The following is a 230,686-nucleotide window of genomic DNA, read 5'->3' as shown; positions in this document are numbered from 1 at the left end:
GAAATCGTTGTTCCAGAAACAGTAGAATAAATAATTAATTAAGTAAAGCATCATAAAGATCGGTTTTTTCGGTCTTTATGATATTTTTAGTTAATAGAAGAAAGGCTTTGAAAATCCTAATGTTTATTTTAGATTGAAATCAAAATTTAAGTTAAAAGATGGATTAATCAGATTTTCTTGAAAACGCTTGCGAATATTGTATAATAATAGTGTTTTTGAAAGGGAAATCTGATTAAAAATTTAAATTCTTTCCTGTATTAATTTTGTCCGAGTATGATAGTAGGGAGTGAAATCATTGGATTATGTAATAGAAATGCTAGGCATTCGAAAAGAATTTGGATCATTTGTAGCAAATGACAACATTACCCTTCAATTAAAAAAAGGAGAAATTCATGCTCTTTTAGGGGAAAATGGGGCTGGTAAGTCTACCCTTATGAATGTTCTTTTTGGTTTGTATCAACCAGAAGCTGGTGAGATTAAAGTAAATGGTAAGTCAGTTAAAGTGACGGATCCTAACGTAGCGAATGATTTAGGAATTGGAATGGTACATCAGCATTTTATGTTAGTTGAAAATTTTACTGTGACAGAAAATATTATTTTAGGGAATGAGTTAACAAAAAGCGGAGTTATTAGTATTAAAGCAGCCTCAAAGAAAATTAAAGAGCTTTCTGACACATATGGTTTAGATGTGGATCCAACTGCTAAAATTGAAGATATTTCAGTGGGAATGCAGCAACGTGTGGAGATTTTAAAAACATTATATCGTAATGCAGATATTCTCATTTTTGATGAACCAACTGCTTCATTAACACCACAAGAAATTAAAGAACTAATCCAAATTATGAAAAGACTCATTGAAGAAGGTAAATCAATTATTTTAATCACGCATAAATTACAAGAAATCATGGATGTTTCGGATCGTGTAACTGTTATTCGTAAAGGTAAGGGAATTGGAACAGTCATTACTGCAGAGACTAATCCTAATGAACTTGCTGCTCTAATGGTAGGAAGACAAGTTGAGTTTAAAACAGTTAAAGGAGAAGCCTACCCTAAGGAAGAAGCGCTAATTATAAAAGATTTAATAGTAACTGATTACCGGGGGATTGAAAAAGTTAAAGGCTTAAATTTGACTGTTCGTAAAGGTGAAATACTAGGTATTGCTGGAATAGATGGAAATGGTCAATCAGAATTGCTTGAAGCAATAACAGGGCTGCGAAAATCGAAAAGTGGAAAAGTAACGATCAATGGAAAAGATGTAACAAATCTAAAACCGCGTAAAGTAACGGAAGCTGGAGTTGGACATATCCCGCAGGATCGTCATAAACATGGTTTAGTACTAGACTTTTCAATTGGACATAATATCGCTTTACAAACTTATTATCAAAAACCAATTTCCGTGAATGGAATTATGAATTACGATGAAGTGTCAAAATTAGCTCAAAAGATAATAACAGAATTTGATGTTCGTACACAAGGCGAAGATTCCCTTGCGCGTTCACTTTCTGGTGGAAATCAGCAAAAAGCTATTATTGGACGAGAAGTTACCCGTAATCCAGAATTACTAATAGCTGCACTTCCTACGCGTGGCCTTGATGTTGGAGCAATAGAATTTATTCATCAACGCTTGATAGAGCAAAGAGATAATGGCAAAGCAGTTCTTCTTCTCTCATTCGAATTAGATGAAGTTATGAATGTTTCAGATAGAATTGCGGTTATTTATGATGGACAAATTGTTGATACACTGCTTCCAGGAGAAACTAGTGAGCAAGAATTAGGATTATTAATGGCTGGTCAAAGAAAAAATAATAAAGCGAATAAACAAGGGGAGTCTAAGCATGTCGAATAGAGTAATAAATATACTTGTCCCTGTTATCTCTGTCATATTAGGTTTACTTGTTGGCGCAGTCATAATGTTAGTAAGTGGATACGATCCTGTTAAAGGATATATAGCACTTTGGAATGGTATTTTTGGTGATGCTTATAATATGGGGGAAACAGTCCGTCAAATTACACCATATTTACTCTCCGGACTAGCTGTTGCTTTTGCGTTCCGTACAGGGCTATTTAATATTGGGGTTGAAGGACAACTAATTGTAGGTTGGTTTGCAGCAGCATATGTAGGAGTTGCATTTGATTTTCCAATGTATATCCATTTACCATTAGCGATACTTGCAGCAGCAGTTGCTGGTGGGCTTTGGGCGTTTATACCGGGTCTATTAAAAGCAAAATTACAAGTGCATGAAGTTATTGTGACGATAATGATGAACTATATCGCACTTCATACGACAAATGCATTGATAAAAGTCATGTCAGATGGTGGAGATAATACAGGTACCATTCATGCGTCTGCGTCGTTAAAATCTGCTTTTTTTGAAAGTATGACAGATTTTTCAAGACTTCATTATGGTATTTTTATCGCTATAGCGATGGTAGTTGTTATGTGGTTTATTCTAGAAAAAACAACTACTGGTTTCGAGTTGAAATCAGTTGGATTTAACCAACATGCTTCACAGTATGCTGGGATGAATGTTCAAAAAAATATTATTCTATCAATGGTTATTTCAGGGGTTTTTGCTGGACTAGCTGGTGCAATGGAAGCTCTCGGTACATTCCAATATGCTAGTATAAAAAGTGGATTTACTGGTATTGGTTTTGACGGGATCGCCGTTGCATTATTAGGGGCAAATACGCCACTAGGAATAATATTTGGAGCGACGTTATTTGGAGCATTAAAATACGGAGCGTTAAATATGCCAAATGAAGCTGGTATTCCAGTTGAAATTGTGTCAATTGTTATTGCGATTATTATTTTCTTTGTAGCTTGTGGCTATGTTATTCGTTACTTCCTTGAAAAAACAAACAAGAAAAAGGAGGCGAAATAATATGAGCTTTTTAGAAGTTCTTTATTTCATCATTCCCTCAGCAATATTCTATGCAGCACCATTAATTTTCACTGCAATCGGGGGAGTATTCTCTGAGCGTTCCGGCGTTGTTAACATTGGACTTGAGGGTTTAATGGTAATGGGTGCATTTATTGGAATTCTTTTTAACTTAATGTTTGTAGATACTTTTGGCTCCATGACACCTTGGTATGCTCTAATTGCTGCTATGCTTGCATCTGGATTATTCGCAGTTATGCATGCAGTTGCAACGATATCATTCCGAGCGGACCAAACAATTTCAGGGGTAGCGATTAATATGTTAGGTGTTGCAATCGCATTATTCTCAGTAAAAATGATTTATGGCAAAGGTCAAACAGATTATATTCAAGAACGTTTTATTCGAGATGATATACCTTACTTAAGTGAGATTCCAATTCTTGGACCTATGTTTTTTAAAGATGTATACGGAACATCCATCTTAGCGTTAATAGTCGCTTTACTCGCTTGGTTTGTCATTTACAAGACGCCGTTTGGACTTCGTTTACGTGCAGTAGGTGAACATCCAATGGCAGCCGATACTATGGGTGTGAATGTAACTAAAATGCGTTATATCGCAGTTATATTATCCGGAGCATTAGCTGGTATTGGTGGAGCGGTGTATTCTCAATCTATTTCTGGTGAATTTAGTCACTCGACTATTAATGGCCAAGGGTTTATGGCACTGGCGGCAATGATTTTTGGTAAGTGGCATCCACTTGGTGCACTCGGAGCGGCATTATTCTTTGGTTTTGCTCAAGCACTAAGTATTGTAGGTGGAGAAATCCCTTATATAGATAAAGTACCAAGTTATTTCTTGCATATCTTGCCGTATGTATTGACGATTCTAGCAATCGCTGGATTTATCGGAAAAGCAAATGCACCAAAAGCAAGTGGAGTACCATATATTAAAGGGAAACGATAACATGAATTGCGAAAGCGCCTATGTCTGCCACGACAGGCAAGGTTGCTTACGCTAAACAGATATTAAGTGGAAATTCTTATCCTATACTTTAAGGGACCAATTAAATTTGGTCCCTTTTCAATTGTAGTGTTATGATTAGTACATGTATATTGAATAGATGAAAGAGAAAGACTAAAGAGAAAAAGGGGGAAACTTAATGTTTCAACAGTTTACGTTAGCACATGGAGTAAAACTTTTCGTGCGACCAACAGAACAATTTAAAACCATTAATATTTCATTCAAGTGGAAAGAGGAATTGACTGAACAAAGTGCAGCGATCCGTTCCGTACTTGCAAACATACTTCAATATAGCAATGAGGAATATCCAACTAATTCGGCTTTTCGTAAAAAGCTAGATGATTTATATGGTTCAGTATTATATGTAGATAGTTCAAAAAAAGGAAATAAACATATTTTATCTTTGAATGCGGAAACGGTGAACGATGCTTTTTTATCCAATGAAAAAGTAGTAGATGAAATTTTTTCTATTTTACAAACCGTCATTTTCAAACCACTCTTACAAGAGGGGCAATTTGTTGAATCTATTGTGAAACGTGAGAAAGAACAAGTGATTGAACGAATTCAATCTATGTATGATGATAAAACAAGATATGCGCAGCAGCGTTTACTTGAAAATATTCGACCTAATCATCCTGCTTCTATTTCTGCCAATGGCACAGTTCCTACTGTACAGGCAATTACAAACGATCAATTAGTTAAGATGTATAAACAGCTACTACATGAAGACGAATTATCTATTTATGTAGTAGGTGATGTAGATGTAAACGAAATGAAACAAAAATTCGAGAAACATTTCCAATTTACTGATCGACAAATAATTCCTACTTCTGAAGTGAGCGTTCCACTAGCAGCTAATGACAAAGAGTTTCTACATGAGATTCAGGATATGAAGCAGGGGAAACTACATATTGCCTATCGTACACCTGTTACATTTTTCTCGGAAGAATTCCCAGTTATGCAAATGACGAACGGTATACTTGGAGGATTCGCACATTCCAAGCTATTTATGAATGTTCGCGAAAAAGAAAGTATGGCTTATTATGCTTCCAGTAGTTTTGCATCTCTTTATGGTCTAATTTTTGTATTAGCAGGAATCGATGCTAATCTGAAAGATAAAGCAGTTAAATTAATTGATGAGCAATTAAAAGCAATGCAAGATGGGGAAATTACAGATTTAGAAATCAATCAAACAAAATCCATGTTAACAAATCAATTGAAAGAAGCAATGGATTCTGCAAGAGCACAAATAGAAATCTACGATCAATATAAAGAATTAAACGAAGACTTCACTGTGGAAGATTGGATTGGCAAATGGTCTGACATTTCGAAAGAACAAATTGGGCAAATGGCTTCTAAAATAGAGAAAGAATTCGTCTATTTCTTATCTGGTAAGGAGAGTGAAGAAAATGAATGAAACATACTTTAAACAATTAGAAGAAACACTTTACCATGAACAACTTGCAAATGGATTAAAAGTATATATTTTACCGAAAAAAGGATTCTCTAAAACATTCGTGACTTTCACGACTAAATATGGTTCGATTGATAGTAAATTTATTCCGCTTGGTAAGGACGAAGCTGTAACTGTACCAGATGGTATTGCACACTTTTTAGAACATAAGATGTTTGAAAAAGAAGATGGCGACGTTTTTCAAAAGTTTAGTGAGAAGGGTGCTTCAGCAAATGCCTTCACTTCATTTACAAGAACGGCTTATTTATTCTCTTCTACCAATCATGTTTTAGAAAACACAAAAACATTGCTTGATTTTGTTCAGCAACCTTATTTTACGGAGCAAACAGTAGAGAAAGAAAAAGGGATTATTGCCCAGGAAATTACGATGTATGATGATCAACCAGATTGGCGTTTATATTTCGGTACTATTGAGAATATGTATAAAGAACATCCTGTGAAAATAGATATCGCTGGCACTGTAGAATCGATTAATAAGATTACTGCAGAACATTTATATGAATGCTACAATACTTTCTATCATCCATCTAACATGGTGTTATTTGTTGTTGGAGCAGTTAATCCACAGGAAATGATGGCATTCATTAAAGAAGATCAAGCATCTAAAACGTTTGAAGAACCGCAAGAGATTAAGCGCTTCTTCCCAACAGAACAGCAAGCAGTTCATATTTCAGAGCGTGTTTTACAAATGGATGTACAAAAACCAAAAGTTATTTTTGGTGTGAAATCCCCTAACGCCACAATTTCAGGGAATGAAATGTTGCAATTTGAGCTTGCTATGCAAGTGGCTATTGAACTTGTTTTTGGACGCACATCTGCTTTCTATCAAGATGTATATGAAACAGGGTTAATTGATGAATCTTACTCAGCGGATTTTTCAATGGAACAAGGCTATGGATTTACAATGATTGGCTCGGATTCTTCCAATCCTGAAAAGTTAGTTGAATCCATTAAAGGGGCAATTCTAAATCACTCAAAAGAGTGGAGCTTTACAGAGGAAGATTTAAAACGGGTAACTCGTAAAAAAATAGGGTTTTTCTTGAGAGCATTAAATTCTATCGAATATATTGCAAATCAATTTACTCGTTATTCTTTTAATGAGATGAACTTATTTGACGTAGTCCCAGCGCTTGAAAAATTATCGATGGATCAAGTCAAAGAAGCATTTGAAACATTAAAGAATGAAGAAGCTCATACTTCCTTTACAATCATTCCTCCTGAGAAGAACAATGGCTAAAAATTTCGCTTTAATTGTAGGTGCTTCAGGTGAGATTGGTCAAACTATTAGCAGAAAACTTGCTGAAGCAGGTTGGTCATTATATTTACATTATGCAAGTAATGAACGATTTGTAAAATTGCTTTTAGACGATTTAACATTAGCTTATCCTGCGCAAGAGTTTATTCTTGTGCAAGCAAACTTGCTAGAAGTAGAAGCAGTAGAACACATGGCTGCTTCTATTTTTTCTCTAAAAGCAGTTGTTTTTTCTCAAGGGCATAGTCTTTTTAAGGGGTTAGAAGATACTTCTGCACAGGACATTCGTCAGTTATTCCAAGTACATATTGAACATCCAATGCTTTTATTAGCCCAACTAGCGTCTAAACTACGAGTGCATGATAGTGCTTCTATCGTTTTTATAGGTTCTATTTGGGGAGAAACAGGAGCGTCGTATGAGTCTGCATATTCTGCAGCAAAAGGAGCACAACATGCGTTTGTTAAAGCTTATGCAAAGGAAGTCGCACTTCAACATATTAATGTAAATGCTGTAGCACCAGGATTTATAGATACGAATATGAATGCACATGTCAAAGGTGATGAACGCCAAATGTTATTAGACGAAATTCCTATGGGCGTATTTGGTTTAACGGCAGATGTTGCTAATACAGTGGCCTTTTTAGTTAGTAATCAAGCAAGATATATTACTGGTCAAATTATTCGAGTAAATGGCGGATGGTATATTTGACCCTTTGAAAAGCGGAAGCGCCTGTCACTGTTTTTCTGCGACTAGTAATAGGTGCTTGCGGTTTGATTATTAGTAGATAGTTTACTGCTCATTTGTATTTTTCTTTTATTACACTAAGAAATCATATATGATAGAACTTATAGTAAACTCTTACGTCATCTAATAGGAGAGGACAGATAGATTATGGCAAGTGAATGGTTTTTTGAATATGAAATTCAAGTGAATCGGCCCGGACTTTTAGGTGACATTGCTTCTTTACTTGGTATGTTAAGAGTCAATATCGTAACGATTAACGGAGTTGATGAAGGAAGACGAGGAATGTTGATCAAAGCGGAGAAAAAAGTAAATATTGAGCGCTTTGAACATATTGCATCTACAATGGAAACGATTCATCTAACGAAATTTAGGGAGCCGAAACTAAGAGACCGTTTAGCAGTGCGTCATGGAAGGTATATACAACGTGATGCAGATGATAAAAAAACGTTTCGCTTTGTACGGGATGAACTAGGAATACTTGTTGACTTTTTGGCTGAAATCTTTAAAGAAGATGGACATAAGTTAATAGGTGTTAGAGGAATGCCTCGTGTAGGTAAGACAGAATCAGTAGTTGCTGCAAGTGTTTGTGCCAATAAGAAATGGATTTTCCTTTCTTCTACAATGATAAAACAAACAATTAGAAGTCAGCTTGCTGGAGATGAGTTTAGCGAGCGAAATATTTTTATCTTGGACGGAATTGTGACAAGAAAGTCAAATGATGAAAAACATCTGCAATTAGTAAGAGAAATGATGCAAATGCCAACAATTAAAGTAGTAGAACATCCGGATATGTTCATTCGCCATTCCGAGTATTCGATTGATGATTTTGATTACATTATTGAACTTCGTCATAATCCAGATGAGAAAATTACGTATGAAATGATGGAAAAAAACCACGGGATGTCCGACGATGGTATGGGTGGATTTGGCGGATTTGGTGGATTTAATTTTTAACGGGTAGGTGTTTTAGTTGACAGAACTTGGGGCTCGTTTAAAAGAAGCGAGAACAGAAAAAGGATATAGTATCGATGATTTGCAAGAAATCACTAAAATTCAGAAAAGATATTTAGCAGGTATAGAAGAGGGTAATTACGCATCAATGCCTGGTGCTTTCTATGTTCGTGCTTTTATAAAGCAATATGCTGAAGCGGTTGGTTTAAATGGTGATGAACTATTAGAAACGTATAAAAAGGAGATTCCTTCTCCAGCAAATGAAGATGTATCTCAAAATATACCCTCTACACCGACAAGAAGGTCTCTAGGCGGCCGTTCTTCTAACAAATTTTTGGAAATCTTCCCAATGCTAGTTGTTGCCCTTATTATCATTGCAATTATTATCATCGCTTGGACTTTATTTCAAAATTTACCTAAGAACTCAACAGATCCAGAGGTTACGACTGAGAAAGTGGTAACAGTTGAAGAGCAGCCAAACGCTGAGAAAAATAATAATATCCAAATCGATGAACCTAAAGAAGAGAAAGTAGTAAAAGAAGTAGTAGAACCTATTGTGGAGCAAAAATTAACTTTTGTTGAAACAGAAGGTCAAACATCTACCTATCATTTAACTGGAGCAGAAAACTTTATGCTGAAAATCGTAGCAACTAATAATACTTGGCTCAATATTAAAGATGAAAATAATCAAATATTAACAGATAAAGCGGTCAATGCTGGAGAGACATTTGAATTAGATACAAGTGACTCAACACGAATTCGAGTTCGTCTAGGTTCTACTCCTGGTAATCAGGTATTTATGAATGATCAATTAGTAGAATATCCTACTGATATGGTCACTCAAAATTTAGTAATACAGTTCAACAAGTAGTCATCTAAATCAGATGGCTATTTTGTTTGAAGCGATGAAAGGAGAAACACTTCATGAATATTCCAAATCAGATTTCACTTTTCCGTATTTTTTTAATTCCAATATTTATGTTTTTTATGCTAATTGATTTTAACTGGGGAGATGTAAGTTTTCTTGGAGCTACTATTCCAGTGGGACATTTAATAGGTGCAATTATATTCATCATTGCATCTATTACAGATTTCATCGATGGATATTATGCGAGAAAATATAACTTAGTGACAAATATGGGTAAATTTTTAGATCCACTAGCAGATAAGTTACTCGTTTCTGCAGCACTTATTATTTTAGTAGAAAAAGGAATGGCTCCTTCTTGGATTGTTATTTTAATTATTAGCAGAGAGTTTGCGGTCACTGGACTTCGTATGATTCTTGCAAATGAAGGGGAAGTTGTAGCTGCAAACCAATTGGGTAAAATCAAAATGTGGACCCAAATTATCGCTATTTCTTCTTTATTGTTAGGAAATGTATTTTTTGAAATGTTCTCAATTCCCTTCGATACAATTATGTTATATGTTTGTTTGTTCTTTACAATGTGGTCAGGATTTGATTATTTCTATTTAAATCGTAAAGTATTACTCGATTCCAAATAAGAAAGGATGAAATAGATGAAAGCAGAGATTATCGCGGTAGGTTCTGAGTTATTATTAGGTCAAATTTCAAATACAAACGCGAGGTTTATTTCTTCGCAGCTTGCTGAACTGGGTATAGATGTTTACTATCAGACAGTTGTAGGTGATAATGCTAATCGATTAGTAGATTCCATCAAAATCGCAGAAGATAGAGCAGACCTAATCATTTTTACTGGTGGACTAGGACCAACCAAGGATGATTTAACGAAAGAAACAATTGCACGTCATTTAGGTGAAAAGTTAGTAATGGATGCTCATGCCTTGAACTATATTGAAAAATTTTTCAAACGAATGAATCGTGTAATGACAGAAAACAACAAAAAACAAGCGTTTGTAATAGAAGGTTGCACAGTACTGGAAAATAAGCAAGGTATGGCACCGGGAATGCTATTAACTAATGAAAAACACTCCTACATACTTTTACCAGGACCTCCGAAAGAAATGGAGCCAATGTTCCAATTAGAAGCAAAACCTTTGCTAGCAAAGCTATTGCATAAAGAGACAGTCATAATATCTCAAGTAATTCGTTTTTACGGAATTGGTGAGGCTGAACTGGAAACAAAAGTACAGGATTTATTAGAAAACCAAACAAATCCAACGCTAGCTCCACTCGCTGCAGATGGTGAAGTGACACTACGGCTTACAGCAAAAACTGAAAGTGAAACGGAAGCATGGATTAAAATTGACGAGCTCCAAACAGAAATATTAAACCGTGTTGGAAAATTTGTGTACGGATTTAATAATGATTCGTTAGCTTCTAAACTACATGAAATACTAATCGATAACAATTTAACCATTTCTGCAGCTGAAAGTATGACAGCCGGACTATTCCAATCAGAGCTTGCTGCTATTCCTGGAATGAGTGAAGCGTTAGTTGGTGGAATGATTACTTATACGGAAGATATTAAAGTACAACAACTGGGAGTCAGACAGGAAGTTATTTCAGAATTTGGTGTTGTTTCGAAAGAATGTGCAGAAGAAATGGCTTTTCGTATTAAAGAAAAGTTTGGAACGAATATCGGAGTTGGAATTACTGGAGTAGCTGGACCGGATCAACATGGTGGACAGCCGACAGGTACTGTTTGGATCGGTATCGCATTTGGTCAATTAGCACCTATTTCATATAAATTAAGTCTTTCAGGAATGAGAAATACGAATCGATTAAGAGCAGTTAAGTTTACTATTCACTATTTGATTCGATTATTACGTGAACAAGGGTATGTGAAAATTTAACTTTTTTTTAAAAACTAGAACGTAATTAGACTAAGTAGAAAAAATATTTTTTTATAAAAAACGGCCCAAAATTCAATTTTGGGCCGTTTTCGGCTCTCAAAATGAAATTTTCACGAAATATAAACGAATGAACGTTCGCGTTTTTCTTGTAAATTTCTCAATAAGCTAGTATAGTAAGGATAGAAATAAAAAGTGAGAATTTCATATAAGGAGGAAATACAATTGGCTAACGATCGTAAAGCAGCTTTAGAAGTAGCTCTGAAACAAATAGAGAAACAATTTGGTAAAGGTTCAATTATGAGACTAGGTGAAAAAACAGATAGAGAAATTTCTACATCTTCTAGTGGGTCATTGGCATTAGATTCGGCTTTAGGAATAGGTGGTTATCCACGTGGCCGTGTTATTGAAATATACGGACCAGAAAGCTCGGGTAAAACAACTGTAGCACTTCATGCAATTGCTGAAATACAAAAAAATGGAGGGCAAGCAGCTTTTATAGATGCAGAGCATGCTTTAGATCCCGCTTACGCACAGAAACTTGGAGTTGATATAGATCAATTACTTCTATCTCAACCTGATACAGGAGAGCAAGCTTTAGAAATCGCAGAAGCATTAGTACGTAGTGGAGCCGTTGAAATTATAGTAATTGACTCTGTAGCAGCTTTAGTACCAAAAGCAGAAATTGAAGGAGAAATGGGAGATTCCCATATTGGTCTTCAAGCTCGTTTAATGTCACAAGCATTGCGTAAACTTTCAGGTGCTATTAATAAATCTAATACACTAGCAATCTTTATTAACCAAATTCGTGAAAAAGTTGGAGTTATGTTCGGAAACCCTGAAATCACTCCTGGTGGCCGTGCACTTAAATTCTACAGTTCAGTACGTTTAGAAGTACGTCGTTCAGAAGCTATTAAACAAGGGACCGATATTATCGGAAACAAAACGAAGATTAAAGTAGTGAAAAACAAAGTTGCCCCACCATTTAAAACGGCTGAAGTTGACATTATGTACGGACAAGGTATTTCACAAGAAGGTGAAATTGTTGACCTTGGTTCTGATTTGGAGATCATACAAAAAAGTGGTTCTTGGTACGCATATAACGAAGAGCGTATTGGTCAAGGACGTGAAAGTGCAAAACAATTCTTAAGAGAAAATCCAAGTACTAAAAATGAAATTGCAACGAGGATTCGTGAGTCATTAGGAATGGGTCCAAGTTCATATTCAACTCCAGTAAACAAGCGAGAAGAAGAAGATGATGAAGAGTTTGAACTATTAGTGGAAAAAAAGTAAGATAGATGATTTGGGTCTCTCAGTGAATGGGAGACCTTTTTGTCTTACACGGAGGATTTCAGGATGGATTTTGAAGGAAAAGAAGGATAAAATCAGAGTTTCTGCATTTCTTTTGTCAACTATTCATCTGGTTACCTTGACAGAGTATTTCTACATCTATACAATTAAAACTGTATAATTTCTTTATTAAATGGTGAAAAGGCAATGCATATATGCAGTAACATATATGTGCCGATAAAACTTTAAAAGTATAGCAATAGGGGGGTGTTCAAATGATCGAAATTATCATCTCCGCCTTGCTTGGTCTGATTTTAGGTGCCTTTGTTGGCTATAATTATCTGAAAAAAGTGAACGATTCAAAAGTGACTGGTGCAAAACAATCTTCTGCACTCATCTTGGAAGAAGCAAAGCGAGAAGCAGAATCATTGAAGAAAGAAGCACTATTAGAAGCCAAAGATGAAACTCACCAATTACGAACTACAGCAGAATCTGACATTCGTGAACGCCGTATGGACCTGCAAAAACAGGAAAATCGGTTAGTACAAAGAGAAGAGAATCTCGATCGTAAGGATGATGCTCTTAACAAAAGAGAAGTAGGATTTGAGCGAAAAGAGGATGCTCTAGCCTTAAGACAACAGCATATTGAACAGATGGAAAGTAAAGTGGACGAGTTAGTTAACAAACAACAAAGTGAGCTTGAAAGAATTTCAAACTTAACTCGAGAAGAAGCAAAAGCTATTATTCTTAAGGATGTAGAAAATGAGCTTGCAACTGATATCGCGGTAATGACGAAAGAAGCGGAAACGAGAGCGAAAGAAGAGTCAGATAAAAAATCTCGAGAAATCCTTTCACTTGCCCTTCAACGTTTTGCAGCGGATCATGTAGCGGAAACGACTGTTTCTGTTGTCAACTTACCAAATGACGAGATGAAAGGTAGAATTATTGGTCGTGAAGGCCGAAATATTCGTACGCTTGAAACTTTAACTGGTATTGACTTAATAATCGATGATACACCAGAAGCAGTAATTTTATCTGGATTTGATCCAATTAGAAGAGAGACGGCTCGTTTAGCTCTTGAAAAATTAGTATCAGATGGTCGTATTCATCCAGCACGTATCGAAGAGATGGTGGAAAAATCAAGACGAGAAGTAGATGAGCAAATTCGAGAAATCGGAGAACAAACTACTTTTGATGTGGGTGTTCATAATTTACATCCAGATCTAATGAAAATTCTTGGTCGATTACGCTATCGTACAAGTTATGGTCAAAATGTTTTAAAACACTCGACAGAAGTGGCATTCTTGGCTGGACTTCTAGCTGCTGAGCTAGGGGAAGACGTCACACTTGCAAGAAGAGCAGGACTACTACACGATATTGGGAAAGCAATTGACCATGAAGTGGAAGGTAGCCATGTAGAAATCGGAGTCGAGTTAGCGACTAAGTATAAAGAGCATCCTGTTGTTGTTAACAGTATCGCTTCCCATCATGGAGATACAGAAGCTACATCAGTTATTGCAGTATTAGTAGCTGCAGCAGATGCGTTATCCGCGGCTCGTCCAGGGGCGAGAAGTGAAACGTTAGAAAATTATATCCGTCGACTTGAGAGACTGGAAGAAATTTCAGAATCATACGAAGGTGTAGAAAAATCGTTTGCTATTCAAGCAGGTCGGGAAATTCGGATTATCGTACGTCCAGATCAAATTGATGATTTAACTGCTCATCGATTGGCTAGAGATATTCGTAAACGAATTGAAGAAGAACTTGATTATCCAGGTCATATAAAAGTAACTGTAATTAGAGAAACAAGAGCTGTAGAATATGCAAAATAAAAAAAGGCTTCGTTTCGAGGCCTTTTTTTTATGAAGGGAAGTTAGTGTAAAGTGAAAATTTTATTTATAGGTGATATTGTAGGTTCGATGGGCAGAGATGCGTTAGAAAGTTACTTACCACGATTAAAAAGAAAATATAGTCCAGATGTAGTTATTGCAAATGGAGAAAATGCAGCAGCAGGACGAGGTATTACAAAAAGTATATTTCAATCATTATTGCATATGGGTGTTGACGTTGTAACAATGGGTAACCATACATGGGACCAGAAAGAAATTATGGATTTTATTGATGACACCGATTATTTAATACGTCCTGCAAACTTCTCTGAAGATGCTCCAGGCAAAGGGATGACGTCGATTACTAAAAATGGAGTGACAGTATCTGTCATTAATCTACACGGTCGAACTTTTTTACCTCCACATGACGATCCATTTAAAAAAGCGACTGAGTTAGTAGAAGAAGCAAAAAAAGTATCTCCAATTATTTTTGTAGATTTTCATGCCGAAGCGACAAGTGAAAAAATCGCATTCGGATGGCATTTGGATGGAAAAGCGTCCGTTGTTGTTGGAACACATACGCATGTACAAACTGCAGATTCACGTATATTACCAGGGGGTACTGCATATATAACGGATGTAGGAATGACTGGTCCTTACGATGAAGTATTAGGAATGACTAAAGAAAACGTTCTTTATCGTTTTCAAACAAATATGCCAACACGTTTTGAAGTTCCGAAAAGTGGTCGCACTGTCATAAGTGGATTTTTTGTAGAAGTAGATGATTTGACAGGCAAGGCAGTACATCAAGAGCGCGTGTATATAAATGAGGACTACCCTTTTCAAGCATAAGAGTCTAAATTATTTCCCTCAAGCATAAAGTAGGTTATGAACGACAATGAAGTTCATAATCTAGCTATAAAAGGAGAAATGATAGTGGATGCATTAAAAGTATCTTCCCGCTCAAACCCTAATTCAGTTGCTGGGGCATTGGTTGCGGTAATTAGAGAACAAGGGTATGCAGAGATGCAAGCAGTAGGAGCAGGGGCATTGAATCAGGCTGTTAAAGCGATCGCGATAGCAAGGGGATTTGTTGCACCTAGTGGAACAGATCTAACTTGTTCGCCGGCTTTCACAGATATTGTCATTTCAGGTGAAGACCGAACGGCTTTGAAGTTATTGGTAGAAAAAAGAGCAAAATAATGATTAAGCCACTACGATTTCTGTAGTGGCTTAATTTTATTTAAATAGATAAGGAAGTATAAGAATTTCATCGACATGGGACACAAAAAAAGACAGCCTAGCTTTGTTGTTTTAGAATCGAACGCTCTGAGAGTTTGTGGCTAAAACAAGAAAGCGCTCCTCAAATAAACCTATCAATAAAAATCTTCAAAACCTCAAAAATGCCCAAAACTGACATACGACATAATTTAAAATAAGTGCAAAAACAGGAGGAAAGTCTCTTTTGGCACTTATTTTTGGATAAGTCGTATAGTCATTTTTCTATATTTTATAAATCATGATTAATAAAATATAGAAAATATTAAACGTGTAGAAATAAGAGGTCAATCTAATCGCGGTGCTTGGGTTGGTTTCTAGTAGCTCATCGATTTCTTTCTCGTTTAACCAGTTACCATAAGTTTCGTCCAAAGCGAGCCGTTAAAGTCCACATAGAAAAAGGGCGCTTTCGCTTTTCTTAAATTTTTGTGACAATGCTTTTCCGTCAAAGGTCTGAATTTAAGTTGAAAATCTTTGAATACATAGTGATTAAGAGTACTTCATGATAAACTAATGAAAGAAAAATGTATTTAACCAGATAGTAAGGAGATGTTAATATGTTGCAACAGCTTTCTTGGAAAGTAGGAGGACAGCAAGGGGAAGGTATCGAAAGTACGGGGGAAATTTTCTCTACGGCTATGAATCGCCTTGGATACTTCTTGTATGGATACCGTCACTTTTCTTCTCGTATAAAAGGTGGACATACAAATAATAAAATCTGTGTGCGACCTACACAGGTTCGTACAATACCTGATGATTTAGATATACTAGTAGCTTTCGATCAGGAAACAATAGAAGTAAATTATAAAGAGTTAACAAGTAAAAGTATTATTTTAGCAGACAGTAAATTTTCACCGATTGTACCAGAGGGTTGTTTAGCTCCAATGTATATCGTTCCATTTACAGAAATAGCGGCAGAACTTGGTACATCTCTTATGAAAAACATGGTAGCAATTGGAGCAACCTCTGCATTACTGAACTTGGATCAAGCAGTATTCCAAGGAGTAGTAGATGAGATTTTTGGTAAAAAAGGACGAGAAGTTGTCGAAAAAAATATGCAAGCAATTCAACAAGGCTTCAATCAAATGGCGGAGCAGTTAGGAGACCGTTTAGGTGAATGGGAACTAGTACCTGCAGATGGTAAGCATCGTTTATTTATGATTGGTAATGATGCAATTGCAATGGGTGCACTTTCAGCAGGTGTTCGTTTTATGGCTGCATACCCAATTACTCCAGCTTCTGAAATTATGGAATATATGATTAAAAAGCTACCTTTGTTTGGAGGAGCAGTTATTCAAACAGAAGACGAAATTGCAGCAGCAACTATGGCGATAGGGTCGAACTACGGTGGTGTGCGTGCATTCACAGCTTCAGCAGGTCCGGGACTATCACTAATGATGGAAGCGATCGGTTTATCTGGTATGACAGAGCAACCACTAGTAATAGTGGATACACAGCGTGGGGGACCTTCAACTGGCTTACCGACGAAACAAGAACAATCTGATTTAATGCAGATGATTTATGGTACGCATGGTGAAATTCCGAAAGTAGTAATTGCACCAAGTACAGGTGAAGAAGCATTTTTCGATACAATCCAAGCTTTTAATATTGCAGAAGAATTACAATGTCCAGTTATTATCTTATCGGATTTACAATTATCACTTGGAAAACAAACAGTTGAACCATTCGACTATTCGAAAATCGAAATTCGTCGTGGTAAATTAGTTCAAAATGAAGAAATTCCTGTAGCTGAAGATAAATCATATTTCAAACGATTTGAAGTGACAGAAGACGGTATTTCACCACGTGTATTACCAGGAACTGAACACGCAATTCATCACGTAACTGGTGTAGAACATGATGAAACAGGTAAACCATCTGAATCCGCAACAAACCGTATAGCACAAATGGATAAACGTTTAGGTAAGCTGAAACATATTAACTTTAATGAACCTGTATATGTAAATGCTCCTTATGAAGAAGCGGATATTTTATTTGTTGGATTTAACTCGACAAGAGGAGTTTTAGAAGAATTGCAACAAACACTTATTGATCAAGGTATGAAAGTGAACCATGCGCATATTCGGTTAATTCATCCATTCCCAGTAGAACAAGTTCTACCGCTTGTTGCAGGGGCAAAAAAAGTAATGGTCGTTGAAAATAATGCAACGGGCCAATTAGCGAATATATTAAAAATGAATGTTGGCGGACATGGTAAAGTAATCAATGTTACAAAATATGATGGTACACCATTCTTACCGTTACAACTTGAAAAACAAGTAAAGGAGTTGCTTAACTGATGGTAACATTTAAAGACTTCCGTAATAATGTAAAGCCTAACTGGTGCCCAGGTTGTGGTGACTTTTCTGTTCAAGCTGCTATACAACGTGCAGCAGCAAATGTTGGAATCCAACCACATGATTTAGCAGTGATTTCAGGGATTGGTTGTTCAGGTCGTATTTCAGGTTATATTCACTCATATGGATTCCATGGTATTCATGGGCGTGCTTTACCAATTGCCCAAGGATTAAAAATGGCGAACAAAGATTTAAAAGTTATTGCTTCTGGTGGAGATGGAGATGGTTTTGCGATCGGACTTGGTCATACCATTCATTCGATTCGTCGCAATATCGATATAACATATGTAGTCATGGATAATCAAATTTACGGACTTACAAAAGGTCAAACTTCTCCGCGTTCTGCAGAAGGATTTAAAACAAAATCAACTCCAGGTGGGGCAATTGAACCTTCCCTTAACCCATTAGAACTAGCACTTACTTCTGGAGCCACTTTTGTAGCTCAAGGTTTCTCATCTGATATTAAAGAGTTAACTGCGATTATTGAAGCAGGAATAAACCACAAAGGGTTCTCGTTTATCAATGTTTTCAGCCCATGTGTTACGTATAATAAAGTAAATACGTATGACTGGTTTAAAGAAAACTTAACGAAACTCTCTGCAATCGAAGGATATGATTCTTCAAGTCGTGAAGAAGCTATCAAAGTAGTAATGGAAAGAGAAGGGCTAGTTACAGGAATTATTTATCAAAATGAAAATGCTCCTTCTTACCAAGACCAAGTAATTGGATATGCAGAAAATCCGCTTGTAGATCAAAACTTAAAGATGAGCGAAGAAGAATTTAATGTATTATTACAAGACTTCATGTAAATTTAAAGACTGCCGATTAAAATTGGCAGTCTTTATTTGTCTAATTACCAACTTTTAAGTTGAAAGCCTTGTAGCTTCTCTCTTTTATTCAGTATAATATTAGAATGGGAAACTATTATTTACGAGTGAAAGAAAGGAGCATGCTGATGAACGAAGAATCACGTCTAGAAAGTACTCAAATAAAAGAGCCTATTTTTCCAGAAAAAAATTCTGAGAAAGATTATAGTACGTATTTTCAAGCTATTTACACTCCACCATCCTTAAAAAATGCAAAAAAACGGGGCAAAGAAGAAATTTCTTACCAACATGATTTTGCTATTGCAGAACAATTTAAAGAGATGGGTAAAAATCGTAAATTTTATATCCGTACGTATGGTTGCCAAATGAATGAACATGATACAGAAGTAATGGCAGGTATTTTCATGCAGTTAGGGTATGAGCCAACTGATTCAGTGGAAGATGCAAACGTTGTATTGTTAAATACATGTGCTATTCGTGAAAATGCAGAAAATAAAGTATTTGGTGAGCTAGGCCATTTTAAGCAATTAAAAAGAAATAATCCAGATGTATTAATTGGTGTTTGTGGCTGTATGTCCCAAGAAGAATCAGTTGTAAATAAAATATTAAAAACGTATGATCAAGTAGATATGATTTTTGGAACACATAATATTCATCGTCTTCCAAATATATTAAACGAAGCGTATCTTTCAAAAGAAATGGTAATAGAAGTTTGGTCAAAAGAAGGCGATGTAATCGAAAACCTTCCAAGAGTACGAAAAGGATCTATTAAAGCATGGGTAAATATTATGTATGGCTGTGATAAGTTCTGTACATATTGTATTGTCCCTTATACACGTGGGAAAGAGCGAAGTCGTCAACCAAAGGAAATCATTCAAGAAATTAGGCATCTTGCTGCGCAAGGATATCAAGAGGTCACATTACTAGGTCAAAACGTAAACGCTTACGGAAAAGACTTTGAAGATTCGGACTACCGGTTCGGTAATTTAATGGATGATCTTCGAAAAATTGATGTTGCACGTATTCGCTTTATGACTAGCCACCCAAGAGATTTCGATGATCCGTTAATCGAAGTACTTGCAAAAGGTGGAAACCTAGTGGAACATATTCATTTACCAGTCCAATCAGGTTCAACTGACATTCTGAAAATAATGGCACGTAAATATTCAAGAGAACATTATTTAGAACTTGTTCGTAAGCTTAAATTAGCTATTCCAAATGTTTCTTTAACCACAGATATTATTGTTGGATTCCCAAATGAAACAGAGGAACAATTTGAAGAAACAATGTCTCTATATAAAGAAGTTGGATATGAAATGGCTTATACGTATATTTATTCACCACGAGAAGGTACACCAGCTGCCAAGATGATAGATAACGTACCGATGGAAGTTAAAAAAGATCGTTTACAACGTTTGAACAAGTTAGTAAATCACATGTCTGCGGAAGCTATGAAAAAACATCAAGGTCAAATTGTAGAAGTGTTAGTAGAAGGAGAAAGTAAAAATAACCCGGATGTTCTAGCAGGGTATACAAGAAAAAGTAAGTTAGTGAATTTCGTAGGACCGAAAGAAATTATTGGTCAGTTAGTAAAAGTAAAAATTATAGAAGCAAAAACATGGTCACTTACTGGAGAACTGGTAAAAGTACCAAATGGACAAAAGGTGGAAATAGGATGACTACAAAATATACTAGAGACGATATTATCGAAAAAGCAAAAGAAATTGCAACAATGATTGCAAACACTGAAGAAGTAGAGTTTTTTAAGCGTGCAGAAGAACAAATAAATGAAAATCAAAAAGTACGTGAAAAAATTGCAAGTCTTAAAAGCCTACAAAAACAAGCTGTTAATTTTCAACATTTAGGTAAAGAAAAAGCATTAAAGATGATAGAGGGAAAAATTGAAGCAATTGAAGCTGAAATAGATGAACTGCCAATCGTGCAAGAGTTTAAACAATCTCAAGGAGATGTTAATAGTCTGTTACAATTAGTAGCAAACTCTATTTCTAATAATGTAACAAACCAAATTATAGAAGCAACTGAAGGCGATCTTCTTAGAGGAGAAACTGGCTCTAAGGTGAAAAATACAACTTATGATAGTTGTTCTTAATTGAATATTATTAAATGGCTACTATGTTGAGAATTCAACATAGTAGCCATTTTTCTATAATAATATATTATCTAACAATACGGAATATACTAAAGATATTGACAATTATAAGGTCTGTTATGTTAATATTATTATGTACAAGAGGGAAATAGATAAAGTGGGGGGAATTGGATTGAAGAGAAAACAATTAAAATGGGTGGCTATTTTTAGTTTATTTATACTAATCATCCTATCGGCATGTAGTTCAGAAGAGGATGCAACTACTTCAACTGTGGATGAAACAGAAGGAGAAACAAGTGAAGAAGTTGTTGATGATACTACAAAGGATATGGGAGACTATGACTTTTTAAGTATTTTAACAGGTGGGACACAAGGAACTTATTATGCACTTGGAGGAACATTTGCAGATTTAATATCAACTGGTACTGAGGTTAAAACAACAGCTGAAGTTTCTCAAGCATCAGCTGCGAACATGACAGCTTTACAAAATGGTGAAGGTGAAATTGCTTTCGTACAAACGGATATTGCATATTATGCTACGGAAGGACTTCTAATGTTTGAAGGTCAAAAAATTGACTCGATATCAGCTTTAGGAGCACTTTACCCAGAAACTGTTCAATTAGTAACTCTTGCAGATTCAGGTATTACTTCATTTGAAAATTTAAAAGGAAAAAAAGTTTCGGTTGGTGCACCAGGTTCTGGTACTTATGCGAACGCGGAACAATTACTTGAAATTCACGGTTTAACGATGGATGACATCGAAGCCCAAAACTTAGATTTCGGTGAATCGACAGAAGGAATTCAATCTGGACAAATCGATGCTGCATTCATAACAGCTGGTTATCCAACAGGTGCTGTTGAAGCGTTAAACGCAACGAATAAGGTTTCTATCATTCCAGTAAGCGATGAAAAAGCTGATGCATTAATTAAAAAATATCCATATTATTCAAAGGATCTTATTCCTGCAGGGACTTACGGTTTAGAAGCTGAAGTACCAACAGTATCGGTACTTGCGATGATAGCTGTTAAAAAGGAGCTTCCAGAAGATCTTGTTTATGAAATTACAAAATCTATTTATGATAATACAGAAAAAATTAGCCATGCAAAAGGTGCATTCATAAAAGCAGAAACTGGATTAAGTGGAATCAATATTGAAGTTCACCCAGGAGCACAAAAATATTTCGATGAAGTAAACAAATAATCAAACAGAAAAAGAGGAGCTCTGTTGCGAATAGCTTCAGGCTCCTTTTCTTATAAAGTAGGACACTACATGAAAAAAAAACTTTTGGTACTTTTCATCTTTATTTGTATTAGCTTTTATTTTACTCCGCTTTGGTCGGTTTTTACTTTTACAGAGACTCGTAGTGAAAAGCCAAGCATCCACTATATATCGATGAATGCCGAAAAAGAGTTTCAATTTATTTTTACACATACTATTCATCTGACAGATGTCATTGAAAGTTATAAAGTGCTAGATTCGGAAGAAATTCTATTAATATCGATGCAATATACAGATGTAGCCATCGGTATGCCAGGGTACGCTGAAGAAGGTCAAACTCTGGAATATGAGAATGGAGTTTATACATTACGATACGACGAGTCTATTTTACCTAATTTCACACTACATATCGGTGATGTCAACTATGGCTTGAGTTTAAAGTATGGGGAAAAGAATTTTAATTTGAAAAAGGAACTTGTAAGAGGTAAGTCATACTTATTTGAAGTGAAGAAACTTTCTTTATATCAAAAAATGAAAGGAGTCAAATTAAATGGACGTTAAGAAAACCCCGAAACTGCAAGATAATCAGTATGAGGAATTATCTGCAGAAGAACAACAGGCCATTTTAGAAAAGTACGATATTGAATCGAATACACGTACTTTAGGTGGAGCTATGAAACATATTATTTACTTTGGATTAATGGCCTTTTCTTTATTTCAACTGTACACCGCTATTTTTGGTCAATTCCCAGCGCAAATCCAACGAACTGTTCATTTAGGATTCGGATTGGTATTTGTTTTCTTACTATTTCCAGCATCGAGGAAATTTTCAAAGAAAAAAATACCGTTTTATGATTATATTTTAGTTGCTGGTGCAATATTAGTCGGAAGTTATTGGACGGTAAACTATAATCGTTTAGTACAAAGCTTAGGGCAGTTAGAGCGAATGGATTTTATTGTAGGCCTAATTGCAGTAGTACTTGTATTAGAAGCATCAAGACGTGCAGTAGGTTTACCTATTATGATTATTGCATCATTATTTTTAATATATGCATATTGGGGACGTTATTTCCCAGACTTTATGGCGCATCGTGGACAAAGTATTGATAATATCGTCAATTTAATGTTCTTTACTACAGATGGGATATTAGGAACGCCACTTGCTGTTTCGTCGACATACATTTTCGCATTCTTATTATTCGGCGCATTTTTAGTAAAAACGGGTGTTGGTGAATATTTTAATGATCTATCCGTTGCGGTTGCCGGAAAGCTAATTGGTGGTCCTGCGAAAGTAGCGATATTCTCATCTGCTTTGCAAGGGACAATTTCAGGAAGTTCTGTAGCAAATGTCGTAACATCTGGTGCATATACAATTCCAATGATGAAGTCGCTCGGCTATAAGAAGGAATTTGCAGGTGCGGTAGAAGCAGCATCATCTACTGGTGGTCAGTTAATGCCTCCAATTATGGGAGCAGCTGCATTTTTAATGGTTGAATTTATCGGACGTGGAGTAACGTATTGGGACATTGCTAAAGCAGCAGCAATTCCTGCCTTACTTTATTTTGCAGGAATTTGGATTATGACTCACTTTGAAGCAAAACGTTTAGGACTTCGCGGGTTAACTGATGAGCAAATGCCAGATCGTAAAGAAATATTTAAAAAACTATATTTAATTTTACCGATTTTCTTAATTATCGTGTTAATGTTGGTTGGGGTTCCAGTCATTCACTCTGCATTATACGGTATAGTAGCATGTATAATAGTTGGGATGATTAATAAAGATACGAGAATAGGTTTTATTGATATTTTAGATGCATTAGTAGATGGGGCACGTACAGCATTAGCCGTAGTAATTGCTACAGCATGTGCTGGGATAATAGTAGGAGTTGTTGTAAAGACTGGACTAGGATTAAGTTTAGCAACTAACTTAGTTAAACTTGCCGGTGGAAGTATATTACTCACTTTGTTCTTTGTAATGATCGCATCACTTATTTTAGGGATGGGTGCTCCTACAACGGCGAACTATGTTATTACTTCGACGATTGCAGCACCAGCTATTATTACATTACTAGCTCCTGACATAGCTCAAGCCGCTATACCTATTACAGTGTTATTATCAGCGCATTTCTTCGTGTTCTATTTCGGAATTATCGCGGATATAACCCCACCGGTAGCACTAGCCGCCTTTGCGGCATCTGGAATTTCAGGTGGAGATCCAATTAAAACAGGTGTGGAAGCTTCGAAATTAGCGATAGCAGCTTTCATTATTCCTTATATGATTGTATTCTCTCCATCATTACTAATGATAGATACGACCGTACCTGAGATAATTTGGGTTACATTTACTGCCATGATCGGTATGATTTCGATTGGAGCAGGAATAGTTGGATATTGGTATCGTAAAGTAACATGGATTGAACGATTATTTGCAATTGGAGCAGGATTATTACTGATCTATCCAGAAAGCCTGTCAGATATTGTTGGATTAGTCATCTTTGTAATTTTGTTTGTGATTCAGTTATTAACACGTGAAAAGAATGATAAAAATAAAGAAGTTATCATTACAGGATAAGCTTACGAACGGGTCATTATTGGCTCGTTCTTTTTGTGAAGTGGAAATGGATATTCCGGACATAAATCTATCACAATTATTAGCCTTATTAATCTGTTTGAGAGCTACTTGTTGCTTTATGATAAAGATAGTGAAAAAAGATGACAAGGAAGGATAGGACCGATGTTAAAAAAAGCAGAGGAATTTATTCGCACATTTTACTGGGAAACTGAAAAAAGTGAACAACAATTTCAACAGCGTATGGATCAAATAGCAATGGAAATACATACAACAGGAACGTATATACATACAACCGATGAGCTAACGTATGGAGCAAAACTAGCTTGGCGTAATAGCAATAAATGCATTGGTCGATTATTTTGGCAAACTCTACATGTAATTGACAAAAGAGATAAGCATACTGAGCAAGAAATTTATGAAGCTTTACTGGAACATATTCAGTTCGCTACAAATGAAGGAAGAATAAAGCCGACTATTACTGTTTTTGACCCTAAATCTGTTCGGATTTGGAATCATCAATTGACTCGTTATGCTGGTTATATAACAGAAAATGGGGTAATTGGGGATTCAAGTTCTATCGACTTTACAAATCAATGTATTAGCCTAGGGTGGAAAGCAAAATGGGGAAGATTTGATATGCTACCACTGGTAATCCAAGTGGATAATAATCCGCCGATGTTATTTGAAATCCCAGAAGAATATTTAGTACAAGTTTCGATTCGTCATCCGGAGTTTGAATGGTTTAAGAATTTACAATTGAAGTGGTATGCAGTTCCGATGATTTCAGATATGAAATTAGATGTAGGGGGCATTTCATATATGGCTTCCCCATTTAATGGCTGGTATATGGGAACAGAAATTGGTGCAAGAAATTTGGCTGATGTTGAACGGTACAATATGCTTCCTAAAATAGCTGAGAAGATGGAGTTAAATACAAAATCGAATGCTTCTTTATGGAAAGATCGTGCGTTAGTTGAACTAAATGTTGCGGTATTACATTCTTTTAAAGAAGATGGCGTTAGCATTGTAGATCATCATACTGCGGCGCAACAATTTAAACGATTTGAAATAAATGAAGAAGAGGCAGGTCGTGATGTAACTGGGAACTGGACTTGGCTCATTCCACCGTTATCACCTGCAACCACGCATGTTTTTCACAAACCTTATAATAATGAAAAGAAAGATCCTAATTTTTCGTATCAAAAATGCCCGTTTACATAAAAAGAGGAATCAGCTTATTAATAAGCTGATTCCTTTTTCTATTAGATAAGAAAGTATAAGAGTTTCCTCGACTTCGAAAACAGGTTGTACGATTTTTGCTAGATCGCTCTGGACAGTACGAAAGACTTACACTTTAACTTAAAAGAAAAACAGGAGCTGAAGAAAATGACTGCGTCACTTTCTTCAGCTCCTCCTCATTTTAGTAATCATGTAGCTTACGACCGTCCGCCGCTCTCCAAAAATAATCGGAATCATTGTGTGAAAGCTTTGGTTAAGAAGAGAGGAACCGCATGCTTACCTAAAGAGGACGCCAAAGATGCAATTTTGGCTGTCATGTCACGTCTTACTTGGATGAATGCTTCTTCCTTTTTTAGAGACACTTCTAAATAGAATCTTATTTTCTTTTAGTAACTTATGTAGACAAGGAACTCTTCTATAAAAATAAGGAAGTATTATTTTATAGAAAAGCGGATGGCGCCTGAAATTGCATTTTCAGGCGCACTTTACTATGTAGAAAAGTATCTCTTCTTTTATTACCCAAAGCATTTGCTCTTTTCCCTTCAATGTTTTAGGGGAGCGACGGACAAACAATTGTAATAGGGTGACCGAAAAGATCGGGGGCTACGTGACACAGTCACGTAGCCCCCGATCTTTTTCTCGTTTATTCTAATACAAAAAGTTTCGTCCAAAGCGAACCGACAACGTTCATTTAGAAAAAGGGCGCTTGCGCTTTTCTAATTTGATAATGGAAATACATATCGATCTCTACCTGCGTGCATTCCTGACAAGAATAACAGGATTGCTGTTACGATAAACAGAATGATTGGGGAAAACCAGCTTCCAGTCTCCTCATGAAGTAGTCCGAAGAAAACTGGACCTACTGCAGCTAGTAAATAACCGATTGATTGAGCTGTTCCAGAAAGTTCGGCAGCTTGCATAGAAGTGCGTGAACGGAGAGAGAAAAACATCATAACTAATCCAAATGATGCACCTCCAGCTAAACCGATAGAAATCATCCAAACGATTGAAAGAGTTGCAGGTCCAACAAGTAATCCAGTGAATCCTATTAAATATAGAACAGTATAAATGACAACAAGTAGACGTTGATCTTTCAAACGGCCTGCGATTATTGGAACGATAAATGTCATTGGCAATTGTGAAAATTGCATAATGGATAACATCCAGCCAGATTTATCTGCGTCCATTCCTTGAGATTGCAAAATAGCAGGTATCCACGCAGCTGTTGTATAAAAAATAAGTGATTGTAATCCCATACATAATGTAATTGACCAAGTTAATGGGGATAATAGAATGGATTTTTGATTTTCTAATAATGGAACTTTTTGCGTTTCCGAAATTTGTTCCCGATTCTTTAATTGAGGAATCCAAACAATTATTGCAACGATGGCTAAAATTGCCCAAAATCCAAGAGCACCTTGCCAACCAAAAGAAGTACCATTAGCTATAGGGTAACTTAATCCAGCCCCAATTCCTCCACTTAAATTCATCGAAACAGTGAAAATAGCTGTCATTAAACCAACTTGTAATGGAAATTTCAATTTTATTAAACCGGGCAATAGTACATTTCCAAAAGAGATGGCTATACCGATTAAAGCTGTTCCTACAAGTAAGAAAGAAGTGGTACCTAAGGAACGCACAATAATTCCTAAAGCTAATAATATAATCGATAAAAACAAAGTCAATTCCATTCCAAAACGTCGTGAAATTTTTGGCGCGAAAGGTGAAATAATAGCAAATGCAAGCAGTGGTATAGTAGTGATAAATCCTGCCAAAACATTAGAAATAGCTAGTCCATCTCGAATAGAAGAAATAATAGGTCCTACTGCAGTAAGTGGCGATCTAAGTGTAATTGAGATAAAGACAATTCCGGCAACCAGTAAAATAATGCTCCATTTATTTTTCGCTTGTTCCTTTGGCAATCAAATTCTCTCCTATCAAATCTAAGTTTGAATATTATAGTCCTATGCATTCCTTCATTGTAAAAGCTTTCCAGAGGAAGGTCAATCGAACAAAGTCGAATGATGAACCGATTGGGCATATAGCGCATATGATGTTATGACTTGATTACAAGGAGGAAAAAAATGAAAAACTTACGACAAATTGTGACGAAAGCTGTAATTGCAAAAGGAAAGAAAAGAACGGAATCATGTGAAACGCTTCGACCACCAAATACACCATCTAGTATTTTAGGGTGCTGGGTTATCAATCATACGCACCAAGCGAAGAAAAATGGAAAGTATGTTGAAGTCACTGGAAAGTTCGATATAAATATTTGGTATGCTCATCATGATCATTCCAAAACTTCTGTATTTACGGAAGCAGTTAGCTATAAAGATAAAATTAAGTTAAACTACCGCGATCGTGAGTCTTCAGGAGAAGAAGTCTATGTGCGTGTCATTCAACAACCAAATTGTACGGAAGCAATTATTGTAGATGGATCTCAATTCCAAGTAACAGTAGAGAGAGAGCTTCTTGCAGAAATAGTAGGGGAAACAAAAGTATTTATTCAAGTAGAGGATCAAGAAATCGAAGAAGAATGGTCATTTAAAAACGAAAGTTCTTCCAGTTCATCTAGTTCTTCTCATGAACAGCACCCGTCATCCTCACTTTAAGTAGCCGGAGAGTACTTCCGGCTTTTTTTTCTGTGAATTTTGTTATAATAAAGAAAAGCGCAAGCACCTATCGGGGCAAGGTGCTGGAGTCTAGACAATAAGAAGAGAAGTATAGAAGAGAGAAGGACAACTTATGACAACACATACACCTATGATGCAACAATATTTAAAAATAAAAAGCGAATACATAGATGCATTTCTGTTTTTCCGTTTAGGAGATTTTTACGAATTGTTTAATGAAGATGCGATCAAAGCATCCGCTATTTTAGAAATCACTCTTACAAGTAGAAAAGATAATGTTCCCATGTGTGGAGTGCCACATCATGCTGCACAAGGCTATATTGAGAATCTGGTCAGTAAAGGATATAAAGTCGCTATTTGTGAACAAGTGGAAGATCCGCGAGAAGCAAAAGGTGTCGTGAAAAGGGAAGTAGTGCGCCTGGTGACGCCTGGGACTATGATGGAAGGAAAAGGGATGCACAATAAAACGAATTACTATATTGCATCTGCAGATCTTATATCCACAAATGAAGTTGCTTTTTCCTATTTAGATGTATCAACAGGAGATGGTTTCACAACGATCCTACATGGTGATGAGAAGGAAGTCGTACAAGAGTTACTATCCATCCAAGCTAAAGAGTTAATTGTCAGTGAGCAATTATTTGTATTGATTAATGATTTATCTGCCATTCATGACTTTACTTTATCGATTGAACACGAAGAGATCAGTGATTTAGAAGGAGAAAAGTATCTATTAAATCATCCTATAGAGGTACATCGAACAGTCAAACGCTTATTGCAATACATTCAAAAAACGCAAAAACGATCGCTCCTACATATACAAGCCTTTACTTTTCAAACGAGAGATTCTTTTTTGGTAATGGATTATCACTCCAAGCGAAATCTAGAGCTAATTTCATCAATTAGAAATGCAGATCAAAAAGGGACGCTTCTTTGGTTATTAGATGAAACGATTACGGCAATGGGAGGAAGAAAACTAAAACAATGGATTCACCAACCCCTAGCCAATAAAAAAGCGATAGAAGCACGCTTGGAGATAGTAACCAGTTTCTTAGACGACTTTATGTTGCGAGAAGAAACAAAAGAGTCATTTAAACAGGTGTATGATTTAGAGCGTTTAGTAGGAAGAATAGGTTTTGGTAATGCTGGAGGTAGAGACCTTGCACAGCTAAGACAATCACTTTCAATAATCCCGCTCATTAAAGGGCTATTAATGGATTCAACTGATAGTACATTACAAAAATTAGGGGATGCATTAGAAGACTGTCAGGATATTTGGAAGATTCTTGAAAAATCTATTAGTGAACATCCACCGATTGCTATAAAAGACGGTGGAGTCATTAATAATGGATATAACGAACGTTTAGATCAACTTAGAGATGCATCCGTTAACGGGAAAAAATGGATAGCGGAATTAGAAAAAAGAGAACGTGAAATTACAGGAGCAAAAAACTTAAAAATAGGGTATAACAGAATATTCGGCTATTATATAGAACTTACTAAATCTAATATTCATTTAGCGGATGAAGAAAGATATACGCGTAAACAAACATTAGCTAATGCCGAACGTTATATTACGGACGAGTTGAAAGAAAAAGAATCACTTATTCTTTCTGCAGAAGACGAAAGCCTACTTTTAGAATATGAACTATTTACACAATTAAGAGAAGAAATTAAAGAATATATCGCAAGGGTTCAAAAGCTTGCTAAACAAATTAGTGAACTAGATGTCTATATTTCATTTGCTCAAGTGGCTGAAAAATATCGTTTAACAAAACCCACCTTCCACGAGTCAAATGAGATGAATATAAAAGAAGGAAGGCATCCAGTTGTTGAGAAAATGATGAATAATCAGCTCTATGTACCGAATGATTGTATTTTAACGGAACAAGAAAATATGTTATTAATTACTGGACCCAATATGTCAGGTAAAAGTACATTTATGAGGCAAATAGCTATTACAGTAATCATGGCACAGATTGGCTGCTACGTACCCGCAGAGTCTGCTCAATTACCAATTGTAGATAAAATTTTCACCCGAATTGGAGCAGCGGATGATTTAGCAGGTGGGCAAAGTACATTTATGATTGAAATGATCGAATCTCAACATGCTATTATGAATGCCACTGAAAAAAGTTTGCTTTTATTCGATGAAATTGGTCGTGGAACTTCCACATATGACGGGATGAGTTTGGCACAAGCAATGATGGAGCATATTCATAATCATATTGGTGCAAATACTTTATTTTCAACCCATTATCATGAATTGACAGACCTAGAACAAACACTATCAAAATTACGTAATGTGCATGTATCTGCTACTGAAAAAGACGGGAAAGTTGTCTTTTTACATAAACTTAAAAGTGGCCCGGCAGATAAGAGTTATGGAATTCATGTGGCACAACTTGCTCAATTACCAGAAGAACTCATAAAAAGAGCGCGTGAAATACTCGAAACGTTTGAGGAAAAAGACAAAAAGGTTTCAGAGGTTTCTCAAGTAAAAGAAGCACAATTGTCATTTTTTGATGAACAGATGGAACATCCGACTAAAAAAACTAGTCAAGAAAATAGTGCATCTGAAAAGATTGTGAAGAAACTCAAGAAAATAAATATTTCAGGAACAACACCTCTTGAAGCATTACAGTTATTATTTGAACTTCAAAATGAAATAGAATAAAGCATATTAATTCCTGAAGGTGGTGAAGGATAGACATGGGAAATATTATTGTTATGGATGAATTACTTTCCAATAAAATTGCAGCTGGTGAAGTAGTAGAACGGCCAGCCTCGGTAGTAAAAGAACTTGTAGAAAATGCAATCGATGCAGGCAGCACATCTATTGAAATTTCATTGGATGAAGCAGGGCTAACGAAGATTCAAGTAACTGACAATGGAAAAGGCATGGACACGGATGACGCCATGCAAGCATTTTCTAGACATGCTACCTCCAAGATTAAAACAGAGCATGATTTGTTTCGTATACGATCACTAGGTTTTCGAGGAGAAGCTCTTGCGAGTATAGCTTCTGTGTCAAAGATTAGCTTATGGACTTCAGATGGAGAAAATGTGGGGACAAAAGTCGAATTAGAAGGTGGACGAATTTTATCCAGTTCACCTGCTTCGATTAGAAGAGGTACAGACATAACAGTCAATCAACTTTTTTATAATACACCTGCACGTTTGAAGTATTTAAAAACCATTCAAACAGAACTTGGCCATTCTATTGACTTGATCAACAGATTAGCGATTAGCTTTCCTAACATTGCATTCAAATTATCGAATAACAATCAATTAATTCTTCAAACAAGTGGTCGTGGAGATTTAAGACAAGTGCTAGCATCTATTTACGGTGTATCGAACGTAAAGAAAATGGTTCCTTTTGAAAGTGAATCAGCAGATTTTCATATTTCTGGATTTGCAACATTACCAGAAATTACACGTGCCTCAAAAAACTATATAACTATTCTTGTAAATGGACGTTGGGTAAAACATTACGGCTTAAATAATGCAATCGTGGATGCCTATCATACATTGTTACCGATAGGAAGATTTCCAATTGTTGTATTAAATATTGAAACGGATCCAATGTTAACCGATGTCAATGTACATCCTGCTAAACATCAAGTCCGATTAAGTAAAGAACAAGAATTGATGGAGCTGGTAAGAAAAACCGTTCGTACGGTTATTCATCGAATACAACAGCCACCTGAAATAAAAGAAAAGCTTGAAGTGAAGAAGCAGCCATCGCAGCAATTTGATTTCTTTAAACAAACATATAAAGCACCTGAACAAGCAGAACAAGAGGTTTCGGTAGAAAAAAGACAGCCTACTTTAATATTTGAAGAAATGGAACCTTTAGAAGAAATGTTAATAGAGGAATTTATTGAAACTAAACAGCCGTTTCCAGATTTACATGTTGTAGGGCAAATTCATGGTACATATATCGTTGCCCAAAGTGATGATGGCTTTTATTTAATTGATCAACATGCTGCACAAGAGCGTGTTAAATATGAGTTTTACAAAGAAAAAGTAGGAGTAGTTGACGAAAGTGAAAGACAGGCATTACTACTTCCACTCACTTTTCATTATTCACTTGATGAAGCCTACCGAATTAAAGAATCTTTACAAGAATTAAACGCGGTTGGAATTTTCTTAGAAGAATTTGGTTCTTCCAGTTTTGTTGTTAGAGAATATCCAACTTGGTTTCCAAAGGGACAGGAAACCAAAGTTATCGAGAATTTAATCGAACAAATTTTAGCAAATAAAAAGGCAGACATAAAAAAATTAAGAGAAGAAGCGGCAATTATGATGAGCTGTAAACTTTCAATAAAAGCCAATCATTATTTAACTACAAATGATATGGAGAAGTTACTCGAAAGTTTAAAAAATTGTCAGCATCCATTAACATGTCCGCACGGTAGACCTGTTATTGTGCATTTTTCTACGTATGAAATTGAAAAGATGTTCAAAAGAGTCATGTAGGAGGGATTGTATGGGGAAATATATTTTATCAATCGACCAAGGAACTACTAGCTCGAGAGCAATACTATTTAATAAACAAGGAAATATTGTACACGCTGCTCAAAAGGAATTTAAACAGTACTTTCCTAAATCTGGGTGGGTAGAGCATGATGCTAGAGAAATATGGGGTTCCGTATTAGCTGTATTAGCTGCAGTTTTAACAGAAAGTGGCAATCAACCCGAAGATATACATGCAATAGGCATAACAAATCAACGAGAAACAACCGTCATCTGGAATAAAAAAACAGGAAAGCCTGTGTACAATGCGATCGTTTGGCAATCACGTCAAACGCAGGGCATCATAGATGAATTAAAAAACCAAAATTTAGATGCATTTTTTAAAGAGAAGACAGGTCTTATGCTAGATCCTTATTTCTCTGCAACAAAAGTAAAATGGATTTTAGATAATGTAGAGGGCGCAAGAGAACAAGCCGAAGCTGGTGAATTATTATTTGGAACTATTGACACGTGGTTGATTTGGAAATTATCAAATGGGAAAGTGCATGTGACTGATTATTCTAATGCTTCGAGAACTATGCTTTACAATATTTACGAGCAACAGTGGGATCAAGAGATTTGTGAAAAACTAAATATTCCTATGAGTCTGTTACCTAAAGTAGCATCTTCCTCGGAAGTTTATGCACAAACGGATCCATCCGTATTTTTTGGAAAACAAATAGATATCGCAGGTGCTGCGGGGGATCAGCAAGCAGCTCTCTTTGGGCAATGTTGCTTTGAAAAAGGGATGGCTAAGAATACGTATGGAACTGGCTGCTTTATGCTTTTAAATACTGGTGAAGAAGCAATTGCATCTCCATCGGGTTTATTAACCACAATAGCATGGGGGTTAAATGGAAAAGTAACCTATGCTTTGGAAGGTAGTGTATTTGTTGCGGGCTCTGCTATTCAGTGGTTACGTGATGGACTTCGAATGGTGAAAAAAGCTTCTGACTCGGAGAATTATGCTAAACGTGTAGATTCGACAGAAGGTGTATATGTTGTGCCTGCATTTGTAGGTCTAGGAACTCCTTATTGGGATTCAGACGCTAGAGGTGCAATCTTTGGATTAACTAGAGGAACAACGAAAGAGCATTTTATCCGTGCTACGCTCGAATCGCTTGCATATCAAACAAAAGATGTACTAGCTACGATGGAAAAGGATTCAGGTGTAAATGTGGAAATCCTTCGAGTAGATGGTGGTGCTGTTGGAAACGAATTCCTCATGCAGTTCCAAAGTGATATGCTCGATTTGCCAGTTGAATTAGCGAAACTAAACGAAACAACTGCACTAGGAGCTGCTTTTTTAGCAGGTCTCGCAACAGGATTTTGGAAAGATGAACATGAACTTATAAAAATGCGTGAAAGTCAAAAATTATATGAACCAAAAATGGATGACAAGAATCGCAATCATTTATATTCCGGGTGGAAAAAAGCGGTGGAAGCTACACGGGTATTTAAAGTTTCAGATGAAGGGGTGGAATAAATGCAGTCTTCAGTGGAACGAAAACAAATAGTAAATACATTAAATTTTTATGAATTTGATGTATTAGTAATTGGTGGAGGCATAACTGGAGCTGGAATAGCTCTCGATGCAGTTACAAGAGGGATGTCTGTTGCTCTTGTGGAAATGCAAGATTTTGCAGCCGGAACTTCAAGTAGATCTACTAAACTTGTACACGGTGGTCTTCGCTATTTAAAACAGTTTGAAGTAAAAACAGTTGCGGAAATTGGGAAAGAACGAGAAATTGTTTATGAAAATGCGGTACATGTAACAGAGCCTGAATGGATGTTATTACCATTCCATAAGAAAGGCACTTTTGGCCCTTTTACTACATCTGCTGGACTTAAGATGTATGACTTTTTAGCAGGAGTAAAAAAAGAAGAGCGTAGACAAATGCTGAGTGCAGAAGAAACATTACGAAAAGAACCATTAGTAAAAAGCAAGGACCTTATAGGGGCTGGGTATTATGTAGAATATCGAACAGATGACGCTCGTTTAACAATTGAAGTTATTAAAAAAGCGATTGAAAAAGGTGCAGTTTGTTTAAATTATACAAAAGTAAAATCCTTTATATACAACGATGAAAATAAAATAATCGGCGCCGAAGTTTTAGATTTGGTGACGAATAAAAGAATTGTAATTCATGCTAAAAAAATCGTTAATGCGACTGGACCTTGGGTAGACTCAGTTAGAGCACTAGATTCTATTGAAAACAATAAAAGATTAAAATTAACAAAAGGTATTCATATTGTTATTGATCAAAAGCATTTCCCGTTGAGGCAAGCCATTTACTTTGATACACCAGATAAACGAATGGTATTTGCTATTCCAAGAGATGGAAAAACGTATATTGGGACAACAGACACCTTCTTTGAAGAGGATATACAAAATCCTATCGCAAACCAAGAGGATGTGGATTACTTAATAGGTGCCATTCATTATATGTTTCCAAATGTGACGATCTCATCAGAGGATGTGGAATCGACATGGGCAGGAGTTCGGCCACTTATTTATGAGGATGGTAAAAATCCATCTGAAATTTCTCGAAAAGATGAAGTTTGGCAATCACTTGCAGGGTTATTTACGATTGCTGGCGGAAAACTGACAGGGTATCGTAAAATGGCAGAGTCCATTGTAAATGCTATCGCCAAACAATTGGGTGAAGAACAATATGGTCCTTGTGTAACGAAACATTTACTACTTTCAGGTGGTGATGTTGGGGGTTCTACTCAATTTGAGTCTTTTATTGCTAAAAAGCAAGAACTTGCAGAGTCTTATGGGCTTTCAAGAGGAGAAGGTAGAGAGCTTGCAAAGTTATATGGATCAAATGTGGATAGAGTATTTCAATATGCACACATTTTACAATCCGTTAAAACATCATCTTTGCCATTAAGTCTATTAGCACAAATTTACTATGCAATCCATTATGAAATGGCCTATTCTCCAGCAGACTTTTTAGTGCGTAGAACCAGCATGCTGTATTTTAAGGTAGATCTTTATGCAACTTATAAAGACGAAGTATTGAAAGTGATGGAAGACCTATTACATTATTCGGAACAAGAAACAAAGAATTTTCAAAAACAATTGGACAAATTGTATGAACAAGCAACTTTAAAAGAGGGTAGGGGTGCTCATTGAAATCGATTCTTGAAGTAGAAATGTCTGATCACCATCATATTCATGTTGTAAAATATGTACCCGACCAAGCTCCAATCGGACATATACATCTCTTGCATGGAATGGCAGAACATATAGAAAGATATGATGAATTCGCACAATTCTTAGTTGGAAAAGGCTTTTTAGTTAGTGGTCATGATCACCGAGGCCATGGGAAAACAGCAGAAAAAAATGGTGAATTAGGATATTTTGCTGAATCGAATGGATTTGAAAGAGTAACAGAAGATGTAAGAGAAGTATTGCTTAAAGTTCGGGAAGAATTAGCTGAAGTACCGCTAATATTAATAGGACATAGCATGGGTTCTTTTATCACACGGAGATATATGCAAAAATACAGTGACTCCTTAAGTAAAGTAATTCTTTGTGGAACTGCTTTTAGTCCTAATATTCAAAGAGAATTGGGATTAGTAGTTGGCAAAATTGCATCTTTGGTTGAAACTCCAAAAACGGATAGTGAAATATTGAACAAGCTTGTATTTGGTGACTTTAATAAGCAAATAAAAGAACCTCAAACACCTTTTGATTGGTTAAATAAAAATGCGGATGAAGTGAAAAAATACATGGATGATCCTTTATGTGGATTTATCTCATCCAATCAATTTTATATAGATCTCTTTAGTGGACTAAAAGCTATTCATAAAAAAAGCGAAATTGATAAAATAAAGAAAGATTTACCTGTTTTGATAATAGGTGGTGCACAAGATCCGGTCGGAAATAATGGAAAAGACTTATTTAAAGTAGCGAAAGGTTTGACAGACGCAGGTATGAAAAATGTAACCGTACAATTAGTGGAAGAAAGTAGACATGAAATTTTATTAGAGTTAAATAAATTAGAAACGTTTCGTGTATGTTATAAATGGTTGATCAACAATGAATAAAACACCCTTTGTAATTGCAATAGTAGGTCCGACTGCTGTCGGAAAAACTGCTCTCAGCATTGAACTCGCGAAAGCGTTTAATGGAGAGATTATTAACGGAGATTCCATGCAAATTTATCGTGGGCTCTCCATCGGGACTGCTAAAATTTTAGAAAAAGAAATGGAAGGAATTCCGCATCACTTATTGGATATAAAAGATCCTACGGAAAGCTTTTCAGTAGCTGAATACCAACGACTAGTTAGAACTCAAATTGATGAAATTGCTTCACGAGGAAAATTGCCTATAATTGTTGGTGGTACGGGATTATATATACAATCTGTTTTATATGATTTTCGCTTTACGGAAGAGAAAAAGACAGATACTAAGTTAGTGGAAAAATTAGAACGGCTATCTTCAGAAGAACTGTATAACCGGTTAATTGAACTTGATCCAGTAGCAGCACATGAAATTCATCCAAATAATATTCAACGGGTAATACGTGCTATAGAGCGAGTTGAGTTAAGTGGAAAACAAAAAAGTGATATTGACCAAAATCAAGGAAACGAGCCACTCTATCCTCACTATATTATCGGTCTGACGATTGATAGAGAAATTCTTTATGAACGGATCAATAAGCGGGTAGATATGATGATGGAAAAAGGGTTATTAAATGAAGTGCAAGGCCTTTATGAACAAAACATTCGTGATGTACAGTCGATTCAAGCAATTGGCTATAAAGAGCTATATGCTTATTTGGATGGAAAAAGTTCATTAGAAGATGCCTTAGTCGACTTAAAACAAAACTCCCGTAGATATGCAAAACGGCAATTAACCTATTTTAGGAACAAAATGGACATTCATTGGTATGATCCTTTTACTGATTCCCAAAAGATTAAAGAAGAAACTAGTGAAATTTTAAAGGAGTTTTATTAATTAAGGCGAATAGTATATTTATGTGCGTTTAAAAATTTTAGATTGAACAATTGGAGGATGTAGTATGAAGCCTATGAATATTCAAGACATCTATTTAAATCAGCTAAGAAAGAATGAAATTTTTGTAACGGTATTTTTATTAAATGGCTTCCAACTAAAAGGATTAGTAAAGTCATATGATAATTTTACTGTTCTATTTGAATCCGATGGAAAGCAACAGTTAATTTATAAGCATGCAATTTCTACATTTGCGCCCTCTAAAACAGTGAATATTAGCGCCGAATAGTTTGGATTAATTGACTTTTGGGTGGAGTCCAATTATTATTTGTAGGAATATAAATGGAAAGTGGCGATTAAAGTATGAATCTTATTACAACAGAAGAACTTCTTCAAAAATTAGATGCAGGTGAAAAACTAAGTATCATTGATGTGCGTGAAAGTGATGAAGTAGCTACTGGAATTATTCCAGGTGCAAAACATATTCCACTTGGTCAAGTAGAAACAAGCATGGATGAAATTGACTCATCAGTTCCACAGTATATTATTTGTAAAGCTGGAGGACGTAGTGCAATGGCGTGCGAAATTCTAGAAGCAAATGGATTTGAGGTTACCAATATAGTAGGTGGTATGCTAGATTGGGAAGGCGAAAAGCGATTTTAACTTAAAGTAACACACGTTTGTCTTTTAGACAGACGGAAAGGCTAATTTCATTCAACTGAGATTAGTCTTTTCTAATTGTGTAAAAAATATTAGTACTGGAGAGATTCACATGACTTTTACAACAACTTTATCAAGTGAGGTTTTAGAATTAGCCAAGCGTGCGGAAGAAAAGATTGCAGCGTTTCATAAAAATGTGGAGGAAACAGCATTTTTAAATCAACAAAAAGTAATACACGCATTTAAAACGCACCAAGTGAGTGATCACCACTTTCATCCTTCCAATGGTTATGGATACGATGATGAGGGAAGAGATACTTTAGAAAAAGTGTATGCAACAACTTTTGGTGCAGAAGCTGCGCTAGTACGTCCACAAATTATTTCAGGAACGCACGCAATTTCTATTAGTTTATTTGGTGTATTACGTCCAAATGATGAATTACTATACATAACAGGTAAACCATATGACACACTTCAGTCAATTGTAAGTGGTGGTGAAGAGGATACAGGTTCACTAGCTGACTTTGGAATTAGCTATCAGCATGTAGATTTATTGCCGTCTGGTGCAGTGAATTGGGAAGTTGTAGAGCAATCGGTTAATAGCAAGACAAAAGTAATCGCGATCCAGCGTTCAAAAGGATATGCTAATCGACCATCGTTTAGAGTAGATCAAATAAAAGAAATGGTTATAAAGATTCGAACAATCAAAGAAGATGCGATTATTTTTGTGGATAATTGTTATGGAGAATTTGTTGAAGAACTTGAACCTACCAATGTAGGAGTGGATTTAATGGCAGGTTCACTAATAAAAAATCCAGGTGGCGGACTTGCGAAAACAGGTGGATATATTGCGGGTAAAAGTGAATTTGTTACGAAGTGTGCATATCGAATGACTTCACCAGGAATTGGAGCAGAAGCAGGTGCTTCCCTGAATACTTTGTTGGATATGTACCAAGGATTTTTCTTGGCCCCACATGTAGTATCACAAGCTGTAAAAGGCGCCATTTTTACGTCGGCAGTCTTAGCGGAAGTTGGTATGAATACTGAGCCGCATTATTCACACAAAAGAACGGATTTAATTCAATCGGTTTCGTTCCAAACCGCGGCTCAAATGATTCAATTTTGCAGAGCAATTCAGTTACACTCCCCTGTAAATGCTCAATTTGCGCCCGAACCAGCATATATGCCAGGCTATGAAGACGATGTCATTATGGCGGCAGGCACATTCATCCAAGGTTCGAGTATGGAGTTAACGGCTGATGGTCCAATCAGACCTCCTTTTACTGCATATATACAAGGTGGTTTAACATATGAACATGTGAAATATGCCATTTTAGGTGCAGTTCAAACACTTAACATATAAGGATTTAGAACACACATTATAAGTAAAATTAAATTCATGTAAGTTTTTCTGACATATTGTTGACAGCAAAGCTAACAATGCTTTATAATAAGTATATCCTATAGGGGGGTAGCAGCGATGGAAAAACAATGGAGACGTTCAATGCCACTATTATCCATGAATATCGTTATGCAGCTAACTGGTTTAACAGCTAGGCAAATTAGATACTACGAAGAACAAGAACTAATTGAGCCTGCGCGTACTGAAGGAAAGCAACGAATGTTTTCTTTAGATGACATCGATGTTCTATTAGAAATTAAAGATTTATTGAAAACTGGAGTAAATATAGCTGGGATCAAACAAATATTTGAAATGAAAAACAGTTCTGCTGCAAGTAAAGCGGTAAAACGGGTAATTACAGATACGGAACTGCGAGCGATTGTGAAAGAAGAAATGCAACTCGCACACCGTCAACAACGAGCATCACTTAGACAAGGGGACCTATCTCGCTTCTATCGTTAAGTGAGGTTCACATAAAACTAAATATTAGGAGAGTGAAATAATGAGCAAGTTTACAAAAGAAGATATCAAAAAGTTAGTTCTAGAACACAAGGTGAATTATATTCGTCTTCAATTTACAGACATTTTAGGTACTATTAAAAATGTTGAAATTCCAGTGAGTCAGCTCGATAAAGCTCTTGATAATAAAATGATGTTTGACGGCTCTTCGATTGAAGGATTTGTTAGAATTGAAGAATCAGATATGTACTTATTCCCAGATTTAGATACGTGGGTTGTCTTCCCATGGATTACTGGAACAGGTAAAGTTGCTCGTTTAATTTGTGATGTATACAAAGCTGATGGAACTCCATTCGCTGGGGATCCACGTAACAATTTAAAACGCGTTTTGAAAGAGATGGAAGAATTAGGATTTACACATTTCAATCTAGGTCCTGAACCAGAATTTTTCTTGTTCAAACTAGATGAAAAAGGGGAACCTACATTAGAACTTAATGATAGCGGTGGATATTTTGACTTAGCACCGGTAGATCTTGGAGAAAATTGTCGTCGTGATATCGTGCTAGAACTAGAAGAGATGGGCTTTGAAGTTGAAGCATCTCATCATGAAGTAGCTCCTGGACAACACGAGATTGACTTTAAATATGCGGATGCAGTTACAGCATGTGATAATATTCAAACATTTAAATTGGTTGTAAAAACAATTGCTCGCAAACATGGTTTACATGCTACTTTCATGCCGAAACCACTATTTGGTGTTAGTGGTTCAGGAATGCACTGTAATGTTTCATTGTTTAACGGAAATGTAAATGCCTTTTTTGATGATACAACAGAACTTAAATTAAGTGAAACAGCAATGCAATTCATGGCGGGTGTCTTAAAACATGTTCAAGCATTCACAGCGGTTACTAATCCTACTGTTAACTCATATAAACGTTTGGTACCTGGATATGAAGCGCCTTGTTATGTTGCTTGGTCAGGGCAAAATAGAAGTCCGTTAATCCGTATCCCAGCTTCAAGAGGGTTAAGTACTCGTGTAGAAGTACGTTCAGTAGACCCTGCAGCTAATCCTTACCTTGCAATAGCAGTTATTTTACAAGCAGGTCTTGATGGTATTAAAAATAAATTAACACCACCAGCATCAGTAGATCGTAATATTTATACAATGACAGAAGAAGAGAGAATTGAAGTAGGTATTTATAACTTACCAACAAATCTTCATGCTGCTGTTGTTGAATTAAGTAAATCTGAAGTAATTCGCGGAGCTTTAGGAGAACATATTTATGCTAACTTCATAGAAGCTAAAGAAATTGAATGGGATATGTTCCGTACAGCTGTACACCCATGGGAACGTGAGCAATACCTAAAAATGTATTAATAGTAAAGCGTTGGAGCTCTAAGCTTCCAACGCTTTTTTGTTTTATAATGTGGTTCTTACTAAGATTTTTATTACTACCATATTTCTGCAACAAAATCTATAAATCTCTGTAACCAAATATAGTACTTTTAAAGCATTGGAGCCCTGAGCTTCCAATGCTTTTTGATTTCAAGGTTTATCCTCTAAATAGTAAAATTGAATGATATTACACACTAAACTGGGGATACTTCAAATATCAACAATTCAAATCAGTGGAATGGTGTATAAAAACAACTATTTATTTGAGTAAAAATGGTTGACTAATATATAGTAATCTTATAGGATTTAACTGACTGATGAATCAGTTAGGGGAGAAATTAAATAGTGGATAACAAAAACACTCGAAAAACAGAACGGCAAAAACAACTATTAGACATTGCGCTTGAATTATTCGCAACGCATGGATACGATCAAACGAAAATTTCTGATATTGTCAACAAAGCAAATGTATCTCAAGGAACTTTCTATTGGTATTTTAAAAGTAAAGAAATGATAGCTACTGAAATGTTTACACAGGGTCGTGTGGCCATATTGGAGACGATTTCAACTGGATACCGTATTGAGAAAGGTTCTATAAGTGAATCATTCGATTCTTCAAAACAATTATTTTATAAGCTTTTCCAATTTGCAAAAAAAAATCATTTTTTGATGAAAATACTTTTAAAGGGCATTCATTCTCAACCTGTTTTACAAGTTCAGGTAGATACGATAAAAAATGATATGAAGAAAGCTTTTGCAAAAAATATTCGAAGAGCATCTGAGTTTGAAATGATACCTCGATCTGTAGATCCTGAGCTACAAGCGGTTTTTGTAATGGCTTTAATTGAAGGAACTTTATCGAGCTGGTTATTCCAGTCTGAGGATGAAGATTGGCAACAAATAGAAATAGAAGAACTTGTTGAAAAAACTGTTCAGTTTGAATTTTTTGGGTTGTTTGGGGTTTGATTTTTAACTAAAGGAGGAAAATAAAATGAAAAAAAGTACATTATTAATCGTTCTACTAACAACAGTTGCTTTAATATTGGGAGCATGTGGGAAAGATTCAACCGAAGAAATTGATAAGAATTCTTTACAAGCTATCCAAGATAAAGGGGAGCTTACAGTTGGGATTATGGGGACATATGCTCCTTATAATTTTATGAATGCGGACAAAGAATACGATGGTTTTGACGTGGAAATTGCAAAGGAATTAGCTAATAGACTAGGAATAGAAGCGAAATTTGTTGCACAGGATTTTTCTGGATTAATACCCGGTTTACAAAAAGGTAAGTTCGACATGCTAGTTAGCCAAGTAACGATAACAGATGATCGAAAAAAACAAATAGATTTCACGGAACCTTATATTACGAACCATGTAAAAGTAATTGTCAATGAAGATAATACAACGATTACATCAGTAGAAGATTTCAAAGGTAAAAAAATTGGAGTCGGCTTGGGAACAAATGATGAAACCTATTTACGTAATGAGTTATTACCAAAAGTAGGAGAGTTTCAAATTAATACCTATGATGATGTAATTACAACTTTAAAAGATTTAGATGCAGGACGTATAGATGCAACAATTAATAATTCGTATGCTTTAAAACCAGTTATCGAAGCAAGTGGATTTAAAATTAAGGCTGTTGGTGAACCAATTAAGTCTGACAAAGCTGCAGTAGCAGTTAAAAAAGGTAATACAGAATTAGTTGAAGCATTAAATACAGCACTTGTAGAAATGAAAGAAGACGGTAAGTATCAAGAAATTTTTGTTAAATGGTTTGACGAAGAACCACAAGCTGATTAAAGAAAGAAGGTAGTTTACATGGATTTAGTAATTGATAATTTGCCCTTTTTATTTAAAGGCGCATATTACACTTTATTAATTACAGTGGTATCTATGTTTTTCGGCTTGATTATCGGTTTGATTACAGCGATTGCTCGTTTAAAGGGCAATCGTTTCTTTCGTACAATAGCGAGAGTGTATGTATCGATTATTCGGGGAACACCGCCACTTGTTCAACTCGTCATCGTCTATTATGGACTGGTTGACTACGGAATTGAATTAGGTGCTCTTACAGCGGCCTATATTGCTCTAAGTATTAATATTGGAGCATATGTATCTGAGGCTTTTAGGGGTGCAATTCAAGCAGTTCCGGCAGGGCAAACAGAAGCTGCACTAGCAACTGGAATGACGGAGGGTCAGGCAATTCGCCGTATTGTCATCCCACAAGCAATACGCATTTCTATTCCTCCACTTGGTAATACATTTGTAGGTATGTTAAAAGAAACGTCATTAGTATCCGTTATTGCGGTTACGGAATTACTACGGTCTGCGCAACTATTAATAGCACAGTATTACGTATATATGCCGTTCTATCTATCGATCGCTGTAATGTACTGGATTCTGAGTACGGCATTTACATTTATTTTGAATGAAATTGAGAAAAGATTATCTGTTTATTAAGGGAGAGAACGGTATGATACAAGCAAATGATTTATCTAAAAGCTATGATCAACATGAAGTATTAAAGCATATTTCATTGACTATTCCTGCCCATCAAGTTGTCGCTGTAATTGGACCGAGTGGTTCAGGTAAGAGTACGTTTTTACGCTGTTTAAATGGACTTGAAACAATAACGGGTGGTTCTGTTTCTATCAATAATCATCTGTTAAAAGCAACAGATAAGAAAAAGACTCGTCTTAAAACGATTCATGAAATTCGGCAAGATACAGGTATGGTTTTTCAACAATTTAATCTCTACCCACATAAAACAGTTATTGAAAATGTAATGGAAGCATTAATAATTGTAAAAAAACAATCGAAAAGTACAGCGAAAACAGTGGCTGCTCAATTATTGAAGCGTGTCGGTTTACAAGAAAAAGAAGATGTGTATCCTTCTAAATTATCTGGTGGTCAACAACAACGTGTTGCAATTGCACGTGCTCTTGCAATGGAACCTAAAATTATGTTGTTTGATGAACCAACTTCAGCATTGGATCCTGAGTTAGTAGGAGAAGTATTAAAAGTGATGAAAGAATTAGCAGATGAAGGTATGACAATGGTTATTGTTACACATGAAATGAGGTTTGCTGAAAGTGCTGCTGATCGTATTTTATTTATGGCAGATGGACAAATTGTAGAAGACTCGGAACCAAAAGCTTTCTTTGCTCAGCCAGCAACAGAACGAGCTCAGAAATTTTTAGCGAAAGTGAATGAATTCTAATAAAAGAAAGGTTGATAAAAATGGAAGTTAAAGCAATTTGGCAAGGAGGACGTGCTTTTGAAGCAAAAGGTCCTTCAGGTTACCCAATGTTAATGGATGCAACTCCAAATTATGGAGGAGAGGGACAAGCTCCAACACCAACTGAAATGTTACTAAGTTCTTTAGCCGGATGTATTGGAATTGATGTAACGATGATTTTAAAACCACATTTAGAAAAAATAAAATCTATTGAAATTACAGTGGATGGTGCTCGACGTGAAGAACTGCCTACAGCATTTACAGCTGCAGTACTATTGTTTGATGTAAAAGGGGATATTGATGCTAAAAAAGTAGTTCGCGCCATTAGACTCGGTGAAGAAAAATATTGTGCTGTTTCAGCTTCACTAAACGCAGAAATTTCTTATCGATTAACATTAAATGGAGAAGAAATAATTATTGAAGTTGAAGGATAATAGGTAAACTAAAATTATAATTGAACAAAAATAAAACCCCTCAACCATAAATGGTAAAGGGGTTTTTTCGATAATCCAAACGAAAATGTCCACTTTTCGTTTGGATATGATATCGGCTCTTAGTAATCATACGTTTTGATGTACTAATTGTCAAGTTAACAGAATACTATTGAATATGGCGATAAACTCCAACGACTTTTCCTAAGATAGAAACTTTGTCAACGATGATAGGTTCCATAGAAGAGTTTTCAGGTTGTAATCGGAAATATGAACTTTCTTTAAAGAAACGCTTAACAGTGGCTTCATCGTCTTCTGTCATAGCGACAACTATTTCTCCATTATTAGCTGATTGTTGTTGTTTAACAACTACGTAATCTCCATTTAGTATTCCGGCTTCAATCATACTTTCTCCCATGATCTCTAGCATGAATAAGTTATCTTCAGTAGTTCCGAATGTTGCAGGAAGAGGGAAAAACTCCTCAATGTTTTCAATTGCTGTAATTGGTATTCCTGCAGTGACTTTACCTATTAGAGGAACATGAATTACACTTTGTTTTTCAATTGTAGGATTTAAATTGTCCAAAATTTCAATCGCACGTGGTTTAGTTGGATCTCGTCGTATTAGACCTTTATTTTCAAGCCTAGCTAAGTGTCCGTGTACAGTTGAGCTTGAAGCTAAGCCTACTGCCTCACCTATCTCTCTGACTGATGGCGGATAACCTTTTTTTCGAACTTCTTCCTTAATAAAAGCTAAAATATCCTCTTGGCGTTTAGATGCTTTTTTCAATATATTCACCTCTATTAATTATTTTTTAGTTTGTATATTATTTCTTATACACAGTATATCAGTCTATGAAATAATATGCAAACATAGGTTCTAAAATCGTTGACAAAAACAAATGTTCGTATTATTGTTAGAACATACATTCGGAACAAACATTCTATTAGGGGGAGTAATGATGAAGGTATTAAAAGAAAATTATTTTATTAGTTTATTTGTAGGTTTAAGCATTTTATTTATCTTAAGTTTTATTATTACTACTATTAATTCGACAGAGGAAGATTATCAAATTAAAATAGAACATGGTGATTCTTTATGGTCGCTTGCTGATAAATTTGGACAAGTTAAACATAAAGATGCCTGGATTAACGAAGTCATGGCCATGAATAATATGAAAACAGCGCATATTAAAGTAGGAGAGGTACTAATAGTTCCAGAAGTGAAAGAAACATTTCATATAAAAAACGGCACTGAGTTAGCTGGAACTGGTAGATAAGGGTGAAATAAATGAAATCAGCAGTATACTGTAGAGTGAGTACAGATAAAGAAACACAAGAAACCTCATTAATAAGACAAGAAGAAGAACTTATTCAATTTGCAGAGATGCAGGGCTATGAAGTAGCGCAAGTTTTTACAGATCAACATAGTGGATTTGATATTGAAAGAGACGGACTATTAGACTTGCTAACATTTGTTAAAGAAAACGAGATTACAGCGATTTTTGTACAAGATGAAACACGAATAGGTCGAGGGAATGGTAGAATGGCGGTATTACATCTTCTCAAAAAAACAAACACATCTGTATTTACATTACAGGACAAGGGTGTTTTGAACTTAAATGAGATGGATTCAATGTTGTTAGAGATCTTAGCGCTTGTAGAAGAATATCAGAGGAAATTACATAATGCTAAAATTAAAAGAGGTATGAAACGCGCAGTGTCTAATGGGTATCGACCTGAGAAGAACTTAAAGTCTCGTGGCAATCCAGAAGGTAGAGAACGAATCGTAGTTCCTGTAGATGAGATCGTACGCTTACGCAATGCTGGATTGACATACGAAGAGATCGCTTCAACACTTCAAGGGTTAGGACTCCAGATAAGTAAAGCAACCATACATCGGAGGTATATTGAGTATATTGAAACGCATGGAGGGTAAATATTTGCACTCTGGGCGTTTTTTTTATACCTTTACATAAGAAACTAATAAAAGGGTGAAGAAAATGTTGAGTAAAGAAAAATTAGAGCGAATTAATGAACTTTCTAAAAAATCTAAAACAATTGGATTATCTATTGAGGAAGCAAAACAGCAAAGTGCTTTACGTAAAGAATATTTAGAAACGTTTCGTTCTACCATGAGAGATACGATTGAAAGCGTCAAAGTTATCGATCCATCTGGGAATGATGTTACACCATTAAAAGTGCAACAGGCTAAAAAAGATAAGTTTCTGAATTAATTTTCATTTCAGAAACCATTGATAATGACCGCAATGTTGTCTAAACTAAAGATATAGAAAAATTTTGTTCGAGAGGATGTCATTCATGTCATTACAAGCAGATTTACTAGCAATAAATACAATACGTACTTTATCGATTGATGCAATCGATAAAGTAAACTCAGGTCATCCAGGTCTTCCTATGGGAGCAGCACCAATGGCTTATACTTTATGGACAAAACATTTACGTCATAACCCAAATAATCCAAATTGGTTTAACCGTGATCGTTTCGTTTTATCTGCAGGTCATGGGTCAATGCTTCTTTATAGTTTGCTTCACCTTGGAGGATATGGTCTTCCAATGGAGGAAATAAAAAACTTTAGACAATGGGATTCAAAAACTCCTGGGCATCCAGAGTTTGGTCATACTGTTGGTGTGGAAGCAACAACAGGACCTCTAGGACAAGGTATTGGTATGGCTGTTGGTATGGCTATGGCAGAAGCTCACTTAGCTGCTACTTACAATAAAGAAAATCATTCGATCGTGGATCACAATACATTTGCGCTTTGTGGTGATGGTGATTTAATGGAAGGCGTTGCTGCAGAGGCTATTTCACTTGCTGGACATTTACAATTAGATAAATTAATTGTTTTATATGATAGTAATGATATTTCTTTAGATGGAGATTTAAATAGATCATTCTCTGAAAAAATTGAAAAACGATTTGAATCTTATAACTGGAATTATATTTTAGTAAAAGACGGAAACGACATTGCTGAAATTTCCAATGCTATTGAAAAAGCAAAAGCTCAAAATGATAAACCGACTATTATTGAAGTGAAGACAGTTATTGGCTTTGGGTCTCCTAATAGAGCTGGTAAATCAGATGCGCATGGAATGCCACTTGGTAAAGATGAATCACTTTTAGCAAAAGCTGCATATGAGTGGACTTTTGAAGAAGATTTCTATGTGCCAGAAGAAGTGTATGATACATTTAAACAAGCTTCTGAACGTCTTGGTGTTCAAGAAGAATCAGTTTGGAATGATAAATTCAATACGTATGAATCAGAATTCCCAGAACTTGCTTCCACTTTTAAACAAGCGATTAGTGGGGAACTACCTAAAGATTTCGCAGCTGCAGTGAAATCATATGAAGAGGGAACTTCACACGCTACTCGTTCTGCTTCAGGTGAAGCTATTAATGCTATTGCGCAAAATCTACCTTCTTTCTTCGGTGGAAGTGCTGACTTAGCAGGATCAAACAAAACAACGATGAAAAATGCCGGTGACTTCTCAGCTGAGGATTATGCAGGTAAAAATATTTGGTTTGGTGTTCGTGAGTTTGCAATGGGAGCTGCATTGAATGGTATGGCACTTCATGGTGGGTTAAATGTGTTTGGTGGTACATTCTTCGTATTTAGTGATTATGTACGTCCAGCGATTCGTTTATCAGCTCTAATGGGATTACCTGTCACATATGTGTTCACACATGACAGTATTGCTGTAGGAGAAGATGGCCCAACCCATGAGCCAGTTGAACATTTAGCTTCATTACGTGCAATGCCAGGACTTTCTATTATTCGTCCAGCTGATGCAAATGAAACAGCTGAAGCGTGGAAATTAGCCGTGTCTGCTAAAAATAATCCAACCGTTTTAGTTCTTTCAAGACAAAATCTGCCAACATTAAAAGGGTCAGTAGAACAAGCAAAAGACGGCGTAGCGAAAGGTGCATACGTAGTTTCTCCAAATGAAAATGCGGAAGCAATGTTACTTGCAACTGGATCTGAAGTAAGTCTTGCGATTGAAGCGCAACAAGCATTAGCTACAGAAGGTATTCAAGTATCTGTTGTATCTATGCCATCTTGGGATTTGTTTGAAAAACAAGACGATGCATACAAGAAATCAGTATTACCATCTCATTTAACAAAACGACTTGCTATTGAAATGGGATCCTCCCTTGGATGGCACCGTTATGTAGGATTTGAAGGTGACGTTATTGCAATTGATAAGTTCGGGGCTAGTGCACCAGGTGAAATTGTTATGAAGGAATACGGTTTCTCAGTAGAAAATGTAGTTTCTAAAATGAAAAACTTACTTCAAAAATGAGTAATACCTAAAAAAAATAGCCTTTTTACTTTATTTTTAAGTCACTTAATGCAGTTATCACATTATTACTGTGTAAACTTGACGCAAGGATTTGTCCCATTAGTCACTTTTGGGACAAATCCTTGTTATTTTATTTGAAATAATATAGAATGCTTTACAAATCTATAGTATAATTTTCTGTGGTGTCTTGTACACGTACATAAGAACGTAAAGGAGGAGAAAATATGGATACATGGATCTGGATTGTACTTATAGTCGTTGCGTTAATCGCTGGTGCAGCTATTGGTTTTTATGCAGCACGTCAATATATGATGAAATACTTGAAAGAAAACCCACCGATCAATGAACAAATGCTTCGAATGATGATGGCGCAAATGGGTAGAAAGCCTTCTGAAAAACAAGTAAAACAAATGATGAATCAAATGAATAAAATGCAAAAATAAAAGCACTCACTTTCGAGTGCTTTTATTTATTCAGTAAATTATTTTGTTGAAGGAAATCGGCTACTACTTGTTCATACTCTTCGCTGTTTTCATTGAAAGATTTAGCGTGTGCACCGATTTCAAATAATTTTAATGTTTTTGGTTCTTTTTTCTTCTCATATAGTTCCTCAGTCATTTTTGGTAATATGAAATCATCTTGCAAGCTGTGTATAAATAGAACGGGTTTTTCGATATGGTCGACAACGTCAATTGGTGAAACGAGATTAAAAGTATAGCCATCACGCATTTTTAGAAATAAATTTGCAAATCGAATAGCTAAACTAGAGCGAAGTGGAGTTGTTTGTCGCATGATATTGTATACTTGCTCTTCAAAATTAGAGAAAGAGCAATCGGAAATGTAAAAGTCCGCATCATCTTGAATGGATCCGGCATAGAGAATAGTCGTTGCAGCTCCCATAGATTCACCATGAATACCAATTATTGCATTTTCTCCTGCACGTTTTCTTACTGCTTCGACAATTGCTTGTAGGTCTATTTTTTCATAGAAACCGAAACTAGTTGTTTTCCCACCAGAATCACCATGTCTTCTGTGATCATAGACAACGCTATTAAAGCCAAGTTTTTCGAACATACGTACAAATCGTAGTGAGTTTATTTTGTTTTCTGTCACGCCATGACAAATAATGACATAATTCTTCGTCTTCAGTGGCTCCACAAATACAGCTTTTAGAGAATATCCATTTTTGGATTCAATCCATTTTTCTGTTTTATTTACTCCTCCATACCAGACTTCATCTAACCTTTTCGAAGTTATTTCTCGATTTAAGATAAAATCGTCTTCTTTTTTCTTCATATACATAAGTCTATTTGTAAGTACGAAGCCAAAAATAGTTGCAGCGGCTGTTAGAACACTCGTGAAAATACTTGTCCATATAATAATTCTTTTTTTCACTGCACCAGCCCCTATTTATTTTTGTATAGTTTATACATGCCTGTTTCTATTGGTCTAGAAGTAAATGGTGCTATTGTATCAATTGCTTCTAGCAATAGATCGAGATTAATATTTGTAGTAATATCCATTTGATGTAGCATATTCACAACATCCTCGGTTGCTACATTACCAGTTGCACCAGGTGCGAAAGGACAACCGCCAAGCCCTCCAGCAGAGCTATCAAAACGATCTACTCCTGCTTGTAAAGCGGCGAAAATATTAGCTAGAGCCATTTTCCTTGTATCATGGAAATGAGCTGTTATGAGTGTTTGTGGAAATTCTTTTTTTAGTGATTTAAATAAGTCGTAACTTTCAACTGGATTTGCCATTCCTATAGTATCAGCGACGCTTAATTCATTTACTCCCCATGATATAAACTTTTTACATAAATTAATTGTTTGAAGTGGATCTATTTTCCCTTCATAAGGACAATAGAAGGCAGTTGAAATACATGCTCTAACAAAATGTCCTTCTTCCAATAATTTTTCAATGATGGGTTTAAGTTCCTGCATACTTTCATCTGTCGTCTTATTAATATTTTTCTTATTAAAGCTATTTGAAACCCCTACAAATACTGCAAAGCTAGTAGCCCCAGATTCTTGAGCAAGTTCTACACCTTTTTTATTAGGTGTTAAAACAAATTGCCTCCCCTTTTTTTTAACATTTGCAACAATTTCTTTAGAATCTTTCATTTGTGGAACCCACTTTGGTGAAACAAAGGAAGTAATTTCCATTTCATCAATGCCAGATTTTTGTAATTTATCAATAAGATCAAGCTTTACGGCAGTTGGCACTTCATTTTTTTCATTTTGTAAACCATCTCTAGGTCCGACCTCGACAATTTTCACTATATTTGGTAAACTATACATATCATCCCTCCATACTTATATTGTAAGGAATGGATGGTAAAATAAGCAATCATTTTATTGGGGTAAATGAAAATTTAGGAGGAAATCACGTGACAATTGAAGTAGTTATCGTAAGCGCAGTAAGAACAGCAATCGGTTCATTCAGAGGGGCATTAAAAGATGTACCAGCAACAAAACTAGGGGCAATCGTTATTGAAAGTGCACTAGAAAAAGCAGGCGTATCTAAAGATTTAGTAGATGAAGTTATTATGGGGAATGTACTTCAAGCAGGTTTGGGGCAAAACCCTGCAAGACAAGCTTCTATTCAAGCTGGATTGCCAGTAAGCGTATCGGCACTTACAATTAATAAAGTTTGCGGGTCTGGTTTAAAAGCGATTCACCTGGCAACACAAGCAATTATTGCAGGTGATGCTGATATTATCGTAGCTGGCGGAATGGAAAATATGAGCCAAGCGCCTTACTTATTGCCAACTGCAAGAGAAGGCTTCCGTATGGGAGACCAAAAAGTGGTCGATAGTATGATTTCAGACGGATTATGGTGTGCATTTAATGACTATCACATGGGTATTACAGCAGAGAATCTATGTGATCAATATAATATTACTAGAGAAGAACAAGATGCGTTTTCAGCGCGTTCTCAAGCAAGAGCTGCAAATGCAATGGCAGAAGGTAAGTTTGCTGAAGAGATCGTCTCTGTAGAAATTCCACAGAGAAAAGGAGAGCCAATCGTATTTAATACGGATGAATATCCGAAAAAAGGTTCAACTCAAGAAAAACTAGCAGCACTTCGTCCAGCATTTAAAAAAGATGGATCTGTAACTGCAGGAAATGCTTCAGGTCTTAATGATGGAGCGGCGGCAGTTGTTGTGATGTCTAAAGCTAAAGCGGATGAATTAGGTCTAAAACCACTTGCTACAATCGTTGCAAATGCATCTGCGGGAGTAGACCCAAGTGTTATGGGAATTGGTCCAGTAGAAGCAGTGAAAAAAGCATTGAACAAATCAAAACTATCACTTGCTGACATTGATTTAATCGAAGCAAATGAAGCGTTTGCTGCACAATCAATTGCAGTAGATAGAGAGCTTTCATTTGATCAAGATAAATTAAACGTTAATGGTGGAGCTATTGCACTAGGTCACCCAATTGGTGCAAGTGGAGCGCGTATTTTTGTTTCTTTACTTCATGAAATGGAGAAACAGGATGCAAAAACAGGATTAGCAACACTTTGTATCGGTGGAGGACAAGGGGTAGCTACAATCGTAAAACGATAGAATAATAGAATAACGTCCAATTATCACCTTCTGCAAAGAATAGTAGACTGGACATTTGTTAATAAAGCAAGTTATACTTTCCTTATATAGTTACTTAAGAAGGTGAGCAAATTGGCAAAGAAAAAACAAAAAAAACAGGTGAAACCTACTGTTCAAAAAGAAGAAACCAATACTCTTTCGGACCAGCTTTCCTCTGATCTACTTGCTAAACTAAAAGAAACAAAGCAACAATTAGTTGCAGTTGAGCAAGAAAAAGAAGAAGAAAGACAAGCACAACTGGTATTTGAAAGAAAACAAAAAGAAAAAAACAAATCATTTGAAGAACTTCTAGACGAATATGGGTTTGGTGGTTCGAAGTTTTAACAAAAGAGCACAGAGTATATCATTATACTCTGTGCTCTTTATATATTTCTTTTTTAGTTATTTCTTCAGCTTTTAAAAGTATATCTCTAGGAACTTTTATTGAGTAAGCGTGAATAGATTCCAATAGTTGCTCTGTACTACTTGCTCCAAGAATCAAAGAACCTGTAACGCTTCTTTTTAAAACATACTGAAGTGCAACAGAAGTTATTGGTGCATCCAATTTTTGTAGTTGTTCAAGCGTCGCTAATAACTCTATCTGGGAATATGATAAATATTCGTTCGTTTTATTTACCCTGTTTCGTCCATTCTCAGTTAATAATCCTTTTGCGAGCGTACCTCGACTTAACAATGAAACATTATGTTTCTCTAAAATGGAAAACCATTCTTCTGGTCTTCTGTCTAGTAGACTATATTGCATCATGACAGAAACGGCATTACTATTTTGTAAAAAATAATCAATGACAGTTGGTCTAATTGATGAGATACCATATTCTCTAATGAGCCCATCTTTCTTTAATGACTCCATCGTGTCAATTACTTCATCTAAATCATCTTCCACTGTCCCACCATGCAATTGATAAACATCAATATAATCTGTTTGTAGACGTTTTAATGATTTATGTATTGCGGAAGTAATCCATTTTTTCGAAGGATCCCAAAACCAACCTTCCCCAGATTCATTCATTCGATTCCCAACTTTGGTAGCTAAAATAACTTCTTGTCTCTTATCTTTTAAAGCGTTGCCGATCATTTGTTCATTCTCACCATTATTATATAGATCTGCTGTATCAAAATAGGTTATACCATTATCGAGTGCTGCTTTAATAATTTTGTTTGCTTCCAAATGGTCGGTTGGGAGAGACATACAACCTAAGCCAATTTCGGAAACATATAAATCACTTATACCTAGCCGTCTTTTTTCCAAAATTATCACGTCCTTTCTTTCATGTTACAATGAGTACCAAATAGATTCAAATGAAAGGGAGTTTTCAAATGAAAAAATTCGAGGAAAAAACAATACAATCAAAAGTGTTATATAAAGGCAAAGTCATAACGCTACAAGTGGATGAAGTATTATTGCCAGACGGTAATAAAAGCAGTAGAGAAATTGTAAAACATCCAGGAGCAGTAGCGATTATGGCTATTACGGAAGACAAAAAGATTATTTTAGTAGAGCAATATAGAAAAGCGTTAGAGCGATCAATTATTGAAATACCTGCAGGGAAAATTGAACCCGGTGAACCTCAAGAAGAAACTGCACGTCGAGAATTAGAAGAAGAAACAGGGTATACAACTAGCAGCTTACAATATGTTCAATCTTTTGCCACATCTCCAGGATTCGCAGATGAAGTGATTCACTTATATTTCGCTGAAAACATTGAGAAAATGTCTATAAAAGCAACGCTAGATGAGGATGAGTTTGTGGAAGTACTATATGTAACAATAGAAGAAATGGAATCTCTCGTAACAAATAATAAAATATATGATGCAAAAACAGCATTTGCATGTCTATGGTTAAAAGATTACATGAAGAAAATGTAATTAAACTTTATATATCATTATTCATATGAAGACAAGTAAAGTCATATTTGATCTTTGTACAAGCATATGATGGGAATAGATAGGGAGGTGTTCAAATCTGAACCAGACTTATACTATTTTCATATCTCTATGCGTCCTTGTGTTTAGTTTTATTGGTGGTTTAATTTTATTTGAAAAAAGCACGGTAGAACAGCAACAATGGGTTATTCAGCTTATTGATAAACGTGTTCTATTATTAGAACAACCTACCTTGTTAGAAACAATTATGCCACACTTGATGATTGCAGTCGTATTTTTTTTGTTTTATCAGCACCCTGTTTTACGAAAGTTAATCTTAATAATTTGTGCATTTAAGATAACTTTTTACGGCTTTTGTTCAAGTTATTTATTACAGTCTCAAGAGTCAACATATCCTTACGTTTTTTGGTGGTTTCCATTTCAATTAATCTATTGTATTTTATTACTTGCGCTAGCAAATAGGATTAATCCTTTCACGTTATCCTTATATATAATTGTTCTAATTATAGAATTCTTTATAATACCATATGTTTTATTTAATAATTAATATTAAATAATAGTTATTGTTGATTGAATCTCTTGTAATGAGAATTCACTCTTTGGTATAATGAAAGAAGGTAAGGAGGCGTCATATGGAAAGCCGTATTGATCGTATAAAAAAACAATTATCTGGTGCGAGCTATAAACTGACGCCACAACGTGAAGCGACAGTGCGAGTATTACTTGAAAATGAAGAGGACCACTTAAGTGCTGAGGATGTCTTTTTATTAGTTAGGGAGATTTCCCCTGATATAGGACTGGCTACAGTTTATCGAACACTAGAGTTGTTAAATGAGTTAAATGTTGTGGACAAAATTCAGTTTGGTGACGGCGTATCGCGCTATGATTTAAGGCAAGAAGGAGCTGCACATTTTCATCACCATTTAGTTTGTATTGAATGTGGAGCTGTTGATGAAATTCAAGAAGATCTATTAGAAGATGTAGAAGCAATTGTTGAAACGAAATGGAACTTTATTATTAAAGATCATCGATTAACATTTCATGGGATTTGCTATCGTTGTCAAGAGAAATAAACAGATGGACTTAAAAAGGATAGCAAATTGCTATCCTTTTTTTAATATTTACTAGCGTAAGCCGCTTCCGCTTTTCATAGAATAGGAGGAGATTTAATTGGAAAATGGGTTACTTCAATTAAAAGATTACTTGCATTTTTTGCAAATTGAACGTCAATTATCGCAAAATACATTAGTTTCATATAGAAAGGACCTCACAGATTACTTGAATCATTTATTTGAAATTCAACAAATACATAGTTTGGATAACGTAGAACGACTGCATATTATAAATCATTTAAGACAGTTAAAATTAGAGGGGAAATCTCCAAGAACAATTTCGCGCCATATTTCTTCTATCCGTTCTTTCCATCAGTTTTTGTTACGTGAAAAATTTACAATGAAAGATCCAACAATTCACCTTGAGTTACCTCAATTAGACCAAAAATTACCGAATTATTTATCGATAGAAGAAGTAAATGCTTTACTGGATAATATTGATCTATCTAAACCACAAGGGGTACGAGATTTAGCAATTTTTGATTTAATGTATGCGACAGGTATGCGTATTAGTGAATGTATTGATTTAAATTTAGAAGATATTCACTTAACGATGGGATTTGTTCGCGTGTTTGGTAAAGGTGGCAAGGAGCGGATTATCCCTCTTGGGGGTTCGGCTATTAGGACATGTGCGAAATATATAGAAGAAGCAAGACCAAAAATGCTAAATGCTATTGGAGATACAGATGCCTTATTTATCAATCAACGTGGAAAGAGATTAACTAGACAAGGTATAGGTAAACTATTAAAAACACATGCATTAAAAGCAAGCATAAAAAAAGAAATTACACCGCATATTCTAAGACATACTTTTGCAACTCATTTAATCGAAAATGGAGCAGATTTACGTTCAGTACAAGAAATGCTTGGACATGCTGATATTTCAACAACGCAAATCTATACGCATGTTAGTAAAAAAAGATTGAAAGAAATATACAAACAATTTCATCCAAGAGCGTAAGTTTGTCTGAGGTCTGACCTGTACAAAATGAAATAATTTGGTAAACTAAAAGAAAATGAGGAGGCAAATAATGAATAAATTTAAAAGAATTCATGTGATTGTAATGGACTCAGTTGGAATTGGAGAAGCGCCAGATGCTGCTGCATTTGGAGATATAGGATCTCATACACTTGGTCATATCGCAGAACAAATGAATGGGTTGAATATGCCTAATATGAAGAAATTAGGATTAGGTAATATAGACAATATTCAAGGTATTGAACAAATAGAAAATTCAATTGCTTATTTTGGTAAAATGCAAGAAGCATCCGTGGGGAAAGATACAATGACTGGACATTGGGAGATTATGGGTTTAAATATTAGTACTCCCTTTAAAGTATATCCAAATGGTTTTTCGGAAAATCTAATCTCAGCTTTAGAAGAAAAAACTGGTCGTAAAGTAATCGGAAACAAACCAGCAAGTGGTACGGAAATTTTAGATGAACTTGGAGAAGAGCATATGAAGACTGGGGCAATTATTGTATATACTTCCGCAGATCCTGTATTACAAATTGCTGCTCATGAAGAAATTGTTCCTTTAGAAGAATTATACAAAATTTGTGAAATCGCTAGAGAACTTACTTTGTCAGATGAATTTTTAGTAGGTAGAATTATTGCTCGTCCGTTTATCGGTGAACCTGGCAAATTTGTGCGCACATCGAATAGACATGATTATGCGTTGAAACCATTCGGTCGTACTGCGATGAATGAATTACAAGATGCAGGATTTGATGTCATCGCTCTTGGTAAAATCCATGATATTTATAATGGAGAAGGAATTACTGTATCAGAACGAACGAAAGATAATATGGATGGTATGGATAAGTTCATCGCTACATTAGATAAAGACTTTACTGGCATTAGTTTTATAAATTTAGTTGACTTTGATGCTTTATTTGGACATCGCCGCGATCCAATTGGATACGGGAAAGCACTTGAAGAATTTGATGTAAGGATTTCAGAAGTTCTCCCTAAGTTAACAGAAGAAGATTTACTAATCATTACTGCAGATCACGGAAATGATCCGACAATGCCTGGCACTGATCATACACGTGAATATGTTCCGTTAATCATTTATTCACCAAAATTAAAAGAAGCGAAAGAATTACCACTATGTCATACTTTTGCCGATATAGGAGCAACAATTGCAGAAAACTTTGGAGTCGCAAAAACAGAATTCGGTGAAAGTTTCTTAGCGTTATTAAAATAATAAAAGTAAAGATATAAAAAATTTATAGAGGTGGGTAATGTCATGAACATGCTTGAATTAATAGACAAGAAAAAGAGAAATAACGCACTAACAGAAGAAGAAATACACTTTATGATAACAAAGTATACGAAGGATGAAATTCCAGACTATCAAATGAGTTCTATGTTGATGGCAATTTTAATAAATGGAATGAATGATCACGAAACATCTTGGTTAACAAAAGCAATGGTAGATTCAGGTGATGTCATTGATTTATCATCTATTGAAGGATTTAAAGTGGACAAACATTCAACGGGAGGGATTGGAGATAAAGTTTCACTGCTTGTGGCTCCAATTCTAGCTTCATTAAATATTCCTGTAGCCAAAATGAGTGGAAGAGGCCTTGGCATTACTGGAGGTACTGTAGACAAACTAGAATCGATCAATGGATTTCATGTAGAGTTAACAACGAATGAGTTTATCCAACAAGTAAACGAGCACAAAATAGCAATAGTTGGTCAATCCGGCAATTTAACACCTGCCGATAAAAAATTGTATGCTCTAAGAGATGTCACAGGTACTGTGGATTCTATTCCGCTCATTGCTTCATCCATTATGAGCAAGAAAATTGCTAGTGGGGCAAATGGTATTGTATTAGATGTTAAATGCGGTAAAGGTGCATTTATGAAAGATTTAGAGCATGCAACGGAACTAGCTACTACAATGATTAGTATTGGTGAAAATTTAGGAAGAAAAGTAGCTGTAGTTATTACTGATATGAATCAACCATTAGGACATAACATCGGCAATAAACTAGAGGTTGCAGAAGCGCAGGAATTTTTGAGCAACTATAAAGATAGCGAAAGAGGTCTTTTTGAAGTAACTGTAGCTATATCTTCCAAAATGTATCAATTAGCAACGGGAGTAAGCGATGAAGTAGCAGAACAAAAAATTATGGAAACACTTTCAACTGGTGCTGCACTTGATAAATTTAAAGAATTCATTACAGCACAGGGTGGTGATGCAACTGATATTTATCAACAAAATACGAAGCATGAGATAGTGGTAAAAGCCTTAAATGATGGCTATATCAATTCAATTGATGCTGAAATGATCGGAAAGGCTTCTTTACTTATTGGGGCTGGAAGACTAACAAAAACTGATGTCTTGGATTTTAATGCTGGAGTAAAGTTAATAAAATTAACGGGTCAATCTGTTAAAAAAGGTGAAACAATAGCTATCCTATATTCAAACAAAGACGAAGTAGAAGCATCTATTCAATTAATAGAAGATGCTTATATATATACAGTGAAAGAGCCAGTGAAAAATAATTCAATTTTAAAAGTTATATAAATAGTAGAAAATAAGTGGATATTAATAGGCATCTCGTAAAAGTTTTAAAAAACTTTTACGAGATGCCTATTTTTTGTTTAAAAAAAAAGGAATAACCCCATACTTTTAAGGAGAAAACCTTTGTCGAAAATCGACTAATAAGCAATATTTTCTTCTACTTTTGTCAAGCGCAAGGAATTGAAGGTGTTCTTGTGGAATAGCGCTATCATGAGGGGGCGATTATATGCATCACGAAGTAGAAAAAGTAGGAGACGAAATAATTATTATTAGATTAAAAGGTGAATTAGATCATCATAGTACACAAGAAATTAGAGATGAGATAGTGCCAATGATCAAAAATGGAACAATTAAAGTACTTGTATGGAATTTAAAAGACTTAAACTTTATGGACAGTTCAGGCATAGGCCTTATTTTAGGTAGAATGCGAGAACTAGCTCCAATTGACGGACAAACAATTATTGTAAATCCATCTGAAACTATGCGGAAAATTTTCCAATTTGCAGGTTTAAGTCCATATATTTGTAGTGATTCAGAAATTGATATTATGTCAAAGTTAGGGGGAATAGTTTATGGACAATGAGATAACTTTGTCTTTTATTGCCAAAAGTGAGAATGAAGCACTAGCTAGAATGGTGATGTCAAGTTTTATAGCAGCTATTGATCCAACTATTGAAGAGTTATCGGAATTTAAAACCGTTATTTCCGAAGCAGTTACGAATGCAATTGTTCATGGTTATGAAGAAGACGGTACTGGAAAAATAGAAATCCATGCTAGAAGAGAAGATAGAGAAATAGTTGTGTCAATAGTTGATTATGGAAGAGGAATCCGTGATGTAAATCAAGCGCGTGAACCATTATTTACTACAAAACCAGACGAAGAACGTTCTGGAATGGGCTTTACCATTATGGAAAGCTTTAGTGATGATGTGGAAATTTATTCAATTCCTAATAGGGGGACAACTGTAACTATAACGAAAAGATTTGTGCCAATTCAAGAAACTAGCAGGATTGTTTAATGATGAATAAAAAACCGTCTACGTTATTAACTCAGGAGAAAATGAGAGAATTAATCGCTGCGTCACAAGCTGGGGATAAACTAGCAAGGCAACAAATGATCGAAGGAAACACAAGACTTGTCTGGTCTATTGTGCAAAGGTTTTCATCGAGAGGAGCAGATTTGGAGGATTTGTTTCAAATTGGATGTATCGGTTTGATGAAATCAGTAGACAAGTTTGACCTAAGTTATGAAGTGAAATTTTCGACATATGCAGTTCCAATGATTATTGGAGAGATTCAACGTTTTTTACGAGATGACGGAATGGTGAAAATCAGTCGATCCATTCGTGAACTAAATTTTAAAATTCGTCATGCGACAGATGATTTTTTGAAAAACAATGAAAGACATCCAACTATTATGGAACTAGCAAAAATTTTAGAAGTTTCAAGAGAAGAAATAGTAATGGCTACAGATGCTTTAAGAGATCCTGCATCACTTCAGGAACAACTTTATGAGAACGAAAGCGGAGATGCTCTCACACTCATGGATCAGATGAGAGATGAACGTTCAGAAAAGTCATTCGATCATATTCCTCTAAGAGAGCTAGTAGAAAAGCTAGAAAAACGAGAACAAATGATTATTTATTTGCGTTATTACCTAGACTGTACGCAAAGTGATATTGCGGAACGTTTAGGAATTTCACAAGTTCAAGTATCCAGATTGGAGAAGAAAATACTAACGCAGTTGAAGACATGGTTAGTACCAGTTGGGCACAATAAAAAAACAAAAGATGGGTGATTGAAACGAAGGCATTATTTCCAAGTATGTCAGTTGCAGAAGATTTCCTGAAAGAAAAGTTTGGCGTAAATGAATCATTTGATGTTGGAATCATGCATACACATCTATATGAATTTCCTGTATTACTTGTGTATATAAATGGGTTAGTGGATGGAACAGTGCTTACTCAATTACTGACAAATATGCAGCAAAATAAGTGGCATGATGAATTAGATGAAAATTTGGTAATGGAACACTATTTCCCTTATCATTCGATTACTCAGTATGATTCCACAGAAAAATGGTTAGTTGCATTATTGAGTGGGCAAGTAACATTCATATTAACAAATGGCTCCGTGTATACGATTGATGTTCGTTCATATGCTGGCAGATCTCCTGAAGAACCTGATAATGAAAAGGTAGTGAGAGGATCAAGAGATGGTTTTACTGAAAATATTATTCAGAATACATCACTGATCAGAAGAAGAATTCGGGATACAGACTTGCGATTTGAGCTTCATCAAGTTACAACTCTAAGTCAAACGGATATGGCAATTACCTATATAAAAGGAATTGCAAATGAGGATAACCTAGCACAAATTCGCGAGCGATTGAAGCAAATTAAACATGATGGATTTACAATGACGGATAAAGCTCTAGAGGAATGGATATTCAAACAAGGGTTTCATCCTCTGCCCTTTGTCCGTTTTACAGAAAGACCAGACATAGCAGCAGCTCATTTACTAGAGGGTCATATTTTGATGATTGTGGACACATCACCTTCCGTTATTATTGTTCCTACGACCTTATTTCATCATTTACAGCATGCAGAAGAATATAGGGAAGCACCCATCATTGGAACCTTAGTTAGATGGATGCGTTACGGTGGGGTATTCTTAAGTTTATTATTATTACCTTTTTGGTACTTAATGTCTAAGCACCCGGAATTATTACCAAAGACGTTAGACTTTTTTGGACCTAAAGAGTTCGGTGAAATTCCACTTTTATTACAAATTATTATTGCGGATGTAGGGATAGAGTTTATGCGATTAGCTGCCATTCATACACCTACCCCTTTATCTACAGCAATGGGAATCGTTGCTGCATTAGTTATTGGTCAAATGGCGGTGGACGTTGGATTATTCATTCCTGAAGTTGTTCTGTATACTGCAATAACCGCTATCTTTACCTTCGCTATTCCATCCTATGAACTAAGCATCGCTACTAAGATTTTTAGAACGTTTATTATACTATCCACTGCGCTCTTGGGAGTAAATGGATTCTTTATAGCGTTAGTATGCCTAGTTTGGTATGTTTGTTCATTAAAACCATTGAATGTCCCATATTTATGGCCTTTAGTTCCGTTCTTTCCAAAAGCATTTCTTCGTATTTTAATTAGATATCCTATGCCAGTTGATTCGAAGAGACCATTCATTACACGAGCGCTTGTTCGCAAAAGGTCATGAATAGTATTGCATTTTGTTCTTTTTTTATGGTAAGGTTCATATAGAAAAAGAGGAAATGAGGGAACTCCATGGTTATGGTAGCAAAACAAGCAGTGAACGAAAAAGGCCACTTGCTGATTGGTGGAATTGATAGTGTAGAACTTGCAAAAACCTATGGTACACCATTATTTGTATATGATTTATCGCTAATAAGAGAGCGGGCTCGTGGGTTTATCAATACATTTAAAGAATTGAATGTACAAGCTCAAGTCGCTTATGCAAGTAAAGCATTTTCTAGCGTTGCAATGTATCAAGTGATGAAACAAGAAAATTTATCGTTAGATGTAGTATCCGCTGGAGAATTATATACTGCTATTAAAGCGGGCTATCCTGTTGATCGAATTCATTTTCATGGAAACAATAAGAGCAAAGAGGAATTATTATTAGCAATAGAGCATAATATTGGTTGTATTGTCGTTGATAATTTTTACGAAATTGAATTATTAAAGAATTTAGCGGCTGAACACGATAAACAAGTCAATATTTTATTACGTGTTACCCCAGGTGTAGAAGCACATACGCATGACTATATTACGACAGGTCAGCAAGATTCTAAATTTGGTTTTGATTTACTAAATGGACAAGCGGACCGTGCTTTTCAAGACGTTTATAAAGATAAGCGCATACATCTGCTTGGATTACATTGTCATATTGGTTCGCAAATTTTTGAGACAATTGGATTTAAAGTAGCTGCTGAAAAACTTATTAAAAAAATGATTGCCTGGCATAATGATTTTAATTTCCAATGTACTGTGTTGAATTTAGGTGGGGGCTTTGGTATTAAATATACGGAAGAAGATACTCCACTGGAACCATCTGTATATGTGAAGGAAATGGTCATTGTTGTGAAAGATCTTGTCGCAGAAACGAATTTTGCAATGCCTGAAATTTGGATTGAGCCTGGTCGTTCATTAGTAGGTGATGCTGGAACTTCTTTATATACGATTGGTTCTGAAAAAGAAGTGCCGGATGTACGGAAATACCTTGCTGTTGACGGTGGTATGTCTGATAATATTCGACCAGCCTTGTACGGTGCATTATACGATGCCGTTATTGCTAATAAAATGAATAAAGAGTCGAAAGAAGAATATACAATTGCAGGTAAATGTTGTGAATCCGGAGATAAATTAATCGAACATATAACTTTACCAAAAGCTGATCCTGGTGATATTTTAGCTATGTTCTGCACTGGTGCATATGGGTATTCAATGGCAAGTAATTATAATCGCTTAGCTAGACCTGCTGTTGTTTTTGTTGAAAAAGGTAACCAACAATTAGCAATAAGAAGAGAAACTTTGGAAGACCTCGTACATCTTGACCTTCCTTTAACATTAGAGAAGGAGTGATTACGAAATGAAAAGACCTAATATCATTCTTTATATCTTTTTACTTGTTACAGGAATTCTGTGGGGAGTAATTTATTGGTACTTTGTTGCACCGAATGCTAATTTGTAATTCTAAGAGAAATATTGTAAGATAATTAAATAAGCTATGGTATTTTGTATGGGAATTATAAAATATTTGTTGATGAAATAAAAAGAGGGTCTAAAAATATGTTACTTCGCTATAAAAAAGCATTTGAAAAAATAGCAATGGGGCTTCTTTCTTTTATGCCTCAAGAAAAAGACGTGAAAAAGTTAATTGAAACAATCCGTCAATACGAAAAAGATTCTAATTGGCAGCTTTATCTTTGGAAAAAAGAGGAAGATTTAGTTGGGATTATTGGTGTGCAGATATTTGGTGAAGAGGCTTTCATCCATCATATTTCAGTTAGTCCTTCCCATCGTGGAGAAGGAATAGGTACTGAGATGGTTCAAAAGCTATCAATGTCGCTAGGCACTATTTCCTTGAAACCAACTGCAGATATAAAACTTTTTTTCGAAAAATGTAAAATCGAAAAAGAAGAGGAATGACTAAACTAAGTCATCTCTTCTTTTTTTCTGTTTTTCTCTCTCTTCTAGTATATCTGTTCGATCTCTGAGCATATGTTTATGAGTAAGGAAATGCAAATTTTCCATTTCAGGTAGTTGTAATTCGTTCACTTGATCGAGTAGATCTGCACTAATGATATCGATGGAAAAGGACTGGAATTCTTCTAACTGCTGCATAAGTTCGAAAGAAATTCGCATATTTAGTTTTAGTTTTTCTATGTTTATCTTGTCAAAAATAATGGAATTACTTGTTTCGTTAAGTCTATTAATACTTGTCTTCATTGTTTTAATAGCTCCAACTAAATTCCTTCTTCTCCAGTGATACATAGCTGTGGATAGAAGTATTAATGCAGTAAGTGCATGTTGTTTTTGCCTTGGTGCAACTTCTTTCCAGTAGTCCTCTAGCAGTTCGTGACATTCGAAATAATCGTGAGATACATTAAATTCTTTTAAAAATTGGACAAAACTAGGATGGAATGCAGGGTGCAATACAATCACCTTTCCTCTATAATGATGTTAAAAACCGATAATAGGTGGCGTGGCGTGTTATGTCGTATGAAGTAAAAACGGAGGCTTTCGAAGGCCCACTAGATTTATTATTACATTTAATAAATCGTTTGGAAATAGATATTTATGATATTAAAATGGCAGAAATCACTTCCCAATATATGGAGCATATACATGCGATGCGAGTATTAGAATTAAATGAAGCAAGCGAATATTTGGTAATGGCAGCGACATTGCTCTCCATTAAAAGTAAAATGCTACTTCCAATTCATCAGGATGAAGAAATGGAGGATGACTTTGATGTTCAGGTAAATGACCCTCGAGACGAATTGGTGTCTAGATTAATAGAGTATAGAAAGTTTAAAGAAGCTGCTCATCACTTAAATGAGATGGAGGAGTCGAGACATTTATATTATACTCGACCACCTGCTGATTTGAGTGGTTTTCAAAGTAATCAACAACTAGCTTTATTCGAATTAGATGTGAATGTGTATGATATGTTAGGTGCATTTCAGAAAATGCTAAGAAGAAAACAGTTGAATGCACCATTACATACAAGGGTTAGTAAACAAGATATATCGATAAAAACTCAAATGAGAAATGTAATCTCAACACTAAAAAAAAGCGGCGGGAAACTATCTTTTTATGAGTTATTTCCTTCAATGGATAAAATGACAATTGTCATTACCTTTTTGTCTCTTTTAGAATTAATAAAACGGCAGTTTGTACAGGTAGAACAAAAAAGTAATTTCGATGAATTATTTGTTCTATTGCGAAAGGAAGATATAGATAGTGAATTTGACTATGAAATTGATGAGTAAAGTGGAGAGCTTACTTTTTGTAAGTGGAGATGACGGTCTGACTAATAAACAACTTGCCTTTTTAACGGATACAACCGAAGAAGAAATCGATGGAATTCTGCGTAAAATGATCCAGACGTATAAAGAGAGGGAAGATAGAGGACTGGAGATTAAACAACTTGCAGGTACTTTTCAATTTGTAACAAAAGAAGAAAACGTATTATGTATTCAAAAACTTGTAGAAAATCCAACAACTCAATCTTTATCACAGGCGTCTCTAGAGGTATTAGCAATTATTGCGTATAAACAACCGATTACACGCGTAGAAATAGAAGATATACGGGGAGTAAAATCTGAAAGACCGATATCCACTCTTTCAGCAAAAGGACTTGTTCGAGAAGTGGGACGTGCAGAGGGAACAGGGAGAGCAATTCTTTATGGGACTACAAATGAGTTTTTGCAATACTTTGGTTTACAAGATCTTAGTACACTTCCTCCACTTCCAGAAGATGTATCAACGGATGAAATGGAAGATACAGATTTATTTATGACGAAGTTCCAAGAAGCTTTTGATCCAAACGAATAAGTAAAAGAGGAGCATTTCAAATAGTAAAAAAAACTTTATTAATTATGTTGATTTCTTTATTTTGGAACACAGCAGGTGTGGAAGCATCATCTTCTTATTCGGTCATAGATGCGGAGTCTGGAAGATTACTAGAAGGTAGTAACGAGCAAACGGAGTTACCAATTGCTAGTTTAACTAAAGTTTGGACAGCGTTAACGGTTCTTGATTATATTTCACTGGATGAGGAAATCACTATATCTGAAGAAGCAGCTTCGCAGGAAGGATCCTCCCTTTATTTAAAGCCGGGTGAAAAGTGGACTGTGAATTCCCTTTTGCATGGCTTATTATTGCAATCAGGAAATGATGCAGCATATGCGCTTGCAGAACATACTGGCGGATCTATGGAAGGATTCGTTCAGCTGATGAATGAAAAAATTCAACTAGCAGGTATGGAGCATGCTCACTTTACTAATCCATCAGGACTTCATTCCGATGAGCATTACGCATCTGCTTACGATATGGCTAATATGCTTCGTTTAGCTCTTCAAGATGCCGAGTTTAAAAAAATCGCTTCAGCTAAGTCTTTTACTCCAAAAGAACGTAATGTACAGTGGAGGAATAAACATAAATTAATGCATTTTGAAGATAATGCTGTCGCTGGAAAAACTGGTTATACAAAAAGAGCAGGGCGAACATTAATAACTTATTTTGAAAAAGATAAAAAAGAAATAATTATTGTTACTTTAAATAATTCAAATGACTGGAAGTTTCATGTGGATGTAGCGAACAAAGTATTTGCAACGTATGATTCTGTAAAAGTCGTCGAAAAAGGAAAGTATCATTTATTTCATAAAGAGGTAATAGAAGTAGAAAAAGATCATTATTTACTATTGAATGCAGATGAACAAAAAGATCTGCTAAATGTCTTACATATCCCAAGGAATTCAGATGCAGATCGTTCATATTTGTGGAATGTATATATTAAAAGTGATATTGCTTTACGTTTTCCAGTAAAAAAAATAAAATGAATAAAAGGATCGACAGTTTTTATAAAAGACTGTCTTCTTTTAATTTTACTAAAAGTGTGACATAATTCAGTAATGTAAGTGGACAGAATGGACGAGGTGAACTAAGTTGGAGAGATTGCAAAAAGTACTTGCTCACGCAGGTGTAGCATCAAGAAGAAAAGCAGAAGAAATGATTTTAGAAGGTAAAGTAATGGTTAACGGTAAAGTTGTAAAAGAACTCGGAACAAAAGTTTCTGATTCAGATACAGTGGAAGTTGCTGGAGTTAAGCTAGAAAAGGAACAAAAAGTTTATTACCTACTGTATAAACCAAGAGGAGTTATCTCAGCTGTTTCAGATGATAAAGGTAGAAAAACAGTAACTGATTTATTACCAAATGTGAAAGAACGTTTATATCCCGTAGGTAGACTAGATTATGAAACATCTGGGTTATTATTACTTACAAATGATGGAGACTTTTCTTATGCTTTAACGCATCCAAAATATAAAGTTGATAAAACATATGTTGCGAGGGTCAAAGGAATTCCATTAAAAGAGCAACTACGCCCATTAGAACGAGGAGTAGTTTTGGAAGATGGTAAAACAGCACCAGCAAAAGTTAAAATGTTGTCTTCTGAACGAAAAGCAGACAAGGCAATTATTGAAATTGTCATCCATGAAGGAAAAAATAGACAAGTTCGTCGTATGTTCGATGCGATTGGATTTCCTGTACAAAAACTTAAGCGTGAGCGTTTTGGTTTCTTAAACTTGCACGGTTTAAATGCAGGAGAGTGGAGAGAGCTAACAAACCATGAAGTGAAACAAATGCGAGTTCTTGCAGAAACAGGAAAAATCGGAAAGTAGGAAATATGAAAGTTCACATTTCTTTCATACTTTTCTGCTTATTTATTTTATCTATTTTGATATAATAGATATTGGTATGTTTTGGATAGAGGAACTTAGGTGGCCCACTCTAAAAAACAATGATTTTATATTAGATCAATAATACTGGCCTTTTTAACGATTGCTATAATCAAATATCGCGATAAAAAGAAATCCCTTACATCAAATAAGAGATAAAGCACCAAAAGATGCTTTATCATTTCATCGTGCAATGGATAGAATATAAAAGATGAAATCACAGAGCGAGATACTTCGAATTTTATGGATCAAATTAAACCTTCGTAAAGGAGTTCTTTTAGATGGATAAAATAGTTTGTACATGTGGGAATATCAATCCCGCTGGTACAGAATTATGTGAGAGTTGTGGTCGTCCCTTAAACCAAAACATTTCAGATAAACAGGTAGTAGATATGCGTTATGAAGGTTCTGCAAGACGATCACAAACGTATAAAACAACGATAATTGATAAAATTTGGAATTTCTTTTCTAGCGTAAAAGTAGGTATGTGGATTATTGGAATTATTCTAATTGCAGCTGCGATTGGGACAATACTTCCACAAGTTTTTTATGTTCCGGCAACAAATGAGGCAGATATTGCTGCTTATTACGAAAGAATATACGGGAATTTTGGAATAATTTACTATGAGTTAGGGTTATCCGATTTGTATAGTTCATGGTGGTTCCAAGGATTAGTTGGAATGTTAGGGATTTCACTTGTTATTGCAAGTCTTGACCGAGTTATTCCATTGTATAAATCATTAAAAAAACAAAAAACAAAACGTCATATTAGTTTTCTTATGCGTCAGCGCGTATACGGAACTGGTGAAGTAGAAGAACCAATCGCAAACATTGATCAAGCAGAAGAAAAGCTAAAAACAATGCGATATAAAGTAAAACGAGAAGGAAATGCGATTCTAGCAGAAAAAGGGCGCTTTTCTCGTTGGGGTCCTTATGTAAATCATCTTGGACTAATTCTTTTCTTATTTGGTGTAATGCTTCGAGCGTTACCTGGTTTTTACGTAGATGAAACCTTGTGGCTACGAGAAGGTGAAAGATTATACATACCAGAAACAGATGGATATTTTTTAGAAAGCAAACAATTTATATATGAAACTTATTCGAAGGAAGAATCAGAGGAAGTATTTGGAGATGCAATTGAACGAGTTGGTTCAATCGCTAAAAACTATCAATCTGATGTAGCTTTATATAAAGGTCCGGAAGACGCTGTCGCTGGAAACACGGAAGAACTTTCTTTTGTAAAAGAAGCTTCTATTCAAGTGAATAAACCACTTAAGTTTGATAATTTTTCAGTATTTCAAATGGATTTCCGTTTAGATGAACTTGCTAAGATGACATTCCAGTTACAAGACAAAGAAACGCAGGAATCATTTGGCGAGTTTACAATTGATTTAGCGGATCCTCAAAGTGAATATCCATTAGTAAATGGATATAAAGTAGAGATTCTCGAGTATTATGCTAGTTTTACGGAGTTTGTAGATGGGATTCCTCAATCAGAATCTCCAATTCCAAATAATCCGGCATTCTTGATTAAAATGTATAGTCCAGAATATCCTAATGGAGAAACTAGTTTTGTTATGATCAAAAATACAATTGAGCCATTAGGAGAAAATCAACATAAATTAGCATTTCAAAGTGTAGAAACAAGAGATGTATCAGGTCTTACAGTACGTAAAGACTTAACACTTCCCCTTCTTGGAATTGGTGGAATAATCTTTATGATTGGGGTAGCACAAGGTTCTTATTGGAATCATCGTCGTATTTGGATTCAACTTTTAGAAGATGGGCAGGTTGTAATTGCTGCACATACGAACAAAAACTGGTTAAGTGTCAAGAAGGATATCGATGAGGTTTCAAAAGTAGCACATCTTCCACAATATGAAGACCAACAAGATAAAGAAGCGAAAAAGGAAAAAGAGGAAGGGGTATAACAACATGGATTTGGTATCTTTAAGTAGTACATTATTATTTATCGCGTTCATTGCTTATTTACTTGCTACAATATTATTTGGAGGAGCAGTTAAGTCTTCTAGTTCAACAAATGACAATTCTAAATCATACGATCGTTGGGGTAAAGCAGCGATTACTGTAACAATAATAGGTTTTATTTCTAATCTTAGTTATTTTATTACGAGATGGATTGCAGCAGGCCATGCTCCTGTCAGTAACCTATACGAGTTTACAACTGCATTCGGAATGATGGTTGTAGCAGCGTTTATTCTTATTTACTTTATCTACAAAACACCAGCACTTGGGCTTTTTGCTTTACCAATCGCTGTTTTAATCATTTCTTATGCCAGCATGTTTCCGAGAGAGATTTCACCATTAATACCTGCTTTGAAAAGTTACTGGTTAACGGTACATGTAATTACTGCAGCATTAGGTGAGTCTATTTTAGCGATTAGTGCGGTTGCAGGATTTATTTATCTCTTAAAAAATATTGATCAAACAAAAAAAACAAAAGAACGTTTTTGGATTGAAGCTGTAATGTACACGATCTTACTTGTTGTTGGATTTGTTGTGTCTACAACGACATTTACAATTGCAGATTACAAAGCAGAGTATACGTATGTAGGGAAAGAAGAGATCGAAGAAACAATGGTTTATACGATGCCAGCATTATTTGGTATGAATGAATCAGTTGCTGTTGCGGAGAATACATTTGAACCATTAGTAGAAATGCCTCCAATTGTTAATGCGAAAAAATTAACAACGGTAGTATGGTCGATTATATTTGGTACAGCTATTTATATATTACTTCGATTAATATTGAGAAAACGACTTTCTTTAGTTTTACAACCTTTAGTGAAAAAATCAAATTCACAGTTAATGGATGAAATTGGTTATCGTGCTGTTTTAATAGGTTTCCCGGTATTTACACTTGGAGCACTCATATTTGCTATGATCTGGGCACATGAAGCGTGGTCGCGGTTCTGGGGTTGGGATCCAAAGGAAGTATGGGCACTTATTACGTTTTTATTCTATGCAGTATTCTTACATCTACGTTTAACAAAAGGATGGGAAGGCAAAAAGTCAGCATGGTTTGCTTTACTTGGTTTCATCATAATTATGTTTAACCTTATTGCTGTAAACCTAATTATTGCTGGTCTACATTCGTACGCTTAAGGCACAATATAATAGATTTAGAAAAGCTCTTGCCTCTTTTTAATTAAGAGACGAGAGCTTTTCTTTCATTTTAAGTTTACAACTTGTACAATAAAGAATAGATGTTGAAAGAAGGGTATGATAATATGTCTGAAAAAATTAAGTTATTAGTTGTAGATGATGAAGACCGTATTCGTCGTTTGTTGAAAATGTATTTAGAAAGAGAAGGTTATGATGTTGATGAAGCTGAAAATGGAGAAGTTGCTTTACAGCTTGCATTAGAAAATGAATATAATTGTATTCTTTTGGATATCATGATGCCTGAGAAGGATGGTATAGAAACAATTACAGAAATAAGAGAGCATAAAGAAACGCCGATAATTTTGTTAACAGCAAAAGGGGAAGAGGTAAATCGAGTAGAAGGATTTGAGCTTGGGGCAGATGATTATATCGTAAAACCTTTTAGTCCAAGAGAAGTTGTTTTGAGAATAAAAGCAATTTTAAAACGTTCTTCTGCATTTTCTCCTACTCATGGTGCTTCTCTATCAAAAGATATTGTCGTATTTCCACATTTGACTATCGATCATGATGCTCACCGCGTTACTGCCGATGGAGTGGAAGTTAGTTTGACACCTAAGGAATATGAATTGCTATACTTTTTAGCGAAGGCTCCAGATAAAGTATTTGATCGCGAACAATTGTTAAAAGAAGTTTGGCATTATGACTTCTTCGGTGATTTAAGAACCGTAGATACACATGTTAAACGTTTAAGAGAAAAACTTAATAGAGTTTCTGAAAAATCTGCGAAAATGATTGTTACGGTTTGGGGTGTAGGCTACAAATTTGAGATTATCAATGAATAGAATTTGGAATAGTGTTGTCGGGAAGCTATGGGGAACCATATTGCTTCTCGTCTTATTTGTGTTGTTTATTGTCACGGTTTTAATGCTAGAATTCCTAGAAGATTTTCACAGTCAACAAGCAGAAGAGTCGTTAAGACAAGAAGCGAGGACGATTGGGAAAATAGTAGAACAATATTCGAATGTAGAAGATTCTTTTAAAATCATTCAAGATATCCTTGGAGATGAAACAAATGCACTTATAGTGAAAAATTCAGACTCTATTTATTTGTCCGTTCAAGATGGATTAAATGGTGATGTAATTGAGGAACAAATATTAAACGATAGCGAGCTTACAAAAGTATATCAATCAAATGATCCGATCATAAAAAAAATGCTCATGCCATCAATGAAAAATGAAAATCAAATGGAATCCTATATTATACTTGCTTCTCCTTTAGAATCAGATAAGGAAGTCCATGGGGCAGTTTATATTTATCAAAGCTTAGAGGTAATTAGTAATACAACTAATCAAACAACAAAAATTGTCTACTTATCAGGAATAATTGCATTATTACTTACAACCATGTTTACATTTTTCTTAACTTCGCGAATTACTTCTCCACTACGATCAATGAGAGAAGCTGCACTGGAAATTGCAAAAGGAAATTTTGATACTAAGGTACCATATACGCAAAGGGATGAAATCGGTGAGTTAGGTTCTGCATTTAATCGTATGGGAAGACAACTTAAACATCATGTCGAAGTAATTAACCAAGAAAAAGAACAACTGTCCAATATATTAACGTCTATGACGGATGTGGTAATCACTTTTAATAAAGATTTCACTGTATTAGTTAGTAATCCACAAGCGGATAAGTTATTTCAAAAATGGTATGCAAATAATGTCGACAAAAATTCTAAGCATTTACCGCCGGAGTTATATCAAATGCTTGAGCATGTATTCGATGAAGAAGAGGAATTAAAAGTAGAATTAGATATCCAAGGTATGTATGTTTCTGTTTCTATTACACTTTTATATAGTAAAAATTCGGTCAGAGGAGCAGTCGTTGTGCTTCGAGATATGACAGAACAACATCGTTTAGATAAAATGCGTTCAGATTTCATTGCAAATGTATCGCATGAACTGAGAACGCCAATTTCTATGCTCCAAGGTTATAGTGAAGCGATCATAGATGATGTAGTAACAACGGAAGAAGATAGAATTGAAATGATCCGCATCATTTATGATGAATCAAAACGTATGGGAAGATTAGTAACTGAACTTTTAGACTTAGCAAGACTTGAGTCAGGTTATTTAAGCATTCATAAAGGGGAAGTTGCTGTAATTCCAACATTTGAACGGATTACACTAAAGTTTGATCAAATTGCAAAAGAAAAAAATATTAACTTGCACTTCGAACATACGCTTCAAGAACCATTTAATCTTGAGCTAGATGAAGATCGAATAGAGCAAGTGCTTACTAACTTAATAGATAATGCTTTAAGGCATACTTTAGAAGAAGGAACTGTATTAGTTCGACTTACAAAAAGCATCCAAGAGTTAATTGTAGAGGTGTCTGACACAGGTCATGGAATTCCTAAAGAGGATTTACAATATGTATTCGAACGTTTTTACAAAGCAGATAAAGCAAGAACTAGAGGGAAAAGTGGAACAGGATTAGGGCTCGCGATTGCTAAAAATATTGTCGAAAGACATGATGGAAAGATTGTAGTAGATAGTGAAGTGGGAGTAGGTACCACGTTTACTATTCATTTACCAATGAATAAGTGAAACAAAAACTGTTTATGAACGACTAATCTAAAGAACGGGGGGAGCATATGAATGACTCCGTTTTCCACCGCTTGTATGATAGTTATCATCAAGATGTTTTTCAATTTCTGATCTATTTAGTTAGAAATAGGCAAACTGCGGAAGACTTGGTCCAAGAAGTGTATGTTCGTGTTATTAGAGCTTACAGCAAGTTTGAAGGGAAGAGCTCAGAAAAAACATGGTTGTTCTCGATTGCAAAAAATGTTGCAATTGATCACTTCCGTAAACAAACAGTACGAAAAAAAAGATTATTTGAATCCTTTGATTGGGAAACAATGCAATTAGCCACTTCTGATATGCTTCCTGAAGATATTATCCTGTTAAATGATGAAATGAAAGCTTTATTAGTGGAATTAGATCATTGCACCGGAGATCAAAAAGTGGTTATTATTATGCGTTATTTTCAAGAATTTTCTATTGCAGAAACTGCAGAGGTATTAAAGTGGACAGAAGGAAAAGTGAAAACAACACAACATCGTGCGATAAAAGCACTTCGGCAGCGACTATCTGCGAAAGAGAAGGAGGGTAAAGTTCATCATGAGTGAAAGAAATAACGATGACTACGAAATAGAAGAGCTTCTAACTCGTATGCCCAAATTTACAGATGATCGACCGAAAGAAGAAGTGTACAATAGTGTGAAAATGAAAATTGACTCTCGACACACATCAGATAAAAGAAAATTATTTGGTTCCCCTTTGTCGAAATGGACACCATATTTCGTGTCGATTGCATCTATACTACTGCTTATATTTCTTGTGACATCTATGGAAAGTGATAGTAATAATACAGGATCTGTTAGTGAAGAAAGTAATTTGATGAAAATGGTGGAAGAGGAAAGTAGTGAAGCACAAGAATCTACAAATTCGAATAATATGTCAGAAACTATAAGTGTAGCTGAGCCAATTATTGAATTATTACCTTTAAATAAAATTACCTCTGTTTATGAGGAAAATATCGACGGAGGTGCAGTATTTTATTTTTCTTTTTTAGAAAATGCACTTTCGGTTCCAGTTACTATTATTATACCGATTGCTCAGCTAGAAGCTGACTTTCCGAATGGAACACCGAATAGTCTAGAAATGTATGAGAAATATGCAGCACGTATTGATGAGGAAGGTTTAGGGTTTACTGAATATCATCCCTATAAGGGATACTTTACTGCAGATGAGGAGACATTAACTCATTATTTATCAATGGGGCATGGATATGATACAGCTTCAGGTACTTCAGCACCCTATTTCGGATCTATCAATGAAATTTTTATTGATTTTGATTCATTAACTATTGTAAATGAGGATGGATCAGCAATCGATTGGGATCAAGTGGGACCTTTAAATGATCAAATCGTCTTAGATAAAAATCAAGGTCAGTTTAATTACTATAATTACCTTGCTTTCAATGGGGAAACTTATCTAACACCTAATTTTCGAGAAAAGTATAATTCGCTTTCAGAAGCGTTAGTAGCTATGAAACAGGTAGAAAATGATATTTATACCTCAGTTATTCCGGAAGAAGTGACATACACTTATAAAATAGAAGAAGGTATTAATGTAGTTGAATTTGACGAACCTCTTGATTTAGAATCACTAGATCCGTTTGAAGCAACACGATTAATTGAAGCATTTTCTCTCACTGCAGCAAACTTTGGTGCAGAAATTAAATTACAAAACATTGTGCAATCTGAATGGGATATATTTGATTTTGCAAAAGTGTTACCAGTTCCGCTTGGACCAAATGGATTTATCATGACTATAAATGAATAGTTGCAATGAACGTTATCTAGGAGTGAATAAGCAACAATAGTAACAGAAACACAAAAAAAGCGAGGGGATAAGTGATGCATTCACTTATCCCCTCGCTTTTTTTGTAGCGTTTGTTTCGTCCAAGGTGAACTGATCCTGTCCAAGAGAATACTAGTGCAATTTTACTTCTCTAATTTTTAATACAGAAGTATTGCAATTCTATTTCTTTTTTGTTAGTATAATATAAATCCTAGTTAACTTACTAGGATTAACAAAATATTGATTCATCTTCGGGGCAGGGTGTAATTCCCGACCGGCGGTAGTAGAATTTATTCTTAAGCCCGCGAGCCGTAAAGGTTGATTTGGTTAAATTCCAAAGCCGACAGTAAAGTCTGGATGGGAGAAGGTGAAGGTACAGTCGTTTTTCGTATACTCATGGAACGATACGCCTATTTAGTGTACCTTTTTCTCCTTTAAGCTAATAATCGCTTAAGGGATATTTGAGTTACAAAACGTTCTGAACTTTTCTTCTTGTGGAGTGAATCGCAAAAGGAGAGAGGAATATGTTAAATCGTAAAACGCGTGTGCTTATTGCTATCGCAATGTTAAGTAGTTTGTCATTTATATTAATGTTACTAGCTTTTCCGTTACCAGTATTACCAGCTTATTTGAAAGTGGATTTTAGTGATATACCAGCACTTATTGCTGCAATCACAATGGGACCAGTTGCAGGTATTCTTGTTGCTTTCCTAAAAAATGTATTAGATTGGTTCTTCGCAGGAAGTCCAACTGGTGTTCCTGTCGGGCATATGGCAAATTTTGTTACCAGTATTTTATTCATGACTCCAGTATATATTATTTATAAAAAAGTTTCGTCATCTAAAGGGATGGCATTTGGTTTAGGAGTAGGTACAATTTCAATGGCAATTGGAATGAGTATATTAAACTATTATGTATTTTTACCAATGTACGCATACTTCTTAAATTTCCCAATGGAGACGGGAACTGCATTAGTAAATACAATTATTTATGGTATATTACCATTTAATGTAATAAAAGGAGTTTTAGTTACTGTCGTAATGATCGTTTTATTCAAACGAATGAAACCGTTCCTTGATAAAGTAACTGCTACTTTTAGAATTCCAAAATTAAACTAAATCGTTTCTATACAATATACCAAGCCGAGAAAAATGAACTTTTTTCTTGGCTTGTTTTTTTATAAAATAATTTTGTTCACAATTTAGAAAGCGCTTTCGTAAATATTAATTTACGTATTGAAATTAAATGTGTTGTACTATATATTAATAGTATGACACATTAAAGTGTATGAAAATATTACCAAATGCACGATAAGATTGGATGTGATTTTAATTATTGAGAAAAGAGAAACTGTTTATGTCGTCTCTGATTCTGTAGGAGAAACAGCTGCACTTGTAGTGAAAGCGGTTGCAACTCAATTTAATGGGGATATTTTAACGATTGAGCACCAATCTTATGTAGAAGACTTTAATGATATTGAGGAAGTGTTGCAGTTAGCAGCAAAGCATCCAACTATTATTGCGTATACGATCGTAGTGCCGTTACTAAAGGAATACCTGGACAGACGCGCAAAGGAAGAAGGAATTGTTGCGGTAGATTTACTAAATCCTCTCATGGATGCATTTATGAAAACATTTAATAAGGAACCAAATCATCAACCAAAACTGATGAGACAATTAGATAAAGAATATTTCCGAAAAATAGAAGCTGTTGAATTTGCTGTAAAGTATGATGATGGTCGTGATCCAAATGGAATCTTACGTGCTGACATTGTATTAGTTGGTATTTCAAGAACATCAAAGACTCCCCTTTCCATGTATTTAGCTCATAAAGGATTTAAGGTAGCGAATGTTCCATTAGTGCCTGAAGTCCCATTACCTGAGGAAGTATATAAAATACCAAGAAATAATTGTGTTGGTCTAATTATTTCTCCAGAAAAATTAAATAAAATACGGCAAGAACGATTAAAAAGTTTGGGGTTAACCTCTGATGCAAATTACGCAAGTTTTGAGAGAATTCTCAATGAGCTTTCTTACGCAGAGAAAATTATGAAACGAATCGGTTGTCCAATTATTAATGTTTCTGATAAAGCAATAGAAGAAACTGCGGATCAAATATTAGAAGTATTAAAAAAAGAGAGGAGTTCATTATGAAAAAATTCGTTTATTTGTTTGATGAAGGAAATAGTAGCATGAAAAATTTACTTGGAGGTAAAGGCGCAAACTTAGCTGAGATGAAAAAAATCGGGCTGCCAGTACCTTTTGGTTTTACTATTTCGACGGAAGCGTGTAATACATATTATGATGATAATAAAGTAATTTCCGATAAAATACGGGACCAAATTTCTAGTGCTTTGGTAAAGCTTGAAGAAGAGACTGGAAAGCGTCTCGGAGATGCTAGTAATCCACTTTTAGTTTCTGTGCGTTCAGGGGCTGTATTTTCAATGCCTGGAATGATGGATACTGTATTGAACTTAGGTATGAATGACGAAACTGTAGCAGGAATGGCTTCTTTAACAAATAATGCACGTTTTGCATACGATTCTTATCGTCGATTTATCCAAATGTTCTCCAATGTGGTTTTAGATGTTGATGTATTTTACTTTGAACAATTATTAGAAGAATATAGAGAGAATAAGGGGTATTTAACGGATCCCGAACTATCTGCTAGAGATTGGCAGGAAGTAATTATAGGCTACAAAGAAATCGTAAAAAAACGAACAAAAAATGATTTCCCTCAAGATCCAAAACAACAATTGTTTCTTTCTATTCAATCAGTTTTTGAGTCTTGGAATAATCAGCGTGCCATTGTTTATCGCCGAATCAATAAAATACCAGATCATCTCGGAACTGCTGTTAATATACAAAGTATGGTATTTGGTAATATGGGAGATGACTCAGGTACTGGAGTTGCATTCACGCGTAACCCATCTACTGGTGAACATTTACTTTACGGAGAATATTTAATAAATGCACAAGGAGAAGATGTGGTTGCGGGGATTAGAACTCCTCAACCAATTCAATCGCTACAAAACGAAATGCCAGATGTTTACAAAGAGTTCACGAAAATCTGTCAGCAACTGGAACAACATTATCAAGACATGCAGGATATTGAATTTACGGTTGAACGTGGCAAGCTTTATATTCTGCAAACTCGTAATGGTAAAAGAACGGCACAAGCAGCTATTCGAGTAGCTGTTGAAATGGTAAAAGAAGGAATTATCGACAAAAAAGAAGCGCTACTTCGCGTGGATCCAGATCAACTTGATCAATTACTTCACCGTAGAATTGATGAGAAATTTGCGAGAAAACAAGTGGCAAAAGGACTACCTGCATCACCTGGAGCAGCAACAGGGCAAGTCGTGTTTGATGCAGATGAAGCAGAGCTTTTAGGCAGTGAGGGGAAAAAAGTAATTCTTGTTCGAACAGAAACGACACCTGATGATATCCATGGAATGGTAGGTGCACAAGCGATAGTCACAAGCCGTGGTGGAATGACTAGTCATGCAGCTGTTGTGGCAAGAGGAATGGGTAAACCGTGTATTTGTGGATGTGAAGCGTTAAAAATTGATTTGGTTGCTATGCAATTTAGTGTAGGAGATACGATTGTCAAACATGGCGACATTATTACGGTGGATGGTGCTACTGGAGAAATAATGCTTGGTGAAATTCCGATGATAGATCCTGAACTTTCAGATGAGTTTCAATTGTTATTAAACTGGGCTGATGAGGAAAGAGCACTTGGAGTCCGTACAAATGCTGATACACCAGAAGATGCCAAAAAAGCATTTGAATTTGGTGCAGACGGAGTAGGTTTATGTCGTACAGAACATATGTTTATGGATCCTGCTAGACTTCCAATCGTTCAAGAAATGATTTTATCTGAAACATTTGATGAACGTAAAAATGCTTTAGATCGTTTATTACCAATTCAACAAAAAGATTTTGAAGGGATTTTTGAAGCTATGCAAGGAAAGCCAGTTACTATTCGGTTATTAGATCCTCCTTTGCATGAGTTTTTACCTAATAAAGAAGAGCTACTTATTGATGTAACAAAGCTTCAAATAAGCAATTCTGATTCACAAGAATTAAAAGATAAAGAAAAGATTTTAAAGAAAGTACGTCAGTTGGAAGAAATCAATCCAATGCTAGGGCTTCGTGGATGCCGTTTAGGAATTATGTTCCCAGAAATCTATGAAATGCAGGCGAAAGCTATATTTTATGCGATAGCTGACTTAGCGAAAAAGGGTATTCAAACAACTTCTGAAATTATGATTCCACTTGTCGGTCATGTGAACGAGTTAAAGGTAATGCGTCAACTTGTTATCGACGCAGGTGTTCAAGTTCAAAATGAAACGGGATTAACATTTGAATATTTAATTGGAACAATGATTGAAATTCCGCGTGCAGCCTTAACTGCTGATAAAATTGCACAAGAAGCAGATTTCTTCTCATTCGGAACAAACGATTTAACGCAGACGACTTTTGGATATAGTCGTGATGATGCAGAAGGAAAGTTTTTACAATCTTATATTGATAAAAAAGTACTTACTGAAAACCCTTTCGCCGTATTGGATCAAGAAGGTGTTGGAAAGTTAATTGAAACTGGTGTAAAACTTGGTCGCCAAACAAAACCACAGCTTAAAACAGGTATTTGTGGCGAGCATGGTGGAGAAAAGAGTTCAATCGAGTTCTGTTACAATGCTGGTCTAGACTATGTCAGCTGTTCACCTTACCGTGTACCGTTAGCACGTTTAGCCGCTGCGCAAGCAACTATTCGAAAAGAACAGGGAATAACTGAATAAATAAAAAAGAGTTACCTTCTAAGTCAAGAAATATCGACTTAGAAAGGTAACCCTTTTTTCTAACTGCTATAAAAAACTACATCTTAAAAAATGTCAGAAAAGTTATGTACAATTTAAGATGCGTAATAGTGATTCTACTCGTATTTCAGAGCGTCACCATCAAAAGATTCTTCCGCTACTTTAATAGAATCAGTAGGACAACCTTCAAAAGCATCTTCCATATCTTCTAGAATTTCTTCTGGAACTTCAGTAGTACCCGTGTTATTATCTAGAATAACAAATGCAATTCCTTCATCGTCATAATCGTAAATGTCTGGTGCCGCTGCGCCACATGCCCCACAAGCGATACATGTATCTTGATCAACAATCGTAAATTTAGCCATTATATGTTCTCTCCTTTATATCTACTTAATCAAATAAGCTCTCTTAATCATTCTAATGATGTTTTGACGACATTTCAACAAAAATACTTTTTCATTGTGAGGTCTCTCAATTGTATTTTCATCAAATATTACTATTTATTATACATAAGTTTAATGGAGAAAGGTCGCAAACCGCATCTTATTATTTGTTGAAAGGGAAAAAGTCAGGTCAAACAATACAAGATGTAACCTACTTTCAGTTACATTCTTTTTTTTCACTATTTCCTAAATTATCAAAAGAATCATACGATGAAGCGATAAAAATATTACGACAAAATGAATATGTACAAATTGAGAACGCTTATATTAGCTTGACTGAAAAAGGTTTTCAGCAAGTAAAAAACATGGAAAAACCTGGATTTAACGGTTGGTTATATAGAGGAAATGAACAAATATTTTGGAAAAGGGTTGAATTGATCGTTCAAACATTATCGCAATTTAAATTCCAACAAAAAAAATTCATTCCCAATCAAAAAGATATAGAAATTCAGCACTTTGTAAAAAAATATTTTCAAAAGCGAGATTTTCAGTCATTACAATTTTATACATCGTTTAAACTACAACTGTTTCAGTTACTTGAGAGTGCTAATTTAGAAAAATTTCAAAAAGAACTATTTGTGTATAGATTAAGTGGCTATAAAAAAAGCGGGTTGACTTGGGATCAGTTAACTAATTATTATTCAAAGACTGAATTAGATTTGAAATTTGCTTTCATAGAATGTTTACATATATTAATAGATGCAATTTCAAAAGAACAACACCCAGATCTGTTTGATGTATTGGATGGAATAGAGGTTGAGGTACCGTTAACTGAATCTGCAGTTAAAACAAATAATTTATTCTCTAAAGGGTATTCTATCGAAGAGGTTGCGGAAATGCGTTTTCTAAAAAAGAATACAATTGAGGACCATGTCATTGAAATCGTATCTGCAGATCCAGATTTTCCAGTAGAACCATTTATCTCAAACGAGCAAATAGAAAAAGTTCTTGAAATTGCAGATAAATATAAAAGTAAAAAGTTAAAATTGATTCGAGAATATGTGCCTGACCTTAGTTACTTTCAGATTCGTCTTGCATTAACGAAAGGAGAAGAAGTGAATGGATAAACTTACAGAAGTACTTCAATCTAAGTTTGGATACACATCTTTTCGTGAAGGCCAAAAAGAAATAGTAGAACAAATATTAGCTGGTAGAGATGTAGTTGCAGTATTACCAACTGGTATGGGTAAATCTTTGCTTTTTCAATTGCCCGCGTATTTATTAACGGGATCTGTGCTTATTGTATCCCCTCTCTTATCACTCATGCAGGATCAGGTAGAGCAACTTAAAATGATTGGTGAGAAACGTGTAGTAGCGGTCAATTCTTTTTTGACTTTTGCACAAAAAGAAAATGTTTTCCAAAACTTAGGGGCATATAAGTTTATTTTCACTTCACCTGAGATGCTTCAAAATAATCGTTTTAATAAAATCCTCGCAAGCATAGATATAGCTTATATTGTGGCTGATGAAGCCCATTGTATTTCGCAATGGGGATTCGATTTTAGACCAGACTATTTAAGGATTTCCAAATGGTTACAATCAAATCCGCATTCAAATGTCGTGGCTCTCACAGCTACTGCAACAAAAAAAGTAGTGGAAGATATAGAGAAAACTTTATGTATGCAAAAACCGTTCTCGTATATTCACTCAGTCGATAGACCGGTAATTGCATATGAGGTGAAAGAAGTAGAAACACAACAAGAAAAAAAGGATTGGGTTATTCAAAGAATTATTTCAACTAGTGGTCCAGGCATCTTGTATACACAATCTAGAAAGAAAAGTGAAATGTATGCGGAAGAGCTTAAAAAAAGAGGAGTGAAGGTTTCTTATTATCACGCCAAAATGGACCAAGAAGATCGAATTTTAGTGCAACAACAGTTTCAACAAGGTCACTTAGAATGGATATGTGCAACGAATGCATTTGGAATGGGTATACATAAGGATAATATAAAGCAGATTATACATGATCACATTCCTACTTCCATCGCTAGTTATATGCAAGAAGTTGGAAGAGCAGGTAGAAACGGTGAACAATCCATCGCATCCTTAATTTATTGTGCAAGAGATGTTGAGCAAGCTTTTTTTATTTCAATAAAAGATTTCCCAGAAGAAATCGATATAAAATATTATTTCCAAAATGATGAGAAGATAATTCAACTTCCTGAAACAACTACTCGAACTTTAAAGTATTGGAAAGAAGAATTATCAGAGAAAGAAACAATTGAATTATTTTCTTCAATCAAACAAGCTAAATGGCTCGAGATTCAAAAGTTATATGATCTTTTTCAGAATGATCAATGTGTCAGAAAGCAATTACTTCATTATTTTGGAGAAGAGTTGATTACTCGACCCAATAACTGTTGTACAGTATGTTCTTTAAATCCAACAGAAATTCTTTATTCACGCGAACCGACTGTATTTAAAAAGGATATATTGAATTGGAATGATAGACTAAATGAACTGCTTCCGTTGTAACTCTTTAAGAAGTTTACTTTTCCAACAAAATTCGGCATAATAGAAATAGAAATGATGGAATGATTGGAGTTTGAACAATATGAATCAAGATGAGTATCAAAAAAAGTTTGACGAACATCGACAATCAATTGGAGCAGAAGAAGATTCTTTAGGGCTAAGAAGTAGTAGAAGAGCAAAGTCAACTAAACCACAGAAGAAAAAACGTAAAAATGTGTTAGCACCGACTTTATTTTTTGTTTTTATATTGATTCCAGTATGTATTTTAATATATGTTCAATTCTTTTCTTCTCCTGGAGTAGAAGAAGCAGAGCAAGTTGATCAAGAAATTATTCAAGTGGAGACAAAGCCGATATCAAATTCGAATGATGAAGAAAAAGAAATTCCTAAAGTGGCAGAGGAAGAACCAGCTAAAAGCGAAGTAGAAGAAATAACAGAAAAAGAACCAGCAGTGGTGAAACCGGAAGAAAAAGTTGCTGAAGTACCCAAAGTAGAACCCAAAGTAGAGCCCAAAGTAGAACCCAAAGTAGTACCAAAACCAGCACCAGCACCAAAACCAGAAGTTGTTCAAAAGAAAACGCATAAAGTAAAATCTGGAGAAAATTTGTATCGAATTGCAATAAACTACTATAATGACCCAGCAGCTGTAGACAAAATAAGAGCAGCAAATGGATTATCATCGAATGAAATATCTGTTGGGCAAACACTGACGCTTCCATAATAAACAAGGTCTTTTGTTGCCAATTACAAATAAATTCGTATAACATTATAGAAGTTGAGGTACTGGACAGGTGGAATTTATTTCCCTGTCCTTTTGTCTGTTTTAACTTCATTCAGCCAGTTTTTTTTCGATGAGCTTGAGCAAATACGCCAAGCCATTTTTGATAAGGAGGCATTATTATTGAAATTAACAATAGCTAGCTTATTTATGTTCTTTTTTAGTCTTGCTTGTTATATGCTGCATTTAGCATTTCAAGTAAATATAAAAAATCATTCGCTTCAAATAAAAGAAATGCAAAATGGTGAAAAACTGCGTGTGTTTTTTATTTCTGATATTCATAGAAGAAAGATACCTGATACATTAATAAAAGCACTGATTGGAAAAGTAGACATCGTTATAATTGGTGGTGATTTAACCGAGAAAGGTGTGCCACTTAAACGAACTAAGCATAATATTTTGCTTTTAAATAAACTTGGAACAGTATTTTTTGTGTATGGCAACAATGATCGTGAAGTAGATGTACAGAAGTTCGATTCAATTCTTTTAGAAACGGGTGTTACTATACTTAAAAATGATTCTGCGAGGATTCAAACAGGAAATTCCATAATACGACTTATTGGAATAGACGATGGTTTTAGTGGTAGGGTTAAAATAGAAGAAGCATTCCAAAAAGTAAAGGATCATGATATTATTATTTTTGTTTCACATGCTCCAGCTTTTTTTAAGCATGCAAAAAAAATTGCTATTCCTCATTTATTATTAGCTGGGCATCTTCATGGTGGTCAAATAAGGCTTGGTCCATTTGGTTTATATGAAAATGGGGAATTTATTGAAAAAGTAAACAGTGCAGAATTGGTTAGTAATGGATTTGGAACGACAGGAGTTCCTCTCCGTTTAGGTGCAAAATCTGAATGTCATATAATTACTCTACATGGTTAATAAGGATACAGAAAGGAAGTCTTACAGTTGGAGAAGGTAGATGTTATTATTGTTGGCGGCGGCCCATGTGGGTTAGCTGCTGCAATAGCTATAAAAGAAATAGGATTATCTAGTTTGGTCATCGAAAAAGGTAATATTACAGAAGCAATTTATAACTACCCTACACATCAAAATTTTTTCAGTACAAGTGAAAAGTTGGGGATAGGAGACGTGCCTTTTATCGTAGAAGAAAGAAAGCCTAAAAGAAATCAAGCGCTGGTATACTACCGAGAAGTAGTTAAATTAAAAGAAATACGAGTCAATACATATGAACGAGTAACTAATATTAAAAAAGTAGAAACTGGTTTTCTAGTGAACACGTCAAAAGAAATCTATGAAGCAAGTTACGTTATTATTGCTACTGGTTATTACGACAACCCAAATTATATGGGTATTCCTGGTGAAAATTTAGTAAAAGTCCAACATTATTTTAAAGAAGGTCACCCCCTTTTCGCTCAAAATGTTGTCGTGATTGGAGGGAAAAATTCAGCAATTGATGCTGCGTTAGAGTTACATAAAGCAAGTGCGAACGTCACAGTTGTGTATAGAGGTAGCAGCTATTCCCCTAGTATCAAACCATGGGTATTACCTGAATTCGAAGGTCTAGTTCGAAATGGAAAAATTGATATGCACTTCAATACGGAAGTTCTATCGATTACTGAGGATTTTGTATATTTGAAAGGACCAGATGGAGAATTTTCAGTTGAAAATGATTTTGTTTTTGCAATGACTGGCTACCATCCAGATCGTCAATTCTTAATAAATATGGGTGTACATATGGATTCTGAGACAGGAAGACCATCGCATAATATCGAAACAATGGAAACAAATGTGGATGGTATTTTCATTGCCGGGGTAATTGCTGCTGGAAATAATGCAAATGAGATATTTATCGAAAATGGCCGTTTTCATGGCAATCAAATAGCTCAAGAAATAAAAAGAAAACAAGAATCTTGAACATGTTATGTACGATTTTTTCTGTATTACTTTGAAAGTATGTAAGCCTGAAATTTTAGCTTAAAAGAAAAAGAGTGGCGAAGAAAGTATAAGGTTTTCATCGACATGGGTCACCAAAAAATACACCCAAACCTAAAAATGCCCAAAACTCACATACGACATAATTTAAAATAAGTGCAAAAACAGGAGAAAAGCCTCGTTTGGCACTTATTTTCGGATAAGTCGTATAGCCATTTTGCTATATTTTAAAAATCATGATTAATAAAATATAGAAAATATTAAATGTGTAGAAATGAGAAGTGTCAATCTAATCACAGTACCTCGATTTCTTTCGGTTCTTTATCAAATGACGTTGGTGAAGAATTTTAGTCATCTTAAATTGATTTATTTATTTGTAACGGGACTGTCCAGAAAATCAGTACAATTGATTTTTTTAAAAGAAAGTATAAGAATTTTCTCGACTTCGAAAACAATTTGTACGATTTTTGCTAGATCGCTCTGGACAGAACTGAAGCTTACACTTTCACTTAAAAGAAAAACAGGAGCTTAAATTAGTAACGAATTCCAAACAAAGTTGATTTCCGCTCCAGGCGGACGCTTTCCGCGGGCCCGGCTTCAATCTCCTCGTCACTGCGTTCCTGCGGGGCTTTCAGCTCGTGCTGTTCCCGCTGGAGTCGCGGCCTTGCGCTCCAATCAACGAAATCCACTTTAAATAAACGGATAGTGAAATATGACAGCGTCACTTTCTAAAGCTCCTCCACTTTTAGTCATCGTGTAGAAGCTTTGGTTAAGAAGAGAGGAGCCGCATGCTTACCAAAAGAGGACGCCGAAGATGATATTTCGGCTTTCATGTCACGCCTTACTTGGATGAATGCTTCTCCATTTTTTTGAATCACTTCTAAACAGAATCTTATTTTCTTTTAGTAACTTATGTAGATAAGGAATTCTTCTATAAAAATAAGGAAGTATTATTTTATAGAAAAGCGGATGGCGCCTGAAATTGCATCTTCAGGCGCATTTTACTATGTAGAAAAGGATCTCTTCTCTTATTTCCAAAAGCATTTGCCCTTTTCTCTTAGATGTTTTAGGAGAGCGACGGACAAACAAACGTAATAGGATGACCGAAAAGGTCGGGGGCTACGTGACATAGTCACGTAGCCCCCGATCTTTTTCTCGTTTATTCTAATACAAAAAGTTTCGTCCAAAGCGAACCGACAACGTCCATGTGAAAATGGGCGCTTTAGCAGTTTTCCTAAATCTTGAATATTTCGTTCATTGCAGTAGTAGGGTTAGTAGAGTTAAGCGCTATTAGTAATGCCAGTCTTGCTTTCTGACCATTTAAACCATGAGCGAAAGTAACACCAAGTTCCTTCAAGTCTTTTCCTCCACCGACATATCCATAAACATCTTGAACTATTCCATTCAAACATCTCGACACAAGTACAATTGGAATTTCTAGTTTTAGAATTTTTTCAATTTCAGGTACAAGATTTGGTGGAACATTTCCTTGACCAAATCCTTCTAGAATGATGCCGTCATATCCAAGACTTACGGACGCTGCCAAAAGATCAGGTTCCATACCAGCATATACTTTAAATAATGCGACTCTTTTTTGGATAAGTTGAATTGGAAATACAGCTCGGTAATTAGGTGAATGATTAAAATGAACAATGGATTTAGAAATAAATCCTATAGGCCCGTGTGACGGACTCTGGAAGGTGCTAATACTACTAGTATGCGTCTTAGTAACACTTTTTGCTGTATGAATTTCATCATTAAGAACTACTAAAACTCCTTTACCTACTGCATTATCTGACACAGCTACTTTCACTGCACTTAGTAAATTATAAAGTCCATCTGATCCAATTTCGTTGGACGACCTCATCGCCCCCGTAATTACAATTGGTATAGTTATATCCATTGTTAAGTCTAGAAAATATGCCGTTTCTTCTAGTGTATCTGTTCCATGTGTAATGACAACACCATCTATTTTCTGGTGTTCCATTGTGTCAATAATTATCTCTTTCAGATTCAACATTTCTTTGGGAGTGATATGAGGAGATGGTAAATTGAATGCCTCTTTTTCAATAATCGTTGCGTATTTTTTTAATTTTTCCCCTTCATTAACTAATGGATTATTTTCATTTGGAACAACCGTACTTGATTCGGCTTGTATCTGCATGGATATCGTTCCACCGGTATGAATAAGTAATATTGTCTTCAAATAAATCCCTCCTTTTTTTACAAATAGTTGAAATAATACTGTATACTTTATATATCTAATTGGAAGGAGTACAGTGATGTTAATACTACTTTCCGTTGCAATTGCACCTGCTCTTGCTTTATTAAGTTATTTTTATTTACGGCAAGATATCTCTGAAGAGCCTTCTAGATTATTGTTACATACATTTATATATGGTGCTATATTAACTTTCCCTATTTTATTTATCCAACATGTACTTGAGGAAGAACAAGTCTTTTCGTCTATTTTTATTCATCAAGCTTTAGTTACGAGTACTTTGGAAGAGTTTTTCAAGTGGCTTGTATTAATAGTAGCCATTTATAAGCATGTTGATTTTGATGATCCTTATGATGGAATCCTATTCGGAGCTAGTGTCTCACTTGGTTTTGCGACTGTTGAAAATATTTTGTATCTATTAACTTTTGGCGTGAATGAGGCATTTTTACGTGCTTTACTTCCTGTCTCGAGTCATGCATTGTTTGGAGTCGTAATGGGGTATTATCTAGGTAGGGCCAAATTTTTGCCGATGAAAAAAGCAAGAGTTGAAATGTTTTATGCTCTATTGGCTCCTATGTTGTTGCATATAATTTATAATAGTATTTTAATTACGACTGGTTTTAAGTTGATTTTCATTGTGTTATTTATGCTTTTCTTATGGGTATTTGGGCTTTCTAAAGTGAAAAAAGCACATCTCTTATCTCGTAAAAAAAGATTAGAATATCATGAATATTATATGAAAGAAGAAATCTAGCCTAGTGCTAGATTTTTTTTGTATATTTTAGAACATCTTACTCAAGCTATAAAAAAGGAGAGATGTCATTTGAAACAGATAAAATACATCCTTATTAGCTTGGTTTTATGTATAGTCAGTTATTCATTATTAACAAAAGTAGAACCTTCGCAAGCTTTCTCAACACAAGTATTGGAGCGGGGAGGGTATGGAGATGATGTAATTGAGCTTCAAGCTAGATTACAGTATATTAGTTTTTACACAAGTGAAATTGATGGGAAATTTGGTTATTCTACGTACTGGGCTTTAAGGAATTTCCAAGAAAAGTATGGCTTGCCCATTGACGGTATGTTAGGTGAAAAAACAAAGAAAAAACTTGTTGAAGTTTCTAAATTTCACAAAGATTTCGTTCATGAGCAAATAAATAAAGGAAATAGTTTCACGCATTATGGTGGAATAGCATTAGAAAAACAAGTGAAAAACAAAAAACCAGCAACTTCTAATATGCAATTACCACCTGAATATACTGAAAAAGATTTAGATTTGATTGCAAATGCTGTTTATGGGGAAGCGAGAGGGGAGCCTTATGAGGGGCAAGTTGCAGTAGCCGCTGTTATCTTGAACCGAGTAGAACATTCTGATTTTCCTAATACTGTTGGAGAAGTAATATTTCAACCTAGAGCATTTACAGCAGTTGCTGATGGCCAAATTTGGTTAACACCAAATGAAAGAGCAAAAGAAGCAGTACTTGACGCATTAAATGGTTGGGATCCAACTGAAAATGCTATCTATTATTTTAACCCAGATACAGCAACGAGTGATTGGATTTGGTCAAGACCGCAAATCAAAAAAATCGGACAACATATTTTTTGTTCTTAAGGAGATAATATGAAAAAATTTGCATGGATAATTACTGCTGTTGCCGTCATATTTATTGTGTACCATTTTTCCGTTCAAGAAAAAAATACCCGCTTAGAAAATGCCCTAGCTGTTCAATATTCTAACCAATTAACTTCTTCATCAGAAAAATTAGTAAAGTTAAGTGAAGCTATTGACCAAACTTTAATCTTCACGGATAAAACAGCTTTAGAACAACCGTTAGATGATGTCTGGAGATTATCTTCCGATATACGAGCTTCTATTTCTGCTTTGCCATTAGAAGAAGGAACTTCAACGCAATGGATGAATTATTTAAATCGAATTGGTAATGGGGCTTCGCAAGTTAGGAATGGGAAAGTACCATTAGAAGATTGGCAAAAAAGTATGACGACCGCTCGGAGTAATTTAATAACTTTATCTAATGAGTGGGCGTTTAATACAAAAGATCAAGGGAAAAAAGACTATTTAGTGCGTACTTTTGTAAATAGAAAAGTAAACGACAAAAACGACAAAAGCTGGAAAACATTGGGAGATTCAGTGAAAGCATATACAGAAAGCGACTTTCCAATGACTGCAAGTGAGACGGATCAGCAGAAAAAGAAGGACCTAGAGCATATAAGAGATTCTGAAGTCAGTGAAAATCAAATAAAAGAAAGATTCATCAAATTCTTTCCGGCATTAAAAGATGCAACTTTGCATATTACAGAAAGCTCGAAGGATGCACCTTATCCCTTTTATCATGTGGAATTTCATAAAGGTATACGAATTGGCTATGCTGATTTCACGAAAAGAGGAGGACATCTATTATCCTATTTATTAGAAAGACCTTTTGAAGAAACGACAATAAGTGTTGAAAGAATGAAAGAAAAAGCAAAAGGCTATTTGAAAGCATTTAATTATGCAGATACTACAATTGTCGATTATAGGGAGAACAATATTGCCTGGCACATCGCAAATGCACGTGTAGATAATGAAAATGATGCATTAGTATATGCAGATGGGATACAGTTGAAAATCGCAAAAGATAATGGGGAACTATTAGGATTAAATGCGATGGAATATATTCAAGAAGAAAATATTCCCACTCAAGCAGTAGTGCCGGTAGATTATCATGAATTATTTACTAGCGATTTTGTAGTAGAAGAAGAAAAATTAGCTTACGTAGAAAATGATCAATTACAACAACGATTAGCTTTTGAGGTACTAACAAGAAATGATTCTATTGGCACATATAAAATCTATATTGATACTGAAACCCATGAGATATTACAGTCAGAAAAATTACCTTAAATAATTTCTCTTATAGAAAAGTGATGCTTTAAGTGTCATAATGTTTATATTGTGACAATTGAAGAGGTATTGAATATGACTATTAAACCTGGAACTACTTTAACGCTTGAACCAACTTTTAATGAAAAAAAAGAAAAATATCGTTGTAAAGTAGTCGATATAGACAATCATACAGTGTATATTGATTATCCATTGGATTCAAAAACGAATAAAACATTATTTTTAATCGATGGTACTCAGCTTCGTGTAACTTATGCCGAGGAGTCAAAAGCTATATTTGCATTTAATACAGAAGTACTGGGTAGAAAAAAAGGTCAAATTCCGATGATTAAGTTGTTATATCCTGGAGACTCGGAGCTTATTAAGATTCAAAGAAGAGACTTTGTTCGTGTAAACTACGCTGTGGATATATCAGTTGAGTTTGAGGATGAAAGGTTTCAATTTGTTACAGATGATATTAGTGCAGGTGGTTCAGCGATTATAATTAAAGGACCTATTAAATTTAATCAAGGGGATGAAGTTTCAGTCCTTCTTCCACTTTGCTTTAATAATGGAGACATTAAATATGTATCGACAATTGCAGAAATTGTACGGATCTGGACTCGAGGAGCTCAGACGCTAGCATCCTTAAAATTTACTGATACAGATGATTTCGATAAACAACAAATTGTCCGTTATTGTTTTGAGCGTCAATTATATTTAAGAAATAAAGGATTATAAATAATTAAAAGTCTGTTTATACAGGCTTTTTTTTTGTGGTTGTTTCTATGGTAAAATATAATTGAATAGAGTGGAGGCAATTACATGACAAAACAAATACAAATTGCAATTGACGGTCCTGCAGCAGCTGGTAAGAGTACAATTGCCAAGAAAACAGCAGAATTATTAGGCTATACTTATGTAGATACTGGAGCAATGTATCGTGCAATTACGTATAAAGCCATTCAGTTGAACATAGATTTGCAAGACGGAGAAAAATTAACAAGTCTACTTAAAGAAACTACAATTGAGTTAAAGCCTTCTCCAAAAGGACAATTAGTTTTTCTTGACAATCAAGAAGTGACAGATGAAATTCGTTCTTTAAAAGTAACTGCATCTGTATCGCAAGTTGCTGCACATGCACACTTACGTGAAGAAATGGTACTTAGACAGCTCGAGATGGGTAAAGACGGCAAAATCGTGATGGATGGCCGTGATATTGGTACCCATGTATTAACAAATGCAGAGCTTAAAATTTTTATGTCTGCTAGTGTAGAAGAAAGAGCGAAGAGAAGATATTTAGAAAACCAAAAACGAGGTATTGATTCTGTTTTAAAAGAATTAGCGGAAGAAATTGCTCTTCGTGACAAGATGGATAGTGAACGAGATGCTTCTCCATTAATCCAAGCTGAAGATGCAGTATTTATCGATACTACAGAACTAACTATTGAACAAGTATCTGAGAAAATTATGCAGCTTGCAAAAGAAAGGATGCAGATAATATGAATCTTTATTCATTTGCAAAATCAACAGTGTACTCTATATTAAAACCAATTTATCGTTTTGAAGTAATTGGAGCAGAAAAGTTTCCAAAAGAAGGCGGAATCCTATTATGTTCCAATCACATTGATGCATTAGATCCCCCGGTTGTGGGAATAAACACTCCTAGACCTGTAAACTTTATGGCAAAAGAAGAACTTTTTAAAATACCTATTTTAAAAAGTTTACTTCCAGGAGTTAATGCATTTCCAGTGAAACGAGGACTCAGTGATCGTGATGCACTTCGTAAAGCATTAAAGTTATTAAAAGACGGAGAAGTAGTTGGCCTTTTTCCAGAGGGCACAAGAAGTAAAGATGGTACATTAGGGAAAGGATTTAGTGGTGCTGGTTTCTTTGCACTAAGAGGAGAAGCGAATGTCGTTCCTTGTGCTATTATTGGTCCCTATAAACCTTTTAGAAAGTTACAAATAGTTTTTGGAGATATGATTGATATAGCGCCATATCGAGAAAGAAAAGCTTCTGCAGATGAAGTAACAGAGGTTATTATGGAACGTATTGGGCAATTACTAGAACAACATAAAAAAACGAAATAATCTATTATTTTCCACTTTAGAAGGGCTTCCTTTTGTATTTCTTAGATTGTTCGCATAAAATAGAATAGAGACGTTGTGAAGGAGGAATATCATATGTCAGAAGAAATGAACTTAAAAGACACACATGAGTTTAAAGAGGGCGATATTGTAAAAGCTACGATTGCACAAGTGGATGAAAAATCAACAATCGTAACAATTGAAGGTGCACCTTTTGATGGCATAGTTCCAATTAGTGAACTATCTAGCCTGCATATTGAAAAAGCATCCGACGCCGTTTCCATCGGTGATGAACTAGAACTTATGATTACAAAAGTAGAAGAAGCAAATTATGTACTTTCTAAACGAAGAGTAGATGCTGAAAAGGCTTGGGAAATACTTGAAGGTCAATTCAAAAGCGGTGAAATAATTGAAACAGAAGTAAAAGAAGTTGTAAAAGGCGGATTAGTTGTTGATCTTGGTGTTCGTGGTTTTATTCCTGCTTCTTTAATTGAAGATTATTTTGTGGAGTCTTTTGAGGAATATAAAGGGAAAGTATTATCTTTTAAAATTGTTGAACTTGAAAAGGAAAAGAATCGATTAATTCTTTCTCACAAAGCAGTTATTGAAGGTGAGAAGGCTGTTAGTAAACAAAAAACATTAGAAAATATTCATAGTGGAGATATTTTGACAGGAACTGTTCAGCGTATAGCTTCGTTCGGAGCATTTGTAGACATCGGCGGAGTAGATGGGCTAGTTCATATTTCTCAAATCTCTCATGATCACTTAGATAATGTAGCGGATGCAATTTCAGAAGGACAAGAAGTAAAGGTAAAAGTATTGTCTGTTGACCGGGATTCAGAAAGAATTTCACTTTCGATTAAAGATACTTTACCAGGGCCGTGGGTAGATTTAGGCGAGAGAGTTTCCAAAGGATCGGTATTAACAGGAACTGTAAAACGAATTGTTTCCTTTGGAGCTTTCGTAGAAGTTTTCCCAGGTGTTGAAGGGCTTGTTCATATTTCTCAAATAGAACATAAACATATCACCACACCACATGAAGCGCTGAAGGAAGGCGAAGAAGTGAAGGTGAAAGTACTGGATGTTAATAGTGCTGATAAACGTTTATCCTTAAGCATAAAAGATTTAATTGAAAATGAAGATGCGTACTTGGACAATTACGAATTACCAGAGGAATCAAAAGGATTTTCGATTAGTGATGTACTCGGGGACAAATTAAAAGACTTTTCCAAATAAATATAGTAATAAAGAATCACAAGCGGGTGACTTCAATAAAGTCGCCTGCTTGTGTTATTTTGTTGTATAATACAAAATAGACGAAGTTGGAAGGATGAACAATTATGACAAAACCAGTAGTAGCAATCGTTGGTCGACCGAATGTCGGTAAATCAACAATCTTTAATCGAATCGTAGGAGAACGTGTATCTATAGTAGAGGATATCCCTGGGATTACACGTGATCGTATATATAGCGCCGCAGATTGGTTAACACATGAATTTAATATCATTGACACAGGTGGTATTGAATTAAGTGATGAACCATTCTTAGAGGAGATTAAACAGCAAGCAGAAATCGCAATGGACGAAGCAGATGTCATTATTTTCTTAGTAAATGGCCGAGAAGGTATTACCGCAGCTGACGAACATGTTGCAAAAATTTTATATAGAACGAAAAAACCAGTTGTATTAGCAGTAAATAAGATTGATAACCCAGATATGAGAGGTTTACTTTATGACTTTTATTCACTTGGGATGGGCGAACCGTTTCCAATTTCCGGGTCTCATGGTTTAGGTCTCGGGGACTTACTAGATGAAGTAGCGAAAAGCTTTAAAGATATTGAAGATATTGAATATGGAGAAGAAGTAATTAAATTCTCCTTAATTGGTAGACCGAATGTTGGGAAATCTTCACTTATTAATGCATTTTTGGGTCAAGAACGTGTAATCGTTAGTGAAATTGCAGGAACTACAAGAGATGCAATAGATACGGAATATTCGTTTGATGGACAAGAATATGTCATGATCGATACAGCGGGAATGCGCAAAAAAGGAAAAGTATATGAATCAACAGAAAAATATAGTGTTCTACGCGCATTAAAGGCAATTGAACGATCAGATGTTGTTTTAGTTGTTTTAAATGCGGAAGAAGGCATTCAAGAGCAAGATAAGAAAATTGCTGGATATGCACATGAAGCAGGAAAAGGTGTCATTATTGTCGTGAACAAATGGGATGCTATTGAAAAAGATGAGAAAACAATGAATGTAATGACGAGAAAAATTCGCGAGCATTTTCTGTTCCTAGATTACGCACCAATCGTTTTCGTATCAGCTAAAACGAAACAGCGAGTACATTCCCTTTTACCAGTAGTCAATCAGGTAAGTGAGAACCATGCATTGCGTGTTCAATCATCTATATTAAACGAAATTATTGAAGATTCAATTGCACGTCACCCAGCACCAACAGACAAAGGTAAAAAACTGCGCATTTATTATACAACTCAAGTTGCTATCAAGCCACCAACATTTGTTGTTTTCGTAAATGAACCAGATATGATGCATTTCTCTTATGAACGATTCTTAGAAAATAGAATTCGTGAAGCCTTCGATTTTGAAGGAACTCCTATTCGAATTATTACTCGCGCAAGAACTTAATGACAAGCGTTTGTAAAGGAGCTTAAATAGTATGCAAAAAGTAGCTATATTAGGAGCTGGAAGCTGGGGGACGGCACTCGCTATGGTCCTTGCGGGAAACAATCATGACTGCCTCCTTTGGTCACACAGAAATGATCAATCAAACGAAATAAATGAACATCATACGAATAAAAAATATTTACCTAATACTATGTTACCTAGTAATTTAAAGGCAACGAGTGATTTTGAAGAAGCTATTAAATACGCTTCTATTATCATCATTGCGGTACCAACAAAAGCGATTCGTGAAGTTTGTCAGAATATGACTGCCCATTTAACAGAGAAAAAACTGTTTGTACACGTATCTAAAGGAATTGAACCTGACTCTTTAAAACGTATTTCAGAAATGATTTCTGATGAAGTACCAGCGGAAAAAGTTGATGCAGTTGTTGTGTTATCTGGTCCAAGTCATGCGGAAGAAGTAGTATTAAAGCATCCAACAACTATTACTGTAGCAAGTGAGAATATGATTGCTGCTGAAAAAGTGCAAGATTTGTTTATGAATAATTACTTCAGAGTATATACAAACGATGACGTAATTGGTGTAGAGATTGGGGCAGCTCTTAAAAATGTTATTGCATTAGCAGCAGGTATTGTGGATGGCTTAGGCTATGGTGACAATGCTAAAGCAGCGCTAATTACAAGAGGTCTTGCAGAAATTTCAAGACTAGGGATAAGTTTGGGTGCAAAACCTTATACTTTTTCAGGACTAACAGGTATGGGAGATTTAATCGTTACATGTACGAGTGTGCACTCAAGAAATTGGCGTGCCGGGAATATGTTGGGAAAAGGGTTAACTTTGGAAAAAGTATTGGATGAGATGGGTATGGTTGTTGAAGGTGTTCGTACAACAAAAGCAGCTTACCAATTAGCGAAAAAACAACAAGTTGATATGCCGATTACCGAAGCTTTGTACTCTGTGTTATTTGAAAATATAAAACCAAAAGAAGCGGTTGATATTTTAATGCATCGTACAAAGAAACACGAACTGGAAGATTATAAAACGTTTTAATATTTATCAATAAAAAGAGTTGTATGAAAAAACAACTCTTTTTAATGTTATTTACTTCGTAATTGGAGAAGGGTGGCGCATCTTTTGTTATTAATTTCATCAATGGATAAAATGTGGATATCGTTTGTGTCAATGGGTTGTATGTTTTTGGCCATGGTGTTTATGTTTTTTGTGAAAACTAAATTTTCAAACAAATTATGGAAGTTAATATTTGGGATCATTGCATACATATTGTTATTTGTAGGGTTTATTTCGATGTTATACATTATCTTTAATCCAACAAAGGCATAGTTAGGAGATTAAGATGAAAAAGATTAGACTAGTAGGTTTATTTACACTAATAACCTTTATTTTAGCTGGATGTGGTTATAAGAGTGGTCAACAGCCTGAAAATTTATTGCCGTATGAAGATCAGTTAATGGCGGTTCAAACGGCTGTGAACAGTTTTAGGGAGAATTCTAGTGGTTTATTGCCTATAAAGACACGTGATTTGGAAACAGACCAGTATATTAAATATCCAGTGGATTTTAAAAAAATCGTTCCAACTTATATGGGTGAAGTACCAGCAAACTCATATGAAGCGGGTGGTATCTATCAATATGTACTTATGGATGTGGAAGAAAATCCGACTGTAAAACTAGTAGATTTACGTCTGGCGGATACTATTCGCGATATTAATTATCGAAAAGGTATTAATGGATTTGGACCCGTATCCGAAACGATCGCTGAAGGTGTATATAAGCTTGATTATGAAAAGATGGGGTATAATAGTGATTTATCCGTTCAAAGCCCTTATTCTGATATTCAACTACCTCTAGTAGCTACTGGGGACGGAGAAGTGTATGTGGACTACTCAATAGAGCTAAATCGTATGCTTCAGGACCATGATGAAGTGATCGAACCAGGAGATGATATTCGTTTTCTTTTAACGGACAACTTTGCAATAGTTCCTGCATATTCCTTACCTTATACAGTTGATGAAAATAATGAACCAGTTTTTATGTTAACTAAATGATCTATTTAAACTCGAATTTGCGGTGTTAAGACCGCTTTTAAAAAGTGAAACGTTTCGTGCTATATGCATGAAACGTTTTTTGTGTGCATAGAATAAGTTGCGAAGAAAGGAGGGTTTCCATGCCCAATAAATTATATGAACAAATTGCAGAAAGAACGAATGGAGACGTATATATTGGAGTAGTAGGCCCCGTTCGAGTTGGTAAGTCAACTTTTGTAAAAAGAGTAATGGAACTTGTTGTGATCCCAAACATTAAAGATGATGCCGAAAGACTTCGTACACAAGATGAACTTCCGCAAAGTTCACCTGGAAATGTCATCATGACAGCAGAACCAAAGTTTGTACCAGCACAAGGAACAAATATTTATCTAGGTGAAGAACAATTACGTTTACAAATTCGCTTAGTAGATTGTGTAGGTTATATGATTGATGGAATAAATACTAATTCAGGTGAAGATGGCCAAAAATTAGTGCATACGCCTTGGCATAGCGAACCTATTCCGTTTGAAGAGGCGGCTAGGATAGGTACTGATAAAGTAATAAGGGATCATTCTACTATTGGTATTGTCGTAACAACGGATGGCACAGTGAATAATATTCCAAGAGAGTCAGTAGTCAAAGCAGAGGATCAAATAATTGAACAATTAAAAGAGATTGGTAAGCCTTTTGTAATTGTGTTGAATAGCAAGACCCCAACAAGCTCTAGTACACTTCAATTACGAGAATCATTAGAACAACAACATGAAGTGCCGGTAATAGCGGTAGCAATAGATCGAATGTCTGCGGAGGAAATTCAATACATACTCCAACAAGCGCTGTATGAATTTCCGATTACAGACATTGAGATAGTTAAACCGGATTGGACAGACGTTTTAGAAGCAGATCACTTTGTCAATAATGCTATTTCATCTTCCTTACAAGAATGGTTAGAAATAGTTTCCAAAATGAAAGATGTGAAGGAACTTGCTTCAAGGTTTAAAGAAGTACCTTTTATCGAATCTGCTGATGTTGTAGAAGCAAATCCTGGTAGGGGTTCAGCGTGTATTAAAATTGGACTAAAACCAGAAGTTTTCCAAGAAGTTTGCGATGAATGGTTAGATGAGCCAATCCAATCTAAAAAAGACTGGCTTTTATTTGTGAAAGAAGCCTCGACTGCAAAGAAAGCTTATCATAAATTTTCTGATGCTTTAGAAGCTGCTAAAAATACTGGATATGGTGTATCCTTACCGACGATCCAAGATTTTCAACCATCGGCCCCAGAAATAATTAAACAGAATAACTTTTATGGGGTAAGTTTGAAAGCAAAAGCCGCTTCTTTGCATATTATTCGAGTAGATATGGAGGCGGAATTTGCCCCGTTAATTGGATCAGAGTTTCATAGTCAACAATTATTAAAAGATTTAAAGCATGGTTTTTTACATGATCGGGACGCTCTTTGGCAAACACAAGTTTTTGGTACTTCGTTAGTCGAGGTATTGAAAGAAAGTTTACGTTATAAAACAGAAAGTGTATCAGGTTTATCGAAAAAAAGAATGCGTGAAACGATTGAACGGATGGTCAATGAAGGTGACCGAGGAATGGTCACTTTTATCTTATAAAAGTGCAAAAATAAAGGGAAATTGGTACTTTTATTAAAATGCGTAATATTTTAATTTATGTATATTTTTAACAAAAAGGACTTTTCACAACCATGTGAAAAGTCCTGTTATTTCATGTTATTGCGTTTTTTTTGCATAAACTTCCCAAAAGACGCTTAAATAGTGTTGCGCAGGGATTTTTGTTGTGATACTCTTTTTAAAGGATTAAAGCTATCTTCCTTTGAGAGGAGGTGAATGATGTGAATAAAACAGAATTAGTGAACTCCGTTGCAGAAGCTACAGAACTTTCTAAAAAAGATGCTTCTAAAGCTGTTGATGCTGTATTTGAAACAATTCAATCTGCCCTTGCAGAGGGTGATAAAGTTCAAATAATTGGTTTTGGTAACTTTGAGGTTCGTGAACGCGCTGCTCGTAAAGGACGTAATCCACAAACTGGAGCAGAAATCGATATCGCTGCAAGCAAAGTACCTGCTTTTAAACCAGGTAAAGCGCTTAAAGACGCGGTTAAAGGTTAAATAACTGATGTTGTAGTAGTACATAGAACGGCTGCAATGAAGCCTAGCTTCATAGTAGCCGTTCTTTTCCATTAAGAAAAACTAACAATATATGCATATCGGAAATTTATTACTAAAATGCATTGCATATGCTAAGATGCTTATGTGTTATATAAAGAAGTTTTGGTTTTGGGGGGCAATACTAGTGACGAATGTTGATTTGAAAAAAATAGAAGAAGCTGTAAAAATGATTTTAGAAGCTGTAGGTGAAGATCCTACGAGAGAAGGTCTACTAGATACGCCGAAAAGAGTATCGAAAATGTACGCGGAAATGTTCGAAGGTCTTCATCTAGATCCAAAAGAATACTTTAAAACGGTTTTTAACGAAGACCATGAAGAATTAGTACTAGTAAAAGATATTCCATTTTACTCCATGTGTGAGCATCATCTTGTTCCTTTTTATGGTAAGGCACATGTGGCCTATATTCCACGCGATGGAGTAGTGACGGGTTTAAGTAAATTAGCTCGAGCGGTGGAAACAACTGCTAGAAGACCACAACTACAAGAACGAATTACCTCAACAATTGCTGATGACATAATGGAAATGCTAAATCCGCACGGAGTATATGTCGTGATTGAAGCAGAACACATGTGCATGACAATGAGAGGAATTAAAAAGCCTGGAGCAAAAACAATTACTGCTGTAGCTAGAGGGATTCTAGAAACAGATCAAATAAAAAGAGCAGAAATTTTATCTTTTATCCAGATGAAGTAAGACTTTTGGATGAACGTAAAAGAATATGGTATGATAGAAAAAGACTTTTAAAAAAGGAGACTTTATAATGTCCAATTCAGATTTTATCGTGATAAAAGCAGAAGAAGATGGAGTTCATGTAATTGGATTAACTCGTGGTACAGATACAAAGTTTCATCATTCAGAAAAACTAGATGCAGGTGAAGTTATGATTGCGCAATTTACAGAACATACTTCTGCCATGAAAATAAGAGGTCTAGCATCTATTCACACGACAAATGGTACTGTTCAAAGTGATTCAAAAAAACAATAATATGCCCTAATATATATGATTAACGGCGATTGAGAAATGGAGTAAAGTGTATGAACGAGACATTTATCACACAACAAGTTGAACAGTATAAAAAAAATATTTCGATGCAATCGCATAATAAAACTTTGCTGAGATATACAGGACTACCTGTTGTAAAAGAAGAACGTTTGTTTTTTACACTTTTACCACTACTCAATGGTGAGGATTGGAATGAGTCTATGTATGTCTCATCAATCGCAGTATCCCTAATTTTTTCTTCGCTGGCTGCTCATGATTTAGTAAAAGAAGATAATGCGACTTCTAAAGAGCAGCAGTTACAAGTACTAGCTGGAGATTATTATAGTGGAAGATACTACCAAGTACTAGCGAATGCTGGAGAAATTGAACTTATTCAACAATTATCGACAGGAGTCGCAACTATTTCAGAACTTAAAACTAGGTTTTATGATGATGAAGAGTATACTTTCGACGAGTTAATCCAGTCTATTCAAATAATTGAAAGTAAGCCTATCGAACAATTTTTTGAGTATTATGGTTTTCATGAGTATGTTTTTCTTATGAAAGAGGCCTTATTACTTGCAGCGCTGAAAAAAGAATACAATAAATTCGAATTAAATGAACCGGCTTTTTATATAAATAAATCGATTATATTTCAAACAAATATGACTGATTTTAAAGTAGAGCTTGATAATATGGAACAAGCATTTATTCACGATGTCAGTTCTTCTAAATTATTAATCGCGCCTATAAAAATGGCAATCTTAGAACGAATGAAAATCCATTCGCTTCAAAAGTAGTTGAGAGAGGGTAAAGTCATGGCAAAATCTAAAGAACAACATGTACATGAGGTTTTTGAAAAAATTTCAGATAATTATGATTCCATGAATTCAGTAATTAGTTTTCAACAACATATAAAATGGCGCAACGATACAATGAAAGAAATGCAAGTAAAATCAGGAAGTAAAGCATTAGACGTATGCTGTGGTACTGCAGATTGGACTATTGCACTTGCTAAAGCAACTGGAGCAACAGGTAGTGTTACGGGGCTGGATTTCAGTCAAAACATGCTAAACGTTGGGATGGAAAAAGTAAAAGACTTTCCTCAAATTACACTGATCCAAGGAAATGCAATGGAACTACCGTTTGAAGATAATTCTTTTGATTATGTAACAATTGGATTTGGGCTACGGAATGTACCTGATTATAAACAAGTTTTAAAAGAAATGAATCGTGTAGCTAAACCAGGTGGAATGGTTGTCTGTCTAGAAACATCACAGCCAGATTCAAAATTATTCAATCGTGGTTTTCGTTTATATTTTCGCTATATTATGCCTTTGTTCGGGAAACTATTTGCTAAAAGTTACAAAGAATATTCATGGTTACAAGAATCAGCAAAAAATTTTCCAAATAGAGCAGAATTAACGAAACTATTTGAAGAAGTAGGTTTGCTGAATGTAGCGAACAAGCCGTATAGTGGCGGAGCAGCAGCAAGGCATATAGGATTCAAAAAAGATAAATAAGTGGGAGAAGGTTTGTATCTGTGGATAAGATGAAGTTAAAATTACTTTATTCCGATTTGAAATCGGATTTAGATATCATCGAAAAAGAACTAGCGGCAGCGGTGAATTCTTCATCTCACTTATTGAATGAAGCTTCTCTTCACTTACTACTCGCTGGAGGTAAAAGAATTCGTCCTGTTTTTGTTTTACTTTCAGCAAGGTTCGGTACTTATTCGATGGAAACGATCAAGAATGTAGCTGTTCCAGTCGAGCTTATACATATGGCTTCTCTTGTCCATGATGATGTAATAGATGATGCGGATACAAGAAGAGGCAGAAAAACAGTGAAAGCTCAAGTGAATAATCGAGTAGCCATGCACACGGGAGATTTTCTTTTTGCAAGAGCGATTGAATATATAACCGGATTAAAAAATACATACGCTCATCAAGTTTTATCTCACACAATGGTAGAACTTTGTATTGGCGAAATCATTCAAATTGAAGATAAACATGAACTAGATCAAACAGTTCGAGATTATTTAAGAAGAATTAAACGAAAGACAGCCATTTTAATATCAGCTAGCTGTGAACTTGGTGCAATTGCTTCTGGTGCGGATGCCAAAACAGTGAAACATTTAAAGCGGTTTGGCTATTATATCGGAATGTCATTTCAAATAATAGATGATATATTAGACATCGTTTCTACGGATGAGCAACTCGGTAAACCTTCTGGAAGCGATTTGTTACAAGGGAATATCACTTTGCCGGTTTTATATGTAAAAGATTATCCTACTATTGCACCGTTATTGAAAGAAATGCTTGAAGGTAATATATCAGAAGAGCATAAAAATAAATTATTAATTGAAATAAGAAACTCAGATGGTATTAAAAAAGCGAAACAAATAAGCAATTTGTATTTACAGAAAGCATTAAACGAAGTAAAACAATTACCTCCAAATTCTGCTAAGAAATCCTTACAAAATATAGCGTTATTTATGAGTAAGCGTAAGTTTTAAATGTATTAGTTATTAGCTTAAATTAAAAGTAAATAGGATATGCCAAATATAATTTGAAAATATTACTTCATAGTGCTATTATTTGTAACGGTGGAGAAATTAAGCCCATTATATATTTTGAGGAGTGTTAATCATGGAACAAACATTTTTAATGGTAAAACCTGATGGAGTACAACGTAACTTAATCGGTGAAATCGTAGGTCGTCTTGAAAACAAAGGATACCAATTAGTTGGAGCAAAATTAATGACTATTCCAACTGAATTAGCTGAACAACATTACGGAGAGCACAAAGAACGTCCTTTCTTCGGAGAATTAGTTGAATTTATTACTTCTGGACCAGTTTTCGCAATGGTTTGGGAAGGTGAAAACGTAATTTCAACTTCTCGTCTTATGATGGGTGCTACAAACCCTAAAGAATCAGCTCCAGGAACGGTTCGTGGAGATTTCGCTGTAACTGTTGGGAAAAATATTATTCACGGTTCTGATTCACTTGAAAGTGCGGAACGCGAAATCGCTTTATTCTTTAACAAAGAAGAACTAGTTGCATATGCAAAAGACGCTAACAACTGGATCAACTAATCTCTACTAGGGCAAGTAAGTAGGGAAGTCTCTTTTCCAAAAACTTTTTGGAAAAGAAGAATAAAGCAAAACTTCACTCGTTAAGAGGCTAAAAGCTAGACAATAGTTTGGCAATTATATTTTTTAAAAAAGACAGACAAATGTTTCTTATTTGTCTGTCTTTTTCTATGTCCATAATGTTCTGAATACGATATACTTAATATAGGAATTTTGAAAGGAACGATGTATATTGTCAGACTATCTAAAATTTGTAGAGTCTGTAAAAAGAAAAACAGGAATAGACCTTGCAGCATACAAAGAAGCGCAGATGAAACGTCGTCTTACTTCCTTATATGAAAAAAAGGGATATAAAAATTTTGTCGATTTTTTTGCAGCTTTAGAGAAAGATCAACAATTAATGAATGAGTTTTTAGACAGAATGACGATTAATGTGTCTGAGTTTTATCGGAATTCCAAACGTTGGGAAGTTTTAGAGAAAAAAATATTTCCAAAACTATTAGCAACTAATCGACGTTTGAAAATATGGAGTGCTGCTTGTTCGACAGGGGAAGAGCCATATACAACGACAATTGTATTATCCAATCTTATCCCAGTTTCCCAAATTTCGATTTTTGCTACAGATTTAGATGAAAATGCGATTCAAAGAGCAAAAATGGGCATTTATCCAGAACGTTCTTTAGCTGAAGTGCCAAATAACGTGAAATTGAAATATTTTAACAAGCAAGGCCAGTTATATCAAGTAGATGATTCTATTAAAAACACGGTTACATTTAAAAAGCATAATTTATTAAAGGATACATATGAAAAAAATTTTGACTTGATTATTTGTCGGAATGTTATGATTTACTTTACAGAAGAAGCAAAAGATCAAATATATAAAAACTTTAGTGATTCACTTCAATCTGGTGGGATTTTATTTGTAGGAAGTACAGAACAAATATTTGATCCTGGGAAATACGGTTTTGAAACGGAAGATACGTTCTTTTATCGGAAGAAATAAGGATAAAATTGTCCGTGGAAATTAGTATAGTTTAGTTTAATATCTATACTTTCAAGATTAAATTATGATATAGTGGAAAACAAATACTTTAGCGAGTTGAAGGAGGAAAGTGTTATGCGTTATTTAACAGCAGGTGAGTCCCATGGACCACAACTTACAGCGATTATTGAGGGGTTACCAGCACAATTAGAGGTTACGAGTGAACAGATAAATAAGGAACTTAAACGTAGACAAGGTGGACATGGCAGAGGAAGACGCATGCAAATAGAGAAAGATACTGTTGCAATTACTGCAGGGGTTCGTCATGGTAAATCACTTGGGTCACCTGTATGCCTAGTAGTAAACAATGATGATTGGAAGCATTGGACAGGAATTATGGGTATTGATCCACTTGGAGAAGATATTGATCCAGAGGATATTAAAAGACAAATTACTAGACCACGTCCAGGTCATGCCGATTTAGTAGGTGGAATGAAATATGGTCATCGTGATTTACGAAACGTATTAGAACGTTCGTCAGCACGTGAAACAACAGTACGAGTAGCGGTTGGAGCAGTAGCGAAGCAATTATTAAGTGAATTGGGTATTTCTATTGTAGCTCATGTAACAAAAATAGGTGGAATTGAAGCTGATTTATCACTTGCTACTACTAAAACAGTGGAAGAAATTCGTGAAATTGTTGAAGCGGATCCAGTTTATTGTTTAGATTCTGAAGCTTCTGCGAAAATGGTAGAAGCAATTGATCAAGCGAAAAAAGCGGGAGATACTATTGGTGGAGTTGTAGAGGTTATCGTGGAAGGTATGCCAGCAGGAGTTGGTAGTTATGTTCATTACGATCGTAAACTAGATGCGAAACTTGCAATGGCTATGATGAGTATTAATGCATTTAAAGGTGTAGAAGTTGGTATAGGGTTTGAGATGGCAAATTTATTTGGTAGTCAAGTACATGACCAAATCTCTTGGAATGAAGAAGAAGGTTATACGCGTGATACGAATAGACTTGGTGGATTAGAAGGCGGTATGTCCACTGGAATGCCAATCGTTGTAAGAGGTGTGATGAAACCAATTCCAACATTGTACAAGCCATTACAGAGCGTAGATATCGAAACAAAAGAACCATTCAAAGCAAGTATAGAACGTTCTGATAGTTGCGCTGTACCTGCCGCGTCTGTTGTAGCAGAAGCTGTTATTGCTTGGGAAGTTGCAGCAGCTGTACTAGAAACTTTTAACGCTGACAAAATGGATACACTTAAAGCAGAAATTGAGAGACACAGAGCATATACAAAGGGGTTTTAACTGATGATTATCCCTGTTAATACAAATACATCATCTTATGAAGTTCATCTTGGTGAAAATATCTTAAGAGATTTTAATGAGAGAAACGCTGAAGTATTAAAAAAGGCAGATCAACTGGTTGTAATTTCAGATCGGCACGTATGGAGTTTACATGAAAGTTATTTTCGAGAGCATTTTACATTACCTTTTAAGGTTTATCTGGTGCCTAACGGAGAGGCTTGTAAAACGTTCGAATCTTATTTTGATGTTCAGTCGTTTTTATTAAAAGAAAATTGTTCTCGTTCTTCTGCTCTGTTTGCTTTAGGTGGAGGAGCGGTAGGAGATTTAACTGGATTTGTTGCATCTACATTTATGCGAGGAATCCCATTTTATCAGATTCCAACCACGATACTAGCTCATGATAGTGCGGTTGGTGGTAAGACTGCTATCAATCATCCAAATGGGAAAAATATGATTGGAGCATTTTATCAACCAAAAGAAGTGTTATATGATTTCCACTTTTTAGAAACATTACCTGTGTTGGAAGTCCGTTCAGGTTTAGCTGAAGTGATAAAACATGCGCTGATTAGTAATGAGAATTGGATGAACGAATTTTTCTCTCTAGAAACGATAGAATCGATTGAAAAGACACATCTACTTCAATGGTTAGAAAAAGGGATTCGCGTAAAGGCACATATTGTCGAATTAGATGAAACAGAACAATCTTATCGTAAGTACTTAAACTTTGGTCATACATATGGACATGCAGTTGAAGCTTCTGTTGGTTATGGCAAGATTACACACGGAGAAGCCGTAATGATTGGAATGATTCCTGCTTTGATGCTAAGTGAATTACACGGTAAAGTAAGAGCTGGGTATGCAAGAAAAGTCTATGAGCTTGCGCAAAGGCTCGGATATGACTTTAATGCAGTATTAGGTTGTTCCTTTGATCAATTAGCTAGATTTATGTTAAAAGATAAAAAAACAACTAATGGAGAATTAAATTTCGCTTTACTTCAGTCTATTGGAGAACCATTTGTTAAAATTATATCCATGGATGAAGTTCAAAACTGTGATATACAGTTAAGGAAATGGATCGAGGAGGGGCAGTAATTGATTAGAGGCATAAGAGGTGCAATAACGGTAGTAGAAGATTCTAATGAGCAAGTACTTAAAGAAACAGCAAGACTTTTACAAGAATTGATCCATTCGAATGATATCGATCCAGATGCAGTAGCTTCTGTTATTATATCTACTACAACAGATATTACTTCTGCTTTTCCTGCCAGAGCTGTACGTGGTTTAGAAGGATGGAATTATGTACCTGTTATGTGCACACACGAGATGAATGTACCTGGTGCATTAGAAAAATGTATTCGATTGTTAGTACATGTTAATACGGACAAATCACAACAAGCTATACAACATATCTATTTAAATAACGCGGTTCAATTAAGACCAGACTTAATTCAAAAATAATTAGAATCGAGGAATTGTCAAATGAAATTCAAAAAACAAATCGCTAGTTTAAAAGCATATCAACCTGGTAAAACATCTGATGAAGTTCAAAAAATGTATAATTTGGACAAAGTGACGAAACTTGCTTCCAACGAAAACCCATATGGGGCTTCACCAAAAGTAAAAGAGTACTTAAATAATATAGATATAGATTTTGCTATTTATCCAGATGGACATGCATCGAAACTACGCACAGCAGTTGCGAAACATTTAAACGTTTCGGAAAACCAATTATTATTTGGTAATGGATCGGACGAAAACATCTTAATCGTTTCAAGAGCAATTCTTGAACCTGGTTTAAATACAGTGGTTGCCGATTTAACTTTTGGTCAATACAAACATAATGCAGTTGTGGAGGGTGCAGAAGTTCGCGTTGTACCACTTTTAGAAAATGGGGCACATGATTTAGACAAAATGGCCGAAGTAGTTGATGAAAACACTGCTATTGTTTGGGTTTGTAATCCAAACAATCCTACTGGAACTTTAATTCCGAGTGATGAAATAAAAGATTTCGTCGAAAAAGTGCCGTCTGATGTATTGATTGTACTAGACGAAGCGTATACAGAATACATAACAGATGATACATACGAAGATTCTCTTGGATTATTAAAAAAACATCCAAACGTATTGATCATGCGCACCTTTTCAAAAGCTTATGGCTTAGCTAGTTTCCGAGTAGGCTATGCAATTGGTTCAGAAGAAGTAATTGGCCAGTTAGAACCAACTCGTGAACCTTTTAACAACACTGTGTTGAGTCAAGAAGTAGCAATTATTGGCTTAGCGGATCAAGCGTTCATCGCTGAATGTAAAGTGAAAAATAATGCAGGAAAACAACAGTTTGAAACATATTGTAAGGAACGTAATTTAAATTTCTTCCCTTCTCACACTAATTTCATCTTAATGGAAGTAAAAGCGGATAGTGATGTAGTATTCCAAGGGTTAATGGAACGTGGATTTATCGTTCGCAGTGGAAATGCATTAGGTTCTCCTGGATATCTTCGTATAACAATTGGAACGGAACAACAAAATACAGAATTACTACAAAAACTTGACGAAGTTTTACGTGAGGAAGGCGTAATCTAATGAAACAAACGATCTTGATTATCGGGCTTGGATTAATAGGAGGTTCTTTGGCGCTTGGATTAAAGCGAAACAAAGATGTCTCTATCATAGGATATGACGCGGATAGTCACACACTTCGCACGGCAAAAAGAATTGCTGTAATTGACGAAATGGCTATGCAAATAAAGGATGCTACAGAATTTGCAGATATCATTATTTTTGCTACACCCGTAAATGAAACAATTCGTTTGATGAGTGAAATGTCAAATTGGCAGTTAAAAGACCAAGTGATTGTAACGGATACAGGTAGTACTAAAAATGAAATCATGAATGCAGCAATCCAGTTAAAAGAAGCGGGTATTACATTCGTTGGTGGTCATCCAATGGCTGGTTCTCATAAAAGTGGGGTCGAAGCTGCAAGAGCTCATTTATTTGAAAATGCTTATTATATGCTCACACCATTTGAGGATGAAAATGAGGAGAAAGTAAAAGTACTCTCTGATTTATTGCAAGTGACAAAAGCAAAAATTGTACAAGTAAATGCAAAAGAGCATGATCATATGACAGCAGTTGTTAGTCATTTCCCACATCTAATTGCTGCTTCACTAGTACATCAGCTGGCAGGAGAGAATAAGGCATTCCCTTTTACGAAGCAACTAGCAGCAGGTGGATTCCGTGACTTAACTAGAATTGCATCTTCCAATCCTATTATGTGGCGAGATATTACCGTGCAAAATCGTAACGAGTTAAGTAATCAATTAAATATGTGGACAAATGAAATGATTCGACTTCAAAATCTATTGTTACATGCAGATGCAGAAGATATAGAGGCTTATTTCTCTACCGCTAAACAAGTTCGAGATGAGCTTCCAATTACTACACAAGGTGCTATGTTCGCCGTTTATGATCTATATGTCGATGTTCCTGATTATTCAGGGGTAATATCTGAAGTAATTGGCTATTTAGCAAAAGATAATATTAATATTACAAATTTACGAATTGTCGAAACACGCGAAGATATTTTTGGGATTTTAGTTATTAGTTTTCAAACAATGGATGATCGTGCAAAAGCAGTTACATGCATTGCGCAAAATACGACATTTGAAACTTATATTTCTTAGGGGAGGTCATGACCATTAGTAAGGTATTAGATTATGCAAAGCCCTCCTTGAAAGGTACGCTTCGAATTCCAGGAGATAAATCTGTATCCCACCGTTCAATTATGTTCGGTGCCATTGCAAAAGGTACGACGACAGTAGAAGGTTTTTTACAAAGTGATGATTGTTTAAGTACAATTGATTGCTTTTCAAAACTTGGAGTTGCTATATCTGTTGATGGTGAAAAAGTAGAGATAAAAAGTGAAGGTTTAGCAGCGTGGAAAGAACCGAACGAACTGTTATACACTGGTAATTCTGGTACAACAACTCGTTTACTGTTAGGTCTTTTAGCAGGATCCCACATTTCTTCTGTTTTAATAGGCGATGAATCGATACAGAAGCGTCCTATGAGACGTGTTACCGATCCTCTTAAGCAAATGGGTGCCAAATACATTGGGCGTGAAAACGGTCAATATACACCGATTGCAGTGGAAGGAACAAAACTACGTGCGATAAACTACGAAATGCCAGTAGCAAGTGCTCAAGTAAAATCTGCGATCCTGTTAGCAGCATTGAATGCAGAAGGGGAAACAGTTATAAAAGAGTTAGAAACTTCTCGTGACCATACAGAAAAAATGCTACAACATTTTGGAGCAACTATTTCAGTAGATGATCAAACAATTCGTTTACAAGGCGGACAAACGCTGACTAGTACGCATGTTGTGGTACCAGGAGATATTTCATCTGCAGCATTCTTCCTAGTTGCTGGTGCAATCGTACCTAATAGTAACCTTACACTTCAAAATGTCGGTTTAAACCCTACAAGAACGGGAATTATTGACGCTCTAAATGAGATGGGCACAAGCATGACGATTGAATTAGACGAATTAAAGAGTCATGAGGAAATGGGTACTATTGTTGTAGAAACTTCATCGTTAAAAGGCGCAGTAATTGGTGGAGACTTAATCCCAAGATTAATAGATGAAATTCCTATTATTGCTCTTTTAGCTACGCAAGCACATGGTAAAACAGTGATTAAAGATGCGGAAGAGTTAAAAGTAAAAGAGACAAATCGTATTGATGCAGTTGTGAATGAACTAAAAAAACTAGGTGCAAATATTACGGCAACAGACGATGGCATGATTATTGAAGGGCCAACTCCTCTTCATGGGGCGGATTTACAAACGTATGGCGATCATCGAATTGGTATGATGGCTGCGATTGCATCTCTTATTACCTCTAGTCCTGTTACGATTGACAACGCTGAATGTATTTCTGTCTCTTATCCAAACTTTTTTGAACAGCTTACAAGTGTGTTAAATGAATAAACTCTCCTTTTTAGGAGGGTTTTTTTCTTGTTCATATCCAAATGTTCTTGTACGATAAAGAAATAAATAAAGGAATGGTGATGACATGGACAAATTTATGCCTTTTATCCAAGTAATGGAAGAAGGGAATGTAGAGAAGCTAAAATCATTAGTTGATACATATCTTTTAGAAGGGGATCCAGATGAACAATATGAACTTGCAGATGTATTGACGCAGTATGGATTTCTACAAGAAGCACTAAAAGTATTAGAGCATTTAAATTATTTATTTCCAGAAGAAAATCAGCTGAAAATCGATCAAGCTCAACTTTTGTTGGAAATGGATCGCGAAGATGATGCGCTTAATTTTCTAACGAGTGTGGAGAAGTCAAGTGATGCATATCCTCAAGCATTACTAACACTTGCAGATTATTATCAAATGATTGGGCTATATGAAGTTGCAGAGCAAAAGATTAGCGATGCACTTGCTCTAATGCCAACAGAACCTCTATTATTGTATGCAAAAGGGGAACTATTGTTTGAAACGGGAAGGTATTTAGAAGCAGCTAGAATTATTGAAGACTTACTTCCTCATAAGGATGCAATCCAAGCGGTTGATTTGACACTGAAGTTAGCGGAAATTTATAGTGCAGGAGCAGCTTACGAAGAAGCGATTCCATATTATGAAGAAGCCTTACAAAAAGAAGTAGCTCCTGATGTGCTATTTCACGCGGCCTATGCAACATTTCAAGTCCATCATTACGAAACTGCCATTAAGCATTTAGAAGATTTACTTGAAATAGATCCTGATTATTTTTCTGGCTACATGCTACTAGCAGAAGCCAATGCAATGCTCGAAAACAATGAAGAAGCATTAAAAGCAATTGTAAGTGGTATTGCAAGAGATGAATTTGAAAAAGAATATTTTTTATTTGCGGGTAAAATTTCTCTCAAATTGGGCAGAGTGAAAGAAGCGGAGACTTTTTTACATCAAGCTATTGCTCTTGACCCAGAATATATGGAAGCCATCTTTACATTAACTTCTTTATACGCAATGGAAGAGCGAGACGATGATCTGGTTGAATTGTATGAAACATTGAAGAAAGAAGACTTTGAGTGGTCTTCTATGTACCCGTTTCTAGCAGCTGCATATGAACGATTAGAAATTTTCGAAAAAGCATACGCATTTTATAAGTTAGCATATACTGAACTTAAGGATGATGCACAGTTTTTGGAGAAATATGTATATTTCCTGCTAGAAGAAGGGAAAAGAGATGAAGCTCTAGAAGTTGTAGTATTATTACAGAAACTAGAACCTGAAAACAGTACATGGTTTGAGATGGTGGAATAACAAAAGGAAGGGGAGGTTACGTGACTGCTTCTGTTTCAGTTGACGAAAAAAAGGAATTTGTCCGTTGGTTCTTAAAAAAATATCAAATGAAAAGAAGAGAATGCGTTTGGATATTAAATTATTTAATCAGTCATGAAACACTGTTAAGTAATGTACATTTCGTGGAAGAAGCACATTATTGTCCAAGAGCCATGGTAATGTCTGTGAATACTTCATCGGGAATACCTTTTAGGTTTTATAAAGGAAGTATTATGACTGCTGACGCAGAAAAATCTTTTCATGATTTGCGATTACATCCAGATGAAGAAATGTATATTCAACTAAATTTCCAAACATTACCACCTAGTCCAGAATACTTAGCTGTATTAGAAGAGAATCCATACATGCCGAAATATTTGCACATAAGTGAAAAAGATCAACAAATTGCGGAAAACATGTTGTCGGATAGTATACAGTTATTTCAAGAAGAGCAGCTAAGAAAACAAATTGACGAAGCGTTGGATCAAGGGAATAAAGAAAGATTTTATGAACTTTCCGAATTGTGGAAAGAATTACAAGGCAGAGAGAATTAGGAGCGATACACATGCACTGGAACGCGAAGGATAGCGCAATTTTTCAAGCACAAAAAGAATATATTGATACAGCAATAATACCTCTAACATTGATAGATGGTTCGTCTCAGGGCTTTTTATCTGCTGCTTCGGCAGCAGAATTTACACTTTCTTTAAGTAATATGATTGAAAATCAATTTAAAGGAAGGATCGTTTTATTTCCTTCTTTTTCTTACACGAAAAAACAGGACAAGCAAACCTTATTAAATGATTGGTCAGAAGAAATAAAAAATGCCGGATTTAAACATATTTTTTTCATTACTTCTGATAGGGAATGGAGTACAATGGAAGAAGAAAAAAGTGTTATATGGATCCCTTCAATCCCACTAGAGTCAATGGATCAAAAAATGAAAAATTCCATTTTAGAAGACCAACTTCGTCAACTTATTCCGATTTTTGCAAAAAGATGGGCAATTTAGTGACAGTTTTTAACACTAAATGTTCACAAAGTTCATAATTCGTGAAAAAGGAATATTGACCTTCCTTTTTTATTAAGCTATCATTGATATGTCCTAGTATTATTAATTAAAGCAAGTATGTCCATTGGACTGACCTTTAAGTATAAGGGGGGAAAAGGATGAGTAACAATAAAGTATCAAGACGTCAATTTCTTAGCTACACTTTAACAGGTGTTGGTGGATTTATGGCTGCAGGTATGCTTATGCCAATGGTACGTTTTGCAATCGATCCAGTATTGCAAAAATCAGAAGGTGGAGATTTTGTACTGACTGAGAAGAAAATTGCAGATATTACAGAGGTTCCCGTGCGTGTAGATTTCACATTTGAACAAGTGGATGCATGGTACAAGTCTGATGTAACAAATGCAGCATGGGTTTACAAAGAGGGAGACGAGATAATAGCTCTATCTCCAGTATGTAAGCATTTAGGATGTACGGTTAACTGGGAAGGTGACCCAGCGCACAAGAATCAATTCTTCTGTCCTTGTCACGCAGGCCGCTATGAGAAAAACGGTGCAAATGTTCCAAAAACACCACCTCTTGGTCCATTAGATCAATTTGAAGTGCGTGAAAATGAAGGTTTCTTAGAAATTGGAAAAGCTATACCTAACACACTAGTTTAAAAGTAAGGGGGTACGAGATCAGTGCTTAATAAAATCTATGATTGGGTGGATGAACGTCTAGATATTACACCTATATGGCGTGATATTGCAGACCACGAAGTTCCAGAACACGTAAACCCTGCACACCATTTCTCAGCATTTGTTTATTGTTTCGGGGGATTAACATTCTTTATTACAGTAATTCAAATTTTATCAGGTATGTTTTTAACAATGTATTATGTACCGGATATCGAAAATGCATGGGAATCTGTTTACTACCTTCAAAATGAAGTAGCATTCGGTGAAATCGTGCGTGGGATGCATCACTGGGGAGCATCACTTGTAATTGTTATGATGTTCTTACATACTTTACGTGTATTCTTTACTGGTTCTTATAAAAAACCTCGTGAACTAAACTGGATGGTCGGAGTATTAATCTTCGCTGTTATGTTAGGTTTAGGATTTACGGGTTACTTACTTCCTTGGGACATGAAAGCTTTGTTCGCAACGAAAGTAGGTATTGAAATTGCAGCATCAGTACCAGTTATTGGTGGAATGATTAAAACGCTTTTAGCTGGTGATGAAACAATCATCGGTGCACAAACATTAACAAGATTCTTTGCGATTCATGTGTTCTTCTTACCAGCTGCACTATTTGGATTACTTGCAGCTCACTTTATCATGATTCGTCGACAAGGTATTTCTGGACCACTTTAATGGGTAAGTGGAACAGATAATTCTTAAAAGGAGGGGACATTATGCATCGCGGTAAAGGTATGAAATTTGTTGGTGATTCTCGTATTACAGATCCTTCTAGCCGAACAAAGAAAAATATTCCAAAAGACTATTCTGAATATCCAGGTAAAACAGAAGCATTCTGGCCTGATTTCTTATTAAAAGAATGGTTAGTTGGAGCAGTTTTCTTAGTAGGTTATTTAGTACTGACTGTAGCACATCCATCACCACTTGAACGTCCAGCTGATCCATCTGACACAGGCTATATTCCAGTACCAGACTGGTATTTCTTATTTTTATACCAGCTTTTAAAATATGAATTTGCTTCGGGTCCTTATAATGTAATTGGAGCTATGGTAATGCCAGGTTTAGCGTTTGGTGCACTTTTATTAATTCCATTCCTAGATACGAGTAAAGAAAGACGCCCATCAAAACGTCCTTTACCAACTGGTTTTATGCTTCTAGCACTTGCTGCAATTATTTTCTTAACTTGGGAATCAGTTGCTAACCATGACTGGGAAAAAGCTAAAGCTTATGGCGAAATAAAAGAAGAAGTTGCTGTTGAAATAGACGAAACTTCTGAAGGTTATCAGTTGTATCAGGCATCGTCCTGTATCGGATGTCATGGTAATGCATTTGAAGGTGGTTTAGGTCTACCTCTAGTAGGTTTAGAGTTGACTGCTGATGAAATTGTAACTATTGCACATGAAGGTCGTGGCGGTATGCCAGGTGGTTCTTATACTGGAACTGATGAAGAGCTTCAAAAACTTGCAGAGTATATAACAACTCTACAACCAACAGAATAATCTTATAAGTGAAGAGGGTCAGGAAACTGGCTCTCTTTTTTACCTACCAAAAAAGGAGCTGTCAGATGAGAGATTTAATAATGTTAGGCAAAGTAATACTGTATAATAAATCATTTATGTGGTTATTATTCTTTGTGAATTTATTGGGTTCTATTTATGGCTACATTTGGTATGAAAGTCAATTGTCTACAACAGAGCCTAAGTTTCTCCTGTTTGTACCTGATAGTCCAACAGCAAGTTTATTCTTTACTTTAGCTCTATTTGCATGGCTTCTAAAAATGAACTGGAAGCTTATAGAAGCATTAGCTCTTATTACATTAGTCAAATATGGTCTATGGGCAGTTGTGATGAATGTTTGGACTTATTTTGAAACAGGTTCAATAGGATGGATGGGATGGATGTTAGTTGCGTCACATTTTGCGATGGCACTTCAAGCAATTTTATATATTCCATTTTATCGATTCACTTGGGTACATATTTTAATTGCGGCGATATGGACATTACATAATGATGTTATAGACTATGTATTCGATCAAATGCCGATTTATAGAAGTTTAAACGAATATGCAAATGTAATTGGCTATTTTACATTTTGGTTATCTATTGGGTGTATTAGCTTAGCTATGATTGTTTATCAAAAAAGGTCAAAGCTAATTAATTGATTGCTTCTAATATTTCCTTTAAAATAAGAATATAGTGTGAGAGGGGGAAATTAGTTGATTTCTTATATCGTGTATTTTGCGATTATTTTGTTATTACCGATTTATGCTCAAATGAAAGTGAAAAGAACATATAAAAAATATTCTAAAGTTCGCTCTACATCTGGAATGACGGGTGCTCAAGTAGCGAGAACAATATTAGATGCAAATGGTTTACAAGAGGTAAGAATAGTAGAAAGTAGTGGGTATTTGAGCGATCATTATAACCCTATGACAAAAATTATTGCATTGTCTTCTCATAATTATCATGAAGCTTCTGTTGCAGGTTCTGCAATTGCTGCCCATGAAGTAGGGCATGCCATTCAACATAAAGAATCCTATTCTTTCTTAACGTTAAGACATAAGTTAGTTCCAGTAGCTAATATTTCATCCAATGCATCATGGGTTTTTATCATGATCGGAATGTTAGCAAGCTTTTCTAATTTGTTATTAATAGGAATTGTCTTACTTGCGGCTGGAGTTGTATTCCAAATTGTTACTTTACCAGTAGAATTTAATGCATCTAACAGAGCGATGAATCAAATGGTTTCTTTAGGTGTTATTCGTAACGAAGAAGAGCGTCATGCGAAGAAAGTATTAAATGCAGCAGCATTAACGTATGTAGCAGCCGCCGCGGTAGCAGTTCTTGAATTAGTACGTTTAGTATTAATATATTCTGGAATGACAAGCAGAGACTAATAGCAAAAAATGCAAAAGGATTATCCATAGTCAGTAAAGACTTTAGATAATCCTTTTTTTATATTTCTATCGGTTTTTTTTCATCGTCTAAGGTAAAGCCTTCTCCCATTACATCATGAACTTCCATTAAAGAAACAAATGCATGCGGATCAACACTAGAAATAATCGATTTTAAAGCAGTAATTTCGTTTTTTCCAATTACGCAATAAAGAACTTCCCGTTCGTTTTTGGTAAAATGGCCATGTCCACGTAAAATCGTTACTCCACGGGACATATCTTCCGTTATACGATCGGCAATCTCATTTTGTTTTTCAGAAATGATAAATGCACCCCTAGCAGAATAGGCACCTTCTTGTACAAAATCAATCACCCTGGCACCGACAAAGACTGCAACTAGTGTATACATCATCGATCTTTCATCTAAGAAAGTTAACCAAGAAAGTAAAATAACGAACGCGTCAAATATGAACATCGTCTTACCCATACTCCAACCCTTGTATTTGAAAACAAGTCGAGCGATAATATCTACGCCACCAGTTGTGCCACCATATCTGAAAATAATACCTAAGCCAATACCAACAAATACACCGGCAAAAAGGGAAACAAGAAATAAATCATCTTTCAACCCTAATTGTATTTCAAACACTTGAAATACTTTTAAAAAGACAGAAACTGATAGTGTGCCTAGTAAAGAATAATAAAAGGCCTTCCGTCCAAGTAACTTCCAACCTATAATAAACATAGGAATGTTTAGTATTATGTTCATTATTGCAACATCCCAGTTAAATACAAAGTAAAGTACTAGCGTAATCCCTGAAAATCCACCTTCCCCTAATTGATTTTGCATATTAAAATGTACAAAACCAAAACTAAAAATGGCAGATCCAAGTATGATGAAGAAAATATTTTTAAATTTCAGACCAAGCCCCATGAAACCACCTCTTCTATTTTGATTTCCATTTAATATTATCATTCAATTATTAGTTTTTGACAACTAGTGTATGTTTTTATTAGGATGAGTATAGGAAGGTGAAAATATGAGTGAAAATAAAACATTAGCAGATCTACAAAAAGAAGTGGACGGATACATAAATCAGTTTGAAGAAGGATATTTTCCACCGATGGAACTATTAGCGAGACTAACAGAAGAGTTAGGGGAACTATCCCGAGAAGTTCAACATAAACATGGGATGAAGAAAAAGAAAGATAGCGAAATGGAAAAAAAGCTGTCCGATGAAATGGGCGATTTCTTTTTTGTACTAATATGTATGGCTAATGCAGAAGGAATTGATTTACAGCAATCTTTACAAGATGTAATACATAAATATAACACGCGTGACAAAGATCGATGGACTAAAAAGGAGGAAATATAATGGTTATTAAAGTAGCGATTGCAGGGCCAAGAGGTAGAATGGGAAGAGAAGCGGTCACAACAATTATTAATAATACGGAATTTTTACTAGTAGCAGTGTTAGATTCAAAAAAAGAAGAAGCTTTTTTAGGTGATCATATTCCAATCTTTACTTCTTTAAACGATCTAATTTATGAAACAGAACCAGATGTATTAGTCGATTTAACTGTTCCATCTGCAGTTTATGAGCATACAATGATAGCTCTTGATAATGGAGTAAGACCAGTTATTGGTACTACAGGGTTTACTGATTTACAATTAGAAGACATCAGAAATAAAGTAGCAGAAAAGAATGTAGGATGTATCATTGCACCAAACTTTTCGGTTGGCGCTGTACTGATGATGAAGTTTGCTCAAATGGCAGCAAAATATTTACCACAAATAGAAATAATAGAAATGCATCATGATCAAAAAGTAGATGCACCTTCTGGAACAGCAATTAAAACTGCACAGATGATTAATGAAGTGAGATCTCCCGCTAAACAAGGTCATCCAAGTGAAGAGGAGACAATTGCTGGTGCTCGTGGTGCGGACATTTCTGGCATGCATATTCATAGTGTTCGATTGCCTGGATTGGTAGCTCATCAGCAAGTGCTTTTAGGAGGAGAAGGACAATTACTTACACTTCGACATGATTCATTTAATAGAGGATCATTCATGTCTGGAATTGAACTATCTGTTAAGGAAATAATGAAACGTGATACACTTATTTACGGTCTAGAAGATATTATTTTATAGAGGTGACAGGATGAGAATCGCTTTAGTAGCGCATGACAAGAAGAAAGAAGATTTAATACAATTTGTTACAGCATATAAATCAATTTTAGAAGATCATGAGTTGTTTGCGACAGGTACTACAGGTTCAAGAATAATTGATGAAGTTGGTTTATCCGTTTATAGATATAAATCAGGTCCATTAGGTGGAGATCAGCAAATAGGCTCAGCCATTGCAAATAATGAGATGGATATGGTTATTTTTTTCCGTGATCCTTTAACTGCTCAGCCACATGAGCCTGATGTAACTGCACTGATACGTTTATGCGATGTATATCAGATTCCGCTTGCCACTAATATGGGAACAGCAGAAATTTTATTAAAAGGTATGGAAGAAGGATTTTTAGATTGGCGGTTACTGGAAGAAAGACGTGCTCTTTAAGGAAGTGATACGATGAAGAAACTTAAAATAGGTATAACCTGTTACCCTACTGTTGGAGGTTCAGGTGTAATTGCGACAGAACTTGGAAAAATGCTTGCGGACCGAGGACATGAAATTCACTTTATCACGTCGAGTATGCCTTTTCGTTTAAACAAAATATATCCAACTATTACGTATCATCAAGTAGAAGTGAACAGCTATTCTGTTTTTCAATATGCACCTTACGATATTGCCCTCGCCAATAAAATGGCGGAGGTTATCGTAGATGAAGGACTAGATGTACTCCATGTGCATTATGCAATTCCTCACGCTGTTTGTGCAATTCTTGCAAAAGATATGGCAAATTCAGATATCGGAATCGTTACAACACTGCACGGGACTGATATTACTGTTCTTGGATACGATTCGTCCTTATCAGGTGCAATTCGCTATGGAATTGAAAAATCGGACATCGTAACTGCCGTTTCAAACTCTTTAGCAAGTCAGACGATGGAACTGATCGCTCCCAAAAAAGAAATAGAAACGGTGTATAATTTTGTAGATGAAGCCGAGTATTATAAAAAAGATGCTGGAAATCTGAAAGAACTATTTGGAATAGCGCCACATGAAAAAGTGATAATCCATGTTTCTAATTTTAGAAAAGTTAAAAATGTTCCCGATGTTATTAATAGTTTTAAACTTATTCGGAAGGAATTCCCAGCAAAATTATTATTAGTCGGAGATGGTCCAGAAAAGTATCCGGTTATGGAAATGGTGAAAGGATCTTCCATAGAGAAGGATGTTTTGTTTTTAGGAAAACAAGAAAATGTATCTGAGTTATACTCTATTTCAGATTTAATGCTCCTTCTATCAGAAAAAGAATCATTTGGATTGGTTTTACTAGAAGCAATGGCTTGTCAAGTGCCGGGCATCGGTACTAATGTAGGCGGTATTCCAGAAGTAATCACACATGGTGAAAATGGATATTTAGTTGAAATAGGTGATGTAGAGAAGGTTGCTGAATATGCTATTTCGATATTAAAGGACCCTCAAATTCTCGAGAAATTTAGAGAATCTGCATTTGACATAGTAAACAGACAGTTCAAATCGTCTGAAATTGTAGATCAATACGAAGCAATGTATGAAAGAGTGGCGAAAAAGTAAGATGATGAAAAATAGGTGGCCTACTGCATATCAAGTAATTGAAACTCTTGAACATGCTGGGTTTGAAGCGTATGTTGTGGGTGGAGCTGTGCGTGATTTTATAAGAAGTGTAGATGCTAATGACGTAGACATTACAACTAATGCGACACCTATGGATGTTAAACGATTGTTTTCACGTACGTTTGATGTTGGAATTGAGCATGGTACGGTAATAGTTGTTCTTCAAGATACCATTGAAGTAACGACGTTTCGGTCAGAAGCCACTTATTCAGATTTCCGCAGACCAGATCAAGTTACATTTGTAAGCTCTCTAAGAGAGGATTTAGAGCGCAGAGATTTTACGATGAATGCGATGGCTCTGACAAAAGAGGATGAGTTAATCGATTATTTTGATGGGAAAAGTGATATTGCGAACTATTTAATACGAGCAGTTGGTGAGCCGAACGAACGTTTCGGTGAGGATGCACTTAGAATGCTTCGTGCAGTTCGTTTCTCCGCTCAATTAGGATATACATTACACCAAGAAACAATGGAAGCGATTCAAGCCTTGCATCATTTAATCGGACATGTATCCATCGAACGGGTGAAAGTAGAAATAGAGAAGATTTGGGCAAGTAAGCATGTAGCAAAAGGGCTAGAATTATTTGTTTCCAGTAAATTAGCGGATAACTTTTCCGGTGATTGGAGTAGGTCCATTAGTAAGTGGAAAGAATTTACGAACTTTGGGTTGACTGCAAATGGATGGGCATTTTTTGCTCTTATCCAGCAACCTCCAAATATAAATACATTATTAAACCACTATAAATGCTCTAATGCCGAGAAAAATCATGTGAAACAAATTATGTTAGCTGTCGAGAAGTTAGAGAAAGGCTATTGGTCGAATGATGATTTTTATCAATTTAGCGAGGAAGTATTAATTACAGCTTCTTGCTATTCGGCGATTATCAACGAAGTTTCTTCTTATTCAGCTGAGAAAATAATTCAACTTAAAAAGGCTATTCCCATCTCATCTTCAAGACAAATAGTCGTAAATGGTAATGATTTAATGGAATGGTCAGGTCAAAAAAGAGGACCCTGGCTAAAAGAATTAATACATAAGTTGACTTCTGCTATTGTGAATAGAGAAATTCAAAATGACCGACTACAAATAAAGGAGTGGTTTCTACGTGAATATAAACACTAAAGAGAAAATAATTGCTAAACTCCTTTCTTCACAAGGTGAACCCTTATCAGGTCAAAAATTAGCAGAGGAATTTAATATTTCGAGAACGATGATTTGGAAACACTTAAAAAGCATTGAGGAAGACGGCTACGTAATAGAAGCGATCAAGAAAAAAGGGTATATACTTCAGTCTATTCCCGAGTTAGTTTCTCCTGAACAAATAACGCCTTTTTTAGAGACAAAAAGTATCGGCAGGAATATTCTCTATTTCCCAGTTTGTGAGTCTACACAAACTATCGCCAGTGAAGAGGCTAGAAATGGTGCACCTCATGGGACAATCGTAATTGCAGAAGAACAAACTGCAGGAAGAGGTAGACTAGAGCGGGCTTGGGATTCTTCCGCAAACAAAGGGATTTGGATGAGTGTTATTATTCGCCCTAAAATTAGCCCTCAGTATGCACCACAGTTTACTTTGGTGGCTGCTGTTGCAATTACCAAAGCAATTGAAGATTTGTCCAATTGCACGCCAGAAATAAAATGGCCAAATGACTTATTAATCTCTGGCAAAAAAGTTACTGGTATATTAACCGAACTTCAGGCTGATATGGATCAAGTTCATTCAATTATTATTGGTATTGGTGTTAATGTAAACCAAAGTATAAAATCATTTGACGAAACTGTTCAATCTATTGCGACGTCATTGAAAATGGAAACAGGAAACGATTTTAACCGAGCTGAGTTAGTTGCAAAAATAGCATATTATATTGAGAAATATACGGATATGTATGTAGAAAATGGTTTTGCACCGATTAAGTTACTTTGGGAAAGTTACAGCGGCACGATAGGGAAACGCATTAAAGCTACAATGCTTACGGAAACATTGGAAGGTGTAGCGGTGAGCATTACCAATGACGGGGTATTGCAATTGAAATTAGATAATGGTGAAATAAAAGGAATTTATTCCGCAGATATAGACATTATGTGAACGAAATTTTTTGGACTTATAAATTTTTTTCTGTTATTCTGTAAGTGGGCAGTATCAATAGAACTGCACCTCTTGTAAGCGTATCATTAATTAAATAGTCTGCCTTGATCAACTAATGACAGGGACGGAGAAAACCTATTACTTAAAATTTTCTGTCCTTCCGTCCAAAATAGGGTGGAAGGGCATTTTTGCGGTTTTCTCTTCTAAAAAAAGAGGAGTGATAATGTTGAAAACGACAAGTGATTTTCTAGGAATGAAAAGAAACGGTGAAAAGATTACGATGTTAACAGCTTACGATTATCCAACAGCTAAATTTGCAGAAGAAGCAGGAATTGACATGGTTTTAGTTGGAGATTCAGTAGGTATGGTTGTCCTTGGATATGATTCTACTGTACTAGTGACGATGGATGATATGATCCATCACGGGAAGGCAGCCAGAAAAGGCTCTCCCAATACGTTTTTAGTCGTAGATATGCCATTTGGTACGTATCATGGTTCATTAGATCAATCACTAACAAATGCTGTAAAAATTATGCAACAAACAAATGCGCAGGCAGTAAAAGTAGAAGGAGCAGATGATGTTCTTCCAGTGATTCAAAAATTAACTTCTGCTGGAATTCCTGTAATTGCACACCTTGGATTAACTCCGCAATCAGCTGGAGTCCTAGGTGGCTACAAAGTACAAGGAAAGACAGTAGAAGCAGCTGAAAAGCTTATAGAAGATGCAAAAAAATGCGAGTTGGCAGGAGCTTGTTCCGTTGTTTTAGAATGTATTCCTTTTCAACTTACTGAAAAAGTGTCAGCTAGCTTAACGATTCCTACAATAGGTATTGGTGCTGGTGTGAGTGCTGATGGTCAAGTATTAGTTTTTCATGACATGGTGAAGTATGGTACGCATCATGTGCCTAAATTTGTACATGAATTTGCAAATGTTGGTGTTTCAATTGTGGAAGGGATTTCTCAATATGTGCAAGATGTAAAAAATGAAACCTTCCCTGCCGAAAAGCATTCCTTTACGATGAAGGAAGACCAACTACAACAACTGTACGGAGGCAAACATGAAAACAGTACAAACAATTAAAGAATTAATAAGTATTATGGACAATTATCAAGACAAATTAATAGGTTTTGTTCCGACAATGGGATATTTACATGAAGGACATCAGTCATTATTAATTAAAGCAAGACAAGATAACGATGTAGTGGTGGCTAGTATTTTCGTTAACCCTGCACAATTTGGACCAAATGAAGATTTAGATCGATATCCTCGTGATCTTGCACATGACACAGCACTTGCAAAAGAAGCAGGAGTGGATATTCTATTTGTTCCAACAGCAGAAGAGATGTATCCATTTGAAAGTGGTATCACATTGCATGCTGGAGAACTTTCGACGAAGTTATGTGGCGCAACCCGTCCTGGACATTTTGATGGAGTATTAAAAGTTATTACAAAACTCTTTCACTTAGTGAAACCAACGAGCGCCTATTTTGGTCAAAAAGATGCGCAACAATTAGCGATTATCGAAACATTTGTAAATGCATATAACTTCCCAGTTAAAATTGTTCGAATTCCTACCATTCGTGAAATAGATGGACTTGCGAAAAGTTCACGCAATGTATTTTTAAGTGAAAAAGAAAGAGCGGAAGCAGTTCATTTATTCAAAGCTCTTACACTCGCAACTGATATATGGAAAGATACAAAGAATATAGAAGAGGCACTAATAAAAGGAAAAGCGCATATTGAAAAAAACACTACAGGTAAAATTGATTATTTTGAAGCGTTGTCATATCCTAATTTGCAAGCTGTCTCAAATCAAGTAGATCATGTTTTATTTGCCACTGCAGTATTTTTTGAAAAAGCAAGATTAATAGATAATATTATTGTCGATGTAAAGGAAGTGTGACCCATGTTAAGAATGATGTTAAATGGAAAAATTCACCGTGCAATAGTAACGGAAGCAGATTTAAATTATGTTGGTAGTATAACGATTGATCAAAATATTTTGGATTCAGTAGGAATGCTGCCAAATGAAAAAGTGCATATCGTGAACAATAATAACGGTGCACGTTTTGAAACATATATTATTTCTGGAAAAAGAGGTAGTGGAGTCATTTGTGTGAACGGAGCAGCAGCAAGACTTGTTCAAAGAGGTGATGTTGTCATTATTCTTTCTTATGCATATGTCATGAACGAAGAAGCACAGCGACATCAACCAACTGTTGCGATTATGAACGAAGATAATACGATTAAACAAATTATCCATTATGAGCCTGAAGCAACAATCATGTAATTTTAGAAAGTTGGACTAATTATTAGTCCAACTTTTTTATATGAAGTAATAGTGTGAAAATTTTCGTTTAAATGTCAGGAATGTGGTACAATTTTTTATAAGTTAAGAAAGTAAAGGTTTCTATAAAGTACTGTCTAGCTTCAGCGCCTTACTCCTCGGGGTCAAATGGGAAATAGCTGTGGTGGCTGAGGAGCTGCCTCGGGCCAGCACGAAGCGGGTCATGTCTGCATTGCCACAGGATGTGGCGAACTTTGCAGACCAGCTTATATTACCCATTTGCCTGCCTTCCGTAGACATAGGCGCTTACGCTTTTCTAATTATGAAGACTGTGAGTTGAGGAATGATGGAAAATCATAAATATGCAGTTGTAGATATAGAGACAACAGGCCATTCATCTTCAAATGGTGACCGGATTATTCAACTTGCGATTGTATTTGTTGAAAACAAGCAAATTATGAATACTTATTCTACTTTTGTAAACCCAGAAAAACCAATCCCTTCTTTTATTCAAGATTTAACTAAAATCAAGGAGAAAGATGTAGTGGATGCTCCTTTATTTGAACAAGTGGCAGCAACGATTCATGATTTATTACAAGATCATATTTTTGTGGCACATAATATTCATTTTGATCTCTCTTTTCTGCAAGCAGAGTTAAAAAGAGTAGGTTTGCCGAAGCTTGTTTGTAAAACAGTGGATACTGTAGAGTTTGCAAAACTAATGTTTCCAAATGTGTATAGTTTTAAATTGCAAGATTTAGCGGAAGAACTTCATATTGACTTACATACGGCGCATCGAGCAGATGATGACGCACTTGCAACCGCCCATTTATTAAATAAATGTATGGAGCAATTATCAACATTACCAATAAGAACGATTGAATTATTACATAAACGCTCTTTTCAATTAAAATCAAACCTGTCCCTTATTTTCTTTCAAGTTCTAACTAAAAAACGCAAAGAATATGAGTCAAGAGAATTTCTTTTTTATCGAAATATCCCACTCATGCAAGAAAAAGAGATGAACTCTAATCAAAATAGAGCTATTAAATTTCCTAATCAAAAATCTGAAAAGTTAGCATTATTCCGGGCTAATCTATTGAACTTTGAAGAGAGACAAGGACAATTTAAATTATTGGATAAGATTTATCAATCGCTACAAGAGCAAACTGAAATTGTGTGTGAAGCAGAAACTGGGATTGGCAAAACATTAGGTTATTTATTGCCAGCAACAATTTATGCAATTGAAAAACAAAAACCAGTAATCATCAGTACTTATACGACACATTTAATCGATCAATTGGAGTTAGAAGAAATTCCTAAACTTGAAAAACTGTTAGGCTATGATATTCGTGTTGCAAAATTAAAAGGAATGCAGCATTACATTGATTTACAACGATTTTGGCAGCATTTACAGCATGAGGATGAATCGTATGATGAAACCTTTACAATTATGCAAGTTTTAGTTTGGTTAACAATAACGAATGCCGGGGATTTGACAGAACTAAATGTTTCTGGTGGAGGCCAATTGTTCTTAGAAAAAATTAGAAGAACGGATCGTAATGTTTCTGTGGACCTAGCGTCAATTGATTATTATGAAAGAGCCTTACGGAAAAGTAAAGAATGCGATGTACTGGTAACGAATCACGCCATGATTTTAGCAGATCAGGATAGAGAATTTCAATTATTAGCGGATGGATGCGCAACGATTATCGATGAAGCACATCAGTTTATTCACGCGGCAGTATCAAAAAAAGAGCGTGTCTTTTCTTATACGAATTGGAAATATGTCTTGGGTCAATTTGGCACGTTAGATACTGATCAACTACTAGGAAGACTTACAAAGATGAGTATTCCTAATCCATTAAAAATGCGTTTAGAGAAACTCTACGTAGCAATTGTTGAAACTTTTGATCTAGCAGTGGTCTATATTATTAATGCCATTCAACAAAGCTCAATTCGTTCTAAATATACAAAAAGATCAATTGGAATTGACGAATTGGATTTAAACGATACTATATTACGAAATGTGTCAAATGCAATACAAGCGTTTGTATTATCCGCAAAATCAATTGTTCATAGTAGCTATGTGTCTAATTTAGATGAATTTCAAGAATCAACTCTTTTAAACGAATGGGATTATTGGTTAAGTGAACTTGAAATTAAGGTAAATGAATGGGATGATATTTTTTTACTGGATGAAGAAATAGAAGCTAAATGGATTGAATTTGATACTAGAAGCATCCCAGGTAGTTTAACGGTGATCAAGAGACCACTTCATATACATGATGAAATAAACAAAGCAATCAACCCAATGCGCGAAGCAGGAGGGATAGTTTGGACTTCCGGAACTATAACAGTTCCAAATAATCGTTATTTTATAACATCCCAATTAGGTCTGTCTCCTTCTATTCCGATATACCAATTTAAGGCTGCGAAGGACTATTATAAGGGTGCAGAACTTCTCATAGTGGAGGACATGCCAGATATTAAACAAGTTTCTCAAAGTGAATATATTGAAGCTGTTGCCGAAGCGATTGTTCAAACAGTGTTAGTAACTGGAGGCAGATGTTTTGTCTTATTTACATCGCAAGACATGCTTCGTAAAACCGTAGAATTAATACAGGATACCAATTTACTGGAAGACTACATGTTATTTGCTCAAGGAATGACTTCTGGTAGTCGAATGAGGTTGCTAAAATCTTTCCAGCGTTTCTCAAAATCTGTTTTATTTGGTACAAATAGTTTTTGGGAGGGCGTGGATGTACCTGGGGATGCCCTATCAGTCATCATTATGGTTAGGTTACCATTTTCATCTCCTGATGATCCACTATTTAAAAAAAGGGCGGAACTGCTAACTAAAAGTGGTCAAAACCCATTTTCTGCGTATTCTTTACCTGAAGCTGTATTACGTTTCCGACAAGGCTTTGGTCGATTAATAAGAGCCTCATCTGATAAAGGAACGTTTATTGTATTAGATCGAAGAATTGAAATAAAGTCCTATGGACAAGACTTTTTACAGTCTATTCCCAATATTCCCATTAAGAAAGTATCGCTTGAAAATATGGTTTTAGAACTTGAAAATTGGTATACTAAATAGGTATAAGTTTGGAAAGCAGGTTAGAAATATGAAACATAAAATGATTGATACGCTTAATTATAGGATGTAACAAATGACACTAAAAAAATGGCTACTATTTATTATTATTTTTGCAATTAGTTTAACGAGTATTTTAAGCTTACTTATCTATTTTCAAGCCAAGGCACCTTTTAATAATGCAAATGAGACTGCAGAATCGTATGTATTAAAAAATAATTTATTATCAGAAATAGACAACTCATATATGTATAATAGTGTAAATACTTTTCATACCGTAATTGGTACTACGTCTAAAGGGGAGCAAAAAGCATTTTTTGTTCCAGAAGAAAAGTCAGAAAAAGTAATTCAGGAAATAAATTTAAAAGATGGAATTTCTAAGTCGGAAGCAATTAAAGTTGCATTAAAGGATGAGCAGGAATCTGATTTACTGCATGCAAAGTTGGGTGTCGAGGAAGTTGGTCCTGTTTGGGAAATTACATATATCAATAAAGATAATAAACTTAATTATGTATACATCCTTTTTAACAATGGAGATTGGTGGAAAAAAATATCCAATTTATAAATAGGTAACATATTTATATAAAAAAGGGGAGTACGAGTATGCAAAAGCGAGATCGACTCCATATTTGGACTGAGCAGGGAAATGTAACTATTTCCCAGCTTTTTTTTAGTCATTATAAAGCGATTAATGTTAAAGATGAAGAAGCAATTTTACTATTGCATTTAATCGCATTTGGAGAAGCAGGAAATAGGTTCCCTACTCCACAAAACTTGGTAGAACGCACGCATTTTAATGAAAACAAAGTAGTAAATATACTTCAGCGACTAGTTCAAAAAGGACTAGTTCAAATTGAGCAACATATAGATTCAAACGGTGTTCGATTTGAATATTATGCTTTTCAAAATTTATGGAATTTGCTTTTAAATTGTGTGGAAGAAGAAGAAAATAGTGTCGAAGAGGAGCATTCAAAAACAGAAGAGGGGGAAATATATAAACTCTTTGAACAAGAATTTGGCAGACTCTTATCACCAATGGAATATGAAACGATTGGTATGTGGTTCGATCAAGATAAGCATACCTCTGCACTTATTCGTTTGGCGTTAAAGGAAGCGGTATTATCGCAAAAACTTAGTTTACGATATATAGACCGAATTTTATTTGAATGGAAGAAAAAAAATATAAAAACGGTGGAAGCTGCTGAGAAACAATCTTCTAATTTTAGACAACAGATTCCAGTTCAAACACAAGCAGAACCAACAACTAGTACAAATAAAGTAGCCTTTTATAATTGGTTGGAGGAAAGAGAGTAGGAGGGGAATAACTTTGCTGACAAAAGCACAATGGCATTATTGCCTAAATGAGATGGAAAAGATGTTTCCTGACGCACATTGTGAGCTAGTACATAAAAATCCTTTTGAACTGCTAGTAGCAACTTTATTATCTGCTCAATGCACGGATGTGTTGGTAAATAAAGTAACAAAAGATTTATTTCAAAAATATACGAAACCTGAAGAATATTTAGCTGTGCCTATTGAAGAACTACAAAATGATATACGTTCAATTGGACTATTTAGAAATAAAGCGAAAAATATTCAAGCATTAAGTAAACAATTAATCGAATTATATGATGGGCAAGTACCAGCGAATCGTGATTTATTAACTACATTTCCTGGCGTTGGTCGTAAAACGGCTAACGTTGTCGTTTCCGTAGCTTTTGATATTCCTGCTATAGCAGTTGATACACATGTAGATAGGGTGTCTAAAAGATTAGGTTTATGCAGATGGAAGGACTCTGTTTTACAGGTAGAAGAAACGTTGATGAAAAAAACACCTATCGAGTTATGGTCTAAAGCACATCACCAATTAATCTTCTTCGGACGCTATCATTGTAAAGCGCAAAATCCAAATTGTCCTGAATGTCCATTATTGTCCGTTTGCCGTGAAGGAAAGAAAAGGATGAACAAACTTAATCATGCACCCAAAAAATGATTTTAGTAGTGAGTTTGCTGAGTGGGATATTCTCCAGGGACAATTGATCAAACTTTTTAAAGAGAATAATAATGGTAGAACGGACTTAATGGAAAGAGGAATTATTTTATTAGAGCAAATTGTTGTTAATGTCAATCAAGCTAAACCAATCAATTTTTCGGAAAGATTTGATTTTATCATAAAAAATAAAAATAATTATGCTGCATTCAGGCAATTAGATGAATTATTTAAAGAAACCAAAAAGAAACTTGCCAGACTTCGTGTGCAATTAAAAGACAAATAAGAAAAGATCGAGGAGCTACGTGACTGCAACACGTAGCTCCTCGATCTTTTTCTCGTTTATTCTATTACCATAAGTTTCGTCCAAAGCGAACCATAAAAGCCCATAATTAATTGTGTAACAATATTACAATTATGGTGTTAATGATTCATCTGTAGGTGGTGCTATTGGTACCTCAGGTTCGGTAGATTCTTTAGGTGGCACAATTTCATTAGGAAGTTCTTCAGGTATTAATTCTTCCTCTTTTTTACCGTTACCGTTATTATCTTTCTCTTTCTCTTTCTCTTTCTCTTTCTCTTTATCTTTGTTGCCGTTCTCGGAATTCTCATTTTCAATTGGATTTTCAGGAGGAATAATCTCCGGAACTTCTTCTACATCCTTTTCAATTGGATCTTCAGGAAGAATAATCTCTGGATCTTCAGGAAGAATAATCTCTGGTTCTTCAACACCTGCACCAAGTGTTAATGAAACGGAAGCGGAATCACTTCTGATACCTTCTGAAACAGCTCTAACAGAAAACACATACGTACTACCAGGGATTATATTTTGCATAACAAATCCAGTTTCATTTGTTGTCTGTCGATTTTGACTTGGTCCATTATTTATTGAGACAGATACCTCAAATTGAACTGAGCCATCTAATCTTTTAGGTTTTTTGAATTTCCAATCAAGTTTAGCGCTTGAAGAACCCTCATCATAATCAACAGTTAAATTAGTTGGTGCATTTAACTCAAGTTGTTCATAATAATTAGAGACTGCGGTTGGTTCAGTACCAGCTACGAATAATTCAGTCGCTCTTAAATTATTTGGTGTATACTTACTTGCTAATTTAAGTGGATTCGAACCTTTTTCAATCGTTACCTCAACGACGGAACTAGGTTTTTTGAACCTTTTCGTAGAACTTTCATTTGAAATGTTTCCCATTACCTCTTTAAATATCTCCTGTGAGAGATAACGTTCTGCATCTGTAGTCATTGGATCTTTTAATTCAGGATATCCGGACCACACAGCAATAGAATAATTTGTAGTATATCCTGTAAACCAAACGTCTGGGAATGCACTATCAGGTAAGTCCCATTTAGCTATTTCGTCAGCACCGTAGTTAGAAGTCCCGCTTTTACCGGCAATGTCTAAGCCACTAACCGCGGCTGTTTTACCAGTACCAATCGTTAATACATCACGAAGTACATCAGTTATCATAAATGCAGTGGAATCTTTCATCACTACTTTTGGTTCGTTTTTATAAACTTTTTCCGTTTTTCCATCACGATAAACAATTTTGGTAATCGTATAAGGCTTTGTATGAACGCCTTCATTACCAAATGCAGCATACGCACTGGCCATTTGAATTGGTGAAATCTGTTTATCGGTACCACCTAGAGCGCTAGCTTCATGAACATCTCCAATATCGATTCCAAAACGATTCATAAATTCTTTGGCATTGTCAGGTCCGACCTCTTGCAATGTTTTAACAGCTGGAACGTTTCTAGAACGATACAACGCTTCCCGCATTGTCATCGATCCAACATATCGTCCATCAAAGTTCCGAATTACTTGATCTGTTCCCGTATACGTAATTTTTTCATCTACAATTGTCTGCGCAGTGGACCAATCTAAAAACTCTATTGCTGGACCATAATCCAGTAATGGTTTAATCACTGATCCTGGAGACCTTGTAATCATATCTTGTGCATAGTTAAACCCTCTATCAGCACCGTAATTACGGCCACCACCAACAGCTGCAATTGCACCTGTTTTTGTATCGATTACTGCAACAGCCGATTGAATATTTTCTGTTGGAAACATGTCAGAATTCAAAGTAGCTTCTACTTGTTGCTGCGCCTTAGGTTGTAAAGTAGTATAGACAGTTATACCTTCTGAGATTGCATCTCCGTCGCCATTTTCTTCTAATTCATTCAATACGATATCAAGAAATGCATCGTATTTCGAATTTATATTTGCAACTCGTTGCTCTTCGGGTAATAGAGAGTCACCAATTGGAATAGCCTGAGCAGTTCTCATTTCAACATCTGTAATCTTTCCGTGAAGGTTCATCAAATGTAATACTGTATTTCTTCTTTTTTCAGCAAGGTCAGGATTTTTAAACGGATTATAGTTATTTGGACTTTGGGGCATTCCTGCCAGTGTAGCGATTTGGTCTAATTCTAAATCTTTTAATTCTTTTCCGTAAAAGTATTCAGATGCAGTTCCAAATCCATAAGTCCTTCCAGACATTAGTATTTTGTTAAAATACATTTCAAAAATTTCTTCTTTTTCATATTTCCGTTCCAATTGTACAGATAGATATGCTTCTTGTGCTTTACGTTTTAACGTTTTTTCATTTGTTAAAAATGAGTTTTTAATAACTTGCTGAGTAAGTGTACTAGCTCCTTGAGATCCAAATCCACTAGAGATATTGGCTAGAACAGCTTTACCTAGGCGTAAAAAATCGACTCCCATATGATCATAAAAACGTACATCTTCAGTTGCTAAAATTGCATCTTCCATTAATTGTGGGATGTCTTCATAAGCAACGTATTCTCTACTCTCAGCTCCAACAGTGGCAAATATATCACCATTTCCATCTAAAAATTCTGGGCTAATAGGATCTTTTAATGATTCTTCATCAAGTTTCGGTGCACTACTTGCATAATAAGCGAATAAAGAACCACCACCTATAAGTCCTAGTACACCTAATATTAATACGCTTATGAAAATTCTTTTTATCCATAATTTTATTGGTTGTTTAGGCTGTTTCTTTTTTTGTTGCTCTTTTCTTCGTTGTTCACGAGTTGCTTTTTGCTCGCTCATAAATTATTCCTCGCTTTCATCTAATCCTTTAAGTAATCAACTATTTTTAAATAATCGATTCTCGGAGAATATCTAGTGGCAATTTCAATTGCATGTTCTTCAAACTCTATTAATGCAATAGATTTTCTACCCCCTGTTAGCATTCTATTCCAAAAGAAATGTAATTTTTCGAAAGGTAAATAGAAATATCTATCTAATGCTGAAAAACGTACGAGTAAGAAGCAAATGCCATCTTGGTGAGATACTTTTTGCATATGTTCTACTTGATGTAAATGAACGTTTTTTAAAGGAAAGGCTGTTTTATTTTCCGTTTCTTTCGCCTCAAAGTCAATATATTTACCTTTAAAAACTCCATTAAAGTCCGTTGTAGAGGGTGTACGGTAGTATGCCTCCTTAATCACGGCACCACTTCTAGAAGGATAGTCAACCTTTACAACTTGAATTGGGATAGGTTTTTTATAAATGACTGCAATCTCATGGAGAAGATAATATTCGTTTGCATCATTTAGTTCATCCTCCAAGGTTTTACCCCTATTACTAAAAGTATAATCCTTTTTGATAGTTTTTAATGAATTTTTGTTAGGAGTGTATATTTTTCCATTTGGATATTGAATAGCCAAGTAGATCACCTCTTTATGCTACTAGTTTATCACAGTTTGTTTAGACGAAAAGGAATCATAGATAGTTTCACTTTACTTAAATCTACATCTTTGTCGACCCACTACTTGTTTTGTCTGAACAATAGATGCTTTGTCGAGGTGGAAGGGATATTAGAAATATTTACAGAAAGTACATATTAAAAGGAGGAATTACTAATGAATAAAATTGTTAAACTTATTGATCAACTGGAGTTATTAGAATACTTATTGGAAAGTAAAATGAATGATGAGGAAGAAAAGTTTCAAGAAAACTTTAGTAAGACATCTTTCCGTCTAATGGCTAAGTTAGAAAAAATCGAAAATAAATTATAATATCAGGAATGTACGTTCGTTTAAAACTAGTAATACAAAGGGAAATTTGCTAAACTGTTACTAGATTGTGGGGGATTATATTGTCATTATTAACACTTAGTAAACAATTATTAAAAGAATGTGATGAGTGCATAATTCGTTTTGAAACATATAGAGCTGAAGACCGAGATCCTGATTTTTTTCAAGATGTTAAACCACATGCTTATGCATTAGATGAAATGCTATTAGAATGGGAAAAGATAGTCCGAACATGGATTCAAGTGAAGAGACCCAAGTATGTACATCCTAGTCAAATAGAATCTCTTCTAGAATCTATGAAACAGTTTATTGTGCAGTCTTATTATAAAGCGACAAGTAAAAAGCGATTTCTAAAATCGGTCCATTCTTCGAAATATACATTAGAAACAATTATTCAAGCGATTAAGGAAGTAGGGGATGAGTTTGCTTAAACAACAAAACATCCAAGAACTATTAGATAATTGGAAACTAGACAAAAATAGAAATCCAAATATCGTTCATACTCATACTACAGTGGAAAAACCCGCGAAATACGCAAAATTCCCACTAAATATGCATCCATCGTTAAGGCAGGCGTTAATTAGTCGTGGGATAGAACGATTATATATCCATCAGCGCCTTGCCTTTGACCATGCAATGCTAGGGAAATCTTATACAACTATTACTCCTACAGCCTCTGGAAAATCATTATGTTATCATCTGCCTGTTCTCCAGTCTATTTTAGAAGACCCAACTTCAAGAGCAATTTATTTATTTCCTACCAAAGCATTAGCACAAGATCAAAAAAGTGATTTACAGGACTTAATTCTTGCTAGCGGTGAAGATATATTAAGTTATACGTATGACGGTGATACAGAGCCTGGAATACGAACGAAAATTCGTAAATCTGGTCATATTGTATTGACTAATCCAGATATGCTGCATTCGGGTATTCTTCCACATCATACAAAATGGGTATCTCTTTTTGAAAACTTAAAATACATTATTATAGATGAAATTCATACATATAAAGGTGTTTTTGGCAGTCATGTAGCACATGTTTTAAGACGTTTAAAACGAATATGTGCATTTTATGGTAGCGATCCAAAGTTCATTTGTACATCTGCGACAATCAAAAACCCGAAAGAATTAGCCGAGTCTTTAACAAATACATCACACGAGTTGATAAACGAAAATGGTGCACCAGCTGGAAAAAAGCATTTTGTATTTTATAATCCTCCTATCGTCCATCCTGTGTTTAATGTGCGAAGAAGTGCACTATTAGAAGTGCGAGATTTAGCGCAAGAACTATATGTAAACGGAATTCAAACGATTGTATTTGCTAAAAGTAGAGTACGAGTAGAAATGCTCGTAACGTATTTAAAAGCATTAGTAAGTAAGAAAATTGATGATCAATCTATTAGAGGGTACCGAGGTGGATATCTGCCTTCTGAAAGAAGAAAAATTGAAAAAGGTTTAAGAGACGGGACTATTCGAACAGTTGTCAGTACGAATGCTTTAGAACTTGGCGTGGATATTGGTCAACTTCAAGCATGTATTATGACTGGATACCCAGGCAATATTGCAAGTGCTTGGCAACAAGCTGGAAGAGCAGGAAGACGACAAGAAGAGGCTTTAATCATCTATGTTGCGCAGTCCACAGCGCTAGATCAGTATGTAGTGAATCATCCATCTTACTTTTTAGGTCAATCTCCTGAAGAAGTAAGGATTCATCCGGATAACATGATCATATTAATGGATCATTTAAAATGCGCATCTTTTGAGTTGCCTTTTTCTACATCAGAATCTTATGCAGAGTTTTCTATACAAGAACTGCTAGCTTTTTTAGAAAGTGAAGGAGTTCTCTTGAAAACGACGGAGAAATGGCATTGGATGTCTGATAGTTTTCCTGCGAGTAATATTAGTTTGCGTTCTGCTTCACAAGAAAATGTCATCATTATTGATATGTCCATACCTACGCAAACAAGAGTGATTGGAGAAATGGATCAGTATAGTGCAATGACATTACTTCATGAAGAAGCAATTTACCTCCATCAAGGCACACAATTTCAAGTAGAGAAGTTAGACTGGAACGAGAAAAAAGCTTTTGTACGAGAAGTAGATGTCGACTATTTTACGGATGCTAATATTGCAATTGAACTGAAAGTATTAAGTGAAGACAAAGAAAATAAAGCGAATATAGGCACACTGCATTTTGGAGATATTATTGTATTAGCGCAACCGACTATCTTTAAGAAAATAAAATTTGATACACATGATAATATTGGATCAGGTAAAATACATTTACCACCTATTGAATTACATACGTCATCAACTTGGTTTAGTTTTGAAAAACCAACTAACTGGACGGACAATTTATTATCGGATGCTATGACCGGAGTTGCTTATGCACTGCATGCATTTATTCCATTATGTATACATTGCGATGCGAAAGATATCCATGTAGTTCCACAAGTGAAATCAATATTTGGTGAAAAACCGACTTTCTATATTTATGATTCATATCCAGGTGGTATTGGTTTAGCAGAAAGAATGTTTGATCTGTGGAATGAGTTAGTTCCGAGAATCACGGACCAAGTAGAAGCGTGTCCTTGTTCAAATGGTTGTCCAGCTTGCATAGGAGCGCAAGATGCAGCCTTAAATTTGAAAGAAGAGGTAATAAAGTTACTTTACTTTTTGCAGGTAAAAAAAGATGTCTTATGAGAAAAAGTTATTGCAAATGAAAGCTTTAGTTAAAAAAAATGTTCCGAAAGAAGAACCAAAGAAGAAAGATTCTGAGGTCACCCTACCTTTTTATACCGAGAGTTGGGAACAAGCTGGATTAAAACTGATTAAAAATGATTTTGGATATTTATTTATGAAAGAAACTTTCTACTCCAAGGAGCATATACATGGAAATGTTGCATTAAATAAATTAGAGGATGCAATTACTTTTATGCAAAGGAGTTATCCAAATCACCCATTAACTATTGCAGAGAATCATCCTTTTTGTTTCTATGACACAGAAACAACAGGGTTAAAAGGGACAGGTGTCCTTATTTTTCTAAACGGTTTGTTAAAAGAAGTTTCTAATGGTTTGTTATTAACGCAACATGTCCTAGCAGATCCAGGTCAAGAAGCCGCATTTTTATTTGCATCTGATTTTTGGAAGACTTCACAAACATTAATTACTTACAATGGGAAAAGCTTTGACTATCCTCAACTTGAATCTAGATGGGTTATGAATCGAAATGTGATCCCAAAACTAAAATCACATGAACAAATAGATTTACTTCATTCATCTAAGAGAGTTTGGAAAGGCGAGCTCGAACGATTTAAACTGATTCAAGTGGAAGAGTATAAACTAGATTTCATACGAAAAGATGATATTCCTGGTCATTTAGCTCCAATCATTTATTTTGACTCAGTAAAACATGGTAATCCTAATAATTTGATGAAAGTGTTGAAACATAATGAATGGGACATTCTATCGTTAGTTGCATTGTATATTAAAACAGTAGATTTATTGAAAGAAAAGGAAATAACAGAATCTGCCGTGACTTATACGAATATTGGGAAATGGTTTCAAGACTTGAAAACGACTGATACTAGCTTCGAATGGTTTCAATTTATCACTGGACATTTTCCAAGTGAAAATGTTAGTATGGCCTATTATTATTTGGGCTTACATCTCAAAAGAAGAAGGTTTATGGAAGAAAGTATAGACGCATTCCAACAATCATTAGTAGAAATAAGTGGGAAATATAAAATGGACGTGTATGTAGAACTCGCAAAATTGTATGAACATCAGAAAAAAGATTATGATTTAGCGTTAGAAATGACGCAACAAAGCTTGCTATATCTAGAAGAACTGGGTGAAATATTAAAACCATCTAAAATAATTCAGCTGAGGCAAGAACTTCAAAGAAGGAATGAGCGAATAATTCGCAAGCGAAATATTTCCCGGGAAAGCGCAGAATTGAACAAAAAACGCGTTGGAAAGCCTCAAATTGCTCCAATATCCGACACCAATATGCTATAATACGAGTAGCTAATGTAGACGGAAGGAAGATTATTTATGGAATTAAAACTAAAGGGTTCAGATATTCTAGAAAAAGAATTTAAAACGGGCTTAAGAGGCTATAATCAAGAAGAAGTAGATACTTTTTTGGATGATATTATTCAAGATTATGAAGCATTTGTAAAGAAAATTGCGCAACTTGAACATGAAAATAAACAACTTAAAGATGAGTTAACAGAAGTGCCAAAGCGTGTTCAAACAGTGCCACAACCAGGTGCCACAAACTTTGATATATTAAAAAGGATTTCTAATTTAGAAAAACATGTCTTCGGAAGTAAATTGTACGAATAATTATATTTAATGATAAAGATTGTAACTCAGGATGACTTCGTATATAATAAGTAATGCCACTTATATATTCGGGCAATCGCTGCAATGCTAGACATTGTAGAGGAAAGTCCATGCTCACACAATTCTGAGATGAATGTAGTGTTCGTGCTTAGTGAAAAAATAAACTAAGGCAACTATTTATAGTTGATGGCGGGATGAAGGCCTAAGTCTTAGGATATGGCTGACAATCTCTGAAAGTGCCACAGTGACGATGCTGTATCGGAAACTTTACAGGTGGAACGAGGTAAACCCCACGAGTGAGAAACCCAAATTATGGTAGGGGCATCTTCTTGAAGGAAATGAACGGATAGAAGAACGGAAGTAATTCCGTAGATAGATGATTGCTATCCACAAGGTACGAGGTATTAAACCGTTTGAGTACTGTGGAAACAAAACATGGCTTATTGAGTGTATGAGTGGCTATAATTTAAATCTAAAAGCTCTCCTTCACGGAGAGCTTTTCTATTATTTATACATAAATCTGTAAAGGTTGGGATAGACTGTGAAAAATAAGCCTAAAGCAAATGCTCTTTATTTGTATCCCAATAACGTAATTGATGAGGTATTTCATACAACATCTGAAGGTATCATGATTACAGATGAAAATATGCAAATTATATTAGTAAATTCTGCTTTTGAAAAACTTACTGGTTATACAATGGAAGAAGTGCAAGGTAAAAATCCGAGATTCTTGCAATCTGGAAAGCAAGATGCATTATTTTACAATCAAATGTGGCAGGATTTAAATAATGCTGGATTTTGGAGAAGTGAAATTTGGAATAAACGTAAATCTGGCGAAATCTATCCAGAAATATTAACTATTAAGAGTATTAAAGAGTCGCAAGGGATGATTTTAAATTACATAGGTGTATTTTCTGATATTTCTAGAAAAAAAACAGTAGAAAAAGAATTAGAAGAACTTACTCTCTTAGATACTTTGACAAATATAACGAATAGAAATTCATTTAGCGAACAATTTAATGAAATTTTAAGTAATTCCAAACATAATGATGATATGCATGCACTTTTATTTATAGACTTAGATCGTTTTAAACAGATAAATGAGACATTTGGAAACGACATTGGTGATCAGCTATTGATAGAGGTTACTAACAGAATAAATTCCTTAGTTAAACCGACCGATTTATTTGCTAGGTATGGTGGAGACGAATTTTTATTTGCATTAACGAATATACCGCATCAGAAGGAAGCTGTCCAAAGTTCAAAAGATATTATTAAAGTATTAAATAAACCTTATATGGTAGATGGAAGTGAGATATATATCACTTCGAGTATAGGAATTAGTATTTATCCTCAAGATGGATTAGATACAGAGAATTTGATTCATAAGGCAGATAAAGCCATGTATTTCGCTAAACAAAATGGACGAAATAATTATGCATTTTATTTTGATGATTTGAAGAAAGATTCGGCCCGTTTACTATTGTTAGAATCTGAACTTAGAAAAGCTTTGCAAAATAAAGATTTCACCATGCATTACCAGCCTAAAGTATCCATTCATACGGAACAAATCATTGGTGTAGAAGCACTTGTGAGATGGACGAGTGATAGGCTAGGCATCGTATCACCCGGTGAGTTCATTCCAGTAGCAGAAGACTCAGGATTAATCATTCCACTTAGTGAAATAATTATTGAAAAAGTTTGTCAAGATATTAATAGTTGGAGAAATAAAGGGATTGATCAATTACTTGTGTCTGTAAACATTGCAGGTTTACATTTTCAACAAGAAGATTTTATTGAACGTATAAGTAATATACTTAAGAAATATAATTGTAGTCCAGAGGTGTTTGAAATGGAGTTAACTGAGCGAACGCTGATGAAGGATTCGAGTGAAATAGTCAATAAATTAGTTCGGTTAAAGAATATGGGATTTAAAATTTCTATTGATGATTTTGGAACTGGTTATTCTTCCCTAAGTTATTTAAATAGATTTCCACTTAATTATTTAAAGATTGACGGTAGTTTTATTCAACAAATGACTTCTCTACAGGAAAAACAAGCAGTAGTAGATTGTATTATTATGATGGCACACAGACTGCACATTAAAGTAGTTGCAGAAGGGGTAGAGTCAAAAGAACAAGTAGAACTTTTAAAGAGTATGGATTGTGATTTCATTCAAGGATATTATTTTAGTAAACCACTACCAAGTGAAGAGCTTGTGTATTTCCTCGAACTTTGGGAAATTCATAAGCAAGAAAGGAATGTCTAATGACAAAATTTAATTTAGTAGCGACTTCCGCAATGGGGTTAGAATCTATCGTAGCAGATGAAGTGAAAGCACTAGGGTACGAAACAACAACTGAAAATGGTAAGATTTATTTTGAGGGGGATGAAAGAGCTATTGCCCGTGCGAATCTTTGGTTGCGTGTAGGAGATAGAGTGAAGATTGTGGCAGCGCAATTCCCTGCTCGAACATTTGATGAATTATTTGAGCGAACAAAAGCAGTGCAATGGGAAAAGTTTTTACCTGTAGATGCAGCGTTTCCAGTACAAGGTAAGTCAGTCAAGTCTACATTATTTAGTGTACCTGACTGCCAAGCAATCGTAAAAAAAGCTATTGCAGAGCGTTTAAAACTTGCCTATCAACGAATCGGATTTCTGGATGAATCTGGCGCTACGTATAAACTTGAAATTAGCATTTTAAAAGATATAGCTACTATTACACTTGATACAAGTGGCGCAGGCCTTCATAAACGTGGTTATCGTCATGGCCAAGGGGAAGCACCTCTAAAAGAAACGCTTGCAGCAGCACTTGTTAAAATATCTAAATGGAATCCAGATCGTCCATTTGTAGATCCATTTTGTGGTTCTGGTACCATTCCGATCGAAGCAGCAATGATTGGTCAAAATCTGGCGCCTGGTTATAACAGAGACTTCCATAGTGAAGCTTGGTCATGGATGCCTAAAACGATATGGGATGATGTTAGAACTGAAGCAGAAGATCTTGCTAATTATGATCAAGAACTTCAAATTATTGGATCTGATATCGATCAAAAAATGATTCAAATTGCAGAACAGAATGCATTTGAAGCAGGATTTGCTGATTTGATCTCCTTTAAACAAATGCAATCGAGCGACTTTTCAACTACATTAACGGATGGGGTAATGATCGGAAATCCTCCATACGGTGAACGTATTGGTGAAATTGAAGAAATAGAAAAAGCTATTAGTGATTTAGGACATTTGATGGCAGAATATCCTTCATGGTCTGTTTATATGCTTTCTTCGATGGAAAATTTCGAAGAGGTTTATGGAAAAAGAGCAACGAAAAAACGGAAATTATTTAATGGATTTATTCGAACAGATTACTATCAATATTGGGGTAAACGTTCTTAATAACTAACGGAAGGGAGTTTCTCCTTTCCGTTCTTCTATTATTATATAAAGGAGTTTTATGATGAAACATGCTTTACCATTTCAATTATCAAAAGAGAAATCATTCTTTGAATCACTAGGAGATTGGATGGGAGACGTCCTATATGATGAGCTTCCTGAAAAGGGGTTTGAGTGTCGTGATGAACAAATTTTCATGGCATATCAAATTGAAAAAGTATTAAAAGAAAAGAATGTTTTATTTGCTGAAGCAGGAGTAGGAACAGGCAAAACAATTGCCTACTTATTGCCAGCTATTTCATACGCAAGATACACGGGAAAACCAGCGCTAATAGCTTGTGCTGATGAAACGTTAATTGAACAGTTAGTGAAAGAAGCAGGGGATATTTTTAAGCTGCAGAGTTATTTAGATATTAAAATAGATGTACGTTTAGCTAAATCTAGAAATCAATATCTTTGTTTAAAAAGATTGGAAGATGCACAAAAAAGTGAAGAAAATGATGACTTTTTAGAGGAAATTGAAGATCAAATTCCTGAATTTGTTTATGGCCATTCTTCTCTTCAAAAGATTTATCCTTATGGTGAACGTAGTCAGTATCCAGGAGTAAGTGATGAGGATTGGCAAAAGGTAAATTTCCATCCCACACAACAATGTATGGTTTGTGATGTACGTAATCGCTGTGGGCAAACAATTCATCGCCAAAACTATCGTGAATCAACTGACTTAATCATTTGTTCACATGAATTCTTAATGGAGCATATTTGGACGAAGGACTCAAGAGTTCGTGAAGGACAGCTTCCTTTACTTCCGGAAGTTTCTATGATGGTTCTAGATGAAGGTCATTTACTGGAATTCGCTGCACAAAAAGCATTAACATATGAAGTTCAAAGTGAAACACTCATTCGTTTATTAGAAAGAGTTATGTCAAATGGAGTTCGTGAAAAAACATTAAATTTAATCGAATACTTGCAAGAAACACACGATAAAATATTTGGTTTAATCAGAGTGGGAATTACTGCAAAAGATAGTGAAAGAATGGCTATCGATAAAACAGAGGAACTTATACTCTTATGTAAAAAAGCGATTAAATTGACTGATGATCTATTAGAAGAATTCGTATTTGAATCTGAATTATTTACGATTCCAGAATATGAATTACGTATGGTAGAAGAATTTTTAGAGCAATACACATTCTCTTTACGATTATTTACCGAAAAAGGAGACGGAGTAGAGTGGCTTGAAATTATTGATGGGTTTGAGACACTAATCATTATGCCTCGTCTTGTAACAGACATTTTAAATGAAAAATTGTTCTCTTCTAAATTACCGATTGTATTCTCATCAGCTACACTGTCTATCCAAAAAGATTTTACGTATATTGCTGATTCATTAGGAATTGAAAATTTCCAATCATTTTCAGTAGCATCACCATTTGACTATGATGAAGTGATGAAAATACATGGACAAAATGTAGAACAAGATGAAAAAGTAAATTTAGTTGAGCAACTATTAGAGGACAAAAAACAGACTTTAATATTATTCAAATCCAAAGCAGCAATGGAGGAATACCAAGCGATAGCAAAACCTTCTAGTGAAGTTATTTATGAAGGTGAGCGGGAACTTTCAACTATTGTAAAGGATTTTCAAAATGGCAATTTTGCTACACTTTGTTCTTATCACTTATGGGAAGGTTTGGACTTACCCGAAGAAGCATTAAAAAGAGTAATTATTTATGATTTACCTTTCCCTCCATCGGACCCATTATTTGATGCGAAACGTGCATTTTCAAATAATCCGTTTGAAGAAGTTGAATTACCATTTATGTTACTAAGACTTCAACAAGGGATCGGCAGACTTATTCGTACTTCGAAGGATAATGGAGAAATTCATCTTTTACTGAATCCCGAAGAAGCAAAATTAGAAAATAGATTTGTAAATATTTTACCTACTCATCTTCAAAAATAAGAAAGTATAAGAATTTCCTCGACTTCGAAAATAGTTTGTACGATTTTTGCTAGATCGCTCTGGACAGTGCGCAAGACTTACATTTTAACTAAAAGAAAAACAGGAGCTGAAGAAAATGACTGCGTCACTTTCTTCAGCTCCTCCTCTTTTTAGTAATCATGGAGCTTACGATCGTCCGCCGCTCTCCAAAAATAATCGTATTCATTGTGTGAAAGTCTTTGTTAAGAAGAGAGGAGCCACATGCTTACCTAAAGTGGACGCCGAAGATGATATTTCGACTTTCATGTCCTCTCTTACTTGGATGAATGCTGCTCCATTCTTTTGAGACACTCCTAGACAGAGTCTTATTTACTTCTAGTAACTTTTGTAGAAAAGGTTATCTTCTTTAAAAATAAGCAAGAATTATAGTGTAGAAAAGAGGATGGCGCCTGAAATTGTATCTTCAGGCGCATTTTACTAAATAGAAAAGTATCTTCTCTCTTATTTCCAAAAGCATTTGCCCTTTTCTCTTAGATGTTTTAGGGGAGCGACGGACAAACAAGTGTAATAGGATGACCGAAAAGATCGAGGGGCTACGTGACATAGTCACGTAGCCCCTCGATCTTTTTCTCGTTTATTCTAATACAAAAAGTTTCGTCCAAAGCGAACCCGGGCGACGTCCATATAGAAAAAGGGCGCTTGCGCTTTTCTCAGTTATTTCTTAATTACCAAAGTTTATATCCTTTTGAACCTGGAGGCGCATTTTGAATCATATCTATTACAGGAATTGTATAAGCAAATAAAATTAATAAAATACAAATTGTTAGCCAAATTTTCCAGTTTTCTAAAACCATCGGAGTTTTTTCGGCATGTTCAGATACTTCTCCGATTGGAAATTCAGTTTTACCTTTTGGTGCAAACCATAATAAATGAGCAACTATATAGAGAACTAAAATGATACCGATGAATAAAATTGTCCCACCAACAGCTTGCGCGATTTGATAAGGAATCCAATCTGCCGCTTGTTCAGAACCACCATAAGTAGAGAAGTCAGATCGACGAGGTGCTCCAAATAATCCTACTATATGCATTGCACCAGACATTATAGACATTCCAACTGTCCAAACAATCGCTTGAATAATTGCTAAGTGGTTCATTTGTTTCGTCAATATTCGTCCAGTAAGGTGAGGAATTAACCAATATGCAGCACCAAAGAATGTTAATACTACAGTTGTTGCAAGAGTTAAATGGAAATGTCCAGTAACCCAAATGGTATTATGAATTATTTGGTTCATTTGGTGAGAAGCATTAATAATTCCTCCAGCACCAGCAGGAATGAAAGCAGCCATACCGATAAATGGAACAACAAATCTTGCATCTTTCCAAGGTAATTTTTTAAACCAACCAAATACACCTTTTGCACCAAGTTCTCTGCCTCGAATTTCAAAAGAAGCAAACAATGAAAATGCAGTTAAGAGGGAAGGGATGACAACCATCATTGTTAATACAACTTGTAAGTATTTCCAAAATGAATCAATACCTGGCTCTGTTAATTGATGATGAAATCCAACTGGAATCGAGAATATTAAGAACAGCATAAATGATAATCTTGCAAGAGCATCAGAGAAAATTTTCCCTCCAATAATTTTGGGAATCACAACATACCAAACCATATAAGCTGGTAACAGCCAGAAGTACACTAGTGGATGTCCAAAGTACCAGAAAAGTGTACGAGAAAGCAGAACATCTATTTTATCAACCCAACCTAATGACCACGGTATAAGTTGGAATACAACTTCCACTGCAACACCTAAAGAACAAATAATCCACATAGCTAGGTTTACTACCACCATGAAAGTGATGAGCGGACTAGGTTGCCCAGGATTAGCTTTACGCCATTCAACGTATTTCATAATTTGAGCTATTCCGCCAATCCAAGATCCAACAACTACTAAAGCCATACCAACATAGAAAATCCAATGTGCTTGTAATGGAGCATAAAATGTATACAATACAGAAGCTTCGTTTAACAAAACCATTATAGAAGCAGCAACTGTACCCGCTGTCATTGTCCAAAAACCAATCCAACCTATTGAACGTTGTTTATCAGTAAGTGTACCAGCTGTACGACTTACTGCAGCGATTTGAAATCCAAAAATAAAATAAGTAGTTAAAATGAGACCTAATAATACCCCATGTACAGTTAAAATTTGATAATAAGTAATTCCCCAAGGGAGTGTAAATTGACCTGAGCGTACCAATACTTGAAGTAATCCGCAAAGACCACCTATAAAAAGTGCGATAAATGCTACATAAATATGTGCAAGAGCAAGCTTTGCATCTCTTTTATCTACTTGAATAAAACCTTTTGCCTTTTCTGTCACTGTCGTCATGTTACTCCACCACCTTTAACATGGATGTCATAGTAGAATGACCTACTCCACAATACTCATTGCATAAAATTAAAAATTCTCCAGCTTTGTCAACGGTTGTTACATATTCAGAAACATAACCTGGTTCAAGCATCATGTTGATATTTGTTCCTGCAACTTGGAAACCGTGTACTACATCTTTTGTTGTTGCAATAAACTTAACTGTTGATCCAAATGGAACTTCAATTTCAGGTGGATTGTAATAGAATGCGGAAGCAACAAAAACAACTTCATAGTCCCAATCCTTACCTTCTACTTTGTGAACGCCAGGGTTATTGAAAGGTGCGATTTCATCTACTCTCTCCGGATCAATATATACTTTTGCACTCGGGGGATGTGAACCATAGTGAAATGCACTAATACCAACAATGATTAAAAATACTACCAGTGAGGTAGCTCCTAAAGTAAGCCACCATTTTTCATACTTATGAATATGCATATCTTCTAACCTCCATTTTGTTAAAATCGATCAATAAACAAGTAAAACGCCATAAACCAAGTTACTAAAATAAATGTACCTATAAACAAAACTGAATATAAAGTCCCCTTTAATTCTGGCTCTTTTTCCTGTTTTTTCGACATATTTTTACACCTCCTATTATAGAAGTTTTGTATACTTTTAATAATAAGTATAAATGCTAGATTAAGATGTGATAAATATCACACTACGATGCTTATAATGTGAAATAACTCGAAATAAGTATATTAATAAAAAAAGCATAAAAAAAGAGCATCCAATACATCGGGAGCTCTAATTATTGTTTATTCATCTATCATTAATATAACAGTAAGTTCCCCTATTTCTAAAATTTCGACAGGAAGCTTAAAAGCCCTGCGAAAACCATATAATTTAGATGTACCTACTATTACCGTAGATGGAGTAATGTCAATTTCTAAATTATTTGCACCAACTAAAGTACATAAATTACCAGCAATCATATTGCCTAATTCCCCTGTAAAAGATTCAAGCATTTCCCCGGTTAGTGGCAGACCAAACATATTCGACCCGATTGAAGCAAAACAATCCGAACTAGCTTCCAGTATTATTCGGCCTTTTATATCTCCAATAATACTTATTAAAACGCTCAGTTCCTTTTGTTCAAAAGATTGAGGCAATATGGAAGGAGATAAAATATTCATTTCTATAGGAATTACTGATTTAAGTGATTGAATTGTGCTATTTAATATGGATTTAGTATGTATAGAAGTCCCCATAACCGAACCTTCTTTCTATAGTCAATTAGAAACAATTTTACCATGAATTATACAAGAATGAATAGTTAATGTAGCAATTGTTAAAATAATGTGCTATCATTTACTTGAGAATGAATTTCAACTTCAATTGAGAGGGAGATTTAAATGATTACTTTACTTATAGGCTCAACAATTTTACTATACAGTGGGGTTACTTTTTATGTATTGCGTTCTACATTGCCTCATGCTAAATAATACTACTTACTATAGATGACTCTATTTGATTCTGAATTTTAGAACAAATGGGGTCTTCTTTTTTGTCGTTTTCTGCTATGATAGAGTTACATTGCTAAACATAAAGGAGCTTATATTTTTAATGAAGAATAAAGAAAAAATACAACAGATAAAAGAACAAAATGCTTTACTTGCAACATTATTTAAAAAAAATCAAGATGAAGAACGTTTTGCTAAGGCAAAATTATTTGCAGAAAAATTAGAAAAAGAAGCATTTACGATAGCGTTTGCAGGTCATTTTTCTGCAGGGAAATCTAGTATGATCAATGCATTAGTAGATGAACCAATCCTTCCTACTAGTCCAATACCAACTTCTGCAAATATCGTTACAGTGAAAAAAACAAACGACAATTATGCACTTGTTCACTTTGTAGATCGAGCTCCGGTCAAATTTTCTGGGGAATATGATATACGATTAGTAAAAAAATATTCCAAAGATGGAAGTAAAGTTTCGCAAATTGAAATAGGTCATCAAATGTCTAAATTACCTGAAGGAATTACAGTTATGGATACACCAGGTGTAGACTCAACGGATGATGCACACCGTGTTTCCACAGAATCTGCACTACATCTAGCTGATATTGTTTTTTATGTAATGGATTATAATCATGTTCAATCAGAACTTAATTTTCAATTTACAAAGCAATTACTTCATTATAATGAAAATATCTATTTAATAGTTAACCAAGTAGATAAACATCGTGAAGAAGAGTTATCGTTTGAAACATTTAAGCAATCCGTAACAGATGCATTCAATGCTTGGTCAGTTTATCCTAAAGACATATTTTTCACTTCATTAAAAGACCCAAGTATAAAGCATAATGATTTTCCAAAAGTCCAACAACTGGTGTTGGATTCAATTGTAAACAAAGAAGAATATTTCATCACATCTTCTACTGCTACACTGGAGAAGCTTTCAGATGAACATGAACAATTTTTAATAGATGAGAAGGCAATGTGTTTAGAAACTTTTGAAGAGCAGTTGACTAGCGAAGAATTTGACAACAAAGAAGAGATAAAAGAGCAATTAGAAATTTCGACAAAACAAACAGAATTACAAGATATTTCATTATGGAAAAAATCATTTGAAGAAAATAGAAAATCTATTTTAGAAAATGCATCCATTATGCCATTTGAATTGAGAGAAGCTCTTAAATTATTTGCGGAAAGTAAGCAAAATACATTTAAAATAGGATTCATTGGAAGCAAAAAGAAAACAGAAGAAGAGCGACAAAAAAGAATGGAAGAAGTAAATCAACTTCTTCAAAAAGTTGTATCCACTAACATTATTGTTCACCTAAATAAATTGATGAAAACTATGTTAAAAGATGTGTCTTTATTATCAGAAGAAAAGGCTATTGAAATTGATTCGTTTGTTTATACGATGCCATCATCCCTATTCACAGAAACTCTTCATGAAGGTGCCAATGTGACGGGTGATGCCCTGCTCCATTATGCAAATCGAGTTCGTGACGCGGTAAATCGATTCTTCATAAAAGAGTCGGATCAATGGAAAGATGACATGATTCAATTCTTACATGAAAATCCATTAGAAGTAACAGAACAGGCGGAACAAAAAGTACAATTATTAAATCAAAAAATATTAGCAATACAGGCACTAGAAGAAATCGAAGGAAAGATTAGTGCATTCGAAAAATCTGTCAAAACACCATCACTTACAGTTCGTAAAGAAAGAGATGAGCTTACAAACAGGTGGGCAGAAGAAAGTAGCACTTTTGAAAGTTCAATTACTGAATATAATCCAGAAGAAGTAGAAAAAGAAGAAGAGGCCAAAGAGATACTATTAGAGGAAAAGGAACAACAAGAGGACACATATATTTCTCCAACTGCTGTATTACAACGTGCAAACAAACTTTCAGAACTGTTAACAGTATTACCTGAGTTTAAGGAAGCTGCGAGTATGATTAAAAGAAAGGCACTACGAGTGGAAAAACAGCAATTTACTATTGCTCTTTTTGGAGCTTTTAGTGCAGGGAAATCTAGCTTTTCAAATGCCTTAATGGGTGCAAATGTTCTACCGGTTTCACCAAATCCAACAACTGCTGCTATTAATAAAATTCATCCTGTTTCTGAGAATCATCCCCATAATACAGCGGATGTGAAATTAAAGACAAAAGAACAATTATTAGAAGACGTAACTTATGCGTATAGTCAGCTTGGTATCTCTATTAGCTCTTTAGAAGAAGCTTATGATCAAGCAAGTCATGTGTTAAAGCAAGCGGTATCAGAAGAAGTGCATAAATCGTTTATTGTCGCGTTTTATAAAGGATATCCAACTTTCCAAAATCAATTAGGAGAAGTTCTTCGTGTAAGTGGAGAAGAATTTGGTCAATATGTAGCGGAAGAATCAAGAAGTTGTTTCGTTGATTTCATTGATTTTTATTACGATTGTGAATTGACTAGATTAGGAGTCACTCTTGTTGATACACCAGGAGCAGATTCTATTAATGCTAGACATACTGGAGTCGCATTTGACTATATTCGAAACGCAGATGCTGTTCTATTTGTCACTTACTTTAATCATGCTTTTGCAAAAGCAGACCGTGAATTTTTAATCCAACTTGGTCGTGTAAAAGATGCGTTTGAATTAGATAAGATGTTTTTCGTAGTGAATGCAATTGACCTAGCTGAGAATGACGAAGAAGCTACCTTAGTAAAAGAATATGTTCAAGGAGAATTGCAACGATTCGGCATTAGATTCCCAAGAGTATATGGTGTCTCTAGTTTACAAGGGTTAAAAGAAAAAGAACAAAATGTTCCACTACACGAGGGTATGAGTGAATTTGAAGTTGACTTCCATCAATTTTTAGAAAAAGATTTAAAACAAATTGCAGTGACTTCTCTTGATGAAGAAGTAAGTCGTCAACAAAACAGTTTACACACATTAATCGTGCAAACGGAAACAAATTTAACGAGAAAAGAAGACAGACTGCAGGAACTACGTGTCCAAGAACAAAATATTCGTAAAAGATATGCACATTCAAAATCTGCGACAATTGCGCAAGAATCTAAACAAGAAGTAGACACATTAATATATTATTTACTACAAAGAGTCTACTACCGTTTCAATGAGTTTTTTAAAGAAGCATATAATCCTTCTTTGTTCGCTAATAATGCGTCTAATGTTGCTTTATCGTTTGCGTTGCAAGATGTATTAAAAATGCTGCGTTTCGATTTAGAACAAGAATTGAGAGTAACAAACTTCCGCGTGTTTCAATTTATTCAAAAACAATTGAAACAATTAGAGAAAGAAGAATTACGTGTATTGAAAGATTGGAATGATAGTTTTACATTTACTCCTCATGAAAGTGAAAATCGAGATATGTTAGAATTCGTAGGACCTTTTGAAAACGTCACACCATATGAGAATGTAAAATCATATTATAAAAATAATAAATCATTCTTTGAAAAAAATGAAAAAGAGAAATTAAGAGATGCACTTTCTGAACAAACAAAAGTGGAAGCAGATGCCTATTTACAAGCAGAAAGAGAGCGTTTATTTGTATGGACTGAACAGTATGTAGATTTAGAAGCAGAAACAGTTCGTTTAAAATGGTTAAGTGAATCAATCGCTCAAATTGATGCGGAAAGAAAATTACTTGAACAAGAAGAGACGTTAATGAAGTGGAAAGAAATTTACGCATTGATTTCTAAAGAAGGATGAGCTCAAATTTGGTTGTTGACTGGATTCGTGAGAACGAGGTAGAAACAAATTAATATCTTTTCATTTTAAAGTTGTGTATAATTAGTTGTCATGTGTAGGAAACTATAGTATAATAGGCAAATTGTATACGCAAGAAATGAGGAGTATTAATGAAAAAATCCATATATGGTCTAACTAGAGACCAATTAATAGAGTGGCTAGAAGGTCAAGGTCAAAAAAAATTCAGAGCTGAACAGGTTTGGGATTGGTTATACCAAAAAAGAGTGAAAAGTTTTGATGAAATGAAGAATGTGAACAAAGATTGTCTTACACTATTAAATGAAAACTTTGTAATTCAGACATTAGAAGAATCGGTTATGCAAGAATCTGCGGATGGGACGATTAAATTTTTGTTTAAAATGCAAGATGGCAATTTAATCGAAACTGTTTTAATGCGTTTCCATTATGGTCTATCTGTTTGTGTAACGACACAAGTGGGATGTAATATTGGCTGTAGTTTTTGTGCGAGTGGATTATTGAAGAAAAGTCGTGACCTAGATGCTGGTGAAATTGTTGGCCAAATTATGAAAGTACAAGAATATTTAGATGCAGCTAATGTAGGAGAACGTGTAAGTCATATAGTCGTGATGGGTATCGGAGAACCATTTGATAACTATAAGAACTTGATGAACTTCTTACATGTTGTAAATGATCAAAAAGGTCTTTCTATTGGTGCACGACACATTACAGTATCAACAAGTGGACTAGCTAAGAAAATTATGGATTTTGCTGATGAAAATATTCAAGTCAATTTAGCGGTTTCACTTCATGCGCCAAACGATGAAATTCGTACGAAAATTATGGTAATTAATAAAGCATTCCCGGTTGAAAAAGTGATGGCGGCAGTTGATTACTATTTAGAGAAAACAAATCGTCGTATTACATTTGAGTACATTTTGTTACGAGATGTCAACGATCATTTAGAAGAAGCAATTGAGTTAGCGAAACTACTTGAAAACAAACGTCACTTGTCTTATGTGAATTTAATACCATACAACCCAGTGGACGAACACGGTCAGTATCAACGTAGTACTCCAGAAGCAATCGATGCATTCTTCCAAATGTTGAAGAAAAAAGGTATCAACTGTGGAGTTCGTACAGAACAAGGTACTGATATTGATGCAGCGTGTGGTCAATTACGAAGCAAACAAATCAAAAAAGAAAAAACGACTGTATAAAGAAAAGCGGAAGCGCCTATCTCTGCCCCGACAGGCAAATGGGGAATCGCGAGGAGGCAGCTCCTCAGCCACCACAGCGATTTCACATTTGACCCCGAGGGGCAAGGCGCTGGAGCTAGACAGATACTAATTTTATACTTTCTTACGGTATAAAGAAAAACGCATCGCCATATGCTATGGCTGATGCGTTTTTTTCTTTTCATCCAGATCAATTTGTTGGTTAGGGATTTCGTCAATTGTATGCTTATAAGAATAGCCTCTTTTGATTGTAAAAAATACAAGGCCTAATACAAGTAGAAAAATAAATCCAGAAGCAATAAATACGCCAATCATAAAAAAATTCCCTCCAAATATCTATCCTGTATGGATATCATAGCACATTTTAGCAGAAACAAGGGGAAGCAATTGGGTAATTACTGCCTTCTAATTGTGTATAATTTCTTAGCAATATTGTTTACATGGAGCTAATTTTATTATCATGATAAAATCAGCTCCGTCAATAGGCAACGAATTCTGTTTCAGTCGCTTGCTTTCTTAATACATCTGCTAATTTCACTATGACTTTATCACCATTTTCAAAACCGTAAACATCGTTGTATGGTTTGAAATTATCTATATCGAAGTATAAAATAGTTAATTCCTCATCAGATTCAATATTTTTTTGAAGTTACTGTTCAATACTGATATTACCTGGTAGTTCGGGTAGTGGGTTTAAATGTTTTGCATCTACTTTCATATAATTTCTACTCATTATTGCGGAAATCGGCTTTTTGCTATATAGACTATACCTATAGGGGCCACTAAATTTTAAGTACATCTTAGTTTTCTTTAAATTCTGATATAATATTTGATAGAAGTTCCTAATGTTATTGACTGTTAGTTCAATGCAGTGTAATATAGCTTTAAATTCTCACTTTCTCGAGTTGATTCGCTAGTGAGTATGGTATTTTTATAGGGGGAAAAAAGATGAAGAATATTTATAAGAGTTGGTCATTATTATTTTTAGGAATTGTATTATTTTTAGCAGCATGTGGGGATAGTTCTAGTTCAACTTCTGAGACAAAAGAAAAAGAAGGAACTAGTACAGAAAAAGTTGAAAAAGTAACAATTGGAGTAACTCAAATTGTAGAGCATCCTTCGTTAAATGCAGCATTTGAAGGGTTCCAAAAAGCAATTGAGGATGCAGGTATTCAAGCAGACTATAAAATTGAAAATGCGCAAAATGATAATAGTGCTAATACAACCATCGCAAATAATTTAGTAAGTTCAGGAGTAGATTTAATATTTGCTAACTCGACTCCTAGTGCTCAAGCTGTTGCAGGTTTAACAAAAGACATTCCGATTGTATTTACATCAGTTACGGATGCAGTAAGTGCGGAATTAGTTCAATCTATGGAAAGTCCAGGGGCGAATGTAACTGGAACTGTGGATACACAACCAGATGCAATTCCTAGTACAATAGCATTTTTAAAAGATGAATTAGGTGCTAAAAATGTAGGAATGGTATTCAATGCTGGAGAGCAAAATTCTCGTGCACAAGTAGATGCTGTGAAAGAACAAATGACTGCAGTCGGATTAAATGTAGTCGAAGCTTCTGTTTCTACTTCTGCTGAAGTAAAACAAGCAACAGAATCATTAATCGGTAAAGTAGACTCTCTATACATCATTACAGATAACACGGTTGTATCGGCTCTTGAATCAGTTATTGCTGTTGCAAATGATAACAAATTACCAATGATGGTTGGTGAGTTTGATTCAGTTAAACGTGGTGGACTTGGTGCTTATGGATTTGAATATTTTGATATCGGTTATGAAGCAGGAGAAATGGCAGTTAAAATTTTAAATGGCGAAAGTACACCAGCTGAATTACCAGTTCAATACCCACAAAATTTACGTTTTGTACTTAATCAATCTACAGTAGATGCTTTAGGTATTGAAGTAAAAGAAGAGTGGAATTCGGAATTTATTGAATAGATTTGTAGAATAGATAGGAGAATGGTTTTTTATGTTTACTGCTATATTTGGTTCTGTTGAGCAAGGGATTATCTATGCAATTATGGCACTCGGAGTGTATCTTACATTCCGAGTGTTGGATTTTCCTGATTTAACTGTAGATGGTAGTTTCGTTACAGGTGCTGCAACTGCCGCTACAATGATTATTTTAGGTTACCATCCAGCAATAGCGACAATTGTTGCTATCTTGGCTGGTTTTATAGCAGGGTGTATTACAGGGATTTTACATACCAAAGGAAAGATTAATCCTTTACTTGCTGGAATATTAATGATGATTGCTTTATATTCTATAAATCTTCGTATTATGGGTCTAACAGTTGAGAATTCTATAGGTAGACCTAATATTCCTTTATTAAATGCAGAAACGCTATTTAGCCAATTTTATAGTTGGTGGGAAACTTTAGGTATAGATGAAGCAATTAATAATTTCTTGTCGGGTCTTGGAGTTACGTATCTACCAGCAACATGGGGAACAATAGTAATTATAGCTATTTTAGTTCTCATCCTAAAACTAATAGTAGATTGGTTCTTGAAAACAGAAGTAGGCCTAGCCATTCGTGCAACAGGAGATAATAAGAAAATGATCAGAAGCTTCTCAGCAAATACTGATAACTACGTCATAATGGGACTTGGAATTTCAAATGCATTAGTCGCTTTTTCAGGTGCTTTAATTGCGCAATATTCCAAGTTTGCAGATATTGGAATGGGAATTGGGATGATTGTAATCGGTCTTGCTTCAGTCATCATCGGAGAAGCGATATTTGGGACAAAAACAATTGTTCGTACTACTCTTGCAGTAATTGCAGGTGCGATTATTTATCGTATAGTGTTAGCTTTAGCACTTCGAATTGAATTGCTAGATACAGGCGATATGAAATTAATTACAGCTATCATTGTAATTATCGCTTTAGTATTACCTCAATATTTCGATAAGCGAAGAGAGAGAAATAGAAAAGCAAAGCGCATTGCTGATCGACTTGCAACTAAAGAGGAGGCGAGCGACCATGCTTAAACTACAATCAATCAATAAAATTTTTAATGAAGCAACTGCAGATGAGAAAATAGCGTTAGATCACATTAACTTGGAATTAAAAGCGGGAGACTTTGTTACCGTGATCGGCAGTAATGGAGCAGGGAAGTCAACAATGTTAAACATGATTTCCGGTGCACTTACACCTGATTCAGGGGATATTGTCGTTGATGGAAAAAAGGTGACAAAGCTTCCAGAATTTAAACGATCGGAATTAATAGGACGTGTTTTCCAGGATCCGATGTCGGGTACTGCACCCACGATGACGATTGAAGAAAACCTTGCACTAGCTTATTCTCGCAATAAGAAACGCGGGCTAAAAATTGGCGTTGATAAAAAGAGAAGAGAGTATTTCAAACAATCATTAGAGATTTTGCATTTAAATTTAGAAAATCGTCTAAATGCAAAAGTAGGAATGTTATCTGGTGGAGAGAGACAAGCGCTGTCACTTTTAATGGCAACGTTCACAAAACCATCTATTTTACTTCTAGATGAGCATACTGCCGCTTTAGATCCATCAAGAGCTGAATTAATAACTAATATAACAAAGCAGCTAGTAGAGAAAGATCAGTTAACGACTTTAATGGTTACGCATAATATGCAACAAGCATTGGACCTAGGAAATCGTTTAATCATGATGGATAAGGGACAGATAATTTTAGAAGTCAAAGAAGCAGATAAACAAGACTTGACCATTGCTAAATTAATGGATGAATTCCAACGTATTCGTGGAGAAAAACTGACAAGTGATCGTACGTTGTTATCTGTATAAGAAAAGAAGAGGAGCTATGTGACTTTGTCGCATAGCTCTTCTTCAGTTTTTGATTATTTTATAAAGTGGTGGACCAGTCATGTTTTTTCTAGATCTCTCTGGAGAGAAAATAAAAAAATCCAGCCAAGCTCTCTTATTTTAGAATCGAATGCCCCGATAGTCGGTGGCTAAAACAAGAAAGCGCTCCTTAATCGAACCTGCCAATAAAATAATCACCAAAATCATAAATGGGCAAAACTCACATACGACATATTTTAAAATAAGTGCAAAAATAGGAGGGAAGTCTCTTTTGGCACTTATTTTGGGATAAGTCGTATAGCCATTTTTGCTATTTTTTATAAAGCATGATTTATAAATTAAATCGAAATATTAAAACAGAAAAAGGACAGCAATTTGCTGTCCTTTTTACTATTAAACTATTAAGCCATAGCAGCTTCGACATTGCCCCATGGAATATTCATTGCTTCTGCAATACCTTTTCCGTAAGCAGGGTCAGCTTTGTAGCAGTTAATAATGTGACGAACTTTGATAAATTCTTCTACGCCATCCATATTACGAGCAGTATTTTCAAACAATACTTGTTGTTTTTCAGGAGTCATTAGATTGAATAGTTTACCTGGTTGTTCATAGTAGTTATCATCATCTTCACGGTAATCCCATTGAGTTGCTCCGCCATTGATAGGTAGTACAGGCTCTTTGTATTTCGGTTGTTCTTTCCATTGACCATAACTATTTGGTTCATAAGGTATTGTACCGCCTAAGTTACCATCTACACGCATTGCACCATCTCTATGGAAAGAATGTACAGGACATTTAGGTTGGTTAACTGGAATTTGCTGATGGTTAACACCTAAACGATAACGTTGAGCATCCGAGTATGAGAATAAACGAGCTTGTAACATTCTATCAGGTGAGTGGCTTATACCAGGAACAATGCTACCTGGTGAGAAAGCAACTTGTTCTACTTCTGCAAAATAGTTTTCAGGATTACGGTTTAATTCCCATTCTCCAACTTCGATAAGAGGGAAATCTTTTTTATACCAAACTTTTGTTAAGTCAAATGGATTGTAAGGCATGTTATTTGCTTGTTCTTCCGTCATTACTTGGATGAACATTTTCCATTTAGGGAAGTTACCTTGTTCGATATTTTCATAAAGATCACGTTGGCTACTTTCACGGTCTTTACCAACTAATTCTTCTGCTTCTTGATCTGTTAAATTTTCGATACCTTGTTGTGAGCGCATATGGAATTTAACCCAAACACGTTCATTGTTTGCGTTGATCATACTAAATGTATGACTACCAAACCCGTGCATATTACGGTATGAATTTGGTAATCCTCGATCACTCATTACGATCGTAACTTGGTGAAGTGCTTCCGGTAAAGAAGTCCAGAAATCCCAGTTACTATTAGCGCTACGCATACCCGTACGTGGGTCACGTTTAATAGCGTGGTTTAAGTCAGGGAATTGAAGTGGATCACGGAAGAAGAATACTGGTGTGTTGTTACCAACTAAATCCCAGTTACCTTGTTCTGTGTAAAAGCGCATAGCGAATCCACGAATATCACGTTCTGCATCAGCAGCTCCACGCTCACCAGCTACAGTTGAGAAACGAACGAACATGTCAGTTTCTTTTCCGATTTCTGAGAAAATTGCAGCTGACGTATATTGTGAAATATCATGTGTAACAGTAAATTTACCATATGCTCCAGAACCTTTAGCGTGCATACGACGTTCTGGAATTACTTCTCTGTTGAAGTTTGCTAATTTTTCAAGTAACCATACATCTTGTACCAATAGCGGGCCTCTTGGACCAGCAGATTGAGAATTTTGGTTGTCTACAACTGGGGCTCCAGCAGCAGTCGTCAATAGATTTTTTTCTTGGCTGTTTAGGTTTTCTGTCATTAACAATTCCCCCTAGATTAGAATACTTATTATTCAATAATAATTATAACAAAGCGGCGGAAAATTTGTCAATATTAATAGTTTTCTTTTTATTAAGTTTGTAATTTATTAAGTTAGTTAATAAATTACAAACTTGAAGCATTGATACTTCAGTGTTTTGAGGTTAGTATGATTAAATTAATAAATCAAATAATGTACTATCTTTATTTACTTCTTTATAAGAAAAGTTATTCTCATTCATTCGAGAAATAAGGCCATCATAGTCTTTGCTATTTTTTAGCTCAATACCGACAAGTGCAGGACCACTTTCTTTATTGTTTTTCTTTGTGTATTCAAAAGTAGTGATATCATCGTCGGGTCCAAGTACTTTATCTAAGAATTGGCGAAGGGCACCAGCTCTTTGTGGAAAATTAACAATGAAATAATAAAGTAATCCTTCATATATAGAAGACTTTTCTTTTATTTCTTGCATTCTACCAATATCATTATTTCCTCCACTAATTACACAAACTACGGATTTTCCTTTAATCTGATCTTTGTAAAAATCAAGTGCCGCGATAGAAAGTGCACCAGCGGGTTCTGCAATGATTGCGTGTTTATTATATAAATCTAAAATCGTCGTACATACTTTCCCTTCAGGTACTAATAGGATATCATCGACATATTTTTTACTCACTTCATATGGTAATTTACCTACACGTTGAACTGCTGCACCATCCACGAATTTATCAATTTTTTGTAATGTAATAGGACCATTATTTTCGAATGCAGCTTTCATACTTCCTGCACCCGCTGGTTCTACACCAATCATTTTCGTTTGTGGGGATAAGTTCTTTATGTAAGCGGATAATCCAGATATTAGACCACCTCCACCAATACTAGCGAAAACGAAGTCAATAGGTTCTTCCATATCATTCATAATCTCTACTGCTACAGTTCCTTGACCTGCAATAATTTCTGGGTCATCAAAAGGATGGATGAAAATTCGATCTTCATCGTTTGCGTAGATTATTGCACTAGCAGCCGTGTCATCAAAAGTATCTCCTTCAAGAATTATTTCGACAAATTCACGACCAAACATTCTTACCTGATCAATTTTTTGTTTTGGAGTCGTAAGGGGCATGAAAATTTTAGCAATGATTTTCAATTGCGAACAGGCATAAGCAACACCTTGTGCATGATTTCCTGCACTAGCACAAACTACTCCTTTTTCACGAGCTGCAGTTTCTATTGTTTTAATTTTATAGTAGGCACCTCGTAATTTGAACGAGCGAACATGCTGTAAATCTTCTCTTTTAATATAGATTGTAGCACCATATTTTTCAGATAAAGCTTCATTTTTTTGTAAAGGTGTATGTACAACCACATCTTTTAAAAAGTGATGGGCAATTAAAACGTTTTCTACTTGAACGGAATTCGTGTTTTTAACTTGCATAATGGTATTGACAACCTCCAATTTAATTAAACATTACTATATTTTATCACACTATTACTTTAACTTGCTATAATATAACTTGAGAATTCTAAATTATGTAACAGTTTGTGAATGAAATTAGAATTTATTATTAGGTGAGCAAAATACAGGTATACCATTTATAGCTCGTGATATACTAATAACCATATTAATCAGTTAAATATCTCAATAGAAAGAAGAGAATTGTAAATGGCTATCAAAGTTACTGCAATAATTGGAAGTAATAGAAAAGAATCATATAACTTAAAATTAGTGAATTATATGAAGAATCGTTATGCAGGGAAATTAGACATTGAAATTGCATCAATTAATGATGTAGAAATGTTCAGTGCAGATATTGAAGAAAACCCGCCTAAAGGGGCCATGGATTTTAAATTGAAAGTTCGTAATGCAGAAGCTGTATTATTTGCAGTTCCGGAATACAACTTCTCTATTCCTGGTGCTTTAAAAAATGCAATTGATTGGATGAGTCGCAGTGGATTAGATCTATTAGGTAAACCTTCATTTATCATAGGTTCTTCTATGGGTGTGTTAGGAAGCGTGCGTGCACAAATGCACTTGCGTGAAATTATTTCAAACCCTAAATTACAACCAAAACTACTTCCAGGAAATGAAGTATATATTGGAGCTATTCACACAAAAATGAACGAACAGAATGACCTTACTGATGAAGCAACAGTTGCGTTCTTAGATTCAGTAGTAGAAAACTTTATTAAATATTATAATGAAGTAAAATAACAGGAACCATAAAAAAACATGAACACTGTGAGTCCTCAGTGTTCATGTTTTTTTATGTTCACAATTATTTAAAAAGTGTATAGTAGATTTATATATTTGGATTGTTTAGTTTTGAAGGGAAGTTGAAAGAGTGAGTAAATTATTTACAAAAACGACAATTGCACTTATATTTCTGGTTGTTGTTTGGGGTGCAAGTTGGCCAATTTATAAGTTAGCTTTACAATATACCCCACCTTTATTATTTTCAGGACTTCGAGCAACAATTGGTGGAATTTTATTAGGCGTTTTATTGTTTAAGAGACGAGATAAGATTAATTGGAATAAAAACTGGAAATTATATGTGATTTCCGCTTTATTTAATACTTTTCTATTTTTTGGAATACAAACTGTTGGCCTTAATTATTTACCTGGTGGCTTATTTTCTATTCTTGTCTATTTTCAACCAGTTTTACTTGGGTTATTTGCTTGGATATGGTTGGGTGAATTTATGACGCCATTGAAAATTGTAGGATTATTAATAGGGTTCATTGGGATTGTCATCGTTAGTTTAGATGGATTAACTTTTCATGTTTCTGTCATTGGTGTCTCTTTAGGGTTAATATCTGCAGTATGTTGGGCATTGGGAGTTATTTTTGTCAAGAAAGTTAGCGATACAGTCGATCCGTATTGGATGGTTTCATTACAAAGTATAATCGGGGGTATAGCTCTTTTAGGTACAGGAACACTTTTTGAAAAATGGTCGGATATAATTTGGAATAGTCGTTATATGGTTGGATTAAGTTATGGTGCCATTTTTGGTATTTCATTGACGTTTCTTATTTATTACAAACTGATAAATGAAGGGGAAGCTAGTAAAGTTGGTTCGTTTACATTTTTAGTACCAATTATCGCAGTTATTTTAGGGGCAGTTTTCTTAGATGAACCCGTAACATATCTATTAATTGTTGGATTAATATTAGTTGGGTTAAGTATTCTTATTGTTAATTATAAAAGTAAGGAAAAGCTTGAGAATACATTTAAGAATAATGTTCACCAGATTAAGGAGGGCTTATGAAAAATAAAACAGTTGTTCGTTCTATGGATATATTAAACCTATTTATTGATCATGCGGCTTTAACGTTTCAAGAAATTATAGAACTGTCAAATATCCCTAAAACTTCAGTATATCGAATGCTAATCTCTTTAGAGGAAATGGGTTTTGTTGTAAAAGGTAATGATACAAAATATCGTTTAGGTCTCTTATTTCTTACATTTGGAAACCTTGTTTCTTCGAGACTAGATATTAGACAGCTTGCATTTCCGATTATGCAAGATTTGCATAAAGAATTAAAAGAGGCTATTAATTTAATAGTCAGAGAAGGCGATGAAGCAATTTACATTGAGAAAGTGGATAATTATCAAAAAGTTTGATTATACACTGCAATCGGAAGAAGGAGCCCATTTTATGCAGGAGCTTGTTCACGCGTGCTATTATCTTTTTTACCAGATAATGAAATTGCCACTTATTTAGAAAGCGTGGAATTAAGGACTATTGCAATGGGGACAATTACAGATAAAGAAAAACTAGTAGAAAGTATTCAAAATGCAAGAGAAAATGGATACACGATAAGTCATTCGGAATTAGAAAATCATACATCGGCAATTGCAGCACCTATTTTCAATCATAAAGGGGAAGTAATCGCAGGAATCAGTATCGCAGGAATTGAAGCTAATTATCAAAATGAAAATGAACCTATTTTTGCTAAAAAAGCAATGGATGCTGCTAATGAAATTTCTAAAAGATTAGGGTATCTCAAATAAGTGGAAATCCCTCTATTCTAGTTTCGAATAGAGGGATTTTATTTTTATTCATTAAAAACTTTATTGTGTATTGCTTTTTTTATGTTATGAATAAACTTCTCTTTTTTGATTAACAAGTTCTCTGCTTCCAGTATCGTAACTTCTTTGAAACGAATGGTTGCTGTTGGTTGAAGTTGTGCGAGACTTGGTAAATCTGCAGTAATAACTTGTCCTATTTTAGGATAACCCCCAGTAGTCTGTCTATCTGCCATAAGAATGATTGGTTGTCCACTTGTCGGAATTTGTATTGTTCCAAAAGTAACGCCTTCGGACAACAACTCAAAACTTTCTGAAAGTGAGAGGGGAGGGCCTTCTAAACGATAGCCCATGCGATCGGACTGTAAGGTAACGATATAAGGTTTCTCAAATAAAGTATGTTGGCTTTCTTTATCAAAGAGCTGGAATTCAGTTCCTTTTAGGATTTGAATGACTTGATTTTGGTTAAGGTTAATAATTTCATTAAAATTAATTGACCAATTAATTGACTTTTTATCTAATCGCTGAAACAATTCCTGGCTATAATCAGTCGGCTCTCCAAATGAAAGAATGTCTCCTTTTTGAATCGCTCTACCTTCTAACCCACCAATCTTTGCTCTAAGGTATGTACTTTTACTTTCCATAATAATTGGTGTACTGATTCCTCCAGCAAAAGCAATATATGCTCTACTTCCTTGGATTGCAGATTTAAATTTTAAAATTGAATTTTTTTTAATAAGTACAGGACGCCATAAAGGCGCATTTACTCCGTCAATTGTAGTTTGGAAATCTCCCCCAGTTATTGCGATTAACGTATCATCTTCAAAATGAAGAGTTGTACCGTATAAAGTAATTTCAAGACAAGCTTCATCTTCCATATTGCCTACTAGTATATTTGCAATTCTTAAAGAATAACTATCCATTGCTCCGCTAACAATAACTCCATACTTTTGCGAACCATATCTCCCGATATCTTGAATTGTTGTCAATAAACCAGCGTTAAGTACTTTTACTGTCATTATTTCATCTCCTTATAGTCTGTGTATTCACTTGGAGATATAGGAACAAATCGAATTCTGTCCCCCGCTTGTAATAAAGTCGGAGGAGACATATGTGGAAGAAACAAATCAAGTGGAGTACGTCCGATAATTTGCCATCCTCCAGGGGTTTCCAAAGAATATATACCGGTTTGTTTGCCAGCAATTCCTACTGATCCTGGTTGAATGGATAATCTCGGCGTGGCTTTTCGTGGAGTTGCTATTCGTGTATCCATCCCACCCATAAAAGGAAAACCGGGCGCAAAACCAAGCATATAAACTAAACATTCACTTTCGGAATGAATTTGAATGACATTTTCTGTCGTCATATTATGAAAATTGGCTACATGCTCTAAATCAGGACCGAATTCTCCTCCGTAACATACTGGGATAGTGACAATCTTAAAATCTTCCTTTTTATTCACTTTCATCTGTTGAACTAAGTCATTCATATAGGAACTGACTATTTCAAAAGCGGTTAAACTGCTCTTTTGTGAAATATGTATAACATATGGATTGTAGTAAACGGTAATATTATTATAGGCAGGTACATACTCAATAAATCCTTTAAAAGGCTGACTAGTTAAAAGTTCAGAAAGGTTTTTAACTGTCTCATGTATAGCGGGGTCTATACCATCTCCAAGCTGTACTATAAGTGCAGAATCTCCCAATGATTTTATGTTGACTTCTATGTGATGTTTGGGCATATTCATCGCTCCTTTAGTTTCGAATTTCGGTATTAATGTTCTTAATAATGGATCATAACAATTATTATAATTCTCCAAAATTAAATTACAAGTCTAAATAGCCCTTTAACTATAAAAGATAAAGTTCTAAAAAAAAATCTATTCAGAAAAATCTAATTGTGATAAACTTGGTTTACGTTTCAAAACCGAAGTTCCGTTTTTCGGAACTTATCGATATTTTAGAATGGGGGATGAATATGTTTCGAGTAGATATTAATTGTGACCTTGGAGAAAGCTTTGGAAGATATAGGCTAGGGGAACAAAAGGAAATTTTAAAATATGTTACATCTGCAAATATTGCTTGTGGTTTTCATGCTGGAGATCCAAGTGTAATGCGCGAAACAGTTAAATTAGCAATAGAGAATGGTGTGAAAATCGGTGCACATCCTGGTTTACCAGATTTGAGTGGCTTTGGTCGTAGAGAGATGAAAATTACACCTCAAGAGGGATACGACATGGTCGTATATCAGATCGGTGCGCTAAATGGTTTCTTAACGACTTTTGGGGAACAAATGCAACATGTTAAGCCTCATGGAGCTTTATATAATATGGCTGCTAAAGATGCAAAACTTGCAGAGGCAATAGCTCAAGCAGTTTATGACATTTCACCTTCATTAGTTTTGTTCGGATTAGCTAATAGTGAACTTACGACTGCGGGAGAAAAAATAGGTTTACGTACAGCACATGAGGTTTTTGCTGATCGTACATATCAATCGGATGGTTCATTAACATCACGACAACAAAGTGATGCGCTTATTACGGATACGGACAAGTCCGTTGCACAAGTGGTGAAAATGGTGATTGAAGGAAAAGTAATTTCTCAACAAAATACAGAAGTTTTGATAAATGCTGATACAATATGCATCCATGGGGATAGTGAACACGCTGTATCTTTCGCAAAATATATAAAAGAAACTTTTGATAGTAACGGGATTTTAATTTCTGCAATTAATAATTAAGGGGGATTTTTTATGGAAGAAGTAAAAATAGAAAAAAATGGACCTAAAAAGAAAGTTGGAAAAAGTGTCTTATTTGGTGCAGCATTTTTAATGGCCACATCAGCAATTGGACCAGGGTTTTTGACACAAACAACTGTATTTACGCAACAGCTTGCAGCAAGTTTCGGGTTTGTCATATTAATTTCTCTGCTACTGGATGTTGTTGTTCAAGTTAATATTTGGAGGATTATTGTTGTCTCCGGTCTACGTGGACAAGAGATTGCAAACAAAGTATTACCTGGTCTTGGAGTTTTGTTAGCAATTCTCATTGTAATGGGTGGACTAGCATTTAATATAGGGAATGTTGCTGGAGCTGGACTAGGCTTAAATGCAATGCTTGGACTTGATCCAATCAAAGGTGCAGTTATTAGTGCAATGTTTGCAATTTTTATTTTTGTTGTAAAAGAAGCAGGGAAAGCAATGGACAAAGTTGCTCAAATTGCTGGTGGTGTAATGATCTTATTAATGGTTTATGTTGCTTTTTCCACATCGCCACCAGTTGGAGAGGCGATTGTAAGAACATTTGTACCATCTGAAATTAGTATCTTTGCTATTGTTACGCTAGTGGGTGGATCAGTTGGTGGTTATATCACTTTTGCTGGGGGGCATCGACTTTTAGATGCTGGAGTTAAAGGAGTGGAGTCATTACCTGATGTTACAAAAAGTTCAGTTATTGGAATTGTTGTAACTGGTATCATGCGTGTTGCCCTATTTTTAGCAGTACTTGGTGTAGTTTCTCAAGGATTAGCAATTGATTCAGAAAATCCACCGGCTTCCGTCTTTAAACTTGCTGCAGGTGAGATTGGTTATAGAATGTTTGGTGTAATTATGTGGGCTGCAGCAATTACTTCTGTAGTAGGAGCAGCTTATACTTCAGTTTCATTTATTCGTTCGTTCCATCCGATGATTGAAAAATATCATAACTGGGTTATCATTACTTTTATTTTAGTATCAACTATAACATTTGCCTTCATAGGTCAACCTGTAAATGTTTTAATTTTAGTAGGTGCGTTAAATGCACTAATCCTACCGTTAGCACTTGGAATTTTATTAGTAGGTGCATATAAGAAAGATGTTGTTGGGAAATATTACAAGCATCCACTTTGGTTAACGATAACTGGTGTTATTGTGGTAATTATAATGGGAATATTAGGTATCATGACGCTTATCGAACGAATTCCAATGCTTTTTGCATAGTAAGGAGTGAATAATCAATGAATATTTATGAAACAATGGCTCCAACTGATTTACGTAAACTAATCAGTTCAGGTCAAATTAGTGGACCTACAGCAGGTATGGCAAAAGGGTATACACAAGCAAATTTGGCTATATTGAAGAGAGAATACGCATTTGACTTTTTGTTATTTTGCCAACGGAACCCAAAGTCTTGTCCTTTGGTAGATGTATCAGAAGTAGGTTCATATATTCCGACTACCATTGCAAAAGATGCTGATATTCGAACGGATATTCCAAAATATCGTATATATAGAGATGGTGTATTTACAGAAGAAGTGACAGATATTACGGAGTATTGGGAAGAAGATATGGTAGCATTTCTAATTGGTTGTAGCTTCACATTTGAAACGCCGTTACTTGAGGCTGGTATTCCTATCAGACATATAGAAGAAAATTGTAATGTGCCCATGTATAAAACTAATATCCCTTGTGTAAAAGCTGGTGTTTTTGAAGGACCAACTGTAGTTAGCATGCGTCCAATGTCATCTAAAGATGCGATACGGGCAACTCAAATTACATCACGCTTTCCTGGAGTGCATGGTGCACCGATTCATTTCGGTGATCCAAGTCTAATTGGAATCCAAGATATTGCTAAACCAGATTTTGGAGATGCAGTAACGATTAAAGAAGGTGAAATCCCTGTATTTTGGGCATGCGGGGTAACTCCACAAGCCGTTGCAATGCAAAGCAAACCTTCGATAATGATTACGCACGCTCCGGGATGTATGTTTATTAGTGATTTGAAGGATGAAAAATTGAGTGTATTATAAGTATGTTTATAAATTATTAAAAAACAAGAAAATCGTTCTTAATACGATTTTCTTGTTTTTTTATTGGTATTTCCCTAAAACAGTGAAAAATTTAATGGCAAATTGTTTAAAGACATTTTCAGAAGGGGAAAGTTCTCTGTTCAATGGACTGATAATTCCGACAGTTCTTCGTATTTCTGGTGATTCTATCGGTATTTTAACGGTAAGCCTTGGTGTGGAGTCGTAAAACGTACTTTCGGGCAATAGACTAACCCCAATTCCTGCGGCTACTAATCCTTTAATAGCATCCATATCTTCTCCTTCAGAAGTAACGTTTGGTGAAAAACCAACTGAATTACAAGCATCTACTGCGATTTTCTTCAGCACATATCCTTCTGGGAACAAGACAAAATCATCATCTCGTAAATCAATTAAAGAAATCTTTTTTCGTTTGGCAAATGGATGACTAATTGGCAATAGCACATAAAATTTTTCTGAAAATAAAATAGTTGTATCAATGAATCCATCTTTTGCAGGTAGCGGACCTAAAAAAGCAAGGTTTAATTCTCTATTTTTTACAGCTTCTATTAGAAAATGATAGGATCCTTGGCGTAGATGGAATGCTACATTTGGATATTCCTTTCTGAATGCGGATATGACAGTTGGTAACAGATGACTAGCTAAACTTGTAGGGAAACCTATGCTTATTGACCCTTTTTCTGGATTCAAGTATTCACCAATTTGTTTTTTTGCATATTCAATTGCTTGTAAGGCAGAAATACTATGTTCCAAAAAAATCTTACCAATTGGTGTTAACTTTACATTTCTACCTACTCGTTCGAATAGCTCAACCCCAAGTTCGTCTTCTAAATTGGCGATTTGTCTACTTACAGCTGACTGTGCAACATGCAAATGTATGGCAGCATCTGAGATATGTTCCCGATGTGCAACCTCGATGAAATAGCGCAGTTGTCGTATTTCCATAGGACTCTCCTTCGATCTATCTAATATATAGATGGTTTATATCCAAATTATATATTGTTTATATCAATTTGAAAACATACAATATTCATAAGAGACTATTTATTTAAATTGGAGGGGTACACATGACATTTCATAAAATACCAGAAGCGCAGGGGATGTATAATCCAGAATTTGAACATGACGCGTGTGGGATAGGTTTATATGCGCATATAAAAGGCAATGCAACACATGATATTGTAAAAAAAGGATTAGAGATGTTATGTCGCTTAGATCATCGTGCAGGACGAGGTGGAGATGGTCAAACTGGAGATGGTGCTGGTTTAATGGTTCAAATCCCAGATACCTATTTCCGTGTTGTATGCAACGAGTGGACAATACCGGAAAAAGGAAAATACGGCGTTGGAATGATGTTTTTTACAAATAATGAAGAAGAGCGTTTAGCTATTGAACAAAAATTCAATGATACTATAACCGCGGAAGGTCAAGAGTTAATCGGATGGAGAACAGTTCCGATAAATGGATCTATGTTAAGTATTAAAGCACAAGAGACAGCTCCTGTTGTTCGACAAGTATTTATCAAATCAGCTAGTAATCAAGATGGATTAGCATTTGAGCGGAAATTGTATTTGATACGTAAACAAGTGGAACATTGGGCTTCTAAAAATGATAGTAAATTCTATTGTGCAAGCTTTTCTAGTCAAACAATTGTTTATAAAGGATTACTCACTCCTGAAGAAGTTGATATGTTTTATGTAGATCTTCAAGATGAACTATTTACATCTGCTTTCTCCTTAGTACATTCACGTTATAGTACGAATACTTTTCCAAGTTGGGAAAGAGCGCATCCAAACAGATACATTGTTCATAATGGGGAAATTAATACATTAAGAGGAAATATCAACTGGATGAAAGCTCGCGAACAACAATTTGTTTCAGAAGCTTTTGGTGATGACCTTCAGAAGCTACTACCAATTATTGATACAAATGGTAGTGATTCTTCCATGCTCGATAATGCATTTGAATTTTTTGTACTTGCAGGTAGATCACCAGCTCATACGGCAATGATGTTAATACCAGAACCATGGTCTGAAAATCCACATATAAGTGATGAAAAGAAAGCATTCTATTCTTATCATAGTAGTTTAATGGAGCCATGGGATGGACCAACAGCTATTTCATTTACAAATGGTAAACAAATCGGTGCGATATTAGATCGTAACGGATTACGTCCAGCACGCTATTATGTAACAAAAGATGACTATATTATTTTTTCTTCCGAGGTCGGAGTAGTAGACGTAGAAGAGGAAAATATTCTTTATAAAGAACGTCTAAGTCCAGGTAGAATGTTATTAGTAGATTTAGAACAAGGGCGTATTATTTCAGATGAAGAAATTAAATCTGATATGGCAAGTGCACTACCATATCAACAATGGTTAGATGAAAATCTAGTAGCGATTCAGCCAGTTGATGAAATAGTAGAACAAATAGATGATCTAGTATTCCGTCAAAAAGCATTTGGATATACGTATGAAGATATTCAAAAGTACATTGTTCCTATCGCACTTGATGGAAAAGATCCGATAGGTTCTATGGGGAATGACACTCCACTTGCAGTATTGTCCGATCGTCCGCAATCGTTATTCAATTACTTTAAACAATTATTTGCTCAAGTGACGAATCCACCGATTGATTCAATTCGGGAACATATCGTTACTTCTACGATGACATTACTTGGAGCAGAAGGGGATTTACTGAAACCAAGTTCGTCCAATGCGAAAAGAATCTATTTAGAAACACCGGTGCTTACAAATAGTCAACTAAATCAATTGAAAGAAAATAGTTTAGAAGGCTTTAAATCAGCTGTTATTGAACTTGAAATGTCGGGATATTTGGAAAGTGATTTACAAGACATCAATGTATTAGTGGAAGACTTAATAAAAGCTGGAAAAACATTAATCGTTCTTTCAGACCGTAATATTAGTAAAGAGATCGTTACTACTCCAGTACTATTAGCAGCAAGTAGTCTTCACCAACATTTACTTCGCACTGGTAATCGTACGAAAGTAAGTATTATTGTTGAGTCGGGAGAAGTTCGTGAAGTTCATCAGTTTGCTGCTCTTATCGGTTTTGGTGTAGACGCGATTAATCCGTACCTAGCCTATGCTTCCATTGCAAAAGCAATTGAAGAAGGACATATTTCTAGTAGCTATCCAGTAGCAGTTGCTAAATATAGCAAAGGTATCGCTGATGGAGTAGTAAAAGTAATGTCTAAAATGGGGATTTCTACCGTACAAAGTTATAGAGGTGCCCAAGTCTTTGAAGCAGTTGGTATTAGTAAAGATGTCATCGAACACTACTTTACAGGTACAGTTTCACAATTAGGTGGAATTGATTTAAATACAATTGCCGAAGAGACGAATAGAAGATATCTAAAAGCAATTGAATCAACACTAGATTCTCTTGAATCAGGCAGTGACTTCCAGTGGAGAAGTACTGGTGAACATCATGCATTTAACCCGAAAACAATTCATACACTTCAGTGGGCTACTCGTAAAGGAGATTATGGCCTTTACAGACTATATGCCGAAATGGCAAACGAAGAGCGAATCGGATTTTTACGTAACTTGATGACATTCAAAAAAGATGTGAAAAAAATTTCGCTTGAAGAAGTGGAGTCTGTGGATTCGATCGTTAAACGATTTAAAACTGGGGCAATGTCTTACGGTTCATTAAGTCAAGAAGCACATGAAACACTTGCTATTGCAATGAATCGTTTAGGCGGAAAAAGTAACAGTGGTGAGGGCGGCGAGCATCCTAGTAGATACGAACTAGATGCGAACGGAGATAATCGTCGTAGTGCAATTAAACAAGTCGCTTCTGGACGATTCGGTGTAAAAAGTCATTATCTTGTTCAAGCAGATGAACTACAAATAAAAATGGCACAAGGTGCAAAACCTGGTGAAGGTGGTCAGTTACCAGGGAATAAAGTTTATCCATGGGTAGCAGATGTTCGTGGTTCAACAACAGGTGTTGGGTTAATTTCTCCACCACCACATCATGATATTTACTCGATTGAAGATATGTCACAGTTAATCCATGACTTGAAAAATGCAAATAGAACTGCACGAATAAGCGTTAAACTTGTTTCTAAGTCTGGTGTAGGTACTATAGCAGCTGGTGTAGCAAAAGGAGCAGCAGATGTTATTGTAATTAGCGGTTATGACGGTGGTACAGGTGCATCACCAAAAACAAGTATTAAACACACAGGTCTACCATGGGAACTTGGATTAGCTGAAGCTCATCAAACTTTAATGTTAAATGGGCTACGTGAACGAGTAGTATTAGAAACAGACGGTAAGTTAATGACAGGTAAAGATGTTGTTATGGCATCACTTCTTGGTGCAGAGGAATTTGGATTTGCAACTGCACCGTTAATCGTTCTTGGTTGCATAATGATGCGTGCATGTCACTTAGATACATGCCCAGTTGGGATTGCGACTCAAAATCCTGATTTACGTGATAAATTCACAGGAAGCGCAGATTATGTAGTGAACTTCATGAAATTTGTTGCAGAAGAAGTTCGTGAGTATATGGCTTTACTAGGTTTTAGAACAGTAGAAGAAATGGTAGGTCGTACGGACGTTTTAGAAGTTAGTGAACGTGCAAAAGAACATTGGAAAGCAAAACAACTAAATTTAAGTGCTTTATTATATCAACCAGAAGGAGTTCGGACATTTAAAACACCTCAAAATCATAAAATCGATGAATCGTTCGATTTACGAGAATTGCTACCGAAAGTTGCGCAAGCGATAGTAAATGAATCGAAAGTGGAATTGCATTATCCGATTGCAAATACAGATCGGGTGGTAGGTACTATTATTGGTAGTGAAATTTCGAAACAATATGGAGCAAGAGGGTTAGTTGACGATTCTATCGTTCTTCGATTTACTGGTTCGGCTGGTCAGAGTTTTGGCGCATTTGTTCCAAATGGAATGTCAATGTATGTTACGGGAGATGTAAATGATTACTTTGGTAAAGGTTTATCTGGAGGGAAACTAATTGTTTCTGCACCTGTTAAGGGAGCTGCAGAAACAAATGTTATCGCTGGAAACGTCGCGCTATACGGAGCAACTAGTGGAACTGCATTCATCAATGGTCGTGCAGGAGAGCGTTTTGCAGTTCGTAATAGTGGAGTAGATGTTGTAGTAGAAGGAATTGGGGATCACGGATGTGAATATATGACAGGCGGTCGTGCTGTCATTTTAGGGGATGTTGGAAAGAATTTTGGGGCAGGAATGTCTGGTGGAATTGCGTATGTACTTGTTGATGATGTGGACGGATTTAAAGAAAAATGTAATACAGAAATGATTAGTTTTGAAGGAATAGAACATTCTGATGAAAAACATTCAATTCGACAATTGATCATGGATCACTATTATTATACAAAGAGTTCAAAAGCGATGAGTATCCTAGACAAATGGGATACAACTATAGAGAAATTTGTAAAAGTAGTACCAAGCGATTATAAGAAAATGTTGGATAAAATTAGTGCACATAAAGAAAAAGGCCTTTCAGACGATTTGGCTGAAATGCAAGCATTTTTGGATACATCTTCGAATAATGACAAAAAAGAATTAGCATTTGTAAAAAAATAACGGGAGGAGGAATAGCAGATGGGAAAACCAACTGGATTCATGGAATACAAAAGAGAAAAGGGTAAAGAACAATCCCCGATTAATAGGATAAAAAATTGGAATGAATATTCTTCCAAACTAACAGATGAAGCTCTTCGGAAACAAGGTGCAAGATGTATGGACTGTGGAACTCCATTTTGTCATATGGGAATTGAAATTAGAAATACAACTGCTGGTTGTCCTATAAATAATCTAATACCCGAATGGAATGATTTAGTTTACAAAGGGAAATGGCAAGAAGCTCTTGAAAGGTTGCAAATGACAAATAACTTCCCAGAATTTACTGGGAGGGTTTGTCCTGCACCTTGTGAAGGATCTTGTACATTAGCTATTTCAGACCCTGCCGTATCAATAAAAAGTATTGAACGCACGATTATTGATAAAGCATTTGAAAATGGATGGGTTACACCGAGAATTCCAAACAGTAGAACTGGTAAAAAGATTGCCATTATTGGATCTGGTCCAGCTGGACTTGCAAGTGCAGACGACTTAAACCAAGCGGGACACTCTGTAACTGTATATGAGCGTGCAGATCGTGCTGGCGGATTGTTGATGTATGGAATTCCGAATATGAAATTAGAAAAAGACATTGTAGAACGCAGAGTTCATTTACTTCAACAAGAAGGAATTGACTTTATTCTTAATACCGAAGTTGGAAAAGATATTACAGCTGAAGAGTTAAAATCTTCCTATGACGCGGTTATCCTTTGTATTGGAGCACAAAAACAGCGTGAACTTCATATGGATGGAAGTAAGTCGAATGGTGTTCATCTAGCAATGGATTATTTGTCTTCTACAACGAAAAGTTTATTAGATTCTAATTTCGCAGATGGTCAGTTCATTAATACAAAAGGCAAGGACGTCATCGTTATTGGAGGTGGAGATACAGGAGCGGACTGTGTAGCAACTGCTATTCGCCAAAAATGCCGTAGTGTAGTTCAGTTTGGTAAACATCCACAACTTCCGAATACACGTGCTGAAGATAACTTATGGCCAACTGATCCTGCTGTTTTTAAATTAGAATACGCATATGAAGAGGCTTCTGAACAGTTTGGAAAAGATCCACGTGAGTATTTAATCCAAACAACAAAAATTATTTCTGATCTAGAAGGTAATTTGAAAGAGCTTCATACAGTTCAAATGGAGAAAATCTTAGGTGAAGATGGATTCCATTATTTTAAAGAGATTATTGGTACTGAAAAAGTATGGTCTGCTCAATATTTATTTGTCGCAATTGGTTTTGAAGGTCCTGAACAAACGTTAGCTGATCAATTTGGTGTGAAAATTGTGAACAAAAAGATTGCTGCTTCTACAAAAGATTACGCAACAAATGTAGATGGTGTATTCACAGCTGGAGATGCTAGAAAAGGGCAAAGTTTAATCGTTTGGGCAATTAAAGAAGGGCAAGATGTTGCCAAAAAAGTAGATGAATATGTAATGAAACAACCAGTCGTTTTATAACGACTGGTTTTACTCTGCTAGTGTACTAAAGTTTTTGTTTTTTTTTTTGCTCTGAAATGGCATAATAAAAGAATACTAAAAAGTGGAGGCAAGAGCATGATTGGCATTATTGATTATGGAGCAGGAAATTTACATAGTGTTTTAAAAGCAATTGCACGTTTAGGTTATGAAACGAAATTAATTACTAAAGCTGAGGATCATGATGATTCGGTTACAAAGCTAATATTACCTGGAGTAGGTAATGCAAAAGTCGCTATGGATGTGTTAAACGAATCTGGTTTAAGTGACTATTTAAAAGAACAGGTATCAAAAGGTACACCCCTGTTAGGAATTTGCTTAGGGATGCAACTTTTGCTGGAAACAAGTGAAGAAGGAAACGTTGAATGTTTAGGTTTTCTAAAAGGAAGCGTACCTGAGTTTAAAATAGAAACAGAAAAAATTCCACATATGGGCTGGAATCAAGTAAAAGACGCTCAAGGACATTTTTTGTTTACAGATATTCCAAACAATACTGATTTCTATTTTGTACATTCTTATTTTGCTCAACCAATCAATGAAAAAGATGTGCTTGGTGAAACAGATTACGGACAAAATTTTGCTAGTGTAATTGGTAATGAACAAGTAATGGGAGTTCAATTTCACCCAGAAAAAAGCGGGAAATTCGGCATTCAGCTGTTAGATAATTTTTGCAAATATTCGTTGATAAAGGAGTAAACTAATATGCTTAGAAAAAGAATTGTACCAGCGATTGATGTATTAAATGATCAAGCAGTAAAATATGTTCAATTTAGAAATCCAACAATAATTGGAGACCCTGCAGAACTTGGTAAGAAGTACACAGAAGATGGAGCGGATGAATTAATCTATTTGGACACAACTGCTTCTTTAAAAAATCAAGATCTAAAAATTGAATGGATTCGTAAAGTTGCGGAACAAGTATACATTCCTTTTTCAGTAATTGGTGGAGTAAGAACGGTAGAAGATTTTAAACGACTATTAAGGGCCGGTGCTGATAAAGTTGGAGTAAACTCTGCAGCAGTTCAACGACCAGAACTTTTACGTGAAGCAGCAGAAATATACGGTAAACAATGTGTTGTTTTAGGATTGGATGCTATGCCTATTTATAATGATGATCAAGAAATCATTCGTTGGGAAGTTTATACGCACTCTGGACATGAGAAAACAGGTATGGACGTAGTAGAGTGGGCACAGCAAGCTACGGAACTTGGAGCTGGAGAGATTATTTGTACAAGTATCCATAAAGATGGTATGAAAAATGGATATGATGTGGAATTGATTAAATTATTGTCGGAAAAAGTAAATGTGCCAATCATCGCTTCTGGTGGAGCGGGAAAACTAGAACATATCGAAGAAGTTTTTACTGAAGGAAAAGCAGATGCTGCACTTGTAGCGTCGATGATTCACTACGGAGATTATACGATTGGCGAGATTAAATCATATTTGCACAATAAGGATATCAATGTTCGAATGTAATCAAAATGGGGCAATCCTTTATGGAGAGCCCTATTTTTTAGTTGTACAATATATGATATTGGTGAAATAAGAAAATCGGAAGCGCTCTTTTTCTATGTGGACTTTAACGGTTCGCTTTGGACGAAACTTACGATAATAGGATAATAGGATAAACGAGAAAGAGAAAGGCAGAGATGAGCTACGTGACGCAGTCACGTAGCTCATCTCTGTTTTCGTTCATCCTATTACGATTGTTTGTCCGTCGCTCCCCTAAAACATCGAAGGGAAAAGGGCAAATGCTTTGGGTAATAAAAGAGGAGATCCTTTTCTACTTAGTAAAATGCGCCTGAAGATACAATTTCAGGCGCCAACCTCTTTTCTACACTATAATTCTTGCTTATTTTTAAGGAAGATAAGCTTTTCTACATAAGATACTAGAAAGAAATATGACTCTGTTTAGAAGTGTCTCTAAAAAGGAAGAAGCATTCATCCAAGTAAGAGGAGAAATGACAGCCGAAATATCATCTTCGGCGTCCTCTTTAGGTAAGTATGTGGTTCCTCTCTTCTTAAGCCATTGTTTTTCTTTTAAGTAAAAGTGTAAGCAATAATACTGTCCAAAGCGACTAGAAGTAATTGTACAAAACGTGATCCAAGTATGTGAAATTCTTATACTTTAAGAAAAATACAAGCGCCTAGAAGCAAACCAATAAACTTTGTCTTACATGGCTGTGAATCCTCAAAAATAAATTAGACATCTAACATTGCTACATGTTTAACTTTTCTATTTAAATTTTTAATGCTGATTTGTGAAATATAGCAAAATGACTATACGACTTATCTAAAAATAAGTGCCAAAAGGGACTTTTCTCCCGTTATGGCACTTATTTTAAAATATGTCGTATGTGGGTTTTGACCATTTATGATGTTTGGGATTATTTTTTTGGCAGGTTCGTTTGAGGTACGCTTTTTTGTCAATGAAATTCTATATACTTTCTTGTTCGCCAAATAGAGCCTAAATTATATTAGATGGTTGTACAACATATGACGATGGCGATAATCCACAAAGGTATTAAAGTAAACATAAGTTCAAAAAGGTTTAGAAAACAAGTTAGATTCAGCCTCTCTTAGGAGAGAAGTCGACCAAAACATTACTTATGAAGAAAACTACATAAGAAAAGACTACCGCAAAAAAATTAGGTTTACTAACTTTCTGGACAGTCTGTGACAAATAAAAAAATTATAGTCAACTAAAATTCTTCACGAATGTCATTTAACAAAGAAACCATTTTTTTATATAATTTCCCAACCACGTTCTGTAGCAACACTTCGTAGTTTTTCTTCTGGTTTTACAGCTACTGGATGTCCAACGAGTTCAAGTACAGGTAAATCAGAAAAACTGTCCCCATACGCATAGCTATTTTCCCAATCTACATCTATGTCCTTCAGTATATTTAAAATATGCTCCGTTTTTCTCGTTCCATTAATATGAAGTATTGGTGTATTGATATCTATTTTGTCGTTTTTAAATGTAATATTGCTTCCAATAATATGATCGAAAGAGATTCCATCTGTTACTCTGTGTAGAAATTGCGTATACGCTCCGGACACAAGTAGTATATGTATGTTTTCTTTTTGATGTTGATATAGTCTTTTTATTACCTCTTGATTGATACCACTTTTAATCTTTTCTTTAAACTCTTCAAAATAGGCGTCCATCTGGGCGGTTGAAAATCCCTCGAAAGCATTTAGATACAGTTGCATAGATTTCTCTTTCATTTTTGATTGTGGATAAAGTTTTATTTTATAGGCAATGTACAAGGGAGTAATTGCTCTGTAAAAACGGTTGTACTTTGTGTGATAAATTGGATGCTCCTTTAAATGATTCATGAGTAATTTAAATGTTTCCTCTGCATATAAAGTACCATCAAAGTCGAAAATTGCTACTTTCATTAGATCACCTTTTCTTCTAATAATAATCTCTTTATATAAATTATACGTCAAATTAGAAGAAAAAATGGAATTACCAAAAATAAAAACTCGCCCTTTAAGAAAAGGGCGAGAAGTTTACTATTGAATATTATTCATCGATTGTCCTTGAACTGGTGCATATGAATTTAATATTGCTTGCATGTCTTGTTGATCGAGTTGAGGTACTTGGTAATAATGGTGTTTATTTTGATATATAGCTAGCTCATAAGCCATTTCGATACAGTTTGGAATGGAGTCTGCAAGTACTCTTCGTAAAACAGGATTTGTTGTCTCTAACGCAGCTGCCGTTTTTGCGGATGCTGATGTCTTTGCGGCACCAAGTAAATATCCTGAGATTAATTCGTCTGAAATTTCATTGGCATTTTGTATTGGTTTTTTTGGTTGAGAAGGTTTCATGCCATACACAAAGTCATTTCCTTGTTGCATTTTATAAGATGACGTTGGGTGAGAAGGATCTTTTCCAGTTTGAAAACATTCCACTGTAATATTATATTCATCTAGGGCAAATGTGTATTGACGATCTAACATGCTTAGTAGTTCTTGATCTTTCACATGTGGACGAAGGATAGTTTTTAAATTAAGACCTGATAATGAAGTAGATAATACTTCATGAACATCGAACAATTCATGACCGCCATGGTTCATTTGTTGAGGGACACTACCTGTTTGCATATTTTGATGCGTTTGACCGTTCGGATTTTGATTCATTCATACTTCCTCCTTTAAAAAATGTGATGAAACATCTTCGTTAGTGTAGACATCTTAAAGGAAAATATACATCTCTTTTGGTAAATAAAAAAAGCCTTGCGTAAAATAAAATGCAAGGCTTACCGTATTAATTTTCTACTGATTCCATTAATGCAAAAATAAACGTGTACAAAAAGTGATACGTTTCTTCAATCGAAAAGTTTTCATCAAATTGTTTCAGATAATTCAAAGGCAAATTAACTTCCCAAAGACCGTCTCCTGCAGAGAACATCATACTATAATTCATCGTATCGGAATGGAAATTTTCATCTAAGAAATCTTTCATATTTGGAGCGTATTTTTTCTGTATGGATAGACCAAACATAGCTGTGTAAACTTCAAACACTTCATCATATTCTATTGCAAAAGCATCTACACTAATAACATCAAAACTAGTAGATTCTAGATAAAGAAATTCATTTTTCTTTTCTTTAAAATGTGTTAATGGTGTTTTTAAAAATTCAGCGGTGTCTTTCGAAACAGATTCTTCCGTCTCTTTTTCAAAACGCTCAATTATTGCGTCGTTAAATTGATCTTTTTTAGCGATTTCAATAACTTGTAAATCATCTCTCAGTAATTCATGTTTCTCTGCATATCTAATCTCTTCTGGTAATAATTCAATTGTATTGTTTGTTGCATCCGTTATTTTTTGTGCTAATTTTTTATTAATCATATAAATTATTCCTCTCTTCTTCTGCATGTTCTTCTGCCATTACTTGCAAATCATAAGCGTTAATCACAAATAATTCATACTCATTTTTCTCTGCGTACTGTTCTGCAAGTTTTTTTATAAATTTGGGTGATCCTTCGTTTTCTTCATCATAGACAAGTAACATTCCATCTGAGTTTCGAAGGATAAATTTGTTTCTTTCGATAAATTGCCAAGGAGCTTCATAAGGTTTCTTCGTGACACTTGTTTGGAAGTCGGCTTGATGCAATAAAGTGCGGTACTTTTCTTGTTTTAGTTCATTCCAATTTTTCTCTTGGTCAAGAAAAGGAGTAATAATTGCAAACTTTAAATCCGGATATTCCTCTTTCATTTCTAAAATAAGTTCAGCAGTCCAAGTTTCTACACCTAGTTGTCCACCTAGTATAACCCATTCTAAACCTGCATCTATTAAAGCGATAAATTGATTTTGAATGGCTTTTTTAATAATTGGAATTCCAGGATGCTTATCATCAAAAATACCCAATTCATGCTGCTTATAGCCAGTTACTACTAATCGTTTCACCATATATTCTACCTACTTTTTTGTAGCATCTACCTCTTATCATATCACTTATTGGGAACCAAATAAATAAACATCTCATACACTAAAGTGATTGTTAAGAAGGGATGGGTTAAGTTGAATGGACAGACACAACCGAGTGTAGAGTATGTAAGTAATTTTGAAGGGTATTTTTATCAAGTAGCGGCTACTTTAGTTGGCAAACAAATTGCAGTTCAAACAACTAGAAGTACTATTCAAGGTACTTTATCAAATGTAACACCCGACCATATTGTGGTACTTGTTAGTAAAGTTCCTTTTTATATCCGAAATCAAGAAATTGTATGGGTTACTCAATCAATCAAATAACTAGAATAGGAGTGAAGAATTGTTCAATCGTGTAAATAAGTTATTAATAGATCTGCCGAATCCAGAATATGGAGATGCAAATGCAGCATCGGCCGTACAGGAACTTTTGGGTGGGAAATTTGGTGAGATGTCTACATTAAATAATTATATGTATCAATCCTTCAATTTCCGTGGAAAAACTAAGTTAAAGCCTTTCTATGATCTTGTCGCAAGTATCACGGCAGAAGAATTTGGCCATGTAGAACTTGTATCCAATACGATTAACCTCCTTCATAAAGGAACCTCATTTACAGGAGACCCTGATATTACTCCACTTCAGGGTGCAATAGACAAAAGAAATACGTATGCTTTTATAGCGAATGCACAAACTTCTTTAGCGGGAGACTCCATGGGAAATCCTTGGAGAGGAGATTATGTATTTTCCAGTGGTAATTTAGTACTAGATTTATTGCATAACTTTTTCTTAGAATGCGGTGCTAGAACTCATAAAATGCGTGTTTATGAAATGACAGACCACCCAACAGCAAGGGAAATGATTGGATACTTATTAGTCCGAGGTGGTACGCATGTCTTGGCTTATGCAAAAGCAATTGAAATAGCAACTGGAGTAGATGTAACTAAAATGCTTCCTATACCAAACTTAGACAATCGTGCTTTTGATCAAGCTAAAAAATATGAAGACCTTGGATATGGAAATGTCCTTTTTACATGGAATAACGTAGGTGATTACAAAGACATCAACCAAATTTGGAAAGGCACTAATCCAGCGAGTGGGCAACAACTTTTGGTGAGAGAGGGCAGTCCTAAAGGTTTTGATATCCCAGACTTATCCACACTTCCTGAAGAGTTTGCACCTGGAATTGGTCCAGAGGAATATGAAGCAATTGCGAAAAGGTTAATGGCGAAAATGTAAGGAATTATAATGGAGATTAACAGTATTTTATTGTTAGCCTCCATTTTATCTATATTAAAATAAATTCAATTTCTCAATACGAGCAATTGCTTCCTTCAAACGGTCTTCATCAACTAGTAATCCTACACGTACATAGCCTTCACCGAATGAACCGAATCCAATCCCTGCCGCTACAACAACATCAGCTTTTTCTAATAATAAGTCAGCAAACGTTTCGCTTGTATAGCCTTTAGCGACTGGTAACCAAGCAAAGAAAGAACCTTTTGGTGCCTGTATATCCCAACCAATTTTTGCACAAGCATCTACAAGTGTATTTCTTCTTCCTTCATATAAAGATACTAGTTCATGCACACACGCTTGGCTTTCATTTAGTGCCACTGCGGCTGCATGTTGAACTGCAGGGAAGAGACTAACGAATAGATGATCTTGGATAAGATTGATTGCTTCAATTATTTGCTTATTTCCAACAGCAAAGCCAACACGCCAACCAGCCATATTGTAGGTTTTAGATAGAGTATACATTTCAACACCAACATCTTTGGCACCATCAGCCTGTAAAAAACTAACTGGTTTTATCCCATCATAGCCAATAGCCCCGTAAGCAAAGTCATGCACGATTGTAATATTAGATTCTTTGGCAAGCTGAACAGTTTCTTCAAAAAACTCTTTCGTAGCAGTTGCGCCGGTTGGGTTATTTGGATAATTTAAATACATTAATTTCGCTAATTGTTTTTGTTCTTCTGATAACATCTTATAATCCGGTAAAAACCCATTCTTTTCTAAAAGGGGCATAGTTTCATACTGAACACTTGCAAGCCCAACTCCAGATAAATAGTCAGGGTATCCTGGGTCTGGCAATAGCATTAAATCATTTTCATTCATTAGTGCTAATGGTAATTCGACTAATCCAATTTTTGTTCCGAACATAATGGCTACTTCTGTATTAGGATCTACATCTACATTGAATTCTCTTTTATAGTAATTAGAGGCAGCTTGTTTTAATTCAGCAATACCCCTAAAAGGAGAATATTTATGATTTTGGGGATTGGCAGAAGCACTTTGAAGGGCTTTTACTATATGTTCAGGAGTAGGTTGATCCGGATTTCCTTGGCCTAAATTAATCACATCTCGTCCTTCTTCTAATGCTGCAGAGACTTTTTGTACAAGAGTTGCAAAAAATTGAGGGGGCAGACTTTTTAAACGATTTGAAAATTCCATGGGTGGGACCTCTTTTTCTATATAATTTGATGATGTTGAAATAAAAATAAGACCTTTACATGAATATTTGGGTTACTATACAAATTTCAAGAAGATGTCTATCTTATGGATTAGTTTACTATAAATTTCGTATACACTCTAGTGAAAAATAGAATATTCAAGCGTGTGAGATATTTCTTATGCAATCAGAAAACAACCCATTGAATAGGTAGTGTATGGCATAATGAATCTATTTTTAGAATAATTACATTTATTAGTCAAATTTTAGAAACTTTCAAGTATAATGTTTGTAGGTGGTGATGTATTGAAAGTGGCATGTGTTCAATTAGATATAGATTTTGGGAATCCACAAGCAAATTTTAGTAAAGTAGAGAAAAAAATTCGAGAAGCAGCTTTACTTGGAGCCAAAATTGTAGTGTTACCTGAAATGTGGAATACTGCGTATGATTTAACTCGCTTAAATGAAATTGCTGATGTAGAAGGAGAACAAACTAAATCACTCTTCAAGAAGTTATCCAAGGAATATCAAATTTCTATTGTAGGTGGTTCTGTTTCCACGAAAAAGAGTGGCGAATTTTATAACACGATGTATGTAACAAATGAAGCTGGAGAAATAGTTGCTGAATATGATAAAGCGCATTTATTTAAATTAATGGACGAGCATCATTATTTAGAAGCTGGAAATTCCAAAAATTTATTCGATTTAGCCGGTATTCAAATGGCTGGAATAATATGTTACGATTTACGTTTTCCTGAATGGATTCGCGTGCATACTTTGAATGGAGCCAAAATTGTATTTGTTCCTGCACAATGGCCAGATAAACGAATTGATCATTGGAAAATACTATTGCAAGCAAGAGCAATTGAAAATCAATGCTTTATCGTTGCTGTCAATAGAGTTGGAAGTGATCCGAATAATTCATTTAATGGAAATTCTATGATTATAGCCCCTTGGGGTGAGGTGCTATGGGTAGGAGGAAATGAAGAAATGATCCAAATAGTAGATGTACAAATAGAGCAGATTGAAGAAGTTCGAACTCGTATACCGGTATTTAGTGATAGAAGAGAAGAATTATATAAATAAAACAAACAAAGGGGAGTATGAGAAATGAGCCAAAATGTGGGGGCAATCCAAGATGACTATCCGGAAGATTTTGCATGGTGCTACGGTTGTGGAAGATTAAATAAGGATGGATATCATTTTAGAACGTACTGGAGCGGGGACGAAACAGAAACTGTTTATAATCCGAGGGAAGAACATATTGCCATACCAGGGTTTGTTTATGGGGGGCTAATTGGAGCGATTGTAGATTGCCATGGAACTGGTTCTGCTTCACTTGCGTTACATCGGAAAAATGGTTTTGAACCTGGTAGTGGGGAAGCACCACCTCGTTTTGTGACAGGTTCACTGCATGTCGATTTCTTGAAACCAACTCCGCAAAATGTAGAGTTAAAAGTAATAGGCAAAGTAGAAGAGATTCATCCGAAGAAATGGAAAGTCGTTTCAGAGGTTTATGCAGGAGATGTACTTTGTGCAAAAGGGGAAGTAATTGCCGTAGTGATGCCTTCCACTTTCGCTTCCAAATAATAAAAGACATGCATGAAAGAGTAATTCTTTCATGCATGTCTTTTAATTTGTTATTCTGTTCATTGTAGACGTCTCTTTTGGTTCTGGTACTCTTGATAAAATAATTAGTCCAATGATAAACAAGACGACAAGACTAAATACACCGTAATTCGATTTCCCAGTAAGTTGTGAAGTAAAAGCTACTATTAGTGGACCCATGATGGCTGCGAATTTACCAAAGATATTATAGAATCCGAAAAATTCATTTGCATTTTCTTTAGGAACAAGTTTGCCAAAGTAAGATCTACTCAATGCTTGAATTCCACCTTGAGATGTTGCAACAAGCATTGCGAGTATCCAGAAATCTACAATAGTTTCTAGGAAGAATGCGTAAATACAAACGATAATATATACACTTATTCCTACATAGAGCATCTTTTTTTCGGAGAACTTCCCTGCAAGTTTTCCGTATAAAATTGCAAAGGGAGCAGCGACTATTTGTGTTACAAATAATACGATTAGTAAACTAGTAGCACTCAATCCTAAATCTGTTCCATATGCAGTAGACATGGAAATAATAGTTCCAACACCGTCAATATAGAAGAAATAAGCAATTAGAAAAAGGAATAGTGTTCTGTATTTCCGAATTTCTTTAAATGTATTTCCTAAACGTTTGAAGCCCTGAATGACTGGATTACCATCACGTTCTATAAAGTGAATTTGAGGAACATTTTTAAAAATGGGGATTGAAAATAATAACCACCAAATTGCTGTAATAAGAAAAGCTATTCGACTCGCATTTGTTGAAGATAATGCAATAGTGCCATTTGAAGATAACAAAATGATGATGATGCTTATTAGAAATGGGATCGTACTCCCAATGTACCCAAGACCAAAACCTCGTGAAGAAACAAGATGCATTCGTTCATTAGAAGTCACATCTACAATAAAACCATCATAAAAAACATTTGCTCCAGTTGCTCCTAATGCCGCTACTGTATAACAAACTAATAATAATAACCAATTATCAAAAGGTATAAAAGCTAGTAAAGCGGTAAATGTTACTCCTAAGGTAAAGAAAAATAGAAAGAATTTTTTCTTCATTCCTCTATAATCTGCAATTGTTCCAAGTATTGGACCTAACACCGCTAATATAAAGGTGAAAATCGCAATCGTATAGCCTAGGTAGGCTGTAGAATCGGATGCACTAACCCCTGCGTTAGTTGCTGATGATTTATAAAATAATGGGAAAACTGCAGTTGTGATAGTAAGAGAATAGGCTGAAGATGCCCAGTCGTAGAGAGCCCAACTGTTCTCTTTTTTAGTGAATTTTTTCATGTCAGTTATCACCTCCTCTAATCTCCTCAATATTGTACATGAATTATTTTATAAAAGGTAAAAAATTCTGAAAAAATACTTAAATCCGCTTAAAACATTCATGTATAATATAAGCCTGGAATAAAAATTTTATGTTTCCAATACTAAATTTACAAATACTTTACAATTTAGACGGCTAAATAGTTTTAAAATAGAGGAGTAGAGGAATAATAATGACAATAAAAACCGATAAAAAAGCAATTATAGATATAGGTTCAAACACTATCCGACTTGTCGTTTATAGTTATAGTCCTTCAAATGGATTAGTAGAACACCATAACTTCAAAATGGTTGCAAGACTCAGTATGTATATTCAACAAAATGGAGAATTAAGTGAAGATGGAATTATTGTTTTGATCGAAACATTAAAGAAATTTAAAGAGATTCTTTTAGCTATTCAAGTAGATGATGTTTTTGCAGCAGCTACAGCAGCTATTAGACAAGCAAGTAACCGAGAAGAGATTGTTGCACTTGTAGAAAAAGAAATTGGCTTTCAACTTATGGTTTTATCGACAGACCAAGAGGCCTATTTTGGATACTTGGCAGTAACTCACACGACCAATATACATACGGCGGTAACGATTGACATGGGTGGAGGAAGTACCGAGGTAACTTATTTTGAAAATAAGAAACTAATTTATTCTCATAGTTTTCCTTTCGGTGCAGTTTCGCTAAAAAGTAAATTTATAAAGGGCTCCATGATAACATCTCAAGAAATTAAAAATCTTAGAAAATTTATCCAAGACCAATTTGAATCATTAGAATGGTTGAAAGATTTACAGGTCCCAATAATAGCAATTGGGGGTAGCGCACGAAATATTGTCCAAGTAGATCAGCAACGAAAAAATTTCGGGCTTAATGGAACACATCAATATGAATTAAAACGAAAGGATTTAGCTGAAATAAGTGAGGGATTTGCTGCATGTTCGCTAGAGGACTTAAAAAAAATTGATGGTCTATCAAGTGATCGTGCTGATATTATCTTACCTGCACTAGAAACTTTTCGTGTTTTTATGGATGTAATTGATTCCACTACATTTTCATACAGTAAAAAGGGACTAAGGGAAGGTATTATCATTACCCAACTCATGGAATTATTCCCTACAAACTTTAATGTGTCTGAAGTAACTTCGAAAGCCATTAGGCAAGTGCTAGGTAAATTTGGTGTAATGGAAGAAAGCGCACTTCATTTGTACGACATCTTTTATCCAATCTACACCCAATTTTGTGAATGGGGTTATATTGAACCATTAGAAAATGAAGCATTTTTACAATATGCATATCAACTATTCCACATTGGAGAACATATCGACCGAGATGGTAGTAGTCAACATACATTTTATTTGTTAACGAATATAACAATAGACGGGCTTTCTAATAAGGAACGTTTAAGATTAGCATTACTAGCTTCCTTTAAAAATAGAAATACATTTAAAAAGTATGTTGATACCTACCCGAATATAATTCCGGAAGAAGAGTATCATCAACTAAGAGATATTGGTGCACTTATTAAGTTTGTACATGGAATTGACGTTCTAGGTAAATCTAATATTCGCACCGTTACATTAAAAAGATGCGAGGAAACAATAAATATTACTTTTCATGTTTTTGAAAATTATTTGCTCGAAAAATATCATGCAGAAAAATTTAAAAAACATGTGGAGAAAATCTCTACGAGTGAAGTAATAATTGAATTTGATATGGAGGAGACTATAAATGAATGAAGTTAAAGAGGTGGACCATCAGTTTGATGATTATGCATATTATAATAATCGAGAAATAAGTTGGTTAGCATTTAATAAACGAGTTTTAGAAGAGGCAGAAGATCCATCCAATCCAATGCTTGAAAGACTAAAGTTTCTAGCAATATTCAGTTCCAATTTAGATGAATTTTTTATGGTACGTGTCGCTGGACTTCAAGACCAAGTGCGAGCTGGTTTTAATAAGCCTGAAAACAAAGCTGGAATGACACCAAAAGAACAGCTAAAGCAAATATCTATTATGACAAAAGAACTTGTTGCGAGACAAATGAACATTTACAAAGAATTAATCGATGTACAGTTACCTAAAGAGGGTATTTCTTTACTACGATACAATCAATTAACGAATGAGCAAAAACAAGAATTAGATACTAAATTTGAAGAAGAAATTTTCCCGGTACTTACGCCAATAGCAGTAGATGCTTATCGTCCATTTCCAATTTTGTTAAGCAAAACAATGAATTTATTAGTTATGGTAGAGGATAGGAAGAATAATGATATGGAGCAGACGAAAATTGCTATAGTTCAAGTTCCATCCGTAATAAAAAGGTTTATAGAGATTTCTACAACTGATGGCTCTTTTGCTGGCGTTTTATTAGAAGATGTCATTGTGGAAAATATCCATAAACTTTTCCATGGATATCATGTGAAATATGCAAACCCTTTCCGAATTACTCGAAATGCAGATTTAACGATTCACGAAGAAGGTGCTCGTGACTTACTTATTGAAATTGAAAAAGAGTTGAAAAAACGTAAGTGGGGAGCGGTTAGTAGATTAGAAGTAAAAGCGGCAGAAATTAAACCCAAAATATTAAATTACTTATTAGATGAATTAGAAATACACCGTAATGATGTATTTAAAGTTGAAGGTCCACTAGATACTACATTCTTATTTTCTTTTATTAAGGCATTTGAAGGAAAGTATGATCATTTATTTTACACGCCATTTATACCACAACCACCGGCAGATTTAGCAGATGATGAGGATATCTATGCTAAAGCTTTAAAACAAGATTTGTTTTTCCATCATCCATATGAATCTTTCCAACCTATTATTGACTTTGTTGAAAAAGCTGCGGATGATCCAAGTGTTCTTGCAATCAAGCAAACTTTATATAGAGTTAGCGGTAACTCGCCTATTATACTTGCGCTAAAAAGGGCAGCGGAAAATGGAAAACAAGTAACCGTTTTAGTGGAGTTAAAAGCCCGTTTTGATGAAGAAAAAAATGTTCATTGGGCAAAAGAATTAGAAAAAGCAGGGTGCCTAGTAATTTATGGTATGCATAATTTAAAAACGCATTCTAAAATAACATTAGTAGTGCGGAGAAAAAATAACCGTATCGAGCAGTTCGTCCATTTAGGCACTGGAAACTACAATGACCAAACTGCACGAATTTATACAGATATGGGAATTATTACGACAAACAAAAAGATTGGTTCAGATGCGACTCAGTTCTTTAACTACTTAAGTGGGTATACAGAAAAACCCGATTACCAAAAGTTATTCGTTTCTCCATTTGATATCAGAGATAAATTTTTATATTTGATAGATGAAGAAATAGAATATCATAAAATATACGGTAATGGACATATAAAGTTAAAGATGAATTCGTTAACAGATAAAGACTTAATATCTAAATTGTATGAAGCATCTTCAGCTGGTGTAAAAATTGAGTTATTAGTACGAGGAATTTGTTGCTTAAGACCACAAATTCCAGGAGTAAGTGAAAATATTACAGTATTAAGTATCGTAGGTAAGTTACTTGAGCATACACGTATATATTGGTTCAATCGTAACGGGTCATCTAGACTTTATCTTTCCTCAGCGGATATGATGACCAGGAATATGATCAAGCGAGTGGAAATTTTGTTTCCTATCTTATCTCCTTCTATTAAGATGCGTATTATGGAGATATTAGATTTACAATTAAAAGATACGGCAAAAGGTAGAATGCAAGATGCCACAGGAAACTATTATTACAAAGAAACGGAAGGCGCCCGTATCAATAGCCAGGAATTATTACTGGAATCTTCCTTAATGCATATAGAAGAAGAGTAATTATTTCAAAAAAGAAATCACTTGTCCTCTGACAGGTGATTTCTTTTATTTTATTTGAGTAGCTTTCTCAGATACAATAAACGCTAAATCATCATTACCAAATAATTGTAATACATGTAGTACTGTTTCTGTATCTACTTCTAGACTACCTTTTTCCGAATCTTCCATGGCCTGGAGAAGGGCTTCATTTTTCATTTGTCCCGGGTAAGCTAAATCATATAATTCAGTTGGATTTAGATCATGATTCATACACCACTGAACAAAAAGCTGAATCATTATATATTCATCCTCTTTATACTGTTGAATAATTCGATCGTCCATGGGAATTTCCTCCGATTTAATAAGTTTCATCAATTAGTTTCCAAACATTAGCAGTGACTTCTGTTAATTGTTTATGGTAAGAAGTTTTTTTAAACGTATCTGAAAATGAATGTATAACTGCCTCCAATATATACTTTCGAGGTTTCTTTAAGGAAAGCTCTTCTAATATAAACTCGATATGTTGGAGTTCGTTTTCTTTTAGTTCATCCAAGTACTGTTGTTTAAAAGATTTAAGTTGATCCAGTACATGTTTCTTTGTAATTTCAACGTCTTCATAGAAATTTTCAAATCGGTGTGGGTCAATTAGTGAGTCATTCGTATCAATCATACTATCAATCATGGATTCCACTCGTCTCATTATAAATCCAACTAATTCTTCCATACTTATTTGCTTCGATTTTAACGTCCACGGGTGCTGTATTTGTTGTATCATACCAAGCATTAATACTGCACAGTCCAAGGAAACCTTTTTCGTTTGTTTACCAAACACATCCACTAAACGCTCTGCAAGCCATTTTATTTCTTCATAGTGATTTTTTTTTATAAATTCACTCAAACCGGAATCCTGTGCTTGAAAAATAGCGACAAATATGGGCATTAGATTACGATCGCGATATATTTTCATTCGTATGGAAATTTGCTCAATTAAAATTCGTTGATCTGAAATATCTTGGTACACTAATAATTCTCTTCTTTTCAAGGCAGTTTCTTCTCTTGCATTTTCAAGTATTTCGATGACACATTCGTTTTTAGAAGAAAAATAGTTATAAAAAGTTCCTTTTGAGATCTTTGCTTCATCAATAATGTCTTGTACTGATGTGTCAGTGAAACCTTTTTCAATAAACAGATGTTGTGCAGCTATTAGTACTTTGCGTTTTTTGTTAAGCATTAAATTCATCACCTTTTAGACCATTAGTATAATTTCATATTACCCTCTATATATAACAAAATCAAGTATCTTTCGATGTAAGCGGTTTACAAGTTTGCATTTTTTGTACTATGCGTATAAAATAGTCAAAGTAGTAAACTAGTTGTGTAAATAATATATAGATAATGATATATACAGGAGGAAATAATTAAATGAACGAATTGCAAAAAAAACCACCTTACGCGATGATTGCAATCTTATTTGTAGGAGCATTCATTGCATTTTTAAACAATACGTTATTAAACGTAGCATTACCTACAATTATGGTTGAATTTGATGTACCAGCATCAACGGTACAGTGGTTAACCACTGGGTATATGTTAGTGAATGGTATTTTAATACCAGCAAGTGCTTTTTTTGTACAACGATTTACAAATAGAAAATTATTTATAACAGCAATGATTTTATTCTCATTAGGTACTTTTTTAGCTATAATTGCACCAGAATTTTGGGTTTTAATCCTAGCGCGAATGATTCAAGCAGCAGGTTCGGCTATGATGATGCCGCTACTTATGAATGTTATGTTAACTGCTTTCCCAATTGAACGTCGCGGAGCAGCAATGGGGATGTTCGGACTCGTAATGATCTCAGCTCCAGCAATTGGACCAACTTTGTCAGGATTCATCATAGAACATTATGATTGGAGAGCGTTATTTGAAATTATTCTTCCATTGGCAATCATCGTTTTACTATTAGCTATATTTAAATTCCGTAATATAACACCAAATAGTAAAGCGAAATTAGATGTATTTTCACTTGTATTATCAAGTATTGGTTTTGGCGGTCTTCTATACGGATTTAGTTCGGCAGGGGCCAAAGGATGGGATGCTCCAATCGTTTATGGGACAATTATTATTGGTGTTCTTTCGTTAATCTGGTTTGTCTTAAGACAATTAAAATTAGAAGAGCCAATGTTGGATATGCGTATTTATAAATATCCCATGTTCGCATTATCTTCGGTTATTTCAATCGTAGTTTCAGCAGCAATGTTTTCTGGAATGATATTAACACCATTATATGTACAATCAATTAGAGGGATTTCTCCTATGGATTCTGGGTTATTAATGTTACCAGGGGCTTTAGCGATGGGAATTATGTCACCAATCACAGGGAAACTATTCGATAAATACGGGGCTCGAATATTAGCAATGACTGGTCTGGTTATTATGACAATTGGAACATATATGATGAGTAATTTGGGTATGGAATCAGACTATTTCTATATTATGGCAATATATACAGTTAGAATGTTCGGTATGTCAATGGTCATGATGCCTATTATGACAAATGGGTTAAATCAGTTGCCGATGAATTTAAATCCTCATGGTACTGCGATGAATAATACATTACAACAAGTTTCGGGAGCAATTGGTACTGCAATTTTCTTGACAATTATGAATGCAAGAATGGATAATGTTGCGGAAAAATTATTTACAGAGGCTACAAAAGCGGGAGTTGTTCCTACAACAGTAGATGCACTTGCACAATTCAAAGCGCAACTAGGTATACAAGCTATGCTAGAAGGAATTAACTACACATTCTTGATCGCAACAATTGTAACTGTCGTAGCTTTAGTATTGGCATTTTTTGTAAAACGACCAATAGCAACAAAACAAAGCTAATCTGAATAATAGAAAAGAGTAGGCACATGAAATTCATGTGCCTACTCTTTTTAGTCTAAGCCCCTTGCGATTCCCCATTTGCTGCCTTGCGCAGTAATAGGGGGTTCCGCTTTTCTTAGTTTTGATTTATTTCATCTGTAAGTGCAATTAATTCATCGATTAATGAACCAATATAGGAAATTGTATCTCGTAAAGGTTCTTCAGTTGTAATATCGACACCAGCCATTTGAGCAAGTTCTGCGGGAGATTTGGTCCCACCAGCTTTTAATACGTCAATCCATTCATCTACAGCTGTTTGGCCTTCAGAAAGTATTCGTCTCGAAACTTGCGTAGATATCGTTAAACCTGCACTGTACGTATAAGGGTATAATCCCATGTAATAATGCGGTTGGCGCATCCAAGTCAATTCTGCACCTTCATTAATTTCAACAGAATCTCCCCAGAAATCTTCCAAAACCTCTCTTTTATATTCATTTAAAATGTCTGCATTTACAGTTAAACCTTGATCAATTCGTTCATATACTTTTCGTTGATAAGCAGCTTCGAGTAAATGTGTAACAAAATTATGATAATACGTTCTTGCTACAATAGAAGAAATTACCCAACGTTTAAATTTTGGATCATTTGAGTTTTTCAATAAATGATTTGCGACAAGCATTTCATTCATAGTGGACGGAGCCTCGATAAAGTAAAGGGATGGTCGAGCATTAAAGATATTCTGTTCTTTATTTGAATGGTAGAAGTGACCGGCATGACCGAGTTCGTGTGCAAGAACGAAAACTTCATTCATTTTGCTTGACCATGAAATAAGGATATACGGATGATGTCCATATGGGCTTGAGCAAAATGCGCCAGTAGATTTCCCTTTATTTTGTGCAAAGTCAATCCAGCGTTCATCATAAGCTCGGTCAACCATTCCTAAGTATTCCTCGCCCATAACACCTAGTGCATCTTTAATATATTTCTTCGATTCCTCGACAGTTATTTTTGGCTCGTAGGTTGGATCCAGTGAAATTTTTAAATCAGCGAACGTCATTTTGTCTAGTCCATGTTCTTTTTGAAGGAGTTTTGCATACTTTCGCATATGTGGTGCGAGCTCCTTCGTGATTAAATCAATCTGACGGTTGTATAAGGAGCGATCTACTTCTTGATCAAGTAGTAAATAATCAAAAATAGAATCATACCCTCGCAAATCAGCATTCGTTTTTTCTATTTGCAGATGCATGTCATATGTTACTGCAGTAGTATGCTGATATTCTTTTAATTTAGAAGAAAAGGCATGAAAAGCAGTTCTGCGAATAGCGGTATCTGTTTCACCTTCCCAATCATTTTCAAAAGATACATAACTTAATGGATACGACTTGCCATCTACTTCAAAATTGTCGAACGATAGATCAACCATTTTAGTCGTACCGTAAAGTTTGTAAGGGGCATTAAAAGTAGTGGAGAAAGCAGCAAGTGTTTTTTCTACTTCTGGATGGAGTTGATATTGCTTTTTGATAAGTAATTTAGTTAAATAATGTTCGTATTCAGGAGATAGTTGGATTGCTTCTTGAATAACTTCGCTAGAAAGAGTAACCAGTTCACTATTGATAAAAGATAATTGACTGCTTATTTTTGCGGATAAAGATCCAAATTTGCTAGCTCTCATTTGAGCTTCCGTATTTGTTTGATCAGTACTTAATGACAAACTAGCATAGGTTCCAACAGGTACAATTTTCTCATAAATAGATGCATAAGTTTTTAACGCATCATTAATAGTAGAAGCGCTGTCTATTTTGCCTTTGTGATTGTCCACAAAAGAAGTTACTTCATTCTTAATGCCTTCTAAAGCGGCATCGAAATCTTTTTCTATTGCAAACAAATCTGTCAAACTCCAAGTTTCTTCAATTGGAACTTCTGAACGATTGGGTAAGTTTTTAACCATTTCTATCTCTCCCTTTTATTACGGATATCGAACTGATTTAAAGTATATAGAACTATCAAGAAAAAGTAAAAAAGAGTAGTTGGATAATACCCAGATAACTGTATATACAGTCATATACAGTAAAATTTTCTCGCTGCTTTTCCTACATACCGTAAAAAACTGTTACTATTATATGTTTTTTGAAATTTTTTTTATATTTAAATAAACTTAGAATCGTTGATATAAGTAGATTTTCAACCGGAAATATTATGTTATCCTGAATTAATGTTAGAACATTTTGAATTAAGGGAATTATTGGTATAGACTGAATTTGAAGTTTGTTTTACAATAAAGGAGTCATATAACAAATTGATAGTTTTGATAGTTTACTCTCTATAAAATAGAAAAAAGAGTAGTATAACTCATGAAGTCAGAATTTTCAATTAAAATTAGGGGGATTATTTATGAAGACAAAGAAATTTGCATCACTTTTTCTTGCAACAACATTATTAACAGGTATTCTAGCAGGTTGTTCTGGTGGGGATGATGAAAGCACGAGTAGTGAAGGTGGAGATACAATCAAAATTGGTCTTAACCTTGAACTATCAGGTCCAGTGGCATCATATGGTTCTTCAGAAGCAGATGGAATTGATTTAGCTATTGAAGAGATTAATGCTGCAGGTGGTATTGATGGAAAAGAAATCGTACCAGTAAAAGTAGACAATAAATCAGATGCATCTGAAGCAACAAATGCTGCAATCAAGCTAACAAGCCAAGATAATGTATCGGCAATTATTGGAGCTGCAACAAGTGGAAACACAGTAGCACAAGTCCAAATTGCTTTAGACAGCAAAACACCTATAATCACACCTTCAGGTACAAGTCCAACAGTTACAGTTGCTGAAGATGGTTCTGTAAATGAATTTACATTCCGTACATCATTTATTGATCCTTTCCAAGGAACAGTAGCAGCAAACTTTGCAACTCAAGAACTAAAAGTAAAAACAGCAGCAGTATATGCTGATAATGCAAGTGATTATGCAAAAGGTCTTGCGGAATCATTCATTGCAGATTTTGAAGCAGCGGGTGGGAAAATTGTTTCAGAAGAGTCTTATGTTGCAAAAGATAATGACTTCCGTTCAACATTAACTCGTATTAAATCTGCTAATCCTGATTTCGTATTTATCCCAGGATATTATGAAGAAGTGGGATTAATCGTAAAACAAGCAAGAGAATTAGGAATCACTGTACCATTAATGGGCGCAGATGGTTGGGATTCTCCAACAATTGTTGAGCTAGCTGGTGCGGAAGCATTAAATAATACGTATATCATTAATCATTACTCTGCAGAAGATCCAGATGGTAAAGCAAAAGAATTTGCAGATAAATACGAAGCAAAATATGGCGAAGCGCCAAATTCATTTAATGCACTTGGGTACGATACAGTTTACCTGTTAAAAGATGCGATTGAACGTGCTGGTTCGACTGATGGAGCTAAAATTCAAGAAGCTTTAGCAGCTACAAAAGATCTTGAACTAGTAACTGGTTTATACACAGTTGACGAAAATCATCATCCGATTAAATCTGCGACAATTCTTGAATTCATAGATGGTAAACAAGTGTTTAATACGAAAGTAAATCCTTAAGGCTAAACTAAAACGGGGGGAATGATATCCTCCCTTTTCTTCATTTCTTAGGGAACTATAAATGCTTTACTAATTGATAATTTATTCAAGAGTATATGAAAGAAAGTATAAGGGGTGAAACTTTATGGAATGGATCCAACAATTAATTAACGGTATTTCACTCGGAAGTATATATGCACTTATTGCCCTCGGTTATACGATGGTATATGGGATTATTAAATTGATCAATTTTGCACATGGTGATGTATTCATGGTAGGCTCATTTATTGGTTTTTACTCGATTACTGTATTTGGCTTAGGATTTTTTCCCGCACTTATCATTTCAATGACAGCCTGTGCATTATTTGGGGTAATCATTGAGCGTATCGCCTACAAGCGACTTCGTAATGCAACAAGAATTGCCGCGCTTATTACAGCAATTGGTGTTTCGCTATTAATCGAATACGGAGTTATTTATATTAGAGGTGCTCAGCCTGAAGCTTATCCAGATGTGTTTTCAAACAAATCATTTGAATTTTTGGGGGCGCAAATTAGTATTCAATCTATTCTAATTCTATCTGTTTCTGTTGTATTAATGATTCTTCTTCAATTTATTGTACATAAAACGAAAACCGGGAAAGCAATGCGTGCTGTTTCGCATGATACAGAAGCTGCAAAACTAATGGGGATTAACGTGGATAATACTATTTCAGCAACATTCGCTATTGGATCAGCATTAGCTGGAGCTGCAGGTGTTGTTTTCGGTGTATATTATACAAAGATAGACCCTCTAATGGGTGTTATTCCAGGTGTGAAAGCATTTATCGCAGCTGTATTAGGTGGGATAGGGATTATTCCCGGGGCGATGGTAGGTGGGCTATTACTTGGAGTTGTTGAGACAATTGTAAGTGCACTAGGATTCTCTTTGTGGAGAGATGCTGTCGCATTTGTAATCTTAATTTTAATCCTAATCTTTAGACCATCTGGTATCTTTGGTAAAAATACACGAGAGAAAGTGTAGGTGGTATATAGTTATGAAAAAGTCTAAACAATTTTGGCCTTTTGTAGTGGGTGCCTTGTTAATATATATTGTTGTTCAAGTACTCATTACTAATGGAATGTTGAATCAATTTTATTCAAATACACTCATATTTATTGCCATTAACATTATTTTAGCTGTAAGCCTACATTTAGTTATTGGGATTACTGGACAATTTTCTATTGGTCATGCAGGATTTTTAGCAGTAGGTGCCTATATATCTGCAATCATCACAATGAAACTAGATCTTCCGTTCATTGTAGCGATCATTGTAGGTGGTTTAGTAGCTGCTGTAGCTGGATTGATAGTTGGTATTCCGAGTTTGCGTTTAAAAGGGGATTACCTAGCAATTGCAACACTTGGTTTTGCTGAAATTATTCGTATAGTATTTTTAAATATTGATTATGTTGGCGGAGCAGCTGGTATGCAGGTTTCTAAATTGACTACGTGGACATACGCATTTGTTTGTTTATTTATCACAATTTTAGTAATCGTTAATTTCACCAATTCACGTCATGGTATTGCAGCGATTTCTGTCCGTGAGAACGAAATAGCATCTGATGCAATGGGTATCAACACAACCTATTACAAGGTTGTTGCTTTTGCAATCGGTTCGTTCTTTGCTGGTGTGGCAGGAGCACTTTTTTCACATAATTTCTATATTATCCAACCAGGTCAATTTGGGTTCTTAAAGTCTTTTGATATATTAATATTCGTCGTACTTGGCGGTTTGGGAAGTTTATCAGGGGCAGTACTTTCGGCAATATTACTAACGGTTGTCTCTACATATTTACAAGGGTATCCTGAGACTCGTATGATTATTTATAGTCTTGTTTTAATCATCGTCATGTTGTATCGTCCAAAAGGATTAATGGGTACAATGGAAATTACGGATTATTTCAAGCTTTGGAGAACGCCAAAAGGAGGCGGTCAAAATGGAAAATAAGCCTTTGTTAGAAGTTAAAAATGCTGGAATACAATTTGGTGGTTTAAAGGCTGTCCAAAATTTAAATATAGTTCTAAATCAAGGTGAACTTGTTGGATTAATTGGGCCGAATGGTGCCGGCAAAACAACGAGCTTTAATTTACTTACAGGTGTTTATGTACCTACTGAAGGAGATATCCTTTTTGAAGGAAAACGGATCAATGGGTTAGCACCATATAAAGTTACTAGAAAAGGAATTAGTCGTACTTTCCAAAATATTCGTTTATTCAACGAATTGTCTGTTTTAGATAATGTAAAAGTTGCCTATCATTCACTTGCAACTCATTCTATCTTAAGTTCTGTTTTGCGTCTCCCTTCTCATTTTAAAGGTGAACTAGAAATGGAAGAAAAGTCAATTGAGTTTCTAAAGATTTTCAGTTTAGATAAGTACAAGGATGAGTTGGCCAAAAATTTACCTTATGGGCAACAACGAAGATTAGAAATTGCCCGAGCGCTTGCTGCTGGACCTAAACTATTGTTATTGGATGAACCAGCAGCCGGTATGAATCCCCAAGAAACGAAAGATTTGATGGATTTAATTGGTTTTATTCGTGAAAAATTCGACTTGACTATATTGTTAATCGAACATGATATGAATTTAGTTATGGGTGTTTGTGAAAGGATTTATGTACTAGATCATGGTCAGCTTCTTGCAGAAGGATCACCAGAAGAGATCCGAAACAATCCTAAGGTTATTGAGGCTTATTTAGGGGAGGAAGTTCACGATGACAATGCTTAAAGTAGAAAATATAGATGTATTTTACGGTAATATTCAAGCGTTAAGAGATGTATCCATAGAAGTTAATGAAGGTGAAATTGTTACCTTAATCGGAGCGAATGGGGCAGGAAAAAGTACATTATTAAAAACTCTATCCGGTCTATTAAAACCTAAAAAAGGGAAAATAGAATTCATGGATAAATCAATTGCTGGTAAACAGGCACAAGCAATTGTTAAAGCTGGAATTTCTCATGTACCAGAAGGAAGACGAGTTTTTGCTAATTTAACAGTAGAAGAAAATCTTGAATTAGGTGCATTTTTACGTAAAGATAAGGCTGGAATTCATGCAGATATGCAAAAGGTGTATGATATTTTCCCGAGATTATTAGAACGTAAAAAACAGCATTCTGGAACTTTATCTGGTGGAGAACAGCAAATGTTAGCTATGGGTCGAGCGATTATGGCGAAGCCGAAGCTTGTTCTACTAGATGAGCCATCGATGGGGCTTGCTCCATTAATGGTAAAAACAATTTTCCAAGTAATTGAGGATATTAATCGTGATGGTACAACAGTTCTGTTAGTGGAACAAAATGCAAATATGGCTTTGTCAGTCGCAAGTCGGGGCTATGTTATCGAAACTGGAAAAGTGGTTCTTTCTGGTTCAGCTCATGATTTACAAACGAGTGAAGAAGTGAGAAAAGCCTATTTAGGTGGTCATTAATACATAAAGCTTTCATTTAGATATTATTCTAAGTGGAAGTTTTTTTCTATGTGGAAATTATAGTATAATTAGTAAATCATACATACTAGTTGGAGGTAACATGAAAAAACCACTTAGATTTTGGATTCTATCGCTCATAACATTTACGATGTTAGGCATTCTAGGAAGTACCCTTTTGTCTAGTTATTTAGTGACAAAAGATAGATTAATTGAAAATTCTTTAGAAAATAACAAAGTATATGCGCAAAAACTTGCGCAATTATCAAGTGAAGCTTTTTCCTCTATGCAAACTAACCTTGACGCGAGAAAAACAGATGTGATGAACAATTTTCAATACACTTCTTCATTAACAACTATTTTAGATCAAATACTAATTAGTGGTAAATATTTTAATTCTGTTTCCGTAATTGATAGCACCGGACTTGTGCTTGCTACTTCACCAAATGTTGGGATCGCTGGAAACATAATTGAATCATATGGTGTCAGAGAAGCGTTAAGTAAAAAAGAAAGTCTGATAACTAGCCCCTATTACGCAGCTACTGGGAGGTTACTGATTCTTGTCTCTACACCTTTATTTAATGACGAAAATGAGTACATGGGTATGCTAAATGGAACCATATATTTGCATGAAGAAAACTTCATTCACAATGTATTGTCTAAGCATTATGCAGAAGATGGTTCATATGTTTTCGTGGTTGATAAAAAAGGTATATTAATTTATCATCCGGATTCAAGTCGCATCGGAGAAATTGTAACAGAAAATCCTGTTGTTCAAAAATTATTAAACAAAGAAGATGGATCATTAGAAGTAGTAAATACCAAAGGGAAACATATGTTAGCGGGTTATAATTACATAGAATCTAGTGGATGGGGTATAGTATCCCAAACTCCATTTGAAAGTAGTTTAACGTCACTAAATGCAATTATGCTGAAGATGTTTTTGAATGCATTACCCTTAGGAGCATTCTTTTTTATCCTTGCGTTTGTTCTTTCTGGAAAACTAGCTTCACCATTGAAAAAATTAGCAATGGATACGTTGCATTCAACCGATGATAAAGAGAGAATGGAAGAACTAATAATCCCTCCATTATACTTTGAAGCTAAACAGTTAACAGAAACAATTGAAAACTATCGCAAAAAGCAACAAGCAAGAGTAGATATCTTTAAAGAGCTTTCCTTAACAGATCCTCTTACTGGATTGAGGAACAGAAGGTATAGTGAATTATTATTTGAGGATTTATTAAATCAGCATGAATCATTTTCCATTATTTTAATTGATATTGACCACTTTAAATCGGTTAATGATGAATTTGGACATTCTGCTGGGGATAATGTATTAATTTTTCTAACTGAGAAAATGTTAGAGGTTATGAGAGATAAGGATGTATGTATACGTTTGGGAGGTGAAGAATTCGCTATTATTCTTCCTAAGACAGACCTTGAGGCTGCTTACAAGCTAGCAGAGATTTTAAGAGGAAACGTCGAATCTTCTATTCCTCCGACAAACAAATTAATAACAATCTCTACAGGTGTTGGTGAGCATAATTCTGAACAAGAATCTTTAACAGATTTTATCCAGCGAGTTGATCTAGCTTTGTATAAAGCGAAATCTAGTGGCCGAAACAAATCTATTATTTCTATTCATCAATAAATGAAAGAGGATTTTAGCTCGATTGCTAAAATCCTCTTTCTTGCTATTTTTTCTTCTTTACTAAATAGATAATAGCTTCTACAATTACACCGATAACTAACCCAAAAGATGTGAAGATAAACAAGGAAAGTATACCAGCTAAATCACCAAAGCCACCTGTATTAACGATAAAAGATCTAAATAAATCGAAGAATCCAATAGCTAGTCCAACGGAGAAAAGATAAAATGCTATTTTTAGTTTATAAAAGAGCATTGCACCTGAGATCGAGCCTACAGCTAAGGAGAATGCTAAAAAGGCAAGTAGATTCATTAATTCTAACTCTTGACCTAGCACGTAACGGACGCCCAGGATTAGTAAAAATAGTGAAAGGAACATCGTTATTACTCCATTTTTTACGTAATTATTTGACAACTTAATCCCTACTTTCTCATTTACTATCATACTGGAAATTAATATATATTCCAAATATCAAATACAAATAATAAGGAGTATTAGATGACACAACATCATTTTCATTTAACAGCAAACTGGCCAGGAAAACGGAACGATATTGGTGAAATTCAATCTGGAAATTTATCTACACAGGTTTCCATACCTAAAGAAATGGATGGGCCTGGTATAGGAACAAATCCAGATGAAATGTTATTAGGTGCTGCAGCTACATGTTATATAATTACACTTGCTGCTATGTTAGAAAGAAGTGGTATTTCCCACGAGGGACTAGAATTGGAATCGACAGCAATAGTGGATGTCACAAATGGCATTTTTACGTATGAAAAAATTATTCATCGCCCAACTATCGTATTAATAGATGAAAAAGATATGATAAAAACAAAAAGACTTGTTATAAAAGCAGAGGAAACTTGCATGATTAGTAAAGCGCTACGTGGAAATGTAGTAATTGAATTAGAAGCCGATATTTCGATTATAAAATAAGAAAAACCGCCTATAAAATCGGCGGTTTTTCTATTATAAAACGTATATAAATACACATATGAAATGACAAAGAGTACCGAGTAGAATAAAGATGTGGAAAACTTCATGGAATCCTAATTTTTTTATAAAGGAAATTTCTGGTTTTAATCCATAAATTACTCCGCCAATCGTATAGAATACACCTCCGGCAATTAGATAAGTGAGTCCTCTTGCACCAAGAATTTCAGCTAGTGGTGAAGCCAAAAATACAATGATCCATCCCATTCCAATATAAAGTGCTGTCGAAACCCATCTTGGGCAGTTAAACCAAACCATTTTAAAGAAAATTCCACTAATAGCTATAAGTGAGATAATGCTAAATAACATGTATCCGGTTGACCCTTGTAATGCGATTAAACAAAAAGGTGCATATGTTCCTGCGATTAATAAGTAAATCATCGAATGATCTAAACGTCTTAAAAATTGAATTATTCTATCCTTTCCAATCACGGTATGATAGATTGCTGAGGAAGTGTAGAGTAAAATCATGCTAACTCCAAAAATAGTGATAGCAGTAAAAGAAAGTGTATCCCCATCAGTAGAAGCCACTTTTATTAACATGGCGATTAAACCAAAAATGGATAGAATTGCACCTACAAGATGTGATAATGCATTAAATGGTTCTCTAATATATTGATTCAATTAAATACCCCCATACCAATAAGTAGTTTATATAACTACTTATTACAATATACTCATCTCAACTAGTAGTCAAGGTTTACTGAATTCTTTTTTTAGGATAAGATACTAGTAACAATTAATCCGGAGGAATTCAAATGAAAACATCACAAGAAATAATAGAAAAATTATCACTCGGGGCAACGATTCATCAGGAAGAAATTCCATTGATCGATTTGTATATGGATCAAGTAATCCAATTATTTGATGCAAAATACGGTCAGTCTTTACGGAATGAAGACGAAAAAGTATTAACGAAAACAATGATAAACAATTATGCAAAAGGGAAGTTATTTATTCCTATCAAAAATAAGAAATATTCCAAACAGCATATTATGTTAATTAGTCTGATTTACCAATTAAAAGGAGCTTTGTCCATTAGTGATATAAAGGCAACGTTAGATCCTGTTAATGAAAAGATAGAAGACGAAAGCTTTCAACTGGAGGACTTCTATTCTTCTTGGGTCAGATTACAACAAAACAATGCCACTAATTTTTTTGTTGAGTTAAGTGCGCACGAAAGTGAAATAGAAAGTGAAATAGAAAGTGAAGAAATAGATGAGGAATTAAAGCAAATATTATTAATTGCAACTCTTTCAAATATGAGCAATTCTTATAGAAAGGCTGCAGAACTATTAGTCGATGATTTACTAGTTAAGAAAGAGGAGAAGAAAAAATAAGGTTTCTTCATTCATGACTCGTTTTTATTAAAAAAAACGGAAAAATAATTGTAGTAGAACAGGCAGTATACAAGAATAGTATGGATGGGAGATATGAAACCAAAAACAACCTAATCCGTATATTAAGTATTAACATAGTGAAGGAGGTTAAATAAAGATGGAAAATTCAGGACTAAAAATTTTACTTCACGCTAGCACATGGTTCGCGCCTTTTTTAGTTCCATTTGTTTTATATTTAGTTATTGATGATCAAGAAATAAAGAAGCTCTCGATACAAGCTATACTTTTCCAACTAGTAATGACGGTGTTAATTACTATTTCTATATTTTTAATAATTTTCTTAATTGGTATACCTATGCTTGTAATATTTGGTATAATGACATTTGTTGTTCCAATTATCGGAATAGTTAAAGCAATCAATGGAAATACGTTTAACTACCCAATCGTTGGGTCGTGGATTAAATAAACTGAATAGCTAAAAGGGGAATGGTTATGACTACTAGAATTGGTATTGATGCAGGTGGTACGCTAACGAAAATAGCATATTGGAATGATGAAAAGAAATTAAAATTAAAGAAATTTCTATCATCTGACTTCCATGCAGTAAGGGATTGGATTGATTCTAATCATTCGTTAGCCTCCATCTGCCTTACTGGTGGTCGTGCTGAGCAACTGAAAGATTGTTTGTTTTCAAAAAATGAAATCCCTTATATTGTTGAATTTGATGCTACGATGAATGGTGTCATGTACCAGTTGAAACAGGAAAAAGTTTCATGTAGTTCAGCGGTTATTGCAAATATTGGGACAGGCACTTCTATTCATATTATGAATGGGCAAGTACATAGTCGTATTGGCGGAACTGGTATTGGTGGAGGCACACTTACTGGCCTTGGAATGGCTTTAACAGGCATTACAAATTATCTAGATATAATTGAAACTTCAAAACAAGGCAATCGTACTTTTATAGATGTTCTTGTTAGTGACATATACGAAAAGAATAAGTTGCCTATTAAAGGGTCTTTAACAGCTAGTAATTTTGGTGGAATAGCGATAAAAACACAAAATGAAAAAAGTGAACCAGATTTATTAGCTGGAGTACAGGGGTTAATAGGAGAAGTAGTTTCATCTTTATGTATTCAAGCTGCAGATGCTCATGGTTTTGAGGATATTATTTTTATTGGATCTACATTAGAAAATAATGAATTATTACAGCAAGTTATTGAGTCATATACACTACTTAAACAGAAGAATCCTATCTTTCTAAAGAAACATGGATATAGCGGAGCGATTGGTGCACTTTTGGAAAACGTATAAATTATTTTAAGTAAAACAGTTGCAAAAATGGAAAACGCATGGTATATTTAAAGAGGATTATTTTTGTTCGGTTAGTTAGTAGGTGGCAACACTTTTACTTAACAGTGTTGAGCAAGGATAGTAACACAATGTATGCATTATTGCATACGAGGAGGATATACACATATGGAACAAGGTAAAGTGAAATGGTTTAACTCAGAAAAAGGATTTGGATTTATTGAAAGAGACGGCGGAGACGACGTATTCGTACATTTCTCAGCTATCCAAAGCGAAGGTTTCAAATCTCTTGACGAAGGTCAAGAAGTTACTTTTGAAATCGAGCAAGGCCAACGCGGTCTTCAAGCTACTAACGTAGTTAAAGCTTAATTTTAAACCTAAACTTTAACAGACTCTCTTTTGAGGGTCTGTTTTTTTGTTCTTTGTCAAATGACGTTGGTGAAGGATTTTAGCCGACTTTAATTAATTAATTCGTCGCGGGACTGTCCAGAAAGTCAGTAAACCTGATTTTTTGCGGCAGTCTTTTCTTATGTAGTTTTTCAAGTCTTGTTTTCTATAACTAGTTTTAAACTCTATATAATGTATCCAAAAGAATTGTTCTGTTATGATAGGATATATTATTCTGGGAATGCGCGATTATAAATAGAGGAGCTGTAAACATGAAAAAATGGAAAAAAGAAATTATGATTCAAGCACCAATTGAATTTGCGTGGAACTTTTTTTACGGGGATTTAGAAAAAAAGAAAATGATATTTCCAAAAGTAATGGATGAGGAAATTATAAAACAAACGGAAAACCGAACTGGTTCAATCATAAAGCAAACCTATCAAAATGGAAATTCTACAGAACAATATGATTTGACTATAAAAAAGTACATAAATGAAGTGAACAGCAAAGTGCTTGCTGAAAGCTTTATACTAAATAATCGATTTAAAATGACAACCGAATACGAATTAGTGAGTTTAACGGATAATAGTACAAAGTTCATCTATACTTCGATCAATAAACCGAAGAACCCATTACTTGGTATTTTCCAACTGTTCGGTAGTGATGAAGTAATACTGAATTTTATGGAAAGAACAAAAGAAGCTATTGAAAGTGAATATGAAAAAGAGGTCAAGTAGATGAAATACGCACTAATCGGAGATATTCATTCCTCAGTTGATGATTTGAAAGCTGTACTAAGTCATATCCAAAACGTAGATCCTAGTTTAGTGATAGTTGGAACTGGGGATATATATGAATGTATTATTGGTAAAAAAAGAGCAAAGAAAGAAAAGTTTAACAAGTTAACTGAAGTAACGATAGAACCGGAAAAGTTAGATCCATATTTAACTTTTCCGACAGTATATGGTAATCAGGAAGAGAGAATAGTAGCAATATACACTGGAAATCACTCTATTATCGATCAAATAAAAACATTACCCTCAAAAATAATAATTCAAAATGCCACTATTACACATGGACATGAATGGCAGTGGGATGGAGATCCCTTTACTCCAAAATTTCCCATAGAAGAAGGGAAACTAGTATTCTTTGGTCACAGCCATACATCAAAATTTTATAGGAATGGAGTTTGTATACCATTTGAATTTAATCAAAAAATCCATATTAATTCAGAGCATACAGCTGTAAATATTGGTTCTGTTATTGACCATAGAGAATGGGTATTATATGATTCAGAAGATAAAACAATTGAATTTAAAAAACCTGCCTTATAAACTAAGTTAGGTTTTTAGCTACAGCTTCTCTTGCTAATGCATGGGCAGCTTTGTTTTGATCATCCGGAATCCATTTGATAAAAAACAAATCAAGTGAGTCAATAATGTCTAAAATTTTTTCAAGTATAGCAGCAAATTCTGCATTTTTAGCATATCTTTTTTCTACAGCTGCACATACTATTTGAGAATCAGATCGAACTGATACTATGGAAGGAGCCAGTTTTTTTGCTTCTTCTAGACCTCTAAGTAGGGCTATAAATTCGGTCGTGTGATTTGTATACGACCCAATGAATTCACTTTTTTTAATATGATGACCTTCTCCTTTGATAAATATTCCGATGCCACTAGGTCCTGGATTGCCAGTTGTCGAACCATCGATATACACTTCAAGCATAGGACATCCTCCTCTTTAAATATGATAAATAATTAACTGTTGAAATAGTTATTTATAGCTTTACACATTCTAATTATACTTGCAAACATATGTAGCAAAATAGAAAAATTTTATAAAGATGGTGAGGAGAAGAAACATGAAAAATATGGAAGTAATAAATGAAATCGACATTTTATTAAATAAATATTGTGAAGACTGCTTTGTTCGAAGCCATTTGAGAAAAGAAAAAGGGAAAACAGTTGCACATGATTTTTGTATTCATGTATGCACAGTTGGTGAACAAATTAAAGAAACGGGGAAGAAATTAATTACAAAATAAAAAAGTCCCACGACCAATTGTCGCGGGAAGAACCGTTTCTACCTATTTATTATCACGTTTGCAGCCTGAGGTCCTCGGTTTCCTTCAACAATTTCGAACGTAACTTCTTGCCCTTCATCTAACGCTCGAAAACCGTCTCCTTGAATTCCAGTAAAATGGACAAAAACATCTTCTCCATCATTGTACTCGATAAAGCCATAGCCTTTTTCGTTATTAAACCATTTTACCTTCCCATGATGCATAAACGTCCCTCCCTTTATCCACTAAATATTCTGTTAATGGATAGATAAACTATACATGATGTAAAAGTCATCGTCAATAATATGTCGAATCATCTGCTTTTTTAATCGGTGTTTAACTAGTATAATAAAAGAAAAAAGGATGGGGTAATATGAACGTAGAAGTAAATCTACTTTCTGATTTAACTATTGCAAAACAAGCAGTTATGCAACCAATTCAACAAATTGCAAATAGCATTGGTATTTCTGAAGATGCATTAGAGTTATATGGAAAATATAAAGCAAAAATAGATCCAGGCAAAATATCTAAGAAAAAAAATCCAGGAAAGATAGTACTTGTTACAGCTATTAGTCCAACTGCAGCCGGTGAAGGTAAATCCACTGTAACTGTTGGACTTGCAGATGCTATGAAACAAATCGGTCAATCTGTTGTTGTAGCTCTTAGAGAACCTTCTTTAGGACCAGTTATGGGAGTTAAGGGTGGAGCAACTGGTGGTGGCTATGCACAAGTGCTTCCAATGGAAGAAATTAATCTACATTTTAATGGAGACATTCACGCGATTACAACTGCAAATAACGCTTTAGCAGCTTTTATTGATAATCATCTCCATCAAGGAAATGATTTGAATATTGATCCAAGGAGAATTAGTTGGAAACGTGTGCTTGATATGAATGACCGTGCACTCAGACATATTACCATTGGTCTCGGCGGTCCAGGACAAGGAATTCCGCGAGAAGATGGTTTTGATATTACAGTAGCTTCTGAAATCATGGCAATACTATGTTTAGCTGAAAATCTTGTGGACTTAAAGGAGCGACTTGCACGAATAGTCATTGGGTATACATATGCTAAAGAACCTGTAACTGTTCGAGATTTAGGTGTAGAAGGTGCATTAACTTTATTGTTGAAAGAAGCGATTAAACCAAATCTTGTTCAAACAATCGAAGGTACACCAGCACTTATTCACGGTGGACCTTTTGCGAATATTGCACATGGATGTAACTCGATTATTGCAACTAGAACGGCAACTCACTTAGCGGGTGTTGTTGTTACGGAAGCTGGATTTGGTGCAGATTTGGGTGCAGAAAAATTTATGCACATTAAATCGAGACAAGCAGGGTTTGCTCCTGATGCAGTTGTCATTGTAGCGACTATCCGAGCGCTCAAAATGCAAGGCGGAAAAGCAAAAGACCAGTTAAAAGAAGAGGATGTTGACGCACTTCTAGTTGGCACAAGTAATCTTTCTAAACATGTGGAAACAATACGTGCTTTTGGAATAGAACCAGTAATCGCTTTGAATAAGTTTATCGCAGATACAGAGGAAGAAACAAAAGCTCTTTTGTCATGGTGTCAGGAACAAAATATTGCGATCGCTCTAACAGAAGTTTGGGAAAAGGGTGGAGCTGGAGGAGTAGAGCTAGCAAAACTAGTATTAAATGAATTAGATAAACCTTCGAATTTTGCACCTTTATACGACTTGGAAGATTCTATTGAGAACAAAGTTCGGACAATTGTGCAACAGGTATATGGTGGAAAAGATGTTGTCTTTACAGATGCTGCTAAAAAACAGATAGATCAATTAGTTTCGTATGGATGGGATGCATTGCCTATTTGTATGGCCAAAACGCAATATTCCTTATCAGATCGACCTAAGTTATTAGGGAGACCAACTGATTTTACGATTACTGTTCGAGAAGTAAAACCAAAACTTGGAGCTGGGTTCTTGGTTTGTTTAACGGGAGATATTATGACGATGCCAGGTTTACCTAAAAAACCGGCAGCTCTAAATATGGATGTAGCAGAGGATGGACAAGCGTTAGGCTTGTTTTAAAGAGAGGAAATAAGAATGAGCCAAGGGAAGCGACAATGTCACTCCTCTCGGCTCATACTATTATTTACTATAAATCCTTTTTAGTGGAGTTGGGTTGATCCACAAATGCGTCTACTTGTTTGGTCAGATCTTCCACCAATTCTTTCAGTGCTTGTTTTTGCTCATCGGATAGCTTTCCTTTGACGTTCTCTAGATTGATGCCGTTTCTTCGAAGGGTATCACTCACTAGTAAATCAATGACCTTGTTGGGAATTTCCTTTGGTTTTCCAGGTAAATCGCTCACACACATCACTCCTTTACATGAAATCAATTCATATCAGCATATGCAAATACCAGTCAATAGGAAACTAGCAATATTAATAGAGATATTTACATTACTTAAGCTCCCTGAAAGAAATTCAACACAACACCGTTTTCTCTATTTTGCTGATAAGGTCTATAAATTATAGAATATCTAATTTTGCTACAATTGCTACAAGGATTTGAAGCATAGCTTGGATATTCACAGCTAAGTCCGTATCAGTTGTTGTCACCGAAATATTTTTTGATCCTTCAATAATTGTTTTTTGTACATTTCTTTGTTTGGTTTTGATAAATTGTTTGATATCTTGAGCCACTGCTTTACCTTGGTCTGAATCACCAATAGTAACGCTAATGACGGCAGCGATTGCTGCTTGTATTCCTAGTTGTAAAGATATCGCAGCTTGTGTATCCGTAGTCTGTATTTCTACACCTTCAGAATCCTTTACGATGATCCATTCATAGGATTGTTGCTTACTTGATACAACTTGATTCCCATCTTGTAGAACATCTCTGTCATTGCTATTGTTATCATCGCAATGATCTAATGCTCTCCATTTTTTTTTCTCCATTATATTCACCTCTTTTTATTTTTTAAAGAACATCTAGTTTGACAACTAATGCAACTAAAATTTGAAGCATAGCCTCAATATTTACTGCCAAGTCCGTATCAGTAGTTACAATATTTACGTCTTTTGAGTTATCAACATAAATTTTCTGCTTGTTCGTTTGCTCATCATTAAATTGTTGAAAGATTTCTTGAGCCACTGCTTGGCCTTGGATTGTATCGCCAATGGCAATGCTGATAATTAAAGCAATAGCAAGCTGCAAGCCCACTTGTAGAGACACAGCCGCTTGAGTATCTGTTGATTGAACCGTGACATTACAAGAATCTTTAATCCAGATTAATTCGTCAGATTCTTGATCAACGGATGAAAACTGACCGCCATCTTGTAGAATAGTTGCATCATCATGACTGCTGAAATTCCAATGATTATTTTCCAGATTACTCTCCTCCTGTTCCCACCGATTATAATTGCATCGTTTGCAATTTTTATAAGGATTTTCACTTTCATATTTACAATGTACACATTTCCAATTACTCATATAATAATCTCCTTTCCTATTTGATGATCAGGTTGAAATATTATTTACAACCGGATTTCTATAACATATGAACTTGTAAGTGAATGATATAGTTTATTTGACTAGATTTTAAAACTATTCTAACTAAAAGAGAGAATGCCTATTTTCATGTTAGTACGGACACAAAGGAACATAAACTAATTAAAATAAATACAATTCCTACAGAAGAACGGCTTTATTGTATATAATAGAGTAGGTGAGCCTAACCTGAGGAGAAAGATTATATGAATCCTATTGAGCAATGTGAGCAATTAGTCAAGGAAGTGTACATGCACTTTGATGCAAGTCACGACTTTCAACATATAGAAAGAGTTCGGAAAAATGCTTTTGAAATCGCAGCAATAGAGCCTACAGCGAATCGTGAAATAATCGAATTAGCCGTTCTTTTACATGATGTAAGCGATCCTAAGTATGCACAGGATAAGGATAAACAGGAAGAAGATAGAATCATCGAAGCATTAAATCTCCCGGACGAAAAAATCACGCAGATTAAAGAAATCATCCAATCTATTTCTTTCAATGGTGGAAATGAATTCGAGGCAAAGACAATCGAAGCTAAAATTGCAAGAGATGCTGATCGACTTGATGCTATTGGAGCAGTAGGTATTGCTCGTACGTTTTCATACGGAGGAGCAAAGGGGAGAAAGTTGTATGACGCAGCGGAAACACCCCGCGCAAATATGTCAATCGAAGAATATAGACAAAAAGAAACTGCCTCTGTTACTCATTTTTATGAGAAACTATTACTTTTAGCAGATAGTATGGTTACGGAAAAAGGAAAGCAATTAGCAAAAGAGAGACATACATTTATGGAACTCTTTTTACACCAACTAAGAAAAGAAACAGGGGAATTACTATGAGCCATTTAATTATTTCAAATTTAACAAAAACAGTGGGCGAAAAAACGCTGTTTGAAAAAATTTCATTTACGATCAACAATCAAAATCGTGCAGGATTAATAGGGATCAATGGGACAGGTAAATCTACATTTCTGTCGATCATTGCAAATGAATTAGAAGCAGATTCCATTGACCGAGACCATCCTAAAAATTATAGAATTGCATATTTGGAGCAGCAACCAGTTTTTGAAAAAGAGGAGACTGTTCTCCAAGCAGTATTTAGTGGAGATTCTCCAATCTTACAAATAAATAGAGAATATGAAGAAGCTTTGATTGAGATGATGGCGGATTCTAGTTCAACTGTCTTACAAGATAAATTAATGGACTTACAACAAAAGATGGATGATTATCAAGCGTGGGATGTTAATGCTCTAGCAAAAACAGCTTTAACGAAACTTGGTCTTACCCAGTTTGAAGAATCTGTTTTGCATTTATCTGGTGGTCAACAAAAAAGAGTCGCACTTGCAAAAGTACTAATCGAACCTTCTGATTTACTTTTACTAGATGAACCTACGAACCATTTAGACAAAGAATCTACAGACTGGCTACAAGAAATGCTCCAACGTGTTGAAGGAGCGATTATATTCGTAACCCATGACCGTTACTTCCTAGATGCTGTCGCTACGCATATTTATGAACTTGCAGATAAAACCTTATATACGCACTCTGGTACTTACGGAGATTACTTAGAATCTAAGGCTATTCGCGAAGAAATGAATGCCTCTTCTCAGCATAAATTACACAACCTATATCTAAACGAATTGAAATGGATTCGAAGAGGGGCTAAAGCGAGATCGACAAAACAAAAAGCTCGTAAAGATCGCTTTGAAGAAATTGATTCAAAAGTAGAACGTAATAATTCCAATCAAAACTTGGAAATGGAACTTGTTACAACTAGATTAGGTAAAAAAGTGCTTGAAGGAGTATCCGTAGCGAAACGATTTAAATCTAAAAATATTGTGGATGATTTCTCTTTCTTATTACAAGCAGGGGACAGAATTGGTATTGTTGGGCCAAACGGGGTAGGGAAAAGTACAGTACTTAAAATGCTTGCTGGAGAAATCCCAATAGATTCAGGAGAAATTCTGGTAGGTTCTACTGTAAAGCTGATGCATTTTAAGCAACAATTACCAGAGATGAATCCACAAATGAGAATGATTGAATATGTTCGGGAATCTTCCAATTTAATTGAAACAGGTTCTGGAGAGAAGTTTTCTGCTGCTCAGATGTTAGAACGATTCCTATTTCCGTTAAATACACATGGTACACAAATAGGTAAGCTCTCAGGTGGAGAGAAAAAACGACTTGTGTTATTAAAAATGCTTATGGAGCAACCAAATGTTTTGTTAATGGATGAGCCTACAAACGATTTAGACATCCAAACTTTATCTGTACTGGAAGACTTTATGGAAACATTCCCTGGAGTTATTATTACGATTTCCCATGATCGATTCTTCTTGGACCGTATTGCGAAGAAACTTTGGGTATTAAATGGGGATGGCACAGTCAGAGAGTGGCTTGGTGTTTATTCGGATTATTTAGAGGAAGAAAAACTCAATCCAACCCAACTTGTGGAACCAAAGTTTGTTGAACCTGAAGTAAAAGAAATGAAAGAAAAGAAAAAACTCACATATAAAGAACAACGTGAGTGGGAATCTATCGGAAAAGAAATAGAAATTACGGAACTGTTGATTGCTGATTTAGAACAAAAAGTGCTAAAAGCAGGATCTGATTTTACATTACTTCAAGAAACAACTGCTCAGTTAGAACAAGCGAACAAACAATATGAACAATTAATCGAACGATGGTCGTATCTGGAAGAGATTACTTCATAAGTCTTTATTTTGGAGGTTACTAAAATGAAAATAACTACAATTGAACCAACACCAAGTCCTAATACGATGAAGGTAATCATCGATACAGAGCTTCCTTTTGGTAAAAGTCATAATTATAAAAAAGACAATATGGAAGGCGCTCCTCAAGAGATTCAAGAGCTTTTTGAGATTGAAGGAGTCAAAGGTGTCTACCATGTTGCTGATTTCTTGGCTATCGAACGTATTGCTAAGTTCAGTTGGGAATCTATTTTAGCTTCCGTTGAGAATGTATTTGGAGCAGATAATGCACAAGAATCATCTGAAAAGTCACTTGACCATTATGGCGAAGTATACGTGCATGTGCAACAATATAAAGGAATTCCTTTACAAGTAAAAGTCTACGATAGTGAATCTGAATCTAGATATGGATTATCAGCGAGATTTATAAAAGCACTAGACATCGCGATGGAAGGCGACAAAGAAAATTATCTTTTGCTCCGTAAATGGGTTGATTTTGGCGTACGTTATGGAGATCAAAAAGAAATTGGCGAACAATTAGTCAAAGAGCTTGAAGCCGCATTCCCAGAAAGCAAATTACAACAATTAATCGATGAAAAAGATACGTCTGCTGCAGAGAAATCTCCTGTTCGTGTACCATTTACACTGGAACAATTTGAAGTAAGTGAATGGGAACAACGCTTTCAACTGCTAAATAATCTTATTAATCCTGAGCTAGAAGATTTGCCGATACTTGCAAAAGCGGTTTTGGATGAACAAGTTTCTATTCGCAGACTTGCAACTGTTTATTTAGGATTGATCGAAGACGAGGCAGTGATTCCTTATTTAGAAATTGCTTTGAAGGATAAGGGTTCTGCTGTAAGAAGAACAGCAGGAGATGCGATGAGCGATCTTGGATTTGAGCATTTTGGAGAAGCGATGAAAGTAGCGCTATTCGATAAAAACAAATTAGTTCGATGGAGAGCAGCAATGTACTTTTACGAAGTGGGTACTGCAGATTCACTACCAGCGTTGAAAGAAGCAATGGATGATAAAGAGTATGAAGTAAAACTTCAAATTCGAATGGCCATTGCCCGTATTGAAGGCGGAGAAGAAGCTAAAGGATCCGTATGGAAACAGATGAACGAAGCTAGAAAATAACATATAACACAAAAGTCGGACAACTAAATGTCCGGCTTTTGTGTTATATATGACGTTGGTGAAATTAATAAATTCTGATCCACGCTGATTTTCGTTACGAGCGGTGAGCCTCCTCGCCCGCGAAAACCGCGCTCCTCAAACAAACCTGCCCAAAAAAAGTCACCAACCTCATAAATGTGCAAAAATCGCATACGACATATTTTAAAATAAGTACAAAAACAGGAGAAAAGTCTCTTTTGCGCTTATTTTCGGATAAGTCGTATAGTGATTTTGCTATATTTTATAAATCATGATTAATAATTTAAACGTGGAATTGCTGCCTTACACAGAGATAGACTCTCCCGCTTTTCTTATTACTTTTTCAAAAAATGATCAAGGATAAATTGTTGGAATTGCTTCGCTGCAGGAGGTAAATAACGGTTCGCAACAACTGCCATTCCAATTGCACGCTCACATGTCATGTCTTCGATACGTAATTTTGCGATTTTATTTGGATTTATTTCTTCTCCATCAGGCAATATAGAAACTCCTAAACCTTCTGCAACAAATCCTGCAACAGTTGCAACTTCATCACCTTCAAATAATATGTTGGGAACAATATTTACTTCGGCAAATATGTCGTCCGTTGTATTCCTTAGTCTATAGCCTTTTTTCATTGAAATAAACGATTCATGTGCAATTTCTTTAAGGAAAACACTTTTTCTATTTCCAAGTGGGTGACATTTTTGTACGACGATAAATAGTTCATCACGCCATAATTCTGTCCACTCAATTGGTTGCTCATTTTCCATGTTCGCAAGTAAACAAAGATCTAATTCACCTGATTTAAGTTGCTTTAACTGTGTATGTGTATGATTTTGTTTAAATTGAAACGTAATATGGGGAAATTCTTCGTGAAAAGCTCGAATAATGTTTGGAACCGTACTTGTACCAAGAGTATGTAAAAAACCAAGTGATACTTCTCCTCGTTCCGGGTCAATCAACTGCTGAATATCGTTTAATCCATCATTCATTTCTTTCAAAATACGATTAACACGCTCAAGAAACATTATTCCATAGCGGTTCAATATAATGGAGCGCCCTTGTCTATCGAATAAGGGAATACCAATATCTCGTTCTAAACCAGCAATGGAGCGGCTTAATGCAGGTTGTGAAATAGATAACATTTCTGCTGCTCGTGTCATATGTTGAACTCTTGCTAATGTTTGAAAATATTCGAGCCTTTGCCATTCCATGTCCAAATCAAATCCTTTCGTTCGATTGATACCTTTTATGCATGATGATGATGTAAATAATAAATTATACTTTATCAATTGTCAATGATAGTATAAGGACAGATAAAGCATTGCATATAAATAAAGGGGATATTTAAAATGAAAGTTGTTGCACCTAAATCATTTACATTTGAAGGCGGCAAGAGAGCCGTACTATTACTTCATGGATTCACTGGAAGTACAAAAGAAGTGAAGAAATTAGGAGAGTTTTTACAAAAAAAAGGTTATACTTGTCACGCACCAATGTATAGAGGTCATGGAGCTACACCAGAAGAATTGTTAGAAACTGGTCCAGCTGACTGGTGGGAATCTGTTGTAGAAGGATATCACCATTTAAAAGATAGAGGTCATCAAGAAATTGCGGTTGCTGGTATTTCTTTAGGCGGAGTATTTTCACTAAAGGTTGCAGAAAATTTCCCTGTTAAAGCGGTTATTTCCATGTGCGCTCCTATTAAAAGAGACAGTACAGACGGTTTATTTGACCGATTATATAACTACGCGAAAATTTATAAATCTTTTGAAGGAAAATCAAGAGAAATTATTATAGAAGAACTTGAAAAGTTAAAACATATTCCACAAGATGCACTACATGGTGTGCATGCATTTACAGAAAACACACGCAAAGGGTTACGTTCTATCAAGTCGCCTACGCTTGTTTTACAAGGTACTTTAGACGATGCAATTTACCAAGAAAGTGCATCATTTATCCATGATGAAGTAGAATCAATTGAAAAAGAAATCATCTGGTATGAACAATCAGGACATATCATCACGACTGGTAAAGAAAAAGAAAAAGTATGTGAAGATGTCCATGGTTTCTTAGAACAAGTGGAATGGGCTGAACCGGCACTTGCACTTGTATAATATATATCGTTTTACACCTTTGATAATAAAGCACTTTTACTAGTGTTTATATCAAAGGTGTTTTTCATTTGAAAGCTAATGATCACTTTCTAAACAGGAAAAGATATAAAATAGATAGAATGCAAAGCGGTGTTATTCAATTTCAGTGCATGATATACTCTTGATAACAATCGACGATCAGATGGAAAGCACTTTAACGGAAGAAGAAATGTTAGCTTTGAAGGCCTTGGCTTATAAGGAATTTTCGAAGTAATTTACTTTAATTAAAAGGAATATTACGGAAGGCAGGATTAAAGTAGGAATTAAGGGCCTATTGAAGAAAGGTTGCTTGCGTCTGCGCGAAGAAGTTCTTGTAGAAAGTTATCCACTTCTCTTAAATTTCATAAACTTCTAAGAAATTAAAAGCACAAGCGGTTATTTAGCTTGTGCTTTTAATAGTAGGTAATATTTACTAAAATTTCAAAAGACAAGATATTTCGTCTTGAAAATAAAGGGAATTACATATAGTTGTCGAAGTAAACTGATATTGACTAATTGTTCGATAATTGCGGTTACAAGTCACTTTTATATTATAAAGAAGGTGGTATATATATGGAATTAAAAGAAGCAGTTTGGCAAATAAAGGATTTCACAGAAGAGGCCCAAAAAAGATACGAAGAAGAAACAAGTGTTAAAGAGTCTGTTCATCACAGTACCGTGGATAAATGGTTTAAAGACCTCGAAAGCAAAGGGATTCACCATATTAATAGAGCTACGGTTAACAATAAAAAGATATACGATGAATTGGATGTAACTATAGCAATATTTATCATGAAAAAGAGAGCACAGAAATGGAGCCTAGATGCTATTTACAATGTTCTTGCAGCAAACTTTGAGGTAAGGTCATTTCCTGATTTAAAGCAAGGTGAAGCACTGAAACCAAATAACGATCTAGTGATGGTAGAAATGAGCCATATATTCGAAAAAATGCAGAAAGAGTTTGAAGAAAGAATGATTCAAGAACTGGATATTAAGAAAAAAGAATTAGAACAACAATTAATGAATAGATTACCAAGCCCAAAAACAGTACTTGATGTAAGAGCTGAAAAAATAGACAATATGATTTCATCGGTCCGTAAGCGCTATGAAATTGAAGGACTAGCAATTGCAGAATGGAATATGCTCCCATTAGAGAGAAGGATAAAAAAAGTTGGTTTTTTCCGAAAGGAAGAAGACATGCTGAAAAGAGATAATTTTATAAGAGAATTTGTTAAAAGCTACTTTGAAACTGAAGACAGTTAGTATTATTTGCTAACTAAAATCGAGTTTATCTCTCGAACTCATACTAATACTTAAGTAAAATATTTATTCAAAAGTAGATCTAGCTCTTGACTACAATTTACAACTTGTGGATTTGTGAATCCTAAATTCTTTGCTTTGTTATACATGTCTTTTCTTTTAATTTCAATTACAAACTTCAAACTTTTTTTGCATAATAAACTTTTAATAATGCTCCCCCCATTCAAATTTTCACTCAATTTATCGTATCTCTTTTCCAATTTAAAGTTATTTATTCTACACCACAATTTATAGTAATTAAACATATTTTTGTACAAAATAACTAAAAATGCATTATTTAATTTTAAATTCCCCAAAAGTCCAGCAATGAAAAGTGAAAATAGATGAAAAATCATAAACTTATGAGTAGAATAGAAAAGAGAAATCCCATATTTAAAGGGATAAGGAATACAACTGAAAGTAGGAGAATAGATGAACGCTTACGATGAATATATGCCATCATCTATTCTGAAATCCTTGCTATGTAAACATTTATTCTTATTTTCTCCCAAAAACATATTTTTTAGATTTCATCAGTTAGTAATTGCGTAAATTTCTCATGCATTTTTGAGAAGCATTTTCTCGCATACCACTTGGAATACGTAAAAAAAATTGTGTATTGGTTAATGAATTTTTATGCCAACACGATTCATGAAAAATTTAAATCCACTCCAGCCTCAGTGAGCAAGCTAAAAAAGTCCCTGTGTCCAAAACAATCACGTTAAATCAAAAAAACTGAATGTTTAGATTTTCATGTTCGTTTCTAATACAGGGGCAAAATTAAAAAAGAGACATAGAAAACTATATCTCATATTACTTATTCTAAATATTATCTTTCACAAGCAATCCCATCTTTGTCGCGATCTTTAGATGAATTAAGTTTATAAACTTCTGCAGAAAGGGTTGGCTTATATTTGGTTTTTCCGCCTTTATTTGTAACTTTTCCGTCTTTGGCCACGCCGCCTTTGTATACTTTGTTTAATTCAGTGCAGTTACTAAAATTTTTCGCAGCTGCATCTGTTGTTAGTGGAGATACTACTGTTAGTCCAAATAATAATGAAGCAGAAAGTAAAACTGTTGATAATTTTTTCATTTGTAACCCTCCTAATAAAATGATAGATTCCATAGATGTCTAATTCTTAAAGTTTATATTTAAAAAAGTAGAGCATATCACTATGGCTATTGCTTTCTGTAATTTAACTAAATGAAGCAACTATCTCTAATTGTATCCTGCATCTAGATAGCCATAAAGAGGGCGGTTTAAATAATCATTTTTTACCAGCTGACCATTTCATTCCCCACTTATATGAATTATCCATATCTTGATGACCTCTAAAATACTCTATGAGTCGCTGAATTTTAAACGTTTCGTCATTTTCGTTTTCGATCATTGCAATTGCACACATATTTTGACCATTTTTATGTTCATTTAGCTTTACTTCAATATCAGAACCATCTTTATATTTTAACGTAACAACTCCGTCTGCTTCAGACCAATTCGAAACACCATTATAGATGAATGAATATACAAGAATTCGTTTAATTTCAGATAGACGATTTCCGTTAATTCGAAGATTTTCTCCTGTAGTAGAAGAGCCAGTGCGATCATCACCGTCTAATTGAATATACGGTGGGGAAGAAAGTGAACCAAACGCCTTTCCTAATGCTTGAACACATCCTTTTTGACCGTTTTTCAGCTCATATAAGCAACCTAAATCTAGATCAATGCTAGTACCCTTTGGTTTTTTCCCCAACAATGACGACATGAAACCAGTCGATTTTACAGAACTACTTTTTGGGTTCCATTGTAGATTTACCAATATCTCTCCTATTGAATTGCTGCTTTTTGTAAGATTAATAGCCTGTCCTTTTTTCGTCAATTCAATTTTGTTTAAGTTAACCATCAAATCATCCCCTTCTTAATAATAATTGGTATCTCTGTTTTCAGAATATACACCTTTCTAAATAAAAACCAGACGAACAAGTGTCCTAAATGTAAAAAGTAAATATGAAAAAAAGAGGCCTTGCAGAGCCAATAGTATTCCTATTAACTAAAGTTCCATAGATTTTTCGAATTCCTCTACTTCGGGTGTAAGAAATTCAATGTCAGATGCAGCTAAAACTAGCTATGCCATAGGAATAGTATCGTTAGGTTGAAAGTCATTTACACGAACTTGAAATTGAAAAAATTTTATTTCATTTACTCTAACGAAGAGGGTAATTGTATCTGCACCTTGAAATCCTGTTGCTGTATAAAATCAAATGCTTGTATAAGGATGTTTAAAGTGCCTTGTCAAGATCAGCGCTATTGGCTAAGACTATTTGCTAAGGTGCCGCATGCCAGGACAAAGAACTTATCTTTTTCATTGATGCAGAAGGGTATTCGATGGCTCGACCATGTGAATGCAGAGAAACATTCTGCATTAATTGAAAGTGAAGTTCGACTATTTTTAGATATTTATAGACCAATTCCTAAGTCTATAAGCAAAAATAAACGTGAAGATGTAATATCAGGTGTATTAAGACCAACAAAGAAACCAGACTTGGACAATCTAGTAAAAGGTATTAAAGACGGTCTCAGTAAAGTGATTTGGCACGATGATGCACAGATAGTGGAAATGAACGTTCGGAAATTCTATTCAGAGAATCCTAGAGCTGTAGTAAAAGTGGAATGGTGAAGACAGTTTAAAAAAGACAGGTAATTAAAACCCTATCTCTGATGTACTATAATTTTTAAAAACCGGAAGTCAGTAACCGTAACCGCCGCAGTTATCACCGTAGCCGTCTGAGTTGAAAATGGCCGCGCCAATAATAATCAAAAGAATAAACAGAACAATGATTAAAGCAAATCCTGATCCGTTTCCGTATTCACTAACTGTTTCGCTCATAATATACACCTCCTAATTAACTGGAGGCACAGACAAGGAGGAAGGAATTGCACCTCCAGTTATAAAAATAGCATATTCATATTTTTAAAAAGGATAGGGGCATACAACTTGGTAACAGTTAATTTGAAAAAGTTCGTATGTGAGATGGCACTGTAGAACCAAACTGTGACATAAAAAGATACATGAGAAGTTACCCATGTCATAGCGATGCTCTATCAAATTTAATAATTCTGGTGATGGTAATAGGGACGGTAATAGGGATTAAGTTCTTGCATTGTATACCCATGGCTGTCGTGATGATTTATGAAATTTGGATTATGTTGTGCATTGCTTTCAGTGGTTTTGTTGCAGCTCGCAGGTGGACCGATAAATGTGGAGGGAATTACTGGTGCGATGGCTTTTTTCCATTGAGTTTTATCCAAACAATAGGTGTGCGCCATAATACTCGCAGGTGTCAACTTCAAGATATCGGACCCAAGAATTACTTCAGGTGTCGGTGCATTAAAAATGGCAAGTAGATGTGTATGATCCTCTGTAGCCACTTCATAATGCCACCATCCTTGTGGGACGTTTGCTACTTGGCCGGGTGTAATTGGATAATGTTGCATTTGCTTGGTAAATGGATTCATTAATGAAACAGTTAATGCACCAGAAATGCAATAAACCAGTTCAGCGGCATTTTGGTGGTAATGGGGCTCGATAACATTGTTTGCACTAAGATAAATATCAAGTAAGGATACATTGTTTAGGGTGTTTAACTGCTGAATCCCTAAAACATTAATAAAGTTCTGACTATCTTTTTTGACAAAGGTACTTTTATTCACATCAAAAGTGAATTGTGTTGATGGTGAGGTGTAATCAATCGAGGAACCCATAGGTCAATCCTCCTTTCAATCATTGTCACGTGTTTTATAACACACTCTTAGCATGATATGTACGAATTCAATTTGTTGTGTAGTGCAGTACGACCATATAGTGAGGGAGTGAATTTATGTTTTGGATCACTGTAGCCATTATTCAATTGCCATTTACTCTAATTGGATTGTCAATTTATTTATGAAGCATTACAAAACAATTCGTAAATGAGTGATTGCATGTCAAAACTTTTCACGAAAGAAGAAATTTATACGCAAGAAAATTGAAGAATTGATGGGTACTAATCGTCCAACTTATATACGTGTTGGTGGATCTGTAAGAAATAAACGATGGGGGGACAAAAGATGAGTAAACAAGTAGAGTCATAGGGATAAAGCATTTGAGATATGGAAAGAACATAATAGAGAGGTTCAATTAAAAGATATAGCAGTACAGGTGGTGGATAAAAGTGATTCCCAAATACGCAAGTGGAAAAATATTTTAGCGATTGCTGCAGGTATTACAGATGGAACATACCCACTACGACTAGCTACGCGTGAAGAAGTTGCTGTTATGGTATATAGAGGTTCAAAGAAATAAGAAACATGAAAGCGACCTTCTCATGATTGAGAGGTTCGCTTTGTTATTTATCTAAAATAGAATAATTTTCTTGTAATAAAATAAAGCGTACGTTCGTATATGGATAAGGGGTAGGGAACTTATGTGCGTATAAATATTTTGAAAGCTATGCAGTATAACCAGATTGTTGAAGTAATTTGCATGAAAGAGAATAGAGACTAAAAAAATACATCGTCCAGGTTTAGATAAATGGAGCCTGAATGCGATACAAGAGAACATCGAAATAGCCATGAAACGAAATGTAGATGTCGAGAACAAAACTTGGGAAGATGGGCATTTTATTTTTCATAACGGAAAAATTACCTGGGTGGATTTGAGTAGAAGAACTATTGAAATGGAAGATGTGTTCAAGTCTTTTGTGTTGAAGCTAGATGGAATAGTAGATGTAACAGCTTTGGAATAAAGGAAACCACCAACCGTTAATTTGGAAGGTGGTTTTTCATGTCTAGCCAATTCGTTGTTAACCGTGTTTAACAACACCAATTTTGGTTTAACAAGAAAATCACAAAAAAGAGTGAAATTATACGAAAACAGTATAATGGCTAATGTAATAGAAATGTTGTTATAATAGGAATTGTGAAACTAAATGAAAGAGGGCGAAATCATGAACGCTTACGATGAATATATGCAAGGAATAGTTAAACCAATGAGAAGTGAGTTAACAAATGCAGGTTTTACTGAATTAACAACGCCTGAAGATGTGCAAGAACATATGGCAAGTGCAGAAGGAGTCTCACTAATCGTTATAAACTCAGTTTGTGGATGTGCAGCAGGACTTGCTAGACCAGCTGTAGTAACTGCTTTAAATGAAGTAGAAGTGAAACCTGAAAACCTAGTAACTGTTTTTGCAGGACAAGATCAAGAAGCTACTGCAGCAATGAGAGGATATTTTGCAGATGTACCACCAAGCTCTCCTTCAATTGCAATTTGGAAAGATGGACAATTAGCGTATTTTATTCCTCGTGAACAAATTGAAAGTAATTCAATGGAAGCGATAAAAGAACATTTATCTGGAGTTCTTACTCAAATTGTTTCTGCATGAAATCAATTGTAACAACTGGAGGACGGACAAATGACGTATTTGTTAAAAGAGCAAAAGAAATAGCGATTGAGCTTTCTTTACCTTATGTAAATCGTCAAAAAAAGTCTGTTCAAAAACTTCAAACTGAGTTTCAAGCAAATATAGTAGTTGTGAGTAAAGAGAGATTAGAGCTGTATAGTTATGGCTCTAATGCTCCTTTTTTCTTTCATCCCAATTCGGCTGCTTTTCGTATGAAGCGATTGCTAAATGGAGAACAGGATCTTTTTTTACAAGCTACAGGCTTACAAAACGGGGATCGATTTTTAGATACAACTGCTGGACTATGCTCGGATAGTATAATAGCTGCGTATGCGGTTGGGGAAAGTGGATTAGTACATGCATGTGAGAAAGACGATTTAGTTTCTTATATTGTACGTCAAGGACTTAATTCCTATGAAACCGATGCGACTGAATTGTTGAATAGTATGAGAAGAGTTAAACTAGTTCATCAAGATGCAATGGAATGTTTAAAAAATACAGAAACTGACTCATATGATGTTGTATATATGGATCCAATGTTTGAAGAAGTAATAGAAGAATCTACTAATTTTCAAGCGCTGAGAGAAGTGGGTGTGCATCAAGGGTTAACGGACGAGTGGGTAAAGGAAGCAAAACGAGTTGCGAAAAGAAGAGTTGTATTAAAAGCACATTTCCGCTCACCGTTATTCGAGCAATATCATTTTAAACAATTAACTAGATTAACTTCTAAGTTTCACTATGGAATATTGGAATAAGAAAAGCTACAGTGCCTATCTCTGCCCCGACAGGCAAGGCGCTATAGCTAGACATATTATGCAGAATTCTATATGCTTTCTTATCTTTAAATAAAAAAGCTGCCAATTGTGACAGCTTCTTTAACATTAATCTGTAAAGTTAAGTGTTGTTAAATATCCTAATAAAAATAAAAATCCGATTCCAATGATTAAACTTGTATCCATTATAAATTCTCCTCCCATATTAAAAAACGGCTGATTGTTTACATTGTTTATTGTACAATGAATAGATAGAAGATGAAACCTTTTGTTCAGAAAAACGTATATCATTATATAAACATAGACAAATTAATCGGAATTGAGGGGGGTTAAAAGATGAAAAAATGGATTCAAAAGTCTCTAATTATTACAGTTGCATTGTTAACATTCGGTATCATCCCACCTGATCATCTTATCTGGGAACATTTATTAGAAAATAAAAGTCCTCTAAAATCCATTCAATCTAATGAAAATACAATTGATTTTGAGCAGGTTACACTAAAGGATTCGACTAATTTAGTCGATGAACCGAATCTAATTGACTATATAGCGAATAATGCAAAAGAACAATCATACATAAAGTTTGGAAATAGAATTGGTCCGGTAATTCAAGATGAATTTGACGATGTTATATTTCCTAAAATTCAAGAAGTAATTGATACGACAATTTCGAAAGTTGATCCTGATAAAGCAAGGAATTTGGTAATTTCAGAACAGCCATCCGGAGAATACCATGAAAAGATTTTTCACATTTATAATAATGACTCTAAAAAAGATGTTATTCGATTTCATGTAAGAACAGACAAAAAACCATTGGATGGCTTTTTCTTTAATTTTCATTATCACCTGGAAGAAGATAATTATTCTAAACACTATGCTTTAGGCGAAATCTATTGGTCTAAAAATACGCCACCTAAATGGTTGTCATAAAATTTTCACGCCCTCAGATGTTTGTTGTTGAGGGCGTTTTTTGGTTATAATGAAATTTAGAATATAAAGTGTAAATGGGGAATTTTAATGGAACAGTATTTAACATTATGTAAACATATACAAGAAACTGGCGTTATGAAAGGTGACCGAACGGGAACTGGTACGAAAAGTGTGTTTGGTTATCAAATGCGATTCGATTTATCCAAAGGGTTTCCTTTATTGACAACGAAAAAAACTGCATTTCGTTTAGTAGTAAGTGAGTTATTATGGTTTTTAAAAGGTGATACGAATGTAAAAACATTAATCGAAAATAATAATCATATATGGGATGAATGGGCTTTTGAAAAATGGGTGAAGAGTGAAAGCTACCAGGGTCCAGATATGACTAATTTTGGAGTTCGAGCTGCTAAAGATTTAGCTTTTAAAGCTATTGTAGATGAACAGATGGAGATATTCTGCTCCAAGATTCTTGCGGATGAACAGTTTGCTTCTGACTTTGGCGATCTTGGCCCAGTTTACGGTAGACAGTGGAGATCATGGCCAGCTAAAGATGGAGCTACTATTGACCAACTACAAAATCTGATCGAGCAGATTAAAGTGAATCCTAATTCTAGAAGACATATTATTACCGCGTGGAATCCTGCTGAAGTCGATGAAATGGCTTTGCCGCCATGTCATACGTTTATGCAATTTTATGTTGCGGAAGGCAAACTTTCTTGCCAATTGTATCAACGCAGTGCGGATGTATTTTTAGGTGTTCCTTTTAATATTGCTTCATATGCATTACTTACGCATTTAATAGCGAAAGAGTGTCATTTAGAAGTCGGGGAATTTGTACATACGCTTGGTGATGCGCATCTCTATGTTAACCATATGGACCAAGTAGAAACGCAACTAAAACGTACACCGAGAGAATTACCTACATTAATTTTATCGGCTGAAAAAGAATCTATTTTTGACTATGAACTGGAAGATATAGCAATCGAAGGATATGATCCACACCCTAGAATAAAGGCACCAATTGCTGTTTAACTTTATTCACGTACATACTTTTATGCGACTAGCTAGCGCGGAATCAAATACGCCTTGCGTGTATTTGATTTCAAGAGGAGGACTATAAATGATTTCATTAATCGTTGCACATGACCCTAACCGTGTAATTGGACAAGACAATAAAATGCCATGGCATATTCCCGGAGACCTTGCTTATTTTAAAGAAAAAACGATGAACAAAGCAATGGTTATGGGAAGAAAAACGTTTGAATCTATCGGTAGGATATTACCAGGAAGAAAAAACATTATTGTTTCACGCAATCCTGACTACAAAGTAGAGGGAGCAGATGTCGTTACGAGTATGGAAGAGGCGCTGCAACTTGCAGGTGCTTTTCATGAAGAAATAATGGTTATTGGAGGAGAACAAATTTTTAGAGCTGTTTTACCAATAGCTGACCGATTGTACATTACGTTAATTCAAAACGACTTTAAAGGGGATACATTTTTCCCCCCATATAGCCTGAATGAATGGAACCTAGTGGAAAAAACAGATGATATGCAAACTCGGGATGGTACAACATATGCTTATTTGATATATGAAAGAAACGTTAGTGAATAAGTTGTTTTGTTTTGAATTAATTTGAATCACTTTATACGAATAATAGAAAAATAATGATAAAATTCGTTCAGGAAAGTTCAGCTACCTATTTTGCCTACATATAGTATAGAAAGTATTCAAGAACCATTCCCCAATGAACTGCATGATCAATTTCAAAATAAGTGGGAAGAAATGCAAACTACGTACTTTTAGTTTACAGAGCGCTATACTTCTTCTTATAATAGATGTATAGAGGAAGGAAGGGATAATACATGCCTAACATTCACATTGTGACAGATTCGACAGCAGATTTTACAAAAGAATTGATTAAAAAATATAACATACACGTTGTACCATTAACGATTCAGATTGACGGAGAACAGTATATCGATGGTGTAAATATTCAGCCACCTGAATTTTTAGAGAAAATGGCAGTTTCAAAAGAATTGCCAAAATCATCTCAACCAGCTGTGGGTGTTTTTAAAGAGTTATATGATCAGTTAGGTCAAAATGGAGATCAAGTAATTTCCATTCATATGACTGGTGGAATGAGTGGAACATTAAAATCTGCACAAGCTGCAGCTGAAATAACAGATTCTGATGTGACAGTTATTGATTCAATGTTTATTACTTTCGCTTTATCGTTCCAAGTAGAAGCAGCGGCAATCATGGCTGCGAATGGGGAATCAAAAGAAGCGATTTTAAAGAAAATTGAAGAGATTCGTATCAATTCAAATCTCTTTGTTGTTCTTGATACGTTAGATAACATGGTTAAGGGTGGACGCATTGGAAAAGGAAAAGCAATGATTGGTTCTTTGCTTTCAATTAAACCAATTGCTAGTTTAGAAGGTGGAGTTTACAATCCTGTTGCAAAAGTAAGAAGTTATAAACAAGTCGTGAGTTATTTGTTCGATCGGTATATAGAAGATACAAAAGGGAAAGTTGTAAAAGCAGTTGGCATTTCTCATGCAAATGCTCTAAATATGGCAAATCCATTAATAAAGTTAATTGAGCAAACAGGTTTTAAAGACATCAAAGTATCCATTACATCACCTGTTATAAGTACACATACAGGCCCTGGTGCGATTGGATTTATGTATATGACTGAATAATAACTAAAGCTCCTGTCTGTGCTTCTAAACGCTAAGACAGGTACTTACGTCTAGAAGTAACAACAAAGCAGGGATGATTCCCTGCTTTTCTTTTATAAAGGGGTTTAGAATGAAAAATATTATAATGTTTATTTGTATTGTCTTGTTGAGTGGATGCGCTTCTCAAGAAATGATTCCTGTCTCTTTTACGGAAAAAGAAGAATTAACATTTGAGAAGTATGTCATACCATATTCTTTTTTCCCGCGGACGATAGAGTTAGTAGGACTTGGTGATTCACTTACGCAAGGGGTGGGGGATGAACTAAAAAGAGAAGGCTACATTGGAAGATTTGAGAAAGAAGTATTACAATTCAATGGAATAGAAGATGTCGTTCTTACCAATACTGCAAAAAGAGGTAGAAGAAGTGATCAGCTTCTAAAAATTCTAAAAAGTGGGGATATGGATCATCAATTACGAAATGCAGATATCATCACATTAACAATAGGTGGAAATGATATGATGAAGATTGTAAAAAAGAATTTATTTAATCTTAAAGTGGAATCCTTTGAAAAGGAATTGATTTCATTTGAAAAAAATTACAAGAACATTATAAAGGGAATTCAAGAGATTAATAGTGATGCAATTATTGTATTGATAGGTATATATAATCCTTTTTCGATTGTAACAGACGGAAAAAATGAATTCGATACTATTGTTTTAGATTGGAATAATACAATAGAAAAGATTGCAGATGAGAATAAGCAAGCTTGCTTTATTGGGGTAGATCAATTATTTGATTCAAATGAAAATTTAGTGTACCATACAGACTTTTTTCACCCCAATAGTAAAGGATATCAATTGATTACAGGGTCCATTATGAACTCCTTACAAGATTGTGGTTTAATAGATCAACAAAAGAGGGAATTGCTGTTTTAGGGAGTTGATGAAATGAATAAATGGAAGATTGCTTTTTTTCTACTAGTAATAGCAATTTTAGGAAGTATAGGTATGTTATTTTATTGGATCTCATCACCTACTGATCAGCTTGAAGAAGAAATAGGGACAAAAACTCCTGCAGGAAATATATTAACTTTAAATTCAACCAAGGACGATTTTGAAGGGATTGCCAATACTTTTATGGAAAAAGCAATGGAAGGTAAACCTTTACCGCTTCAACTAACGTTAGAAGATCAAGTTGTATTGTCATCAGAGCTTACAATCTTTTCATTGAATTTGCCTGTAAAGATGTATTTTGAGCCATTTGTTGAGGATAATGGGAATATTCGTTTAGAGCAATCTTCTTTGGAAGTAGGTGATTTACAACTTCCTCCCGAAACCGTGTTAAAGTTATTAAGAGATTCAATCGAATTACCTAAATGGATGATTGTAAAACCTAAGGATAAAGAAGTACTTATACAATTAGCGAGTATTCCAATGGCTTCTGGAGTTCACGTGCGAGCAAAAGAGTTGAATTTAGTGGAAGATATCATTACGCTAGAGATTGTTATTCCAAATGAATAGGGGGAGAGAATGATGGAAAAAGCAACATTTGCTGGTGGTTGTTTTTGGTGCATGGTAAAGCCTTTCGATACCTATGAGGGAATTGAAAAGGTAATATCGGGTTATACAGGTGGGCATGTTCCTAATCCTACGTATGAGCAGGTTTGTACTGAAACGACTGGTCATTATGAGGCAATACAGATTACTTTCAACTCTGAACTTTTTTCTTATCAACAATTATTAGATATTTTTTGGCTTAATATTGATCCAACAGATGACTTTGGACAATTTTTTGATCGCGGTACTTCCTATCAAACAGCAATATTTTACCATACAGAAGAACAACGTGAACAAGCAGAAAAGTCTAAAGAGATCTTAGATGCTTCTGGTAAATTTA

Annotated in this window: 229 protein-coding genes, 1 other RNA gene, 3 pseudogenes and 1 riboswitch (2 of these 234 only partly in view); of the genes and pseudogenes, 189 read left to right on the top strand and 44 right to left on the bottom strand. The window is 35.1% G+C overall.

Annotation, left to right across the window (positions count from 1 at the left end; genetic code table 11):
* The 24 genes from C7437_RS04530 to C7437_RS04415 all read left to right on the top strand — a co-directional run.
* Positions 1 to 30, top strand: partial view of a BMP family lipoprotein gene (locus C7437_RS04530; protein WP_111438430.1) — the 3' end only. 1,041 nt of this gene lie to the left of the window's left edge; the window shows 30 of its 1,071 coding nt (coding positions 1,042–1,071); its start codon lies beyond the left edge, outside the window; the stop codon is at positions 28 to 30.
* 265 nt (positions 31 to 295) lie between these two features.
* Complete coding sequence (locus C7437_RS04525; protein WP_111438429.1) at positions 296 to 1,846, top strand: ABC transporter ATP-binding protein; 1,551 nt, start codon at positions 296 to 298, stop codon at positions 1,844 to 1,846.
* The gene (locus tag C7437_RS04520; RefSeq protein WP_111438428.1) at positions 1,836 to 2,882 is read left to right on the top strand and encodes an ABC transporter permease; all 1,047 of its coding nucleotides are present in this window, start codon (positions 1,836 to 1,838) and stop codon (positions 2,880 to 2,882) included. Before C7437_RS04525 ends, C7437_RS04520 begins: the two co-directional genes overlap by 11 nt.
* 1 nt (position 2,883) lies before the next feature.
* Positions 2,884 to 3,843: an ABC transporter permease gene (locus C7437_RS04515; protein WP_111438427.1), complete on the top strand. Its 960-nt coding sequence runs from the start codon at positions 2,884 to 2,886 to the stop codon at positions 3,841 to 3,843.
* Positions 3,844 to 4,039: 196 nt separating this feature from the next.
* Positions 4,040 to 5,317, top strand: a complete 1,278-nt coding sequence (gene yfmF, locus C7437_RS04510; protein ID WP_111438426.1) for an EF-P 5-aminopentanol modification-associated protein YfmF — start codon at positions 4,040 to 4,042, stop codon at positions 5,315 to 5,317.
* Positions 5,310 to 6,611, top strand: coding sequence for an EF-P 5-aminopentanol modification-associated protein YfmH (gene yfmH, locus C7437_RS04505; RefSeq protein WP_111438425.1), 1,302 nt, complete (start codon positions 5,310 to 5,312; stop codon positions 6,609 to 6,611). Before yfmF ends, yfmH begins: the two co-directional genes overlap by 8 nt.
* The gene (gene ymfI, locus C7437_RS04500) at positions 6,604 to 7,335 is read left to right on the top strand and encodes an elongation factor P 5-aminopentanone reductase (RefSeq protein WP_111438424.1); all 732 of its coding nucleotides are present in this window, start codon (positions 6,604 to 6,606) and stop codon (positions 7,333 to 7,335) included. Before yfmH ends, ymfI begins: the two co-directional genes overlap by 8 nt.
* Positions 7,336 to 7,518: 183 nt before the next feature.
* Positions 7,519 to 8,325 (top strand): DUF3388 domain-containing protein, encoded by an 807-nt coding sequence (locus C7437_RS04495; protein WP_111438423.1) that lies wholly within the window; start codon positions 7,519 to 7,521, stop codon positions 8,323 to 8,325.
* A gap of 16 nt (positions 8,326 to 8,341) precedes the next feature.
* A complete protein-coding gene (locus C7437_RS04490; RefSeq protein ID WP_111438422.1) occupies positions 8,342 to 9,193 on the top strand; it encodes a helix-turn-helix domain-containing protein in 852 nt (283 codons plus the stop codon).
* A gap of 53 nt (positions 9,194 to 9,246) precedes the next feature.
* The gene (pgsA, locus tag C7437_RS04485) at positions 9,247 to 9,825 is read left to right on the top strand and encodes a CDP-diacylglycerol--glycerol-3-phosphate 3-phosphatidyltransferase (protein ID WP_111438421.1); all 579 of its coding nucleotides are present in this window, start codon (positions 9,247 to 9,249) and stop codon (positions 9,823 to 9,825) included.
* Between the two features lie 15 nt (positions 9,826 to 9,840).
* On the top strand, positions 9,841 to 11,097 hold the full coding sequence (locus C7437_RS04480) for a competence/damage-inducible protein A (RefSeq protein ID WP_111438420.1): 1,257 nt from the start codon (positions 9,841 to 9,843) through the stop codon (positions 11,095 to 11,097).
* 222 nt (positions 11,098 to 11,319) lie between these two features.
* The gene (gene recA, locus C7437_RS04475) at positions 11,320 to 12,387 is read left to right on the top strand and encodes a recombinase RecA (protein WP_146249613.1); all 1,068 of its coding nucleotides are present in this window, start codon (positions 11,320 to 11,322) and stop codon (positions 12,385 to 12,387) included.
* 272 nt (positions 12,388 to 12,659) lie between these two features.
* Positions 12,660 to 14,216 carry a ribonuclease Y gene (rny, locus tag C7437_RS04470; protein ID WP_111438419.1) on the top strand — a complete coding sequence of 519 codons (1,557 nt, stop codon included), beginning with the start codon at positions 12,660 to 12,662 and terminating at the stop codon, positions 14,214 to 14,216.
* 51 nt (positions 14,217 to 14,267) lie between these two features.
* On the top strand, positions 14,268 to 15,065 hold the full coding sequence (locus C7437_RS04465; protein WP_111438418.1) for a TIGR00282 family metallophosphoesterase: 798 nt from the start codon (positions 14,268 to 14,270) through the stop codon (positions 15,063 to 15,065).
* 84 nt (positions 15,066 to 15,149) lie between these two features.
* Positions 15,150 to 15,416, top strand: coding sequence for a stage V sporulation protein S (locus C7437_RS04460; protein WP_111438417.1), 267 nt, complete (start codon positions 15,150 to 15,152; stop codon positions 15,414 to 15,416).
* A gap of 632 nt (positions 15,417 to 16,048) precedes the next feature.
* The gene (locus C7437_RS04455) at positions 16,049 to 17,791 is read left to right on the top strand and encodes a 2-oxoacid:acceptor oxidoreductase subunit alpha (protein ID WP_111438416.1); all 1,743 of its coding nucleotides are present in this window, start codon (positions 16,049 to 16,051) and stop codon (positions 17,789 to 17,791) included.
* Positions 17,791 to 18,657, top strand: coding sequence for a 2-oxoacid:ferredoxin oxidoreductase subunit beta (locus C7437_RS04450; protein ID WP_111438415.1), 867 nt, complete (start codon positions 17,791 to 17,793; stop codon positions 18,655 to 18,657). The genes C7437_RS04455 and C7437_RS04450 overlap by 1 nt, the downstream gene beginning before the upstream one ends.
* Positions 18,658 to 18,803: 146 nt before the next feature.
* Positions 18,804 to 20,354, top strand: a complete 1,551-nt coding sequence (gene miaB / locus C7437_RS04445) for a tRNA (N6-isopentenyl adenosine(37)-C2)-methylthiotransferase MiaB (RefSeq protein ID WP_111438414.1) — start codon at positions 18,804 to 18,806, stop codon at positions 20,352 to 20,354.
* Complete coding sequence (locus tag C7437_RS04440; protein WP_111438413.1) at positions 20,351 to 20,785, top strand: YlbF/YmcA family competence regulator; 435 nt, start codon at positions 20,351 to 20,353, stop codon at positions 20,783 to 20,785. Before miaB ends, C7437_RS04440 begins: the two co-directional genes overlap by 4 nt.
* Positions 20,786 to 20,957: 172 nt before the next feature.
* Positions 20,958 to 21,986, top strand: a complete 1,029-nt coding sequence (locus tag C7437_RS04435; RefSeq protein ID WP_245909208.1) for a TAXI family TRAP transporter solute-binding subunit — start codon at positions 20,958 to 20,960, stop codon at positions 21,984 to 21,986.
* Between the two features lie 69 nt (positions 21,987 to 22,055).
* A complete protein-coding gene (locus C7437_RS04430) occupies positions 22,056 to 22,565 on the top strand; it encodes a DUF1850 domain-containing protein (RefSeq protein WP_111438994.1) in 510 nt (169 codons plus the stop codon).
* Positions 22,555 to 24,576 (top strand): TRAP transporter permease, encoded by a 2,022-nt coding sequence (locus tag C7437_RS04425; protein ID WP_111438411.1) that lies wholly within the window; start codon positions 22,555 to 22,557, stop codon positions 24,574 to 24,576. Before C7437_RS04430 ends, C7437_RS04425 begins: the two co-directional genes overlap by 11 nt.
* Before the next feature lie 162 nt (positions 24,577 to 24,738).
* Positions 24,739 to 25,797 (top strand): nitric oxide synthase oxygenase, encoded by a 1,059-nt coding sequence (locus C7437_RS04420; RefSeq protein WP_111438410.1) that lies wholly within the window; start codon positions 24,739 to 24,741, stop codon positions 25,795 to 25,797.
* A 165-nt stretch (positions 25,798 to 25,962) separates the two neighbouring features.
* Positions 25,963 to 26,187 (top strand): hypothetical protein, encoded by a 225-nt coding sequence (locus C7437_RS04415; protein WP_111438409.1) that lies wholly within the window; start codon positions 25,963 to 25,965, stop codon positions 26,185 to 26,187.
* 344 nt (positions 26,188 to 26,531) lie between these two features.
* Here C7437_RS04415 and C7437_RS04410 read toward each other — a convergent pair whose 3' ends face one another.
* Entirely contained in the window at positions 26,532 to 27,737 is a 1,206-nt protein-coding gene (locus C7437_RS04410) for a CynX/NimT family MFS transporter (RefSeq protein WP_111438408.1), read from the bottom strand.
* Between the two features lie 162 nt (positions 27,738 to 27,899).
* Between C7437_RS04410 and cotE the strand changes: the two genes are divergently transcribed.
* From cotE to C7437_RS04325, 17 genes are all read left to right on the top strand, one after another.
* Positions 27,900 to 28,430 carry an outer spore coat protein CotE gene (cotE, locus tag C7437_RS04405; RefSeq protein WP_111438407.1) on the top strand — a complete coding sequence of 177 codons (531 nt, stop codon included), beginning with the start codon at positions 27,900 to 27,902 and terminating at the stop codon, positions 28,428 to 28,430.
* Between the two features lie 133 nt (positions 28,431 to 28,563).
* A complete protein-coding gene (gene mutS, locus C7437_RS04400) occupies positions 28,564 to 31,128 on the top strand; it encodes a DNA mismatch repair protein MutS (RefSeq protein WP_111438406.1) in 2,565 nt (854 codons plus the stop codon).
* A 35-nt stretch (positions 31,129 to 31,163) separates the two neighbouring features.
* Entirely contained in the window at positions 31,164 to 32,933 is a 1,770-nt protein-coding gene (gene mutL / locus C7437_RS04395; RefSeq protein WP_111438405.1) for a DNA mismatch repair endonuclease MutL, read from the top strand.
* A gap of 10 nt (positions 32,934 to 32,943) precedes the next feature.
* Positions 32,944 to 34,455, top strand: a complete 1,512-nt coding sequence (gene glpK / locus C7437_RS04390) for a glycerol kinase GlpK (protein WP_111438404.1) — start codon at positions 32,944 to 32,946, stop codon at positions 34,453 to 34,455.
* Positions 34,456 to 36,111, top strand: a complete 1,656-nt coding sequence (locus tag C7437_RS04385) for a glycerol-3-phosphate dehydrogenase/oxidase (RefSeq protein ID WP_111438403.1) — start codon at positions 34,456 to 34,458, stop codon at positions 36,109 to 36,111.
* Positions 36,108 to 37,028, top strand: coding sequence for an alpha/beta fold hydrolase (locus tag C7437_RS04380; protein ID WP_245909207.1), 921 nt, complete (start codon positions 36,108 to 36,110; stop codon positions 37,026 to 37,028). The genes C7437_RS04385 and C7437_RS04380 overlap by 4 nt, the downstream gene beginning before the upstream one ends.
* Positions 37,021 to 37,941: a tRNA (adenosine(37)-N6)-dimethylallyltransferase MiaA gene (gene miaA, locus C7437_RS04375; RefSeq protein ID WP_111438402.1), complete on the top strand. Its 921-nt coding sequence runs from the start codon at positions 37,021 to 37,023 to the stop codon at positions 37,939 to 37,941. Before C7437_RS04380 ends, miaA begins: the two co-directional genes overlap by 8 nt.
* Positions 37,942 to 38,005: 64 nt before the next feature.
* Positions 38,006 to 38,227 carry an RNA chaperone Hfq gene (hfq, locus tag C7437_RS04370; RefSeq protein ID WP_111438401.1) on the top strand — a complete coding sequence of 74 codons (222 nt, stop codon included), beginning with the start codon at positions 38,006 to 38,008 and terminating at the stop codon, positions 38,225 to 38,227.
* Between the two features lie 74 nt (positions 38,228 to 38,301).
* On the top strand, positions 38,302 to 38,601 hold the full coding sequence (locus tag C7437_RS04365) for a rhodanese-like domain-containing protein (RefSeq protein ID WP_111438400.1): 300 nt from the start codon (positions 38,302 to 38,304) through the stop codon (positions 38,599 to 38,601).
* Between the two features lie 109 nt (positions 38,602 to 38,710).
* Complete coding sequence (locus tag C7437_RS04360; RefSeq protein ID WP_111438399.1) at positions 38,711 to 39,961, top strand: methionine gamma-lyase family protein; 1,251 nt, start codon at positions 38,711 to 38,713, stop codon at positions 39,959 to 39,961.
* 117 nt (positions 39,962 to 40,078) lie between these two features.
* A complete protein-coding gene (locus tag C7437_RS04355; protein ID WP_111438398.1) occupies positions 40,079 to 40,462 on the top strand; it encodes a MerR family transcriptional regulator in 384 nt (127 codons plus the stop codon).
* Between the two features lie 40 nt (positions 40,463 to 40,502).
* Positions 40,503 to 41,837 carry a type I glutamate--ammonia ligase gene (gene glnA, locus C7437_RS04350; RefSeq protein ID WP_111438397.1) on the top strand — a complete coding sequence of 445 codons (1,335 nt, stop codon included), beginning with the start codon at positions 40,503 to 40,505 and terminating at the stop codon, positions 41,835 to 41,837.
* Positions 41,838 to 42,200: 363 nt separating this feature from the next.
* On the top strand, positions 42,201 to 42,821 hold the full coding sequence (locus tag C7437_RS04345; RefSeq protein WP_170122306.1) for a TetR/AcrR family transcriptional regulator: 621 nt from the start codon (positions 42,201 to 42,203) through the stop codon (positions 42,819 to 42,821).
* Between the two features lie 25 nt (positions 42,822 to 42,846).
* Positions 42,847 to 43,659 carry a substrate-binding periplasmic protein gene (locus C7437_RS04340; protein WP_111438395.1) on the top strand — a complete coding sequence of 271 codons (813 nt, stop codon included), beginning with the start codon at positions 42,847 to 42,849 and terminating at the stop codon, positions 43,657 to 43,659.
* A gap of 18 nt (positions 43,660 to 43,677) precedes the next feature.
* Positions 43,678 to 44,319 carry an amino acid ABC transporter permease gene (locus tag C7437_RS04335; RefSeq protein WP_111438394.1) on the top strand — a complete coding sequence of 214 codons (642 nt, stop codon included), beginning with the start codon at positions 43,678 to 43,680 and terminating at the stop codon, positions 44,317 to 44,319.
* A 13-nt stretch (positions 44,320 to 44,332) separates the two neighbouring features.
* Entirely contained in the window at positions 44,333 to 45,079 is a 747-nt protein-coding gene (locus tag C7437_RS04330; protein ID WP_111438393.1) for an amino acid ABC transporter ATP-binding protein, read from the top strand.
* 20 nt (positions 45,080 to 45,099) lie between these two features.
* Complete coding sequence (locus C7437_RS04325) at positions 45,100 to 45,531, top strand: OsmC family protein (protein WP_111438392.1); 432 nt, start codon at positions 45,100 to 45,102, stop codon at positions 45,529 to 45,531.
* Between the two features lie 166 nt (positions 45,532 to 45,697).
* On the opposite strand, the gene lexA is transcribed toward C7437_RS04325, so the two are convergent.
* Positions 45,698 to 46,318 carry a transcriptional repressor LexA gene (lexA, locus tag C7437_RS04320; protein ID WP_111438391.1) on the bottom strand — a complete coding sequence of 207 codons (621 nt, stop codon included), beginning with the start codon at positions 46,316 to 46,318 and terminating at the stop codon, positions 45,698 to 45,700.
* A gap of 169 nt (positions 46,319 to 46,487) precedes the next feature.
* Here lexA and yneA point away from each other — a divergent pair, with 169 nt between their 5' ends.
* The 5 genes from yneA (at position 46,488) to C7437_RS04295 (ending at position 50,294) form a co-directional block, all read left to right on the top strand.
* Positions 46,488 to 46,808 (top strand): cell division suppressor protein YneA, encoded by a 321-nt coding sequence (gene yneA, locus C7437_RS04315; RefSeq protein WP_170122305.1) that lies wholly within the window; start codon positions 46,488 to 46,490, stop codon positions 46,806 to 46,808.
* Positions 46,809 to 46,819: 11 nt separating this feature from the next.
* Positions 46,820 to 47,467, top strand: a complete 648-nt coding sequence (locus C7437_RS04310; RefSeq protein WP_111438389.1) for a YneB family resolvase-like protein — start codon at positions 46,820 to 46,822, stop codon at positions 47,465 to 47,467.
* A gap of 64 nt (positions 47,468 to 47,531) precedes the next feature.
* Positions 47,532 to 47,765 (top strand): DUF896 domain-containing protein, encoded by a 234-nt coding sequence (locus C7437_RS04305; protein WP_111438388.1) that lies wholly within the window; start codon positions 47,532 to 47,534, stop codon positions 47,763 to 47,765.
* Between the two features lie 85 nt (positions 47,766 to 47,850).
* On the top strand, positions 47,851 to 49,851 hold the full coding sequence (tkt, locus tag C7437_RS04300; RefSeq protein WP_111438387.1) for a transketolase: 2,001 nt from the start codon (positions 47,851 to 47,853) through the stop codon (positions 49,849 to 49,851).
* Between the two features lie 224 nt (positions 49,852 to 50,075).
* On the top strand, positions 50,076 to 50,294 hold the full coding sequence (locus C7437_RS04295) for a YneF family protein (RefSeq protein ID WP_111438386.1): 219 nt from the start codon (positions 50,076 to 50,078) through the stop codon (positions 50,292 to 50,294).
* Positions 50,295 to 50,316: 22 nt separating this feature from the next.
* Here C7437_RS04295 and C7437_RS04290 read toward each other — a convergent pair whose 3' ends face one another.
* Both C7437_RS04290 and C7437_RS04285 read right to left on the bottom strand, forming a co-directional pair.
* A complete protein-coding gene (locus tag C7437_RS04290) occupies positions 50,317 to 51,246 on the bottom strand; it encodes an alpha/beta hydrolase (RefSeq protein ID WP_111438385.1) in 930 nt (309 codons plus the stop codon).
* A gap of 11 nt (positions 51,247 to 51,257) precedes the next feature.
* Positions 51,258 to 52,154, bottom strand: coding sequence for a hydroxymethylglutaryl-CoA lyase (locus C7437_RS04285; protein WP_111438384.1), 897 nt, complete (start codon positions 52,152 to 52,154; stop codon positions 51,258 to 51,260).
* A gap of 89 nt (positions 52,155 to 52,243) precedes the next feature.
* Here C7437_RS04285 and C7437_RS04280 point away from each other — a divergent pair, with 89 nt between their 5' ends.
* Complete coding sequence (locus C7437_RS04280) at positions 52,244 to 53,425, top strand: acetyl-CoA C-acetyltransferase (RefSeq protein WP_245909206.1); 1,182 nt, start codon at positions 52,244 to 52,246, stop codon at positions 53,423 to 53,425.
* Between the two features lie 111 nt (positions 53,426 to 53,536).
* Positions 53,537 to 53,788 (top strand): YqkE family protein, encoded by a 252-nt coding sequence (locus C7437_RS04275; protein WP_111438382.1) that lies wholly within the window; start codon positions 53,537 to 53,539, stop codon positions 53,786 to 53,788.
* A 22-nt stretch (positions 53,789 to 53,810) separates the two neighbouring features.
* Here the strand turns inward: C7437_RS04275 and C7437_RS04270 are convergent, their stop codons facing one another.
* The gene (locus tag C7437_RS04270; protein ID WP_111438381.1) at positions 53,811 to 54,713 is read right to left on the bottom strand and encodes an aldo/keto reductase; all 903 of its coding nucleotides are present in this window, start codon (positions 54,711 to 54,713) and stop codon (positions 53,811 to 53,813) included.
* A 68-nt stretch (positions 54,714 to 54,781) separates the two neighbouring features.
* Between C7437_RS04270 and C7437_RS04265 the strand changes: the two genes are divergently transcribed.
* From C7437_RS04265 to C7437_RS04215, 11 genes are all read left to right on the top strand, one after another.
* Positions 54,782 to 55,330 carry an NUDIX hydrolase gene (locus C7437_RS04265; protein ID WP_111438380.1) on the top strand — a complete coding sequence of 183 codons (549 nt, stop codon included), beginning with the start codon at positions 54,782 to 54,784 and terminating at the stop codon, positions 55,328 to 55,330.
* 650 nt (positions 55,331 to 55,980) lie between these two features.
* A complete protein-coding gene (fur, locus tag C7437_RS04260; RefSeq protein ID WP_111438379.1) occupies positions 55,981 to 56,421 on the top strand; it encodes a ferric iron uptake transcriptional regulator in 441 nt (146 codons plus the stop codon).
* Positions 56,422 to 56,518: 97 nt separating this feature from the next.
* Positions 56,519 to 57,421: a site-specific tyrosine recombinase XerD gene (gene xerD, locus C7437_RS04255; protein WP_111438378.1), complete on the top strand. Its 903-nt coding sequence runs from the start codon at positions 56,519 to 56,521 to the stop codon at positions 57,419 to 57,421.
* A 70-nt stretch (positions 57,422 to 57,491) separates the two neighbouring features.
* Positions 57,492 to 58,670 (top strand): phosphopentomutase, encoded by a 1,179-nt coding sequence (gene deoB / locus C7437_RS04250; RefSeq protein WP_111438377.1) that lies wholly within the window; start codon positions 57,492 to 57,494, stop codon positions 58,668 to 58,670.
* A 42-nt stretch (positions 58,671 to 58,712) separates the two neighbouring features.
* Entirely contained in the window at positions 58,713 to 60,002 is a 1,290-nt protein-coding gene (locus C7437_RS04245; RefSeq protein WP_111438376.1) for a thymidine phosphorylase, read from the top strand.
* Between the two features lie 223 nt (positions 60,003 to 60,225).
* A complete protein-coding gene (locus tag C7437_RS04240; RefSeq protein ID WP_111438375.1) occupies positions 60,226 to 60,582 on the top strand; it encodes an STAS domain-containing protein in 357 nt (118 codons plus the stop codon).
* Positions 60,572 to 61,018: an anti-sigma F factor gene (gene spoIIAB / locus C7437_RS04235; RefSeq protein WP_111438374.1), complete on the top strand. Its 447-nt coding sequence runs from the start codon at positions 60,572 to 60,574 to the stop codon at positions 61,016 to 61,018. The genes C7437_RS04240 and spoIIAB overlap by 11 nt, the downstream gene beginning before the upstream one ends.
* Positions 61,018 to 61,797, top strand: a complete 780-nt coding sequence (locus C7437_RS04230) for a SigF/SigG family RNA polymerase sporulation sigma factor (RefSeq protein WP_111438373.1) — start codon at positions 61,018 to 61,020, stop codon at positions 61,795 to 61,797. Before spoIIAB ends, C7437_RS04230 begins: the two co-directional genes overlap by 1 nt.
* Before the next feature lie 26 nt (positions 61,798 to 61,823).
* The gene (locus C7437_RS04225) at positions 61,824 to 63,242 is read left to right on the top strand and encodes a spore germination protein (protein WP_111438992.1); all 1,419 of its coding nucleotides are present in this window, start codon (positions 61,824 to 61,826) and stop codon (positions 63,240 to 63,242) included.
* 68 nt (positions 63,243 to 63,310) lie between these two features.
* Positions 63,311 to 64,627, top strand: coding sequence for a diaminopimelate decarboxylase (gene lysA, locus C7437_RS04220; protein ID WP_111438372.1), 1,317 nt, complete (start codon positions 63,311 to 63,313; stop codon positions 64,625 to 64,627).
* Positions 64,628 to 64,834: 207 nt separating this feature from the next.
* Positions 64,835 to 65,194, top strand: a complete 360-nt coding sequence (locus C7437_RS04215; protein ID WP_111438371.1) for a GNAT family N-acetyltransferase — start codon at positions 64,835 to 64,837, stop codon at positions 65,192 to 65,194.
* On the opposite strand, the gene C7437_RS04210 is transcribed toward C7437_RS04215, so the two are convergent.
* Positions 65,195 to 65,710, bottom strand: coding sequence for a DUF309 domain-containing protein (locus C7437_RS04210; RefSeq protein WP_111438370.1), 516 nt, complete (start codon positions 65,708 to 65,710; stop codon positions 65,195 to 65,197). It lies immediately after the preceding gene.
* A gap of 50 nt (positions 65,711 to 65,760) precedes the next feature.
* Here C7437_RS04210 and C7437_RS04205 point away from each other — a divergent pair, with 50 nt between their 5' ends.
* From C7437_RS04205 to ppdK, 13 genes are all read left to right on the top strand, one after another.
* Positions 65,761 to 66,540 carry a segregation/condensation protein A gene (locus tag C7437_RS04205; protein WP_111438369.1) on the top strand — a complete coding sequence of 260 codons (780 nt, stop codon included), beginning with the start codon at positions 65,761 to 65,763 and terminating at the stop codon, positions 66,538 to 66,540.
* The gene (scpB, locus tag C7437_RS04200) at positions 66,533 to 67,105 is read left to right on the top strand and encodes an SMC-Scp complex subunit ScpB (RefSeq protein WP_111438991.1); all 573 of its coding nucleotides are present in this window, start codon (positions 66,533 to 66,535) and stop codon (positions 67,103 to 67,105) included. The genes C7437_RS04205 and scpB overlap by 8 nt, the downstream gene beginning before the upstream one ends.
* 77 nt (positions 67,106 to 67,182) lie before the next feature.
* Positions 67,183 to 68,112 carry a D-alanyl-D-alanine carboxypeptidase family protein gene (locus tag C7437_RS04195; RefSeq protein ID WP_170122304.1) on the top strand — a complete coding sequence of 310 codons (930 nt, stop codon included), beginning with the start codon at positions 67,183 to 67,185 and terminating at the stop codon, positions 68,110 to 68,112.
* A gap of 106 nt (positions 68,113 to 68,218) precedes the next feature.
* A complete protein-coding gene (locus C7437_RS04190; RefSeq protein ID WP_111438367.1) occupies positions 68,219 to 68,953 on the top strand; it encodes a pseudouridine synthase in 735 nt (244 codons plus the stop codon).
* Positions 68,954 to 69,291: 338 nt separating this feature from the next.
* Positions 69,292 to 70,941: a cytochrome c biogenesis protein ResB gene (resB, locus tag C7437_RS04185; protein WP_111438366.1), complete on the top strand. Its 1,650-nt coding sequence runs from the start codon at positions 69,292 to 69,294 to the stop codon at positions 70,939 to 70,941.
* A 4-nt stretch (positions 70,942 to 70,945) separates the two neighbouring features.
* Positions 70,946 to 72,136: a c-type cytochrome biogenesis protein CcsB gene (ccsB, locus tag C7437_RS04180; RefSeq protein WP_111438365.1), complete on the top strand. Its 1,191-nt coding sequence runs from the start codon at positions 70,946 to 70,948 to the stop codon at positions 72,134 to 72,136.
* Between the two features lie 125 nt (positions 72,137 to 72,261).
* Positions 72,262 to 72,978, top strand: coding sequence for a response regulator transcription factor (locus tag C7437_RS04175; RefSeq protein ID WP_111438364.1), 717 nt, complete (start codon positions 72,262 to 72,264; stop codon positions 72,976 to 72,978).
* Positions 72,971 to 74,749 carry an ATP-binding protein gene (locus C7437_RS04170; protein ID WP_111438363.1) on the top strand — a complete coding sequence of 593 codons (1,779 nt, stop codon included), beginning with the start codon at positions 72,971 to 72,973 and terminating at the stop codon, positions 74,747 to 74,749. Before C7437_RS04175 ends, C7437_RS04170 begins: the two co-directional genes overlap by 8 nt.
* Before the next feature lie 47 nt (positions 74,750 to 74,796).
* The gene (gene sigX / locus C7437_RS04165) at positions 74,797 to 75,333 is read left to right on the top strand and encodes an RNA polymerase sigma factor SigX (RefSeq protein WP_111438362.1); all 537 of its coding nucleotides are present in this window, start codon (positions 74,797 to 74,799) and stop codon (positions 75,331 to 75,333) included.
* On the top strand, positions 75,326 to 76,552 hold the full coding sequence (locus C7437_RS04160; RefSeq protein ID WP_111438361.1) for a hypothetical protein: 1,227 nt from the start codon (positions 75,326 to 75,328) through the stop codon (positions 76,550 to 76,552). Before sigX ends, C7437_RS04160 begins: the two co-directional genes overlap by 8 nt.
* Positions 76,553 to 76,813: 261 nt before the next feature.
* Positions 76,814 to 76,943: riboswitch (FMN riboswitch) on the top strand.
* 151 nt (positions 76,944 to 77,094) lie between these two features.
* Complete coding sequence (locus tag C7437_RS04155) at positions 77,095 to 77,688, top strand: ECF transporter S component (protein WP_111438360.1); 594 nt, start codon at positions 77,095 to 77,097, stop codon at positions 77,686 to 77,688.
* Positions 77,689 to 77,904: 216 nt separating this feature from the next.
* Complete coding sequence (locus C7437_RS04150) at positions 77,905 to 78,723, top strand: pyruvate, water dikinase regulatory protein (RefSeq protein ID WP_111438990.1); 819 nt, start codon at positions 77,905 to 77,907, stop codon at positions 78,721 to 78,723.
* Positions 78,720 to 81,374 (top strand): pyruvate, phosphate dikinase, encoded by a 2,655-nt coding sequence (gene ppdK, locus C7437_RS04145; protein ID WP_111438359.1) that lies wholly within the window; start codon positions 78,720 to 78,722, stop codon positions 81,372 to 81,374. The genes C7437_RS04150 and ppdK overlap by 4 nt, the downstream gene beginning before the upstream one ends.
* 134 nt (positions 81,375 to 81,508) lie before the next feature.
* Here ppdK and C7437_RS04140 read toward each other — a convergent pair whose 3' ends face one another.
* A complete protein-coding gene (locus C7437_RS04140) occupies positions 81,509 to 81,757 on the bottom strand; it encodes a ferredoxin (RefSeq protein ID WP_111438358.1) in 249 nt (82 codons plus the stop codon).
* A gap of 110 nt (positions 81,758 to 81,867) precedes the next feature.
* Here C7437_RS04140 and C7437_RS04135 point away from each other — a divergent pair, with 110 nt between their 5' ends.
* The 5 genes from C7437_RS04135 (at position 81,868) to C7437_RS04115 (ending at position 86,963) form a co-directional block, all read left to right on the top strand.
* Positions 81,868 to 82,902 (top strand): YpbB family protein, encoded by a 1,035-nt coding sequence (locus tag C7437_RS04135; RefSeq protein ID WP_146249611.1) that lies wholly within the window; start codon positions 81,868 to 81,870, stop codon positions 82,900 to 82,902.
* Positions 82,895 to 84,310 (top strand): RecQ family ATP-dependent DNA helicase, encoded by a 1,416-nt coding sequence (locus tag C7437_RS04130; protein WP_111438356.1) that lies wholly within the window; start codon positions 82,895 to 82,897, stop codon positions 84,308 to 84,310. Before C7437_RS04135 ends, C7437_RS04130 begins: the two co-directional genes overlap by 8 nt.
* 79 nt (positions 84,311 to 84,389) lie before the next feature.
* On the top strand, positions 84,390 to 85,028 hold the full coding sequence (locus C7437_RS04125) for a LysM peptidoglycan-binding domain-containing protein (protein ID WP_111438355.1): 639 nt from the start codon (positions 84,390 to 84,392) through the stop codon (positions 85,026 to 85,028).
* A gap of 180 nt (positions 85,029 to 85,208) precedes the next feature.
* On the top strand, positions 85,209 to 85,967 hold the full coding sequence (locus tag C7437_RS04120) for a metallophosphoesterase (protein WP_111438354.1): 759 nt from the start codon (positions 85,209 to 85,211) through the stop codon (positions 85,965 to 85,967).
* A 27-nt stretch (positions 85,968 to 85,994) separates the two neighbouring features.
* Positions 85,995 to 86,963, top strand: a complete 969-nt coding sequence (locus C7437_RS04115) for a YpdA family putative bacillithiol disulfide reductase (RefSeq protein ID WP_111438353.1) — start codon at positions 85,995 to 85,997, stop codon at positions 86,961 to 86,963.
* A gap of 1,252 nt (positions 86,964 to 88,215) precedes the next feature.
* Here the strand turns inward: C7437_RS04115 and C7437_RS04105 are convergent.
* Entirely contained in the window at positions 88,216 to 89,187 is a 972-nt protein-coding gene (locus tag C7437_RS04105; protein WP_111438351.1) for an asparaginase, read from the bottom strand.
* Positions 89,188 to 89,263: 76 nt separating this feature from the next.
* Between C7437_RS04105 and prsW the strand changes: the two genes are divergently transcribed.
* The 34 genes from prsW (at position 89,264) to C7437_RS03935 (ending at position 118,363) form a co-directional block, all read left to right on the top strand.
* Positions 89,264 to 89,956, top strand: coding sequence for a glutamic-type intramembrane protease PrsW (gene prsW / locus C7437_RS04100; RefSeq protein WP_111438350.1), 693 nt, complete (start codon positions 89,264 to 89,266; stop codon positions 89,954 to 89,956).
* 78 nt (positions 89,957 to 90,034) lie between these two features.
* Positions 90,035 to 90,814, top strand: a complete 780-nt coding sequence (sleB, locus tag C7437_RS04095; protein WP_425450555.1) for a spore cortex-lytic enzyme — start codon at positions 90,035 to 90,037, stop codon at positions 90,812 to 90,814.
* A 9-nt stretch (positions 90,815 to 90,823) separates the two neighbouring features.
* Positions 90,824 to 92,104 carry a PepSY1/2 domain-containing protein gene (locus C7437_RS04090; RefSeq protein WP_111438348.1) on the top strand — a complete coding sequence of 427 codons (1,281 nt, stop codon included), beginning with the start codon at positions 90,824 to 90,826 and terminating at the stop codon, positions 92,102 to 92,104.
* A gap of 75 nt (positions 92,105 to 92,179) precedes the next feature.
* Positions 92,180 to 92,824 (top strand): flagellar brake protein, encoded by a 645-nt coding sequence (locus C7437_RS04085; protein ID WP_111438347.1) that lies wholly within the window; start codon positions 92,180 to 92,182, stop codon positions 92,822 to 92,824.
* 84 nt (positions 92,825 to 92,908) lie between these two features.
* Complete coding sequence (gene cmk / locus C7437_RS04080) at positions 92,909 to 93,589, top strand: (d)CMP kinase (protein ID WP_111438346.1); 681 nt, start codon at positions 92,909 to 92,911, stop codon at positions 93,587 to 93,589.
* Positions 93,586 to 94,176 carry a lysophospholipid acyltransferase family protein gene (locus tag C7437_RS04075; protein ID WP_111438345.1) on the top strand — a complete coding sequence of 197 codons (591 nt, stop codon included), beginning with the start codon at positions 93,586 to 93,588 and terminating at the stop codon, positions 94,174 to 94,176. Before cmk ends, C7437_RS04075 begins: the two co-directional genes overlap by 4 nt.
* A gap of 93 nt (positions 94,177 to 94,269) precedes the next feature.
* A complete protein-coding gene (rpsA, locus tag C7437_RS04070; RefSeq protein WP_111438344.1) occupies positions 94,270 to 95,409 on the top strand; it encodes a 30S ribosomal protein S1 in 1,140 nt (379 codons plus the stop codon).
* Between the two features lie 104 nt (positions 95,410 to 95,513).
* The gene (gene der / locus C7437_RS04065; RefSeq protein ID WP_111438343.1) at positions 95,514 to 96,824 is read left to right on the top strand and encodes a ribosome biogenesis GTPase Der; all 1,311 of its coding nucleotides are present in this window, start codon (positions 95,514 to 95,516) and stop codon (positions 96,822 to 96,824) included.
* A gap of 31 nt (positions 96,825 to 96,855) precedes the next feature.
* Entirely contained in the window at positions 96,856 to 97,875 is a 1,020-nt protein-coding gene (locus tag C7437_RS04060; protein WP_111438342.1) for an NAD(P)H-dependent glycerol-3-phosphate dehydrogenase, read from the top strand.
* A 102-nt stretch (positions 97,876 to 97,977) separates the two neighbouring features.
* Complete coding sequence (locus C7437_RS04055; RefSeq protein ID WP_342767771.1) at positions 97,978 to 98,166, top strand: DUF2768 domain-containing protein; 189 nt, start codon at positions 97,978 to 97,980, stop codon at positions 98,164 to 98,166.
* 13 nt (positions 98,167 to 98,179) lie between these two features.
* Positions 98,180 to 98,890, top strand: coding sequence for an LptM family lipoprotein (locus tag C7437_RS04050; RefSeq protein ID WP_111438341.1), 711 nt, complete (start codon positions 98,180 to 98,182; stop codon positions 98,888 to 98,890).
* 119 nt (positions 98,891 to 99,009) lie between these two features.
* A complete protein-coding gene (gene spoIVA / locus C7437_RS04045) occupies positions 99,010 to 100,488 on the top strand; it encodes a stage IV sporulation protein A (RefSeq protein WP_111438340.1) in 1,479 nt (492 codons plus the stop codon).
* Positions 100,489 to 100,727: 239 nt separating this feature from the next.
* The gene (locus tag C7437_RS04040) at positions 100,728 to 101,003 is read left to right on the top strand and encodes an HU family DNA-binding protein (RefSeq protein WP_111438339.1); all 276 of its coding nucleotides are present in this window, start codon (positions 100,728 to 100,730) and stop codon (positions 101,001 to 101,003) included.
* A gap of 184 nt (positions 101,004 to 101,187) precedes the next feature.
* On the top strand, positions 101,188 to 101,757 hold the full coding sequence (folE, locus tag C7437_RS04035) for a GTP cyclohydrolase I FolE (RefSeq protein ID WP_111438338.1): 570 nt from the start codon (positions 101,188 to 101,190) through the stop codon (positions 101,755 to 101,757).
* Positions 101,758 to 101,824: 67 nt separating this feature from the next.
* Positions 101,825 to 102,049 (top strand): trp RNA-binding attenuation protein MtrB, encoded by a 225-nt coding sequence (gene mtrB / locus C7437_RS04030; protein ID WP_111438337.1) that lies wholly within the window; start codon positions 101,825 to 101,827, stop codon positions 102,047 to 102,049.
* A 50-nt stretch (positions 102,050 to 102,099) separates the two neighbouring features.
* The gene (locus C7437_RS04025; protein WP_111438336.1) at positions 102,100 to 102,846 is read left to right on the top strand and encodes a heptaprenyl diphosphate synthase component 1; all 747 of its coding nucleotides are present in this window, start codon (positions 102,100 to 102,102) and stop codon (positions 102,844 to 102,846) included.
* An 18-nt stretch (positions 102,847 to 102,864) separates the two neighbouring features.
* Positions 102,865 to 103,569, top strand: a complete 705-nt coding sequence (locus C7437_RS04020) for a demethylmenaquinone methyltransferase (protein ID WP_111438335.1) — start codon at positions 102,865 to 102,867, stop codon at positions 103,567 to 103,569.
* A 20-nt stretch (positions 103,570 to 103,589) separates the two neighbouring features.
* Positions 103,590 to 104,564 (top strand): heptaprenyl diphosphate synthase component II, encoded by a 975-nt coding sequence (gene hepT / locus C7437_RS04015; RefSeq protein ID WP_111438334.1) that lies wholly within the window; start codon positions 103,590 to 103,592, stop codon positions 104,562 to 104,564.
* A 133-nt stretch (positions 104,565 to 104,697) separates the two neighbouring features.
* Positions 104,698 to 105,144, top strand: a complete 447-nt coding sequence (gene ndk / locus C7437_RS04010; protein WP_111438333.1) for a nucleoside-diphosphate kinase — start codon at positions 104,698 to 104,700, stop codon at positions 105,142 to 105,144.
* Between the two features lie 229 nt (positions 105,145 to 105,373).
* Positions 105,374 to 106,144 carry a CheR family methyltransferase gene (locus C7437_RS04005; protein ID WP_111438332.1) on the top strand — a complete coding sequence of 257 codons (771 nt, stop codon included), beginning with the start codon at positions 105,374 to 105,376 and terminating at the stop codon, positions 106,142 to 106,144.
* A gap of 114 nt (positions 106,145 to 106,258) precedes the next feature.
* Positions 106,259 to 107,440: a chorismate synthase gene (aroC, locus tag C7437_RS04000; protein ID WP_111438331.1), complete on the top strand. Its 1,182-nt coding sequence runs from the start codon at positions 106,259 to 106,261 to the stop codon at positions 107,438 to 107,440.
* Between the two features lie 3 nt (positions 107,441 to 107,443).
* Positions 107,444 to 108,532, top strand: coding sequence for a 3-dehydroquinate synthase (aroB, locus tag C7437_RS03995; protein WP_111438330.1), 1,089 nt, complete (start codon positions 107,444 to 107,446; stop codon positions 108,530 to 108,532).
* Positions 108,533 to 108,898 (top strand): chorismate mutase, encoded by a 366-nt coding sequence (gene aroH / locus C7437_RS03990; RefSeq protein ID WP_111438329.1) that lies wholly within the window; start codon positions 108,533 to 108,535, stop codon positions 108,896 to 108,898.
* Between the two features lie 21 nt (positions 108,899 to 108,919).
* A complete protein-coding gene (gene hisC / locus C7437_RS03985) occupies positions 108,920 to 110,020 on the top strand; it encodes a histidinol-phosphate transaminase (RefSeq protein WP_111438328.1) in 1,101 nt (366 codons plus the stop codon).
* Entirely contained in the window at positions 110,020 to 111,120 is a 1,101-nt protein-coding gene (locus tag C7437_RS03980; RefSeq protein WP_111438327.1) for a prephenate dehydrogenase, read from the top strand. The genes hisC and C7437_RS03980 overlap by 1 nt, the downstream gene beginning before the upstream one ends.
* 8 nt (positions 111,121 to 111,128) lie before the next feature.
* The gene (gene aroA / locus C7437_RS03975; protein ID WP_111438326.1) at positions 111,129 to 112,424 is read left to right on the top strand and encodes a 3-phosphoshikimate 1-carboxyvinyltransferase; all 1,296 of its coding nucleotides are present in this window, start codon (positions 111,129 to 111,131) and stop codon (positions 112,422 to 112,424) included.
* A gap of 85 nt (positions 112,425 to 112,509) precedes the next feature.
* Positions 112,510 to 113,754, top strand: coding sequence for a tetratricopeptide repeat protein (locus C7437_RS03970; RefSeq protein WP_111438325.1), 1,245 nt, complete (start codon positions 112,510 to 112,512; stop codon positions 113,752 to 113,754).
* A 20-nt stretch (positions 113,755 to 113,774) separates the two neighbouring features.
* Positions 113,775 to 114,326 (top strand): ReoY family proteolytic degradation factor, encoded by a 552-nt coding sequence (locus tag C7437_RS03965; protein WP_111438324.1) that lies wholly within the window; start codon positions 113,775 to 113,777, stop codon positions 114,324 to 114,326.
* A gap of 11 nt (positions 114,327 to 114,337) precedes the next feature.
* Positions 114,338 to 114,784 (top strand): YpiF family protein, encoded by a 447-nt coding sequence (locus C7437_RS03960; protein WP_111438323.1) that lies wholly within the window; start codon positions 114,338 to 114,340, stop codon positions 114,782 to 114,784.
* 158 nt (positions 114,785 to 114,942) lie between these two features.
* Positions 114,943 to 115,446, top strand: coding sequence for a QcrA and Rieske domain-containing protein (locus tag C7437_RS03955; RefSeq protein ID WP_111438322.1), 504 nt, complete (start codon positions 114,943 to 114,945; stop codon positions 115,444 to 115,446).
* 21 nt (positions 115,447 to 115,467) lie between these two features.
* On the top strand, positions 115,468 to 116,142 hold the full coding sequence (qcrB, locus tag C7437_RS03950) for a menaquinol-cytochrome c reductase cytochrome b subunit (RefSeq protein WP_111438321.1): 675 nt from the start codon (positions 115,468 to 115,470) through the stop codon (positions 116,140 to 116,142).
* 41 nt (positions 116,143 to 116,183) lie between these two features.
* The gene (locus tag C7437_RS03945; RefSeq protein WP_111438320.1) at positions 116,184 to 116,966 is read left to right on the top strand and encodes a menaquinol-cytochrome c reductase cytochrome b/c subunit; all 783 of its coding nucleotides are present in this window, start codon (positions 116,184 to 116,186) and stop codon (positions 116,964 to 116,966) included.
* Positions 116,967 to 117,031: 65 nt separating this feature from the next.
* Entirely contained in the window at positions 117,032 to 117,628 is a 597-nt protein-coding gene (gene lhaT, locus C7437_RS03940; RefSeq protein ID WP_111438319.1) for a lipoprotein heptaprenylglyceryl N-acetyltransferase LhaT, read from the top strand.
* Positions 117,629 to 117,685: 57 nt separating this feature from the next.
* Entirely contained in the window at positions 117,686 to 118,363 is a 678-nt protein-coding gene (locus C7437_RS03935; protein ID WP_211309984.1) for a zinc metallopeptidase, read from the top strand.
* A gap of 58 nt (positions 118,364 to 118,421) precedes the next feature.
* Here the strand turns inward: C7437_RS03935 and C7437_RS03930 are convergent, their stop codons facing one another.
* Positions 118,422 to 119,294 (bottom strand): YitT family protein, encoded by an 873-nt coding sequence (locus tag C7437_RS03930; RefSeq protein ID WP_111438317.1) that lies wholly within the window; start codon positions 119,292 to 119,294, stop codon positions 118,422 to 118,424.
* Positions 119,295 to 119,400: 106 nt separating this feature from the next.
* On the opposite strand from C7437_RS03930, the gene C7437_RS03925 reads away from it, so the two are divergent.
* The 14 genes from C7437_RS03925 (at position 119,401) to C7437_RS03860 (ending at position 131,881) form a co-directional block, all read left to right on the top strand.
* Positions 119,401 to 119,736, top strand: coding sequence for a nucleotide pyrophosphohydrolase (locus C7437_RS03925; protein ID WP_111438316.1), 336 nt, complete (start codon positions 119,401 to 119,403; stop codon positions 119,734 to 119,736).
* Positions 119,736 to 120,512 carry a 4-hydroxy-tetrahydrodipicolinate reductase gene (gene dapB, locus C7437_RS03920; protein ID WP_111438315.1) on the top strand — a complete coding sequence of 259 codons (777 nt, stop codon included), beginning with the start codon at positions 119,736 to 119,738 and terminating at the stop codon, positions 120,510 to 120,512. The genes C7437_RS03925 and dapB overlap by 1 nt, the downstream gene beginning before the upstream one ends.
* Before the next feature lie 10 nt (positions 120,513 to 120,522).
* Positions 120,523 to 120,930, top strand: a complete 408-nt coding sequence (mgsA, locus tag C7437_RS03915; RefSeq protein ID WP_111438314.1) for a methylglyoxal synthase — start codon at positions 120,523 to 120,525, stop codon at positions 120,928 to 120,930.
* Between the two features lie 12 nt (positions 120,931 to 120,942).
* Complete coding sequence (gene bshA, locus C7437_RS03910; RefSeq protein WP_111438313.1) at positions 120,943 to 122,073, top strand: N-acetyl-alpha-D-glucosaminyl L-malate synthase BshA; 1,131 nt, start codon at positions 120,943 to 120,945, stop codon at positions 122,071 to 122,073.
* A gap of 1 nt (position 122,074) precedes the next feature.
* The gene (locus C7437_RS03905) at positions 122,075 to 123,256 is read left to right on the top strand and encodes a CCA tRNA nucleotidyltransferase (protein WP_211309972.1); all 1,182 of its coding nucleotides are present in this window, start codon (positions 122,075 to 122,077) and stop codon (positions 123,254 to 123,256) included.
* Positions 123,240 to 124,220, top strand: coding sequence for a biotin--[acetyl-CoA-carboxylase] ligase (locus tag C7437_RS03900; protein WP_111438311.1), 981 nt, complete (start codon positions 123,240 to 123,242; stop codon positions 124,218 to 124,220). The genes C7437_RS03905 and C7437_RS03900 overlap by 17 nt, the downstream gene beginning before the upstream one ends.
* Positions 124,221 to 124,446: 226 nt before the next feature.
* Positions 124,447 to 125,301 carry a 3-methyl-2-oxobutanoate hydroxymethyltransferase gene (panB, locus tag C7437_RS03895; protein WP_111438988.1) on the top strand — a complete coding sequence of 285 codons (855 nt, stop codon included), beginning with the start codon at positions 124,447 to 124,449 and terminating at the stop codon, positions 125,299 to 125,301.
* Positions 125,279 to 126,124, top strand: coding sequence for a pantoate--beta-alanine ligase (gene panC / locus C7437_RS03890; RefSeq protein WP_111438310.1), 846 nt, complete (start codon positions 125,279 to 125,281; stop codon positions 126,122 to 126,124). The genes panB and panC overlap by 23 nt, the downstream gene beginning before the upstream one ends.
* 3 nt (positions 126,125 to 126,127) lie before the next feature.
* Complete coding sequence (gene panD, locus C7437_RS03885; RefSeq protein ID WP_111438309.1) at positions 126,128 to 126,511, top strand: aspartate 1-decarboxylase; 384 nt, start codon at positions 126,128 to 126,130, stop codon at positions 126,509 to 126,511.
* 340 nt (positions 126,512 to 126,851) lie between these two features.
* On the top strand, positions 126,852 to 129,608 hold the full coding sequence (gene dinG / locus C7437_RS03880; RefSeq protein ID WP_111438308.1) for an ATP-dependent DNA helicase DinG: 2,757 nt from the start codon (positions 126,852 to 126,854) through the stop codon (positions 129,606 to 129,608).
* Positions 129,609 to 129,681: 73 nt separating this feature from the next.
* Positions 129,682 to 130,170, top strand: a complete 489-nt coding sequence (locus C7437_RS03875; protein WP_111438307.1) for a cell wall elongation regulator TseB-like domain-containing protein — start codon at positions 129,682 to 129,684, stop codon at positions 130,168 to 130,170.
* A gap of 38 nt (positions 130,171 to 130,208) precedes the next feature.
* Positions 130,209 to 130,919, top strand: coding sequence for a DnaD domain-containing protein (locus C7437_RS03870; RefSeq protein ID WP_111438306.1), 711 nt, complete (start codon positions 130,209 to 130,211; stop codon positions 130,917 to 130,919).
* 13 nt (positions 130,920 to 130,932) lie between these two features.
* Positions 130,933 to 131,598, top strand: coding sequence for an endonuclease III (gene nth, locus C7437_RS03865; protein WP_111438305.1), 666 nt, complete (start codon positions 130,933 to 130,935; stop codon positions 131,596 to 131,598).
* Positions 131,582 to 131,881, top strand: a complete 300-nt coding sequence (locus C7437_RS03860; RefSeq protein WP_111438304.1) for a YpoC family protein — start codon at positions 131,582 to 131,584, stop codon at positions 131,879 to 131,881. Before nth ends, C7437_RS03860 begins: the two co-directional genes overlap by 17 nt.
* Before the next feature lie 129 nt (positions 131,882 to 132,010).
* On the opposite strand, the gene C7437_RS03855 is transcribed toward C7437_RS03860, so the two are convergent.
* Positions 132,011 to 134,689 carry a PBP1A family penicillin-binding protein gene (locus C7437_RS03855; protein WP_111438303.1) on the bottom strand — a complete coding sequence of 893 codons (2,679 nt, stop codon included), beginning with the start codon at positions 134,687 to 134,689 and terminating at the stop codon, positions 132,011 to 132,013.
* 20 nt (positions 134,690 to 134,709) lie between these two features.
* Positions 134,710 to 135,309 carry a Holliday junction resolvase RecU gene (gene recU, locus C7437_RS03850; RefSeq protein WP_111438302.1) on the bottom strand — a complete coding sequence of 200 codons (600 nt, stop codon included), beginning with the start codon at positions 135,307 to 135,309 and terminating at the stop codon, positions 134,710 to 134,712.
* Between the two features lie 195 nt (positions 135,310 to 135,504).
* Here recU and C7437_RS16865 point away from each other — a divergent pair, with 195 nt between their 5' ends.
* The 10 genes from C7437_RS16865 to C7437_RS03805 all read left to right on the top strand — a co-directional run bounded on the left by C7437_RS16865 (position 135,505) and on the right by C7437_RS03805 (position 145,713).
* Positions 135,505 to 135,660: a hypothetical protein gene (locus C7437_RS16865; RefSeq protein WP_170122303.1), complete on the top strand. Its 156-nt coding sequence runs from the start codon at positions 135,505 to 135,507 to the stop codon at positions 135,658 to 135,660.
* A gap of 80 nt (positions 135,661 to 135,740) precedes the next feature.
* Positions 135,741 to 136,109 (top strand): YppE family protein, encoded by a 369-nt coding sequence (locus C7437_RS03845; protein WP_111438301.1) that lies wholly within the window; start codon positions 135,741 to 135,743, stop codon positions 136,107 to 136,109.
* A complete protein-coding gene (locus tag C7437_RS03840; RefSeq protein ID WP_111438300.1) occupies positions 136,096 to 138,381 on the top strand; it encodes a DEAD/DEAH box helicase in 2,286 nt (761 codons plus the stop codon). The genes C7437_RS03845 and C7437_RS03840 overlap by 14 nt, the downstream gene beginning before the upstream one ends.
* A complete protein-coding gene (locus C7437_RS03835; protein ID WP_111438299.1) occupies positions 138,371 to 139,699 on the top strand; it encodes a ribonuclease H-like domain-containing protein in 1,329 nt (442 codons plus the stop codon). The genes C7437_RS03840 and C7437_RS03835 overlap by 11 nt, the downstream gene beginning before the upstream one ends.
* Positions 139,700 to 139,735: 36 nt before the next feature.
* Positions 139,736 to 140,029 (top strand): cell division regulator GpsB, encoded by a 294-nt coding sequence (gene gpsB, locus C7437_RS03830; RefSeq protein ID WP_111438298.1) that lies wholly within the window; start codon positions 139,736 to 139,738, stop codon positions 140,027 to 140,029.
* 64 nt (positions 140,030 to 140,093) lie between these two features.
* Positions 140,094 to 140,477: RNase P RNA component class B (gene rnpB / locus C7437_RS03825), an RNA gene on the top strand.
* A 93-nt stretch (positions 140,478 to 140,570) separates the two neighbouring features.
* Positions 140,571 to 142,298, top strand: coding sequence for a sensor domain-containing protein (locus C7437_RS03820; RefSeq protein WP_245909204.1), 1,728 nt, complete (start codon positions 140,571 to 140,573; stop codon positions 142,296 to 142,298).
* A complete protein-coding gene (locus C7437_RS03815) occupies positions 142,298 to 143,425 on the top strand; it encodes a THUMP domain-containing class I SAM-dependent RNA methyltransferase (RefSeq protein ID WP_111438297.1) in 1,128 nt (375 codons plus the stop codon). Before C7437_RS03820 ends, C7437_RS03815 begins: the two co-directional genes overlap by 1 nt.
* Positions 143,426 to 143,486: 61 nt before the next feature.
* Complete coding sequence (locus C7437_RS03810; protein ID WP_111438296.1) at positions 143,487 to 145,388, top strand: ATP-dependent DNA helicase; 1,902 nt, start codon at positions 143,487 to 143,489, stop codon at positions 145,386 to 145,388.
* Between the two features lie 115 nt (positions 145,389 to 145,503).
* Positions 145,504 to 145,713, top strand: a complete 210-nt coding sequence (locus C7437_RS03805; RefSeq protein WP_111438295.1) for a hypothetical protein — start codon at positions 145,504 to 145,506, stop codon at positions 145,711 to 145,713.
* 379 nt (positions 145,714 to 146,092) lie between these two features.
* On the opposite strand, the gene C7437_RS03800 is transcribed toward C7437_RS03805, so the two are convergent.
* The 4 genes from C7437_RS03800 to C7437_RS03785 form a co-directional block, all read right to left on the bottom strand.
* Entirely contained in the window at positions 146,093 to 147,760 is a 1,668-nt protein-coding gene (locus C7437_RS03800) for a b(o/a)3-type cytochrome-c oxidase subunit 1 (protein WP_111438294.1), read from the bottom strand.
* Between the two features lies 1 nt (position 147,761).
* Positions 147,762 to 148,238 (bottom strand): cupredoxin domain-containing protein, encoded by a 477-nt coding sequence (locus C7437_RS03795; protein WP_111438293.1) that lies wholly within the window; start codon positions 148,236 to 148,238, stop codon positions 147,762 to 147,764.
* A 20-nt stretch (positions 148,239 to 148,258) separates the two neighbouring features.
* Complete coding sequence (locus tag C7437_RS03790; RefSeq protein WP_111438292.1) at positions 148,259 to 148,381, bottom strand: cytochrome c oxidase subunit 2A; 123 nt, start codon at positions 148,379 to 148,381, stop codon at positions 148,259 to 148,261.
* 180 nt (positions 148,382 to 148,561) lie between these two features.
* Positions 148,562 to 149,014, bottom strand: coding sequence for a chemotaxis protein CheX (locus C7437_RS03785; RefSeq protein WP_111438291.1), 453 nt, complete (start codon positions 149,012 to 149,014; stop codon positions 148,562 to 148,564).
* 355 nt (positions 149,015 to 149,369) lie between these two features.
* On the opposite strand from C7437_RS03785, the gene C7437_RS03780 reads away from it, so the two are divergent.
* Positions 149,370 to 152,972 carry a dynamin family protein gene (locus C7437_RS03780; RefSeq protein ID WP_111438290.1) on the top strand — a complete coding sequence of 1,201 codons (3,603 nt, stop codon included), beginning with the start codon at positions 149,370 to 149,372 and terminating at the stop codon, positions 152,970 to 152,972.
* A 149-nt stretch (positions 152,973 to 153,121) separates the two neighbouring features.
* Positions 153,122 to 154,189, top strand: a complete 1,068-nt coding sequence (gene rlmN / locus C7437_RS03775; protein ID WP_111438289.1) for a dual-specificity RNA methyltransferase RlmN — start codon at positions 153,122 to 153,124, stop codon at positions 154,187 to 154,189.
* Between the two features lie 174 nt (positions 154,190 to 154,363).
* Here the strand turns inward: rlmN and ytzI are convergent, their stop codons facing one another.
* Together ytzI and C7437_RS17435 are read right to left on the bottom strand one after the other, a co-directional pair.
* The gene (ytzI, locus tag C7437_RS03770) at positions 154,364 to 154,522 is read right to left on the bottom strand and encodes a YtzI protein (protein ID WP_111438288.1); all 159 of its coding nucleotides are present in this window, start codon (positions 154,520 to 154,522) and stop codon (positions 154,364 to 154,366) included.
* Between the two features lie 163 nt (positions 154,523 to 154,685).
* Complete coding sequence (locus C7437_RS17435; RefSeq protein WP_111438986.1) at positions 154,686 to 154,844, bottom strand: diguanylate cyclase; 159 nt, start codon at positions 154,842 to 154,844, stop codon at positions 154,686 to 154,688.
* A 311-nt stretch (positions 154,845 to 155,155) separates the two neighbouring features.
* On the opposite strand from C7437_RS17435, the gene C7437_RS03760 reads away from it, so the two are divergent.
* From C7437_RS03760 to C7437_RS03750, 3 genes are read left to right on the top strand one after another with little or no spacing between them, the layout of a single operon-like run.
* Entirely contained in the window at positions 155,156 to 156,163 is a 1,008-nt protein-coding gene (locus C7437_RS03760; protein WP_111438287.1) for an ABC transporter substrate-binding protein, read from the top strand.
* 31 nt (positions 156,164 to 156,194) lie between these two features.
* A complete protein-coding gene (locus C7437_RS03755; RefSeq protein WP_111438286.1) occupies positions 156,195 to 157,214 on the top strand; it encodes an ABC transporter permease in 1,020 nt (339 codons plus the stop codon).
* Complete coding sequence (locus tag C7437_RS03750; protein WP_111438285.1) at positions 157,207 to 158,004, top strand: ABC transporter ATP-binding protein; 798 nt, start codon at positions 157,207 to 157,209, stop codon at positions 158,002 to 158,004. Before C7437_RS03755 ends, C7437_RS03750 begins: the two co-directional genes overlap by 8 nt.
* A 419-nt stretch (positions 158,005 to 158,423) precedes the next feature.
* Here the strand turns inward: C7437_RS03750 and C7437_RS03745 are convergent, their stop codons facing one another.
* The gene (locus C7437_RS03745; RefSeq protein ID WP_111438284.1) at positions 158,424 to 159,911 is read right to left on the bottom strand and encodes a catalase; all 1,488 of its coding nucleotides are present in this window, start codon (positions 159,909 to 159,911) and stop codon (positions 158,424 to 158,426) included.
* 172 nt (positions 159,912 to 160,083) lie between these two features.
* On the bottom strand, positions 160,084 to 161,346 hold the full coding sequence (gene ilvA / locus C7437_RS03740) for a threonine ammonia-lyase IlvA (protein WP_111438283.1): 1,263 nt from the start codon (positions 161,344 to 161,346) through the stop codon (positions 160,084 to 160,086).
* Between the two features lie 228 nt (positions 161,347 to 161,574).
* Between ilvA and C7437_RS03735 the strand changes: the two genes are divergently transcribed.
* The 3 genes and pseudogenes from C7437_RS03735 (at position 161,575) to C7437_RS03725 (ending at position 163,923) form a co-directional block, all read left to right on the top strand.
* The gene (locus C7437_RS03735; RefSeq protein WP_211309971.1) at positions 161,575 to 162,123 is read left to right on the top strand and encodes an NADPH-dependent FMN reductase; all 549 of its coding nucleotides are present in this window, start codon (positions 161,575 to 161,577) and stop codon (positions 162,121 to 162,123) included.
* Between the two features lie 130 nt (positions 162,124 to 162,253).
* A complete protein-coding gene (locus C7437_RS03730) occupies positions 162,254 to 163,177 on the top strand; it encodes a DMT family transporter (protein WP_111438282.1) in 924 nt (307 codons plus the stop codon).
* Positions 163,174 to 163,923: pseudogene (locus tag C7437_RS03725) on the top strand (IclR family transcriptional regulator). The gene C7437_RS03730 and the pseudogene C7437_RS03725 overlap by 4 nt, the downstream one beginning before the upstream one ends.
* Before the next feature lie 44 nt (positions 163,924 to 163,967).
* Here the strand turns inward: C7437_RS03725 and C7437_RS03720 are convergent.
* Entirely contained in the window at positions 163,968 to 164,957 is a 990-nt protein-coding gene (locus tag C7437_RS03720) for a 5-oxoprolinase subunit C family protein (RefSeq protein ID WP_111438281.1), read from the bottom strand.
* Positions 164,957 to 165,688 (bottom strand): 5-oxoprolinase subunit PxpB, encoded by a 732-nt coding sequence (gene pxpB, locus C7437_RS03715; protein WP_425450549.1) that lies wholly within the window; start codon positions 165,686 to 165,688, stop codon positions 164,957 to 164,959. Before pxpB ends, C7437_RS03720 begins: the two co-directional genes overlap by 1 nt.
* A 230-nt stretch (positions 165,689 to 165,918) precedes the next feature.
* On the opposite strand from pxpB, the gene pxpA reads away from it, so the two are divergent.
* The 3 genes from pxpA to C7437_RS03700 are packed head-to-tail and all read left to right on the top strand — an operon-like array spanning position 165,919 to position 168,725.
* Entirely contained in the window at positions 165,919 to 166,680 is a 762-nt protein-coding gene (pxpA, locus tag C7437_RS03710) for a 5-oxoprolinase subunit PxpA (RefSeq protein WP_111438279.1), read from the top strand.
* 12 nt (positions 166,681 to 166,692) lie between these two features.
* On the top strand, positions 166,693 to 167,916 hold the full coding sequence (locus tag C7437_RS03705) for an NRAMP family divalent metal transporter (protein WP_111438278.1): 1,224 nt from the start codon (positions 166,693 to 166,695) through the stop codon (positions 167,914 to 167,916).
* Between the two features lie 35 nt (positions 167,917 to 167,951).
* Complete coding sequence (locus C7437_RS03700; protein ID WP_425450554.1) at positions 167,952 to 168,725, top strand: putative hydro-lyase; 774 nt, start codon at positions 167,952 to 167,954, stop codon at positions 168,723 to 168,725.
* A gap of 60 nt (positions 168,726 to 168,785) precedes the next feature.
* Here C7437_RS03700 and gltC read toward each other — a convergent pair whose 3' ends face one another.
* Positions 168,786 to 169,688, bottom strand: a complete 903-nt coding sequence (gene gltC / locus C7437_RS03695; protein WP_111438276.1) for a glutamate biosynthesis transcriptional regulator GltC — start codon at positions 169,686 to 169,688, stop codon at positions 168,786 to 168,788.
* A gap of 122 nt (positions 169,689 to 169,810) precedes the next feature.
* On the opposite strand from gltC, the gene gltB reads away from it, so the two are divergent.
* From gltB to hisF, 4 genes are all read left to right on the top strand, one after another.
* The gene (gene gltB, locus C7437_RS03690) at positions 169,811 to 174,343 is read left to right on the top strand and encodes a glutamate synthase large subunit (RefSeq protein ID WP_111438275.1); all 4,533 of its coding nucleotides are present in this window, start codon (positions 169,811 to 169,813) and stop codon (positions 174,341 to 174,343) included.
* A gap of 18 nt (positions 174,344 to 174,361) precedes the next feature.
* Positions 174,362 to 175,843, top strand: coding sequence for a glutamate synthase small subunit (gltD, locus tag C7437_RS03685; protein ID WP_111438274.1), 1,482 nt, complete (start codon positions 174,362 to 174,364; stop codon positions 175,841 to 175,843).
* Between the two features lie 96 nt (positions 175,844 to 175,939).
* Complete coding sequence (gene hisH / locus C7437_RS03680; protein ID WP_111438273.1) at positions 175,940 to 176,557, top strand: imidazole glycerol phosphate synthase subunit HisH; 618 nt, start codon at positions 175,940 to 175,942, stop codon at positions 176,555 to 176,557.
* A gap of 6 nt (positions 176,558 to 176,563) precedes the next feature.
* Positions 176,564 to 177,337, top strand: coding sequence for an imidazole glycerol phosphate synthase subunit HisF (gene hisF, locus C7437_RS03675; RefSeq protein ID WP_111438272.1), 774 nt, complete (start codon positions 176,564 to 176,566; stop codon positions 177,335 to 177,337).
* Positions 177,338 to 178,606: 1,269 nt separating this feature from the next.
* Here hisF and C7437_RS03670 read toward each other — a convergent pair.
* The 4 genes from C7437_RS03670 to C7437_RS03655 form a co-directional block, all read right to left on the bottom strand.
* Positions 178,607 to 179,266, bottom strand: coding sequence for an HAD family hydrolase (locus C7437_RS03670; protein ID WP_111438271.1), 660 nt, complete (start codon positions 179,264 to 179,266; stop codon positions 178,607 to 178,609).
* Positions 179,267 to 179,383: 117 nt separating this feature from the next.
* A complete protein-coding gene (locus C7437_RS03665; RefSeq protein ID WP_111438270.1) occupies positions 179,384 to 180,013 on the bottom strand; it encodes a spore coat protein in 630 nt (209 codons plus the stop codon).
* Positions 180,014 to 180,140: 127 nt separating this feature from the next.
* A complete protein-coding gene (locus tag C7437_RS03660) occupies positions 180,141 to 180,725 on the bottom strand; it encodes a branched-chain amino acid aminotransferase (protein ID WP_111438269.1) in 585 nt (194 codons plus the stop codon).
* Entirely contained in the window at positions 180,718 to 181,287 is a 570-nt protein-coding gene (locus C7437_RS03655; protein ID WP_111438268.1) for an SLOG family protein, read from the bottom strand. Before C7437_RS03655 ends, C7437_RS03660 begins: the two co-directional genes overlap by 8 nt.
* A gap of 111 nt (positions 181,288 to 181,398) precedes the next feature.
* Between C7437_RS03655 and C7437_RS03650 the strand changes: the two genes are divergently transcribed.
* A complete protein-coding gene (locus tag C7437_RS03650) occupies positions 181,399 to 181,629 on the top strand; it encodes a DUF2642 domain-containing protein (protein ID WP_111438267.1) in 231 nt (76 codons plus the stop codon).
* A gap of 19 nt (positions 181,630 to 181,648) precedes the next feature.
* Complete coding sequence (locus C7437_RS03645; RefSeq protein ID WP_111438266.1) at positions 181,649 to 182,542, top strand: manganese catalase family protein; 894 nt, start codon at positions 181,649 to 181,651, stop codon at positions 182,540 to 182,542.
* A 54-nt stretch (positions 182,543 to 182,596) separates the two neighbouring features.
* On the opposite strand, the gene C7437_RS03640 is transcribed toward C7437_RS03645, so the two are convergent.
* Positions 182,597 to 183,760, bottom strand: coding sequence for a pyridoxal phosphate-dependent aminotransferase (locus C7437_RS03640; RefSeq protein ID WP_111438265.1), 1,164 nt, complete (start codon positions 183,758 to 183,760; stop codon positions 182,597 to 182,599).
* 304 nt (positions 183,761 to 184,064) lie between these two features.
* Here C7437_RS03640 and C7437_RS03635 point away from each other — a divergent pair, with 304 nt between their 5' ends.
* Complete coding sequence (locus C7437_RS03635; RefSeq protein WP_111438264.1) at positions 184,065 to 184,844, top strand: carbon-nitrogen family hydrolase; 780 nt, start codon at positions 184,065 to 184,067, stop codon at positions 184,842 to 184,844.
* A 24-nt stretch (positions 184,845 to 184,868) separates the two neighbouring features.
* Positions 184,869 to 185,348, top strand: a complete 480-nt coding sequence (locus C7437_RS03630) for a PaaI family thioesterase (RefSeq protein WP_111438263.1) — start codon at positions 184,869 to 184,871, stop codon at positions 185,346 to 185,348.
* A 42-nt stretch (positions 185,349 to 185,390) separates the two neighbouring features.
* On the opposite strand, the gene C7437_RS03625 is transcribed toward C7437_RS03630, so the two are convergent.
* Positions 185,391 to 186,665, bottom strand: a complete 1,275-nt coding sequence (locus C7437_RS03625; protein WP_111438262.1) for an MFS transporter — start codon at positions 186,663 to 186,665, stop codon at positions 185,391 to 185,393.
* Positions 186,666 to 186,877: 212 nt separating this feature from the next.
* Here C7437_RS03625 and C7437_RS03620 point away from each other — a divergent pair, with 212 nt between their 5' ends.
* Together C7437_RS03620 and C7437_RS03615 are read left to right on the top strand one after the other, a co-directional pair.
* Positions 186,878 to 188,428 carry a Ppx/GppA family phosphatase gene (locus C7437_RS03620; protein ID WP_111438261.1) on the top strand — a complete coding sequence of 517 codons (1,551 nt, stop codon included), beginning with the start codon at positions 186,878 to 186,880 and terminating at the stop codon, positions 188,426 to 188,428.
* Positions 188,421 to 190,523, top strand: a complete 2,103-nt coding sequence (locus C7437_RS03615; RefSeq protein WP_111438260.1) for an RNA degradosome polyphosphate kinase — start codon at positions 188,421 to 188,423, stop codon at positions 190,521 to 190,523. The genes C7437_RS03620 and C7437_RS03615 overlap by 8 nt, the downstream gene beginning before the upstream one ends.
* A 45-nt stretch (positions 190,524 to 190,568) precedes the next feature.
* On the opposite strand, the gene C7437_RS03610 is transcribed toward C7437_RS03615, so the two are convergent.
* Positions 190,569 to 190,844 (bottom strand): hypothetical protein, encoded by a 276-nt coding sequence (locus tag C7437_RS03610; RefSeq protein ID WP_111438984.1) that lies wholly within the window; start codon positions 190,842 to 190,844, stop codon positions 190,569 to 190,571.
* Between the two features lie 16 nt (positions 190,845 to 190,860).
* On the bottom strand, positions 190,861 to 191,733 hold the full coding sequence (locus C7437_RS03605) for a TetR/AcrR family transcriptional regulator (RefSeq protein ID WP_170122302.1): 873 nt from the start codon (positions 191,731 to 191,733) through the stop codon (positions 190,861 to 190,863).
* A 191-nt stretch (positions 191,734 to 191,924) separates the two neighbouring features.
* Here C7437_RS03605 and C7437_RS03600 point away from each other — a divergent pair, with 191 nt between their 5' ends.
* Positions 191,925 to 193,394 carry a DHA2 family efflux MFS transporter permease subunit gene (locus C7437_RS03600; RefSeq protein ID WP_111438258.1) on the top strand — a complete coding sequence of 490 codons (1,470 nt, stop codon included), beginning with the start codon at positions 191,925 to 191,927 and terminating at the stop codon, positions 193,392 to 193,394.
* Positions 193,395 to 193,509: 115 nt separating this feature from the next.
* On the opposite strand, the gene pepF is transcribed toward C7437_RS03600, so the two are convergent.
* Complete coding sequence (gene pepF, locus C7437_RS03595; RefSeq protein ID WP_111438257.1) at positions 193,510 to 195,321, bottom strand: oligoendopeptidase F; 1,812 nt, start codon at positions 195,319 to 195,321, stop codon at positions 193,510 to 193,512.
* Between the two features lie 443 nt (positions 195,322 to 195,764).
* Here pepF and C7437_RS03590 point away from each other — a divergent pair, with 443 nt between their 5' ends.
* The 6 genes from C7437_RS03590 (at position 195,765) to C7437_RS03565 (ending at position 202,039) form a co-directional block, all read left to right on the top strand.
* On the top strand, positions 195,765 to 196,946 hold the full coding sequence (locus tag C7437_RS03590; protein ID WP_111438256.1) for an ABC transporter substrate-binding protein: 1,182 nt from the start codon (positions 195,765 to 195,767) through the stop codon (positions 196,944 to 196,946).
* A gap of 124 nt (positions 196,947 to 197,070) precedes the next feature.
* A complete protein-coding gene (locus tag C7437_RS03585) occupies positions 197,071 to 197,946 on the top strand; it encodes a branched-chain amino acid ABC transporter permease (RefSeq protein ID WP_111438255.1) in 876 nt (291 codons plus the stop codon).
* A gap of 13 nt (positions 197,947 to 197,959) precedes the next feature.
* On the top strand, positions 197,960 to 198,910 hold the full coding sequence (locus tag C7437_RS03580) for a branched-chain amino acid ABC transporter permease (RefSeq protein WP_111438254.1): 951 nt from the start codon (positions 197,960 to 197,962) through the stop codon (positions 198,908 to 198,910).
* Positions 198,900 to 199,688, top strand: a complete 789-nt coding sequence (locus tag C7437_RS03575) for an ABC transporter ATP-binding protein (RefSeq protein WP_111438253.1) — start codon at positions 198,900 to 198,902, stop codon at positions 199,686 to 199,688. Before C7437_RS03580 ends, C7437_RS03575 begins: the two co-directional genes overlap by 11 nt.
* Positions 199,681 to 200,388, top strand: a complete 708-nt coding sequence (locus C7437_RS03570) for an ABC transporter ATP-binding protein (RefSeq protein WP_111438983.1) — start codon at positions 199,681 to 199,683, stop codon at positions 200,386 to 200,388. The genes C7437_RS03575 and C7437_RS03570 overlap by 8 nt, the downstream gene beginning before the upstream one ends.
* 100 nt (positions 200,389 to 200,488) lie before the next feature.
* Positions 200,489 to 202,039 (top strand): sensor domain-containing diguanylate cyclase, encoded by a 1,551-nt coding sequence (locus C7437_RS03565; RefSeq protein WP_111438252.1) that lies wholly within the window; start codon positions 200,489 to 200,491, stop codon positions 202,037 to 202,039.
* Between the two features lie 43 nt (positions 202,040 to 202,082).
* Here C7437_RS03565 and C7437_RS03560 read toward each other — a convergent pair whose 3' ends face one another.
* Positions 202,083 to 202,451 carry a hypothetical protein gene (locus C7437_RS03560; RefSeq protein WP_146249610.1) on the bottom strand — a complete coding sequence of 123 codons (369 nt, stop codon included), beginning with the start codon at positions 202,449 to 202,451 and terminating at the stop codon, positions 202,083 to 202,085.
* Positions 202,452 to 202,535: 84 nt separating this feature from the next.
* Here C7437_RS03560 and C7437_RS03555 point away from each other — a divergent pair, with 84 nt between their 5' ends.
* Positions 202,536 to 202,976 (top strand): OsmC family protein, encoded by a 441-nt coding sequence (locus C7437_RS03555; RefSeq protein ID WP_111438250.1) that lies wholly within the window; start codon positions 202,536 to 202,538, stop codon positions 202,974 to 202,976.
* Positions 202,977 to 203,009: 33 nt separating this feature from the next.
* On the opposite strand, the gene trhA is transcribed toward C7437_RS03555, so the two are convergent.
* On the bottom strand, positions 203,010 to 203,657 hold the full coding sequence (gene trhA / locus C7437_RS03550; RefSeq protein ID WP_111438249.1) for a PAQR family membrane homeostasis protein TrhA: 648 nt from the start codon (positions 203,655 to 203,657) through the stop codon (positions 203,010 to 203,012).
* 134 nt (positions 203,658 to 203,791) lie between these two features.
* On the opposite strand from trhA, the gene C7437_RS03545 reads away from it, so the two are divergent.
* From C7437_RS03545 to C7437_RS03520, 6 genes are all read left to right on the top strand, one after another.
* Positions 203,792 to 204,373, top strand: a complete 582-nt coding sequence (locus C7437_RS03545) for a DUF1836 domain-containing protein (protein ID WP_111438248.1) — start codon at positions 203,792 to 203,794, stop codon at positions 204,371 to 204,373.
* Positions 204,374 to 204,530: 157 nt separating this feature from the next.
* The gene (locus C7437_RS03540) at positions 204,531 to 204,839 is read left to right on the top strand and encodes a magnetosome magnetite crystal formation protein family (protein ID WP_111438247.1); all 309 of its coding nucleotides are present in this window, start codon (positions 204,531 to 204,533) and stop codon (positions 204,837 to 204,839) included.
* Between the two features lie 26 nt (positions 204,840 to 204,865).
* Complete coding sequence (gene coaW / locus C7437_RS03535) at positions 204,866 to 205,687, top strand: type II pantothenate kinase (protein ID WP_111438246.1); 822 nt, start codon at positions 204,866 to 204,868, stop codon at positions 205,685 to 205,687.
* A gap of 165 nt (positions 205,688 to 205,852) precedes the next feature.
* Positions 205,853 to 206,053 carry a cold-shock protein gene (locus tag C7437_RS03530; RefSeq protein WP_093534456.1) on the top strand — a complete coding sequence of 67 codons (201 nt, stop codon included), beginning with the start codon at positions 205,853 to 205,855 and terminating at the stop codon, positions 206,051 to 206,053.
* A gap of 290 nt (positions 206,054 to 206,343) precedes the next feature.
* Positions 206,344 to 206,808 carry an SRPBCC family protein gene (locus tag C7437_RS03525; protein ID WP_111438245.1) on the top strand — a complete coding sequence of 155 codons (465 nt, stop codon included), beginning with the start codon at positions 206,344 to 206,346 and terminating at the stop codon, positions 206,806 to 206,808.
* On the top strand, positions 206,809 to 207,405 hold the full coding sequence (locus C7437_RS03520; protein WP_111438244.1) for a metallophosphoesterase family protein: 597 nt from the start codon (positions 206,809 to 206,811) through the stop codon (positions 207,403 to 207,405).
* Position 207,406: 1 nt separating this feature from the next.
* Here C7437_RS03520 and C7437_RS03515 read toward each other — a convergent pair whose 3' ends face one another.
* Entirely contained in the window at positions 207,407 to 207,799 is a 393-nt protein-coding gene (locus C7437_RS03515; RefSeq protein ID WP_111438243.1) for a reverse transcriptase-like protein, read from the bottom strand.
* Between the two features lie 136 nt (positions 207,800 to 207,935).
* On the opposite strand from C7437_RS03515, the gene C7437_RS03510 reads away from it, so the two are divergent.
* Entirely contained in the window at positions 207,936 to 208,118 is a 183-nt protein-coding gene (locus tag C7437_RS03510) for a zinc-finger domain-containing protein (protein ID WP_111438242.1), read from the top strand.
* A gap of 38 nt (positions 208,119 to 208,156) precedes the next feature.
* Here C7437_RS03510 and C7437_RS03505 read toward each other — a convergent pair whose 3' ends face one another.
* Complete coding sequence (locus tag C7437_RS03505) at positions 208,157 to 208,360, bottom strand: cold-shock protein (RefSeq protein ID WP_111438241.1); 204 nt, start codon at positions 208,358 to 208,360, stop codon at positions 208,157 to 208,159.
* Between the two features lie 149 nt (positions 208,361 to 208,509).
* Here C7437_RS03505 and C7437_RS03500 point away from each other — a divergent pair, with 149 nt between their 5' ends.
* Complete coding sequence (locus C7437_RS03500) at positions 208,510 to 210,189, top strand: formate--tetrahydrofolate ligase (protein WP_111438240.1); 1,680 nt, start codon at positions 208,510 to 208,512, stop codon at positions 210,187 to 210,189.
* A gap of 67 nt (positions 210,190 to 210,256) precedes the next feature.
* On the opposite strand, the gene C7437_RS03495 is transcribed toward C7437_RS03500, so the two are convergent.
* The 3 genes from C7437_RS03495 to C7437_RS03485 form a co-directional block, all read right to left on the bottom strand.
* Positions 210,257 to 210,472 (bottom strand): spore coat protein, encoded by a 216-nt coding sequence (locus C7437_RS03495; protein WP_245909203.1) that lies wholly within the window; start codon positions 210,470 to 210,472, stop codon positions 210,257 to 210,259.
* Between the two features lie 160 nt (positions 210,473 to 210,632).
* Entirely contained in the window at positions 210,633 to 211,061 is a 429-nt protein-coding gene (locus tag C7437_RS03490) for a spore coat protein (RefSeq protein ID WP_111438238.1), read from the bottom strand.
* 22 nt (positions 211,062 to 211,083) lie between these two features.
* Positions 211,084 to 211,596, bottom strand: coding sequence for a spore coat protein (locus tag C7437_RS03485; protein WP_111438237.1), 513 nt, complete (start codon positions 211,594 to 211,596; stop codon positions 211,084 to 211,086).
* Positions 211,597 to 211,859: 263 nt separating this feature from the next.
* Between C7437_RS03485 and C7437_RS03480 the strand changes: the two genes are divergently transcribed.
* The 3 genes from C7437_RS03480 to C7437_RS03470 are packed head-to-tail and all read left to right on the top strand — an operon-like array spanning position 211,860 to position 215,506.
* Complete coding sequence (locus tag C7437_RS03480) at positions 211,860 to 212,495, top strand: HD domain-containing protein (RefSeq protein WP_111438236.1); 636 nt, start codon at positions 211,860 to 211,862, stop codon at positions 212,493 to 212,495.
* On the top strand, positions 212,492 to 214,369 hold the full coding sequence (locus C7437_RS03475; RefSeq protein ID WP_111438235.1) for an ABC-F family ATP-binding cassette domain-containing protein: 1,878 nt from the start codon (positions 212,492 to 212,494) through the stop codon (positions 214,367 to 214,369). Before C7437_RS03480 ends, C7437_RS03475 begins: the two co-directional genes overlap by 4 nt.
* Before the next feature lie 24 nt (positions 214,370 to 214,393).
* Positions 214,394 to 215,506 carry a conserved virulence factor C family protein gene (locus C7437_RS03470; RefSeq protein WP_111438234.1) on the top strand — a complete coding sequence of 371 codons (1,113 nt, stop codon included), beginning with the start codon at positions 214,394 to 214,396 and terminating at the stop codon, positions 215,504 to 215,506.
* Between the two features lie 353 nt (positions 215,507 to 215,859).
* On the opposite strand, the gene C7437_RS03465 is transcribed toward C7437_RS03470, so the two are convergent.
* A complete protein-coding gene (locus tag C7437_RS03465; protein ID WP_111438233.1) occupies positions 215,860 to 216,741 on the bottom strand; it encodes a LysR family transcriptional regulator in 882 nt (293 codons plus the stop codon).
* A 138-nt stretch (positions 216,742 to 216,879) separates the two neighbouring features.
* Here C7437_RS03465 and C7437_RS03460 point away from each other — a divergent pair, with 138 nt between their 5' ends.
* Together C7437_RS03460 and C7437_RS03455 are read left to right on the top strand one after the other, a co-directional pair.
* Positions 216,880 to 217,644, top strand: a complete 765-nt coding sequence (locus tag C7437_RS03460) for an alpha/beta hydrolase (RefSeq protein ID WP_111438232.1) — start codon at positions 216,880 to 216,882, stop codon at positions 217,642 to 217,644.
* Positions 217,645 to 218,235: 591 nt separating this feature from the next.
* Complete coding sequence (locus C7437_RS03455) at positions 218,236 to 218,925, top strand: hypothetical protein (RefSeq protein WP_111438231.1); 690 nt, start codon at positions 218,236 to 218,238, stop codon at positions 218,923 to 218,925.
* A 50-nt stretch (positions 218,926 to 218,975) separates the two neighbouring features.
* Here the strand turns inward: C7437_RS03455 and C7437_RS03450 are convergent, their stop codons facing one another.
* The 3 genes and pseudogenes from C7437_RS03450 to C7437_RS03440 form a co-directional block, all read right to left on the bottom strand.
* Positions 218,976 to 219,131, bottom strand: a complete 156-nt coding sequence (locus C7437_RS03450) for an aspartyl-phosphate phosphatase Spo0E family protein (RefSeq protein ID WP_111438982.1) — start codon at positions 219,129 to 219,131, stop codon at positions 218,976 to 218,978.
* Positions 219,132 to 219,790: 659 nt separating this feature from the next.
* A complete protein-coding gene (locus C7437_RS03445; RefSeq protein ID WP_111438230.1) occupies positions 219,791 to 220,054 on the bottom strand; it encodes an excalibur calcium-binding domain-containing protein in 264 nt (87 codons plus the stop codon).
* A gap of 175 nt (positions 220,055 to 220,229) precedes the next feature.
* Positions 220,230 to 220,862: pseudogene (locus tag C7437_RS03440) on the bottom strand (TerD family protein); the annotation flags it as partial.
* Between the two features lie 384 nt (positions 220,863 to 221,246).
* Here C7437_RS03440 and C7437_RS03435 point away from each other — a divergent pair.
* Positions 221,247 to 221,639 carry a RusA family crossover junction endodeoxyribonuclease gene (locus C7437_RS03435; RefSeq protein ID WP_245909202.1) on the top strand — a complete coding sequence of 131 codons (393 nt, stop codon included), beginning with the start codon at positions 221,247 to 221,249 and terminating at the stop codon, positions 221,637 to 221,639.
* Positions 221,640 to 221,708: 69 nt separating this feature from the next.
* Here the strand turns inward: C7437_RS03435 and C7437_RS03430 are convergent, their stop codons facing one another.
* Positions 221,709 to 221,849, bottom strand: coding sequence for a YjcZ family sporulation protein (locus C7437_RS03430; RefSeq protein WP_111438228.1), 141 nt, complete (start codon positions 221,847 to 221,849; stop codon positions 221,709 to 221,711).
* A gap of 221 nt (positions 221,850 to 222,070) precedes the next feature.
* Positions 222,071 to 222,724 (bottom strand): cupin domain-containing protein, encoded by a 654-nt coding sequence (locus tag C7437_RS03425; protein ID WP_111438227.1) that lies wholly within the window; start codon positions 222,722 to 222,724, stop codon positions 222,071 to 222,073.
* A 376-nt stretch (positions 222,725 to 223,100) separates the two neighbouring features.
* Between C7437_RS03425 and C7437_RS03420 the strand changes: the two are divergent.
* The 11 genes and pseudogenes from C7437_RS03420 to msrA form a co-directional block, all read left to right on the top strand.
* Positions 223,101 to 223,304, top strand: a pseudogene (locus tag C7437_RS03420) (phage terminase small subunit-related protein); the annotation flags it as partial.
* A gap of 190 nt (positions 223,305 to 223,494) precedes the next feature.
* A complete protein-coding gene (locus C7437_RS03415) occupies positions 223,495 to 223,746 on the top strand; it encodes a YolD-like family protein (protein ID WP_111438225.1) in 252 nt (83 codons plus the stop codon).
* A gap of 201 nt (positions 223,747 to 223,947) precedes the next feature.
* Positions 223,948 to 224,385 (top strand): BrxA/BrxB family bacilliredoxin, encoded by a 438-nt coding sequence (locus tag C7437_RS03410; protein ID WP_111438224.1) that lies wholly within the window; start codon positions 223,948 to 223,950, stop codon positions 224,383 to 224,385.
* Positions 224,382 to 225,158, top strand: a complete 777-nt coding sequence (locus C7437_RS03405; RefSeq protein WP_111438223.1) for a class I SAM-dependent methyltransferase — start codon at positions 224,382 to 224,384, stop codon at positions 225,156 to 225,158. The genes C7437_RS03410 and C7437_RS03405 overlap by 4 nt, the downstream gene beginning before the upstream one ends.
* A 354-nt stretch (positions 225,159 to 225,512) precedes the next feature.
* Entirely contained in the window at positions 225,513 to 226,106 is a 594-nt protein-coding gene (locus C7437_RS03400; protein WP_111438222.1) for a YpjP family protein, read from the top strand.
* A gap of 87 nt (positions 226,107 to 226,193) precedes the next feature.
* Positions 226,194 to 227,138 (top strand): thymidylate synthase, encoded by a 945-nt coding sequence (locus C7437_RS03395; RefSeq protein WP_111438221.1) that lies wholly within the window; start codon positions 226,194 to 226,196, stop codon positions 227,136 to 227,138.
* Positions 227,139 to 227,226: 88 nt separating this feature from the next.
* A complete protein-coding gene (locus C7437_RS03390; RefSeq protein WP_111438220.1) occupies positions 227,227 to 227,718 on the top strand; it encodes a dihydrofolate reductase in 492 nt (163 codons plus the stop codon).
* A 251-nt stretch (positions 227,719 to 227,969) separates the two neighbouring features.
* On the top strand, positions 227,970 to 228,809 hold the full coding sequence (locus tag C7437_RS03385; protein ID WP_111438219.1) for a DegV family protein: 840 nt from the start codon (positions 227,970 to 227,972) through the stop codon (positions 228,807 to 228,809).
* Between the two features lie 109 nt (positions 228,810 to 228,918).
* Entirely contained in the window at positions 228,919 to 229,725 is an 807-nt protein-coding gene (locus C7437_RS03380; protein WP_245909200.1) for a GDSL-type esterase/lipase family protein, read from the top strand.
* Between the two features lie 12 nt (positions 229,726 to 229,737).
* Positions 229,738 to 230,310: a YpmS family protein gene (locus tag C7437_RS03375; RefSeq protein ID WP_111438218.1), complete on the top strand. Its 573-nt coding sequence runs from the start codon at positions 229,738 to 229,740 to the stop codon at positions 230,308 to 230,310.
* Positions 230,311 to 230,322: 12 nt separating this feature from the next.
* A protein-coding gene (gene msrA, locus C7437_RS03370) for a peptide-methionine (S)-S-oxide reductase MsrA (protein ID WP_245909199.1) crosses the window boundary here: on the top strand, positions 230,323 to 230,686 show its 5' portion. 161 nt of this gene lie beyond the right edge of the window; 364 of the gene's 525 nt are visible here — the first part of the coding sequence; it begins with the start codon at positions 230,323 to 230,325; its stop codon lies beyond the right edge, outside the window.

This window comes from Psychrobacillus insolitus (assembly GCF_003254155.1).
Taxonomy (GTDB): Bacteria; Bacillota; Bacilli; order Bacillales_A; family Planococcaceae; genus Psychrobacillus; species Psychrobacillus insolitus.
This window is presented reverse-complemented; position numbering and strand designations above follow the sequence as displayed.

Bases quoted from the DNA above. Each gene is read 5' to 3' on its own strand.
- C7437_RS03405 (WP_111438223.1), top strand. From the start codon at position 224,382: ATGAAATCAATTGTAACAACTGGAGGACGGACAAATGACGTATTTGTT.
- gltC (WP_111438276.1), bottom strand. From the start codon at position 169,688: ATGGAAATACGACAACTGCGCTATTTCATCGAGGTTGCACATCGGGAA.
- C7437_RS03840 (WP_111438300.1), top strand. From the start codon at position 136,096: ATGAGTTTGCTTAAACAACAAAACATCCAAGAACTATTAGATAATTGG.
- C7437_RS03380 (WP_245909200.1), top strand. From the start codon at position 228,919: ATGAAAAATATTATAATGTTTATTTGTATTGTCTTGTTGAGTGGATGC.
- C7437_RS04025 (WP_111438336.1), top strand. From the start codon at position 102,100: ATGAACGAGACATTTATCACACAACAAGTTGAACAGTATAAAAAAAAT.
- C7437_RS03500 (WP_111438240.1), top strand. From the start codon at position 208,510: ATGAACGTAGAAGTAAATCTACTTTCTGATTTAACTATTGCAAAACAA.
- C7437_RS04415 (WP_111438409.1), top strand. From the start codon at position 25,963: ATGACTGCGTCACTTTCTTCAGCTCCTCCTCATTTTAGTAATCATGTA.
- C7437_RS04340 (WP_111438395.1), top strand. From the start codon at position 42,847: ATGAAAAAAAGTACATTATTAATCGTTCTACTAACAACAGTTGCTTTA.
- C7437_RS03800 (WP_111438294.1), bottom strand. From the start codon at position 147,760: ATGACGACAGTGACAGAAAAGGCAAAAGGTTTTATTCAAGTAGATAAA.
- gpsB (WP_111438298.1), top strand. From the start codon at position 139,736: ATGGAATTAAAACTAAAGGGTTCAGATATTCTAGAAAAAGAATTTAAA.
- C7437_RS03505 (WP_111438241.1), bottom strand. From the start codon at position 208,360: ATGCATCATGGGAAGGTAAAATGGTTTAATAACGAAAAAGGCTATGGC.
- mtrB (WP_111438337.1), top strand. From the start codon at position 101,825: ATGTCCAATTCAGATTTTATCGTGATAAAAGCAGAAGAAGATGGAGTT.
- C7437_RS03930 (WP_111438317.1), bottom strand. From the start codon at position 119,294: ATGGGGCTTGGTCTGAAATTTAAAAATATTTTCTTCATCATACTTGGA.
- C7437_RS03445 (WP_111438230.1), bottom strand. From the start codon at position 220,054: ATGAAAAAATTATCAACAGTTTTACTTTCTGCTTCATTATTATTTGGA.
- C7437_RS03660 (WP_111438269.1), bottom strand. From the start codon at position 180,725: ATGATTAATAAAAAATTAGCACAAAAAATAACGGATGCAACAAACAAT.
- pxpA (WP_111438279.1), top strand. From the start codon at position 165,919: ATGTTTCGAGTAGATATTAATTGTGACCTTGGAGAAAGCTTTGGAAGA.
- C7437_RS04520 (WP_111438428.1), top strand. From the start codon at position 1,836: ATGTCGAATAGAGTAATAAATATACTTGTCCCTGTTATCTCTGTCATA.
- C7437_RS04125 (WP_111438355.1), top strand. From the start codon at position 84,390: ATGAATCAAGATGAGTATCAAAAAAAGTTTGACGAACATCGACAATCA.
- C7437_RS03810 (WP_111438296.1), top strand. From the start codon at position 143,487: ATGAAACATGCTTTACCATTTCAATTATCAAAAGAGAAATCATTCTTT.
- rpsA (WP_111438344.1), top strand. From the start codon at position 94,270: ATGTCAGAAGAAATGAACTTAAAAGACACACATGAGTTTAAAGAGGGC.
- C7437_RS03735 (WP_211309971.1), top strand. From the start codon at position 161,575: ATGGCTATCAAAGTTACTGCAATAATTGGAAGTAATAGAAAAGAATCA.
- yfmF (WP_111438426.1), top strand. From the start codon at position 4,040: ATGTTTCAACAGTTTACGTTAGCACATGGAGTAAAACTTTTCGTGCGA.
- yfmH (WP_111438425.1), top strand. From the start codon at position 5,310: ATGAATGAAACATACTTTAAACAATTAGAAGAAACACTTTACCATGAA.
- spoIIAB (WP_111438374.1), top strand. From the start codon at position 60,572: ATGGACAATGAGATAACTTTGTCTTTTATTGCCAAAAGTGAGAATGAA.
- C7437_RS03705 (WP_111438278.1), top strand. From the start codon at position 166,693: ATGGAAGAAGTAAAAATAGAAAAAAATGGACCTAAAAAGAAAGTTGGA.
- C7437_RS04175 (WP_111438364.1), top strand. From the start codon at position 72,262: ATGTCTGAAAAAATTAAGTTATTAGTTGTAGATGATGAAGACCGTATT.
- C7437_RS03520 (WP_111438244.1), top strand. From the start codon at position 206,809: ATGAAATACGCACTAATCGGAGATATTCATTCCTCAGTTGATGATTTG.
- C7437_RS04385 (WP_111438403.1), top strand. From the start codon at position 34,456: ATGCAGTCTTCAGTGGAACGAAAACAAATAGTAAATACATTAAATTTT.
- C7437_RS04325 (WP_111438392.1), top strand. From the start codon at position 45,100: ATGGAAGTTAAAGCAATTTGGCAAGGAGGACGTGCTTTTGAAGCAAAA.
- C7437_RS03410 (WP_111438224.1), top strand. From the start codon at position 223,948: ATGAACGCTTACGATGAATATATGCAAGGAATAGTTAAACCAATGAGA.
- C7437_RS16865 (WP_170122303.1), top strand. From the start codon at position 135,505: ATGAATAAAATTGTTAAACTTATTGATCAACTGGAGTTATTAGAATAC.
- miaA (WP_111438402.1), top strand. From the start codon at position 37,021: ATGAATAAAACACCCTTTGTAATTGCAATAGTAGGTCCGACTGCTGTC.
- C7437_RS03515 (WP_111438243.1), bottom strand. From the start codon at position 207,799: ATGCTTGAAGTGTATATCGATGGTTCGACAACTGGCAATCCAGGACCT.
- C7437_RS03870 (WP_111438306.1), top strand. From the start codon at position 130,209: ATGCAAAAGCGAGATCGACTCCATATTTGGACTGAGCAGGGAAATGTA.
- hfq (WP_111438401.1), top strand. From the start codon at position 38,006: ATGAAGCCTATGAATATTCAAGACATCTATTTAAATCAGCTAAGAAAG.
- C7437_RS03540 (WP_111438247.1), top strand. From the start codon at position 204,531: ATGGAAAATTCAGGACTAAAAATTTTACTTCACGCTAGCACATGGTTC.
- ccsB (WP_111438365.1), top strand. From the start codon at position 70,946: ATGGATTTGGTATCTTTAAGTAGTACATTATTATTTATCGCGTTCATT.
- C7437_RS04335 (WP_111438394.1), top strand. From the start codon at position 43,678: ATGGATTTAGTAATTGATAATTTGCCCTTTTTATTTAAAGGCGCATAT.
- C7437_RS04365 (WP_111438400.1), top strand. From the start codon at position 38,302: ATGAATCTTATTACAACAGAAGAACTTCTTCAAAAATTAGATGCAGGT.
- C7437_RS03615 (WP_111438260.1), top strand. From the start codon at position 188,421: ATGAATGAAGTTAAAGAGGTGGACCATCAGTTTGATGATTATGCATAT.
- tkt (WP_111438387.1), top strand. From the start codon at position 47,851: ATGTCATTACAAGCAGATTTACTAGCAATAAATACAATACGTACTTTA.
- fur (WP_111438379.1), top strand. From the start codon at position 55,981: ATGGAAAGCCGTATTGATCGTATAAAAAAACAATTATCTGGTGCGAGC.
- lysA (WP_111438372.1), top strand. From the start codon at position 63,311: ATGGTTATGGTAGCAAAACAAGCAGTGAACGAAAAAGGCCACTTGCTG.
- C7437_RS04440 (WP_111438413.1), top strand. From the start codon at position 20,351: ATGACTACAAAATATACTAGAGACGATATTATCGAAAAAGCAAAAGAA.
- rlmN (WP_111438289.1), top strand. From the start codon at position 153,122: ATGAAAAAATCCATATATGGTCTAACTAGAGACCAATTAATAGAGTGG.
- C7437_RS04215 (WP_111438371.1), top strand. From the start codon at position 64,835: ATGTTACTTCGCTATAAAAAAGCATTTGAAAAAATAGCAATGGGGCTT.
- der (WP_111438343.1), top strand. From the start codon at position 95,514: ATGACAAAACCAGTAGTAGCAATCGTTGGTCGACCGAATGTCGGTAAA.
- C7437_RS04160 (WP_111438361.1), top strand. From the start codon at position 75,326: ATGAGTGAAAGAAATAACGATGACTACGAAATAGAAGAGCTTCTAACT.
- C7437_RS03455 (WP_111438231.1), top strand. From the start codon at position 218,236: ATGGAATTAAAAGAAGCAGTTTGGCAAATAAAGGATTTCACAGAAGAG.
- glnA (WP_111438397.1), top strand. From the start codon at position 40,503: ATGAGCAAGTTTACAAAAGAAGATATCAAAAAGTTAGTTCTAGAACAC.
- C7437_RS03700 (WP_425450554.1), top strand. From the start codon at position 167,952: ATGGCTCCAACTGATTTACGTAAACTAATCAGTTCAGGTCAAATTAGT.
- C7437_RS04225 (WP_111438992.1), top strand. From the start codon at position 61,824: ATGTCAGTTGCAGAAGATTTCCTGAAAGAAAAGTTTGGCGTAAATGAA.
- C7437_RS03640 (WP_111438265.1), bottom strand. From the start codon at position 183,760: ATGGAATTTTCAAATCGTTTAAAAAGTCTGCCCCCTCAATTTTTTGCA.
- C7437_RS03470 (WP_111438234.1), top strand. From the start codon at position 214,394: ATGAAAATAACTACAATTGAACCAACACCAAGTCCTAATACGATGAAG.
- C7437_RS03630 (WP_111438263.1), top strand. From the start codon at position 184,869: ATGAGCCAAAATGTGGGGGCAATCCAAGATGACTATCCGGAAGATTTT.
- aroB (WP_111438330.1), top strand. From the start codon at position 107,444: ATGATTATCCCTGTTAATACAAATACATCATCTTATGAAGTTCATCTT.
- cotE (WP_111438407.1), top strand. From the start codon at position 27,900: ATGAAAAACTTACGACAAATTGTGACGAAAGCTGTAATTGCAAAAGGA.
- C7437_RS04450 (WP_111438415.1), top strand. From the start codon at position 17,791: ATGGTAACATTTAAAGACTTCCGTAATAATGTAAAGCCTAACTGGTGC.
- C7437_RS03575 (WP_111438253.1), top strand. From the start codon at position 198,900: ATGGAAAATAAGCCTTTGTTAGAAGTTAAAAATGCTGGAATACAATTT.
- C7437_RS04085 (WP_111438347.1), top strand. From the start codon at position 92,180: ATGACTATTAAACCTGGAACTACTTTAACGCTTGAACCAACTTTTAAT.
- C7437_RS03565 (WP_111438252.1), top strand. From the start codon at position 200,489: ATGAAAAAACCACTTAGATTTTGGATTCTATCGCTCATAACATTTACG.
- C7437_RS04420 (WP_111438410.1), top strand. From the start codon at position 24,739: ATGTTAAAAAAAGCAGAGGAATTTATTCGCACATTTTACTGGGAAACT.
- C7437_RS04245 (WP_111438376.1), top strand. From the start codon at position 58,713: ATGAACATGCTTGAATTAATAGACAAGAAAAAGAGAAATAACGCACTA.
- C7437_RS03625 (WP_111438262.1), bottom strand. From the start codon at position 186,665: ATGAAAAAATTCACTAAAAAAGAGAACAGTTGGGCTCTCTACGACTGG.
- C7437_RS03610 (WP_111438984.1), bottom strand. From the start codon at position 190,844: ATGGACGATCGAATTATTCAACAGTATAAAGAGGATGAATATATAATG.
- C7437_RS03465 (WP_111438233.1), bottom strand. From the start codon at position 216,741: ATGGAATGGCAAAGGCTCGAATATTTTCAAACATTAGCAAGAGTTCAA.
- C7437_RS03785 (WP_111438291.1), bottom strand. From the start codon at position 149,014: ATGGGGACTTCTATACATACTAAATCCATATTAAATAGCACAATTCAA.
- hisF (WP_111438272.1), top strand. From the start codon at position 176,564: ATGCTTAGAAAAAGAATTGTACCAGCGATTGATGTATTAAATGATCAA.
- C7437_RS03580 (WP_111438254.1), top strand. From the start codon at position 197,960: ATGAAAAAGTCTAAACAATTTTGGCCTTTTGTAGTGGGTGCCTTGTTA.
- gltB (WP_111438275.1), top strand. From the start codon at position 169,811: ATGACATTTCATAAAATACCAGAAGCGCAGGGGATGTATAATCCAGAA.
- C7437_RS04455 (WP_111438416.1), top strand. From the start codon at position 16,049: ATGTTGCAACAGCTTTCTTGGAAAGTAGGAGGACAGCAAGGGGAAGGT.
- C7437_RS04425 (WP_111438411.1), top strand. From the start codon at position 22,555: ATGGACGTTAAGAAAACCCCGAAACTGCAAGATAATCAGTATGAGGAA.
- C7437_RS03570 (WP_111438983.1), top strand. From the start codon at position 199,681: ATGCTTAAAGTAGAAAATATAGATGTATTTTACGGTAATATTCAAGCG.
- cmk (WP_111438346.1), top strand. From the start codon at position 92,909: ATGACAAAACAAATACAAATTGCAATTGACGGTCCTGCAGCAGCTGGT.
- C7437_RS03955 (WP_111438322.1), top strand. From the start codon at position 114,943: ATGAGTAACAATAAAGTATCAAGACGTCAATTTCTTAGCTACACTTTA.
- mutS (WP_111438406.1), top strand. From the start codon at position 28,564: ATGACAACACATACACCTATGATGCAACAATATTTAAAAATAAAAAGC.
- C7437_RS03545 (WP_111438248.1), top strand. From the start codon at position 203,792: ATGAAAACATCACAAGAAATAATAGAAAAATTATCACTCGGGGCAACG.
- C7437_RS04205 (WP_111438369.1), top strand. From the start codon at position 65,761: ATGTCGTATGAAGTAAAAACGGAGGCTTTCGAAGGCCCACTAGATTTA.
- C7437_RS03525 (WP_111438245.1), top strand. From the start codon at position 206,344: ATGAAAAAATGGAAAAAAGAAATTATGATTCAAGCACCAATTGAATTT.
- C7437_RS03835 (WP_111438299.1), top strand. From the start codon at position 138,371: ATGTCTTATGAGAAAAAGTTATTGCAAATGAAAGCTTTAGTTAAAAAA.
- C7437_RS03510 (WP_111438242.1), top strand. From the start codon at position 207,936: ATGAAAAATATGGAAGTAATAAATGAAATCGACATTTTATTAAATAAA.
- C7437_RS04355 (WP_111438398.1), top strand. From the start codon at position 40,079: ATGGAAAAACAATGGAGACGTTCAATGCCACTATTATCCATGAATATC.
- yneA (WP_170122305.1), top strand. From the start codon at position 46,488: ATGATGAAGGTATTAAAAGAAAATTATTTTATTAGTTTATTTGTAGGT.
- C7437_RS03905 (WP_211309972.1), top strand. From the start codon at position 122,075: ATGATGAAAAATAGGTGGCCTACTGCATATCAAGTAATTGAAACTCTT.
- C7437_RS03945 (WP_111438320.1), top strand. From the start codon at position 116,184: ATGCATCGCGGTAAAGGTATGAAATTTGTTGGTGATTCTCGTATTACA.
- dinG (WP_111438308.1), top strand. From the start codon at position 126,852: ATGATGGAAAATCATAAATATGCAGTTGTAGATATAGAGACAACAGGC.
- bshA (WP_111438313.1), top strand. From the start codon at position 120,943: ATGAAGAAACTTAAAATAGGTATAACCTGTTACCCTACTGTTGGAGGT.
- C7437_RS03795 (WP_111438293.1), bottom strand. From the start codon at position 148,238: ATGCATATTCATAAGTATGAAAAATGGTGGCTTACTTTAGGAGCTACC.
- C7437_RS03665 (WP_111438270.1), bottom strand. From the start codon at position 180,013: ATGAATCAAAATCCGAACGGTCAAACGCATCAAAATATGCAAACAGGT.
- ndk (WP_111438333.1), top strand. From the start codon at position 104,698: ATGGAACAAACATTTTTAATGGTAAAACCTGATGGAGTACAACGTAAC.
- C7437_RS03860 (WP_111438304.1), top strand. From the start codon at position 131,582: ATGCACCCAAAAAATGATTTTAGTAGTGAGTTTGCTGAGTGGGATATT.
- C7437_RS04360 (WP_111438399.1), top strand. From the start codon at position 38,711: ATGACTTTTACAACAACTTTATCAAGTGAGGTTTTAGAATTAGCCAAG.
- C7437_RS03530 (WP_093534456.1), top strand. From the start codon at position 205,853: ATGGAACAAGGTAAAGTGAAATGGTTTAACTCAGAAAAAGGATTTGGA.
- panC (WP_111438310.1), top strand. From the start codon at position 125,279: ATGAAAACAGTACAAACAATTAAAGAATTAATAAGTATTATGGACAAT.
- pgsA (WP_111438421.1), top strand. From the start codon at position 9,247: ATGAATATTCCAAATCAGATTTCACTTTTCCGTATTTTTTTAATTCCA.
- C7437_RS03925 (WP_111438316.1), top strand. From the start codon at position 119,401: ATGAGTGAAAATAAAACATTAGCAGATCTACAAAAAGAAGTGGACGGA.
- rny (WP_111438419.1), top strand. From the start codon at position 12,660: ATGATCGAAATTATCATCTCCGCCTTGCTTGGTCTGATTTTAGGTGCC.
- C7437_RS03490 (WP_111438238.1), bottom strand. From the start codon at position 211,061: ATGGAGAAAAAAAAATGGAGAGCATTAGATCATTGCGATGATAACAAT.
- C7437_RS03980 (WP_111438327.1), top strand. From the start codon at position 110,020: ATGAAACAAACGATCTTGATTATCGGGCTTGGATTAATAGGAGGTTCT.
- hisH (WP_111438273.1), top strand. From the start codon at position 175,940: ATGATTGGCATTATTGATTATGGAGCAGGAAATTTACATAGTGTTTTA.
- hisC (WP_111438328.1), top strand. From the start codon at position 108,920: ATGAAATTCAAAAAACAAATCGCTAGTTTAAAAGCATATCAACCTGGT.
- resB (WP_111438366.1), top strand. From the start codon at position 69,292: ATGGATAAAATAGTTTGTACATGTGGGAATATCAATCCCGCTGGTACA.
- glpK (WP_111438404.1), top strand. From the start codon at position 32,944: ATGGGGAAATATATTTTATCAATCGACCAAGGAACTACTAGCTCGAGA.
- deoB (WP_111438377.1), top strand. From the start codon at position 57,492: ATGAATAAATTTAAAAGAATTCATGTGATTGTAATGGACTCAGTTGGA.
- C7437_RS03815 (WP_111438297.1), top strand. From the start codon at position 142,298: ATGACAAAATTTAATTTAGTAGCGACTTCCGCAATGGGGTTAGAATCT.
- pepF (WP_111438257.1), bottom strand. From the start codon at position 195,321: ATGGTTAAAAACTTACCCAATCGTTCAGAAGTTCCAATTGAAGAAACT.
- C7437_RS04075 (WP_111438345.1), top strand. From the start codon at position 93,586: ATGAATCTTTATTCATTTGCAAAATCAACAGTGTACTCTATATTAAAA.
- C7437_RS03605 (WP_170122302.1), bottom strand. From the start codon at position 191,733: ATGCTTAACAAAAAACGCAAAGTACTAATAGCTGCACAACATCTGTTT.
- C7437_RS03375 (WP_111438218.1), top strand. From the start codon at position 229,738: ATGAATAAATGGAAGATTGCTTTTTTTCTACTAGTAATAGCAATTTTA.
- C7437_RS03475 (WP_111438235.1), top strand. From the start codon at position 212,492: ATGAGCCATTTAATTATTTCAAATTTAACAAAAACAGTGGGCGAAAAA.
- C7437_RS04240 (WP_111438375.1), top strand. From the start codon at position 60,226: ATGCATCACGAAGTAGAAAAAGTAGGAGACGAAATAATTATTATTAGA.
- scpB (WP_111438991.1), top strand. From the start codon at position 66,533: ATGAGTAAAGTGGAGAGCTTACTTTTTGTAAGTGGAGATGACGGTCTG.
- C7437_RS03485 (WP_111438237.1), bottom strand. From the start codon at position 211,596: ATGAGTAATTGGAAATGTGTACATTGTAAATATGAAAGTGAAAATCCT.
- C7437_RS04265 (WP_111438380.1), top strand. From the start codon at position 54,782: ATGAAAAAATTCGAGGAAAAAACAATACAATCAAAAGTGTTATATAAA.
- C7437_RS03780 (WP_111438290.1), top strand. From the start codon at position 149,370: ATGAAGAATAAAGAAAAAATACAACAGATAAAAGAACAAAATGCTTTA.
- C7437_RS03480 (WP_111438236.1), top strand. From the start codon at position 211,860: ATGAATCCTATTGAGCAATGTGAGCAATTAGTCAAGGAAGTGTACATG.
- dapB (WP_111438315.1), top strand. From the start codon at position 119,736: ATGGTTATTAAAGTAGCGATTGCAGGGCCAAGAGGTAGAATGGGAAGA.
- C7437_RS04140 (WP_111438358.1), bottom strand. From the start codon at position 81,757: ATGGCTAAATTTACGATTGTTGATCAAGATACATGTATCGCTTGTGGG.
- sigX (WP_111438362.1), top strand. From the start codon at position 74,797: ATGAATGACTCCGTTTTCCACCGCTTGTATGATAGTTATCATCAAGAT.
- C7437_RS03390 (WP_111438220.1), top strand. From the start codon at position 227,227: ATGATTTCATTAATCGTTGCACATGACCCTAACCGTGTAATTGGACAA.
- C7437_RS03720 (WP_111438281.1), bottom strand. From the start codon at position 164,957: ATGACAGTAAAAGTACTTAACGCTGGTTTATTGACAACAATTCAAGAT.
- C7437_RS03750 (WP_111438285.1), top strand. From the start codon at position 157,207: ATGCTTAAACTACAATCAATCAATAAAATTTTTAATGAAGCAACTGCA.
- C7437_RS04495 (WP_111438423.1), top strand. From the start codon at position 7,519: ATGGCAAGTGAATGGTTTTTTGAATATGAAATTCAAGTGAATCGGCCC.
- C7437_RS03760 (WP_111438287.1), top strand. From the start codon at position 155,156: ATGAAGAATATTTATAAGAGTTGGTCATTATTATTTTTAGGAATTGTA.
- C7437_RS04295 (WP_111438386.1), top strand. From the start codon at position 50,076: ATGGATACATGGATCTGGATTGTACTTATAGTCGTTGCGTTAATCGCT.
- C7437_RS03670 (WP_111438271.1), bottom strand. From the start codon at position 179,266: ATGAAAGTAGCAATTTTCGACTTTGATGGTACTTTATATGCAGAGGAA.
- C7437_RS04060 (WP_111438342.1), top strand. From the start codon at position 96,856: ATGCAAAAAGTAGCTATATTAGGAGCTGGAAGCTGGGGGACGGCACTC.
- C7437_RS04480 (WP_111438420.1), top strand. From the start codon at position 9,841: ATGAAAGCAGAGATTATCGCGGTAGGTTCTGAGTTATTATTAGGTCAA.
- C7437_RS03425 (WP_111438227.1), bottom strand. From the start codon at position 222,724: ATGGGTTCCTCGATTGATTACACCTCACCATCAACACAATTCACTTTT.
- C7437_RS04055 (WP_342767771.1), top strand. From the start codon at position 97,978: ATGGATAAAATGTGGATATCGTTTGTGTCAATGGGTTGTATGTTTTTG.
- C7437_RS03855 (WP_111438303.1), bottom strand. From the start codon at position 134,689: ATGAGCGAGCAAAAAGCAACTCGTGAACAACGAAGAAAAGAGCAACAA.
- C7437_RS04285 (WP_111438384.1), bottom strand. From the start codon at position 52,154: ATGTATAGTTTACCAAATATAGTGAAAATTGTCGAGGTCGGACCTAGA.
- C7437_RS03555 (WP_111438250.1), top strand. From the start codon at position 202,536: ATGACACAACATCATTTTCATTTAACAGCAAACTGGCCAGGAAAACGG.
- lhaT (WP_111438319.1), top strand. From the start codon at position 117,032: ATGAGAGATTTAATAATGTTAGGCAAAGTAATACTGTATAATAAATCA.
- C7437_RS03745 (WP_111438284.1), bottom strand. From the start codon at position 159,911: ATGACAGAAAACCTAAACAGCCAAGAAAAAAATCTATTGACGACTGCT.
- C7437_RS03805 (WP_111438295.1), top strand. From the start codon at position 145,504: ATGACTGCGTCACTTTCTTCAGCTCCTCCTCTTTTTAGTAATCATGGA.
- C7437_RS04305 (WP_111438388.1), top strand. From the start codon at position 47,532: ATGTTGAGTAAAGAAAAATTAGAGCGAATTAATGAACTTTCTAAAAAA.
- C7437_RS04310 (WP_111438389.1), top strand. From the start codon at position 46,820: ATGAAATCAGCAGTATACTGTAGAGTGAGTACAGATAAAGAAACACAA.
- ilvA (WP_111438283.1), bottom strand. From the start codon at position 161,346: ATGCAAGTTAAAAACACGAATTCCGTTCAAGTAGAAAACGTTTTAATT.
- prsW (WP_111438350.1), top strand. From the start codon at position 89,264: ATGTTAATACTACTTTCCGTTGCAATTGCACCTGCTCTTGCTTTATTA.
- ymfI (WP_111438424.1), top strand. From the start codon at position 6,604: ATGGCTAAAAATTTCGCTTTAATTGTAGGTGCTTCAGGTGAGATTGGT.
- C7437_RS03960 (WP_111438323.1), top strand. From the start codon at position 114,338: ATGCACTGGAACGCGAAGGATAGCGCAATTTTTCAAGCACAAAAAGAA.
- C7437_RS04230 (WP_111438373.1), top strand. From the start codon at position 61,018: ATGATGAATAAAAAACCGTCTACGTTATTAACTCAGGAGAAAATGAGA.
- spoIVA (WP_111438340.1), top strand. From the start codon at position 99,010: ATGCCCAATAAATTATATGAACAAATTGCAGAAAGAACGAATGGAGAC.
- mgsA (WP_111438314.1), top strand. From the start codon at position 120,523: ATGAGAATCGCTTTAGTAGCGCATGACAAGAAGAAAGAAGATTTAATA.
- panD (WP_111438309.1), top strand. From the start codon at position 126,128: ATGTTAAGAATGATGTTAAATGGAAAAATTCACCGTGCAATAGTAACG.
- C7437_RS04050 (WP_111438341.1), top strand. From the start codon at position 98,180: ATGAAAAAGATTAGACTAGTAGGTTTATTTACACTAATAACCTTTATT.
- C7437_RS04170 (WP_111438363.1), top strand. From the start codon at position 72,971: ATGAATAGAATTTGGAATAGTGTTGTCGGGAAGCTATGGGGAACCATA.
- coaW (WP_111438246.1), top strand. From the start codon at position 204,866: ATGACTACTAGAATTGGTATTGATGCAGGTGGTACGCTAACGAAAATA.
- ytzI (WP_111438288.1), bottom strand. From the start codon at position 154,522: ATGATTGGCGTATTTATTGCTTCTGGATTTATTTTTCTACTTGTATTA.
- C7437_RS04020 (WP_111438335.1), top strand. From the start codon at position 102,865: ATGGCAAAATCTAAAGAACAACATGTACATGAGGTTTTTGAAAAAATT.
- C7437_RS03655 (WP_111438268.1), bottom strand. From the start codon at position 181,287: ATGGTGAAACGATTAGTAGTAACTGGCTATAAGCAGCATGAATTGGGT.
- C7437_RS04090 (WP_111438348.1), top strand. From the start codon at position 90,824: ATGAAAAAATTTGCATGGATAATTACTGCTGTTGCCGTCATATTTATT.
- C7437_RS03790 (WP_111438292.1), bottom strand. From the start codon at position 148,381: ATGTCGAAAAAACAGGAAAAAGAGCCAGAATTAAAGGGGACTTTATAT.
- C7437_RS03395 (WP_111438221.1), top strand. From the start codon at position 226,194: ATGGAACAGTATTTAACATTATGTAAACATATACAAGAAACTGGCGTT.
- aroC (WP_111438331.1), top strand. From the start codon at position 106,259: ATGCGTTATTTAACAGCAGGTGAGTCCCATGGACCACAACTTACAGCG.
- C7437_RS03755 (WP_111438286.1), top strand. From the start codon at position 156,195: ATGTTTACTGCTATATTTGGTTCTGTTGAGCAAGGGATTATCTATGCA.
- mutL (WP_111438405.1), top strand. From the start codon at position 31,164: ATGGGAAATATTATTGTTATGGATGAATTACTTTCCAATAAAATTGCA.
- C7437_RS03385 (WP_111438219.1), top strand. From the start codon at position 227,970: ATGCCTAACATTCACATTGTGACAGATTCGACAGCAGATTTTACAAAA.
- aroA (WP_111438326.1), top strand. From the start codon at position 111,129: ATGACCATTAGTAAGGTATTAGATTATGCAAAGCCCTCCTTGAAAGGT.
- C7437_RS03875 (WP_111438307.1), top strand. From the start codon at position 129,682: ATGACACTAAAAAAATGGCTACTATTTATTATTATTTTTGCAATTAGT.
- C7437_RS03600 (WP_111438258.1), top strand. From the start codon at position 191,925: ATGAACGAATTGCAAAAAAAACCACCTTACGCGATGATTGCAATCTTA.
- miaB (WP_111438414.1), top strand. From the start codon at position 18,804: ATGAACGAAGAATCACGTCTAGAAAGTACTCAAATAAAAGAGCCTATT.
- C7437_RS03590 (WP_111438256.1), top strand. From the start codon at position 195,765: ATGAAGACAAAGAAATTTGCATCACTTTTTCTTGCAACAACATTATTA.
- C7437_RS04330 (WP_111438393.1), top strand. From the start codon at position 44,333: ATGATACAAGCAAATGATTTATCTAAAAGCTATGATCAACATGAAGTA.
- C7437_RS04430 (WP_111438994.1), top strand. From the start codon at position 22,056: ATGAAAAAAAAACTTTTGGTACTTTTCATCTTTATTTGTATTAGCTTT.
- ppdK (WP_111438359.1), top strand. From the start codon at position 78,720: ATGAAAAAATTCGTTTATTTGTTTGATGAAGGAAATAGTAGCATGAAA.
- C7437_RS03970 (WP_111438325.1), top strand. From the start codon at position 112,510: ATGGACAAATTTATGCCTTTTATCCAAGTAATGGAAGAAGGGAATGTA.
- pxpB (WP_425450549.1), bottom strand. From the start codon at position 165,688: ATGAATATGCCCAAACATCACATAGAAGTCAACATAAAATCATTGGGA.
- C7437_RS04515 (WP_111438427.1), top strand. From the start codon at position 2,884: ATGAGCTTTTTAGAAGTTCTTTATTTCATCATTCCCTCAGCAATATTC.
- C7437_RS03585 (WP_111438255.1), top strand. From the start codon at position 197,071: ATGGAATGGATCCAACAATTAATTAACGGTATTTCACTCGGAAGTATA.
- C7437_RS03460 (WP_111438232.1), top strand. From the start codon at position 216,880: ATGAAAGTTGTTGCACCTAAATCATTTACATTTGAAGGCGGCAAGAGA.
- gltD (WP_111438274.1), top strand. From the start codon at position 174,362: ATGGGAAAACCAACTGGATTCATGGAATACAAAAGAGAAAAGGGTAAA.
- C7437_RS03400 (WP_111438222.1), top strand. From the start codon at position 225,513: ATGAAAAAATGGATTCAAAAGTCTCTAATTATTACAGTTGCATTGTTA.
- C7437_RS03620 (WP_111438261.1), top strand. From the start codon at position 186,878: ATGACAATAAAAACCGATAAAAAAGCAATTATAGATATAGGTTCAAAC.
- C7437_RS04130 (WP_111438356.1), top strand. From the start codon at position 82,895: ATGGATAAACTTACAGAAGTACTTCAATCTAAGTTTGGATACACATCT.
- C7437_RS04155 (WP_111438360.1), top strand. From the start codon at position 77,095: ATGTTAAATCGTAAAACGCGTGTGCTTATTGCTATCGCAATGTTAAGT.
- C7437_RS03430 (WP_111438228.1), bottom strand. From the start codon at position 221,849: ATGAGCGAAACAGTTAGTGAATACGGAAACGGATCAGGATTTGCTTTA.